Origin of the sequence: Mesorhizobium sp. ES1-4, assembly GCF_020164745.1 — a bacterium.
Classification (GTDB): Bacteria; Pseudomonadota; Alphaproteobacteria; order Rhizobiales; family Rhizobiaceae; genus Mesorhizobium.
Genome location: NZ_JAIUGV010000006.1, coordinates 1 through 229837 on the forward strand (window position 1 = coordinate 1; position 229837 = coordinate 229837).

Below are 229837 nucleotides of genomic sequence, written 5' to 3' on the forward strand. Positions count from 1 at the left end.
TTGCTTCACAGCCATTGCGATTCCCTCCGAGTGTTCCTCTCAGAGAATCACAACCAGCCAATTACGCAACAGGCCCCCTGTGGGAGAAGGTGTCGCCGAAGGCGACGGATGAGGGGTGTTCCAGGGAACGCAACGCCTCACTCGGCTGGAACACTCCTCATCCGTCTCGGCGCTACGCGCCGATCCACCTTCTCCCACAACAAGGGGAGAAGGGAAGAGCACCTCACGGCATCAACTGATACTCATAAAGCTTCTGGTAAAGCCCGCCCTGCCTGAGCAGCGTCTTGTGCGCCCCGCTTTCCACCACTTTGCCGGCTTCCAGCACCACGATCGTGTCGGCTTGGTGCACGGTCGACAGGCGGTGCGCGATGACGATCGTCGTGCGCCCTTCCGTGAGCTGTTGCAGCGCGTCGCGGAACAACGCTTCGGATTCGGCGTCGAGCGCGCTGGTCGCTTCGTCCAGCAGCAGGATTTCGGCATTGCGCAGCATGGCGCGCGCGATCGAAATGCGCTGGCGCTGGCCGCCCGACAAAAGGCCGCCATTCTCGCCGACATCCGTGTCGTAGCCATTCGCCTGCGCAACGATGAAGTCATGCGCATTGGCGGCTTTGGCCGCGGCAATCACCTCTTCCTCGGTCGCGTCCTCGCGACCAAGCCGGATGTTGTGCATGATTGTGCCGGCAAACAGGAACGTGTCCTGGCTGACATAGGCGATCTTTTCCCGGAGCGAGGCGAGCGTGGCGTGGGAAATGTCCTGGCCGTCAAGCAGCACCCGGCCGCTCTTCGGGTCGTACATGCGCATGATCAGATTCAGGATCGTCGACTTGCCGCTGCCCGAGGGTCCGACCAGCGCCGTCATCTTGCCGGGCGCCAGGGTCAAGTCGAACCGCTCCAGCACTGGCGGGCCATTCTGGTAGGCGAAGCTGACGGCGTCGAACCGGATCTCGCCCGGCCCAGCCAGAAGCGGCCTTGCGTCCGGCTTCTCCGCCAATGTCAACGGCTCGTCGGCCAGCTGGAACATCATGCGCACGCCGACAATGCCGCTTTCCAGCGAAATACGGACGCGCGCGAGGCGCTTTGCCGGTTCATAGGCGAGCAGCAGCGCGGCGATGAAGGCCATGATGTTGCCAGGCATCTGGCCGCCCTGCAGAACCAGTAGGCCGCTGACCATGACAGCGCCGGCGATCGCCAGGCCGGCCAGCGTTTCCATCACCGGATTGGTCACCGCTTCCAGCGCGGCGATGTTGTTGGCCCGGTCCTCGACATCGGACACGGCCCTGTACATACGCTTGCGCATCAAGCCTTCGAGGTTGAAGGATTTGACGACGCGCACGCCGATAGCGGTTTCCTGCATCACCTGGACGATCTGGCCGACCGAGCGGAACTCCATCGCCGCGAACTTGCGCACGCGCTTCAGGATGCGGTTGACGCCGTAAATGGCCACCGGACCGACGACGAAGCAGATCAGCGACAGCGCCGGCTGCTGCCAGACCATGACCCCGATCAAGGCAGCCAGGGTCACCAGGTCGCGCACATAGGAGGTGACGATGAGGTCGAGCACGTTGCGCGCCGCCTGGGCATTGTTGGTCATGCGGGTGATCAGGTCGGACGAAGAGGTCGAGTGGTAGAATTCGATACCTTGCGCCAGGATGCGGTCATAGATCTTGCGCTGCCGTTCGGCGATGACGGCGTTGCCGACCCGGCTCATGAAGTAGGCCTGGATGAAGTTGGCGATGCCCTTGACGATGAAGATCGCGGCGACCGCCACGGCAATCATGTTGACGCGGTCGACCCGTTTGTCGATCACGAATTCATTGGTGATTTCGCGCAGGATCCAGGCGCTGGCGGCCGTCATGCCGGCCACCACCAGCATCGACAGGATGGCGGCGGCGTAGCCGGCCCTGTGCTGGCGGAACGATTCCCTGAGCAGCCTTGCGACGAGGCGCTGGTTTTCCGTCGAGCGGAAGAAGCGAAACAACGGCTGATCCTTGATGCCGGGATGACGAAGGCGGCTTATAGAGGGAGTTGCCGCCGGAGGGAACCTTTTGCCGCGTGGAAAGAAACCGCTGCGGCAGGCTGTCTTTTGAGACACCATGCAACAGTGATTCTTCAAGCGGGATGACGACAGATGGATTTCGACCTAATCGTTCGTGGCGGCACGCTACCGGATGGCGGCGTCGCCGACATCGGCATCAGCGGCGAGACGATCGCGGCGATTGAACCCATCTTGCAGGGCTCCGCGCGGTCCGAGGTCGATGCCCGTGGCAATCTGGTGTCGCCACCCTTCGTCGATCCGCATTTCCACATGGACGCCACGCTGTCCTACGGCATTCCGCGCATCAATACGTCGGGGACGCTGCTCGAGGGCATTTCGCTATGGGGCGAACTGAAGCCGCTTTTGACGCATGAAGCGGTGCGCGACCGCGCGCTCGCCTATTGCGACTGGGCGGTCTCGATGGGACTGCTCGCCATCCGCACTCATGTCGATGTCTGCGACGACCGGCTGCTGGCGGTCGAGGCCCTGCTCGACGTCAAGAAGACCGTCGCCCCCTATATCGACCTGCAATTGGTGGCATTCCCGCAGGACGGCTTCTATCGCTCGCCGACGGCGCGTCAGAACACCATTCGCGCGCTCGACATGGGCGTGGACATCGTCGGCGGCATCCCGCATTTCGAGCGCACCATGGCCGACGGCACGCGCTCGGTGACGGAACTGTGCGAGATCGCGGCGAAACGCGGCCTGATGGTCGATTTGCATTGCGACGAGACCGATGACCCGCTGTCGCGCCACATCGAGCAACTCGCCCATGAAACGCAGCGTCTCGGCCTGCAGGGCAGGGTGGCTGGTTCGCACCTGACCTCCATGCACTCCATGGACAATTACTATGTCTCGAAGCTTCTGCCGCTGATTGCGGAATCCGGCGTCTCGGCGATTCCCAACCCATTGATCAACATCATGCTGCAGGGCCGCCACGACACGTTCCCGAAGCGGCGTGGCATGACGCGGGTCAAGGAGATGCAGGCGCTCGGCATCCGTGTCGGCTGGGGGCAGGATTGCGTGCTCGATCCCTGGTACTCGCTGGGCACCGCCGACATGCTCGACGTCGCCTTCATGGGCCTGCATGTCGCCCAGATGTCGAGCCCCGCCGACATGGCGCGCTGCTTCGACATGGTCACCAACGTCAATGCCGCGATCATGGGGTTGGATCATCTCGGCCTCGGCGTTGGCAAGCGCGCCAGCCTGGTGATCCTCGATGCCGGCAATCCGATCGAGGCCCTGCGCCTGCGCGCCGAGCGCATCTGCGTCATCGCCAGGGGCAAGGTGGTGGCGGAAAGGACGAGGCAGGATACCAGGCTGTCCATTCCCGGCAGGCCGGGTCAGGTGAACCGCAGGCACAAATCGGCCTAGATACAGCCGATTCCCGCCGCTGGTCTTACCGTTTCGCCGATTCCCGCTCGTCAAAGCTGGTGCTTGCGGATAGGAGCCGGGCATGGTTGAGCCCGTCCCCAATTCGATGATCAGGAACGTCTTGCTGGCCGGCATCCTGCTGATGCTAGCTGGCGACTTCCTGTTTGCGCTCAACGACGCGATGGGCAAGTGGCTGGTCGCCAGCTTCTCCGTCGGCCAGGTCGTGCTGATCCGCTCGATCGGTGCCTTCATCGTGCTCGGCCCGATGATCGCCAATCAGGGCGCTGGCCGGCTGTTCCGGATGGAGCGGCCCGGGCTGCAGGTTCTGCGCGTGGTGGCGACGACGCTTGATACCGCTTTGTTCTACGCCGCCGTCGTCTATCTGCCGCTTGCCGATGTGATGAGCTTTTACATGGCCGGGCCGATCTATGTGGCGGCGCTGTCGCATTTCCTGCTTGGCGAGAAGGTCGGCTGGCGCCGCTGGGTGGCGATCCTGCTCGGTTTCTGCGGCGTGGTGATCATGCTGAAGCCGTCCTCCGCCGCGTTTTCGCTGTCGTCGGGTTTCGCGCTTGTCGGCAGCCTTGCCTTCGCCTTCGCCATCATCCTCAACAGGCGCCTGCGCGGCACCAGCGACACCAACCTGGTGACATGGCAGACGATCGGCACGCTGGTGGTCGGCGGCGCCCTCGCCATCGGCGCCTGGAAGACGCCGACGGCGCTCGATCTCGGCGCCATGCTGCTGCTCGGCATCGTCTCCTGCGGCGCGCATCTGATGATCACGCGGGCCCTCAAACTGGCGCCGGCCTCGACGCTGGCGCCGCTGCACTACACGCTGCTCCTTTGGGCTGTGGTGTTCGGGCTCGTGTTCTTCGGCGACGTCCCCGGCCCGCGCATCCTGATCGGCTCCGGCATCATCGTTGTCGCCGGCCTGTTCATCTTCCATCGCCAGAAGGTGGTCGACACGACGGTGCCGCCGGAGAACGTGCCGAAGGGCGTGAACTGAGGTCCGGATTCCTAGCCCCGGCGTATCGCGGCCAGATGCCGTGAAAATTCCGGCGTCTCCATCAACGCCTTGCAGCGCGCGAAGCGGCCGTCGGCATAGGCGCGGAAATCGTCGGCCGGATTGTTGTTGGCAAGCTGGATCAGCCCCCACAGCGTCCAAAGCAGGTCGCACATCGCCTTATAGATGACGACGCGGGCGTGCTCGGCCGGTTTCGCCTCGCCGCCGAAATAGGCGCGCATCATCTCCTCATCCTGGGCGGCGTCGAATTTTCCCTCCACGCTGAGATCGCCGAGATCCCAGAGCGGGTCGTTCATCCCGGAATATTCCCAGTCGACGATCCACATCCGTTCGCCCGTATCGAGAAAATTTTCGCACAGCGGATCGCAATGGCAGGCAACGAGGGGCACGCGGTGGACAGCCAAGGCCGAGCGCACGCTGCCGGCCTCGCGCACCACGTCGTGATAGCCGGCGGGCAGAGCGACATCCCTGGTCGACAGCACCTTGAGGTAATCGTCGATCATCGCGAACAGTTCGAAGCGGAAGGGGAACACCGCGCCGGACGCGTGCAGCTTGCGGAAGGCTTCGCCGGCGCGGGCCGGGCTGCCCGGCCGGTCCCTGAATTTCTCCGGCGACATCGTCTCGGCTCCTGCGATGAAGCGCGTCACCATCAGGCCGGTGGCGGCGTCGGCATGCAGCACTTCAGGGCTGACGCCGGCTTTTGCCGCCTCGCGCGCCGCGATCGCCTCGTTGGCACGGTTGATGTATTCCTCGGTGCCTTTTCCCGGAATGCGCAGGCAAAAATCGCCGGCCTTGAAGACGAGGTTGGTCAGGCCGCCAAGCCGGTCCAGCGGCCCGGTATAGCCGGCCAGCACCGGAATGGCGGCAAGTTTTGCCCGCGCCTCGTCTGTCGCCATGCCCGCGCCCCATGCCGTTATTTCTTTGCCACAACGGTTCCACAATTTTTGCCGTTTGGCTATCATCGCGACAAGACAGGGAGTTGGTGGGCACGTGGCGGACAGCAAACATCATGGCGCGCTCGGCGCGGTCTACGCGGCCAAGCGCCCAGAAGAGGTGGCGGCACTTTATGATCGCTGGTCGCAGACCTACGACGCCGACATGTCAGCCGCGGGCTACCGCCACCCGACGATCTGCCTGGCCTTGCTGGCCCGCCATCTGCCGCGTGGTTCAGCGCCGCTGCTCGACGCCGGGGCGGGCACCGGGCTGATCGGCGAATGGCTGGATATTGCCGGCTATCCCCAGGTCGAGGCGCTCGACATTTCACAGGGCATGCTGGACCAGGCCGCGCGCAAGGGCGTCTATGCGGCGCTGCACTGCCTGGCGCTCGGCGGTAACCTGCCTTTTGCCGACGACACCTATGCCGGCATCATCTCGGCCGGCGTCTTCACCTCGGGCCATGTCGGCGCCGACGGGCTGGACGAACTGATCCGCATCTGCCGGCCGGGCGGGGTGATCGTGCTGACGGTCAAGAACACGCTGTGGGACCAGGGCTTTGCCGCGCGCATTGCCGAACTTGAAGCGCAAGGTTCGGTCGCGCGGGTCGAGGAAACGCGTCCCTACGTCTCGATGCCGGGCGAAGCCGACACCATACCCAGCCGTGGCCTCGCCTTGCGGGTGAAATAGAGCAACTTCCGGAAAGGCGTGAGACGGTTCTCCGTCCGAAATTGCATCAAGACAATGGGTCTAAGCCTTCACTCGCTCCATTGCAGGATCGTATAGCGGCTCGAGGTGGATTTTGGCCGGCGTCCGCTGCATCGCGACCACCAGTTCATAGCTGGCCGAGGCGAGAAAATCATCGCTCACCCCGTCGGCGTCGCGCACATAACCGTAGCCGATGTTCTTGCCCACCGTGTAGCCATAGCCGCCGCTGGTCAAATAACCGACTGGCTCGCCATTGCGCAGTATGGTCTCGCGCCCGACGAGCACGATCTCCGGGTCATCGACCGTGAAGCCGGCAAAGCGCTTCTTCAGTGCGGTGCCGCCGGTCTTCTCGAGCGCACGCCGTCCGACGAAATCGGTGTTCTTGCGCAGCTTGACCGCCCAGCCGAGCCCGGCCTCCAGCGGTGTGTCGTTGGGCGTGATGTCGGAGCCCCAGGCACGATAGGCCTTTTCCAGCCGTAGCGATTCCAGCGCGCGGTAGCCGACCGGGCGGATGTCGTGCTTCTCGCCCGCCGCCATCAGCGCGTCGAAGACTTCACCGGTGGCGGCGATCGGCACATGCAACTCCCAGCCAAGTTCGCCGACATAGGTGACGCGCAGCGCCCGCACCGTGTGCCCGGCTATTGTGATCTCCCGCACATGGCCGAACGGGAAGCCGGCATTCGATACATCCGCATCGGTCACCGCCGAAAGCACGTCGCGGGCGCGCGGTCCCATCAGCGACAGCGTGCCGAAATCCTCGGTGACATCAGCGAGCCGGGCATCGAGGCCCTCGCCAACATGGTCGCTGATCCACGAGGCATCATGCGTGCGGAAACCGGTGCCGGTGACAATATAGAACTTTTCCTCGGCCAGCCGCGAGACCGTCAGGTCTGCCTCGATGCCGCCGCGCGTGTTGAGGAGTTGTGTGTAGGTCAGCCGGCCGACCGACTTGCTGACGTCGTTGGCGCAGATCCAGTCGAGCGCCTTCGCCGCGTCGGGTCCGCTCAGCTCGTACTTGGCGAAGGACGATTGATCGAAGATGCCGACATGCTCGCGCACGTGCCGGTGTTCGTCGCCGACGGCGGCGAACCAGTTCTGCCGGCCCATCGAGTAGATGTCCTTTGGCTCGACACCCTCCGGCGCGAACCAGTTCGGCCGTTCCCAGCCGAGCTTCGAGCCGAACACCGCGCGCTGCTGTTTCAACCGCTCATAAAGCGGCGACACGATGCGGGGCCGGCCGCTGGCATATTCCTCGTGCGGGAAGCCGATCGTGTAGTGCTTGCCATAGGCTTCCAGCGTGCGCTCGCACACCCATTGCCGGTCGCGGTGCAGGTTGGAAAAGCGCCTGATGTCGACCACCCACAGGTCGAGCGGCGCCTCGCCGTCGACAACCCATTGCGCCAGCACCCAGCCGGCGCCGCCGCCCGACGCGATGCCGAAAGCGTTGAACCCAGCGCCAACGAACATGTTGGCGCATTCGGGCGCCACACCGAGGATGAAGTTGCCGTCCGGCGTGAAGCTTTCCGACCCGTTGATCATCTGCTTGACGCCGACGGCCTCCAGCGCCGGCACGCGCGCGATCGCCTGCGTCATGTGTTGCTCGAAATGATCGTAGTCGTCGTCGAACAGCCGGAACTCCCAATCACTGGGAACGTCGCCCCCGGGGAGACCGGTTGCCCAGGCCTGCGGGTTCGGCTCATAGCCGCCCATCACCAGCCCGCCGACCTCCTCCTTGAAATAGGTGCGCCGGTCGGGGTCGCGCAGCGTCGGCGCGTCGGTCGCCAGGCCCGCGATCTTCTCGGTGATGATGTACTGGTGCTTCACCGGCTGCAGCGGCACATTGATGCCGGCCATGGCGCCGATCTGCCGTGCCCACTGCCCGGCGCAGTTCACCACCTTGTCGCAGGCGATGTCGCCTTGTTTGGTCTTCACGGCGGTGATGCGGTCACCCTTCATCGCGAAGCCGGTGACGCGCACGTCCTCGTAGAGCTTGGCGCCGTGCATGCGCGCGCCCTTGGCCAGCGACTGTGTGATATCGGAAGGGCTCGCCTGGCCGTCGGTCGGCAGCCAGGAGGCGCCGACAAGATCCCCGGTTTCCATCAGCGGCCACATCGCCTTGACCTCGGCCGGCGACAGCAGGTGCATGTCCATGCCGAAACTCCTCGCCGTCGTCGCCAGCCTTTTGTACTCGGTCCAGCGATCGGCATTGGTGGCGAGCCTGAGGCAGCCGGTCATTTTCCAGCCGGTGGCGAGTCCGGTCTCGGCCTCCAGCCCCTTGTAGAGGTCGACCGAGTATTTGAGCACCCGCGTGATCGAGGCCGACGAGCGCAACTGCCCAACCAGCCCGGCGGCATGCCAGGTCGAACCCGAGGTCAGCTTGCCCTGTTCGAGCAGCACCACGTCCGCCTTATGGTCGCGCGCCAGATGATAGGCCGTCGAGCAGCCGATGATGCCGCCGCCGATGACGACGATCGCGGCCTGGCTAGGCAAGGTCATGATTTCAGGATCCCGTATTTTGTCCGGTAGTTTTCCAGCGCCGCGTCGAGCCGCGCCAGGTTTTCCTCGGTGTAAGCGACGTAGTCGATGCCCGGCGCGTCGAGATAGAGCTCCGACACCATGCTCCACATCGCCTCGCGCAGCAGCGAGGCGCATTGCATGGCGGCGTGCGATCGACGGATCGCCTCGTCCGGCTCCTTCATGAAATAGGCGGTCAGGAAGGCGAAGGATTCCGCGTCGCTCATCCCCGCGTTCGAGGCGACGCCGGCAAGGTCGAACATCGCCGTGTTGAAACCGGCATATTCGAAATCGATCAGCCACAGCCTGCTACCGTCGTCCAGGATGTTGGCCGGCAACAGATCATTGTGGCCAAAGACGATCGGCAGCAATTTCTGGGCGCGCTCCAGTTCGTCGGCTAATGCCAGGAAGCGTGGCAGGTCACCGCGCTTGCGGCTCTTGCCCTCGTCAAGCGTGCGCGCATAGTCACGGATGACGTGGAACACCCAGAACATGAAGCCGGCGCCGGAGATATGGTTGGGCATTTCCCGGTGGAAGCCGCGCATCAGCGCCGCGACGCGGCCGAGATTCGCGCGCACGTCCTCGGCCAGATAGGTCTTGGCGCCAAGAAACGCCGTCACCAGGATTCCTGGTTCGGCATAATGGACCGCCGGCGCGAAGCCAGCGGCGTGAGCCGCCCTCGCGGTCATCACCTCGCGTTCGCGGAAGACGTGGTGGAAGGGATAGTCCTGGCCGAAGCGCACGACATGTTTGCCGGCCGTGTCGGTGACCACGTAATTGGCGTTGCTCAAGCCGCCTGGCAGCGGCGCGATCTCGATGGCGCCCGTCCAGCAGGGCAGGGCGCGGATGCGGTCTTCGGCAATCACGAAACCATCCCTGGTTTGCTGGCCCGGTTTGCCGGGCTTCGACGAGGCGCCATGGACCGCGCGGCGGCGGGGAGAAACGTAAACGATCTCGTCGGTGCGGGATGCCAGGATCGGTATCCCGCACCGCACCGACGAGCCCCTTGGCCAGGTTTTCGAGCCCGGCATCCGCCCCCGCGGATCTGAAAATTTCTTGCGCCAGACACGTTACAGGCTGCCTGGTCGGTGAGTCGCGGCTCTGCCAATTGCCCTCCCGCTGCAGATCCGAACCCCATTGATGTTGAATTTCACGCCGGGGTTGCTCTCCTGTCAATAAAAAGATGTGACTTTTTTTGGGTATTTTGCCCGAAAGCATGGGCAATTCCTTTAAAAGCGTTAGGAATGCCCTAGAATCGGTCAATTCCGGGACGCCCATATATGATCCACTCGAAACGGCATGGCGAGATCCTGCGGCTGCTGCAGGAAGAGGGAACCGTCACCATCGCCAGCCTGGCCGACAGGTTGGGCGTTTCACTCGAAACCGTGCGCCGTGACGTCAAGCCGCTTACCGGCGACGGTTCGGTTCTGAAGATGCATGGCGCCATCGGTCTGCCGTCGATGATCGGCGAAGCGCCGTTCGAACGGCGCATGCGCGAGAATGCCGAGGCCAAGCGCAGCATTGCCCGCGCGGTCGCGGCCACTATCCGTGACGGCGAATCGATCATGCTCGATACCGGCACCACGACTTCATTCCTCGCGCGCGAACTGCTCGGCCACCGGCGCCTTACGGTCGTCACCAACTCATCCGATATTGCCCGCACGCTGGCGACCATCAACGGCAACAAGGTCTATATGGCCGGCGGCGAACTGCGCAGCGATTCAGGTGCCGCCTTCGGGACGCCGGCCATCGAGTTCGTCAGCCGCTTCTCGGTCAGCCACGCCATCATCTCCACCGGCGCCGTCGATGCGGTGACTGGCGTCATGGACTACGATCTCGAAGAGGCTGAATTCGCCCGCATGGTGCTGTCCAGAGGCCAGCGCTCGCTCGTCATCACCGACCACACGAAGTTCGGCCGCCAGGGCCTGGTTCAGGTCTGCGGTTTCGATGGTTTTTCCGAACTCGCCACCGACCGGGCGCCGCCGCATGACATTGCCGCCGCACTCGCACAGGCTGGCGCCCGGCTCAGCATTGCCGGCGGCTCAGCCGGAATTCAGCCGAACACCAAGGATTGATGGGCGCACACGCCCGCGAAGGTGCCGCCCGACACGGCGAAGGCGATGTTGTGCATCGCGCGTGCAGCGTCGCCGGCGGCATAGACGCCGGGAACCGTCGTCCGCTGCTTGTCATCGACCGATATCACCGGGCCGAGCAGGCCGTCCTTGAAGCCGCAGCCGAGCTGTTCGGCCAGCGGGCTCGCCATCGTGTTGCGTGGCGCGGTGAACACCGCCTTGACGCCAGCCCTGCGGCCGCCGTCCAGGTGGACAACCAGGCCGCCGGAGCCGTCTTCGCGCAGTTCGCTGACCGTCGCGGGCTCGAATCTTACATTCTTGCCCTCCAGCGCAAGCACCTCTTCGGCGTCGGGCTCGATCAAGCCGTTGCCGAACAGCGTGACGTCGCCCCAGTCGGAAATCAGCTGTGCCTGATGCACGGACATCGGGCTGGTCGCGAGCACGCCAAGCGGCCCGCCGGAGACCTCGTAGCCGTGGCAATAGGGGCAATGCAGGACGGTCCTGCCCCATTGTCCGGCAAGTCCGGGGACGTCCGGCAGGATATCGCGCACACCGGTGGCCAGCACCAGCCGTGCGGCGCCGAATGTCTCGCCGCCATCGGTGGTGATTTCGAAATCGCTGCTGCTGTTGGCGACGGCCTTGTCGGCACGGGTGGTGACAAGCCGGGCTGTCGGATAGGCAAGCAATTGCCGCCTCGCATCGTCGAGGATCGCTCCGGGCGTGCGACCGTCCTGGCCGAGGAAGCCGTGCGAATGCGCGGCGAAGCGGTTGCGCGGCTGGCCGGCGTCGATCACCAGCACGTTGCGCCGCGCCCGCGCCGCCTGAATGGCGGCGGACAGGCCGGCGAAGCTGCCGCCGACGACGGCAAGATCATACTGCATGGCTGGAAACTCCAATGAGGTCGTAACGGCGGCGGAAATCGGCGGTCAGGTCGGCCAGGGTGATGCGGCTGAGCTTCTCGGCCAGCAGTTTTTCGGCCGCGACGCGAAAATCGTCGAGCACGGCGATCACCGCCTGCTCGACGAGGCAGCCCGGGCTTTCCGGCTCGGTGCTGAACGGCAGCAGCGTTTCGCCGAGCGCGGCGCTGATCTCGGCCAGTGAAATGCCTTCGGGCGCGCGCCCGAGCAGCCAGCCGCCGCCATGCCCGCGCGACGAGGTGACGATGCCGGCATCGCGCAGCCCGGCGATGGTGCGGCGCACCACCACCGGATTGGTGTGGATGAAGGTGGCGAGCTGCTCGGAGGTCAGCGCCTGCTCTGGCTTTTCGGCCATGTGGACGAGGATGTGCAGGATGGAAGACAGGCGGCTGTTGCGTTTCATGTAACCTAATTAGTTACAATATCACGCAATGTCAAACGCGCCGGCGTCGTTTGGCAGTTTGCGGCATTGCTAGGCCGGCAGCGCGCGAAAACTCATCCTGAAGCAGGCGCCGCTGGGCTTGCCGTCGAGGATTTCGATTCGCCCGCCATGCAACTGCATGATCTCCTGCACCAGGTTTAGCCCAAGGCCGGCGCCATGATCCTGCGGCCGCAGCCGGTAGAAGGGCTCGAAAACGCGCTCCCGCTCGTTCAGCGGCACGCCGTCGCCTTCATCCCGCACCTCTATGGTGGCGGGTGTCGTGACGCTGACGGTGATCTTGCCGGCGCGGCCGCCATGCTCGATGGCGTTCTGGACGATGTTGGTCACCGCACGTTCGATCGCGGTGCGGTCGCCGGTGGCGAAAACCGTGTCGCTCACCGGCTCGAACGACATCTCGTATCCGGCCGCGAACGCCATCGGCGCGAGGTCGACGATGACGCCGCGCGCGATCGCCACGAGATCGACCTTTTCGAAAGGCGATGTTTGCCGGTCGAGCCGTTGCAGATCGAGCAACTGGTCGGTCAGCGTCGAAAGCCGCGCCGCGTCCTGCAGCAGCCTTGCCCGTTCCGGTGTCGCAGGCAGCGAGGCAAGCCGCGTGTTGAGGATGGCGACCGGTGTCCTGAGCTCATGGGCCGCGTCGGTGAGGAAGCGCTTGTGGCGCTCATAGCCCTTGTCGAGGCGCGCGAGGGCTGCGTTCACCGCTTTCACCAGCGGTGTCACCTCTGTCGGCACGTCCTTCAGTGGCAATTGCACGCCACGCTGGTCGATGTCGATGCGCTCGGCCTCGGCGGCCGCATGGCCAAGGCCCGAAAGGGCGCCACGCACCACCCAGGGCGTCGCGAATAGCGTGGCCAGCGCCATCAGCCCGGCGAGCGGCAATATGCCTTGCAGGAAGAATTGCGGCGCCTGGCCGAGCAGGCGCAGCAGCGAAAGCCCACCCTTGGTGCCGGTGAAGATCTGGACGTTGCCGGCCGCCGTATCGGTCCAGCGGATCTTTCCTTCCGGCGGCGCGCTCTGTCCGATTGCGTGGTCGATACGGGCGTCGCTGATGTTGTCCAGCAGTCCGATGAAAGGCTGGAAGACGGCCGGCACGGTGCCCTCCTGAAGCCGTTGGCCTTGTTTGTCGCGGATGATGAACCAGAGGTCGGGAACGTCAGAGCGCAGCATGGTCATGTCGGCGGTCGCGCGCAGCGTAAGCTTGCCGCCCGCGTCACGCGCCACCGCATCCGCCAGCACGTCCATCGTGCCGTCCTCGTAGTCATGCGGGATGAGCCCGGTGGCGAGCAAGGCGCCGAAAATGCCGACGATGAGCAGCGTCAGCATCGCGCATTGCAGCAAAGCGATGCGCAGCACCAGGCTCCATTTCAGCGAACGCGGGCGTCCGATGCTCATGGCCTCGCGCTCATGTCGTCTCGCGCAGCAGATAGCCGACGCCGCGAATGCCGTTGATCGTCACCCCGGCAGCGGCATCGGCGAGCTTGCGGCGCAGGCGCGAGACGTGGGTGTCGAGCGCGTTGGACTGGATTTCGTCGTCGAGGCCGAACACCGCCTCCATCAGCGCCTCGCGCTGCACCATGCGGCCGGTGCGGCGCATCAGCGCCTCCAGCACAAGAAGTTCGCGGCGCGGCAGGCTGAGCGGTTCGGCGCGGACAGACGCCTCGCCGTGTCCGACGTCGAGCACCAGATCGCCGGCGCGGATGAACTGCGACTGCAGCGGTGCCGGGCGCCTGAGCAACGCGCGCAGCCGTGCCAGCAGTTCCTCGAAGGCGAATGGCTTTGCGAGATAGTCGTCCGCGCCCATGTCCAGCCCATCGACTTTGTCCGAGGTGTCGCCTCTCGCCGTCAGCATCAGCACCGGCGTGGTGTTCTTGGCCGAGCGTAACCTGGGCACCAGCGACAGCCCGTCGCCATCCGGCAACTGGCGGTCGAGCAGGATGGCGTCGTAGCTGTCGGCGGCAACGAAGCCCTCCGCTTCGATCAGCGAGCCGGCGTGATCGACCACCATGTCATGGCGCTTCAGCGCGGCGCGCAAGGCAGAGACCATTTCGGGTTCGTCCTCGACCAGCAAGATCCGCATCGTCAGTTCTCCAGCAACAGCTTCGGGCGCTACCGCCCCAACATTGCGCGAGCATGGCAAAACCGGACGTCCCGGGGTCGACAGGCACTTTGTTTGCCGCCGCGAGATTGCGCAATGTCTATGCAACCCAGTCGCGGCAAACAGCGCCGGTCGGCACGAATCGCCCGAGCCGGCGTGAAGGCGTCAGGCCCGAATATGCAACAGGTCGGGCCTGACGCCGAAATGAAATCGAGCGGCCACACCACTGTCTGGCGCGCCGCTGTCCGGGATCGAGGTTTGTCATGTCTGCAAGTGATGCTCTGTCTTTTCTCATGGCGTGGACCGTCGCGCCGTTCAAGATCGGCTCTGTCACCCCATCCAGCTCCAGCCTGGCAACATTGATGACGCGCGACATCGGCCCCGAGACGGGCCCCGTGCTGGAGCTCGGCCCCGGAACAGGCCCATTTACACGGGCGCTGCTTGCACGCGGGGTGAGGGAGGAAGATTTGACGCTGATCGAATCCGATCCGGATTTCGCGGCACTCCTCAAGCGGCGCTTTCCCGCCGCCCGGATTTTCGAAATGGATGCCGTCGGCCTGCGCCACATGGCGCTGTTCCACGGGCCCGCGCTTGGCGCTGCCGTCAGCGGCTTGCCATTCCGCCTGATTTCGCCGCGCAAGACGCTCGCCATTCTCGAAGGTGTTTTCGCGAACCTTCGTCCTGATGGGGCGCTCTACCAGTTCACGCTGGGATGGCGCTGTCCGTTCGACCAGTCGCTGCTCGACCGTCTCGATCTCGAGGTTGCGCGGGTTGGCCATACCTTTCGCAACTTCCCCCCGGCGACGGTCTATCGCATCGCCAGGATCAAGACGGCCGGGACCTACGACTGGCGCTTCGCATGACGGGCCCGTTGTCAGCCGTCCTCGGCTTTGGCCTGCTTGGCGTTTTCTGCCTCGCTTTCACCGAAAAGATCCTGCCGGTTCCGCCCTCGCATGTGCTGCTGCTGTTCCTCGGCATGACGGCGGCGGCTGATGGTGCGTCGCTGGCGATCCTGCTGGCGGTGACGACGTCCGCCTCCTTCGCCGGCTGCCTTGTCTGGTATGCCGTTGGCCGCCGCATCGGATTTGACCGTGCCGACCGGCTGATCGAACGAGCCGGCAGGTATGTCTTCCTGCGCCCCGAAACCTATCGCCAGCTTGGCCAGGCCTATCGCCGCAAACATGTCCGGGTATCCTTGCTGGCACAATTCATCCCGACGGTGCGCAACTACCTGCCGATCGCTGCCGGCGCGCTTTGTCTGCCTGCCTTGCCTTTCGCGGCCGCGACGCTGCTTGGCGCCGCCATCTGGAATGCGGGCTTTCTCCTGACCGGTTATCTCATGCGCGGCAGCGGCCGGGATTCCTTCACCGTGGGCCTGCGCATCATCGTGATCGTCGTGGCGTTGGAGACGACCTTCATGCTTGCGCTGCGCTATGGCCCGGCATGGCGCCGCCGCATCAGGCTGATGTTCGGCTGAGCGCCGGCTCTCCGGTCGTGGGATAAGCCTCGCCATCGGCTTTTCTTCGCGGCCGCGGCGGTGTTTAGTCCGGCCATGGCCTTCACCATCCGCCAGTTGCAGTTCTTCATCGCCGTCGCCGAGCAAGGCACGGTGTCGCGCGCGGCGCAAAACCTCTCCATTTCGCAATCGTCGGTCACCGAGGCGATCAAGGAACTCGAAAGCGATCTCGGCGTCGAGCTCTTCGAGCGCCATCCGCGCGGCCTCAACATCACCCACAAGGGCCATCAGTTCCTGCGCCATGCGACAAAGATTCTCGCCGACGTGTCCGACGCCCGCCGCTCTTTTTCCGGCGAGCAGGCCGTGGCCGGCGGGCGGCTGCAACTCGGCGTCACCTCCCTGGTCGCCGGCTACGTGCTGTCGGATCTGCTCTCCCGCTACCGCCGCGCCTATCCCGGTGTCGAGGTTTCGGCCATCGAGGACAATGGCGACTATCTCGAACACTTGCTGATCGGTGGCAAGCTGGACATTGCCGTCATGGTCACCTCCAATTTGCGTGACCGCACGGCGCTGCAATCGGAAATCCTAGAAGTCTCGGCCTATCGGCTGTGGCTGCCGCTCGGCCATTCCCTGGCCGGCGCCGACATTATCGGTGTCAGTGATATCGCCTCCGAACCGCTGATCATGCTTACCGTCGATGAGATCGAGGAGAACACCGGCAAGCTGCTGACCGCGATCGGTGCCAAGCCGCATGTCGCCTTCCGGACCCGTTCCGTGGAAGCCGTGCGCAGCCTGGTCGCCACCGGCGCCGGCGTGGCGCTGCTGCCCGACCTTGTCTACCGGCCATGGTCGCTGGAAGGCGACCGCATCGAATCGCGCGACATTTCGGGCTCCTTGCCGGTGGTGCAGGTCGGCATGGTCTGGCGGCGTGGCTCCGGCCTGCCGCAGGCGGCGCGCGACTTCATCGGCCTCGCCCAGTCGCAGCGGACGGTTCGCCAGCGTCTCTGACCCGTGAATCTATCGGAAAAACCGATATCGCCCTTCTGATAAATGAATTTGCGAAACCGGAATTTTCGAAGCACTTTCCGCTGAGGACTAAAGTCGCCGTCAGAGCGGCATCGAGTCCAATGGACGAGCTGAAAATTTTAAGTCCGCGTGTGACCTCCAGCGAGGACCGGAACCGGTTTTCGGGGCATGCGCCAAATGGGAGATCGATGATGAATTCATTCCTGAAGTCATGCACTGCGCTGACGGTCGCGCTGGCCTTTTCCGGGCAGGCCATCGCCCAGGTCAAGGAACTCGGCAAGGGCGAAGGCCAGGTTAATATCGTAGCCTGGCCGGGCTATATCGAGCGCGGCGAGACCGACAAGGGCTATGACTGGGTCACCGCCTTCGAGAAGGAGAGCGGCTGCAAGGTCAACGTCAAGACCGCCAACACATCGGATGAAATGGTCTCGCTGATGAACGAGGGCGGCTTCGACCTCGTCACCGCGTCGGGCGATGCTTCGCTGCGCCTCGTCGCCGGCAAGCGCGTGCAACCGATCAACACCGATCTCATCCCAAGCTGGAAGATGGTCGACGACCGGCTGAAGGACGCGCCCTGGTTCACCGTCGACAAGGTGCATTATGGCGTCCCCTATCAGTGGGGTCCGAACATCCTGATGTACAATACCCAGGTGTTCAAGGAAGCACCGAAGAGCTGGAACGTCGTCTTCGAGGAAATGAAGCTGCCGGATGGCAAGTCCAACAAGGGTCGGGTCCAGGCCTATGACGGGCCGATCCATATCGCTGACGCCGCCAACTACCTGATGTTCCACAAGCCGGAACTCGGTATCAAGGACCCCTACGAACTGAACGAGGACCAGTACAAGGCCGCGCTCGGCCTGCTGCGTGTCCAGCGCACGCTGGTCGGCCGCTACTGGCACGACGCCGCCATCCAGGTCGACGATTTCCAGAACGAAGGCGTCGTCGCGTCCGGCTCCTGGCCGTACCAGGTCAACACGCTGGTCGCCGCCAAGAAACCGGTCGCCTCGACCGTGCCGGAGGAAGGCGTCACCGGCTGGGCCGACACCACCATGATGGAAGCCGATGCCGCGCACCCGAACTGCGCCTATATGTGGCTCGAGCATTCGCTGGCGCCGAAGGTGCAGGGCGACGTCTCGGCCTGGTTCGGCTCCCTGCCGGTCGTGCCCGCTGCCTGCAAGGGCAACGAACTGCTCGGCGAGGAAGGTTGCAAGACCAACGGCTACGACAATTTCGACAAGATCAAGTTCTGGAAGACGCCGGTCTCGAAATGCGTCACCCAGAACGATCAATGCGTGCCCTACTACCGCTGGGTGTCGGATTATATCGGCGTCATCGGCGGACGGTGATCTCGGCTCGCATTTGTTGATAGCCGGCGCTGCCCCTCACCCTTGCCCTCTTCCCGTGAAGAACGGGGAGAGGCGGCGCCAGCTTTGAAGCTAGACCCTTTTCCCCGTCACTATACGGGGAGAAGGCGCCGGCAGGCGGATGAGGGGCAGCATTGCCACTCGAATTGAAAAGCCTGACAGCTCAGGACACTCCATGACACCAGCCGTTTCCTTCCAGAAAGTCTCGCGCCATTTCGGCAGCATTCGCGCTGTCGACGCTGTCGACCTCGACATCGTGCCGGGCGAATTCTTCGCCATGCTCGGGCCGTCCGGCTCCGGCAAGACGACGTGTCTGCGGCTGATCGCCGGCTTCGAGCAGCCGACGGCGGGTTCGATCGCGATCTTCGGCGAGCGTGCCGAAGGCGTGCCGCCCTACCGCCGCAACGTCAACACCGTGTTCCAGGACTACGCGCTGTTCCCGCACCTGAACGTCCTCGACAACGTCGCCTACGGGTTGATGGTCAAGCGCGTCGGCAAGGCCGAGCGGCACAAGGCGGCGGAAGAAGCGCTGTCGCTGGTGCGGCTGCCCGGTTATGGCGCCCGCCGGCCGGGCCAGCTTTCCGGCGGCCAGCGCCAGCGTGTCGCGCTCGCCCGCGCGCTGGTCAACCAGCCCAAGGTGCTGTTGCTCGACGAGCCGCTCGGTGCGCTCGACCTCAAGCTGCGCGAAAACATGCAGGAGGAGCTGAAGTCGCTGCAGAAGGCGCTCGGCATCACCTTCGTCTTCGTCACCCACGATCAGGGCGAGGCGCTGTCGATGGCTGACCGCGTCGCGGTCTTCAACGATGGCAGGATCATGCAGATCGGCACGCCGGAGGACATCTATCAGCGGCCGAGCACGCGCTTCGTCGCCGATTTCGTTGGGTCCTCCAATGTATTGCCGCCGGATTTCGTCCAGCGCCATGCCGGCCAGCGCCGCTGGGCCAGCCTGCGTCCCGAAGCCATTCGCGTCGGCCGCGCGGCAAACGGCGAAGGCGTCGCCGCGCGCCTCGTCTCGAGCAACTATCTCGGCGCCACCACCCGGCTGGCGCTCGATGCCGACGGATTGAAGCTGCACGCCGTGGTGCCGGCGGGAGCCGCCCTGCCGGCGGAAGGCGAGGCGGTGCTGCTGACGTTCAACCGCGAGCACCTGCATCTGATGGACGAGGCGGTATGAGCTTCGACGCCACCATGCCGCGCGCCACCGCGCCCGCCATCCTGCCCGGCAGCGGCGGCATGCGCGGCGCGCTCTCCGACCTCTTCTGGCGTCGGCCAAAAGTCCTGCTCCTGCTCACGCTGCTGCCGCCGGTGCTGTGGCTCGGCATCGTCTACATCGGCTCGCTGTTCGCGCTGCTGGCACAGAGCTTTTTCTCCATCGACGAGTTCTCCGGCCTCATCAACCGCCAGTTCACGCTGAGGACCTATGGCGACCTGTTGCAGGCCGCCAATCTCGATATCATCCTGCGCACGGTGACGATGGCGGCACTGGTCACTTTGGCCTCGGCCGTCGTCGCCTTCCCGATCGCCTACTATGCGGCGCGTTATGCGCGCGGCCGCTGGAAGGCGCTGTTCTATCTCGGCGTCATGCTGCCGCTGTGGTCGAGCTACCTAGTCAAGATCTATGCCTGGAAGCTGATCCTCGCCAAGGAAGGCATCCTTACATGGCTGCTCGCCAAGCTGCACCTTTTGTGGCTGCTCGATGCGTGGCTGTCGCTGCCGGTCGTCGGCGGCAATTCGCTGTCGGTTTCGTTCACCGGCACGTTCATCGTCTTCGTCTATGTCTGGCTGCCGTTCATGATCCTGCCCGTTCAGGCGGCACTCGAGCGCGTGCCCGGCAATCTGGTCGAGGCGTCGTCGGATCTCGGCGCCTCGCCCGGCCAGACCTTCCGCAACGTGCTGTTCCCGCTTGCGCTGCCCGGCATCGTCGCCGGCTCGATCTTCACCTTCTCGCTGACATTGGGCGACTACATCATCCCGCAGATCATCGGCACCTCGCGCCTGTTCATCGGCCAAGCCGTCTATTCGCAGCAAGGCACCGCCGGCAACGTCCCGCTGGCCGCCGCGTTCACGGTGGTGCCCATCGTCATCATGGGCTTCTACCTCTGGGGCGCCAAGCGCATGGGGGCCTTCGATGCGCTCTGACCGCGGTCAACGTGCTCCGCTCGGCCTGAAGATCGCAGCCGCCTGCGGCCTGCTCTTCCTGCATCTGCCGATCCTGCTGATCTTCGTCTATGCCTTCACCACCGAGGAGAAGAGCTTTGTCTGGCCACCACCGGGGCTGACGACGCAATGGTTCGCCGTCACCTGGAACCGGCCCGATGTCTGGGAAGCGCTGTCGCTGTCCGTCCGCGTCGCCGCCATCTCGACCACGATCGCGCTGGTGCTGGGCACGCTGTGCGCCGCCGCGGTGTCACGGACGAAATTCTTCGGCCGCGAGACAATTTCGCTGCTGGTCATCCTGCCGATCGCGCTGCCCGGCATCATCACCGGCATCGCGCTGCGCTCGGCCTTTTCGCTGGCCGACATTCCGTTCTCGTTCTGGACGATCGTGCTCGGTCACGCCACCTTCTGCGTGGTCGTCGTCTACAACAACGCGGTCGCCCGCTTCCGCCGCACCTCGGGCTCGATGATCGAGGCCTCGATGGATCTCGGCGCCGACGGTTTCCAGACCTTTAGGCATATCATGCTGCCCAACATCGCCACGGCATTGCTCGCCGGCGGCATGCTGGCCTTCGCTCTGTCGTTCGATGAGGTCATCGTCACCACCTTCACCGCCGGCCAGCAGCAGACCGTGCCGATCTGGATGCTGGAGGAACTGATCCGTCCGCGCCAGCGCCCGGTCACCAATGTCGTGGCCATGGTCGTGGTCCTGGTGACGCTGCTGCCGATCCTGTTTGCCTATTACCTGACCCGCGACGGTGACCAGATCGCCGGTTCGGGCAAATAATCAAAAAGGGAGAGTTTTCATGGACACCCAGATGCTGATCGGCTCGATTTTCGAGAAGGGCACCGAGACCGAGGAGCCGATCCTCAATCCGAAGACCGGGGCGACCATTCTCAACCTGCCCGAGGCCAGCCAGGCACAGATCGAGGCGGCGATCATTGCCGCCGAAAAAGCGTTCGTCTTGTGGTCGCGCACCACGCCGGCGCAACGCTCCGGCTACCTCCTCAAGATCGCCGACCGTATCGAGGCCGAGGCCAGGGAGTTCGCCACGCTCGAGGCACTGAATTGCGGCAAGCCGATCAATGCCGTGCTCAATGACGAAATCCCGGCGATCGTCGACTGCTACCGCTTCTTCGCCGGTGCGGTCCGGTCAATGCCGGGTGTGGTCGCGGGCGAATACCTGCCTGGCCACACCTCGATGGTGCGGCGCGACCCGATCGGCATCGTCGCCTCGATCGCGCCCTGGAACTATCCGCTGATGATGATGGCCTGGAAGCTGGCGCCGGCGATTGCCGGCGGCAACACCGTCGTCTTCAAGCCCTCGGAGCAGACGCCGCTAACGGCGCTGAAGCTGGCCAGGATCCTGGCCGATATCCTGCCCGCAGGCGTGGTCAATGTCGTGCTTGGCCGAGGCGAAAGTGTCGGCAACACGCTGATCAACCATCCCAAGGTCAACATGATCTCGATCACCGGTGACGTCGCCACCGGCAAGAAGGTGCTTCAGGCCGCCGCCAAGTCGGTCAAGCGCACGCATCTCGAACTCGGTGGCAAGGCGCCGGTCATCGTCTTCGACGACGCCGATCTCGGCGCCGTGGTCAACGGCTTGCGCGCCTTCGGCTACTACAATGCCGGCCAGGACTGCACCGCCGCCTGCCGCATCTATGCCGGCAAGAAGATCTACGACAAGCTTGTCGCCGACCTTTCCTCCGCCGTATCGACCATCAAGTACAACCAGCCCGACGACACCGAGAACGAGATCGGCCCGCTGATCTCGCGGCGCCAGCGCGACCGCGTCTCGAGCTTCGTCGAGCGCGCTTCGGAACTGAAGCACATCGAGATCACCACCGGTGGCAAGCCGGGCGAGGGCACCGGCTTCTACTACCAGCCGACTGTCGTCGCCGGTGCGCTGCAGGAGGACGAGATCGTGCGCCGCGAAGTGTTCGGCCCGGTCGTCTCCATCACCCGCTTCACGGAAGTCGACGAGGCGGTGAACTGGGCCAACGACAGCGACTACGGCCTGGCATCATCAGTATGGACCAGGGATATTTCACGAGCCATGGCCACCGCCGCCCGCCTGCAATATGGCTGCACCTGGATCAACACCCACTTCATGCTGACCAACGAAATGCCGCATGGCGGGCTCAAGCAGTCCGGTTACGGCAAGGACATGTCGCTCTACGCGCTGGAGGACTATACCGCGGTGCGCCATGTCATGGTGGCGCACACGTAACATTTTCGAAAAAGCGCAGGCATTCAACCAGGGAGGAACGAACCATGCATCGCCGCCAGTTTCTGACATCCGCAGCCGTCGCCGCCACACTATTGGCCGCATCGCCAACCTTCGCCGCCGATACCGCGCAAGCGGTGGTCGAAGCCTATGTCGCCGCCTGGAATGCGCATGACTCGGCCAAAGCTGCCGGATTTTTCGCCGACGAGGTCACCTATTACGACGCTTCCGTAGGCAAGCCGGTCACGGGCAAGGAAGCCGCCAAGACTGGCGTCATCGACAACTTCCTCAAGGCCGTCCCAGACGCGGTGTGGACGATGAAGGGCAAGCCCGTCATCGACGGTGACCGCGTTGCGTTCGAATGGGAATTTTCCGGCACCAACACCGGGCCCTGGGGCGATGGCACGGCCGCGACCGGCAAGAAGTTCTCCTTCACCGGCGCCTCGATGTTTTCCGTGAAGGACGGCAAGATCGCGACCCAGAGCGACTATTACGACGCGCTCGGCTTCTACAAGCAGCTTGGCCTGATGTAGTCACGGCTTCCATTCTCCCCGTGAACGCCGCTCACGGGGAGAATGTGTGACCGACGAGCACCAGCGGCCCGGCAGCTATGCAGCCGTCCTACCCTGCTCCGCCGATGTCGCGGGCTTGATGTTCAAGTTGACCCGGAAGATGTTGGATGGGTCATAGGTCCGCTTCACCTGGCTCAGCCGCTCGTAATTCGTGCCATAGCTTGCCCGCAAGCGCGCTTCCCCTTCGTCGTCCATCATGAAATTGACGTAGCCGCCTTCGCCATTGTGGGGATGGATGCTGGCCCAGTAGTTCTTGGCCCATTTGGTGAGGTCGGCGGCCTTGCCCGGATCGGGATCGATAGCGGCTATGACCATCGACCAGCTTGCATCGCGTGCGTTCCAGGCGGTCTCGTCGTTGCCGACGCGGCGCACGGCGCCGTCGATCGGGTAAAGATGCATGAGAGACAATTCGCTGGGCGCCTGGGCGGCCTGCGCGATATGGGTCGCGATGGCTTCGTCGGAAAGAGACTTGACGAAATCGCCCTTCCAATACCATTGCAGGCCTTTGGGAAGCAGCGGGTCGAACAGCGCCTGCAACGCCGGGTACGGCATCACCCCCATCCAGTTGAAGATCGGTGGCGGCAGGATGTCCAGCAGCGGCGCCATCGCCTTGCGCCCGTCTTCCTCCGTGCCGTTGTAGCAGGAGATGATGGCGCAGGCGCGCTTGCCCCAATACTCGCGCGGGAAGGGATCGGTCGAGGGGACGGACTTCAGGCCGACAAAGGCGCCGAGATCTTCGGGCGCTGCCGGCAGGTAGTCGCGATAGGCACGCATGACGGCCGGAGCGTCCTTGGCCTCCCAAAACACCGGGCCGCCGAAGATCATGCTCACGGGATGGGCCTGGAACAGGAAGCTGGTTACAACGCCGAAATTGCCGCCGCCGCCCCGGAGCGCCCAGAACAGGTCGGGATTCTCTTTTTTGCTGGCCCTTACCGTGCTGCCGTCGGCCAGCACCAGGTCGGCCTCGACGAGATTGTCGATGGTGAGACCGTATCTGCGCGTCAGATAGCCGGTCCCTCCGCCGAGGGTCAGGCCGGCAACGCCCGTGGTCGAGACGATGCCGAACGGGACGGCGAGCCCGAAGGGGTGGGTGGCGTGGTCCACGTCACCCGACGTGCAGCCGGGCGCGACCCTCACGGTGCGCGTGGTCGGGTCGACATGGACCCCCTTCATCGTCGACAGGTCGATGACGAGGCCGTTGTCGCAAATTCCCAATCCGGCACCGTTGTGCCCTCCGCCGCGCACGGCGATCAGGAGGTCGTTGTCGCGCGCGTATCTCACGGCGGTGATAACGTCGGCGACATCGGCGCAGCGTGCAATCAGCAGCGGGCGCTTTTCGATCATGCCGTTGTAGATCTTGCGTGCTTCGTCATATCCGGCATCGTCGCGCAGGATCAGCTCCCCGCGGAGGGCTTCACGCAGTTTTGCATGGGTTTCGTTGGTCATCGGTTTTCTCCCTTTGATTGCGCCAGCGCTATGCGGCGTCGGCGCGACGCATCTTCTTGCTTGGTGTGCCGCCCTTCGGGGCGTATGCGTTGGGTGCAGAGACGAGTACGTTGCACCGATCCGGTCCCCGCTGCTTCGCCCGAAAGGGCCAATGGGGAATGGCCCGGGAGAGCCATGGCGGGCAGCCGGAACCGTCGCTGAGACTGGCCGTACAGGAGAGCAGGAGCCACGCCTCGTGGCTTTTTCGCCATCGCATGGTGCGTGAAGGTGGCCGTAACCTCACAGCCACCCTTCCATCCTACCCACCGCCCCCCTCCCAGGGCTTGGGCTATCCGGCATCAACTATTCGACGATCCGGAAAATCTGCCACAGGCTGGTGCCCGACACGACATAGGGCTCTAACTCCTTGCCCCATTTGGCGTGCGCGTCGATCTTGCCGATCTTGGCGAAGAACGCCTCCAACTGGGCGAGACTCTCGACCTGGTGGTGAGACTCGACCGTCGCTTCGCGCGCACCGATCGAGCCGGTCATGATCTGGAAATCGAGGTCGGCGAGACCGACCTGTGAGCCGATCTCGCGTTCCCATTTCCGCATCAGTTCTAGCACGGTCTGCTTGTGTCCGAACTTGGCGTCGATCTGCCATCTGGCGCTGAACATCTTGTCCTCCCTGCTGCGGCATGGCCGCGTTTGACTACTCGTCCCAGGCCTGCACGACGGTCTGCCGTGCAATCTGCCCGTTCTTCAGCTCCAGCATTGCCGCGGCGAACACTTTCGTGCCGTCCGGATAGGCACAGGCCTGGGTGAAGGCGAGGCTGTCGCCGTCGGCGATGGTGGCGTCGACCTTGTGGGTCATCGCGCGGCTGCAGATATCGTCCCAGAACGTGGTGATCGCCGCGCGTCCGCGGATTTCGCGCGGCTTGCTCGGCGGATTGTTGCGGTCGATCACGCGCACCAGCGCGTCGTCCGCATAGAAGCTCGACAGCATCTTGCCGTCACGGCCTTCGATCGCCTTCTTGATCGCCGCGCCATCCACCTTCTGGGTCTTGGTCAGCATTTTATCCTCCATATGCCCGTCTTCATGATCGGGCGGTTGATGTTGGAAGCGTCTGCCCGGCGCGGATCGACGGGCAGTGTCTCTCACTGCGACTTGGCCTTGACGGCCGCGAACACGTCGTCGGTCTGTTTCTTGAAGGTCGCGAGGTCGACCTGGCTGCCGTTGAGGATCGTCGACCAATGGCGCACGATTGCCGCCATCGCGATCGTCTCCTTGATCTCCTCGTCGCTGGCGCCGTTGAGCCTGGCCGCCTCGGTATGGAAATAGATGCAATACTGGCACGGGATCTGCGACGCGACCGCGAGGCCCATCAGTTCCTTGGTCTTGCCGTCGAGCGCGGTCTTGGGGTTGAGCTGGACACCCTTGATCTCGGCCCACGCGCCGGCGATGGCGACGTCAGGAAGTGTCTTGAACATGTCCGGCACCGAGCCGAGCGTCGCCTGGATGTCCTTGTAGGCGGCGGTCGCGGATGCATCCTCTGCTCTTACGGGAGAGGTCATGGTCAGCACGCCAATGCCTGCCACGATCATAAGGGATCTGACATTCAATTTCGACTTGAGCATCTCATCCTCCTTCGCAGCGCCTTTTGGCGATATCCGCCTGGCCTGCATGGGGAATTGATAGCGCTTAGATCGGTGTGCCCGCTTCCCCCGAAAGCGCCATGGCTCTCATGGCCCGTCCGGGCCAGTCTGCCTGGCGGAAAATGCCGCCGCCGCCGCCCGCGATGGCAGGTCGAGTTTGAGCAGTATGTTGGCGACGTGGCGCTTGACCGTGTGCCCGCTCAGCCTGAGTTCGGCGGCGATCGCGGCATTGCTCTTGCCGTCGGCAATCAGGCTCACCACCTCGCTCTCGCGCGCCGTCAGGCAAGCCGGTTCGGCCGCCTTGGCCTTGGGACGACAAGCCGGTTCCAGGTGCTGTTCGGACATCGCCAGGACCAGCGCCATGGGCTCCTCCAGTTCGTCGATGCTGACACGGCCAGCGTCGGCGAAATGAAGCCCCGAGCCGACTGCCAGATCGGCGACCAGCCTCGACGCCAGTATCTCGCCGCGCCCGGCGCGAGCGGCGAGTTGGATCGTCACGCGGCCCGTCAATCCTGCAGGAGGGCCGCGCAATTCGATCTCGCCGACATGCGCCCCTTGCGCGCTTGCCACTCCGATCTGCTGGGCCGCGTCGCGCAATGCCGCGGCGCAACGCAAGGCGCGCCCCGGGCCGTCGAAGCGCGAGATCATCATTTCGCCGTGCACATCCGTGCAGCGCCCGCCATGGCGCCCCACAAGTGTCCGCCATGTTTCGTGGAAATGCTCGCTGCGTTCGCTCCACATCCGATCGCCGAGGCGGGCCGTATCGTAGATGCGTGTCACCAGAAGCGCCGCCAGGACGCGCTCCGCTTCGCCGACCGCGCGCTCGCCGGTCAGGAACTCCTCGATCAGGTCGGCCACCCGATCGACATCGCCGGTCCAGATCGGATGGTCCCGGCCCGGGGTTTCGACCAGCCGCGCGTTGGGAATCTTCCTGGCCAGAAAGCGGCTGGCATCGGGATCGACCCGCACATCGTTGCGGCGATGGATCAACAGCGTCGGCGCGCTGATCGCCGCCAGCACACCACGGACGTCGATATCGGCGTTCATCCGCGCCAGCGCCGCCGCCGCGGTCGGGCTCGCCGACAGACGTTCGAAGCGGGCCCACCAGGTTGAGAAGTGGGTGTCATCGACCCGGCCTGGCGCGAAATTGGCCAAGGTAGCGCCAGTGCCCCAGGCCGTCTCGGCCGTCGCGATGAAGGCTTCCAGGCGATCCGGCGGCATCACCCATTTGTGGAAATGCGCATAGCCGCCATAGAGCGCCAGCGCCCGTGTCCGCTCCGGATAGGTGGCGGCGAACAGCATCGCCATAGGCGCGCCTTCGGAAGCGCCAAGCAGGGCGGCGCGGCCGCTGCCGGCCGCGTCCATCACCGCGCGCACGTCGTCCATACGGGTATCGAGGCTGGGCAGATGATGGACATCGACGCGGTCGGAGAGACCCGTACCGCGCTTGTCGAACAGGATTAGTCGAGAGAAGGCCGAAAGCCGCCGCAAGAGCCTTGTGTAGCCTTCGTCCTCCCAATGCAGATCGAGATTGGAGATGAAGCCCGGCACGAAGACGAGGTCGAACGATCCCTGGCCGACCACCTGATAGGCGATCCGCACGTCGCCGCTAAGGGCGTATCGGGTCTCGATCGGCCTCACGAGGTTGTCCGCCTGGCCTGACGATTTCTGATCGCCAACCATAGCAGAGCCGCGCCGGGTGCGGCAGCTTAAACTTTAGCAAAGAAAAATATAAGCCAGCGCGGCGGCTGGAGCTATCCCTGCGACGCGGCGACGTCGCCAGGCGAGGCCTCGAGCCCGAGCTTGAGATCGGCCTCCGCCGGCGTGATCGGGCGCTTGATCCTGGCCGAAGCGGCCACCACCAGTTCGTCGAAACCCTCATGACCGCTGTCCAGCATCTCGAAGAACTGGCGCCGCATCCTCGGCTCCCAGAATTTGTTGATATGCTCGGCAACGCCGGCAACGCCCTCCTCACGAGGCCTGGAGTGGAAAAAGGCGGCGATCTGGTTGGCCATGCGCACCAGCTTTTCCTTGGTGCTCATGATGTGGTCTTCGTCATGCGACATGCTGGGCAACTCCGGAGATCACCCGGTCAGGGTGGGTAAAAACATCGAAATCGTCGCCGCGCACCAGCGCCACCAGCGTCATGCCGGCTTCCTCCGCGGTGCGGATGGCAAGGGCGGTCGGCGCCGAGACGGCGATGATGAAGGCTGAACCGATTGCCGCCGTCTTCTGCACCATCTCGACCGAGACGCGTGACGTGACGACCACAGCGCCCGACGCGCCATCGATATCGGCCTTGGCCAGCGCGCCCGCCAGCTTGTCCAGCGCATTGTGGCGGCCGACATCCTCGCGCGCCATGACAACGCCCTTGCCCGGCACGTAGAAGCCTGCGGCGTGCACGGCGCCAGTCTCTGTATGCAGCGGCTGCACCTTCGACAGGAGCTTGACCGAACGGGTGATGTCGTCGGCATTGAGCGTAAGCTTCGACGCACCGACCGGATCGACCGAGCGCATCGCTTCCTCGATGGATTCGATGCCGCACAGCCCGCAGCCGACCGGTCCGGCAAGCCGCCGCCGCCGCGCCTCGAAGCGCGTATTGGCCTGGTCCTTCAATCGGATCTGGATGTCGATTCCGGCGCCATGATCCTCGACCTCGATGGCTTCGATCTCATCACGCGCAGCGATGATGCCTTCAGTGAGCGAGAAGCCGAGCGCGAAATCCTCGAAGTCGGCGGGGCTCGCCATCATCACCGCATGCGTGGTGCCGGCAAAGGAGAACGCCACCGGCGTCTCCTCAGGCACCATGCGGTTGGCCGCAGCCGTGCCGCTGGCGCGGTGCGCGAGACGAGAGATCTGAGAGATAGGAGGGCGGGTCACAGGGCCCCAACCTCTGGCCTGCCTGCCATTTCGCTTAGGAAGCGTCGAAGCTTTCCTGCGTCAACTGGCGTTTGCTCTTCCAGGCCGTCCCCCACTCCGTCGCTGCTCCGCAGCGACACCTCTTCCCCCTCCGGAGGGAGAGGAAGGGCGCCTCCCGGCAAAGGCTCGCGCCTTTTCTCTCCCCCGTCGATCGGGGGAGAGGTGGCGAGCGAAGCTCGACGGAGTGGGGGTCGACCAACCGTCGAGATTGAAGCTCTTGTTGTCGAATGCCTCGACACAGCTACTCCGCCGCCTGCAGCGGAGCGATGCGGCGGCTCTGCTTGGCTTGTTCATCATAGTCGCGCTGCCATTCCGACGGGCCGTTGGAAGCGCCGACCTGCACCGCGGTCACCTTGTATTCCGGACAGTTGGTCGCCCAGTCGGAGAAGTCGGTGGTGATGACGTTCGCCTGCGTGTCGGGATGGTGGAAGGTGGTGTAGACCACGCCCGGCGACACCCGGTCGGTGATCAGCGCGCGTAGCGTCGTTTCGCCAGAACGGCTGGTCAGCCGCACCCAGTCGCCATCGCGCAGGCCGCGGTTTTCTGCGTCGTGCGGATGGATTTCCAGCCGGTCCTCGGAGTGCCACATGACATTTTCGGTGCGCCGCGTCTGCGCGCCGACATTGTATTGCGACAGGATGCGGCCTGTGGTCAGCAGCAGCGGGAAGCGCGGCCCGGTCCTTTCGTCCGTCGCCACATATTCGGTACGGATGAACTTGCCCTTGCCACGCACGAAGCCGTCGACATGCATGATCGGCGTGCCGAGCGGCGCCTTGTCGTTGCAGGGCCATTGAACGGAGCCGACGCGGTCGAGCAGGTCGAACGAGACGTTGGCGAAGCTTGGCGTCGTCTTGGCGATCTCGTCCATGATTTGCGACGGATGCGTATAGTTCCAGTCGAGGCCGATCGCGCGGGCGAGTTCCTGCGTCGCCTCCCAATCGGCGTAGCGCGCCTTCGGTTCCAGCACCTTGCGCACCATGTTGATGCGGCGCTCGGCATTGGTGAAGGTGCCGTCCTTCTCGAGGAAGGTCGAACCGGGCAGGAAGACATGCGCGTAGTTCGCCGTCTCGTTGAGGAAGAGGTCGTGCACGACCACGCATTCCATGGCGGCAAGGCCGGCGGCGACATGCTTGGTGTCGGGATCGGACTGCAGAATGTCCTCGCCCTGGATGTAGATGCCCTTGAAGGAACCGTCGACGGCGGCATCCAGCATGTTGGGAATGCGCAGGCCGGGTTCGTCGTCCAGCTTCACGCCCCACAGGCTCTCATAGATGTCGCGCACGGCATCGCCCGAAATGTGGCGATAGCCCGGCAGTTCATGCGGGAACGAGCCCATGTCGCACGAGCCCTGCACGTTGTTCTGGCCGCGCAGCGGGTTCACGCCGACGCCCGGCCGGCCGATATTGCCGGTGGCCATGGCCAGGTTGGCGATCGCCATCACCGTGGTCGAGCCCTGGCTGTGCTCGGTGACGCCGAGGCCGTAGTAGATCGCGCCATTGCCGCCCTTGGCGTAGAGACGGGCAGCGCCGCGGATCAATTCGGGATCGACGCCGGACAGCTTGCCGACGGTTTCGGGGCTGTTTTCCGGCAGGGCGACGAAGGATGCCCAGTCCTGGAATTCTGCCCAGTCGCAACGCTCGCGGATGAAGGCCTCGTCGAAAAGTCCCTCGGTGACGATGACATGCGCCAGCGACGTTAGCACGGCGACATTGGTGCCTGGCTTCAGCGGCAGGTGGTAGTCGGCTTCGACATGCGCCGACTTGACCATCTCGGTGCGGCGCGGATCGAGCACGATCAGCTTGGCGCCCTGGCGCAGCCGCTTCTTCAGCCGAGATGCGAACACCGGATGCGCCGAAGCCGGATTGGCGCCGATGATGACGGCGACGTCGGTGAATTCGACGGAATCGAAATCCTGCGTGCCGGCCGAGGTGCCGTAGGTCTGGCCGAGCCCATAGCCGGTCGGCGAATGGCAGACGCGCGCGCAAGTGTCGACATTGTTGTTGCGGAAACCCTGCCGGACCAGCTTCTGGACGAGATAGGTTTCCTCATTCGTGCAGCGCGAGGAGGTGATGCCGCCGATCGCGGCACGGCCGTACTGGTACTGGATGCGGCGGAATTCGTTGGCGGTATGGGCGATCGCCTCTTCCCAGCTCACTTCGCGCCAGGGATCGCTGACCTTTTCGCGGATCATCGGCGACAGGATGCGGTCCTTGTGGGTGGCGTAGCCATAGGCGAAGCGGCCCTTCACACAGGAATGGCCGTGGTTTGCCATGCCCTCCTTGTAGGGCATCATGCGCACGACCTCGTCGCCCTTCACTTCGGCCTTGAAGGAGCAGCCGACGCCGCAATAGGCGCAGGTGGTGACGGCGGAGCGCTCCGGCAGGCCCTTTTCGAGCACGGTCTTCTCGCGTAGCGCATCGGTCGGACAGGCCTGCACGCAAGCACCGCAGGACACGCATTCGGAGGTGATGAAATCCTCGTGCATGCCGGCCACCATGCGCGATTCGAAGCCGCGCCCCTCGATGGTCAGCGCGAAGGTGCCCTGCACCTCTTCGCAGGCGCGCACGCAGCGCGAGCAGACGATGCACTGCGCCGGATCGTAGGTGAAATAGGGGTTGGACTCGTCGCGGGCGATGTAGTCGACCGCCAGCGAGCCATGGCCGGGCGCGACGCCGCCTTCTTCCTTGACGTGGTTGCGGCCCTCGACGCCGTAGCGGTTTTCGCTCAGGCCGACCGATTTCGCGACCGCGTCGAACTCGCTGGCTCCGGTTCCGGCCTTCTCGTTCCAGCCGGTCGGATGGTCGGAGACGTAGAGCTCCATGACGCCGCGACGGATGGCATCGAGTCGTTCGGACTGCGTGCGCACCACCATGCCTTCGCCGACCGGCGTCGTGCAGGACGCCGGCGTGCCGCCGCGTCCTTCGATCTCGACGAGGCAGACGCGGCAGGAGCCGAACGAGTCCAGCATGTCGGTGGCGCAGAGTTTCGGGATTTCGACCCCGCCTTCCATCGCCGCGCGCATGATCGACGTGCCTTCCGGCACGCTGATGCTGCGGCCATCGACGGTCAGCGTGACCTGCTTCTCAGCCTTCGATTGCGGCGTTCCGTAATCGAGTTCTTCGATGAGCGTCGGGAAGTCGGCCTTGATGTTCATCTGCCAGCTCCTATTCAGCAGCCACGCGCGTCGGCGCGGGCTTGAAATCTTCGGGGAAATGCGTGATCGAACTCATCACCGGGTAGGGCGTGAAGCCGCCCAGCGCGCACAGCGAACCGAACTTCATCGTGTTGCAGAGGTCGGTGACCAGCGCGAGGTTCTTCTCCGGTTCGATGCCGGCGGCGAGCCTGTCTATGGTTTCGACGCCCCGCGTCGAGCCGATGCGGCAAGGCGTGCACTTGCCGCAGCTTTCGATGGCGCAGAATTCCATGGCGAAACGTGCCTGCTTCAGCATGTCGGCAGTATCGTCGAAAACTGTGACGCCGGCGTGGCCGATCAGTCCGTCGCGCTTGGCGAATTCTTCGTAGTCGAATGGCGTGTCGAACAGCGCGCGCGGGAAGTAGGCGCCGAGCGGCCCGCCAACCTGCACCGCCTTGACCGGACGTCCAGTGGACGTCCCGCCGCCGATATCGTCGACGATCTCGCCCAGTGTCAGGCCGAAAGCGGTTTCGAACAGGCCGCCTTGCTTGACGTTGCCGGCGATCTGGATCGGGATCGTGCCGCGCGAGCGGCCCATGCCGAAATCCTTGTAGAAGGCGGCGCCCTTGTCCATGATGATAGGCACCGAGGCCAGCGAGATCACGTTGTTGATCACCGTCGGCTTGCCGAACAACCCTTGTATCGCGGGCAGCGGCGGCTTGGCGCGCACCACGCCGCGCTTGCCTTCCAGGCTGTTGAGCAGCGAGGTTTCCTCGCCGCAGACATAAGCGCCGGCGCCGACGCGTATTTCCATGTCGAAGGCGTTGGGCGAGCCCAGCACATTGACGCCGAGCACGCCGGCCTTGCGGGCGATTTCGACGGCCCTGTTCATCGTTGCCACCGCGTGCGGATATTCCGAGCGGACGTAGACGAAACCCTTGGTCGCGCCGGTGGCGATGCCGGCGATGGCCATGCCTTCGATAAGCACGAAGGGGTCGCCCTCCATGATCATGCGGTCGGCGAAGGTGGCGCTGTCGCCCTCATCGGCGTTGCAGACGATGTATTTGCGCTCCGATGTCGTATCGAGCACCGTCTTCCACTTGATGCCGGTCGGGAAGCCCGCGCCGCCACGGCCACGCAAGCCGGACTCGGTGACTTGTTTGACGATGTCGGCCGGCGCCATGGCTACCGCGTTCTGCAGGCCCTTCAATCCGCCGAGCGATTTGTAGGCGTCGAGCGACAGCGGGTCGTTGATCCCACAGCGCGCGAAGGTGAGGCGCGTCTGCTTGGCCAGGAAGGGGATCTTGTCCGGTGCGCCGAGCCAGCGCTTGTGGTGCCCGCCGGTGAGAAAACCGCTGTCGAACAGGCTCTTGACGTCCGACGGCTTCACCGGCCCGTAGGCGACACGGCCATTGGCTGTCGCCACTTCGACCATCGGTTCCAGGAAATAGGCGCCGCGCGAGCCGTTGCGCACGATCTTGGCTTCGATGCCCCGCTCGGCGAGTTCGTTTGCGATCGCCTTGGCGACCTTTTCCGCGCCCAGCGCCAGCGCGCCGGAATCGCCGGGAATGTAAATGCGTGGGGTCATGAGCGCACCTCGGCGACGATCTCGTTGATCTTGTCGTCATCGAGCCGTCCGATCACCTCGCCGTCCAGCATCGCCGACGGCGAACAGGCGCACAGCCCGAGGCAATAGACCGGCTCGAGCGTAACCGAACCATCACCCGTGGTCTCATGGAAATCGATGCCGAGCAACTGCTTGACCCTGGCGGCGACCGCGTCCGAACCCATCGACTGGCAAGCTTCCGCCTGGCAGAGCTTCAGCACGTGCCGCCCGGCTGGGCGGGCACGGAAATCGTGATAGAAGGTGACCACGCCGTGCACTTCGGCCCTGGAGAGGTTCAGCCCGTCGGCGATGACGGGAAGTGCCGCCTGCGGCACATGGCCGAACTCTTCCTGGATGCCGTGAAGAATAGGCAGCAGCGGACCTTCAAGGTCCTTCAGATCTTGAACAATCGCCGCTGTGCGCGATGCGATCTCGGTACTTGCAGGCTGCATCGTCATGCAGCACCCTCCCTGGTCGTGGTGTCCAATGTATGTCGCCCAAAAGTGCAAAGCGGTTTTGGAGCAACGACATGCACAGGCGCAATATCGCTAAGTGCTTAAGAAATCAGAGGAAACCTCCGAAATCAATAAAGCCGTTTCGTTGCTCGATAGAAAATTTCTATCAAGCGCTGTCGCTCAGCACTTCTAGCCTAGCGCTGGGTACGGAAATCGTCTGCCAGCGCCATCGCCTCGTCAAGCAGCGCCTGCACCAGTGGCGTGTGCGGCTCACGCGGCGCGGCGACCAGCCCGACCGTGTGGCTGGCATCGGGCTCGACGATCGGGATGGCCCGGATCGGCTCGGAAAAGCCGAATGTTTCCGCGAGGTTGAGCGGCATGATCGATGACCATTTACCGGTCCGGATGTGCGAGAACAGGACGATCATCGAATTGGATTCCAGCGTCGGTCGCATCTGCACGCCCGCTTCGGCCAGATGTTGGTCGATGATGCGGCGGTTCTGCATATCCGGCGTCAAGAGGCAGAGCGGCAGGCTGCTGAGCTCCGCCCATGTCACTTTGTCGCGGTCGAAATAAGGGTTCCCGACCGCCGTGATCAGCTGATAGCGCTCGTCGTAGAGCGGCACGCTGGTCACCCGCCCAAGCGGCTCGTTGTCGAGATAGGTGATGCCGGCGTCGATGTCGAAATTGCCGAGCAGCGACAGCACCTCTATCGATGTGCGCGACAGCACCGAAAAGGTGACGCCGGGGTGCTTGGCCCGAAACGGTGTCGTCAGCCGTGCCACCATGGCAAGGGCCGTGGGGATGGCGGCGATGCGGATGCGTCCGGAAAGGCCGTAGCGCGCCGCCCGCATCTCCTCGCGCAGGGTTCTTGAGTCGCCGACGATGCGGCGCGCCCAGACCAACACCTGCTTGCCCTCCGGTGTCAGGCCCTGGAAGCGCGAGCCGCGCAGCACCAGCATCACGCCAAGCTGGCCTTCCAACTGCTTGATGCCGGCCGACAAGGTCGGCTGGGTGACGCCGCACACTTCAGCCGCCCGGCCGAAATGCTCCTCCTTGGCCAACGCGATGAAGAATTCCAGCTTGTCGATCATCGACGCAAGCTATCGGGCGCAGAACGGCTGCGCCAGATGGTGCCGGCGTCACAACGACACGATCCCGCCGTCAGGCAGGGGATGGCCGTTGCTGCGTGGTCATCGCTATTTGTCCACGAGGTTCAGGATGTTGCCGTCAGGATCCTTGAACCAGGCAACCTTCATGCCGTGGCCGACATGGATGTCGCCTTCGAGCGACAGGCCCGGCATCTCGTAGTGTTCGAAGGCGACACCCTTCGATTTCAGCGACTTGACGATCGGCTCGATCTGGTCGCCGACAGTCCAGGTGACCGCCGTCGCCTTGTTGGTGCCGGCGAATTGTGAATGATAGACGTTGATGAGGGTGCCGCCGCTCTTGTACACGACCAGTTCGCCTTCCATGTCGTCGACCTGTTTGAGGCCGAGCGTTCCCTCATAAAAGGCCTTCGCTTTTGCCAGATCCTTCACAGCGAGATTGGCCGTCGCGTTGCTGTTTTCGAGCATGACCGTCTCCTTTCCTGGTTGTCGTTCTCATGCCGATCATCGAAATAGCGCTGCATGGCCTGTTGACGACGGTCACATGCCGATTTGTCCGGCCGCCCGGCGGGGAAGGCGGCGGATGGATGCGGCGATGTGCCTCTATCTTTTTCAGGGCAGGCCGATGCAGCTTGGTTCCGTCCGGAAACTGCATTATCTGAACCGGCAAACGCCAAGGGAAAGATCATGGCCGTAACCAAGGAAATCGTCGTCGAGCGCCTGAAGACGGTGAACGGGCCGGATTTCACCGGCAACATCGTCGACCTCGGCATGGTTTCCGAGATTTTCATTGCCGACGCAAAAGTCTTCTTCTCGATCACGGTTCCGGCCGCCCGTGCGCAGGAAATGGAGCCGTTGCGCGCCGCTGCCGAGCGGGTCGTCAAGGCGATCCCAGGAGTCGCTGGCGCCGTGGTGGCGCTGACGGCGGAAAAGAAGGGCGGCGGCATGGAAGCGCCGGTCCCGCAACGCCAGGCGCCAAGGCCGGCGCCATCCGCGGCGCCTCAACGTCCCGTTCCGCATGCGCCTGCTTCGCAGAGCCACGGCAAGCGTGGTGTGCCCGGCATCGAGGCGATCATCGCGGTTGCCTCCGGCAAGGGCGGCGTCGGCAAGTCGACCACTGCCGTCAATCTGGCGCTCGGTCTTGCCGCCAACGGCCTGCGGGTAGGCGTGCTCGATGCCGACATCTATGGCCCGTCCATGCCGAGGCTGCTCAACATCCATGGCCGGCCGCAGACGGTCGACGGCAAGATCCTGAAACCGATGGAGAATTATGGCCTCAAGGTGATGTCGATGGGTTTCCTCGTCGATGAGGAGACGCCGATGATCTGGCGCGGGCCGATGGTGATGTCGGCGCTCACCCAGATGCTGCGCGAGGTTGAATGGGGCCGGCTCGATGTGCTCGTCGTCGACATGCCCCCCGGCACCGGTGACGCCCAGCTGACCATGGCACAACAGGTGCCGCTGGCCGGCGCCGTCATCGTCTCGACGCCGCAGGACCTGGCGCTGATCGATGCCCGCAAAGGTCTCAATATGTTCAAGAAAGTCGACGTTCCGCTGCTCGGCATCGTCGAGAACATGAGCTACTTCCTCGCCCCGGACACCGGCAGGCGCTACGATATTTTCGGCCATGGCGGTGCGCGCCGCGAGGCCGAGAGGCTGGGTGTCGCCTTCCTCGGCGAGGTGCCGCTGGAAATGGGCATTCGCGAGAGCTCGGACGCCGGCACGCCGGTCGTCGTCTCGAAGCCCGGCGGCGCCGAAGCGAAAATCTATCGCGATATAGCGGCCAAGGTCTGGGACAGGGTCAATGAGGAACGCGGCGCGGCCGAAGCTGCCGTGCCGAACATCGTGTTTGAGTGACGCCCCGAGGGCAGGGATCAGCCGCCGACTTTCTCACTGAATGCCGAGAAGAACTGTCCAGCCAGTTTCTTCGAGGTCGACTCGATCAGGCGGCTGCCGAGCTGCGCGATCTTGCCGCCGACTTCTGCCTTGGCCGCGTATCTGAGGACCGTCGCGTCCGGCCCGTCGGCGGTGAGCGTGACGTCGGCGCCGCCCTTGGCGAAGCCGGCGATGCCGCCCTTGCCTTCGCCCTGGATGGTGTAGGCGTGCGGCGGCTTGAGGTTCTTCAGCGTCACTTCGCCGTTGAAGGTCGCTTTGATCGGCCCGATCTTGAGCACCACCCTTGCCGCCATCTCGGTCGCCGATTTCATTTCCAGGCTCTGGCAGCCCGGAATGGCGTCCTTCAGGATGGCTGGATCATTAAGCGCTTCCCACACTTTCTGCACGGGTGCGGCGATACGTTCCTCGCCTTCGATCACCAAAGCCATCAAAACCTCCCCGATCGCCAATGTCGGATTGGTCGTAGCGCGCGGCTCGACGGCTGTCTATCGCACCAAAGTCCGGATTCAGATCACGCGTGCCCCTTGCCTGCATCCGCGCGTTGTCATATCGATTTGTCATACAAATACGGAGACCATGATGGCCGGCGCCCCCACGAAAAAGAAAAAATTTCGCTCGCAGGAGTGGTTCGACAATCCCGACAATCCGGGGATGACGGCACTCTATCTGGAGCGCTACCTGAATTACGGGCTGACACGCGCCGAGCTGATGTCGGGCAAGCCGCTGATCGGCATCGCCCAGACGGGCTCCGACCTTTCGCCCTGCAACCGGCACCATATCGAGCTCGCCAAGCGCGTGCGCGAAGGCATCGTCTCGATGGGCGGTATTCCTTTCGAATTCCCCTGCCACCCGATCCAGGAGACCGGCAAGCGGCCGACGGCGGCCCTTGACCGCAACCTCGCCTATCTCAGCCTTGTCGAGGTGCTTTATGGCTATCCGCTCGACGGCGTCGTGCTGACCATCGGCTGCGACAAGACCACGCCCGCCCTGCTGATGGCGGCGGCCACCGTCAACATCCCGGCCATCGCGCTGTCGGTCGGCCCGATGCTCAATGGCTGGCACAAGGGCAAGCGCACCGGCTCGGGCACCATCGTCTGGGAATCGCGCCAGCGCCTGTCGGCCGGCGAGATCGACTATGACGAGTTCATGGACATCGTCGCGTCCTCGGCGCCGTCGACCGGCTATTGCAACACGATGGGCACCGCCACCACGATGAATTCGCTCGCCGAGGCGCTCGGCATGCAGCTGCCCGGTTCGGCCGCCATCCCGGCGCCGTACCGCGAGCGCGGCCAGATCGCCTACGAGACGGGCAAGCGCATCGTCGACATGGTGCACGAGGACCTGAAGCCCTCCGACATCATGACGCGCGCGGCCTTCGAAAACGCCATCGTCGTCAATTCCGCGATCGGCGGCTCGACCAACGCGCCGATCCATCTCAACGCCATCGCGCGCCATCTCGGCGTGCCGCTCGACAATGACGACTGGCAGAAGATCGGCCTCAAGGTGCCGCTTATCGTCAACCTGCAGCCGTCGGGCGAATATCTCGGCGAGGACTATCATCACGCCGGTGGCGTGCCGGCGGTGGTGGCCGAACTGATGAAGGCTGGAATGCTGCCGCATCCCGGCGCCTTGACCGTCAATGGCAAGTCGATCGGCGACAACTGCGAAGGGGTCGCGAACGAGAACACCGACGTCATCCGCACCGTGGCCGAGCCGCTGAAGGCCAATGCCGGCTTCATCAACTTCAAGGGCAATCTGTTCGATTCGGCGATCATGAAGATGAGCGGCATCTCGCCCGAATTCCGCGAGCGCTACCTGTCCAACCCGAACGATCCGGAAGCCTTCGAGGGCAACGCCATGGTCTTCGACGGCCCGGAGGATTACCACGCCCGCATCGACGATCCGGCGCAAGGCATCGACGAGCACACCATCCTGTTCATGCGCGGCGCCGGTCCGGTCGGCTACCCCGGCGGCGCCGAGGTCGTCAACATGCAGCCACCGGCCTATCTCATCAAGAAGGGCATCCATTCGCTGGCCTGCATCGGCGACGGCCGCCAGTCGGGCACGTCGGGCTCGCCGTCGATCCTCAACGCCTCGCCGGAGGCCGCGGTCGGCGGTGGGCTGGCGCTGCTGAAGACAGGCGACCGCGTCCGCATCGATCTCCGGAAAGGCACCGCGAACATCCTTGTCAGCGACGACGAAATCGCGCGGCGGCGCGCCGAACTGCAGAACGATGGCGGCTATCACTATCCCAAGCACCAGACGCCGTGGCAGGAGATCCAGCGCGGCATGGTCGACCAGTTCTCGGCCGGCATGGTGCTGAAGCCGGCGGTGAAATACCAGGACGTCGCGCATACGATGGGCATCCCCCGCGACAATCACTGATTGTTTGCGTCCGCGACAGCGGCGGCTTGATCGGGATCGAGCCGCCGCTTGCCTTCCTTGACAAGCGCGCCCAACAAATCCACCATCGGGGCAAGGGGTGCATCGCGACGACCCCGTGAGGCGTCAGCCCAACGTTCGCGTCCAGGCTTCTCTATCAGGAGGTGGACGCCATGCCGTCAACAACCGCTATCACCGTTTCGCAACTGTCCCGTCTCGTCGGTCTGCCGGGCGCGCCCGCAATCGTCGACGTACGCGTCGATGAAGATTTCGATGCCGATCCGCGCCTGCTGCCGGCCTCGGGCCGGCGCGATTTCAGAACCGTTTCGACATGGGCGCCCGATTTCACGGGCAAGTCGGTGGTGGTCGTCTGCCAGAAAGGCCGGAAACTCTCGCAAGGCGTGACTGCCTGGCTGCGGCACGAGGGGATTGCCGCCGAAACCCTCGAAGGCGGCTTCGAAGCGTGGCGCGACGCCAAGGCGCTTCTGGTGCATTCAGGCAAGATACCGTCCCGTGACGAGAAGGGCCGAACCATTTGGGTGACGCGGACCCGCCCGAAGATCGACCGCATTGCCTGCCCCTGGCTGATCCGGCGTTTCGTCGATCCTCATGCGGTCTTCCTGTTTGTCGATGCGGCCGAAGTGCCTGATGTCGCCGACCGCTTTCAGGCCGTGCCGTTCGATATCGACAATGTGTTCTGGAGCCATCGCGGCGAACGCTGCACCTTCGACACGATGATCGAGGCGTTCGGGCTGGAATCCGATGCGCTCGATCGCCTTGCCTTGATCGTGCGCGCCGCCGACACCGCGAGGCTCGACCTGGTGCCCCAGGCTGCCGGCTTTTTGGCCGCCTCGCTTGGCCTGTCGCGTATGTTTCGCAATGATCTAGAACAGCTTGAAGCAGGCATGCTGCTGTATGATGCCTTCTTCCGCTGGTGTCGCGACGCCACTGAGGAAACCCATAACTGGCCCGGTGCGGGCGCGGATAAACCATCATGACCGCTTCGTTGCCGGACGACCGAGGGGCGAACGTCGAGGCGCCGGCTGCCCCGACCTTCGCCGAGGCCACGAAGGTGTGGGCAAGAATCGGGCTGCTCAGCTTCGGCGGGCCGGCCGGGCAGATCGCCATGATGCACAAGGAACTGGTCGAGGAACGGCGCTGGGTCGGAGAACAGCGGTTCCTCCATGCGCTGAACTACTGCATGCTGCTGCCCGGCCCGGAAGCCCAGCAACTCGCGATCTATATTGGTTGGCTGTTGCACAGGACGGCCGGTGGCCTTGTCGCCGGCATCCTGTTCGTCGTGCCGGGCGCGCTCGTCATGCTGACCTTGAGCAGCCTCTATGCACTTTATGGTGATGTGCCACTCGTCGCGGCGTTGTTTTTCGGGGTGAAGGCGGCGGTGCTCGCCATCGTCATCGAGGCGGTGATCCGGATCGGACGCCGTGCCCTGAAGAACCGGGTCATGGTGTCGATAGCGATCGCCGCGTTCGTTGCCATCTATGCATTGAATTTGCCATTCCCCCTCATCATCCTGCTCGCGGGCCTGACAGGTTGGCTGGGGGACCGCGTTGCCGCGGGCCTGTTTTCCGGCTCTGCCCACGGCAAGGGTGACACCGCCGACATCAAGGGAGCTGTCGACCTGATGTTCGAGCGCGGCGAACTGACCCACGTCAACCCGACGACATGGCACGCGCCGCGTACGGTTGCCATCTGGCTGCCGATCTGGCTCGGTCCTGTTCTTGCGCTCTGGTGGTTCACCGGCTCAACGAGTGTCTGGACCGAGATAGGCCGGTTCTTCAGCCTCATGGCGGTCGTCACTTTCGGTGGCGCCTATGCGGTCCTTGCCTATGTCGCGCAGGCGGCCGTGCAGTCCTTCGGTTGGCTTGCCCCGGGCGAAATGGTCGATGGCCTTGGGCTGGCCGAGACCACGCCGGGTCCGCTCATCCTGGTGCTGCAGTTCGTCGGCTTCATCGCGGCGTTCCGCCACTCCGGCTCGCTGGATCCGCTGCTTGGCGGATCGCTCGGAGCACTGCTGACCTTGTGGGTGACGTTCACGCCCTGCTTCTTCTGGATATTCCTCGGCGCGCCCTACATCGAGGCGCTGCGCGGCAACAAGGCGTTGTCGGCCGCGCTGGGCGCGATCACCGCCGCCGTCGTCGGCGTCATCATGAATCTCGCTTTGTGGTTTGCCTTGCACGTCGTCTTCCGGGAGGTGCACGCGGTAGGGCCCGGCATGAATGTGCCGGTTATCTCTTCCATCGACTGGCGCGCGGCACTGCTTTCCTGTGCCGCGATGATAGCCATCCTGAAATTGAAGATCGGCATGCTGCCGACGCTCGCCGGATCGGCTCTTGCCGGTGTCTTGCTGCTGGCGGCGAGTGGCTGAAGCATCGCCCTTCGCATGCCGCTGCCTTTGTATTCAGCCGGTGAACCACCTAAGTGGTTGCAAACGGATTGGACCTTCATGGCGCAACGACGCTCTTCCCTCGGCTTCCTCGGAATGTTCGGCCGCTCGGGTGATCTGAGGCAGCTCGATACCGCCTTGCGCGGCGCCGACCTTCACCCCGCCCTCGTGCCGGAAGGTGTGAAACTTACTCTCGTCAATCTGATGAAGGACCGCTGGCCCGACGAGCCGCCGCCAGAGGCCTATCCGGACGTGGCGCGGCTGTTGAGTTATTGCGTCGCCGGCCCGGAAATCTTCGAACGCTCGCATGGTCCGCAGCAGCGGCTCGACGTGGAGCGCCGTATCGACGCCGCAGTCGAGACCGGTGACAGTTTCGACGCCCGGATCGTGCTGATGACGCTGCACGCCAAGCTGATCAATGCCGAGGTCGTCGAGCGCTATAGGTTGAGCGCCGACTGAACTGGTTTTTGACGGGAACCCGGCTTATCCGCCCATATTGGTGCGTGGCAGCTTGATCATGTCGCCGAAGCGGGCGCGCAGTTTGTCGTCGAGCAATTTCGGCACATGGCGCGGGAAACGCTCGGCAAGGACGCGCTTCTTCTCGATGATCGCCCGCTGCAGGATGTCGGGTCGGCCCTTCTCGTTCCATTCCTTCGGCGAAAACCGGTCGCCGACGGCGGGATAGAAATATTCCGTCTGCATCAGCCGCAGCGTCTGCTCGTTGCCGAGATAGTGACCCGGGCCTCTCAGGCAGACATCGGCGATGGTGTCGATCGACAGCGCCTCGTCGGTCACCTCGATGCCGCGCACGCAGCGCAGGCAATGGCCGAGCATGTCGTTGTCGATGATCAGGCTTTCGAGGCAGAAGCCGAGCAGCGAAGCATGCATGCCAGCCGATTCATAGACCAGGTTGAGCCCGGCAAGGCCGGCCATCACATCGGTGATGCCCTTCTCATAGCCGGACTGGATGTCGGGCAGCTTCGAATCCGTCATGCCCGCGGCCGAACCGCCCGGCAGGTCGTAATATTGCGCCATCTGGGCGCAGGCCGCGGTCAGCACGGCCTGCTCCGCGGAGCCGCCCGACATGGCGCCGGTGCGCAGGTCCGACACGAACGGCCAGGTGCCGAAGATCGCCGGATGCCCCGGCTTGATGGCGTTGACATAGACCAGGCCCGCCAGCACTTCGGCCACCGCCTGCACCACGGCGCCGGCAATCGCCGCCGGAGCGGTCGCCCCGGCCTGGCCGGCGGAGAGCAAAAGAATCGGGATGCCGCCCTCGACACAGGCTTCGAGCACGCCGCAGGCGTCCTCCGCGAATTTCATCGGCGGCACGACGAAGCAATTCGAGTTCGACACGAATGGCCGGGCGCGGAAATTCTCCTCGCCGCCGGCAATGGCATAGAGCATTTCGAGTGCCGGCTGCACGTTCTCGCGCACCGTGAACGAGGTGCCGACATGCTTGGATGTGCCCATCACGCAGGCATAGAGCGTGTTGAAGTCCATCTCGAGCGGATCGGGAATGTCGCGCGGCACCATCGGCCGCTGGAAGAAATGAATGTTGTCGAGCCCTTCGACGATGCGGGCGGCGTCATAGATGTCCTGCAGCAGCGACTCGCGGTATTCGCGCTTCTCGACATCGACCAGATGGACGGCGGCTCCCGCGGTGCCGTAATGCACGCGCTTGCCCTGGATCACCATGTCGTGTTTGGGATCCTGGCCGTGCAAGGTGAAATTGCGTGCCGCCTTCTTGATCGTATCGAGCACCAGCGCGCGGGGGAAACGGATGCGGCCATCGTCGCCATAGGTGGCGCCGGCCGTGGTCAGCGCCTCGATACAGGAGGGGATGGCATTGGCGAAGCCGACTGTCTCCAGCAGCGTCAGCACCGCCTCGTGGATGCGCTCCCGATCACTGCCCTTGAGCGGTCCGTAGCTGCCGCCCTCGAGCCCGGCGCGCACCGGCCTGATGTCGTCGGCCAGCGGCGCTGCCCGCATGGCGCGGCGCGCTTCGCGTCCGCCGGAGCGACGCGAGCGTTGATCCGCCGCCGCTTCCTGCTTTTCAAGAACCACAGACATGGAGGCACTCCACCTTTGCTGAGAAACAGCGCGGCGGTTGGTCCACCATCGGCTGCTTCTTCCCCTTTGTGCCACGACTATGCCGCCGGCATTGGCACAGCCTATGAGCCAGCCGGTCCGGTTGCATATGCCAGGGCTAAAGGAGCCGAAGCCGCCATTGCGCGGCTCCGGTCAGTGGAATCAGGCGGCGGCGGGCCTGCGGCCGGCGGCGGTGGCCAGTTCGCGGATGCCGGGCTCGATGTGCTGCAGCGCGATCGAGGAAATGCCCAACCGCATGAAACGCGAAGGCTTTTCGGTGCGGTCGAAGAAGCGGTCGCCCGGCTCGATGATGACGCTGCGCGAGGCCGCGGCCTCGGCCAAACCGCGCGAATCGGTGCCCCGTGGCCCTTCCAGCCATAGCGACGTACCGCCGGCCGAGTCCGTCGAACGCCATTCCGGCAGGAAAGCGGAAATCGCATGGACCAGACGCTTGCGCCGTTCGTCGAAGGCGCTCGACAGCCGCCGGACCAGCGCTTCGTGATGGCCGAGCGACAGGAACAGTGCCACGGCGCGCTGATTGTTGGCCGGCGGATGGCGCAGCATGAAACGGCGCAGCGCCCTGAGTTCGGCGATTAGTCCAGCCGAGGCGACGATATAGCCAAGCCGCAGGCCGGGGGCCAGCGTCTTCGACATCGAGCCGACATAGACGACGCGGCCCGAGCGGTCGAGGCTCTTCAGCGCCTGCTGCGGCGCCTCGTCGAGAAGCTGGCTGTCATAGCCGTCCTCGATGATGATCTGGTTGTGCCGGTTGGCGCGCGCCAGAAGGTCCTGCCGCCGCTCCGCCGACAACGGCACCATGGTCGGGCAATGATGGCTGGGGGTGACGAACACGAAGCCGGAATCGTTGGGAATTGAGGACGTTACGATGCCGGACTGGTCGACCGGCACCGGTTGGATGTCGGCACCCGCGAGGCGGAAGATGGAGCGCGCGTCGGGGTAGCCTGGATCCTCCATCGCCACCTTCGAGCCCTTGGTCATCAGCAGCGAAGCCAGCATGTAGAGCGCGTTCTGGGCGCCCAACGTGACGATGATTTCGTCGGGATTGGCGAAGATGCCGCGCCTGGGCAGCAGCCGCGCCTGGATCTGCTCGATCAGCAGCGGATCGTCGCGGTCGACCATGTCGGACGCCCAGTTGCGGATTTCCAGCACGGCCAGCGCCATGCGGTTGCACTCGCGCCACTCGGCGGTCGGGAACAGTGCCGGGTCGAACTGGCCGTAGACGAAGGGATAGGACGACTTGATCCAGTTCTCGTGCTTGGCCGGTGGCGGCATGTCGCTGGCAGCGATCTGCCGGCGTGCCTTCCAGTCGATTTCGTTGGCCTGGTCGGGCGCCTTCTGGTGCGGCTTGGCGGGTGTCGCCAGCACGTCCGGATTGACGAAATGGCCGCGCCGCTCGCGCGCCACCAGAAAACCCTGGTCGACGAGTTGCTGGAAGGCCAGCACCACGGTGCCACGCGCCACTCCGAGTTTTTCGGCCAGGATCCGGCAGGAAGGGAGCGGCATCGAAGCGGCGATCTGGCGGTCGAGAATCGCGGCCACGATGGCTTGGCGGATTTGCGCCTGCAAAGTCTGTCCGGATTCAGCCGAAATCCGGAACAGGCCGGACCATATCGCCGTGTCGTTTCTCTGTGGCATGGAAGATGTTCCTCGATGGCCAGCCTTTTCTGCTTGGCTGGACCAGCCGAACGTACCCGTGGCATAAGGGGTTGCGCCAATCAATTTTTCTGATCTTTGGGATTTATGCCAGTGATCCTTCAAGCTCGAAATATGGCGCGGCCCTCGCTGCCCGATCGCCCTGCTCGATACATTGTGTCATTGCATCGTGATGCGCTGCGTCATCGCCACGTATTGACCGGATGGAATTCGGCTCAATAGTTTCGGCGCGACGACACGTGCCGGAAACATCCGGTCTGATATGGTGCGTCCAAAACGCCAGGAGTCCCCGCCAGTGGATCAGTCAGCCTTCCAGAAACAACTTGCCGCCCTGCGCGACCATCGCGCCGCGGCGCCCGCCAGCATGCGCCAGGTCTTCGCCGACGATCCGCAGCGGTTCAAGACATTCTCCGCCACCGATGGTGACCTGCTGCTCGACTGGTCGAAATGCGCCGTCGACGCGGCGACCATGGATCTCCTGGCAAAGCTGGCCGTCGCCGCCGATCTCGAAGGCCGCCGCGCCGCCATGTTCGCCGGCGAGAAGATCAACGTCACCGAAGACCGCGCCGTTCTGCACACCGCGCTGCGCAACCTCAGCGGCAAGGGCGTCACGGTCGACGGCCAGGACGTCAAGGCGGATGTCATTTCCGTGCTTGATGCGATGGGCGCCTTCGCCGACGCCGTCCGTTCCGGCAAGGCGACCGGCGCCACCGGCAAGAAGATCACCGACATCGTCAACATCGGCATCGGCGGCTCCGACCTCGGCCCGGCCATGGCGACGCTGGCGCTCGCCCCCTATCATGACGGACCGCGCGCGCATTACGTCTCCAACATCGATGGCGCTCATATCCACGACACGCTGAAGGGGCTGTCCGCCGAAACCACGCTGTTCATCATCGCCTCCAAGACCTTCACCACGGTCGAGACGATGACCAATGCCGAGACGGCCCGCAAATGGGTGCAGGAGGCGCTCGGCAAGGAAGCCGTCGGCAAGCATTTCGCCGCCGTCTCGACCGCGCTTGATCTCGTGGCCAGGTTCGGCATCGAGCAGGATCGCGTCTTCGGCTTCTGGGACTGGGTCGGTGGCCGCTATTCGCTGTGGGGCGCCATCGGCCTGCCGGTCATGATCGCCGTCGGCCCGCGGAATTTCCGCGCTTTTCTCGACGGCGCGCACGAGATGGACGAACATTTCCGCACCGCGCCGTTGCCTGAGAATTTGCCGGCGCTTCTGGGGCTTGTCGGCTGGTGGCACCGCGTGATCTGCGGCTATCCGGCCCGCGCGGTCATCCCCTACGACCAGCGCCTGTCCAGGCTGCCGGCCTATCTGCAACAACTGGACATGGAATCGAACGGCAAGAGCGTCACCCTTGACGGCACGCCGGTGACGACGCCGACCGGGCCGCTGGTCTGGGGCGAGCCAGGCACCAACGGGCAGCACGCCTTCTTCCAACTCCTGCACCAGGGCACCGATCTGATTCCGGTCGAGTTCCTTGCCGCCGCGGTCGGCCACGAGCCTGATCTCAAGCATCAGCATGACCTGCTGCTCGCCAACTGCCTGGCGCAATCGGAAGCCTTGATGAAGGGCCGCACGCTGGAGGAGGCGCGCGCGCAGATGCTGGCCAAGGGCATGAAGCCTGCCGACGTCGATCGCATCGCGCCGCACCGCGTCTTCTCCGGCAACCGGCCCTCGATGACCATCCTCTACCGCAAGCTCGACCCGCGCACCCTCGGTCGGCTGATCGCGCTCTACGAACATCGTGTCTTCGTCGAGGGAACGCTGTTCAACATCAATTCCTTCGACCAGTGGGGCGTCGAACTCGGCAAGGAATTGGCGACCGGCCTGCTGCCTGTCGTGGAAGGCAGGGAAAGCGCCGCAAATCGGGACGCTTCGACAAGAGGCCTTGTGGAATGCATCCACCAATTGCGTGGTTCGGAGTAAAGGGTTTGGCAGATATCAAGGGGATATTGTTCGATAAGGATGGGACACTTGTCGACTTCAACGCGACCTGGCTTGGCGTCGCCGACTTCATGGCCATGGATGCATCCGATGGCGACCGCTGGAAGGCCGACAGGCTGCTCTCGGCCGCGGGCTTCGATTTCGCCAACCGGCGCTTCAAGCCCGACTCCATCTTTGCCTCCGGCACCAATCTCGACGTTGTCGAACTGTGGTTTCCGCGGCTCTCGAACGAAGACCAGATGCTGGCCGTCGCCCGCTTCAACCAGATCACCTCGGTGCAGGGCTCGGCGATGGCGGTGGCGCTGCCCGGCGTCGTCGACACGCTGGCGCTGCTGCACAAGCGATCCTACCGGCTCGGCGTCGCCACCAACGATTCGACCAGCGGCGCCGAGAAGACCCTGGTCACGCTTGGCGTCGCGCAACTGTTCGACGCCGCCTACGGTTATGACGCAGTGGCGAACCCCAAGCCCGCCCCCGACACCATCCAGGCCTTTTGCGATCTTACCGGGCTGAAGCCGGCGGAAATCGCCATGGTCGGCGATAACAGGCACGATCTCGAAATGGCGCGCTCCGGCGGCTGCGGCCTCGCGGTCGGCGTGCTTTCCGGCACCGGCACGCGCGAGTCGCTGGCCGAGATCGCCGACGTCATCCTGGATTCGGTTGCCGATCTGCCGGATTTCCTGTCGGCGCGGGTCAAGGAGACCGTTTGATCAGGAAGGGGGCAAAAGGCACTTTGCCATCGATGGCCGAGATAGCCGGGATCTGACGGACAAGTTCCACCATCAGAAGCGAGTGAGCAGACATTCAGCTCGATAGAAGCGACTGTCTGTGAGCCAGTTTGATTTAGGTTTACGCTACCGCAATAGCCTCTATTTCGAGAAGCCACGATTCATCATAGATGCCAGCAATAACCACGGTTAGAGCAGCTTCTTGATCGCCCAATACCTCCCGTCGCACTTCCGAATTGATCTGCCGATAACGTCGATCGCTCAAAAAAGTCGTATGCTTTACGATGTTTTCCAGGCCCATATCTGCCGCCAAGAGCTGTGCCTCGACGTTGCGCCACGCAAGCAAAGCTTGGTCGCGAAAACTTTCTGGCCTGCGCATAATCCCCGGACGCTACGGGCGCTTCAGGCGAATTGATGCTGCGTTTTCTCATGGAACGTCCTTTCAATCGCATCGCCGCGATAGTCATCTTCTGGCTCGGAAAACAAGCCTTGAGCCTAGAACGCGCCTCCGCCTGCGCCGAGTTCCTGCCCCGTGATCCACCGCGCTTCATTGCTCGCCAAAAAGAGGGCGACGTCCGCCACATCCTCAGGTTCGCCAATTCGCTTGAACGGTGATGCCTCGGCTGCCACGCGGCTATCGCGCTCCGGCAAGAGGTCCGTTTTCGTATAGCCTGGAAGTATCGCGTTGACGGTGATGGTGCGCGGTCCGAGCTCCTGCGCCACGGTGCGGACGAGTTGTTCGATGGTTCCCTTGCTCGCCAGGTAGAGAGCGTTGCCCGGTAGCATTCTCACGCCGCCGGTCGACGTGACGATGATGCGACCGCCGTTCCGCAGGCGCTTTGCTGCCTCCTGGACGATGAAGAAGACGCCCTTGGCGTTGATGTTGAACACGTGGTCGTAATCGTCTTCGGTGAATTCGACGAATGGCTTGATAACTGCCGTGGCCGCGTTCGCGACGACGATGTCAATCCCTCCAAAGGCGGTCTCGGCTTCGTCAAACAGGCGCTGGATTTCCTCGACACGAGACATATCAGCCTTCACCGCGAGCGCCTTGCCTTCGCCTTCCGCGATTGTCCGAACCGTGTCGTTCGCGGCCGCATCGTTCGAAACGTAGTTGACGACGACTGCAGCGCCCTCCCGCCCCAAGCGTTCTGAGATGGCTCGGCCGATGCCGCGAGAGCCGCCCGCGACGATCGCGACCTTGTCGCGCAGATCAAATGCGAAGTGATGGGGAGCTGACATTTCACGTCTCCTGGGTTGCGCACGGGCAGTCATGGCATGAGGTCTAGGAAACGTCCGTCAAGCGCTTGTTCAGGCCGGTACGAAGATTGACGCCGAACTGCAGATAGGCCTTCAGAGCGCAAAGCGTGTAGGTCCATCCCGCATTCTGGCCGAGCGCGAGCTTCACACCGTCTTCGTTCAGTTCAAAACTCGAATCGGTGACCGTAACGACCGTCGCGTTACCCCCGTCCGCTTCGAATTCGATCGTCGTGCGCAGCAACTGGCCGAGTGCCGTCGATTCGTAGACAATCTCGCTGTTGTTCTTCACGGTTAGGACATAGATAGCCACCTTCGCGTCGACATCGGCGAATTCCCATGTCACATGAGCGCCCTCCTCGATCGGGCCGCTCGCGCCGCTGATGAAATAATTGGCCATCCTGGCCGGATCGACCACGGCATCGAAAACGTCGCGGACGGGTTTGAGTATCCGCTCTCGGACTTTCACATCAAAGGTCATCATTCGTCTCCTTTGCATTTCACGGCGGCCACCTCGGACGCCATTTTCCCCTTTTCCGGCTGCGATATTGCCGTCATTTTCGCCTTTCCCTCCATGGAGGGCGCTTCTCACGGGTTCCGCAATCGCCGCATCCGCACGCCTTCGATCGCATAACGCGCGAACAGGAAGTCGTGGATCGACACGACCTTTCCACCGCTGAACGACAGCGCGACAAAGTAGGCTGGTTGGTCGAGCGATACTTCGCGATCGTAGACCAGCATTGCGGGGCGCCCTTCGACCAACCCGGCTTCAAATGCCCATTGTTCGCACGCCGCGTAGCGGCCGTAATATTCGCCGATTTCAGTTTTCCATCCCTGGTCAGCTTCGAAACGAGATCAAGCCGCACGTCCTCGGCAAGCGTGGCGCGCACCGCGTCGAAGCCGCCGTTTCTGAAGCCGTCGACATAGGCGGCGAGGCGCTTCTTCATCTCGTCGGGCAGGGTCGGCAGCTCGATATCCTCCGGTTCTTCGACGAACGCACGAAGGGCGGCGCGCGCTCGCTGCAGTGCCGATTTTGCCACCGGGGCGCTCACGCCGTTGACCTCGGCGATTTCCTCCAACGAATGACCGAGCGCGTCCTTCATGACGACGACGCTGCGCTGGAGCGGCGGAAGCCGCATGAAGGTTTGGATCGATGCAGCTGCGACCTGCGGATCAGGCGACGGGAACGTCGCGGTCATCTCCACATCCTCCAAGTTCTCGAACGTCGGCGCGCGACGTCGATGGCGCAAGAAATCGTGCGCCGTGTTGTGCGCGATACGGAACAGCCAGCCCTCAGGGATGGCCAAGATTTCGCCGCCCCAGGCGGTCACCGCCTTCAGGTAGGCACCCTGCACGATATCCTCGGCGTCAATGGTCGAACCGACCATCCTCGCGCAGTATCGATGCAGCCTCGGCCGCATCGTCGACAGCAGCTTTTCGAGTTCGTGCTGGCCGGTCATTAGGCCGCCTCAATCGAGCGGAATGGGCTGTACGTCGGCGCGAATGCCGTAGGCCACACCGGTTCCGTAAGCGGGGTCACCGAGCAGTTCGGCGACCTGCCGTCCGACCTGTTCCGGCGTAAGATGGGAGCCATAGCGCCCAAGAATATGCTCGTCGATCGTGATCCCCTCGGCCTCGGCATATGCCGCCGCGACGGTGCAGCCAAGTTCGGTGCCGGCCATGAGTTGCGACGGCACAAGGACCTGAAAACGGATACCGAGGTCGCGTTCGCGGGAAACCGCGTTGGCCTGATGCGCCATGAACCAGACCATGCGCTTGGCACCGACATAGCCGCCGGACATTCGCAGGTGCTCCGGCCGTATCGCCGGCAGACTCATCACCATGGCTGCACCGCTCGATGTGACCAGCACGCGCGAGCCCGGCCGCAACGGCTTGTCCAACGCGGCCTGGATACCGACGAAGGTCGCCTTTACGTCGGTGTTCCAGATCGCCGAAAAGTCCTCCCAATTCTGATGGTCCAACCTCTTGGCCGCGAGGCGCGCGCCTGCATTGAGGACCAGGATGTCGGGATCGAGATCCTCAATCGCGCGGGCCATCAGGGCAGCGTCGGTCGCATCGCCCGCGATGCTTCGCGCACCGGCATCCCGTGCCGCGGCGAGCTTGTCATCATGTCTTGCGATCGCGGTCACTTCCGCGCCCTTTCCGACGAGCGATCGAACCATCTCGAGGCCGATCCCGGTGCTGCCGCCCGTCACGATTGTCCGCTTGTTCTCCAGCCTGCTCATTGTCGCCCCCTCAGGCTGCGCGCGCGTGCACAACGACACCCACTGTCGATTCGAAGGTGGCGAGCGCCTTGATCCTTGGAAAGTAGGCGAGCATGCGCTCATCCGACTGCATGCCCTTGACCGCGTCGGCATCGCGCCACTGCGACACAATGATGACCCGCGATCCGTCGGCGCTCGCAACAAGACTGCTCGAAACCCAGCCGTCCAGAGTTGCAATCACGCGATCCATGTTTTCGCGAAGCAGGGCGAGCAGGACGTTCTGATCAGCCGGTGCACAGGTCAGCACGTTCACCAGCGTTGTGGCGTCTTGTCGCAAGGCTAGGTTTTCCATCTTCAACTCTCCTTCGAACGGGAATCGGCGTTACTATCAAGCTAGACGTCGGGCCGAGGCCGAACGGATCGCGCCATGAAAAATATCTACTTCCTTTCGGGAGATACCGCGGCGGCTGTCCTCAAAGGTGGGTGACCGGCGGGCCTGCCGCATCGTCGCCGTTGACCTCGATGCTTGCGGCCGGAAGCAAGAAGCTACGATCCGAGCATCATTTCAGCGGCAGAAATAGTTCCGCGATCACTTCATGCATCGGCACGTCCGGCAGGAGGGAAAGTCGTCGTTGGCTATACATCGGGAAGTCACGCGCCTCCTCGCCGCTGGCCGGAAGCCAGTCACGATAAAGATAGAGCGCGGCGGGCTCGAGATTGTTGGAAGCGCCGTTGGCGACGCGCAGCACGGCGCATCGTCCACCGGGGATCACCCCCGCCCTCATCTGGGCGTCATTCGCTTCGATCGGCTGATCGGTCCCAATACAGAGGTCCACGCTGTACTCAGCCGGGATAGCGGGTTGCCTTTCGGAACGGAAGATCATGAAGGTGGGGCTTGTCTCGGGCGACAGGCCAGCGGCCTTGCGCCAGGCCCTGAACCGCTGACTGGTGCCTCCAAACGCTACCCGATCGCCCCGGTGCTCCATGATCGCCACCGGCGTGGGGGGCATGTTGCGGATCGTTACGTCGTCGTGGTCATAGATAATCTGCATGAGTTTGTTCCTTGCATTGTCGAAAGGCCCGAAGGCCGCAAGCCACGACGCCCAATCGGGCGACTTCCGGAACGACGAAGGCGATTGCTCGAACCGTTGCCGAAATGCGCGGGCGAAAGAATCCGGTGCATCGTAGCCGGCATCCAGCGCTATATCCGTGACGCTCTGGGCCTCCTTCGAGGCCAGCCGGTGCGAAGCACGCTTCATGCGGGCAAGCTGGACGTAGCGATGCACGGACAATCCAAAGGTCGCCGTAAACTGCCGGTGGAAATGAAATTTGGAAAAGGCCGCGACGCGGCTAACCGTTTCCAGTTGCAGGTCACCGTCAAGATGCCCGTCTATATAGTCCAACACCCGCTGCATTCGGGCATGGTAGTTTTGAAGCGCTGCGTCCATCGTTCCTTGCTCCGTGGCAGTCTTATCTAGTCCCCGTGGCCACAATGCGCTCGACCGATCTTGCGGTTTGCGATCGGTCAAGCGGAAACGCTTCACGTCCGCTTAGAGACGAGCGCCAGCAACAGGCGCAAAGCGGTCGTTCATGTTGGACGTAAGCGAGCATCGCGTCGAACCCCGGCCGTTCCAGCGATTTGGCTTTGGTCGTCGCCCTACCGCTGGACTATTTCGCCTCGAACGAAAACACCCCGCTCGGCTTGCTTGCAGCACCCTTCGTATCGCCGAAATCCGGCACCTGATATTCGGCGAGTAGCCGCAATCGGGACAGCGGCAGGTCACTGCGGCGGGGGTCGCCGATCAGCACCTCGATGCCGGCTACCAGGCAGCGATCGAGGAACGGAATAACCCGCAGGGCAACCTCGCTGGAGTAGAACACGTCGCCTGCGAGCACCAGATCCACGGCGGGCGCCGGCCCCGTGGTGATGTCGTTCCCGATTATCGTGATCGCGACGCCATTGGCCGCTGCGTTCAGCGCGATCGCGGCAACGCCGTTGCGGTCGATCTCGGCGGCTATCACCTCACGCGCGCCGGCCTTCGCGGCGGCAATGCCGACAATGCCGGAGCCGGCGCCGAGGTCGAGCACGCGCCGGCCCGCCACGATCTGCGGATGGTCGAGGATATGGCGCGCCAGCACGGCGCCGCCGGCCCACGCATAAGCCCAGTAAGGCGGTTGCGCTTCCGGCATGCCCTCGTCGGCATCTTCGTCGTCTTGTGGGTCGACGAGGCGCCTCAACCCGCTGCCTGGGTGGGCGCTGTAAAGCCGGATTTCGGGCACCGAGGGCACCGGCACAAGGCGCATGTTCGCCTTGATGAACTCCGCCGGATCGAGCCGTTGGCGCCTGTCCGGAAAACCGTTGCCGAGCACCTCGTCGTCGATCGTATCGTCACCCACTATTCGCGCAAAGCCCGGCGCAGGATCTTGCCCACTGGCGTCTTCGGCAATTCGGTCCTGAACTCGATATATTTGGGCCGCTTGTAGCCGGTCAGGTTCTCCCGGCAAAAAGCGGTGATGGCTTCGGCGGTCAGGGCCGGATCCTTCTTGACGATGAACAGCTTCGGCACTTCGCCGGAATGCTCGTCCGGCACGCCGATCGCGGCCACTTCGAGCACGCCTGGATGCAGCGCCACGACCTCCTCGAGTTCGGTCGGATAGACGTTGAAGCCGGAGACGAGGATCATGTCCTTCTTGCGGTCGACGATCTTTGTGTAGCCGCGCTCGTCCATGAAGCCCATGTCGCCCGATTTGAAGAAACCATCCTTGGTCATCACCCCTGCGGTCTCGTCCGGCCGGTTCCAGTAACCGGCCATAACCTGCGGCCCCTTGATGCAGATCTCGCCGACCTCGCCCAGCGGCACGTTGTTGCCATCGTCGTCGCGGATGGCGATTTCGGTCGAGGGCAGCGGCAGGCCGATGGTGCCGGTGAAGTCGCCCGAACTGAACTTGTTGGCCGTCGCCACCGGCGAGGTCTCCGAAAGGCCATAGCCTTCGCTGATGGGGCAACCGGTCAGGGCTTTCCAGCGCTCGGCAACGCCCTTCTGTACCGCCATGCCGCCACCCAGGGTCAGCAGCAGCGGCTTGAAGTCGAGCTTGCGGAAGTCCTCATTGTTGAGCAGCGCATTGAACAGCGTGTTGAGGCCCGGAAAGATATGGATCGGATATTTGCCCATTTCCTTGACGAAGCCGGGGATGTCGCGCGGATTGGGGATCAGTATGTTCTGTCCTCCCATTTGCATGCCCATCAGCGCGTTCACCGTCAGCGCGAAGATGTGGTAGAGCGGCAATGCGCAGACCAGGTTGAGATGCGCAGGCTTTGGCTTGACGGTGTAGGCGTCCTGCAGCCACAGCGAGTTCTGCGCGACGTTGGCCAGTACATTGCTGTGCAGGAGGGTCGCGCCTTTCGAGATACCGGTGGTGCCGCCGGTATATTGCAGGAAGGCGACGTCACTGGCGGCCACCGCGGCCGGCTTGAAAGCCATGCCGCGGCCAGCCTTCAGGGCCGCATTGAACTTGACATGGCTGGGCAATGACCAGGCCGGCACCATTTTCTTGACGCGGCGCACCACCAGATTGACGATCGAGCCCTTCAGGCCGCCGAGCATGTCGCCCATGGCCGCGACGACGACGTGCTTGACCGAGGTCCTGGCGACCACCGCCTGCAAGGTGTTGGCGAAGTTTTCGAGGATGACGATGGCCTGCGCCCCGGAATCCTTGAGCTGATGCTCCAGTTCGCGCGGCGTGTAGAGCGGATTGACGTTCACCACCGTGAAGCCGGCGCGGGCCACCGCCATCATCGCCACGGGATACTGCAGCACGTTCGGCATCATCAGGGCGACGCGCGCGCCCTTCTGCAATCCGGTGGACTGCAGGTAGGCACCGAAGGCCTCCGAAAGCTGTTCGAGTTGCGCGTAGGTAATGGACTTGCCCATGCAGGTGAAAGCCGGCTGACCGGCGAACTGCTTGCAGGCGCCAACGAGGAAGTCGCCGATGGAATTGTAGGGAAGGGCGTCGATCTCGGCCGGCATGTTCTTGGGATAGCTGTTGAGCCATGGCTTTTTCGGCAGCCCGGCGGCAAGTTCGGTGAGCGCCTTCGGCAGCCGCTGGCTGGTTGCGGCCGCCGGCTTCGAGACCGGTGCCGTCTTTGCCGCTGGCGAACTCTTCGTCGCCGCGGCCTTGCCCGGTTTAGCCTTGCCCGGTTCTGCCTTGGTTGCCGAGGCTTTTGCCGCCGTGGCCTTTGTCGCCGGCTTCTTGGCGGTCCCGGCGGGGGCCGCTGCTTTTGCCTTTGGGGTATTCCTGGCGGGTTTGGCCGCCTTCGCGGTCGTGGCTTTGCCCGCGGCCTTGCCTTGCCCATCCGCACCGGCGGATAGTTTCGAGACCGCCTTGGCCGGCGCCTTCACCGGCGCCTTAGATGCTTTTGCCACCCGTTCCTCCTCGACAACCCTGCTCGCCTGTATCTCGTTGGCCCGTGCCGCGCCGCCTCCGGATTGAGGGAGACGTCCTCCGCTGCCGCGAGTTGTCCATCTATGTATTGCCTCTATCGGCGGTGGTGCAAGCCTTGCCCCTGCGGCAAGACGCCGAAAGATTTGCCGCCGAAAATCCTTGCCGGCGGCAGCACCTGGAACGGGCATCTTCCGCGTTCGCGGCCGAGTGGCGAAGGGACCGGACCCCCGTGCCGCCGACGCGCGGATCAACAAAAAAATTGCAGTCGTTAATAATAACGTGAATAGAAAAAACTGCTAATTTTTTCTGCCATTTAACGAAATGGCGGATTTTTTTCCTGCTTCCCGCGGGGTAAGCAAACGGGGTGTTCCAAAGCTGGAAAAACGGTGCTTATATGCGCGCTTCGCGAGCCTGATAGAGGGGCTTGGAAGAACATCAGGGAGTGCTCAATGAAGAAGAAATTGACTTTTGCAGCCGCGTTGCTGGCTGCAAGCGTCCTGGGCGGCGTGGCCAACGCGAAAACTCTGGTCTATTGCGCGGAGGCGTCGCCAGAAGGTTTCGATCCGGCGCCGTACACCGCCGGACAGACGTTCGATGCGTCCTCGCGTACCGTTTTCAACCGCCTCGTCGAATTCGATCACGGCAAGACCTCGATCTCGCCCGGGCTGGCTGAGAGCTGGACGATTTCCGACGACGGCAAGGAATACACCTTCAAGCTGCGCAAGGGCGTCAAGTTCGCGCCCACCGACTATTTTACCCCGACGCGCGACATGAACGCCGACGACGTCGTGTTCTCCTTCGAGCGCCAGGTCGACAAGAACGGTCCCTGGTTCCAGTACATACCGGGCATCGCCTATCAGTATTACAACGACCAGTTTGGCGACAACATCACCAAGGTCGAGAAGGTCGACGACCTGACCGTGAAGTTCACCCTCAAGGAACCGGCGATCACCTTCATCCCGACGCTGGGCATGGATTTTGCCTCGGTCGTCTCGAAGGAATATGCCGACAAGCTGCAGGCCGACAAGACGCCTGAGCTGTTCAACCAGAAGCCCGTCGGCACCGGCCCGTTCATCTTCGTCGACTACCAGACCGATGCCGCAATCCGCTACAAGGCCAACCCGGACTATTGGGGCGGCAAGCAGAAGATCGACGATCTGGTCTTCGCCATCACCACCGATCCGGCGGTCCGCGCGCAGAAGCTCAAGGCCGGCGAATGCAACATCATGTCCTACCCGGCGCCGGCCGACATCGCCGGCCTGCAGGCTGATCCGAACCTGACGGTTGCGGAGCAGGAAGGCCTGAACGTCGGCGCGCTGATGTACAACACCCAGCAGAAGCCGTTCGACGACGTGCGCGTCCGCAAGGCGCTCAACATGGCCATCAACAAGAAGGCCATCATCGACGCCGTGTTCCAGGGCGCCGGCCAGGTGGCGATCAACCCGATCCCGCCGACCATGTGGTCCTACAACAAGAACATCAAGGACGATCCGTACGATCCGGACGCGGCCAAGAAGCTGCTCGCGGAAGCCGGCGTCAAGGACCTCAAAATGAACGTCTGGGCGATGCCGGTCTCGCGGCCGTACATGCCGAACGCGCGCCGCACCGCCGAACTGATCCAGGCCGACTTCGCCAAGGTCGGCGTCACCGTCAACATCGTCAGCTATGACTGGGGTGAATATCTCAAGCGCGCTTCGGCGGTCGATCACGACGGCGCCGTCATCGTCGGCTGGACCGGCGACAATGGCGATCCGGACAATTTCCTCGGCGTGCTCCTGAGCTGCGCTTCCGTCGGTTCCAACAACCGTGCGGAATGGTGCAACAAGGACTTCGATGCGCTCATCAACAAGGCCAAGACGGTTTCCGACCAGGCCGAGCGCACCAAGCTCTACGAACAGGCACAAGTCATCTTCAAGGAGCAGGCACCGTGGGCGACGCTCGCCCACTCCAAGGTGTTCATGCCGATGCAGAAGACCGTCTCCGGCTTTGCGATGGATCCGCTCGGCATCCACCGCTTTGACGGCGTCGATATCGCCGAATAAGGTTCGCGAAACGGGGCGGCGCCAAAAGGTGCCGCCCCACCTCGCCCGCCATGCTGCGTTATATCCTCGGCAAGCTCGCCCTCATCATCCCGACCTTCATCGGGATAACCATCCTCGCCTTCGGCTTCGTGCGCATCCTGCCCGGTGATCCGGTGCTGGTGCTTGCGGGCGAACGTGGCCTGTCGCCCGAACGTCACACGGCGCTGATGCACCAGTTCGGGTTCGACCAGCCGATCTGGCAACAGTATCTGACCTATCTGACCAACATCCTCGGCGGCGATTTCGGCACCTCGTTTTCGACCAAGACGCCGGTGCTCAGGGATTTCCTGGTACGGTTCCCGGCGACGGTCGAACTCGCCATCTTCGCCATGATCTTCGCCGTCGTCTTCGGCGTCGCTTTCGGCATTTTCGCCGCGATCCGCCGTGGTTCCTGGTTCGACCAGCTGACCATGGGCACCGCGCTTGCCGGCTATTCCATGCCGATCTTCTGGTGGGGCCTGCTGCTGATCATCGTGTTTTCCGGCATGCTGCACTGGACGCCGGTCTCGGGCCGCATCGACCTTCTCTATTTTTTCAAGCCGGTCACCGGCTTCATGACCATCGACTCCCTTATCTCGGGCCAGAAGGGCGCCTTCCGCTCGGCGGTGTCGCACCTCATCCTGCCCACCATCGTGCTCGGCACCATTCCCCTTGCGGTCATCGCCCGGCAGACGCGTTCGGCCATGCTCGAGGTGCTTGGTGAGGACTATGTGCGCACCGCGCGCGCCAAGGGCTTGACCCCTTTCCGCGTCGTCGGCCTGCATGCGTTCCGCAACGCGCTGATCCCTGTCGTCACCACCATCGGCCTGCAGGTCGGCACGCTCCTGACCGGCGCCATTCTGACCGAGAGCATCTTCTCCTGGCCCGGCATCGGCAAATGGATGATCGACGCCATTTCCAAGCGCGACTATTTCACCGTGCAGGGCGGGTTGCTTTTGATCGCGCTGATCGTCATGTCGGTGAACCTTATCGTCGACGTGCTCTACGCCGTCATCAACCCGCGTATCCGGGCGAATTGACATGACCAATGAAGGCCCAGCCACAATCGAAGCCGCGACCGTCGCCAAGCCGCAGGACGCGCGCCTTCAGATGTTCGCCGAGTTCTGGCACTATTTCTCGATCAACAAGGGCGCGGTGATCGGCCTCTTCGTCTTCGCCCTGCTGATCCTGGTCGCCATCTTCGCGCCGCTGCTCGCACCGCATTCTCCGGATGATCAGTTCCGTGACTTCTTCCTGACGCCGCCGGCCTGGCAGGAGGGCGGCAACGCGCAGTTCCTGCTCGGCACCGACGCCGTCGGCCGCGATATGCTTTCACGCCTGATCTACGGCTCGCGCTTCTCGCTCGCCATCGGCTTCGTTGTCGTCACCACCGCGCTGATCTCCGGCGTCATCCTCGGCCTGCTCGCCGGCTACTGCCGTGGCTGGGTCGACACGCTGATCATGCGCATCATGGATATCATCCTGGCCTTCCCGTCGCTGCTGCTGGCTCTGGTGCTGGTCGCGGTGCTTGGCCCCGGCCTCGTCAATGCCATGATCGCCATCGCCTTCGTGCTGCAGCCGCACTTCGCCAGGCTCACCCGCGCCGCCGTGATGGCGGAGAAGACCCGCGAATATGTCGTCTCGGCCAAGGTCGCCGGCGCCAGCCATCTCAGGCTGATGCTGGTGACCATCCTGCCCAACTGCGTCGCCCCGCTGATCGTGCAGGCGACGCTGTCCTTCTCCAACGCCATCCTCGAGGCCGCCGCCCTTGGCTTCCTCGGCATGGGCGCGCAGCCGCCGACGCCTGAATGGGGCACGATGCTCGCCGAAGCGCGCGAGTTCATCCTGCGCGCCTGGTGGGTGGTGACCTTCCCGGGCCTTGCCATCCTGATCACCGTCTTCGCCATCAACCTGATCGGCGACGGCCTGCGCGACGCCCTCGACCCCAAGCTGAAGAGGTCGTGAGCATGTCCCTGCTCGAGATCAAGAACCTCACCGTTTCCTTCGACACCGCCGCCGGCCCGTTCATGGCCGTGCAAGGCATCGACCTTTCGATCGAGCCGCGCGAGGTGCTGGCGATCGTCGGCGAATCCGGCTCCGGCAAGTCGGTGTCGATGCTTGCGGTGATGGGGCTGTTGCCCAACACAGCGACCGTCAAGGCCGACCGCATGGCCTTCGATGGCATCGACCTTCTGAAGCTCAGCCCGTCCGAGCGGCGCAAGATCGTCGGCAAGGACATCTCAATGATCTTCCAGGAACCGATCGCCAGCCTCAATCCGTGCTTCACCGCCGGTTTCCAGATCGAGGAGGTGCTGCGCTTCCACATGGGCATGGACCGCGCCCAGCGCCGGGCACGCGCGATTGAGCTGATGAAGCTGGTCGGCATCGCCGATCCGGAATTGCGGCTGGGTTCCTTCCCGCACCAGATGTCGGGCGGCCAATGCCAGCGCATCATGATCGCCATTGCCATTGCCTGCAATCCGAAGCTTTTGATCGCCGACGAACCGACGACGGCCCTCGATGTCACCATCCAGAAGCAGATCCTCGACCTGCTGGTTTCGCTCCAGGCCAAATACGGCATGGGCCTGATCATGATCACCCACAATATGGGCGTGGTGGCCGAGACCGCCGACCGCGTCATCGTCCAGTACAAGGGCCGCAAGATGGAAGAGGCGGACGTGCTGTCGCTGTTTCAGTCGCCGAAGAGCAATTACACGCGCGCTCTGCTGTCGGCGCTGCCGGAGAATGCCGTCGGCGACCGGCTGCCGACCGTGTCCGACATGCTGTTCGAGCCGGCGCCGTCGGGAGCCAGCGCATGACCAGGGTCGTCGAAGGCAAGAACATCGTGCGCGACTACCATGTCGGCGGCGGCCTGTTCACCGGACCGCGCACCGTGCATGCGGTCAAGGACGTCTCCTTCAACGTGGACAAGGGCAAGACGCTGGCCATCGTCGGCGAAAGCGGCAGCGGCAAGTCGACGCTCGCCCGCATCATCACCTTGATCGATCCGGCGACAGCGGGCGAGCTCTTCATCGACGGCAAGAAGGTCGACATCGCCAAGAGCGGCCTGTCGAAGGAGATGCGCCGCAAGGTGCAGATCGTCTTCCAGAATCCTTACGGGTCGCTCAATCCGCGCCAGAAGATCGGCGACGTGCTGGGCGAGCCGCTGCTCATCAACACCGACAAACCGGCGGCCGAGCGGCGCGACCTCGCCATGAAGATGCTGAAGAAGGTCGGTCTCGGTCATGAGCACTACAATCGCTATCCGCACATGTTCTCGGGCGGCCAGCGCCAGCGCATCGCCATCGCCCGCGCGCTGATGGTCAACCCGAGCCTGCTGGTGCTGGACGAGCCTGTCTCGGCGCTCGATCTCTCGGTGCAGGCGCAGGTGCTCAATCTGCTCGCCGACCTGCAGGACGAGTTCCAGCTGACCTACGTCTTCATCAGCCACGACCTGTCCGTCGTGCGCTACATCGCCGACGACGTCATGGTTATGTATCTGGGCGAGGCGGTCGAATATGGTTCGCGCGACGAAGTTTTCGCCGACCCCAAGCACAGCTACACCAGGACCCTGTTCGCCGCGACGCCGCGCGCCGACGTGGCAAGCATCAAGGCGAGGTTGGCGAAGAAGAAGGCGGCCTGAGTCGGCGTGTCGATATTCAGGTGAGGCCGGCCTGCGAATGGCAGCTTCCTGCGCTTCCGGTGCTCACGTACTTAAGTACGCTCCGCTCCGGTTCTCGGAATCCGCCACTCTCGACTCGGCCTGACCTGAATCTCTAAACGCCTTGGCCTCCCGCTGTGACCATTCGGTCACGACAGCTTGGCGATGATAGTCTGTAGCGCCTCGCCGAATTTGTGGATTTCCTCGACCGTGTTGTAGTGCACCAGCGAGGCGCGGATGGCGCCGCTGTCCATCGACAGGTTGAGGCGCTTCATCAGCCGTGGCGCGTACATGTGGCCGTCGCGGATGCCGATCTGCATGTCGGCCATTTCCTCGACGATTTTCTGCGGTGACAGCGTGCCGATGTTGAAGCAGAAGGTCGGCACGCGCTCGTTGATACGGGCTTCGTCGGCGACACCATAGATGGTCGCGCCACACCCTTTCAGTACGCCCATCATCTCGCGCGCCAGAACCAGCTCGTAGTCGCGGATGGCACCCATGCCGGCGACGATGTTTTCGCGCCGCGAGCGGTTGTTGGAGGGGGCAAGATTGCGGCCGATCAGTTCCAGATACTGAACGGCGGCATCCATGCCCGATACGTTCTCGTAGATGAAGGTGCCGGCCTCGACCTTATAGGGCGGCTCGTTGGGGATGAAGTCCTCGCGGAAAGTGGGCAGCCGCTTCAGCGCCTCGAAGCGGCCCCACAGGAAGCCCATATGCGGCGAAAAATTCTTGTAGCCGGAGCAAACGAGATAGTCGCAGTCCCAGGCCTGCACGTCGATCAGCCCATGCGGCCCGTAATGCACGCAGTCGAGGAACACTTCGGCGCCGGCGGCATGCGCGATTTTACCCACCGAGGCGACATCGACGATGGAGCCGATCGAATGCGCCGTCACCGTGCAGGCGACAAGCCGGGTGCGGTCGGAAACCAGCGGCTTGAGGTCGTCGACATGCAGGTTGCCATCCTCGCGCATGCGCCACCACTTGAATTTGGCGCCAGCCGATTCCAGCGCCAGCCAGGTGGCTATGTTGGCGTCGTGGTCCATGTCGGTGATGACGATCTCGTCGCGCTCTCCAAGCATCTGGCCGATGCCGAGGCTGACAAGACGGATGAACGAGGTGGCGTTCATGCCGAAGCAGATTTCCGCCGGGCTGTAGGCATTGATCAGCAGGGCGACGCTCTCGCGAGCATCGGCGACCGATTGGTCGACGGCGACGCTGCGGCCGTAGCGGCCGCCGCGCTGCACATTGTGCGAGACCAGGTGGTTGGTCACCGCGTCGAGCACGCTCTGCGGGATCTGCGCCCCGGCGGCGTTGTCCATGAAGATGAAATCGCCGGCCCGCCGCAGGGCGGGGAACATGGCGCGGATGGTGTGGACGGGGAAGCCGCCGGTGGCCTGGGGATTGCTCAAGGATGTCTCCTGCGAAGTGCTGCGGGGTGGTGGGTGTCTAGCGGGCCTTCTCGTCCTTGAAGCGGACTTCAAGCAGGCTGACGAGACGAACCATCGGCCAAAGAAAGATGAGATAGACCAGTGCCGCGCCGATCAGCGGCGAGGGGTTGGCATAAAGCGACTGCGCGTTGGTCGCTTCCTTCAAGAGTTCCGGCAAAGCCACGGTCGAAGCCAGCGAAGTGTCCTTGAACATCGAGACGCAGTTGCTGGTCATCGGCGGTATGACGACGCGCACCGCCTGCGGCAGCACCACCTTGCGCAAGGTCAAAAGGAACGGCAGGCCAAGCGCCTGCGAGGCCTCGAACTGGCCACGCGGAATGCTCTCTATGCCGGAGCGGAACACTTCGGCCGAATAGGCCGACATGATGATGGCGAACGCGGTCACCGCCGACGCCCAGGACGACAGGCGTATGCCGAGGAAAGGCAGCGCGTAATAGATCAGGATCAGCACCACCAGCACCGGCAGGGCGCGGAAGATGTCGGTGTAGCCGACCGCCAGCCACCGCAGCGGCTTCGGCGCATAGAGCCGCAGCAGGCTGATCACCAGCCCGACGGGAATGCCTATGCCGATGCTGAGCAGCCCGAGCAGCAGCGTGTTCAGGAAGCCGCGCAGCAGCGCCGGCAGGCTCGACGCGATGACGTCGGCATTGAAGAAAGTGTCGATCAGCGACATCGGAGCATTCCCGAACGGTGTTGCGTCATCCGACGCCAGGGCCGACCCGGAAAATCAAGATCGGCTTTGCCGAACGGATGCTCGTCCCGGGAAGGTTATGGGTGAAAAAGGGGACGTGCCGACCCTTTTGAAACCGGCACGCCTTCCGGCTGTCGGCCGCCGCTCAGGCTTTCGGCAGCGGCATTTCCTTGACCGTGGAGGAATCGGCCGGCGCGTCGCTGCCGAACCACTTCTTGTGGATGGCGGCCAGGGTGCCGTCCTTCTTCATCGCCGTCAGCGCGTCGTTGAGCTTGCCGAGCAGCGGATGATCCTTGGTCATCATCAGGCCGTATTGCTCGCCGGTCTTGATGCGCTGCTTGACCGTCAGGTCCTTCATCTTGGTGAAGGAATACTCCATGCCGGGAATGTCGCTGACGGCGGCGTCGATGCGGCCGGCGCTGAGGTCGAGCAGCAGGTTCTGCTGCGTGTCATAGCCCTTCACGTCGCTGAAGCCGTCGGCTTCCTGATGCGCCTTGACCCATGTCTCGCCGGTCGAGCCCGAGAGCACCCCGACGACCTTGCCCTTGAGGTCGGCCTCAGTGTTGACCGCACTGTCGGTCTTGGTGGCGATGCCCATGTCGGAATCATAATAGGGCTGAGTGAAGGACTGCGACTTCAGCCGCTCCGGTGTGATGGTGATCGAGGAGATGGCGACGTCGATGCGCTTCGAGGTGGTCGCGGCGAACAGCGCCTGGAAGCCGAGATCGGCGATATCGGTGGTCATGCCGGCGCGCTTGGCCGCTTCGTTGACGATGTCGACCTCAAAACCCTCGAAGGTGCCGCTCGCGTTCTTGTATTCGAAGGGCGGGTTGGTCGGGTAGGCGCCGACATTGAGCACATCGGCGGCATAGGCGGTGGCTGGTCCGGCAGCGATGCCGATGGCGGCGGCGAGCAGGATGAGATTGCGACGAGTAAGCTTCATTGGTGGTCCCTCTGGGGTGTTCCCTCTGGTTGTCGATCGGGCGGGCTGCCCCGCACGGGTTCTTGCCGTCCCGCCTCCCAGCGGGTCGTCAATTCATGGTGGCGATGATGCGCTCGAGCGCGGCGGCGATTTCGGCGCGGTCGCATACGCATTGACGCGCGAAAGGTTGGCATGGTCTCGGTATGCAGGTTGCGGATCGGGGCGCGCACCATCGAAAGCACGGCGCGTGCTGGACGATGACTGGGGCAGCACAAACGACAAGGACTGAAACCCTTCCCACCCGGAACAGCACGACGAACCGCCTCGGAAAACCCTACAGCCCGACAGCTGCCATCGATCTCGAATGCTTATCCAAAGCGCCGCGCTTTTCAAGCAAAAGTTTTAAGCTTAAAAAGTTTCTGGCTTGCTCGAAAGGGCGTTAGCGCGGGCCTTCCCTCGCCGGTTCGTTTCGGGCGGCGGCATAGTTGGCCGCGGCGCCCGCGCCGAGAAACATCGTATCGCTGGCCAGGACGAAGAAGCTGGCGCCGACGGCTGCCCATTGGCCGACGGTCCGCGGGCTGGCGCAAAATATGCCTGGGACCTTGCCGTGCGCGGTCGTCACGCCGACGATCCTGCCGATCGCATCCGTGAGCTTGTCGGCGCCCTTCGGCCCGATCGCATCGATCGACACGGAGAGATCGCCTGGGCCGACGAAGATCACGTCGACGCCGTCGACATCAGCGATCGCGTCGATGTTGGCTAGCCCTTCGGAGGTCTCGACCTGCACCGCCACGACGATGCTGTCATTGGCGCCGGCCAGATATTCGGGAATGCGGTAGCCATAACCGGCCGCGCGGCCTGGTCCGACGCCGCGCTCGCCCAGCGGCGGATAGCGGGACGCCTTCACGGCCATCGCCGCCTGTGCCGGTGTCGAGACGCGTGGGATCAGAACGCCCTGCGCGCCGCTGTCGAGTGCGGCCTGGATGGCTTCCGGCGCATGGCCTGGTACCCGCACCATGGCCGGCACGCGATGGACATCGGCGGCGCGCACCATGGTTTCGATGGTGTCGCGCGAGATCTGGGCATGCTCCCAGTCGATGCAGATAAAGTCGAGGCCGGACAGCGCCAGCACCTCGACCGCGACGGGGTGAGGAATTGCTGCGAAGCACCCGACGAGGTTGGCCTTGCCGATGCACTTCTGGCGGAACTCGCTCATGCCCCATCCCTTCTCTCAACCCGCCAAATTCATATCGGCAAACCAGCGCGGGGCGAAGCTATTTCATGCTTGAAATATTCTCGCGGAGCCGTAGCGTGCGATCTTCGCCGGGAGGTCGCGACATGAACAAAGCACATCCGTTGCACGGCTCCAACAAACTCAAGCTTGGCGTTTTCTCGACCAACGCCGATGGTGGTCTTGCCATCTCGGATGTCCCGGAACGCTGGACGGCGAGTTGGCACGACAATCTGACGGCAGCCCAGATCGCCGACCGCGCCGGGCTGGAGTTTATGTTGCCGATCGCTCGCTGGCGCGGCTTTGGCGGCCGCAACAACGTGAGAGAGCGATCGTTCGAGACCTTCACCTGGGCGGCAGCACTCGCCGTAGCCACCGACAGGATCGGCCTGTTCATGACCGTGCATGTACCGCTGGTGCATCCGCTCTATGCCGCCAAGGCGCTGGCGACGGTCGACCATATCAGCCAGGGCCGTGCCGGCCTGAACATCGTCTGCGGCTGGAACCCGAAGGAATTCGGCATGTTCGGCACGCCGCTGGTCGAGAAGGGTTACGACCAGGCGGCGGAATGGATCGAAATTCTCGAGAAGCTTTACGCGTCGGCGGAGCCGCTCGATTATGAAGGCACCTATTATCACCTCAAGGAGGCGGTCAGCCGGCCTGCCAGCCTGCAGGTTCCGCGCCCGGTGACCATGAACGCCGCTTTCGGCAGTCCGGGCCGCGATTTCGCTGCGGCCCATTGCGACTACCTGTTCACGACCTTTTCCGAGATGGGCGATGCCGGCAGGCATGTCGACGACATCAGCGAGCGGGCCGACAAGGCTGGCCGGGAGGTCGGCGTCTACACCGTGGCGCATGTCGTCTGCCGCCCGACCATGGAAGAGGCGCAGGCCTATTATAACAGATATGCCGTCGATCTGGCGGATCACGAGGCGGTCGATGCGCACATGGCCGGCAAGAAGGAATTCTCGCAATCGCACGATCCGCACGCCTATGACTGCTACCGGCAGCGTTTCGCCGGCGGCGCCGGCACCTATCCGCTGATTGGAACGCCGCAGATGATCGCCGCCGAGATGGCCGCTATCGCCGCGCACGGCTATCAGGGCATCGCGTTGTCCTTCGTCAACTACACGCAGGAACTGCCCTATTTCTGCGACCACGTGCTGCCTCTGCTGAGGCAGGCGGGACTTCGCGAGTAAATATTCCGGGCAGACGAATTCCTTATTCCGGAATGACGGCGGTCGCCTGGATCTCCACCTTGGCGCGGTCCTCCACCAGCGCCACCACCTGCATGGCGGCCATCGCCGGAAAATGCCGGCCGATCACCTCGCGATAGGCCTCGCCAATCCCCTTGAGGTTACCGAGATATTCGGCTTTGTCGGTGAAATACCAGGTCATCGAGGTGATGTGCCGTGGCTCCGCGCCGGCTTCGGCCAGGACCGCGACGATGTTCTGGAGTGTCTGCCGCACCTGGCCGGCGAAATCGTCGGTCTCGAACCGGCATTGCCCGTTCCAGCCGACCTGCCCGCCGACGAAGACGAGCCGCCCGCGCGCCGCCACGCCATTGGCGTAGCCGACCGGTTTTGCCCAGCCTTCCGGCTGCAGGATCTCGTGCATGTCGTCTCTCCGCCTATCCAATATCGGGTCCGCAATATCCGTGTCGAAAACAATTCAGTCCGTGGTCACGACCTGCTCAGGCCGCGCCCATCACTTGCCGCGCGATCACCACTTTCTGCACGTCCGATGCGCCCTCGTAGATGCGCAGCGCACGGATTTCGCGGTACAGGCTCTCGACGATGTGGCCTTTGCGAACACCGTCTCCGCCATGCAGTTGCACCGCCTTGTCGATCACCTCCTGAGCCTTGTCGGTGGCGAACAGCTTGGCCATCGCCGCCTCGCGCGTCACCCGCGCGGCGCCCATGTCCTTGGTCCAGGCGGCGCGATAGATCAACAGCGCCGCCGCATCGACGTCGAGCGCCATGTCGGCGACATGGCCCTGCACCATCTGCAACTCGGCCATCGGTGCGCCGAACAGCTTGCGCTCGGCCACGCGTTTGATGCTTTCATCGAGCGCCCGGCGGGCAAAGCCGAGTGCCGCCGCGCCGACGGTCGAGCGGAACACGTCCAGAACCGACATGGCGATCCGGAAGCCGTCGCCCGGCTTGCCGATCAGCGCAGAAACCGGCAGGCGGACCTTGTCGAAGGACAGGCGTGCGAGCGGATGCGGTGCGATCACTTCGAGACGTTCGGCAATGCAAAGGCCTTTGGCGTCGCCCGGCACCAGGAAGGCGGAAAGCCCCTTGGCGCCCGGCGCCTCGCCGGTGCGAGCAAAGACGACATAGAGATCGGAAATGCCGCCATTGGAGATCCACGTCTTCTCGCCGGTGAGAAGATAGTCGTCGCCGTCGCGTATTGCCGTCATCTCGGTGTTGGCGACATCCGAGCCCGAGCGCGGCTCCGACAGGGCGAAGGCGGAAATCGCCTTGCCGGCCCGTGTCTTTGCCAGCCATCGCTGCTGTTCCGGGGTGCCGAACAGGCTGAGCGCGCCAGTGCCGAGCCCCTGCATGGCGAAGGCGAAATCGGCCAGCCCGTCATGGCGCGCCAGCGTCTCGCGCGTGATGCACAAGGCGCGGACGTCGAGCGGTCCGGGATTGTCGGTGTCGAGCGCCGTCGGCTTCAGCCAGCCATCCCTGCCGAGCCTGGCCACCAGTTCGCGGCAGGCGGCATCGACGTCATGGTGATCGACCGGCAGGTTCTTGGCGCACCATGCATCGAGCTGCTCAGCCAGTTCGCGATGGCGGTCCTCGAAGAACGGCCAGTTGAGAAAACTCTTGTCACCCATCAATTGCCCTCGAACACCGGCTTCTGCTTGTCGACGAAGGCGTTGTAAGCGCGCTCGAAATCGCGCGTCTGCATGCAGATCGCTTGCGCCTGGGCTTCCGCCTCGATTGCCTGGTCCAGCCCCATCGACCATTCCTGGTTGAGCTGCGTCTTGGTGATGCCGTGCGCGAAGGTCGGGCCGGAGACGATGCGGGTCGCCATCTCCAGCGCGTCGGCCTCGAGCGCTTCCGCCGCTATCAGCCTATTGTAGAAGCCCCAGCGCTCGCCTTCATCAGCCGTCATGGTGCGGCCGGTGTAGAGCAGCTCGGCGGCGCGGCCCTGGCCGATGATGCGCGGCAGGATCGCGCAGGCGCCCATGTCGCAGCCGGCGAGGCCGACGCGTGTGAACAGGAACGCGGTCTTGGCTTCCGGCGTGGCGACGCGGATGTCGGCGCTCATGGCGATGATGGCGCCGGCGCCGACCGCCACACCGTCGACCGCCGCGATGATCGGCTTGCCGCAATTCAGCATCGCCTTGACGAAGTCGCCGGTCATGCGGGTGAAGGCGAGCAGTTCCTTCATGTCCATCCTGACCAACGGGCCGATAATGTCGTGGACATCGCCGCCGGAGCAGAAATTGCCGCCATTGGGCAGGAACACCACGGCGTCGACATCGTCGGCGTAGACGAGATCGCGGAACGTGTCGCGAAGTTCGGCATAGCTGTCGAAGGTCAGTGGGTTCTTGCGCTCGGGATGGTCGAGCCGGATCTTCGCGATCCTGCCCTCGACCTGCCACAGGAAATGCTGTGGCTTGAGACCTGCCATTTTGGTCATTCGCGTCCCTCCCAGTTGCTGCGGAACGAGGTCAGCATGCCGGTCAGCCGGCGTGCATCGTCCTCGCTGACCTTGCCCAGCAATTCGCCGATCCAGCCTTCATGGGCGGCGGCGATTGTAGCGAAGGATTTCGAGCCTTCGTCGGTCAGCCGCACCATCGAGGTACGGCGGTCGCCATTGCGGCGCGCGCGGGCGACGAGCCCTTCCGATACCAGCCGGTCGACAATGCCGGTGACATTGCCGTTGGACACCAGCAGGAAGCGCGAGAGGTCGCTCATCAGCATACCCTCCGGCGCCCGGTAGAGGGCGGCCATGACGTCGAAGCGCGGCAGCGTCGTGTCGAATTCTTTCTTCAGGCGCTCCCGCAATTCGGCCTCGATCGTGCGTGATGCGCGCAGCAGCCTGATCCAAAGACGCAGCCGGTCCTTGCCGGGTCCCGATGGCACGGGCAGGGGGCCGGCTACCATGTTTCACCTCCCGAAATCGAAATCGCCTGTCCGGTGATCGATTGCGCCGCATCGCCACACAACCACAACACGGCTTCGGCAATTTCCCGCGGCTGGATGAAACGGCCTTGCGGATTGGTCGAGGCGAGGCTTGCTCGCGCCTGCTCCGCCGAGCGCCCGGTCTTTTCGATGATGCGCTGGATGGACTCCTCCAGCATGTCGGTCTCGACGAAGCCCGGACACACGGCGTTGACGGTGACGCCGGACTTCGCCGTCTCTGCTGCGAGCGCCCGCATCAGGCCGACGACGCCGTGCTTGGCAGCGACGTAGGGCGCGACATAGGCGTAGCCTTTGAGCCCTGCCGTCGAGGCGATGAACACGATCCGCCCCGCCTTGCGCGCGGCCATGCCGGCCAGCGCCGGCTTCACCGTCAGGAAAGCGCCGGTCAGGTTGATGTCGAGCGTGCGCTGCCAGTCGGCGAGCGGGGTCTTGTGCGCCGGCGTGCTGCCGGCCATGCCGGCATTGGCGACGACGATGTCGAAAGGCCCGCGTGCGGCTTCGGCCGTCTGGTAAAGCGATGCCATCGCCGCCTCATCCGTGACGTCGGCGGCGATCCCGAAGATGCGATCGCTTTCGCCTGCCACTTTGGCAAGTTCCGCTTCACGCCGGCCACAGATCGTCACGTCGATGCCGGCGCCAGCCAGCGCCAGCGCCACGGCCCGGCCGACGCCGGATCCGCCACCGGTCACCAGCGCGTGCTTGCCGGGGAGTGTCGCAGACGTCGTCATACCTTCAGCCCCGCGGCGGCATCGCGCTCGGCCAGCCGGTAGAGCTGGTCGCGGCCGGGCAGATAGGGATCCGGCCATTTCACGCCACGGTCGCCGAGCGTCACCGCCGCGTGCAGCGTCCAGTAAGGGTCGGCGAGATGCGGCCGGGCCAGCGCCACCAGGTCGGCGCGGCCGGCCATCAGGATCGAGTTGACATGGTCCGGTTCGTAGATGTTGCCGACCGCCATCGTCGCCATGCCGACCTCGTTGCGGATGCGGTCGGAAAACGGCGTCTGAAACATGCGCCCATAGACCGGCTTGGCCAACGCCGAGGTCTGGCCGGCCGAGACGTCGCAGATGTCGACGCCGGCTTCGTGCAACAGCCGCGCGATCTCGACTGCGTCGGCGGGTGTCACGCCTTCGATGCCGACCCAGTCATTGGCCGAAATGCGCATCGATATCGGCTTTTCGGCCGGCCATGTGGCGCGCACCGCATGGAAGATTTCGAGGGGATAGCGCATGCGATTGTGAAGCGAACCGCCATATTCGTCCGTGCGTCGGTTTGTGACCGGAGTGATGAAGGACGACAGGAGATATCCATGCGCGGCGTGGATTTCGAGCATATCGAAGCCGCAGCGCTGCGCCATTTCGGTAGAGGCCACGAACTGGTCGCGCACCCTATCCATGTCGGCTCGGTCCATCGCCTTCGGCACCTGATTGTCAGGCGACCAAGCCACCGCCGAAGCCGCCATCACAGGCCAGTTGCCGGAGGCCAGCGGCACATCTGTGCCTTCCCAGCCGACACGGGTCGAGCCCTTGGCGCCGGAATGTCCGATCTGGGCGCAGATCTTCGCCTCTGTCTCGGTGTGGACGAAATCAACCAGGCGCTTCCATGCCACCTCGTGCTCGGGCGCGTAGAAGCCGGGGCAGCCGGGCGTGATGCGCCCTTCGGCGCTGACGCAGGTCATCTCGATATAGACGAGGCCGGCGCCGCCCTTGGCCCGCTCGGCATAGTGGGTGAAGTGCCAGTCGGTCGGGCAGCCATCGACGGCCTTGTACTGCGCCATCGGCGAGACGACGACGCGGTTGTTGAGCCTGAGGTCGCGCAGCTTGAAGGGAGCGAACATCGGCGCGCGGCGCAGCCTGTTGCCTCCGGCGCCGGCCTGGCGCTGGAACCATTCTTCCGCGCCGCCCAGCCATTCGGCATCGCGCAGCCGCAAATTCTCGTGGCTGATGCGCTGCGAGCGGGTCAAAAGCGAATAGTTGAACTGCACCGGATCGAGCCCGAGATAGCGCTCGACCTCTTCGAACCATTCGAGCGAATTGCGCGCCGCCGATTGCAGCTTCAGCACCTCGGTGCGGCGGGCATCCTCATATTTGCGGAAAGCGGCATCGAGGTCCGGTTCGGTTTCGACATACTCGGCCAGCGCCACGGCACTTTCCAGCGCCAACTTGGTGCCGGAACCGATCGAGAAATGCGCCGATGCCGCCGCGTCGCCCATCAGCGCGAGGTTCTTGTACGACCAGCGCTCGCACAGCACGCGTGGGAAATTGATCCAGGCCGAACCCCGGATATGGTTGGCGTTGGTCATCAGCGCATGGCCGCCGAGATGTTTTTCGAAGATGCGCTCGCACACGGCAATCGATTCTTGCTGTGTCATCGCGCCGAAGCCGAAGGCAGCCCAGGTCTGTTCGCTGCATTCCACGATGAAGGTCGCCGTGTCGCTGTCGAACTGGTAGGCATGCGCCCACACCCAGCCATGCTCGGTCTTCTCGAAGATGAAGGTGAAGGCGTCGTCGAATTTCTGGTTGGTGCCGAGCCAGACGAACTTGCATTTGCGCGTGTCGATGTCGGGCTTGAAGATATCGACGAAGGTGTTGCGCGCCCTGGAGTTCAGTCCATCGGCGGCAACCACCAGATTATGCGTTTCCATGTAGGGACGGGGATCGGCGATATCGGTCTCGAACATCAGTTTGACGCCGAGCTCGCGGGCGCGGCGCTGCAGCAGGATCAACAGCCGCTTGCGGCCGATGCCGCAGAAACCATGGCCTGACGAGACCGTGCGCACGCCGTCATGGATGACGGCGATGTCGTCCCAATAGGCGAAATGCTTCTTGATCCAGACGGCGCTGACAGGGTCGTTCTTTGCAAGGTTGTCGAGCGTTTCGGCCGACAGGACAACGCCCCAGCCGAACGTATCGTCCGCGCGGTTGCGCTCGAACACCGTCACATCGTGCTCGGCATCCCGGAGCTTCATCGAAATGGCAAAGTAGAGGCCGGCTGGTCCGCCGCCGAGAACCGCAACCTTCATTCGTGCGATCTCCTCTTCGCTTGCTATGGCTTCAGTATCGCGCCGGCGGCAATATATTTCAAGCTTAAAGTTTTATGTCGAAATGATTGTCCAAGGGCTTCGATGGCAGGCTTGACGTCTTGCAAGCGTAGCCGACGACGCCGCATCGATCGAGCCGAACAAGAGCGGGTCCGCTCTTCGGTGTGCGGGACGAAAAGTCTTATGCGGGCGGCTGCAGCCAGTCCGCGTCGATCTCGGGAAGCGGAATCGCGGCAAGCAGGTCTCGTGTGTAAGCCTCCCTGGGATTGTCGAATAGCGCGTCCGTGGCGCTGGCTTCGACGATGCTGCCTTCGCGCATGACGATCACCTGGCGGCAAAGCCGCCGTATGACCGACAGATCATGGCTGATGAAGGCGACGGTCAGACCCATCTCGACGGCAAGCTTCTCCAGCAGGGTGAGGATCTGCGCCTGCGTCGACACGTCGAGACCGGAGACGATCTCGTCGGCCAGGACGAATTTTGGCGACAGCGCCAGCGCGCGCGCAATGCCCACACGCTGACGCTGGCCGCCCGACAATTCGTGGCGGTAGCGGCTGGCGAAACTCTGCGGCAGGCCGACCCGCTGCAGCGCCTCGGCGACCCGGCTCTTCAGATTGTCGCCAAGCCCGTTCTGCTTGAGCGGTGCGGCGATGATGCTGGCAATGGTGCGGCGTGGATTGAGCGACGACATCGGGTCCTGGAAGATCATCTGCAGGTCGCGGCGCAGCGGCCTGAGCTCCGTCTCGGACAGATGGGTGATATCGCGGCCATCGAACGCGACGCTGCCGGCGCTCGGCTCCAGCAGCCGCACCAAGGCGCGGCCGAGGGTAGACTTGCCTGATCCGGACTCGCCGACGATGCCCGTGACCGATCCCCTGGGCAGGTCGAAATCCAGGCCCTTCAGGATCTCGGCCATCGGCGCGCGGCCGACCAGCGGCTTGCGTGTCATGTCGGGCAGGGCGACCTTCAGCCCGCGCACGGAAAGAAGCGGCTCAGCCATGCGGACGCCTCCATGCCTGGTCCGCCGCCGCGATCTCGGCGGCAAGTCCTGCCATCACCGTCTCGTCCACCGGTTTCAGCGAGGCGAACGGGTCGGTATAGCGTGGCGTCGCCGCCATCAGCGCCCGCGTATAGGGGTGTTGCGGTGCGGCGAAGAGCGCTGCCGTCTCGGCCTCCTCGACAACCTTGCCGGCATAAAGTACCGACACGTTCTGGCTGATCTTGGCGACGACACCGAGATCGTGGGTGACGAACAGGATCGCCGTGCCATGCTCGCGCTGCAACTGCGCGATCAGGCGCAGGATCTGTTTCTGCACGGTGACGTCGAGCGCCGTGGTCGGCTCGTCGGCAACGATCAGCCGGGGCTCGGCGGCGAAGGCGGCGGCAATCAGCACGCGCTGGCGCATGCCGCCGGACAGTTCATGCGGGTAGCTCTTCAGCACGCGCTCGGGGTTGCGGATCTGCACCTCGTCCAGCAATTGCCGGGTGCGGGTGTCGGCCCTCTCGCCGCTCCAGCCGAGAATGCGCACCAGCCGGTCGGTCATCTGCGGGCCGATGCGGCGCGACGGGTTGAGCGCGGTCAGTGGGTCCTGTGGGATCAGCGCCGTGCGTGCGCCGATCAGCGTGCGCCGTGCCTTGGGCTGGAGCCTGCCGAGGTCTTCGCCCTCGAGCCGCATGGCACCTTCGACGACGCGAACGCTCGACGGTAGGACACCGAGCACCGCCTTGCCGATCATGGTCTTGCCGGCGCCGCTTTCGCCAACCAGAGCGCGCACTTCGCCCGGCTGTACGCAGAGCGAGACCGAGCGCAGCACGCGCTGGCCGTTCGGCAGCACGGCGCTCAGACCGGCGATGTCTAGACAGGCGTTCATCGCAGCACCGGATCGAAACGCGTTTTCAGCGCCTCGCCGAACTGGCTGAACGACAGCACGGTGAGGATCAGCGTGACCAGCGGGAACACCAGCACCCACCACGCCTGATGGATCGACAGCCGACCCTCGGCGATGATGCCGCCCCAGGTTGGATCATCGGTCGAGATCGACAGGTTGACGAAGGACAGGATCGCCTCGACGATCACGGCGATGCCCATTTCCAGCGACAGCAGTGCCACGATCGACGGCACCACGTTGGGCAGCACTTCGCGCAGCATGATGCCGACCCGGCCATAACCGGCGATGCGGGCATTCTCGACATAGTCCATGCGCGACTGGCCCATGGCCTCGGCGCGGATCACCCGGCAGAAGCGCGTCCAGTCGATGATCGCAATGGCAAGGATGACGGAACCAAGGCCGGTGCCCAGCACCGCGACGAGCAGGATGGCGAACAGCACCGGCGGAAACGCCATCCAGATGTCGACGACGCGCGAGACGATGCGGTCGGCCCAGCCGCCGAAATAGCCCGCGATCAGCCCAAGCGTCGAGCCGACGAGGCACGCGGCGATCGCGGCGGCGAAGGCGACGATGAAGGCGATGCGGCCACCAAAAATCAGCCGGGAGAGCAGGTCGCGGCCGAGGCTGTCGGTCCCCAGCCAATAGCCGGGCTCGGCGCCATCGAGCCAGAAGGGCGGCAGCCGCTCCAGCATCAAATCCTGCGCCAGCGGATCTTGCGGCGCGACCAGCGGCGCGAAGATCGCCGCCAGCAGTGCCAGCAGCAGCCAGCCGCCGGCGAGCCACAGCCTGGGGCTCCGTCTGCGCCTGGACGTGTGTGACTTATCCATGGCGCAGCCTCGGATTGAGAAGCGCGTACATCATGTCGACGGCGAGGTTGATCAGCACGAACAGCAGCGCGAACACCAGCACGATGCCCTGGATCAGCGGCAGGTCGCGGTTGATGACGGCGTCGATCGCCATGTTGCCGAGTCCTTCATAGGAGAACAGCCGCTCGACGATGACCGTGCCGCCGATGAGGAAAGTGAATTGCACGCCGACCAGGGTCAGCGTCGGCAGGGCAGCGTTCTTCAGTGCCTCTCGCAGGATGACCTGCGTTTCCGAAAAGCCCTTGACCCGGGCCAGTACGACATAGTCGAGATCGAGCACTTCCTTCAGCGACTGTTTCAGCAACTGCGAGATGATCGCTGCCAGCGGCAGCGCCAGCGCGACCGCCGGCATCAGCATGTGTTTGAGGAGATCCCAGGTCAGGTCGAAGCGCAGCCGAAGCAGGCTCTCGAAGAAATAGAACTGGGTGACGAAGGGCAGGTCGAGCTGCGGAGACACGCGGCCGGAAATGTCGAAAATCGGCACCAGCACGCCGAACAAGAGGATCAGCACCAAGCCCCAAAGGAAATCGGGAATGGAGAGCGCCGCGCCGCTGGCGATGTCGATGCCGGCCTCGACCGCCGTGCCACGCTCGCGCGCGCCGAGGATCGCCGTCGTGCCGCCGATCGCCACCGCCATGACAAGCGCGACGATGGCGAGTTCCAGCGTCGCCGGCAGCCGATTGAAGACCAGCCCGAGCACGTCCTGCCGGAGCGAGATCGAGGTGCCGAAATCGCCCCTGACGACGCCGGACAGCCAGATGAAGAACTGCTCGACGATCGACTTGTCGAGCCCGTAGAGCGCGCGCAAGCGGGCGATATCGGCATCGGTGGCGCCGGGCGGCAGCATCATGGCAATCGGGTCGCCGGGGGCGACGCGGATGACCACGAAGACGACGACGGCCACGCCGAACAGCGTGATCAGCATCGTCAGCAGACGAACGAAGAACCTTTGCAGCAACATGCGGGCCTAATCAGTCTGAGGAACTCCCCCTCATCCGGCCGCTTCGCGGCCACCTTCTCCCCGGAGGGGAGAAGAGGTCAAAGACGGCTGAGCCAGTCTCTTCTCCCCACCGGGGAGAAGGTGGCCGCGAAGCGGCCGGATGAGGGGGCCTGCCGGGTGAAGACCGGCAGGTGCAAGGCTGGCGATCAGGCCGGGGTCATCAGCGCCGGCAGCAGCGCGCCGGAAATATGCTGCACGACCTTGACGCCCTTGGCATGCACGATCGGCTGCGCGTACTGCATCAGCGGCAGCACATAGGCCTGCTCGGCGATATACTTGTCGACCGCTTTCCAGCCGGCGATCCGCTTGGCCTCCTCCTTTTCGCCCCATAGCGGGTTGATCATGTCGATCAGGTCCTGGCTGTCCCAGACCGAGTGTGGGCTCGGGCCATACATCGCGAAGCCGGTCGAGGTGGTCGGGTCGCCGATGGCGTTGCCCCAATTGTAGAAGGCGGCCGGTGCCAGCTTGTCGGCGGCGCGCAGTTCGTAGTGCTTGGCGATTTCGTAGACTTCGATCGTCGCCTCGATGCCAACCTTGCGCCACATCCCGACGATCGCCTGGATCATCTCATAGTCCTTGGGTTTGAAGCCCTTGGTGGTCTGGATCGTGAACTTGACCGGCTTTTCCGGCGAATAACCGGAAGCGGCAAGCAACTCCTTGGCCTTGTCCGGATTGTGCTCGACCTTGATCGACGCATCGTAGGCTGCATATTCCGGCGTTTCCAGCGTGGAGAGCGGCTGGCCGTAGCCGCGCAGCAGCCGCTTGACCAGAAGCTCCTTGTCGACAGCCATCACGGCCGCCTGGCGGACATTCTTGTCTAGCATCGCCTCGATATCGTTGAAGAAGATCATGCCGATGTCGGAAACGTTCTTGATCGAGCCGGCGAGCCCATCCTTTGCGATCAGCCGGTCGTATTCCTCATAGGGGATTTCGAGCGTCACCTGCGAAGAGCCGGACTCGATTTCGGCCACGCGGCTCGCCGCGTCGGTGACGAACTTGATCGTTACATTTTCGAAGGCCGGCTTGGCGCCCCAATAGTTCGGATTGGCCTTGAGCCGCAGGAAGGCGTTGCGTTCGAACTTGTCGACCATGTAGGGCCCGGTGCCGATCGGCGCCTTCTCGAAGCCTTCGGCGCCGACCTTCTCGTAATAGGCCCTCGGCATGATGTAGCCGGTCAGGAACGACATCCACTTGAAATAGACCGGGTCGAACTGCACCACGTCGCCAGTGATCTTGTTGCCGTCGATTTTGAAGTTGTTGACGTTCTTCCAGACGAACTGGATCGGGTTGCCGGTCTTCTCGTCACCAGCGCGTTGCAGCGACCAGACCACGTCCTCGGGCGTGAACGGCGAACCGTCATGCCATTTCACGCCCTCGCGCACCGTCATCATCACCTTGGTGCGGTCGTCGTTCCAGCCCCATTCGGTCAGCAGGCCCGGCGCGAAGGACAGGTCAGGCTTCTGCGGGATGAACTGGTCGAACACCGACTGGTAAAGGCCCTGGATGGTCGGATTGACAGCCGAAGGCCCGGTGGTCGGGTCCCAGGACGGCAGGTTGACGTTGTAGGCGATGGTCAGTTCGTCGGCGGCGGCCTTGGCGATGTTCGGCAAGCCGACCGCGGCCACGCCAAGTGCCGCGGCACTGTATCCGAGCAAGTCACGTCTGTTGATTGTCATGGTCGTTCCCCTTGTTGATTGTTGTCTTTACGCGGCAACGTCAGTCGATCTTTACCGGCTTCGCGGGCAGCAGCGCCTTGCCTCTCGTCGCCTCCATGAAACCGTCGGGCTACCTCCCGCCAAGCTGTTGCGCGAGCATGAAGCCCGACGCAGCACCGGTGCCGGCACCCGGCCATGTCGCGGCGCCGGTCAGGTGCAGATTGGCGACCGGTGTGTTCCAGCCGGCATAACCTCGCGCCGGCCTAAACAGGAAATTCTGCGCCAGATGATGGCTGCCGCAGATCTGGTCGCCGCCAACGAGGTTAGGGTTTTCGCGCTCGAGGTCGATCGGCGAGAACACCGAGCGGCCAAGGATCTTCGCACGCAGGCCGGGCGCATAGGTTTCGATGATGTCGAGCACCCGGTCGGCGTAGGCCTCCTTCACCTCATCCCAATGGGCCGGCGCGATCTTGGCGGCGACGTCGCCGAGGATCTCTGCCGGCAGCGTGCGCACCTGCACCCACAGCACATGCTTGCCCGCAGGCGCGCGTGACGGGTCGATCGCCGTCGGCTGGCCGACGACTAGTACCGGTTCGTCCGGCAGCATGCCGGCCATAGCCTGCTGATAGGTGCGCGACATCTGGTCGAGCGATGGCGCCAGATGCACATAAGCGAACTGCCGAAGCTCCGCCCCGGCGCGCCAGTCCGGCAGGTCGTCGAGCGCCAGGTGGATCATCATCGTGCCGGGCGCGTGGCGGAATTTTCGCATCGCCGTGTCGAACCTGGCGTCGCCCGAACCATTGGGCAGCAGCTTGCCGGTCAGCGCCTTGGGCGCAACGCCGGCAATGACCGCCCTGGTCGCCGTATGGGTCTCACCGGAAGCCAGCCGCACGCCGGTCGCCTTGCCGCCGGAAACCGTGATTTCGGCCACCTCGGCCCCGGTGACGATCTTGCCGCCGGCTGACGTCACCATGCCCGACAAGGCGCGGACGATGGTGTCGGCGCCGCCCTTGCCAAGCACCATGCCGAAACTCTGGTTGGCCATCGATTCCAGATAAGGGAACACGGCGCCGCCGGCGATGTCGGGGGCGAAGTCGAGATGCATGCCCCAGGTGGCGAGCGTTGCGCGCACATGCGGCGACTCGAAGTTTTCCTCGAGCCAGGCGCGCGGCAACGACAGCAGCAAGCGCCCCGTGTCGAGCGCGCCGGACATGCCTTTCCTGCGCCACAGGTTCCATGCCGTACCGGCAAGCGCGCGGGCGTTCATCGGAGAGCCCAGCAGGCGAAACAGATGCTCGGCTTCAGCCGGAAACGCGGCGACCAGCCTGCGCCATGTCGCGGCATCGGCGGCGGAGAACGCTGTCATTCGGGCGGCGGTCTTTTCCAGGTCGTTGCTGACACCGAACCAGCGTCCGTCAGGGAAGGCGCTGGCGAAACAATCGGCGACGGGCGCGAACTCCAGCCCCTGCGCTTTCAATTCATTTGCATATTTCCGATGGAAGGCCGAGCCGGCAAACAGGCTCAGATTCATCGCGCCGAAGTCGTGACGGAAGCCGGGAAGCGTGAATTCGCGGGTCTGGACGGCGCCGCCGATGGTAGCGCTGCGCTCGAAAATCCCGATTTTCCAGCCTTTGAGCGCCAGATGCGCTGCGCATGCCAAAGTGTTGTGGCCCGCCCCGACAAAGATGGCGTCGAACTCGCTCACGCCCCGTTCCCATTTCCTTTATGCTTAAAGATAATTGCAGATGCATATGTTTTCGTCTAGTAGGATATTAAGGGCCGAGACGAGCCTTGATCATTACCGAAAAGAGGGAACAGAGACCATGGACACGCAAAAACTCCTCGGCGAAGTCGCCGGCCAGCTGCTTTCGGGCACCATCAAGGTGGTCGACCTGTCGGCGCCGCTCGGACCCGACACGCCGCTGATCAAGCTGCCGCCGGAACTCGCGGTCGACACGCCGAAGGTCGAGATCCATAACATCTCCCGTTATGACAAGAACGGTCCTTGGTGGGCATGGAACTGGCTGAAGCTCGGCGAGCACTCGGGCACGCATTTCGATGCGCCGCAGCACTGGATCAGCGGTAAAGACTATCCGGACGGCGCCACCGACACCATTCCGGCGCAGAATTTCGTTGGCCCGGTCAATGTCATCGACTGCTCGAAGGAAGCGGCCGCCGATCACGACTTCCTCCTCACCGTCGACCACATCAAGGCCTGGGAAGCCGAGCATGGCGCCATCAATGCGGGTGAATGGGTGGTGATGCGCACCGACTGGTACAAGCGCAACGGCTCGGAAGCCGAATTCCTCAACGCCAACGAGACCGGTCCGCACACGCCGGGCCCGACGGCCGAAGCCATCCAGTATCTGATCAGCAAGGACATCAAGGGTTGGGGCTCGGAGACCATCGGCACCGATGCCGGCAAGGCCGGGGGCATGGAGCCGCCATTCCCGGCGCACACGCTGATGCACAAGGCCAACCGCTACGGCCTCGCCAGCCTCTGCAACCTTGACCAGCTGCCGCCGAGGGGCGCGATCCTGATCGCCGCGCCGCTCAAGATCGAGCACGGCACCGGCAGCCCGATCCGCGCACTGGCGCTGGTATCGGGCAACTAGGGCGAGGTGGGTCTTCGGGAGAAGATCATGCACGCGGGTAATGTGATGGTGAAGTCGAGGCAGCCGTCCTGGAGCGTCAGCGCTCTACGGCGCCCGCCTCTGACCAAATCCCACCCCCCAGAGCGCGGTCGATGAAAGCGCCCGATCACATCATCGTCGGCAGCGGCATCAACGCGCTGGTCTGCGCGGCGATGCTCGGCGCCAAGGGTGCCAAGGTGCTTGTACTTGAACGCAACGACCGCATTGGCGGCTGCGTGCGCACCGAGGAGATCACCGCGCCCGGCTTCATCCATGACGTGATGGCGACGACCTTCGTGCTGTTCATCACCTCGCCGGCCTTCGCGGCACTTGGTGCCGACCTTGCGCGGCACGGCTTGGAGTTCTGCCATACCCGCACGCCGACCGGCGTGCTGCGGCCGGACGGCAGCCATGCGGTGCTCAGCACCGACCGCGCCGCCAATGTCGCGGCAATCAATGCGATCGCCGCGGGCGATGGCGATCGCCATGCGGAGGATGTCGCTGGCGTCGAGCGCAATGCAGGCCTGTTGTTCGGCCTGCTCGGCGGCAGCCTGTGGTCTTATCCGACCGCGAAGCTGCTGGCGGGCGACGCCTGGCGGCGCGGTCCGCGCGGCCTTGCCGCCTTTCTGGGTGAGGCCCTGGTGCCGGCGCGCAGCTGGCTGGAGAGCACCTACCAGTCCGAAACCATCCGTGCGCTCTGGGCGCCGTGGGTGCTGCATGCAGGGCTTGGCCCGGAGGATGCCTTTTCCGGCCAGATCGCCAAGGTCATCGCTTTCGCGCTGGAGGCGGCAGGCGCGCCGATCGTCAAGGGCGGGACGAAGAACCTGCTGTCCGCATTCGAGGCGCTCATCACCGAGCACGGCGGCGTCATTGCCACCGACTCCGACGTTGCCTCCATCATCCTGGCCGGCGGCCGCGCCACCGGCGTGCGGCTGGCCTCGGGCGAGATGGTCCATGCCAGGAAGAGCGTCATCTGCTCGGTTACGCCGACGCAGCTCTACGGACGCCTTCTCGGCACGGATGCTCCCAAAGCCGATGTCGAGGCGACGCGGAAATACCGCCACGGCAAGGGCAACTTTCAGATCCATTATGCCCTCGACAGACCGCCGGTATGGCGCGGCGAAGGGCTGGACAAGGTGGCTTTGCTGCATCTGACGCCGGGGCTCGATGGCGTCTCGAAAGCCTGCAACGAAGCGGCGCGCGGCATGCTGCCCGAGGTGCCGACCATCTGTGTCGGCCAGCCGCATGCGCTCGATCCTTCGCGCTGCCCCGAGGGCAAGGCGATCCTGTGGCTGCAACTGCCCGAGGCGCCCCGCCACATCAAGGGCGATGCCGCCGGCAAATTGCAGGCACCGGCCGACGGGCAGTGGACGACCGAGTTGCGCGAGGGCTACGCCGACCGTGCCGAAACGATCCTCGCCAGCCACATTGATGGCTTCAAGGACAGCATCATCGCGCGCCGCGCCTATTCGCCGGCCGATCTCGAAGCGATGAACATCAATCTGGTCGGTGGCGATCCGTACGGCGGTTCCTCCACTATCGATCAGTCCTTCCTGTGGCGGCCGTTCAAGACCAGCCGCAACCACCAGACCGGCATCAAGGGCCTCTACCATATCGGTGCCTCGACCCATCCCGGTGCCGGCCTTGGCGGCGGCTCCGGTTTCCTGCTGGCGGGGAGGCTGTAATGGAACAGAAGCTCTCCGAAAAGCGCGAGCGCATTTCGACGCTGGGCCAGATCGGCCTGCAGCAATTCGCGCCCTATCTGATGAACCGCATCATGGGCCGCTACAACGCCACTCTTCGCGATGATTTTCGCAAGCAGGGCCTGACCATTTCGCAGGTGCGCACGCTCGCCGTGCTGTCGGTCACCGACGGCGTCACCGTTAACGACCTATCGATCTATACGGTGATCGAGCAGTCAACTTTGAGCCGCACGCTCGACACTCTGGAGGGCCAGGGATTCGTACGGCGCGAGCAAGGGGTCACCGACAGCCGCATCCGCCATGTGTTCCTGACCGATGAAGGCCGGGCCGAATTTACCCGCGCCTGGCCGGCCATGCATGACGCGTTCGAGGCGATGTTCGACGATGTCGACGATGCCGAATATTCCGCGCTCATCGCGACGCTTCTGAAAATGCTCAAAAATATTCGCAAGCACGACATCTGATGCATGTCGCCCAAAAGTGGACCCGGTTTTGGGGAAACGACATGCATAAACAGGGACTCTAGATTACGCGCCGCCGCTGTCGGCGGCAACGGAAGGAGGCAGACATGGCCGAACGGTCTTTTGCCAAGGAAGTCGAAAAGCTCAGGCTCGGGGCGGGCGAGGAATTCGCCGGCGAGGGCATCCTCGCCATCACCAAGGCGCTGCTGCAATGCGGCGTCGGCTATGTCGGCGGCTACCAAGGCGCGCCGATCAGCCATCTGATGGACGTGCTGGCCGACGCGCAGGACATTCTGGGCGAGCTCGGCGTGCATTTCGAGGCCAGTGCTTCGGAAGCGACCGCCACCGCCATGCTCGCTGCCTCGGTGCATTATCCGATCCGCGGCGCTGCGACCTTCAAGTCGACCGTAGGCACCAATGTCGCCTCCGACGCACTGGCCAATCTCGCGTCCGGCGGCGTCACCGGCGGCGCGCTGATCATCGTCGGCGAGGACTATGGCGAAGGCTCTTCCATCATGCAGGAACGCAGCCACGCCTTCGCCATGAAGAGCCAGGTCTGGCTGCTCGACCCGCGCCCCAACCTGCCGTCGATCGTCAAGGCGGTGGAGGACGGTTTCGAGCTTTCGGAGATTTCCAACACGCCGGTCATGCTGCAGGTGCGCATCCGCTGCTGCCATGTCCATGGCCATTTCATCGCGAAGGACAACAAGCGCCCGCCGATGACGGTCGCCGATGCGCTCGAAGCGCCGCGCCGCGACACCGGCCGCATTGTTCTGCCGCCCGCTTCGTTCCTGCACGAGAAGGAAAAAGTGGCGAAGCGCTGGCCGGCGGCGGTCGATTTCATCCGCAAGAACAGGATCAACGAATTCTTCGGCTCTGACCACGGCTCGGTCGGCATCGTCATGCAGGGCGGCATGTACAATTCGGTCGTCCGCGCCCTGCAGCGTCTCGGCCTCGCCGACACCTATGGCGACACCGACGTGCCGCTCTACGTGCTCAACGCCGTCTATCCGCTGATCGACGATGAGTTTCTGTCCTTTTGCGAAGGCAAGCAGGCCGTGCTGGTCGTCGAGGAAGGGCAGCCCAACTATATCGAACAGGCCTTTGCCGCGATGCTGCACAAGGCCGGGCGCGGCACAAGGCTGGTCGGCAAGGAATATCTGCCGATGGCCGGCGAGTATACCGGCCAGGTCATGCTCGACGGCATCGGCGCCTTCCTGCGCGCCGAGGCGCCGCATCTGTTGCCGGGCGAGGTGCGTGCGCCCAACAAGGTTGGCGATGGCGTCGACACATCAGACCTGATCAATGTCGTGCCGGGCCGTCCGCCGGGCTTCTGCATCGGCTGCCCGGAACGGCCGATCTTTGCCGCGACCAAACTGGTCGAGCAGGAGTTGGGCAAGCACCACATCGCCTCCGACATCGGCTGCCATCTGTTTTCGATCATGCCGCCCTTCGAGCTCGGCGCCACCACAATGGGCTACGGGCTGGGGCCGGCCTCGGCCTCGGCCTTCAATTCGCCCGACGCCAAACGCCGCTCGATCTCCTTCGTCGGCGATGGCGGCTTCTGGCACAACGGCCTGACCTCCTCGATCGGCAACGCCGTGTTCAACAAGAATGATGGCGTCATCGTCATCGTCGACAATTTCTACTCGGCCGCGACTGGCGGGCAGGACATCCTGTCATCGCGCGCGGGCAACAAGACCAAGTCGACCAAACATCCGATCACCGAAGCGGTGAAAGGCATGGGGGTCAAATGGCTGCGCCATGTCGACCGTACCTACGATGTCGGCAAGATGCAGGATACGTTGCGCGAGGCGCTGACGACGGACGAGAAAGGTCCGAAGATCATCGTCGCCTCCTCCGAATGCATGCTCAACCGCCAGCGCCGCGAAAAGCCGCTGGTCGACAAGGCGATCAAGGGCGGCGAGCGCGTGGTAAAGCCGAAGTTCGGCGTCGACGAGGACATCTGCACCGGCGACCACGCCTGCATGCGGCTGTCCGGCTGTCCGTCGCTGTCGGTGAAATCGCTCGACGATCCGCTGCGCGACGATCCGGTGGCGCATATCGACCAGAACTGCGTCGGCTGCGGCAATTGCGGCGAGGTCGCCGACGCCGCGGTGCTGTGCCCATCCTTCTACCGCGCCGATGTCGTCCACAACCCCAGCCGCTGGGGCCGGTTTGTGGAATCCGCGCGCCGTTCCATGATCAACCTGTTGCAGCACCGCCGCGAAAGCCGGCGATTGACCTTCGCCGATGCTTGACGAGACCTCGCCCCTGCGCCCGAAGGCGGGCGCAACCGAAGACGAAGGCGCCATCAAGTTGGCCGTGCTGGCGGTCGGCGGCCAGGGCGGCGGCGTGCTGGCCGACTGGATCACCGACGTCGCCGAACGCAACGGCTACGTCGCGCAATCGACCTCGGTCGCAGGCGTCGCCCAGCGCACCGGCGCCACGATCTACTATATCGAAATGGCCCGCGACACCGGCCGGCTGCCGGTCTTTGCGCTGTCGCCCTCGCAGGGCGATGTCGACATCCTGATCGCCGCCGAATTGATGGAAGCCGGCCGCGCCATCATCCGTGGTTTTGTCACACCCGAGCGCACCACGCTGATCGCCTCGTCGCACCGCATCGCCGCCGTATCGGAAAAGATCGAGCCTGGCGACGGCCGGGCCTCGTCTTCCAAGGTGCATGCGACGGCGCAGGCCGCGTCGAAGCGCTTCATCGCCTTCGACATGGAGAAGATCGCCGCCGACAACGGTTCGATGATCTCGGCGAGCCTGCTCGGCGCGCTGGCGGGTTCGGACGCGCTGCCGTTCACGCGCGAAAGCTATGAACAGGCGATCGGCGCCGGCGGCCGTGGCGTCAAGCCCAGCCTTGCCGCCTTCGCCGCCGCCTATGATCGCGCACGCGGCACGGCGGGGCCGGTGCCAAAGCCAGTTGAACCGGCTATCGTGGAATCCGCTCTCGGAGCGGGGCGGGTCAGCGGCCCGCAAAACCTGCTGCAGGGGTGGCAGGCGCTCGCCGCCCGCATCGACCGGATGCCCATGGCGGTGCGCGACATGGCGCTTCGTGGTCTGCGAAAGGTCGTCGACTATCAGGACATCGCCTATGGTGGCGAGTATCTCGACCGGCTGGACAAGGCCGTCGCGCTGGATGACGCCGACCATGCCCATGCGCTGTCAATCGCCGCCGCCAAGCATCTGGCCAACGCCCTGTGCTATGATGACATGATCCGCGTCGCCGACCTGAAAACGCGCTCGACGCGCGACAGGCGTGTGCGCAAGGAGGTTGGCGTCAAGGATGGCTCGATCCTGCAGGTGACCGAATATTTCCATCCCCGCATCGAGGAGTTCTGCGGCACGCTGCCGGCAGGACTCGGCAGCTACATCGAGAGCCGGCCGAAGCTCGCCGCCTTCCTCGACCGCCGCATCAACCATGGCCGGCGCATCCGCACCGACAGCTTTGCCGGTTTTGCCGCCCTCTGGTTCATCGGCGGCCTGCGCCGCTGGCGCCGCAGCCTGCTGCGCCACAAGGTCGAGACGGCGCATCTGGAAAATTGGTATGCGCTGGCGCTTGGCTACGTGCCTTCAGACTATGCCGTTGCCGTGGAAATCCTCAATTGCCGTCGGCTGATCAAGGGCTACAGCGACACGCATGTGCGCGCCCAGTCGAAATTCGACCGTGTGCTGTCGGCGCTGCCCGTGGTCGAGGGCCGCACCGACGCCGCCGACTGGATACGCCGTCTGCGCGAGGCGGCTTTGAAGGACGAGAAGGGCGGCATGCTCGACGGCGCGCTGAAGACCGTGGCGACGCTGGGATCTCCAAACACCTGAGATTCCAGCGGGCGGCCTCCGCCAATTGGAGCGATGCCGCGAGGCTATGAAGCGGCGCGACCCGCAAAAAGAGATGCGGCGAACCTGAACCGACGCCCCCCTCTAATGCCGACCAGCCATCGGCCGGTCGCAAGGCTTCCTTGGTACTGAAGCCGGCGATGGAAAGCGCCGGCCGCACGAGTCCACCTTCACGCATCGTTTCCCATACTGGCCTCGCTTATGAACGTCGTTCATTTTGTGGTAAGTTGTGACATGAACGTTGTTCATAGGGAGAACGAAAATGTTGAGACAGATCCATATAGACGCGGCGCGGGGCTGTTGGCTGGAGCGAGCCGAGAATTCGCGATCCCCGGGAATCAAGCGCGATAAAGAAGCTTAACCAGCTCACCTTATAACCACGATCGAAACAGCATGAACCGCGGGACCGTCGGTTAATCGCCGCGTGATTCCGCCAAATGGGAAATCGCCATGAACACGCACCTCATGCTCTCGCGGCGCTTCGCACCGCTTTTCTGGACGCAGTTCCTCTCCGCCTTCAACGACAATTTCCTCAAGAACACGCTGGTGTTCCTGATCCTTTTCACGCTGGCCGCCGGTCAGGCAGCCTCGCTGGTCACGCTGGCCGGCGCCGTGTTCATGGCTCCCTTCCTGCTCCTCTCGGCGCTGGGCGGCGAGATCGCCGACCGCTTCGACAAGGCGCTCATCGCCCGCCGGCTGAAATTTGCCGAGATCGGCGTCGCTGCCGTCGCGGTCGTCGGCATCGCGCTGTCCTCCATTCCCGTGCTGATGACCGCGCTGTTGATGTTCGGCGTCATCTCGGCACTGTTCGGGCCGATCAAATACGGCATCCTGCCCGATCATCTCGAGCGCAAGGAATTGCCCCGCGCCAACGCCTGGATAGAGTCGGCGACCTTCGCCGCCATCCTTGGCGGCACCATCGTGGGCGGGGTTGTCTCCGCCGACGGCATTGGTGTCGCCGTCTTCGGCCCGATGATGATGATCCTGGCGGTCGGCTGCTGGTTCGTCAGCCGCTATATCCCTTCGACCGGTTCCGCCGCGCCGAACCTTGTCATCGACTGGAATATCTTTCGCTCGACATGGCGGCAGGTCAGTGAACTGCGCACCGACACGCGCATCTGGCGCGCCGGATTGATGACCTCGTGGTTCTGGCTGATCGGCGCCATCGTGCTTTCGATCCTGCCCACGCTGATCAAGGATCAGCTCGGCGGCAACGAGATCGCGGTCACAGCCTATCTCGCGGTGTTTGCCGTTTCCATCGCCATCGGCTCGGCGATCGCCGCTTGGATGTCGCAGGGCCGCATGGTGCTCCTTCCGGCGCCGGTCGGCACGGCGCTTCTGGCCTTGTTCGGCTTGCACCTTGCCTGGACGATCTGGAGCATGCAGCCCTCGCCCAAGGCCGAAACCCTTGGCCTGTTCTTCGCCGGGCCGAACACCATCCGCGTTGCGCTCGACTTGGCCGGCATGGCCATTTCGAGCGCCTTCCTCGTCGTGCCGACCTTCGCCGCCGTGCAGGCCTGGTCGCCAGAGGCGCGCCGCGCCCGCGTCGTCGCCGCTGTCAGCATCGTCAACGCCGGCTTCATGACGCTCGGCGGCGTCTTGGTCGCCGCCATCCAGGCCGCGGGCGTCTCTATTGCCAGCGTGCTGTTCGGGCTTGCCGCCTTCAATGCCGTGGCCGCCTGGCTGATGCTGAAGTTCCTGCCGACCAACGCCTTCCGCGATTTCGTCTCCATCCTCTTCCGCGCCTTCCATCGTCTGGAAGTCGAGGGCCTGGACAACCTCAAGGCCGCTGGCCCGGCGCCCATCCTGGCGCTCAACCATGTCAGCTTCCTCGACGGGCCGCTGGCGTTGACGCTGACCGACGAAGAGCCGGTCTTCGCCATCGACTACACCATCGCCCAGGCCTGGTGGATGAAGCCGTTCCTCAAATTGACCCGCGCCCTGCCGCTCAATCCGGCCAAGCCGATGTCGACGCGCACGCTGATCAAGATCGTGCAGAACGGCGACCCGCTGGTCATCTTCCCCGAAGGCCGCATCACCGTCACAGGTGGGCTGATGAAGGTCTATGACGGCGCCGCCATGGTGGCCGACAAGACCGGCTCGATGGTGGTGCCGATCCGCATCGAAGGGCTGGAGAAAAGCCCTTTCTCGCGGCTGACGTCGCAGCATGTGCGCCGTCGCCTTTTCCCCAAGGTCAAGGTGACCATACTGCCGCCGGTGAAGCTCGAGGTCGCCGATGAGCTGAAGGGCCGCAAGCGTCGGGCCGCCGCCGGCGCCGCGCTCTACCAGGTGATGTCGGATCTCGTCTTCCGCACCCAGCATATCGACAAGACCGTGCTCGAAACGATCATCGAGACGGCGAGCGAGCGCGGCATGAAGCAGCTCGCCGTGCAGGACCCGGTCGCTGGTTCGCTGAGCTACGGCAAGCTGCTCACTGGCGTCGCGGTGCTCGGCGAGAAGTTCGAGACGCTCTATGCCGGACAGGACACGCTCGGCATCATGCTGCCCAACGCCAATGGCGCCTGTGCCGCGCTACTCGGCGTCATGTCCGCCGGCAAGGTCCCCGCGATGATCAATTTCACCGCCGGTGCCGCCAATATCCTGTCCGCTTGCAAGGCTGCGCAGGTGACCACCATTCTGACCTCCCGGGCCTTTGTCGAGCAGGCCAAGCTCGGCGCCATGGTCGAGGAGGTCGGCCGGTCGGTGAACATCGTCTGGCTCGATGATCTGCGTGCAACCATCGGCCTCAAGGACAAGCTGCTTGGCCTGTTGCGCAAAAGCACGCCCAGGGTCGCACGCAGGGCCACCGACCCGGCGGTGATCCTGTTCACCTCGGGCTCCGAAGGCTCGCCGAAGGGCGTGGTGCTCACCCACCGCAACATCCTGGCCAATGCCGCGCAGGCCGCCTCGCGCATCGATTTCCATTCGGGCGACAAGGTGTTCAACGTGCTGCCGATCTTCCATTCCTTCGGCCTGACGGCGGGCACGGTGCTGCCGCTGGTGTCCGGCGTTCCGGTCTATTTCTACCCGTCGCCGCTGCACTACCGCATCGTGCCGGAACTGGTCTATGCCTCGAACGCGACGATCATCTTCGGCACCGACACCTTCCTCGGCGGCTATGCGCGCACCGCGCACCCCTATGATTTCCGCTCGGTGCGCTACTGCTTTTCCGGTGCCGAACCGGTCAAGGCCTCGACCCGCGAAACCTATATGGAGAAGTTTGGCCTGCGCATTCTCGAAGGCTACGGCGTCACCGAGACAGCGCCGGTGATCTCCATCAACACGCCCATGTACAACAAATCAGGCACGGTCGGAAAAATCATGCCCGGCATGGAATACCGCCTGGAACCGGTGCTCGGCGTCGAAGGTGGCGGGCGGCTGTTCGTGCGTGGCCCCAACGTCATGGCGGGCTACCTCAGGGCCGAAAAGCCGGGCGTCCTCGAGCCGCTGCAAGACGGCTGGCACGACACCGGCGACATCGTCAGCATCGACGGTGCCGGCTTCGTCAGCATCCGCGGCCGCGCCAAGCGCTTCGCCAAGATCGGCGGCGAGATGATTTCGCTGGCGGCCGTGGAAGCGCTGGCGGGCGAGCTGTGGAAAGGTTCGCTCTCGGCGGTCGCGACCGTGCCGGATCCGCGCAAGGGCGAAAGACTGGTGCTCATCACCGAAGCCGAAAAGGCATCGCGCGCCGAGTTTCTGGCCTTCGCCAAGGCGAACGGCGCGATGGACCTGATGGTGCCGGCCGAAGTGCGTGTCGTGGCGCATGTGCCGGTGCTTGGCTCGGGCAAGATCGACTTCGTCGGCGTGACCAGGCTGGTGCGCGGCGACGACTTCGCGCCCGCCAAGGTCGAGGCCGCCTGATCACCCGTGAGAGCGAGACGGCGCCACGGCAGCAATCGCGGCGTCGCCGGAGCGTATAGCAATTCCAGGAAAAGTGCGTAGCGGTTTTCCGTCCGGAATTGCGTGAAAACAAAGAGTAGAGCGGTTCAGGGATTCTACCAAACACTGAACCGCGCTAGGCGACTAGGTTCATCATCGGCTTCACCGCACCTGAATCCGGAAACACCTTGTCGCCGAGCACCGCTGCCGAAAGTCCGAACTGGTCGGCGAGCAGGCCCTTCAGCACCGCCCTGACATCGCTGGTCGGCGCAAGGTCGCGTTGCTGGTAAAGTTGCGCCGGCTTCAGCCCGGGCCAGTCGGCGATGACGCGCCCGCCCTTGATCGCGCCGCCGGCGAGCAGCACCACCGTGCCGGTGCCGTGATCGGTGCCGACCGTGCCGTTGATCCGCGCCGTGCGGCCGAATTCGGTGATGGCCACGATCGCCGTATCCTTCCAGCGCTCGCCGAGGCCTTTTTCGAATTCCTCGAAGGCGCCGTCGAGGCCACCAAGCAAAGTTGCGAGCCGGCCGGTCGCGCCGCCTTCGTTGACATGCGTGTCCCAGCCGTCGAAGGCGAGGGCCGCGACGCGCGGCCCGTCATCGGCCGCGATCAGCCTGGCGGCGCCTTGCGCGGCCTGCCGCATGCCGGCGGCGCTGTCGAGGCCGCCTTTGGGCTTCATCGGGTTGGCGCCCATCTGGTCGTCGAGCGCCATGCGGTCGGCGTCGAGGCCCGTTCGCAGCGCCACTGCCAGGACCGGATCGCGGTGCTGGTAGAGATCGAGAACGCGCGTCGCGAGGTCGCCTGCCGGCGCCGGCAGCGATTGCGGCGCCCAGCCGAGCACCGGGGCTGCGCCGCGGATCACCAGCGGCGTCGACGGTCCGACGGCCAGGCCGCCAAGCCTCGCCACGCGTTCGCCCGCCGGCAGGCTTTCCAGCGCGCGGTTGAGCCAGCCGGTGGCGACATGGCCGGGGCCGGAAAAGCCGCTTTCCAACACATCCTGTCCATCGAAATGCGAGCGCTCGCGATAGCCGGTCGCCGCCGCATGCACGACCGCTGCCTGGCTTGCCTTGAACAGCCGCGCGAACACCGGCATCGCCGGATTGGCCGCGAAGAAACCGTCGAGCGGCAGCGCCGCATGCGGGCCGGAAAGTGACAAGGCGATGTCGCCATGCAGGCCGGCATAGTCGGGATCGCCGACCGGACCGACCGCCGACAGGCCGTCCAGCGCACCGCGCAGCACGATGACGATCAGGCGCGGGTCGCGATCGTCGGCGGCGCGCGCGAAGCGTGGCAGATAGGCCCAGGCAAACAGCGCGCCGCCGGTCATCAACACGGCGCGGCGGGAGGGGCGGGGAGGTTCGCACAGCAGGCTCATGACTTCGTCTCCATGGCAGTTGTCGGCGCCGGACCTATCGCTTGAGCTATCGTCGCTGGAATTCGGGCGCCATCAGCAGCAGCGCCAGGCCTTGCTGCTTGGACTCGGCGCGGGCGACCGCCTGGCGCGTCTCCGGAGAGGCGGAGGGACCGATGACCGCATCGAGCATGTCGCTGGGATTGCCGATGTCTTTCACCTGCCTTGCGGCCTGCCAGGCGATGTCGAGGCGTATCTTCATGCCCTCCGCCGATGCCCAGCTGTCCGCCTGGTCGGGAAAGCCGTTCGGTCCGGGCGGCCGCCAGAGCGGCTCGCCCAGCGCGTTGAGCCAGTTGAGCGACTGGCCGGGCTCGTTGGTCGGGCCGGGGCCGGCTGCCCTGCGGATGGCGGCGATATAGTCGAACGGCGAGCGCATCTTGGCCAATGGCGTCGACCACGCCTCCGGGATGTCGATGAGTGCTGCTGCCAATGCCCTGAGATCGCCGTCGTTCTTGGTGAACGCCCTGGCCAGATGCGCCACCGCCGCCGGCGGCGGCTCGTCCGCTATGAAGTGTCGGGCGAGCTTGGTGGCGATGTGCCGCGCCGTCGCCGGATGGCGGGCGATATCGTTGAGCGCGGCCTCGGCCTGGCCCATGCCGCCGGCCGGATAGGTCTTGCCGAGCAGCACCTCATCGCCTGGCTCATGCGCATTGGCATTGAAGACGAAACTGCCGGGTTCGCCCAACCGTCCTTCCCGTCCGGCCATCGTCCAGCCGGTCAGGATGCGGGCGAAGCTGGTGACGTCGGCCTGGCTGTAGCCGCTGCCGACACCCAGCGTGTGCAGTTCCAGGATCTCGCGGGCGAGGTTCTCGTTGAGCCCGCGCTGGCGGTTCCTGCCGGCGCGGGAGTCCGGGCCGATCGACTGCTGGTTGTCGAGGTAGAACAGCATGGCCGGATGCCGCTCCACCGCCATGAGCATGTCGGCGAAGCGGCCGAGCACGAAAGGCCGGATGGCCTCCCGTTCGAAGGCCCCGGCGCTGGCGCGCACGATGTTGTTCTTGGCCACGGAGACGCAGAAATGGTTCGACCAGAAATAGACCAGACGCTCGACGAAGCCGGCTTCTGCCCGCAAGGCCTTGTCGAAGCGGGCCTGGGCTTCAGCCCGGTACAGGATGGCCTCGACCGGAGGGGCGGCAGGCATTGGCTTGGCCGGTGCCGCGGACGGCGGACTGGCTGGAGCGCCCACTTTGAGGGGAGCGCTCGCCATGACCGGTGCGTTTGTCGCGGCGGGCACATTCGCCGCCTGCTCGGCGGCCGCTGTCATCAGGCTCCTGTCGAGCCTGCGCTGGAAGCGTGCCGCCATGCTGGCCTGGATGGCCGCCGTGCTCCCAAGGACACCGGCATAGGCCGGATCGTCAAGCGAGATCATGGCGACGTCCGGCCGCCGCAGTTCGGCCTTGAGATAGCCACGCGGATCGGCGCCCAACCTGTCGCGGTCGCCGGGGCGGGCTCCAAGCCCGAACCGGTTGAAGGCGACGAGGGTTGGATCGGGCGGGGAATTGGAGGCCGGTACAGCCAAGTCAGCTCTCCATCTCATGGGCTTCCCGCGCGACGCGCATGAAGCCGTTCGAGCTGTGTCATGCCTTTTCGAACGGGGTCGTGGGGCCGACGACGTGGTCGACCCCGCAGGCCCCTACCAGCGATGCCAGCGGTGCCAGTGGCGGTGCGGATGCCGGACGTGGAAGGCAGGGCCGACAATGTAGGGGCGCACGACCACGCGGTTTGGCACGCAGCGCCCCCAGCGGTTCGGATGCCAGCCGATCCCACAGCCCCAGCGGACATGTTCCACCAGCGCTGGAGCCGCCGGTTGGACGACGGACACGATCGGCATTGCATTGGACGTCGCGGCCGCCGCGACCGTTCCACTTACGGCCAGGGTAGCGGCTGCTGCATACTTTGTCAGACGGTTCATGGTCGAACTCCAGGTGCTCTTCGAGTTTGAGATAACCGGTCCGCATCACGAGATTGGATCGGCTCGTCCCTTCCTCTCGTTAAACGGCGTCGTCGGCATTGTCCGTCGGTCGTCACGGCAATTTTTTTGGTGCCAGGGCCGCGCGGCGCCCCACATGGCGCATCAGTGCCGCAGCCAATACGCTCCGGTTCTGCGGGGATGTGTTTGCCGCGAAGTCGACAATGGCCTGTTCAAGCCGCGTGCGCACGGTCACGTCAGCGTTGCGAGCCCGCTCCAGCGCTGCGGACAAAGCGACGGTGTCCACAACGGGTTGGCGCAACAGGTCTGCCGCCTCCTGCCTTGCCTGCTGGCCGTCAATTATGGTCTGGCGGGCCTCCATACGTACTTGTCGCAGCGCCTTGCGGAAGGACTTGCGATCTTTTTCGGGAAGCTGTCCTCCGGCGGATTCCAACGAGTATCCGGCGCCTGCCCGGGCATTTCTCAACCAGACGGCGCCGCTGACGAATGCCCCGGCTAGGAAGACGTTCAGCACGACCGAGGCGATGACCAGACCACGAACCCAGCGCGTGCTCATAGGCTCTCCTCACCATTTTCGGCATCGGGCCCGGCATCGCCAAACGCCGTCGCGTTGGCATCCAGCACATAGTGATCCGATCCGGCCTCCGGCGTGACAATGCTCACCAACGCCAGCCCGGCGACGGCGCCCGCCAGGCCAATGCCGGCGAGTCCCAGCCCCAGCCACCAGAACCGCTGACGCCGGCGGTGGACGAGGTGCCGGTCGGCGGCGCGCAGGATGCTGCTGTGCAGCGCCTTGCTGGGGGGCTGGACGCGGTAGCTGTCCAGCAGGGCGTCAAGCGTGCCGGTGTGCCGCGCCATGGCCTGGCCTGCTTCGCCTGAAGCAAAGGCCGTGGCGGCTTCGCGTTCCGCTTCCGGCCAGCGGCGCAAATCGCCGCCATAGGCCTGCGCCAACGCCGCGAAACGCCTGGCGTCCATTGCCGGGCCGCCTTCGATGTCCTCAGTCATTTGTTTTCCCCTTGCCCCTTGGTGGCGCGCCCACGCGGGTTGGAAACGACGCAGGCCAGGTCCCACCGGGCGCGCGCAACGCGCGATGAATGTCCGGCATTCGGTGGCGCGCCTTCCTCAATCATGGCCGCCATCCCTGGCCAACATCGTCTGCAGCGCCCGCCGGCCGCGCGACAGCAGGCTCTCCAGGGCATCGACACTGATTTCGAGGGTCGCGGCCGCCTCGATGTTGGACATCTCTTGATAGTAGACCAAGATGATCGCCTCGCGCTGGCGCGGTGCGATTGCCTGCAAGGCCCGCTCGACCCGATGCGCCTCTTCGCCGGGGTGGGAATCGGGAAGCGGGGCGGGATCGACGATGTCGGGCATCTCGGCGGTCACCCATCCGCGGCGCCGGCGCAGCCGGTCGTAGCAAAGGTTGAGCGTCACCCGGTGGATCCAGGTGTCGAAGCGTGCATTGCCGCGCCGCCACTTCGAGGCATGACGCCAGATGCGCACGAAGGTTTCCTGCGCAACATCCTCGGCCTCCGCCGCATCGCCCAGCATGCGCACGGCAAGCGAAAGGATGCGCGGCAGCTTGCGCGCGACGAGCGCCCGCACCGCCGCGGGTTCGCCCGCACCGACCCGACGAACCAGTTCTTCGTCCGGATCGACGCTCATGGGCTGGCGCACTCCCGATGTCCATCATGCGTCATGGCCCCTTGGTCACTGCTCCGGCTTGGGAGCGGATTTGTGGCCCGGCATTTCGTCGGCCGTCAGAACGCCGTCGCCATTCGTGTCCAGCCTGGCAAACCGCTTGGCGAAGAGCGCATCGAGTTCGGCCCGGTCGATGAAGCCGTCATGATTGGAATCGACACGCGCGAAGGATTTGGCAGGGTCGCCCTTGACGTTGCGCTTGGCCTGGAAGGCCTCCCACTCCAGCAGGCTGATCTTGCCATCGCCGTCCGTGTCGGCGGCCATGATCGCCTTCTCCCGCCGTTTCTGGAACTTGGCCAGTGTGATGTCGGATTTGGCGGCTGAAGATGTGGCGGCGGGCGACGTGGCGGGCGGTGGCGTGGCGGCCGGGGGCTGTGTCGCCGTCTGGGCCAGAGCCGCGGTGGTCAGCAGGCTCAACGCAGCGGCAAGGATCGAACGGCGTATCATTCTTCACGTCTCCGGTTGCTGCATGGCCATGGCCCTATGCCACGGTCACGCTTCAACCGTTAAACGTCGCGATTGGCAAAATCCGTCGCTCACCGGCGCCGATCACGCCGCATGCCAGGCAATGCCGGGTCGGCCGTCCCCGCCGAAGCGGGGCTCACGTCGATTGGTCGGCGGCCACCAACTGATCCGATTTGAAGCCGGCATGCTGCGGCGTCCACACGTCGCCCTCTTTGTTGAACCAGTGGCACAGATACATACCGGAGGCGGCGCCGTCGCTGACCGTCATCTTCGGGCCTCCCGACTTCAGCTTGACGACGTCTCCGGTCTTGAAAATGTTGGGCATTTGGACCTCCCATGCTGACCCGGTTATTTCATACCAAAACCGTGGTCCCGACAATGGCATGCGGGTCTTCTGGGTTCCTGCCTTGTGCGACGCTGCGGAGGCGCCCTCGGGACGAACGGGGCGACCTCCGCGGATCAGTCCACCTCGATCACACGCCGGGTCGGCTTCCTGACCGGCTCGCGTCGGTGCGCGGGCGGAGACGTGTCCGCCAGTGCCTCCTGCTGCAACCTCTGCTCCCTCAGGCGGGTTGTCTTGACGTCCCTAGCGTGACGCTCGGCATCCAGCACAAGCCTCGCCTCGCGGTCCGCTCTTGCAAGCTTTTCCTTGTCGACACGCCTTGGCAATTTGAATCTCCTGTCTCTAGAACCGTCGGCAGGAAATGTGCGACCCCAAATGTCCGTTCCAAAAAAATAGAAACGTGATCTCCATCATTTGTTGTTGAAGTTTGAAAAATGCCGGACGCTCGCTTGTCAGCGAGTTCCCCGCCCGGAGGACTTTGCACTCGGCCGACAGGTGAAAGGCAGCGCCACTGCTTCGACCATTGGTTTGAAAAACTGGTGCCGCTTAGGTGACTCGAACACCTGACCCCATCATTACGAATGATGTGCTCTACCAACTGAGCTAAAGCGGCCCGGGAGGCAAGGCCTCCAAGATGGGCAGGGTGATAGACTCAACCGGCCGCGAATTCAAGATGCGACTTGGCAAATCATGTGAAGAGCCACGCCGCGCGCGAAACCGGGATCTGGCGTCCCTGCATGCTGGAATCGCCGGCATATTTCGATTTTGTTTGCCGGAACATCGCGAAGATGGACTTTCGACGGCCCGTCGAGGCAGAATGCGGCCGCCCGCCCGTTGATTGATTGGTCGCCTGCGGCTAACCATCATGAAAGGTTGGGGCAATTTGCAGAGGGACCTCGCTTGGACGCCATCGAAAAAGCGATCCGGAACGCCTTGGAAAAGGGCAACGCCGAGGACCGCGCGTTCCGCGAGAAGGTCTACCGCTCGGCCTTCGCCGCGCTCGACAGGGCGCTCCAGGCCAATCCCGGCGTGACCGTGGAAGTCGCCATCAAGCGCCGCAAGGCGATTCAGGCGAAAATCACCGAAATCGAATCCGAGTTCCTGCCTGCGGTGCCTGACGTTGCCCCGCAGCTTGAGGCGCCGTCGGTCGAGGCCGGCGCGAGCACGCCATCGCCCGTGGTCACCGTCGACGGCCCCGTGCAGCCCGCCTCCGATGCACCCCACTCGCGCGTGCTTCCCGTGGTTCCCGACATCATGCCGGATGAAACCCTGCCCGGCGCGCCGGCCATCGATATGTCCGTTCCAACCTCCTCCGGTGCCGCGACGGAAGTGGCGCCCGATCGCGATGAGCGGCGCATTCGAGGCCGGCGCCTGCCGCTGACCGCGATCTTCCTCACGGTAACGCTGCTCGCCGCGATTGGCATCGGCCTGTTTTTCGCCATGCAGACCGGTGTGTTCAAGTCGGCGGCGCAGCTTGATACAGCGCCGCCAGAGGCGCCGCCAACCGTCGAAGGCGACGATTTCACCCCGGCCGATGGCGCCAACGCGCCGGCAAAGCCCGGCGCGGCGGACCAGTCGCGTAACTGGATCAATGTGTTCTCGCCGACCGACCCGACCCATGTCGCCGCCCCGTCGGACGCCAAGGCCGAGGTGATGAAGGACGACGCCGGGTCGTATTTGCGTATCCAATCCGGCGCCTCCGGCTCGGCGATCGCCTTCGACGTCGGGCAGGGCGTGCTGGAAAAGCTCGCCGGCAAGCACGCCATGTTCGACATCATCGCCCGCGCCGAAGACGGCAAGGACACGCAGATATCCGTCGACTGCAATTTCGGCGAGCTCGGCGACTGCGGCCGAAAGCGTTACGCGGTCGGCCAGCAGAAAAACGAATATCTGTTCGACGTGAAGTTTCCCGACAAACGTCCGGGCTCGGCCGGAACGATCGCCATCAATTCCGATTTCGACAAGCAGGGCAAGGCGGTCAACATCTACGAGATCCGCGTCTCGGTCGAGCCGTAGTTCGGGCATTTGAGCTAGCGGTCGAGCAGCGCCTGCAGCGTCTCGATGCGGTCGGCCTCGTTGGCCGGCTTGTCCCAGCGCAGCCGTGAAACGCGGGGGAAGCGCATGGCCACGCCCGATTTGTGCCGGGTCGAGCGGTTCAGCCCCTCGAAGGCGACTTCCAGCACCAGGCCATTGTCGCGGTCGGCGCGCACGGAGCGCACCGGTCCGAAGCGTTCGACCGTGTTGTCGCGGACATATTTGTCGATCTGCTTCAGCTCCTCGTCGGTGAAGCCGAAATAGGCCTTGCCGACCGGCACCAGTTCCTCCTCGCCCTCGGCCCCGGACCAGACCCCGAACGTGTAGTCGGAATAGAAGCTCGAGCGCTTGCCATGGCCCCGCTGGGCGTACATCAGCACCGCGTCCACCGTGTGCGGATCGCGCTTCCATTTGAACCACGGACCCTTCGGCCGGCCCGCGACATAGGGCGAATCCCAGCGCTTCAGCATCACGCCTTCGATGATCGGATGTGGTGGCGCACGGCGCAGGTCCTCGAGCGCCTGCCAGTCCGCGAACTCGACGAAGGGGGAGAGATCGAAGCGGCTGGGGTCGAGCGTCCCGACGAAGGCTTCGAGACGGCCGCGCCGCTCGCGGAAGGACAGTTGGCGCAGGTCCTCGTCGCCGATCTGCAGCACGTCGTAGCAGCGCATGAACGCCGGGTATTGCTGCTGCATCTTCGCTGTCACGGTCTTGCGGTTCAGCCGTTGCTGCAGGTCAGAGAAAGTCCCGGTCGCCTCTCGCGGATCGCCGACGAGCAATTCGCCGTCGAGTGCCGCGGAAAAATGCATGGCGTCGGCGAGATCTGGAAAGGCACCCGAGACATCGTCGCCGGTGCGCGAATAGAGCCGGCGGATGCCGCCTTCGGCCACCGCCTGGACGCGGATCCCGTCCCATTTCCATTCCGCCGCATAGTCCACGGGCTCGAGCTTTTCGAGGTCGCCGTCACCGATCGGGTTAGACAACATCACCGGGCGAAACAGCGCCATCGCCGTGTTGCGCGGTTTTTCGGCCTTGCCTTCCAGCCAGGCGAACAGCGCCGTATAGGGCGCCGACAGCCCGTGCCAAAGCTCCTCGATCTCGGCGACGTCGACCTTGCCGAAATCGGCCAGCGCCTGTTTGGCCAGCCGCGCCGACACGCCGATGCGCAGGCCGCCGGTGACCAGCTTGATGATGGCAAAGCGCGCCGAGATGCCGGCGCTGTCGAGCAGCCCCGCCAGCACCTTCGGTCCGTCCGAGCGGCTTGCCGCCTGCAGCTTCGCCACCACCTCGCCAAGCGTCGGCTCGCGGTTCGCGATCCTGCCAGGCGTTTGCGGCCAGACCAACGACACCGTTTCGGCGAGGTCGCCGACATAGTCGTAGGAATAGCCGAACAGCACCGGGTCCATGCGTTCGGTGACCAGCATGCGCAGCATGGCCGGCTTGACCGCGGCAATCCTGAGGTCGCCGGTGATGGCCGCCAGCGCCAGGCCGCGATCGGGATCCTCGACGCTGCGGAAATAGTCGGTCAAGAGAGTGAGCTTGCCGTTGCGCGACGGCGTCAGCACCAGGCGGTCGAGAAGTTCTGCGAAGCGGTTCATGACCTCAATCGCCCTCGTCCTCATACCCCACCAGATGCAGCGGCCGGGCGGCTATCCCCTCCAGTTCGCACCAGCGCACCAGCGCTTCCTCGCGGCCGTGCGTGACCCAGATTTCCTCGGCGCCGGTCTCCTTGATCGTGGCGGTGAGTTCGTCCCAGTCGGCATGGTCGGAGATGATCAAGGGCAGTTCGACGCCGCCTTGCTTGGCGCGCTGGCGGATGCGCATCCAGCCCGACGCGAAGCACGAGATCGGATCGGGGAAGCGCCTTGCCCAGCGGTCGGCGAAGGCCGACGGCGGACCGACCACGATGGCGCCGGCGAAGTCCTGCTTGTCGCCGTCCTCGACGGTCGCCGGCTCGAGCTCGCCGAGATCGATGCCTTGGCTCTGGTAATACGCGCTGAGCCGGGCCAACGCGCCATGGATGTAGAGCGGCTTGTCGTAGCCGGCGTCGCGCAAGAGCCGCATCACGCGCTGCGCTTTGCCCAGCGCGTAGGCGCCGACCAGATGCGAGCGTTCGGGGAACTGCGCCGCCGATTTCAAAAGCCGGGCGATTTCTTCCGTGTCGGGCGGATGGCGAAACACCGGCAGGCCGAAAGTTGCCTCGGTGATGAAGACGTCGCAGCGTATCGGTTCGAACGGCGCACAGGTCGCATCCTTCCGTCGCTTGTAGTCGCCGGAGGCAACGATGCGCTTGCCTTGCTGTTCGACCGATATCTGCGCCGAACCCAGCACGTGTCCGGCCGGATGGAAGCTGACGCTGACGCCATCGAGGGCAATCGCCTCGCCGAGCCGCGCGGCTTGGCGGGCGCCGGCAAAATCCTCGCCATAGCGAAGTGCCATGATGTCGAGCGTCTGCTGTGTCGCAAGCACCGACCCATGGCCGGAACGCGCATGGTCGGAATGACCGTGCGTGATCAGCGCCCGGTTCACCGGCCGTACCGGGTCGATGAAGAAATCGCCCGGCGGACAGTAGAGGCCTTCGGGCCGGGGATGAAGCAGGTCGCTGGCGCGCATGGCCCCAAGATAGGATATAATTCCGCCGCGGGAAGCCTGTTGTCCAAGACTGCTGACTCTCTTGGCAAAGCCCGCTCAATTCGTTTCAGCTTCGGCATTCTTTGCTCTACAGAGGTGGCCGGCCGGCTACCCTGCCGGTGGAACCATCACCATGAAACCGCTTCATACCTCGTCCGGCGACCCGAATGCCGATCGCCGTGCGGACTATGCCGAGACGCTCCTTGCCTCGGGCGACGGTGCAGCGGCGGCCGAGCTGCTGCTCGGCGCGCTGGAACTGGCGCCGCAATGGGCAATGGGCTGGTTTCGGCTCGGCGAGATGCAGGAGGCATCAGGCAGGCTCGACCTCGCGGCACAGGCCTGGACGATGTCGATGAAACTCGATCCTGCCGATCGCCAGGGCGCGGCCCTCAAACTGCAGCTGATCGGCAGAGGTCCGGTCTCCCTGGCGCCGCCCAGTGCTTTTGTCGAAACGTTGTTCGACCACTATGCCGAGACATTCGAGGAAATGCTGGTCGGCAAGCTCGACTACCGGCTGCCCGAAGTGCTCGACGCTGCCATCCGCAAGGCAAGGCTGGGCCGCTTCCGCCTCGCGCTCGACCTGGGTTGCGGTACCGGACTGATGGGTGAAAGGCTGAGGCCGATCGTCGACCGGCTGGAGGGGGTCGATATCTCGGCAAGGATGCTGAGGAAGGCGCGCGCGAAAGGTATCTATGATGCGCTGACAAAAGCGGATTTGCAGGATTTTTCCTATTCGGGCGACAAGGCCGATCTGGTGACGTCAGCCGACGTGCTGATCTATATCGGCGCGCTCGAACGCCTGGTCGGGACGGTCGCCGGCCTGCTCGTCGAGGGCGGCCTGTTTGCCTTTTCCGTCGAGAGGCTGGCGGACGGCGGCGACTTCGCGCTGCAGCCATCGCGGCGCTACGCCCATTCGGATGGCTACGTCGGACGGACCCTCGAGGCCAACGGCTTCTCGATCATCGCGCTGGAACCGACGACCATCCGCCAGGATCGCCGCGAGCCGGTCAAGGGCCTCGCCGTCGTCGCACGGAAAACTCATGCCGTATGAGGGCAGCTCTTCATATTGCTGCGAAAAAGTCCGATTTGCGTGCGCGACTGATATTTGCGAACTGGTCGCATCAGGCCGGGATATCAGGAGAAGCACTTCGATGCGCTGGAACATGATGATCTTGGCGTCTTGCCTGGCGACCACCGGCTGCGTGGGCAATTCAGCGTCAGAGCGGCAGGATGCCAACGTTGAATCATCGCTGCAATATGACAGCGTGCCATGCGATCAGTTGCTGGCGCAGCGCAACGGCTTGGCGCAGCAATACCACCTGCCGACGACCGCAAAGCCGACTTTCTCCAATCCCGCCATGGGCTTCGGCCCGTTCATGCCCGACATGCGTACCAAGGCCCAGCGCGACAGCGACAAGGCGACAGGCGAGATCGATGCGATGAACCGGTCCATGGACCGCCGCGATTGCGGCAAGCCGGACAAGCAGAAGAAGTTCGCTCTGCCAGGTTAAATCCGATCCGCCAAGCGCAACTGTCTTGGCCGAGCGCGATCAAGACGTGTTTCCAGGAGCGAAACCCGGCCAGACGAGCGTAACGTCCGGCTAATAACCCGCCTTGCGGTCCACCAGATTGTCGAGCTTCTCGCCGCGTTCGAAAGCGTCCATCTGGCGCAGCATGATCGGCGCCAGGTGGACGGGGTCGGAGGTCGCAGCCGCATGCGGCGTCACGAACACTTTGGGATGCTTCCACAGCGGGCTCGTCTTCGGCAGCGGTTCCACCTCGAACACGTCCAGGCTTGCCTCCTTCAACGTGCCGTCGTCCAGCGCCCGCACGATGTCGGTGTCCTTCTGCAAGCGTCCGCGTCCGGCGTTGATCAGCACCGAGCCGCCGAGGCCGTTGCGCTTGCGCAACTCCTTCAGCACGCCGTAGTTGATGATGCCTTGCGTATCCGGCGTCAGCGGCAAAAGCACGACCAGGATATCGGTCGCGTTGAGGAAGGGGATCAATCCGGCCTCGCCGCAATATGTCGCCACCCGCTCCATCGGCCGGTCGGTGCGCGACCAGCCGTTGACGGAGAAGCCAAGCGACAGGAGTACCGAGGCCGCTGCGCGGCCGAGATTGCCCAGTCCCATGATGCCGACGGAAATGTCCCCGGCCGGCCGTTGCTGCGCCTCGCGCCAGATCTTCTTCGGCTGCTGCGACCGGTAGAACAGGCCCTGGCGATGATGGTCGAGCACCCTCCAGACGACATATTCGGTCATGTACTGTGTGAGGTTGTCGGCGACGACCCTGACGATTGGTACATCGGGCAGGCCGGGGTCGGCGAAGACGTGGTCGACGCCGGCGCCGATCGAGAAGATGGCGCGCAGATTGGGCAGCGACGACAACAGGTTGGGCTTCTGCTTCCACACCACCGCATAGGTGATCGACGGATCCTTGGCGCCGTCCGGCTCCAGCACCACCTCGCGCTCGGCCGACAACAGCTCGCGCCAGCGCTGCGGATGAAAGCCGGTGAGGGCAAGCAGGATGCGGCCTTTTTCCATCGCGATTCGTTCACTCCTTCCGCATGCGGATTATTCGCTGACCACGCCCGTCGGCGCGGTCTCGATCTTGAACGCGGCCGACATCAGCGCCCGGGTATAATCGGTGCGCGGATTTCCAAAAATCTGTTCGGAAGGGCCGGCTTCGACGATCTGGCCGTTACGCATGACGATGACATCGTTGGCCAGCGCCCGGACGACCTTCAGGTCATGGCTGATGAAGAGGTAGGCAAGGTCGTGCTTGGCCTGCAGATTGCGCAGGAGATCGACGACCTGCGCCTGCACGCTCATGTCGAGCGCCGATGTCGGCTCGTCCAGCATGACGAAGCGCGGGTTGAGCACCATGGCGCGCGCGATGGCGACACGCTGGCGCTGGCCACCGGAAAATTCGTGCGGATAGCGGTTGCGGGTCGTGGGGTCGAGGCCGACCTCCTTCAGCACGGCGGCCACCTTGTCGTCGCGCTCGTCGGGCGACAATTTCGGCTCGTGAACCTTCAGCCCTTCCTCGATGATCTCGGCGATCGACATGCGCGGGCTGAGCGAGCCGAACGGATCCTGGAAGACGATCTGCAGTTCGCGCCTGAGCGGCCGCATGGCGTTGAAGGTGAGCTGGTTGATGTCGCGGCCGTTGAACTGGATGGTTCCGGTCGACGAGATCATGCGTGCCAGTGCCAGGCCGAGCGTCGTCTTGCCCGAACCGGATTCGCCGACCACGCCCAGCGTCTGGCCGGCGCGCACGGTGACATCGATGCCGTCGACCGCTTTCACATGATCGACGACGCGCCGGAAGAAGCCCTGCTTGATCGGGAACCAGACCTTGATGTCCTTGCCGGTCATGACAGGCTTGGCGCCGGCATTGGCGGCCGGCGGCTTGCCTTTCGGCTCGGCGGCAAGCAGATGGCGTGTATAGGGGTGCTGCGGACTGGCGAAGATGTCCCCGGTCGCCCCGGTCTCGACGATCTTGCCCTTGGTCATCACGCAGACCCGGTCGGCGATCTTGCGCACGATGCCGAGGTCGTGGGTGATGAACAGCATCGACATGCCCTTGCGGCTCTTGAGGCCGGCGAGCAGTTCAAGGATCTGCGCCTGCACGGTGACGTCGAGCGCCGTGGTCGGCTCGTCGGCGATCAACAGTTCCGGCTCGTTGGCGAGCGCCATGGCGATCATGACGCGTTGGCGCTGGCCGCCCGAAAGCTGGTGCGGATAGGCATCGAGCCGCTTTTGCGGATCGCGGATACCGACTTCGTTGAGCAGCGCGAGCGTGCGCGCCTTGGCCGGGCGGTCGCCCATGCCCTGATGCAGCTTCAGGATTTCGACGATCTGGTGCTCGATCGTGTGCAGCGGATTGAGCGAAGTCATCGGCTCCTGGAAGATCATGGTGATCTTGTTGCCGCGCACCTGCCGCAACTGCTTTTCGCTCATGGCCAAGAGGTCGGCGCCCTGGAACAGGATCTTGCCCGACGGATGGCTGGCCGAGGGATAGGGCAGCAGCTTCAGCACCGACAGCGCCGAGACCGATTTGCCGGAGCCGGATTCGCCGACCAGCGCCACCGTCTCGCCCTTGGCGATGTCGAACGAGATATGGTCGACGGCGACGGACTGGCCGCCGCCCTGGCTGAAGGCGACACTGAGGTTCTGGACGCTGAGCAAGGGGACTTCGCTCATTTGAACGTCTTGCGCGGATCGAAGGCGTCGCGTGTCGCCTCGCCGACAAAGACCAGCAACGACAGCATCAGCGAGATGACGACAAAGCCCGATATGCCGAGCCACGGCGCGTTGAGGTTTCGCTGCGCCTGCTTGAGCAGTTCGCCGAGCGAGGCCGAACCCGGCGGCAGGCCGAAGCCGAGATAGTCGAGCGAGGTCAGGGTCGATATCGAGCCCGAGAGCAGGAATGGCAGGAAGGTCAACGTCGCCACCATGGCGTTGGGCAGCAGATGCCGGAACATGATGGTGCGGTTGGGCACGCCGAGCGCGCGCGCCGCGTTGACATATTCGAAGTTGCGGGCGCGCAGGAACTCCGCCCGCACCACGCCGACCAGCGCCACCCAGGAAAACAACAGCATCAGGCCGAGCAGGATGAAGAAGCCCGGCGGCAGGATGGCGGCGACGATCAGCAGCAGGTAGAGCACGGGAATGGCCGACCAGATTTCGATGAAGCGCTGGAACAGGAGATCGGTCCAGCCGCCGAAATAGCCCTGCACGGCCCCGGCGCCGACGCCGATCAAGGCCGAGCCGGCGGTCAGGATCAGGCCGAACAGCACCGAAATGCGGAAGCCGTAGATGACGCGCGCCAGCACGTCGCGCGCCTGGTCGTCCGTGCCGAGCCAGTTCCAGTTGCCGACGATGCAGGCCGGATCGTCCGCTCCTTGCGGATACTGGTTGCAGCGCGTCTTGGCATCATATTCCCAGGACGGCTTGGCGGGGGCGGCTTCGGGAATGGCGTTGTTGACGGTCTGGTAGGAATAGCGGATCGGCGGCCAGATCATCCAGCCATGGGCGTTGATCTCGTCCTGGATCACCGGGTCGCGATAGTCGGTGACGGCATAGAAGCCGCCGAATTTTTCTTCCGGGTAGGCGACGAGCACCGGAAACAGGATCTCGCCCTTGTAGGAGGCGATGACCGGCTTGTCGTTGGCGATGAATTCGGCAAACAGCGATAGAACGAACAGGACGAGGAAAATCCACAAAGACCAGAAGCCGCGCTTGTTGGCCTTGAAATTCTGCAGGCGGCGCTTGTTGAGCGGCGACAGAAACGGCCGTGGGATACGCACCGGTACCACACCGGCGGTAACGCTTGCCTCCGACATCAGACGTCTCTCCGCTCGAAATCGATGCGCGGATCGACCCATGTGTACATCAGGTCGGACAAGAGCCCGATGAACAGGCCGAGAAGCGAAAAGATGTAAAGATTGGCGAACACCACGGGATAGTCGCGCTCGACGACGGACCGGAAGCCGAGCAGGCCGAGCCCGTCGAGTGAAAAGATGTTTTCTATCAGCAGCGACCCGGTGAAGAAGGCCGAAATGAAGGCGCCCGGGAAGCCGGCGATGACGATCAGCATGGCGTTGCGGAAGACGTGACCGTAAAGCACTTGCCGCTCCGACAGGCCCTTGGCGCGCGCCGTCACCACGTACTGCTTGCGGATCTCTTCGAGGAAGGAGTTCTTGGTCAAGAGCGTCGTCGTGGCGAAGGCCGACAGCACCAGTGCGGTCAGCGGCAGGGTCATGTGCCAGGCATAGTCGGCGATCTTGGCCGGCCACGACAACTGGTCCCAATTGTCGGAAACGATGCCACGCAGCGGAAACCAGTCCCAGAACGAGCCGCCGGCAAACAGCACCATCAAAAGGATGCCGAACAGGAACCCCGGAATGGCATAGCCGACGATGACGACGCCGCTGGTCCAGACGTCGAAGGGGGTCCCGTCCTTGACCGCCTTGCGGATGCCGAGCGGGATCGAGATCAGGTACGACAGGAGCGTGATCCAGAGCCCGATCGAAATCGAAACGGGCATCTTTTCCAGGATCAGGTCGAGCACAGAAATGTCGCGGAAATAGCTGTTGCCGAAATCGAACCTGGCGTAATTCCAAAGCATCATGCCGAAGCGTTCGAGCGGCGGCTTGTCGAAGCCGAACTGCTTTTCCAGCTTCTTGATGAATTCCGGGTCGAGCCCTTGGGCACCGCGATATTTCGAGCCGACATCGCTGGCCGCATCGAAATTGGAGCCGCCCGCATCACCGCCGCCACCGCCGAGGCGGTCGCTGCCGCCCTGGTTGGTCAGCTTGGCGATGACCTGCTCGACCGGGCCGCCCGGCGCGAACTGGATCACGGCGAAGGAGATCGCCATGATGCCCAACAGGGTCGGGATCATCAAAAGGATGCGGCGCAGTATATAGGCGCCCATCAGGCTTTCTGCCCCGGTAGGACGAACATCTCAGCCTTTGCCAATCTTTGCCGCCTTGCCCTTGTCGACCCACCACAGCGCCTCGACCGGAAAGCCGAAATTGGGCTTTTGCTCGGGAAAGCCGAACATGTCCCAATAGGCGCTTCGATGATTCGCCAGAAACCAACTTGGAATCCAATCGAGCCGTGCGCGCAAGACCCGGTCGAGCGCCCGCATCGCGACCGTAAGGTTTTCACGATCTTTTGCCGCGCCCACCGCGTCGATCAAGCTGTCGATGGCAGGATCCGAGACGCCCGGCAAGTTGCGCGAGCCGGGGATGTTGGCGGTGCTGGAATGGAAGAAAACTTCGAGGTCGTCGCGCGTCGGCGTCGCCGAAAACGAGAAGGCGGCTGACAGCAGATCGAAATCGAACGTTGCCTGCCTGGATTGGTACTGCGCCGAATCCACCAGCCGGATCGTGGCGTCGATGCCGATCGCCTTCATGTTCGCGACCCAGGGCGAGTAGATCTGGACGAAGGTATCGTCGTCGACCATGAACTCAGCCGAAAGCCTGCCGCCCTTGTCGTTCACGACGAGGTCGCCCGACCGCTTCCAACCGGCGGCGGACAGAAGCTTTGCCGCCTGCCCAAGCAGCTTGCGGTCGCGGCCGGAGCCGTCGGATGCGGGCAGCGTCACTGCTGTGCCGAAGACTTCAGGCGGAAGATGGTCGCGCAGCGGCTCCAACAGAGCCAGTTCCTGCGGCGAAGGTAGCCCTTCGGCGCGAAAATCCGATTTCTCGAAGCAGGACTGCGAGCGCTCGTAGGAGCCGTAGAAGAAGTTGCGCCGCGTCCATTCGAAATCGAAACAGAGCGCGATCGCCTGGCGCACACGCGGGTCGCGAAACTGTTCGCGCCGCTGGTTGACCGCAGTGGCCTGCATCGTCGGCCGCGTTTCGGCCGGGAATTCGTTCTTGATCACCTTACCGGAGGTGAAAGCCGGAAAATTGTAGCTGGTCGCCCATATGCGTGAGACGGATTCTTCGCGATATAGGATCTCGCCTTTCTTGAACGCTTCGAAGGCGGCCATGCGGTTCTGATAGAACTCGATACGGATAATTTCGAAATTGTTCTGGCCGCGATTGACCGGAAGGTCGCGGCCCCAATAGTCCGCCACGCGGTCGTACTCGATCGATGCCCCGGCCGAGAAGCGGCCGACCTTGTAGGCGCCGGAGCCGAGCGGCGGGTTCAGTTGCGAAGAATCGAACGGATTGGCCGTGTAGAATGCTTTCGACAGGATCGGAAATTCCACGATGTTGAGCACGGTGCGCGCCGACTGCTTGCCGGAAAACGTCAGCCGCAGCGTGTGGTCGTCCACGGCAACGGCGTCGACGAGATGGGTCAGCGACAGCGACAGGTCGGGATGGCCCTTCTCCTTGTAGAGCTTGAAGGTGAAGGCCGCGTCCTGCGCCGTCAGCGGCGTTCCGTCATGGAAACGCGCCTCGGGGCGAAGCGAGAAGGTGAAGCCATTGCGGTCGTCCGACAGCGTCACACCGTCGGCGATCTGGCCATAGACCGCGTCGGGCTCGTCAAGCGCCCTCACCATCAGCGCGTCGAAACACATCTCCATGCGCGGCGGGGCGTCGCCCTTGTTGGCGAAGGAGTTCAGCGTGTTGAAGGTTTGGGTGTCCTGGTTGTAGGCCCAATTCGGCGGCGAGAAATTGAAGATGCCGCCCTTGGGCGCGTCGACATTGACGTAGTCGAAATGCGTGAAATCAGGTTTGTATTTGAGGTCGCCGAAGGCCGAGAGGCCGTGCAGTTCGACGCCGGCAGCGATATCGGCGAAGGCGCGACCCGGCAACAACGCGGCGGCAAAGGCAGCCATGCCGAGCGTCAGGAAATCGCGGCGCGGGAGAGCCGCCATCAATTGCCGCCCTTGTATTTGGCCGCCAGCGCCTTTTCCTTGTCGAGGTCGATCCACCAGGAGTCGATGTCGGCGCCGACATAGGCGGGCTGCTTGTCGGGGAACTTGAACTTGTTCCAATAGGCCAGCCAGACCGCGGAACGGTAATATTGCGGCACCACGTAGAAGTTCCACAAAAGGACACGGTCGAGCGCGTGCGTGGCGGCGACGAGATCGTCGCGATCGGTGGCAAAGATGACGCGATCGACCAAAGCGTCGACGACCGGATCCTTGATGCCCATAAGGTTGCGCGAACCGGGTGAATCGGCCGCCTTCGAACTCCAGAAATCGCGCTGCTCGTTGCCGGGCGAATCCGACTGGCCGAACAGGCCCGTGACGACATCGAAATCGAAGTTGTTGACGCGGTTGATGTATTGCGTCTGGTCGATGATGCGCAGCGAGGCGTCGACACCGATCTTGCGCAGATTGGCGATGTAGGGACTGGCGATCACCTGATCGGTATCGTTCCAGCCGAGGATTTCGAACTTGAACGGCGCGCCTGTCTTGGCGTTGACCATCTTACCGCCCTTGATGACCCATCCGGCCTTGGCGAAGAGGTCGACAGCCTGCTTCAGGTATTTTCGCTCCGCCTGCGGCGAATCGTAGACGGGCAGCTTGAATTCCTGGGTGAAGAGTTCGGGCGGCAGCTTGTCGCGGTATTTTTCAAGAATCTCCAGCTCCTTGCCCTGCGGCAATCCTCTGGACGCCAGCTCGGTTCCCTGGAAATAGCTCGATGTGCGGGTATTGAAGCCGAAGAACAGGGTGCGATTCATGCTTTCGAAATCGAACGGCATGGTCAGCGCCTCACGCACCAGCCGGTCCTGAAACTGCGGCCGCCGCTGGTTGAGAACGAAGCCCTGCATCGGCTGCGGCGACTGGGTCTGGAAGTCCCTCTTGATGACATCACCGGCTTGGACAGCTGGAAAATTGTAGGCCGTCGCCCATTTGCGCGAGCTGTATTCGCGGTGGATGTCTTCCAGCCCACCCTTGGTGAAGGCCAGCCAGGCGGCGTTGTCGTCGAGGATGTAGGTATAGCGACGCGTATCGAAATTCTCGCGGCCGACCTTCACCGGCAGTTTGGCGGCCCAATAGTCCGGCACGCGCTGCCAGACGATTTCGGAGCCCGGCTTGAAGCTGGCGATCCTGTAAGCCGCCGAGCCGAGTGGAATCTCCAGCGTCGACTTGGTGATGTCGCGCTTCTTGCCGTTGGCATCGGTCCCCTCCCACCAGTGCTTCGGCAGCACGGCAAGGTCGCCCATGATCTTGGGCAGTTCGCGGTTGCCCTTCTGGTTGAAATGGAACTCGACCTCGTGGTCGGAGACCGCCACGGCGTCGGTGACGTTCTCGAAATAGCGGTTGTATTGCGGGCTGTTCGCCTTCAACACCTGGAAAGACCAGATAACGTCGTCGACGGTGATCGGCTGGCCGTCATGCCATTTGGCGCGCGGATCGAGCCGGTAGGTCGCCGAGGAGTAGTCGGCGGGATATTTGTAGGCATCCGCGATCAACGGATGACTGGTGCTGCCTTCGTCGGTCGCCTGCTCCATCAGCGTGTCGTAGAGCAAGCCGCCGCCGAAACCGACCAGGCCCGCCGCCGGCGTTCCCTGGACGATGTAGGGGTTGAAACTGTCGAAGGTGCCGAGCACCACCGAATTGAGCGTGCCGCCTTTCGGCGCGTTCGGATTGACGTAGTCGTAGTGCTGGAAATTGTCGCCGTATTTGGATTCGCCGATCAGCGATGAGGTTGTGCGCCACTCGTCGGCCAGGGTCGTCTGCAACCCCGCCGCCAGCAGGGTCGCCGCCAACATCGACCTCAGAAGCATTCGGCCAACCGTCATGCACCATCCTCTTCGCGATACGTGCCAGATCATCCAGAAGCGGTGATCCTAGATGATTTGGCGCTCGTGAAAACCGCGAAGGCCCGGCTTTGTCGCCGCACCACGCGTTTTCTCGACAAAAAAGCCGGGCTGAACCCGGCTTTTTCAAGATCGTCGCGATATAATCTGATTATTTGGCGGGTGCCGGAGCAGCGGGAGCTGGTGCTGCCGGAGCGGCACCGTCAGCCGGCTTTGCCGGCGCGGCCCCATCGGCCGGCTTGGCGGGCGCGGAGGCGTCCGCCGCGGCACCCGGTGCCGGCAGCGGCTTGGGATTGTCCGACAGCGTGCGCAGATAGGCGATGACGTTGGCGCGGTCTTCTTCCTTCGGCAGGCCGGCAAAGCCCATCGCCGTGCCCTTTACGAATTTCTTCGGCGAGGTGATGAAGTGGTTGATGTTGTCGTAGGTCCACTTCTCGGTGCCGCCCTTGGAGAATTCCTTCATGCCGGCCGAATAGGCGAAGCCTTCATGCTCGGCGACCGGGCGGTCGACGATGTCCCAGAGATCGGGGCCGACCTTGTTGGGTCCGCCCTTTTCGCCGGAATGGCAGGCCTGGCACTTCTTGAAGATGGCCGCGCCCTTTTCGGCGCTGGCGCTGGCCAGGAGGTCGGCGATCGGCTTTTCAGCCGCTGCCGGAGCGGCGGCGCCACCTTCGGTGGGCTCCGCGGCCTCGATGGCGAAGCCAGGCTTTTCCGGGGCCGGCGAGGCAAACAGCGCGTCCGACACCAGCCCGACCGAGAAAACGACGAAAACGGTTCCGAGCAATCCGGCGAGCAGCTTGTTGACTTCGTTGGAATCCATACGCCCCTTGCTCCCTTTTCCGGCGGACTGATCCGTCCACTCCGTCCGTCGGTATCGACACCAGCCTCCAGAGCCGGTCAAATCGGGCGGAAACTAGGTCTTTTGCTCCGGCGTTGCAACACCTATAAGGGCGCTGCCAGTGAGACCTTTTGCCACTTTTCCCCTCCTCTTTTCGAACGCCCTGCCAGACCGATGTCCACCTTGATCCTGATACCGGCCCGCATGGCCTCGACGCGCCTGCCGGGCAAGCCGCTGGCCGATATATCCGGCGCCCCGATGATCGTCCACGTCGCGCGCCGCGCGGCCGAAGCCGGCCTCGGCCGGGTGGTGGTGGCGACCGACACGCAGCGCGTGGCCGAAGCGGTGCGCGCGCACGGTTTCGAGGCCGTCATGACGCGCATCGATCATGAATCGGGCTCCGACCGCATCCACGAGGCGCTGGTCGCGCTTGACCCCCAGGGCGGGGTCGAAACGATCGTCAACGTGCAGGGCGACCTGCCGACCATCGATCCCGCCATCATCGCCGCCTCGCTCAGGCCATTCGAGGACGCCGCGGTGGATATAGCCACGCTCGGCGTCGAGATCGTCCGCGAGGAGGAAAAGACCAATCCGAACGTCGTCAAGATCGTCGGGTCGCCGCTCTCCGGCACGCGGTTGCGGGCACTTTACTTCACCCGCGCCACGGCACCTTGGGGCGAGGGACCGCTTTATCACCATGTCGGCCTCTACGCCTATCGCCGCGCCGCGCTCGAGCGTTTCGTCGCGCTGAAGCCGTCGCCGCTGGAGCGCCGCGAGCGGCTGGAGCAACTGCGGGCGCTGGAAGCCGGCATGCGCATCGACGCCGAGATCGTCCAGTCGCTGCCGCTTGGCGTCGACACGCCGCATGACCTGGAACGTGCCAGGGAAATCCTTTCAAACTGAGACATCAGCATGCCTGAAAAGACCAACAGAATATCCTTCCAGGGCGAGCCGGGCGCCAATTCCGACACCGCCTGCCGCAACGTCTATCCCTCGATGGAGCCGTTGCCGTGCCCGACCTTCGAGGATGCGTTCAACGCGGTCGAGACCGGCAAGGCCGATCTCGCCATGATCCCGATCGAAAACACCATCGCCGGACGCGTCGCCGACATCCATCATCTCTTGCCGGAATCGAGGATGCACATTGTCGGCGAATATTTCCTGCCGATCCATTTTCAGCTGATGGTGCTGCCTGGCGTCAGGCGCGAAGAGATCAAGACCGTGCACACCCACATCCACGCGCTCGGCCAATGCCGCAAATACATCCGCAAGAACGGCTGGAAGGGAGTGGTCGCGGGGGATACGGCGGGCGCCGCCAAAATGGTCTCCGAGGTCAGGGACCGCACCATGGCCGCGCTGTCGCCGGCGTTGGCCGCGACGCTCTATGGGCTCGACATCATCGAGGAGAACGTCGAGGACACCGACAGCAACGTCACCCGCTTCGTCGTCCTGACCAAGACCAGGCAATGGGCGGAGCGCCCGGCGCCGGACGTCAAGATGATGACGACCTTCATCTTCCGCGTGCGCAACGTGCCGGCCGCGCTTTACAAGGCCATGGGCGGCTTCGCCACCAACGGCATCAACATGACCAAGCTCGAGAGCTACCAACTGGGCGCCTTCACCGCGACGCTCTTCTACGCCGACATCGAGGGCCACCCCGACGATCCGCTGGTCAAGCTGGCGCTGGACGAGCTTCGCTTCTTCTCGCGCGAAGTCCGGATCCTGGGCGTCTATCCGGCCAGCGAGTCGCGGGAGCAGTGGAAGGTGGCGGATTGAGCTACCAGCCCAACGGCACGTAGTCGATTTCCATGAAGGTTTCGACCTCCGGCACCCAACGGTCGCGCACGAAGGCGACATGGTCGGGATGGTCGTTGTACCTGGTGTAGGCTGCCTGGTCGGCGAACTCCATCGAGAAGCCGAACTGATAGTCGTTCTTGGGGCTGACCTGCCGCAATTGCTCGAAATGGGTAACCCCCCGGATCGCCGAGAGGACTTTGCGGGCGTCGACGAGAAATCGCTTTTCCTCCAGCGAGTGCGGCGGGTGCTTCAGCGTGAAGACGACGGTGTGACGGATCATTTGTCTCTCCTGCAATGACTTCGATATTCACTGTTCGCTGTCGACCCAGGCGCGGATGAGGTGGTGCGCGATGGCCGCCTTCGGCGGCGTGACCAGCTTGTCAGGGTGCGTATGCTCCAGCATCAGCAGCACCTCGTCGCGCAAGAACCAGCGGCAGTCCTCCAATTCGTTGAGATCGGCCTGGATGTCTTCGTTGAGCGGCTCGCCGAAGCATCCGATCATCAGCGAATAGGGGAACGGCCAGGGCTGGCTGGCATGGTAGACGACGCGGCCGAGCCGGATGCCCGCCTCCTCCAGCGTTTCGCGGCGCACCGCCGCCTCGATCGTCTCGCCCGGCTCGATGAAGCCGGCAAGCGCCGAATACATGCCCGGCGCGAAGTGCCGGCCTCGCCCGAGAAGGCATTTCTCCCGCGTCGCCGTCAGCATGATCGCCACCGGGTCGGTCCGCGGAAAATGCTCGGCGCCGCAATTGGGGCAGTGGCGTTTGTAGCCACCCGCCCGCATCTGCGATTCGGCGCCACATTTGCTGCAGAAGCGGTGGCTCGCGTGCCAGGCGAGCAGGGCCGCCCCTTGCGCCATCGCGCCGGCGGCGGCCTCGTCGATCAGTCCCTGCATGTAGACCGAGCGGTAATCGATCGCCTTGACGGTTTCGGGCAACTGTTCGGCATCGATGCCCGCCGGCACCGCCAACACCGGCCCCTGTTCGGAAAACCCGAGCAAGACACCCTGGCTGAAGGAAGGACTGAAGGGCTCGCTCTCGGCGACGCGGTACCAGGGGTCGAAACCGCCATCGGCGATCTTTAGCTGGAGCCGGCCGCCATTCATCAGCAGCAGCCTTGTTGTCGGATCGGCCAGCGCCTTGTCGACAGAATCGTCGGCGCGGTTCTCGGATTGCCGGTCGATCGTATTGCCGGCAAAGCCGACGAACTGGCTCGGCTCGCGCAGGGGCGCGTCAAACAGGCGGAAGCTCATATGGACTCTGGCACTTTGGGATGGACATGCTTGGAATGGATACAGGGAAGGCTTATAGCGCCGCCCTTATCGTTTCGGCAAACCGGCGCAGGTCGGAGCGGTGATAGGGCTCGCGCAGGCCATGCCCCCATACCGGGCCGGGCCAGCCGGGATCGCCCTCGGACCTGGCGACGATATGGATATGCAGTTGGCGCACGATGTTGCCGAGCGCGCCGGTGTTGATCTTGGTGCAGCCGCTCACCTTCTTCAGCGCCAGCGCCACCATATTGGTTTCAAAGGTCAGCATCGCCTGGTCGAGCGGCGTCATGTCGTGGATCTCTTCCGCGCCCGGCCGCTGCGGCACCAGCAGCAGCCATGGCCAGCGGCGGTCGTTCATCATCCGCAATTCGCACAGCCCAAGCCACATCAATTGCTCGCTGTCAGCCTCCAGCCGGGCATCCAGCGTGAATCCGGCCTTCAGGCCCGGCAGCATCGGCGTTTCCTAGCTTTTCTTGGTTTACTCAAACTCATGAACGCTAAAGCGGCTGCATCGGGCCTGCAAGCGAATCTCGTGTTTCGCGGTGCCGATTTGCCTGCGCACTTGCATTTCGTCGCGTAATTGCCGATATGGACTGCGGGAGGTTGGTGGTGGACGATCCACTCGCCAACCGGGTCAGGTCCGGAAGGAAGCAGCCCTAACGAGCCCGGAACGGGTCATTGTTCCAGCCTCCCACCTCATCGGCCCTCCTCGCGACATTGACGACGCATTGCAGCGCGGGCGAGACTATGCGCGGGAATCGGCGCCTTCGGGCGCGGCATTTTGGAGCTTAACGGGCGAATGAGCGAAGCCGGAAATTCGGGGGGCGATAGCCTGGCGACAGGCAAGGCCGCTGCCTACCGCGTGCTGGCGCGCAAGTACCGTCCGTCGAATTTCTCCGAGCTGGTCGGCCAGGAGCCGATGGTGCGCACCCTCACCAACGCCTTCGCCACCGGCCGCATCGCCCAGGCCTGGATGCTGACCGGGGTGCGCGGCGTCGGCAAGACCACGACGGCGCGCATCCTGGCGCGGGCCTTGAATTATAAAACCGCCACCGTTGACCAGCCCTCGGTCGATCTCGCCGTGCTCGGCGAGCATTGCCAGGCGATCATGGAAGGCCGCCATGTCGACGTCATCGAGATGGACGCCGCCTCGCACACCGGCATCGACGACATCAGGGACATCATCGAACGCGTGCGCTACGCACCGGTCTCGGCGCGCTACAAGGTCTATATCATCGACGAAGTGCATATGCTGTCCACGCAGGCCTTCAACGGCCTGCTGAAGACGCTGGAAGAACCGCCGCCGCACGTCAAATTCATCTTCGCCACCACCGAGATCCGCAAGGTTCCGATCACCGTCCTGTCGCGCTGCCAGCGTTTCGATTTGAGGCGGATCGATGCCGGGGCGCTGGTCTCCCATCTTTCCTCGATCGCCGCCAAGGAAGGCATTTCGGTCGACGACGACGCGCTGGCCATGATCGCGCGCGCAGCGGAAGGTTCCGCCCGCGATTCGCTCTCCATTCTCGACCAGGCGATCGCCCATGGCGCCGGTTCGGTCGGCGCCGAGGCCGTGCGCGCCATGCTCGGCCTGGCCGACCGCGCCCGCATCGTCGACCTGTTCGAATATGTGATGAAGGGTGACGTGGCGGCAGCACTTGGTGAATTCCGCGCGCAATACGATACCGGCGCCGACCCGGCCGCCGTTCTCACCGATCTTGCCGAGTTCAACCATCTCGTCACGCGGCTGCGCTTCGTGCCGACCGCCATGGACGATGCCTCGCTGTCGCAGGACGAGCGTCAGCGCGGCGCCGAGTTCGCCAGAGCGCTGTCGGTGCGCGTGCTGTCGCGGACCTGGCAGATGCTGCTCAAGGGCATTCCCGAGGTGCAGTCTTCCAGCCGGCCGGTCAGTGCCGCCGAAATGGTGCTGATCCGGCTGGCGCACGCCGCCGACCTGCCGACATTGGACGAGGCGCTGAGATCGCTGGAGAGCGGCGCCTCGGCGACTGGCGCCGCGCCGCGCCCGAACGGCGCGCCCGTGAACCCCGGCAATGGCGGCAATGGCACCAGCGCGGTGGCGCAGACACGCATGCCTGGCGGGCCGGGCGGCGCGCAGACCATGCGGCTGGTGGAGGCCACGCCTGCTCCGGCCGCCTTCGTGGCGCCCCCGCAACCGGCGCCGGAGACGCAAGCCGTACCGCTGAAATCGCTGGCCGACATCGTTGCCCTTGCCGACGCACAGCGCGACATCGCCTTCAAGGTGCTGGTCAAGCGCTGCATCCGTCTCGTGCGCATCGAGCCTGGCCGCATCGACGTCAGCCTGACCGATGATGCGCCCAAGATGCTGCTCAACGAGCTGACGACCAAACTGCGCGCCTGGACCGGCCGCAACTGGCTGGTGTCGCTGTCGAAGGAAGAGGGCGGCCAGACGCTGGCCGAAATGGAATCGACGAAGCGTGAAAACGCCTTCCTCGATGCCAGGAGCGACCCGACCGTGGCCGCCATTCTGGCCCGCTTCCCCGGCGCCAAGATCATCGATGTGCGCATTCCCGACACGCCGGACGCCGAAACGAGCGAGGCCGAAATGCCGGTAGAGCCGCCGGCCGATGACGACGAACCCTGATATCCAGCACTAACCCGCAAAGGATCGGACCATGAAAGATCTTCTCGGCCTGATGGGCAAAGCGAAGGAAATGCAGGCCAAATTCCAGGCCATGCAGGACGAAATCGCCACGGTCGAAGCCGGCGGTCAGGCCGGCGGCGGCCTGGTCAGCGTCACGCTGAGCGGAAAGTTCGACATGAAGTCGCTGAAGATCGATCCGTCCTTGTTCAAGGAAGACGAGGTCGAAATCCTCGAGGATTTGATCCTTGCCGCGCACAATGACGCCAAGGCCAAGGTCGAACAGATCATGCAGGAAAAGACCAAGGCGCTGACCGCTGGCCTGCCCATCCCGCCGGGAATGAAACTGCCTTTCTGATGCATGCCGCCTTAGAGCAATTCCAGGAAAAGTGCGTAGCGGTTTTCCGTCCGGAATTGCAAAAACAAAGGGTTAGAGCGGTTCAGCGATTCCACCAAACACTGAATCGCTCTAAGCTGCGCGGCGGTTCCGGGGCAACGATATGCACAGAAGCTGAGACCGCTCGCCCATGATCGTCGAGCCGTCCGAAAGACTGATCGAGCAGCGTATCCGCAACAGGATCTACGAGATTCTGGAAATCCTCGCCGATTGCGATGCAGGTGTCGATCTCGTCGGCATCAAGGGCTACTTCAATCTCTTCGAGGATTTCGTGCATCGGCCTTCGATCGAGGCCGGCACCTCGGCGCTTTCGAAGGACGAACGCGCCATCGTGCTGGAAATCGCCGAATTCCTGGAGGCGGCCTCCGAGACCAATCCTGATTTTACCAAGGCCGAGTTCATCGACAGCGACTGGCCTGGCAAGATCGCGCCGGCGGCCCGGAAGGCGCGGGCGCTGTTTCTCACGCGAGGCCTGTTTTCAGAGAAGGTCGAAGAAGTCGAACCCGGCCAGCCGGCCGCAATCGCCGCCGGGTGATAGGCTGTTCCAGCAAAGCTTGGCGCCGGTTTTTCCGGGAAAAGCGCATGGCGTTACCCAGGGGAATTGCGGCGAAACGAAGAGAGAGCGGTCACCATCCGTGTGAAACGACGGCTCGATCTGTCTGGAAAGCCTCGATTTTGTGTCAATTCGGCAACAGTGCGCGGCTAATAACGTTTTGGCCATCATTTTGCCCGAAAGTGTCTCATTCTTGCCGCGGCCTGGGGCGGGCATTGAAGTGAGAGGGTTACCTGTTGATCGCCACGCGATGGAAGACGCCGCTGTTGCTCGGCGTCGTCACGTCTCCCCTTTTCCTGGCCGCCTGCAGCCAGACCACCTCGCACGGCATGTCGGTCGCCAGCCTGACCGACGCCATCACGCCGAGTTTCCTGAGTTCGCGCGCCTACAGCCACACGCCGAAGGACAGGGAATGCCTGGAAAGGGCGATGTTCTTCGAATCCAACCGGTCGAGCCGCGACGGCATGATCGCCGTCGGCACGGTGGTGATGAACCGGCTGCGCTCGGGCAACCATGGCAGCACCATCTGCCAGGTGGTGGGTGAGCCGGGGCAATTCGCGCCTGGCGTCATGACCAGGCCGATGAATTCGCGCGCAATGCCCGATGTCGAGGAGGCGGCCGACGCCGTGCTCAAGGGCGAGCGGAAGGCCAAGCTCAAGAACACGATGTATTTCCACACTGCCGGTCTGCGCTTCCCCTACAAGAACATGCACTACACCATGGTTGCCGGCGGCAATGCCTTCTACGAAAAGCGCGGCCGCGACTGGCAGCCGCTGCCGGATGAGCCGATGGTTGCCTCCGCCGAGCCGCCCGCCGCACTGCCTGGGGTGGCCGCGACCCGTGTAGCATCCGTCGAGACGGCGCGCCCGGCCAAGGCATCCGTTCGCAACGCTCCGCCGCAACAGGTCTACATGACCGCCGCCGCCGAACCGGCGGCCAGGCCGGCACCCGCCCGCATTGCCCCCGCGCAGCAGACCTATCTGACCGCATCCGTGGCGCCGACGGCAAAGTCCGCAAGGGTTTCGGCGAAGCCGATCGAAATTGCCATGCAGGAGCCGATGGAAGAGCCGGACGCCGCCCGCTTTGGCGGAGTCTTGAACGCGACGGTCATCAGTTCGGTCCAGGGTGAGCCGCAAGAGGCGGCGATGGGCTTCCAGTCGACGCCCGAGAATACCGACGCCATCGGCGCGATGATCGTCAGCCAGGGCCGACCGCTCGAAGCCAACTGAATTCCTTCGCATGGCAGCATGGCGAGCCTGCGTCGATCGGGGGTGTTTGAAAGCGCCCTGAAAAATCCTGGGTCGGATCACCATTTTCCGGAAACGATGAACCGATCAGACTGTTGTTTGACGCAATTCCGGACGGAAAACCGCTTCGCACTTTTCCTGGAATTGCACTAGATCAGAGCGATGTCCAAGCGAATCGCCGGTCCCGAGATCGAACGCCTGATCCAACTCCTGGCCAAGGTGCCGGGGCTTGGGCCCCGTTCGGCCAGGCGCGCTGCCCTGCACCTGATCAAAAAGAAGGAACAGTTGCTGTCGCCGCTCGCTAGCGCCATGGGCGAGGCCGCCGACAAGGTGCGCATCTGCTCCACCTGCGGCAATGTCGACACGTCGGACCCGTGCATGATCTGCACGGATCCACGCCGCGATGCCGCCACCCTGATCATCGTCGAGGACGTGTCGGATCTCTGGGCGCTGGAGCGGGCGGCAGCGATGAATGTGCGCTACCACGTGCTCGGCGGCACGCTGTCGCCGCTGGATGGCATCGGCCCCGACCAGCTCAACATCCGCTCGCTTATCGACCGGATCGCCGGCGGCGAGGTCAAGGAGGTCATCCTCGCCGTCAACGCGACGGTCGAGGGCCAGACCACCGCGCACTACCTCACCGATCAGATCTCCGGCTTCGAAGTCAAGATAACGCGGCTGGCGCACGGCGTGCCGGTCGGCGGTGAACTCGACTATCTCGACGAAGGCACGCTGGCCGCCGCGCTGCGCTCGCGGACGGCGTTTTGAGGGGACGGGGTTTGTGACGGATTCTTCTTCTGACGCGATTGCACTGCGTGTGAAGGAACGCAAGCATCGAACATTGACTCTCCTTCCCCTCTTTGCAGCTTTCGTTCTTTTCCTCCTCACCCTTCCCACCCGCGCAGCCCCCATCGATGACCAGTTCCAGGCATGGCTGCAGAACGACCTCTGGCCCGAGGCCAAGGCCAAAGGCATTTCAAGGAAAACCTTCGACGCCGCCTTCATCGGCGTGAAACCGAACCTGAAACTCCCTGACCTCGTCATGCCCGGTGAGAAGCCGGCGACGCCCCAGAAGCAGCATCAGGCCGAGTTCGGTCCGCCCGGCGCCTATTTCGCCGAGAAGATCATCGGCGCCGTCACCTCCGGCGGTCGGGCTCGAAAGAGCGCCAACGCCCGAGTGCTGGGGCTGATCGAGAAACGCTACGGCGTGCCGGGCGAGATCGTGCTGGCCATATGGGGCCGCGAAACCGGTTTCGGTGCGGCGAAGATGCCCTACGACGCCTTCGAGGTGCTGGGCACCAAGGCGTTCATGTCGACGAAAAAGGATTTCTTCCGCACCGAACTGCTGGCGGCGCTGGAGATCGTCGAGCGCGGGCTGGCCCCGGTCGGCGCGATGAAGTCGTCCTGGGCCGGTGCGCTCGGCCAGCCGCAGTTCATGCCGACCTCTTTCCTCAAGCATGCCGTCGATTTCGACGGCGACGGCCGCGCCGACATCTGGAATTCGACCCCTGACGTGCTGGCCTCGATCGCCAATTACCTCGCTCACCATGGCTGGGTGCGGGGCCGCGGCTGGGGCTTCGAGGTGACCGTGCCTGAGAGCGTCTCCTGTTCGCTGGAAGGCCCGGATCAGGGCAAAAAGATTTCGCAATGGGCCGCGATGGGCATCAAGCGAGTCGGCGGCAAATCGTTCCCGACAAGCGAGCTGAAGGCGGAAGGCTTCCTGCTGATGCCGGCCGGACGCAGCGGCCCAGCCTTCATCGCGACCCCCAATTTGTACGTGCTGAAGGAATACAACACCAGCGACCTCTACGCGCTGTTCATCGGTCATGGCGCCGACCGCATCGCCAACGGCGATCAGAATTTTTCCGGTAGCTGGGGCCAGGTCGGCGATCTCCACCGCTCCGACATCGCCGCCCTGCAGCGGGCCTTGGAAACCAAGGGCTACGATGTTGGCAGCGCCGACGGCCTGCCTGGTTTCAAGACCCGCCGCTCGATCGGCAAGTGGCAGGAAAAGAACGGCCTCCCGGCGACCTGCTTTCCCGATGCCGGTCTCGTCGCCGCGCTGAAATAGCTTCAAAATCGACCCGGCTCTAAGAAAATGCCTGGCGCTCTGCGGCGTCGATTGGCCGGCACAGGCGTGGATGCGCCGCAGTGCATTCTGATCCGCTCATGCTGTCTCACAAATCCTCGTTGCCGGTCCCGGGGGCGCCGGATATGGTGTTGACCAACTGGACAAAAACCACGACGGTAGCGTTCAAGGGCTTCGTCAGACCCCGAAAAGAACACCGCAATCCTGAGCCGGGAACTCAGGTCCACAAACAACAAAACAGGGAACAATCATCATGATGATGGAAAAGCTTGCTCTACGATCCCGCATCCTGCTTGCGGGCGCCGCCATGTCGGCGCTGCTTCTGGCCGGAGCGCCGGCTGGCGCAGTGACGCCCGCCGACACGCTTGTCGAAGGTTTTGCCATCGACGACATCATCTCGATGGATCCGGGCGAGGCGTTCGAACTGTCGACCGCCGAAGTCACCGGCAACACCTATGACCTTCTTGTCCGCCTCGACCTCAGCGACACTTCCAAGGTCAAGCCCGATCTCGCCGAAAGCTGGACCGTCTCCGACGATGGCCTGACCTATACGTTCAAGCTCAAGCCGGGCCTGAAATTCGCCTCCGGCAACCCGATCACCGCCGCCGACGTCGCCTATTCGTTCGAGCGCGCCGTCAAGCTGGACAAGAGCCCGGCCTTCATCATCGACCAGTTCGGCATCAGCGGCGACAACGTCACCGAGAAGGCCAAGGCGGTCGACGACACCACCTTCCAGTTCATCGTCGACAAGGCTTACGCGCCAAGTTTCGTCCTGAACTGCCTGTCGGCTACCGTCGCATCGGTCGTCGATAGCAAGCTGGTCAAGGAGCACGTCGTCAAGGCAGCGCCCACCGCCGATTACAAATGGGATAACGACTTCGGCAACGCCTGGCTGAAAACAGGCTATGCCGGCTCGGGCGCCTACAAGCTGCGCGAGTGGCGTGCCAACGAAGCCGTCGTCATGGAGCGCAACGATAATTATCATGGCGAGAAGGCCAAGCTCGCTCGCGTCATCTACCGCAACATGAAGGAAAGCTCGGCGCAACGCCTGGCACTTGAAGCCGGGGATATCGACGTAGCCCGCAACCTCGAGCCGAACGACCTCGACGCCATCGCCAAGAACGCCGATCTCACCACCACCAGCGCACCGAAGGGCACGGTCTACTACATCAGCCTCAACCAGAAGAACCCGAACCTCGCCAAACCCGAAGTCCGTCAGGCCTTCAAATACCTTGTCGACTATGATGCTTTGAGCACGACTATCCTCAAGGGCATCGGCGAAATCCATCAGTCGTTCTTGCCCAAGGGCGACCTCGGAGCCATGGACGACAATCCCTTCAAGCTCGACGTTGCCAAGGCCAAGGAACTGCTGGCCAAGGCCGGCCTGCCGGATGGCTTCAGCGTCACCATGGACGTACGCACCGGCCAGCCGACCACGGGCATGGCGGAATCGATCCAGCAGACGCTCGGACAGGCAGGCATCAAGCTGGAGATCATTCCAGGCGACGGCAAGCAGACGCTGACCAAGTACCGCGCCCGCAACCACGACATCTATATCGGCAATTGGGGACAGGATTATTTCGATCCGAACTCCAACGCCCAGACCTTCGCCTCGAATCCGGATAATTCCGATGCCGGCAAGTCGCACACACTCGCCTGGCGCAATAGCTGGGACATTCCGGAGTTGACCAAGGAGACGGAAGCGGCACTCCTGGAGAAGGATACGGCCAAGCGCGCTGATATGTACAAGGATCTGCAGCAGAAGGTCCTCGACACCAGCCCCTTCGTCATCATCCATCAGCAGTTGGAAGTGGCCGGGCTACGCAAGAACCTCAAGGACTTCAAGCTCGGCCCGAGCTTCGATACCAACTTCGTCGGCCCGGTCTCGAAAGAGTAACGCCGACGGACGCGCCGCGTGAGCGCGATTGAAAACGAGAGCGGGCGCGGCAGCGCCCGCGCGGTCGCTATTGCGTCGGCGATCGGCCGCTTCCTGGTCATCGCGGTGACGACCTATCTTGGCCTGCTTGCGGTCACCTTCTTCATTGGCCGTGTCATCCCGATCGATCCGGTGCTGGCGGTGCTCGGCGACCGGGCGCCACTTAATGTCGTCGAGCGCACGCGCCGCGAGATGGGTCTAGACCTGCCTTTGATCGAGCAGTTCTACATCTATGTGAAAAACGCCCTGAACGGTGATTTCGGCACCTCGGTGCTGACCACCAATCCGGTCATGACCGACATCCGCCGCGCGCTTCCGGCAACGACGGAACTGGCCACGCTGGGGACACTGATCGGCGCGTTGTTTGGCGTGCCGCTTGGCGTACTGGCCGCGGTGAAGCGCGGCAGCCTCATCGACCAGATCGTGCGCGTCATCGGCCTGATCGGTTATTCCGTGCCGATCTTCTGGCTTGGCATGCTGGCCCTGGTGCTGTTCTACGCCAAGCTGCAATGGGTCGCGTTCCCCGCCCGGCTCGACGTCGTCTACGAATACACCTTCACGCCGATCACCGGTTTCTACCTGCTCGACTCGGCGATGCAGGGACAGTGGGACGTCTTTTACGACGCCTTCCGGCACATCGTCCTGCCGGCCTCGCTGCTCGGCTATTTCTCGCTCGCCTATATCAGCCGCATGACGCGCTCGTTCATGCTCAATGAACTCGCCCAGGAATATGTCGTCGCCGCGCGCGCCAAGGGCCTGTCGGAAACCCGCATCATCTGGGGCCACGCGCTGCGCAATGCCGCCGTGCCGATGGTGACGGTAATCGCGCTGTCCTATGCCGGGCTGCTCGAAGGCTCGGTGCTGACGGAGACCGTTTTCTCCTGGCCGGGCATCGGCCTCTACATCACCAACTCGCTGCAGAACGCCGACATGAACGCGGTGCTCGGCGGTACCATCGTCATCGGCTCGGTGTTCATAGGCATCAACCTTCTGTCCGACTTGCTTTACCGCCTGCTCGATCCAAGGACGAAATCCGCATGAGCGCCGAGGCGATCCAGAGCCGCCGCGAATGGTTGCTGTCGGAACGGCCGGCGTCGCGCATGCAGGCCAGGCTCGGCCGCGCCTATGTCGCGTGGCGGCGCTTTTCCGCCAATCGGCTGGCCCTTGTCGGTCTGCTCATCATCATCGCGCTCTTGCTCATTGCCGCGCTTGCCGGTGTGCTGGCGCCCTATTCGCCGACCTTCGGCGACCTGAAGAACGCGCGGCTGCTGGCGCCGAGTGCTGAGCATTGGTTCGGCACCGACGACCTTGGCCGCGACATCCTTTCGCGCATCCTCTACGGCTCGCGCTGGACGCTCTATGTGGTCATTCTGGTTGCCATCATCGCGGCTCCCATCGGCCTGCTGGTCGGCACCGTCGCCGGCTATGCCGGCGGCTGGACCGATGCCATCCTGATGCGCATCACCGACATCTTCCTCGCTTTCCCCAAGCTGATCCTGGCGCTGGCCTTCGTCGCGGCCCTCGGCCCTGGCATCGAGAATGCGGTGCTGGCCATCGCCATCACCTCCTGGCCTCCTTATGCTCGAATTGCCCGAGCGGAAACGCTGACCGTGCGCAATTCCGATTACATCAAGGCGGTGCAACTGATGGGCGCCTCGCCCTTCCGCATCGTGCTGCGCCACATCATGCCGCTGTGCATCTCGTCGCTGATCATCCGCGTCACGCTCGACATGGCCGGCATCATCCTCACCGCCGCCGGCCTCGGTTTCCTCGGCCTCGGCGCGCAGCCGCCGCTGCCCGAATGGGGCACCATGATCGCGTCGGGCCGCCGCTTCGTGCTCGACCAATGGTGGGTGGCCGGTGCGCCGGGCTTCGCTATCCTCATCGTCAGCCTCGGCTTCAACTTGCTTGGCGACGGCCTGCGCGACGCGCTCGATCCGCGAAGCGGTGACCAATGAGCGCCCTTCTCGACGTCGAGGATCTGCGCGTCACCTTCCCGACCCGCACCGGGCTGATCGAGGCGGTGCGTGGCGTTTCCTTTTCGCTCGGCCGCGAACGCCTCGGCATCGTCGGTGAGTCCGGCTCGGGCAAGTCGCAGACGGGCCGTGCCATCATGGGCCTGACACCACCGCAGGCGAGGATATCGGCCAACAAATTGACCTTCGACGGCATCGACCTGCTCGGCGTCTCGTCACGCCAACGCCGGGCATTGCGCGGCAACCGCATCGCCATGATCCTGCAGGATCCGAAATACTCGCTCGACCCGGTGATGAGCATCGGCCGCCAGATCGTCGAGACGCTGCGCACGCACGAGACAGTCACCAAGGCCGAGGCGCGGGAGCGGGCGCTGGCCATGCTGGAGGCCGTACAGATCCGTGACCCCAAACGCGTCTTCGATCTGCATCCGCACGAGGTCTCCGGCGGCATGGGCCAGCGCGCCATGATCGCCATGATGCTGATCGCCGGACCGGAAATGCTGATCGCCGACGAGCCGACGTCGGCGCTCGACGTCACCGTGCAGCTCGACGTGCTCGACATCCTGGATAAACTGGTCAGTGAGCGCGGCATGGGGCTGATCTTCATCTCGCACGATCTGCGCCTGGTCTCGTCCTTCTGCGACCGCGTCGTGGTCATGTATGCGGGCAAGGTCGTCGAGCAGTTGAAGGCCTCCGAGCTACGCCATGCCCAGCATCCCTACACGCGCGGCCTGCTCAATTGCATGCCGAGGATCGGCTTCGAGCGCCACCCGCTGCCGGTACTCGAGCGCAAGCCGGAGTGGTCGGCATGACCGCCGCGATCGTCGTCGAGGGGCTGGAAGTGGTCTTCGACCGCTTTCGCGCGCTGAAGGGCGTCAGCCTCGAGGTCAGGGAGGGAGAGTCCTACGGGCTGGTCGGCGAAAGCGGCTCCGGCAAATCGACGCTGCTGAGAGCGATCACCGGCTTGGCGCCGGTCTCCTCGGGCACCATCACCGTCAACGGCAAGAGGCTCGGCAAAAGCCGCGACAGGGCGTTTTACCGCGAGGTGCAGATGGTCTTCCAGGATCCGTACGGCTCGCTGCACCCACGCCAGACCGTCGACCGCCTGCTGCAGGAACCTCTAGCCATCCACGGCTTCGCCGACGGAGAAAGGCGCATCGAACGCGCGCTGGACGAGGTTGGCCTCGGCAAGGGTTTTCGCTTCCGCTACGCGCACCAGCTCTCGGGCGGCCAGCGCCAGCGCGTGGCGATCGCGCGTGCGCTGATCCTCGAACCCTCGATCCTGCTGCTCGACGAGCCGACTTCGGCGCTCGACGCCTCGGTGCAGGCCGAAGTGCTGAACTTGCTCGAAGAGGTGCGGCGGCGGCGCAAGCTCACCTTTCTGATGGTCAGCCACGACCTCGCCATCATCACCCATATGTGCGAGCGGCTGATGGTGATGCAGAACGGCGAGGCGGTGGAGACGCTGACCGCCAGCCAGCTGATCGGCCACCGCGTCGATGCGGACTATACGCGCAATCTGCTCAGGGCGAGCGAGGGGTTTGTGCGGGCCTGACGTTTATCGCCGACCGAGGGGTGGGCGGGAACTCGGCAGTCGAATTTCCGTCTCAAACCGCTCCACCTTCGGGCACCGTTTCCCCTTGTACGCCGTTGCCTTCGGGCTCCCGCTTCGGCTCCTTGATACGGAACCACGTCACATACAGCGCCGGCAGGAACAGCAGCGTGATCGCGGTGCCGGCGATGATGCCGCCCATCATGGCATAGGCCATCGGCCCCCAGAACACTTCGCGGGCGATCGGGATCAGCGCCAGGCTGGCGGCGGCGGCCGTCAGAGCGATCGGCCGCATGCGGTGCTCGGTCGCCTCGATCACGGCGGCCCAGCGATCCTTGCCCTCCCGGACGAGATCCTCGATCTGCACGATCAGGATGACGGAGTTGCGGATCAGGATACCGATCAGCGCCAGCACGCCAAGGATGGCGACGAAGCCTAACGGCGCGCCGCTCGGCACCAGCGCCGCCACCACGCCGATCAGGCCGAGAGGCGCCACCGCCACCACCAGGAACAGGCGCTGGAAGCTCTGCAACTGCACCATCAGGATTGTCGCCATCACGAACAGCATCAACGGCACCACGGCGGCGATCGGTCCCTGGCTTTTGGCGCTCTCCTCGACGGAGCCGGCGGTCTCGACCGAATAGCCAGGCGGCAGCTTGGCGATGAAGGCGTCGACCGACGGCTTGAGTTCGTTGACCACGGTCGCCGGCAGTGCGTCGCCAACCAGCCCGGCGCGCACGGTGATGGTCGGGATGCGGTCGCGCCGCCAAACCGTCGGCTGCTCGAGGTCGTAGCGGAAGTTGGCCACCGCCGCGAGCGGGATCGCCTCGCCGGTGCTGGTCGGCAGCTGCATGTTCTGCAACGTTTCGATCGAGCCACGCTCGGCGTCGCGTGAGCGGGCCACGACATTGATCAAATAGGTGGCGTCGCGCACCTGGGTGATGGTGGAGCCGCCAACCGTGCTGTTCAGCGCGCTGGCGATGTCGGAGGAGGTAATGCCGAGCTGGCGCGCCTTGTCCTGCAGCACGTCGACCCTCAGCACGCGTTGCGGTTCGTTCCAGTCGAAGGTCGGAGCGGCGAGCTTGGGGTTGACGGAAATAATGCCGGCGAATTGTTGCGCCAGTTGGCGCACCGTCTGGATGTCGGGGCCGCCGACGCGGTATTGCACCGGACGCCCGACCGGCGGACCGAGTTCGAGCAGCTTGACGAAGGCGTCGGTGCCGACGAACTCCTCGCGCAGCAGCTTCTCCAGCGCCGGCTTCACCCGGTTGCGCGCCTCGATGCTCTTGGTGACGATCACTGTCTGGCCGAAATAGGGGTTGGCCGGCTGCACGTCATAGGCCAGCACGAAGCGCACCGCGCCCTGGCCGATATAGGACGAGAAATGGTCGATGTCGGGATTGCCGACCAGCGCCCGCTGTTCGAAGCGCTCCATCTGGTCGCGTGTATCGACGATCGACGCGTTCTGCGGCAAGTTCCAGTCGACGACCAGTTCCGGCCGGTCGGATGGCGGGAAGAACTGCTGCTGGACAAGGCCGAAACCGGCGATCGAGGCCGCAAACAACAGCACCGTCACGATGATCGTCAGCCAGCGATGGCGCACCGAGCCGACAAGGACCCTTCGAAACAGCGACGTGAGGCGGCCGGGCTGGTCGTGGTGCTTGGCCTTCATCGTCGCCGGCAGGATGGTGACGCCGAGCAGCGGCGCGAACAGCACCGCCACGATCCATGACACCAGCAGCGATACGGCGATGACGACGAACAGGGTGAAGGTGTATTCGCCTGCCGCGCTCGAGTTGAGGCCGATCGGGATGAAGCCTGCGACCGTTACCAGCGTGCCGGTCAGCATCGGGAAGGCAGTCGAGGTGTAGACATAGGTCGCGGCCTTGCGCAGGCTATCGCCGACCTCCAGTCGCGCCACCATCATCTCCACCGCGATCATGGCGTCGTCGACCAGCAGGCCGAGCGCGATGATCAGCGCACCCAGCGAAATGCGCTGCAGCGATATGCCGAGATATTCCATCACCGTGAAGGTGATGGCCAGCACCAGCGGGATCGACAGCGCCACCACGAAGCCGGCGCGCATGCCGAGGCTGATGAACGACACCGCGAGCACGATGGCCACCGCCTCGAACAAGGCGCGCGTGAAGCCCGACACCGCTTCCTCGACGATGACCGGCTGGTCGGCGACCAGATGCACGCCGACGCCGACCGGCAGGTCGGCCAGCACCTTGTTCATTTCCTCATGCAGGGCCTCGCCGAACTGCAGCAGGTTGGCGTTGGGCTTCATGCCGATGGCGAGTCCGATCGCGTCCTGGCCGTTGAAACGGAACAGCGCCGTCGGCGGATCGACATAGCCGCGCGTGATCGTTGCCACGTCGCTCAGCCGGAAGAAGCGATCGTTGACGCGCAGATTGATGGCGCGAAGGCTTTCTTCCGAAGTGAACTGGCCGCCGACGCGCACGCTGATGCGTTCCGGGCCGGACTGGATGACCCCGGACGGCGTGATGGCGTTCTGCGCCTGCAGGCTGGCCACGATCGCCTGCTGGTTAAGACCAAGCGCCGCGATCTGGCGGGTCGAGAATTCGAGATAGATGGCTTCGTCCTGGGCGCCCACCAGGTCGACCTTGCCGGCATTCGGCACGGTCAGGATTCTTGTTCTGATATCCTCGACATAGTCGCGCAACTGGCGCGGGGTCAGCCCGTCCGCCGTGAAGGCGTAGATGTTGCCGTAGACGTCGCCGAAGCGGTCGTTGAAAAAAGGTCCCTGCACGCCTTGCGGAAACTGCGAGCGGATGTCGTTGACCATATTGCGCACCTGAAGCCAGGTCGGCACGACGTCGCGCGCCTTGGTGGTCGGCTTCAGGTTGACGAAGATGACGGTCTGGCCGGCTGTTGTGAGCGACTTGGTGTAGTCGAGGCTGTCGAGTTCCTCGAGCTTCTTCTCGATGCGGTCGGTCACCTGGCGCACGGTCTCGTTGACCGAGGCGCCTGGCCAGTTGGCCTGGACGATCATCGTCTTGATGGTGAAGGACGGATCTTCCTCGCGGCCGAGATTGAGATAGGAAAATACGCCGGCCAACACGAAGACCAGCATGAAGTACCAGACGAGCGAGCGGTGGTTGAGTGCCCAGTCGGAGAGGTTGAAGCCTTTCATGAGGCCCCTCCCTCGGGCACTTTCACCTTTTGGCCTTCGCTCAGGCTGTGAACGCCCGCGGTGACGACGCGCATGCCGGCCTCGAGCCCTTCGGCAACGGTGAAGGTGCCGCCATTCTTCGACGCGAGCTTGATATCGCGCGCGCTCACGCTCGACGTCCGCGGATCGACGATCCACACCTTGTCGGAACCATCCTTTTCGAGCAGCGCCGAAATGGGCAGCTCGATTGTTGGTACGACCTTGGTGATCCGGGTCGCCGTTACGGTCGACCCCAGCCTGAAGGCCTGCGGCGGATCGGTCAGCGTCAGCTTGACGCGCCGGGTGCGGGTCGAGCCCTCGGCCTGTGGCGCGATTTCGCGCAGCTTGGCCTCCGTCTGGATCGTCGGCAGTGATTGCAGGATGACCTGGAACGGTGTGCCGGCGGTTAGATCGCCGGTCAACTGATCGGGAATATCGACCACCGCCTCGCGCAGGTCCGAGCGCGCCACGGTGACGACAGTCTGGCCGGGCGAAACCGTCTGGCCAACCTCCGCGCCGACCGCGGTGACGACACCGTCAAAATCCGAGAACAGCCTGGCATAACCAAGCTGCTCCTGCGACTTCGCCAGCGAGGCCTTGGCCCGTTCGACACTGGCTTCGGCCGCCTTCCGTGCCTGCTGCGCGGCATCGAAGACGGACTGTGGCGTGTTGGCGGAGGCAAGCAACTGGCGCTGGCGCTCCTCGCTGGCGGCGGCGTTCGCGAATTGCGCCTCGGCGTTGGAGAGTTCCGCCTTGGCTGCTTGCACCGCCAGCTCGAGCGCGGTCGGGTCGAGCGCGGCGATCGTCGTGCCCTTGGTGACGATGTCGCCGACCTTGACGTCGCGCGAGACAACCCGACCAAGCAGGCGGAAGGCAAGATCGGCACTGACCTGCGGCTCGATCGAGCCGGCAAAGCCGAAAGTCTGGGTGGTGCGCGGCTCGACCACCACGGACAGCACCGGCCGGATGATCTCTGGAGGCTTTTCGTCCGACTTCGAGCAGCCGGCGAGCGTGCCAAGCGCGGCAAGGCCAAGCAGGATGGCTGGCAGCCGCTTCATTGCGCCGCTCCCGCTGTCTCGACCGTCTGGCCTGGGCTGAGCAATTGCCCGCCCGCTGTGACGACGCTTTGGCCCACGTCCAGCCCCTTGGCGATGACGACGGTTCCCGAATCGTAAGCCAGCACCTCGACAGGTGTCGCCGTCACCGCCTTGGTCGCGGTATCGACGACCCAGACTGCCGGCTTGCCGGCGCTGGAGGTCAGCGCCTGCCAGGGCAGCAGGATCGCCTTCGCCGGTTTGGCGCCGACCGAGCCGATGACGGCCGCCCCCAGCGGCATGCCGGGCGGCGTGTCGGGAATGGCGACCTTGACCCTTATCGAGCCTGAAGCCGGGTCGACCGCCGGCGAGATTTCGCGCACTTTGCCTGTTGCCCTGACCTGCGGATCGGACAACAGCGTGATCGTCACCGCCGGAGAGGCGGGTGTCCTGGCGACCAGCGTCTCCTGCACATTGAACACCGCGTCGCGGTCGCCATCCTCGGCGATCGTGAAGGCCGTCTGCGCCGCCTGCACCACCTGGCCAGCCTCGACCTGACGGGCGGTGATCACGCCCGGCGCGCCCGCCTTGAGCTCGGTGAAGGACAGGTTCTGCTAGGCATTGGCCAACGCGCTCTGCCCGGCGTCGACGCTGCCTTGCGCCACCTTCAAGGCCTGGTCGGCCGTGTCATAATCGCGCCTGGTGGTGAAGCCCTGGGCAAGCAGCGTCTTCTGCCGCTCGAAAGTGGCTGCGGCTTGGGTCAATTGCGCCCGTGCGGCATCGAGATCGGCCTGCGCCGAACGCAGGTCGGCCTGCTGCTCCTGCGGATCGATGCGGGCAAGCACCGTCCCTTTATCGACATGCTGGCCGACACCGACAAGCCGCTCCGCGACGCGTCCGCCGACCCGGAACGACAGATTGTTCAGCGTGCGCGCCGCGATCACTCCGGTCAGCGAGGTCCTCGGTGCATAATCGGCCATGGCCACCGTTTCGGTGCGCACCATCACGGGCAGCTTTTTTTCCGCCGCCTCCTGCTTCTGGCAGCCCGCGAGCAGCGCCAGGGCCGTGCAGGCGAGAATCGAAGCGGTGGGACAAGACAATCGGCGGGAGGTTTTGAGCGATGACGGCGAGACGGACGAAGTCGCGTTCCTGCTCATGGGCTCCCCTCTGCCGCGGGCCGCTCGTTGATCGCGACACCTCGCGGATAGCTGGAGGATAATCGATCGCCATAAAAAGGAAACCGGTCTCGTACACGTATCGCACGACTGGTTAAGGGGCAGGCATCCGCTGGATGCAGGCCCAATCGCCAGCCAATGGTGCCGACTTGAGGAAAACGTGAAATAAGGTCAGAAGACGTCTGATCAACGAGAACGGGCACCGGCCCGATGAGGGATACCATGAAGAATTCAGCCATTTCCGAACGCAAGAACCAGTCGATTTCACGCGGCGTCGGGATGACCACGCAGATCTACGCCGACCGGGCCGAGAACTCGGAAATCTGGGACGTAGAGGGCCGCCGCTATATCGACTTCTCCTCGGGCATCGCCGTCGTCAACACCGGCCACCGCCACCCCAGGGTGATCGAGGCGGTCAAGGCGCAACTCGACCGCTTTACCCACACCTGCCACCAGGTTGTTCCTTATGAGAGCTATGTGCGGCTGGCCGAGCGGCTGAACGCCATGCTGCCCGGCAAGTTCGAGAAGAAGACCATCTTTGTCACCACCGGCGCCGAGGCGGTCGAGAACGCCATCAAGATCGCCCGCAACGCCACGGGCCGCCAGGCCGTCATCGCCTTTGGCGGCGGCTTCCACGGCCGCACCTTCATGGGCATGGCGCTGACCGGCAAGGTCGTACCCTACAAGGTTGGCTTCGGCGCCATGCCGGGCGACGTCTACCACGTGCCGTTCCCCGTGCAACTGCATGGTGTCTCGGTCGCCGATTCGCTGGCCGCCCTCGACAAGCTGTTCAAGGCCGATGTCGATCCGGCCCGCGTCGCCGCGATCATAATCGAGCCGGTTCAGGGTGAGGGCGGCTTCTACGACGCGCCGCGTGAACTCCTGACCGCGCTGCGCAAGCTCTGCGACCAGCATGGAATGCTTCTGATCGCCGATGAAGTGCAGACCGGCTTTGCCCGCACCGGCAAGATGTTCGCGATGGATCACCATGATGTGGCGGCCGACATCACCACCATGGCCAAGAGCCTGGCCGGCGGCTTTCCGCTGGCGGCCGTCACCGGCCGGGCCGAGATCATGGATGCGCCTGGCCCTGGCGGGCTCGGCGGCACCTATGGCGGCAGCCCGATCGGCGTCGCCGCCGCACATGCGGTTCTCGACGTGATCGAGGACGAAAAGCTGTGCGACCGCGCCAACACGCTGGGTGCGCGGCTGAAGCAGCGTCTGCAGTCGATCCGCGACGACGTGCCCGAGATCGTCGACATCAGGGGGCTTGGCTTCATGAATGCGGTGGAGTTCAACGACGTCAAGAAGGGCCTGCCATCGGCCGAAATCGCCAATGCGGTCAGGCTGAAGGCGCTCGACAAGGGGCTGATCCTGCTGACCTGCGGCGTCTACGGCAACGTCATCCGCTTCCTGGCGCCGATCACCATCCAGGACGAAGTCATGAACGAGGCGCTCGACATCCTCGAAAGCTCGATCCGCGAAGCCTGCGCCGCCTGAGGGGCGGCGCCCATTCCCCTCCTGACGGTTCTACGCCGAGGCCGGTAAACGGCCGTCAGGAGTTCGGGGTCTGCAACCAGGCCGGAATATTCATTCTGGCATGCAGCACGCGCCACACATCGATATGGTCGGTCTGCTCAACATAGAAAATCAGGTATGGATAGCGCTTGAGTTGTACGCTACGCAGGCCGGGCAATCCGATTTCGTAGCCATATCTCAAAGAGCCGGATGCTGGATGGCTGGCTATCAGTTCGTAGGCGCTTTGAAGATCCTCGACATAACCCAGCGCCACACGCGAACCAACTTCGCGTGCAAAATAATCAACGGCCTCCTCGATATCCCGCAGAGCAAGGCTTCGAGGAACAATCGCTTTTGCGGCCACCTAACTTATTGGCCCTGCGCTCGTTTTCGCAGCGCGGCAAAATAGTCGGCGTCGACGGGAGCGCCCGGCGCGGATGATGCGCCCTCGAGAAGCAAACCGCGCAGAAGTTGGCGATCCTGATCATGACGGATCAATTCACGCACATATTCGCTGCTCGTCCCATAGCCCCGATCCGCCACTTGCTGATCGACAAAATGTTTCAAGCTATCCGGCAGTGAGATATTCATGGTGCTCATTCGCGCACGATATAGCGTATGGCAAATATTGGCAATTCTACGCACTGGCCTTTGCAGGCTCCTGGTTCTGAAACGCGGCAAGTGCTGCCTTCAGCCTTTCGGGGCCTAGCGCCACCGTTTCCCGCGTCGGCGAGAAGCCGGCGCCGAGCATCTTGCGGCCAAGCATGTGGTCACCCGGCCGGTTGACGGATTCGATGCCGAGCAGCCGGTCGCCGGCATAGTGGTAGATCGAGAATTTGTTGTCGGGCAGGTCACCCAGCACGACATGGCTGTCGCCGCCGGCGGTCAGGCCGACCATCTGCAGTTTCATGTCGCCAATGTCTGACCAGAACCATGGCACCGCCGAGTAGGCATCGATGTGACCGGTGATGGTCCGCGCGGCGAGCCGCGCCTGGTCGGTGGCGTTCTGCACCGATTCCAGCCGCACGTCGCCGCCGGTGAACCAGTGCCGGTACGAGGCGGCGTCGCCGATGGCCAGAATCTCCGGCACCGAGCTCCGCATCTGGTGATCGACGCGGATGCCGTTGGCTATGGTGAGGCCGGCTGCCTGCGCCAGTTCGACATTCGGCACGGCGCCGATGCCGACAATGACCATACGTGCCGGCAGCCTTTCGCCTGACGAGCTGATCGCAGCCACGACATGGCCGTTTTCGCCTTCGAGCCCTGAAATCGAGGTTCCGGTGAGGATGCGCACACCCGTCGCTTCCAGCCTTTGCTGGACATGGCTCGCCACCACCGGTGCCACGGCACGACCGAGCAGCCGGTCGACCGCCTCCACCACCGTCACGGTGCGGCCGCCCGCCCGCAGCGTCGCGGCGATCTCCAAGCCGATGAAGCCGCCGCCGAGGATGACAACATCTTCGCTCTGCGCGCTCAGCTCCCGGATCAGCCGCGCGTCGGAAAGCGAACGCAGCGACACCACGCCGGACAGGTCCGCCCCAAGCAGCGGCAGGGCGCGCGGGCGCGAGCCGGTCGCCAGGATCAGATGGTCGAAGGCAAGCGCGCCGCCGCCGGCAATTTCGAGACTGTGGCGGCGGGCATCGATGCGCTCGATCCGGATGCCCGGCCGGTAGTCGATGGCGCTGCCGGTGTAGAAGGCCTCGCCTCGAAGCGGTTGCGGCTTGGCCTCGGCATCCTTGATGAAGGTCTTCGACAGCGGCGGCTTGTGGTAGGGCAGTTCGTTCTCGTCACCGACCAGGATCACCGGCCCTTCATAGCCATCCTCGCGCAGACTGGCGGCCGCTTGCACGCCCGCATGACCCGCACCGACAATGACCACGCCGTTCTTCATCGCATTCCGATCCCGATTCGATCCTAGGACGTCCCGCCAAGTGGCAATTGTCTGGCGCCGCCGCAAGAGAGGGTTTGCGGGTCGCACCCGGGATGGCGACTGTCAATCGTACAGCTCGGCCGCAAAGCCGGTGCAGCAGGTGTGTAAAGTTGACTTCTGTAGTTTAGAATAATTCTAAACTATTGTTTAGATTGAGTTTTTCAGCAATTTTCATTGACTTCCGTCGAGCTCGAAGCTTTAAGGGAGCTCGCGCATTGGCGCATCCCTTTGATGTCTGGGCCTTGAACCCGTTCGATTGGAGGCATTTTGGTGTCTTTCTTCCCTGAGCCGCGCGACAGCGCGGCATATCTTGCGGCCGGCGGCATGCACACGGCCTGGTGCCGGCTGCCGCGCGCGCCGTTTGCGGAATTCCCGAGAAACTGGAGAGCGATGATGACGGCACGATATGGCGGCAGGCTTGCGGCGATCGGCGCCACGGCGCTGCTGACGGCAGCGATATTCGTGCTGCCTGCCCAGGCGGAACCCGATGCTCAGGCGGTCATCAAGACTTATGCCGACATCGGGCTTGCCAAGTATGAGGATTCGCTGGCCACGGCGCAGGCGCTCGACAAGGCGGTCGATGCCCTGCTTGCCAACCCGTCGGCGGAAACGCTCAATGCCGCCCGCGACGCCTGGAAGGCATCGCGCGTGCCCTACCAGCAGACCGAGGTCTACCGCTTCGGCAACAAGATCGTCGACGACTGGGAAGGCGAGGTGAATTCCTGGCCGCTCGACGAAGGACTGATCGACTACGTCGCCAAGAGCTACGGTACCGAGTCGGACGCGAATTCGCTCTATACGGCCAATGTGATCGCCAACCAGGAGATCGAGATCAACGGCAAGAAGGTCGATGCGTCGAAGCTTTCGCCGGAATTCCTGTCCGGCACGCTGCAGCAGGCCGGCGGTATCGAGGCCAACGTCGCCACTGGCTATCACGCCATCGAATTCCTGCTCTGGGGCCAGGATCTGCACGGCACCGGCGCGGGCGCTGGTGAGCGCCCCTACACCGACTACGACCTCAAGAACTGTACCGGCGGCAATTGCGACCGCCGCGCGGAGTACCTGAAGTCGGCGACTGGCCTTCTGGTCTCCGACCTGCGGAAGATGGTCAACGACTGGAAGGAAGACGGCGCTGCCCGCAAGAACCTCGTCGATGGCGAGCCGAACACCGCCATCTCGGTCATCTTCACCGGTATGGGCTCGCTGTCCTACGGCGAACTGGCCGGCGAGCGCATGAAGCTTGGCCTGCTGTTGCACGATCCCGAAGAGGAGCAGGACTGCTTCTCCGACAACACTTTCAACTCGCATCTCTATGACGCCGTCGGCATTCGCGCCGCCTACCACGCCAGCTATACCAGGCTCGATGGCACAGTTGTCTCGGGTCCGTCGGTGGCCGATATGGTCAAGGCCGCCGATCCGGCGATCGACAAGGAACTGTCGGACAAGCTCGATGTCACCGTCGCCAAGATGGAAGCGATCAAGGCGCGGGGGGAAACCGGCGAGGCCTATGACCAGCAGATCGCCGAAGGCAACACCGCGGGCAATGCCACCATTCAGGCCGCGATCGACGCGCTGATCGACCAGACCAAGGCGATCGAACGCGCGGTCGGTGCCTTGAAGCTGAACGCCGTTGCCTTCGAAGGCTCCGACAGCCTCGACGCACCCGACAAGGTGTTCAAGTAAGCCTGCCACCCCAGCCAAACGGCGCCGCACCGGCGCCGTCAGCCAGAGCGACGAAATGCTGATCTGCCATTGCAACATCATCACCGAGAAGGAGATCGAGCAGACGATCATCGGCCTGCTGGATCAGGACCCCTGGCAGCTCATCGTGCCGGCAAAGGTCTATCACGCCATGCACAAACGTGGCCGCTGTTGCGGCTGTTTTCCAAATGTGGTCGAAACGATCATTCGGGTCACCGAGAACTACCACGCCCGTTCGCAGGTGAGCGGCGTCGACATCGTTTCACATCTGGATCGCGTCAGAGGCCTGCGCGTCCAATACGGGAGCAGAACCCATGAAAGGCGAACCACAGGTCATCGAGCGGCTTAACGAGGCTCTTTTTCTGGAGCTCGGCGCCGTCAATCAGTATTGGGTGCATTTCCGTCTGCTCGAGGATTGGGGATACGCCAAGCTGGCCAAGAAGGAGCGGGCGGAATCGATCGAGGAGATGCACCACGCCGACAGGCTCGTGGCTCGCATCATCTTCCTTGAAGGCCATCCCAACCTGCAGTCGGTGGCGCCGCTGCGCATAGGCCAGAACGTCAAGGAAGTGCTCGAATCCGACCTCGCCGGCGAATATGACGCGCGCACCGCCTACAAGCGCTCGCGCGAAATCTGCGAGGAAGCGGGCGACTACGTATCGATGAAGCTGTTCGAGGAACTGCTGACCGACGAGGAAGGCCACATCGACTTCCTCGAGACGCAGCTCGACCTGCTGGCCTCGATCGGCGAGGAAAAATACGGCCAGCTCAACGCCGCATCGGCGGACGAGGCGGATTAAGGATATGTGGGAATGCGGCGCCTCCTAGACGTCCTGCGCCGCTTGCGGTGGGCCAAACGCCCTCCGCCCCTCCGGAAAACGCCTGCCATATCGGCTGGTCGGCGCGGCATCGTACTCATGCTGGCGCTGACGTCTTCCGCCGTGGCCGGAGGCCCTCGATCCGAGGGCCTCGCCGCCAGACGCACCGACCTCGATGCCGAGGACCAGGCGCGCGTCACCGCCATCACCAGCCCGACCACGGATTTCTCCAAACCCGAGCCTTTCGAACTGATGCAAGGTGGCGCCGGCAGCTCGCGGCGCGACGTCAGCCGGGATTCCTTCTCGCAATCCTCGGCCAACATCACCTTCGAGGAAGAAGGCACCTTCAAGCTCGGCAACGCACTTTTCCGCAAGAACTGGGTATCGTCGCCCTCCTCGACGCAGGCGTCGGATGGGCTTGGGCCCCTGTTCAACGAACGCGCCTGCCAGAACTGCCATCTGAAGGACGGCCGCGGTCGTCCGCCGCAAGGCGATGCCGGCAGCACCTCGATGTTCCTGCGGCTGGCGCGCGACGCCAGCAGCGCGGAAGACAAGGCGGCGCTCGCCGACCACAGGCTGCTTAATTTCCCGGACCCGGTCTACGGCACGCAGTTGCAGGAACTGGCCGTTGCTGGCCTCAAGGGTGAAGGTAGGATGCGCGTCGAGTACCAAGAACGTAAGGTGGAACTGACGGATGGCGCCGTGGTTTCCCTGCGCAAACCCAGTTATTCCGTCACGGATCTCGCCTACGGGCCGCTCGATCCGCGCACCACGCTTTCGCCGCGCCTGACACCACCCATGATCGGCCTCGGCCTGATCGAGCAGATCGCGCCGGCGGACATTCTGGCCCATGCCGACCCGGACGACAGGGACGGCGATGCTATCTCCGGCAGGCCGAACATCGTGCGTGACAGCCTGAGCGGCGAGCTGGCGCTTGGCCGTTTCGGCTGGAAGGCGCAGACAGCGTCGATCCGCCAGCAGGCGGCGGATGCCTTTGCCGGCGACATCGGCATCTCGACACCGGAGGAGCCGAAACACTGGGGCGATTGCACCACGGCGCAGGTAAAATGCCTCGCCATGCCCAACGGCGTGCAGGAGCGCCTCGGTCCTGTCGAGGCGCCGGCGCCGGTGATGGATCTCGTCACCTTTTATTCGCGGAACCTGGCCGTGCCGGCACGCCGCGATCTTGACGCGCCTGATGTGCTCGCCGGCAAGAAGATCTTCTACGAAATCGGCTGCGTTGCCTGTCACACGCCGAAATTCGTCACCCTTCGCGATGCGCCTGACAAGGCACAGGCCTTCCAACTGATCTGGCCCTACTCCGACTTCCTGCTGCACGACATGGGACCGGATCTTGCCGACGGCCAGGCGGTTGGTGATGCAACCGGCACCGAATGGCGCACCCCGCCGCTGTGGGGCATTGGTCTCACCGAGGCCGTCAACGGCAATTCCTTCTTTCTGCACGACGGTCGTGCCCGTAGCCTGACAGAAGCGATCCTGTGGCACGGCGGCGAGGGCCAGAAGACGCGCGACCGCTTTGCCGCCGCCAGCGCGGCGGATCGCGATGCGCTGATCAAATTCCTGGAGTCACTCTGATGTCGAAGCGTTTCGCGCTGGTTCTCGTTCTTCCTCTGGCTTTGCTGGGCGCCTTGCCCGCATCGGCCGCGGTGAAAGCCTCGGATGTCGTCCAGCGCGCCATCGACGGCTTTGTCCGCCCCGCATATGATAGCCTGCACCAGCATGCGGAGGCCCTCGCGAAAACGATGCGCAAGCTCTGCGCCGCGCCCTCGCAGGCGGACCTCGAAGCCGCACGGGCTGCGTTTTCGGCTACTGTCTATGCCTGGTCGTCGGCTGAGATCATCGGTTTCGGGCCAATCAAGGAGAACAACAGGCTGGAGCGCATGCTGTTCTGGCCGGACCGCAAGAGCATCGGCCTGAGACAGGTGCAGGCGGCGCTGTCGGACAAGGATCCCGCCGCCACCGATCCTGTGCAGCTTGCCGGCAAGAGCGTTGCCATGCAGGGGCTGGGCGCGCTGGAATTCGTGCTTTATGGCGACGGCGCCGATGCCTTGACGGGCCAGGAGGAACCCTATCGCTGCGCTTATGGCGCGGCCGTTGCCGGCAACATCGAAATCATCGCTGCCGACGTCAGCGCAGCCTGGAACAAGCCGGACGGCTTCGCGGCGCTCTGGGCCAATCCGGGACCGCAAAATGCGCTCTATCGTGATGGCAACGAGGCGATGACAGAACTGGTCGGCGTCTTCATCAACGAGCTGGAAATGGTCCGCGATGTGCGCCTCAAGGGCTTCCTGGGCGCCAGGCCCGACGCCGACAAGCCGAGACAGGCGATCTATTGGCGTTCGCAAAACACGACCAATTCCCTGGCCGGAAACCTTGCGGGTGTCGATGCACTGTTCCAGGCGTCGAAGCTCGACGACGCGTTGCCGCCGGATGCGCGCTGGATGGCGGAGTCGATCCACATTCAGCTGGTCAACGGCGTGGTTGCCGCGAAGTCCATCCAGGGTCCGATCGACAAGGCGCTCGCCGATCCGGCGCTGCGCGAAAAAATCGAGCATTTCGCCCTGATCACCTCCAGCCTGTCGACCCTGATCGGCACCAGGCTGACCGCGGAATTCGGCCTGACAGCCGGCTTCTCGTCGTTGGATGGAGACTGAGCATGATCCCGAAAGGTTGCGGACTTTTCACAGAAGATCATGCTCGAAAGGAGAACTGATCCTTGAAGACGCCGCTTATCGACCGCCGCGATTTCCTCAGGGCTGCCGGCATCGGCTTTGCCGCCGCCATGACGCCCTCGGCCTGGGCTAACACGCTCGCGGCCGATGCTGTCTTCGCCACCGCCTTCGTCAAGCGCGACGGCGGTTTTGGCGCCGCCGTCCTGTCCGAGGCCAGCAAGGTGCTGCATGCGATCGACCTGCCCGATCGCGGCCATGACGTCACCTTCGATCCCATATCGAAGCGTTCGGTGGTCTTCGCCCGCCAGCCCGGCACCTTCGCGGTCATTTTCGATCACACCGGGCGCGACGCTCCGCGGACCATCGCCAGCGTCACCGGACGGCATTTCTTCGGCCACGGCGTGTTCTCGCCCGACGGCGCGTTGCTCTACGCCACCGAGAACGATTTCGACAACGCCGCCGGCGTGGTCGGCGTCTATGACGCGCGGGCGAAATTCAGCCGCATCGGCGAATTCCCCACCTACGGCATGGGTCCGCACGAACTTCTGCTGCTGGGTGACGGCAGGACGATTGCTGTCGCCAATGGCGGCATCGAGACCCATCCCGACTATGGCCGCGCCGAGCTCAACATCGCGACCATGAAACCCTCCTATGTGCTGGTCGACCGCGTCTCCGGCGACCTGATCGAAAAGCATGAGCTGCCGGCGGCACTGCACCAACTGTCGATCCGCCATATGGATGCCGACCAGACCGGCGCCGTCTGGTTTGGTTGCCAGTACCGGGGGCCCGGCACCGATCGTCCGCTGCTGGTCGGCCGTGCCGCGCGGGGCAAGGATCTGGCTTTGCTCGACATGCCGCGCGATGTGCTCTCCGGTTTCCGCAACTACATCGGCTCGGTCGCGGCCAATCCTGCTGCCGGTACCGTTGCGGTCTCCTCGCCGGAAGGCAATTCATTGGTCGTGATCGATGCGGGCAGCGGTGGCGTCGTCTCCTCCCGCGCGCTGGTCGAGGTCTGCGGCGTGGCGCCCGACGGGGCCGGTTTCCTGGCCACAACAGGCGCTGGCGAGATCGTCGAGGGCGCCGGCGCCACGCGGTCGGAGCCGGACTATGTCTGGGACAACCACATGCTGCGCATAGAGCGGGCGGCATAGGCTCATCTGCAAGGCCAAACTGAAGCCGCTTAACAAATTATGCACTATACTCTTGCGGTTGCGCGCTGTGGCGGGCACAGGGAATTGTTTCTCGAACCGGTTGTTTCATGAAAGTTCTCGCCATCGACTGTGCCGCCAGCCTTTGCGCCGCCTGCGTCTACGATGCGGCGGCCGGGCGCGAGCTCGGCCGTTCGGTGCTTGATCTCGGCAAAGGCCATGCCGAACACCTGATGGCCGTGATCGCCGAAGCGCTGAAGGCCGGCGCGACCGACTACGCCGGTCTTGGCGCCGTCGCCGTCTCCGTCGGTCCCGGTTCCTTCACCGGCCTGCGCGTCGGCGTGTCGACCGCCCGCGGTCTGGCCCTGGCGCTCAAGGTGCCGGCAATCGGGGTGACGACCCTTGAGGCGCTCGCCGCCGAGGCGGCCACAGCATTTCCAGGCCGCGCCGTGCTGGCGGCCCTTGATGCCGGACGCGAGGAAATCCATGTTGCACTTTACGATGAAATGTCAGTTTTGACTTACGGTCCGGCCGTGACCACGCTTGCGAACGCGATGACGATGGCGTCGGAACATTGCGTGGTGCTCGCCGGCACGGCAGCGACGCTGATCTCTGAAGCCGCCGGCCGCGGCTTCGACATCGGGCCGCGGACGGCCACCGCCGACATCCTCATTTATGCCCGGCTGGCTGCCGCGAAAGGACAGGGCGAAAGGCCGAAACCGCTTTATCTGCGCGGTGCCGATGCCAAGCCGCAGGCCGGGTTTATACTTTCGAGGCAAAGACCATGATCCCGAACCGAAGGACCGCATTGGCGAAAAGTGGAAGCCGGTTTTGGCGGACAATCGTTCGCGTTTGTCCAGAGATCATGGTCAGGCGAGAAAACGAGAATTGATGCGCATACCTTTTCTCCAGCCGCGCCGCCGGGATTACGCGCTCGAGCCGCTCAGGATCACCGACAGCCCCGCGGTCTCGGTGCTGCACCGCGAGGATTTTGTCCGCCCATGGACCGATGGCGAGTTCGCCGCCTTGCTCGAGCAGGACACGGTCTTCGGTTATGCCGCTCGCGAAACCGGGCAGGGCGCCAAGCCGCCTGTTGGCTTCGTGCTCGCCCGGCTGGCCGCTGGCGAGGGTGAAATCCTGACCGTCGCGGTGGCACGGTCGCATCGCCGCCAGGGATTGGGCTGGCAGTTGATGGACGCGGTGCTGCGCGAACTGCATTCGCAGCGCGCCGAAGCCTTGTTTCTCGAGGTCGATGAAACCAATGCCGCCGCGATCGCCCTCTATCGCCGGCTCGGTTTTCGGGAAGTCGGCAAGCGCCCGGATTACTACAAGTCGCCCGATCGCGGGCCGACCGGCGCGCTTGTCATGCGCCGCGATCTTCGCTAGCGAGATGCCGGGCTAGGGTCAGGACATATGATCGGAAAAATCAGGATTTTCCTGGCGCTGGGCCTTGTCGTCGCTGGGTCGCTGGTTCTCGCGCCGCTGCAGATACTGGCGATGAAAACCGGCTGGTGGCCGGAAACCGTCATCCTCAAGATCTGGCACAGGCTGATCATCCGGGCGCTCGGCATGCGTATCCATGTCAGGGGTACGCTCTGCGACAGACGCCCCCTGCTGGTTGCCGCGAACCACATCTCATGGACCGATATCATGGTGCTGGGCTCTTTTGCCGATGTGAAATTCATTGCCCGAGCCGACATGGAAGGCTGGCCGCTGATCGGGATGCTGTCGAAGCTGCAGCGCACCGTCTTCATCGAGCGCGAGCGCAAGCGCTCCTCCGGCGACCAGGCCAGCGAGATCGCCAACCGCATGGCCAAGGGCGATGCCATGGTGCTGTTCGCCGAGGGGTCGACCGGCGACGGCAACGTCATCCTGCCATTCAAGAGCACGCTGTTCGGCGCCGCCTCCATGGCGATCTCGGAAGGTGCCGCGCAGGAAGTGTTCATCCAGCCGGTTGCGATCGCCTATACGCGCCTGCACGGCGTGCCGCTGGGCCGCCGCCACCGCCCGATCGCGGCATGGATCGGCGACGAGGACCTGATGCCGCATCTCAAGGTGCTGATGGCCGAGGGCGCGCTCGACGTCGAGGTGCATTTCGGCGAGCCGATCGCCTTTGCCAAGGGCTCCAACCGCAAGGAGACCGCCAGGCAGATGGAAGGCCGGGTACGGGAGATGATGCAGGCGGCGCTCGCCGATCCGCTCCCGAGTCGTTAGCCGCCGGCATGCGCCGGCTGACGCACGCCGAGAATCGTCTGTTTTTTGTCATGGAAAGGCGTTAGAAGCCGCCGGATGGACTTGACCACGATTGAAAGCGACGAGATCGGCACTGTGGCCGGACAGCCGGCGGCGCGCGCCACGGCAGCGAGGAAGGTCTTCATCAAGACCTATGGCTGCCAGATGAACGTCTATGATTCACAGCGCATGACCGACGCGCTGACGGCCGACGGCTATACCGCGACCGATGCCATCGGCGAGGCCGATCTGGTGCTGCTCAACACCTGCCACATCAGGGAAAAAGCCGCCGAAAAGGTCTATTCCGAGCTCGGCCGCATCCGCGACATGAAGGCGGAACGCGCCAGCGCGGGCCGCGAGATGCTGATCGGCGTCGCCGGCTGTGTGGCGCAGGCCGAAGGTGCGGAGATCATCAGGCGGTCGCCGGCCGTCGATCTGGTCATCGGGCCGCAGACCTATCATCGCTTGCCAAACGTGCTGGCGCGGGTTCGCGGCGGCGAGAAGATCGTCGAGACCGACTACGCAATCGAGGACAAGTTCGAGCATCTGCCGCAGCCGAAGCGCGCCGAGGTCATCAAGCGTGGTGTTACCGCCTTTCTCACCGTCCAGGAGGGCTGCGACAAGTTCTGCACCTTCTGCGTCGTGCCCTACACCAGAGGCTCGGAAGTGTCGCGGCCGGTGGCTCAGATCGTCGCCGAGGCCGAGCGCCTGGCCGAGGCCGGGGTGCGCGAGGTGACGCTGCTCGGCCAGAACGTCAATGCCTGGCATGGCGAGGGCGAGAAAGGCCAGGAATGGGGTCTCGGTCGCCTCCTGTTCAGGTTGTCCGAAATCCCCGGGCTGGCGCGGCTTCGCTACACAACCAGCCATCCCCGCGACATGGGCGACGAGCTGATCGCGGCGCACCGCGACCTGCCGTCGCTGATGCCCTATCTGCATCTACCGGTGCAATCCGGTTCGGATCGCATTCTGAAGACGATGAACCGCAGGCATACGGCGAAGGACTATCTGGCGCTGCTCGACCGCATCCGGGCCGTCCGGCCCGATATCGCGCTGTCGGGCGACTTCATCGTCGGTTTCCCCGGCGAGACGGGAGCGGATTTCGAGGCGACCATGGAATTGGTGCGCCAGGTGACCTACGCCTCGGCCTTCTCGTTCAAATATTCGCCGCGTCCCGGAACGCCCGGCGCCGACATGGCCGATCAGGTGCCTGAAACGGTCAAGGACGAGCGTCTGCAGCGGCTACAGGCGCTGCTCCTGAAGCAGCAGCAGGATTTCGGCTTGAGTTTGGTCGGCAGCACCATAGATACGCTGATCGAGAAGCCCGGTCGCCAGGCCGGCCAGAAGGTCGGCCGTTCGCCCTGGCTGCAGCCGGTTATTGTTGATGAAAAGGCCGGCGAAATCGGTGACATTATCAAGGTGCGAATCACGAAGACGGGCTACAACAGCCTGTTCGCCGAATTGGCCTGATGGTCTCGGCAGATGAGGAGAGACGGTTGAGCGCAGCGGAGCTGAAGAATCTGCCCCCGGTACCGGCATCCGGGGCTTCTGACATGGCGCACATCGTTCTGACCTTCGACAACAACAAGCTTGCCAGCGCCCTTTACGGCCAGTTCGACGAAAACCTGGCCCGCCTCGAGCAGAAGCTCGGTGTGGACATCCGCTCGCGCGGCAACCAGCTGACCATCAAGGGGTCCGCTTCGGCCGCCGAGCAGGCGCGGCGGGCCTTGGACAATCTCTACGGCATCCTGCAGAAAGGCGTCGATATCGGCCAGTCCGATGTCGATGGCGCCGTACGCATGGCGATTGCCGCCGACGACCAGCTGACGCTGCCGACGCTGGAGCGCAAGGGCAAGGTTTCCGCCGCCCAGATATCGACCCGCAAGAAGACCATCTATGCCCGTTCGCTGAACCAGGATGCCTATATGCGGGCGCTGGAACGGTCTGAACTGGTGTTCGGCATAGGTCCGGCCGGCACCGGCAAGACCTATCTGGCGGTGGCGCATGCGGCGATGCTGCTCGAACGCGGCATGGTCGAGCGCATCATTTTGTCGCGACCGGCTGTCGAGGCCGGCGAACGGCTGGGCTTCCTTCCGGGCGACATGAAGGAGAAGGTCGATCCGTATCTGCGCCCGCTCTATGACGCGCTCTATGACATGATGCCGGCCGACAAGGTCGAGCGCGCGATTGCCGCCGAGGTGATCGAAATCGCGCCGCTTGCCTTCATGCGCGGCCGCACGCTGGCGCACGCCGCCGTCATTCTCGACGAGGCGCAGAACACCACGCCGATGCAGATGAAGATGTTTCTCACCCGTCTCGGTGAGAACTCGCGCATGATCGTCACCGGCGATCCCACCCAGATCGATCTTCCTCCGAGCACCAAATCAGGCCTTGTCGAAGCCTTGCGTGTCCTCGACGGCGTGGCAGGCGCGGTCACCGTGCGCTTCAACGATGTCGACGTCGTTCGCCATCCGCTGGTGGCGGAAATAGTAAGGGCCTATGACCGGGACACCAAGCTGGCGCGTGGCCTCGGTGCCGAGAATTGATGTGACGACGCGGCCTTATGCGTGAGGACCACATATCCGGCGGCGGGAGCCTACCGGTTCCCGTCGAGATCGATATATCGGTTGAAGCGGGCGACTGGCCCGATGAGGCACGCCTGACGCGATTGGTCGATCGCGCGGTCGATGCCGCCCTTGCCGAGACCGGCGCGACGGGTCGTTCCGAGCTCAGCATTGTTTTTTCCGACGACGCCCATATCCGTACCCTGAATGCGGACTGGCGCGGCAAGGACAAGCCCACCAACGTCTTGTCTTTCCCGGCTTTTCCGCATGTGAAAGGTGGACGGATGCCGCCGATGCTGGGCGACATCGTGCTAGCCGCCGAAACCGTGGCGCGCGAGGCGGCACTGGAAGACAAGCCGCTGGAGAACCATATTTCGCATCTCGTCATCCATGGCCTGCTGCATCTTATGGGCCATGATCACGAGACTGACGCCGAGGCCGAGGAAATGGAAGCCATCGAGCGCGCGGCGCTGGCAAGGCTTGCCATTCCCGATCCCTACGCGTAACTAAAAAAGATCAATTGACCGGACGACGATGAACGACAAACCAGAGACTGCCGCCCGCCCCGATGCCGGCAGTGCGACCAAGGCTTCCGATACGTCGGAAGAGGGATCAAGTCCGAGTACCGTTACCCCTGGTGTTGCCAACACCGGCAGCGCCGCCATCGAGCCGTCGCCTGCCGGTCCCTCGCTGTTCAACCGCGTGCTGGGCCTGTTCCGGCAACGCAACGGCACCAGCCTGCGCGAGGAGATCGCCGGCGCGCTCGCCGAGACGACGAGCGATGTCGAATCCTTCTCGCCTGGCGAGCGGGCCATGCTCAACAACATCCTGCGGCTGCGCGAAGTGCGCGTCGAGGACGTCATGGTGCCGCGCGCCGACATCGAGGCGGTGGAGATCGCTACCACGCTCGGCGACCTTCTGGGCATGTTCGAACAATCCGGCCATTCCCGCATGCCGGTCTATTCCGAAACGCTCGACGACCCGCGCGGCATGGTCCATATCCGCGACGTGCTGGCCCATATCACCAAGATTGCGCGCGTCAGGAAGGGCCGTGCAACCCGCAAAACGCCTGTCGCCACGGTTCTCGATCTTGCCCAGGTCGACCTCGCGCGCACCATCGGAGAACTCAATCTGATACGGCAGGTTCTGTTCGTGCCGCCGTCGATGCTTGCTTCCGACCTGATGGGCCGCATGCAGACGACGCGCACGCAAATGGCCCTGGTCATCGATGAATATGGCGGCACGGACGGCCTCGTCTCGCTCGAGGACATTGTCGAGATGGTGGTCGGCGACATCGAGGACGAGCACGACGACGACGAGCCGATGATTACCCAGACTGGCGACGGCGTGTTCATCGTCGACGGCAAGGCGGAGATCGACGAGGTCGCCAAGATGATCGGCGAGGATTTCGCCGCGGGTGAACATGGCGAATATGTCGACACCATTGGCGGCATGATCTTCAACACGCTCGGCCGTGTGCCGGCGCGCGGCGAGGTGGTGCAGGCCATTCCCGGCTTCGAATTCCATGTGCTGGACGCCGACCCGCGCCGCGTCAAGCGCGTGCGCATCGTGCAGAGCCAGAAGGGCGAGCGCCGCCGGCGCGCCACGGCGCGTACCGAACAGGCCTGAAGCCGGCGCGCCATGACAATCGGCGCTCCATGACAATCGAGGACCCGTTCAAGCATCCGGTCCTCGGCTCTGGTGTGTTCTATCGGAACCCGCTTGCGGCGCTGGACTGGCTCGAAGCGGCCTTTGGCTTCGAGCGCAGCATGGTTGTCAGCGATATCGGTGGGAAACTGGTCCACGCCGAGATGCGGTTCGGCGATGGCTACATCATCGTCGATTCCGAATGGGCGGATCATGTCGCCAGCCCCGCTTCGGTCCGCGGCAAGAACACCCAGTCGGTCTATGTCAGGCTGAAGGACGGCCTGGATTCCCATTGTGAGCAGGCGCGCGCGGCCGGCGCCGCCATAATCCAGGAGCCTGAGGACCAGTTCTACGGCGAACGCCAGTATAGGGCTCGCGACCCAGAAGGCCATGTCTGGATGTTCACGCAACCAATACGCTCCGTTGCCCGCGAAGAGGCGGAGCGGTTGGGTGGCTTACGCATCGAAGGCTGGCACCGGTAAAGCGGCCGGGCAATCGCGCCGGTGTTTGGAGTGCGGGCCGCGGCCTGATAAATCTTGCGTCCTGATTCGCGACTCGGAAATACGCATGGAGCGCCTTGCCGGCCGGATAATTCTGCTTTGGGGTTGGCGGCGTGCGCTCGTGGCGTTTCTTGCCGGGGCGCTGGCGGTGCTGGGCCAGGCGCCCTACGATTTCTTCGCCGCCTGTTTCATTTCGTTTCCGCTGCTGGTCTGGCTGCTCGACGGCGCGACCGGCGAAGCCTCCGGCAGCCTGTTGCGGCGCCTGCGGCCGGCTTTCGCCGTCGGCTGGTGGTTCGGCTTCGGCTATTTCCTCGCCGGCCTGTGGTGGGTCGGCTCGGCGCTGCTGGTCGAGGCCGACGACTTTGCCTGGGCTCTTCCTTTGGCTGTAATCGGCATTCCCTTCGCGCTCGCATTTTTCTATGGCTTCGCAACGATGGCCGCCCGGCTCCTGTGGAGCAGCGATATCGGCCGTATCGCGGCCCTTGCCTTCGGCTTTGCGCTGGCGGAATGGCTGCGCGGCTTCCTGTTCACCGGTTTTCCCTGGAATGCCATCGGCTACGCGGCGATGCCGGTACCCCTTTTGATGCAGAGCGTCTCGGTGACCGGAATGATCGGCATGAACGCGCTCGCGGTCTTCCTTTTCGCACTGCCGGCGCTGCTGGCGGCGCGCCGGCATCTTCGGCTGGGCGCCGCGCTGTTTGTCGTGCTCGCCGCCGCGCATGTCGGCTTCGGCTATGTCAGGCTCAGCGCCCCCGAAAAGCCGGCGGCGCACAGTCTCGACGTTCGCATCGTCCAGCCGGCCGTCGACCTGTCGGAAAAGTGGGATGCCTCGGTGCGTGACCGCATCTTCGCCACCTTGCTGGGCCTGTCCGCCAAGGCGCCGGACCCAGGTCACGAAAAGCCGCAACTGATTCTCTGGCCGGAAACCTCGGTGCCGTTCCTTTTCACCGAGCGCCCCGACGCCTTGACGGCGCTGGGCGACATGCTGGGCGACGGCCAGATGCTGATCGCCGGCGTCGTGCGTGAGGAGGGCGGTTCGGCGGCAACTGCCGACAGCCGCTACTACAACTCCGTGGTGGCGATCAACGACAGGGGCGAAATCGTCGATGCGGTGGACAAGGTCCATCTGGTGCCGTTCGGCGAGTACCTGCCTTTTGCCGGCTTGCTCCGCCATTTCGGGATAGAACAGCTCGTCGCCGGGCCAATGACGTTCACGGCCGGCAACGAGCGTCATCCCATCACGCTGCCGGGCGGCGTTCGTGCCCTGCCATTTATCTGTTATGAGGTGATTTTTCCCGATCTGGTGGACGTTGACGCTGCGTCAGCGCAGCTTATTGTGAACGTTACCAATGATGCGTGGTTCGGCGATACGCCGGGACCGTATCAGCATTTCAGGCAGGCTCAGATTCGCGCGGTGGAGAACGGGTTGCCCTTGTTGCGTGCTGCCAACAATGGCATCTCGGCCGTTGTCGACCCCCGTGGCCGCGTCGTCGATGCGCTGGGGATCGACGCGCGCGGGGCCATCGATGTGAAGGTGCCCGTTTCCGAACCGACGGTCATTTCGCCCAGTCAGCGGCGCATTAACGGAGTGCTGATCATGTTGCTGTTTGCGCTGATAGGGGTGTTGTTGAACGTAAGGCAAAGGCTACGGGTGAATTGACAGTTGGCACATTAGAAACTCATACTGTACCGCCTGAAAATTTCTCGAAGCCGGTGGATCGTTCTGTTGGGGCAGTCGCCCCGGCTTCGTTTGGGCAGGAAAAAATCACAAAGCCGAAAAAATTCGGCGAGGAAAAAATGACAGAAGAAAACAAGAAGAAACCGAATCCCATCGATATTCATGTTGGAAGCCGGGTCCGGCTTCGCCGCAATATGCTCGGAATGAGCCAGGAAAAGCTGGGCGAGAATCTCGGCATCACGTTTCAACAAATTCAGAAATACGAAAAGGGCACCAATCGCGTCGGTGCCAGCCGTCTGCAGGCGATAGCCTCCATACTCGGCGTGCCCGTCGCCTTCTTTTTCGAGGATGCGCCCGGCCACGAGCCAACCGCCAACCGTGGCTTTGCCGAGGATAGCTCGATGGCTTTCGCCGTCGAATTCTGCGGCAGTCCGGAAGGGCTTCAGCTCAACCGGGCCTTCGTCAAGATCGCCGATGTCAAGGTGCGCCGCAGGATCATAGACTTGGTGAAATCGCTCGCCGAGGACGATCTCGACTGATCCGCAATGCGCTTGCACCGGCGGCGTGCGCCGCCGGTGGCACAAGATACTGCCTTCGCCATTCGGGCCAGACCCGCGGCAACGCTTGACGAGCAGCGCTTTGCCCCGCTAACACGTGGCGCGCCAAATCGGCAGCCTGCCGATCGTTTTCAAGAGGGGACACCCGTGACGCGGCAGAATTACTTCTTTACCTCGGAATCCGTTGCCGAGGGCCATCCCGACAAAGTCTGCGACCGGATCTCCGACGAGATTGTCGATCTGGTCTATCGTGAAGCCAAGAAGACCGGCATGGACCCTTGGAAAGTCCGTGTCGCCTGTGAGACGCTGGCGACCACCAACCGCGTCGTCATTGCCGGCGAGGTGCGCGTGCCCGAGACGCTCCTGAAGAAGGACAAGGCCGGCAACATCCTCAAGGATGCCGCGGGCCATCCGGTCGTCAATCCGGCGAAATTCAAATCCGTTGCCCGCAAGGCGATCCGCGAGATCGGCTACGAGCAGGCCGGCTTTCACTGGAAGACGGCCAAGATCGAGGTCCTGCTGCACGGCCAGTCGCCTGATATCGGCCAGGGCGTCGACAACGCCGCCGACCGTCAGGGCGAGGAAGGTGCCGGCGACCAGGGCATCATGTTCGGCTATGCCTGCCGCGAGACACCGGACCTGATGCCGGCGCCGATCTACTACAGCCACAAGATCCTCGAACTCCTGGCCGCCGCCCGTCACGAAAACAACGGCGAGGCCGGCAAGCTCGGGCCGGATGCCAAGAGCCAGGTCACCGTCCGTTACATCGACGGCAAGGCGGCCGAGGCGACGCAGATCGTGCTGTCGACCCAGCATCTCGATTCAAGCTGGGATTCCAAGAAGGTCCGCAAGGTCGTGGAACCCTATATCCGCGAGGCATTGGGCGACCTCAAGATCGCTGACGATTGCATGTGGTACATCAACCCGACCGGCAAGTTCGTCATCGGCGGTCCGGACGGCGATGCTGGCCTGACCGGCCGCAAGATCATCGTCGACACCTATGGCGGCGCGGCCCCCCATGGCGGCGGCGCCTTCTCCGGCAAGGACACGACCAAGGTCGACCGGTCGGCTGCCTATGCGGCGCGCTATCTGGCCAAGAACGTCGTGGCGGCGAAGCTTGCCGACCGCTGCACCATCCAGCTTTCCTACGCCATCGGCGTCGCCCAGCCGCTGTCGGTCTATGTCGACCTGCACGGCACCGGCAAGGTCGATGAGGCCAGGCTCGAGGATGCGTTGCGCACTGTGATGGACCTGTCGCCGTCCGGCATCCGCCGTCATCTCGATCTCAACAAGCCGATTTACGCCAAGACCTCTTCCTACGGCCATTTTGGCCGCAAGGCCGGCCGTGACGGGTCCTTCTCCTGGGAAAAAACCGATCTGGCCAAAGCGCTCAAGGATGCTGTCGCGGCCTGAGGGCGGCGGCAGGACTTGCGCCAGTCGATGCGTGACGGGGACAGGCCAAGCCGCACGACCGAAGCCTTCTTCGGCCGTCGGCGTGGCAAACCCGTTCGGCCGCAGCAGGCGGCGGCGCTGGAAAGCGGGCTCGGCAAATACCGGCTGGATCCGACGGCCGAGGCGCCGCCGGATCTGCGCGTCCTGTTTGAAGCCGACGTTTCGGCCGTTCGGCTCGAAATCGGCTTTGGCGGCGGCGAACATCTCCTGCATCGCGCCATCGAGGCGCCCGCGACCGGCTTCATTGGCGTCGAGCCCTTCGTCAACGGCATGGCCAAGATGATGATGGCCGTCCGGGCAACGCCGCTGCCCAATCTCAGGGTCTACGACGACGACGCCACCCAGTTGCTTGACTGGCTGCCGCCGGCCTCGCTCGACGGCCTCGATCTGCTCTACCCCGATCCCTGGCCGAAGAAAAAGCACTGGAAGCGGCGTTTCGTCAGTCCGATCAATCTCGACCGCTTCGCCCGCGTCATGAAGCCGGGCTCAAGATTTCGCTTCGCGTCCGACATCGACACTTATGTGAACTGGACCTTGCTGCATTGCCGGGCGCATGGCGCCTTCGCGTGGCAGGCCGCGGAAGCGGCGGACTGGCATCGCCCCTATGAGGGCTGGCCGGGTACGCGCTACGAGGCGAAGGCCATTCGCGAAGGTCGCCCGCCGGCCTATCTTACCTTCATCAGGACGTAGGCGCGCCCAACCGGCAACGGCTCCGGCAACTTGCTGGCGAGCATCGACTGCTCGTCGGAATCCGAAAGGCCGATCCTGTTGAACAGGGCCGGGTCCATGCCGGGATTGCGCAGGGCCCGCGACGCGGCGACGCCGAACCTGCCGCTCTGACATGCCCAGCGATTCACCGGCTCATGTGCTGCCCGATCCGGACAACTCATGCGCTTACGACAGGCCGGGACTGCGGACTTGAAACACGAGCTCGGATCGTTTATATCAGCCTCAAATTCTTGGTCGGTATGACGAAGAGTGGGTCCACCCGGTCCCGCTCTTTTTTATTACCTGCCAGTAGGTTCGAAACGAACGACAGGCAATTGATGACTGCAACGGCAAGCGAAGGTGACGACCGCATCATCCGCGAAAGCGGCATCGATGCGCGCATTGCGCTGATCGTGCAGCCGGTGCTGCGCGGCATCGGCTTTCGCCTCGTGCGCGTGCATCTGTCCGGCCAGAACGGGCTGACGCTGCAGATCATGGCCGAGCGCGACGACGGCACCATGACCGTCGAGGATTGCGAGGAGGTCAGCCGCGCGGTGTCGCCGGCGCTCGACGTCGACGATCCGATCGAGAAGGCGTATCATCTCGAAGTCTCGTCTCCCGGCATCGATCGACCTTTGGTGCGCAAATCGGATTTCGTGACCTGGACCGGTCATCTGGTGAAGATGGAAACATCGGTTGTCGTCGCGGACCGCAAGCGCTTCAAGGGCAAGATCGCCGAGGCCGGCGACAATGACGTCCTGATCGAGCGCGACAAGGCGGCCTATGGCGAAGAGCCGACGGTGCGCGTGCCTTACGATGCGATCGCCGAAGCGCGCCTGATCCTGACCGACGACCTCATTCGCGATGCCTTGTCCAAGGACAACAGGGCACGCAAGGAAGCCAAGAAACGCCGCGGTGAACCGGACGATGATGTGTCCGACGGTACGGAACCGGACGCCACGGAAGAACACGAACAGGAAATTTGATTGAGCTGCCGGGCATAATGTCCGGCGAACAGGCTCGGGAGAAAGAACATGGTTGTAAGCGCCAACAGACTTGAACTGCTGCAGATTGCCGATGCGGTCGCGCGTGAAAAGTCGATCGACAAGTCGATCGTCATCGCCGCCATGGCCGATGCGATCCAGAAGGCGGCGCGTTCGCGTTATGGCCAGGAGACCAACATTCGCGCCGACATCAACCCGAACACCGGCGAGATGAAGCTGCAGCGGCTGATGGAGGTGGTCGAGAAGGTCGACGATTACGCCACCCAGATCGCCATTTCCTCGGCCCGTGAGCGCAATCCCGACGCCCAGCTCGGCGATTTCATCGCCGAACAGCTGCCGCCGATGGATTTCGGCCGCATCGCCGCCCAGTCGGCCAAGCAGGTGATCGTGCAGAAGGTGCGCGAGGCCGAGCGTGACCGCCAGTATGACGAGTACAAGGACCGCATCGGCGAGATCGTCAACGGCACCGTCAAGCGCGTCGAATATGGCAACGTCATCGTCGATCTCGGCCGTGGCGAGGCGATCATCCGCCGCGACGAGCTGATCCCGCGCGAAAACTACAAATACGGCGATCGCGTCCGCGCCTATGTCTACGACGTGCGCCGCGAGCAGCGCGGCCCGCAGATCTTCCTGTCGCGCACCCATCCGCAGTTCATGGCCAAGCTCTTCACCATGGAAGTGCCGGAGATCTATGACGGCATCATCGAGATCAAGTCGGTCGCCCGCGACCCTGGCTCGCGCGCCAAGATCGCGGTCATCTCGCGTGATAGCTCGATCGATCCGGTCGGCGCCTGCGTCGGCATGCGCGGCAGCCGCGTCCAAGCCGTCGTCGGCGAATTGCAGGGCGAGAAGATCGACATCATTCCGTGGTCGCCCTCGGCCGCCTCCTTCATCGTCAACGCGCTGCAGCCGGCGGAAGTCGCCAAGGTCGTGCTCGACGAGGATGCGGAGCGCATCGAGGTGGTGGTTCCCGACGATCAGCTGTCGCTGGCCATCGGCCGCCGCGGCCAGAACGTGCGCCTTGCCTCGCAGCTCACCGGCTGGGACATCGACATCCTGACCGAGGCCGAGGAATCCGAGCGCCGCCAGAAGGAATTCGTCGAGCGCTCGGCGCTGTTCATGGAAGCGCTCGATGTCGACGAGATGGTTGGCCAGGTGCTGGCTTCCGAAGGCTTCACCAGCGTCGAGGAAGTCGCCTATGTCGATGCCGGCGAGATCGCCTCGATCGACGGCTTCGATGACGATACCGCCTCCGAAATCCAGACCCGCGCCCGCGAATATCTGGAGAAGATCGAAGCCGAGCATGACGAAAAGCGCAAGGCGCTGGGCGTTTCGGACGAGCTGCGCGAAATCCCAGGCATCACCACCGCCATGATGGTGACGCTCGGCGAGGACGGCGTGAAGACGATCGAGGATTTCGCCGGCTATGCCGCCGACGACCTGACCGGCTGGAAGGAACGCAAGGACGGCGAGACCAAGGTCTATCCAGGCGTGCTGGCCAATCACGGCGTTTCGCGCGCCGATGCCGAGCAGATGGTTCTGGCCGCTCGCCTCAAGGCCGGCTGGATCACCGAGGACGAGCTCGCGGCCGAAGAAGAAACGGCTGACGAAGCCGTTGGTGCGTGAGGTGAAACCGCATCGCACAGAACCCGCCCTTGGACGAGATGAACGATCGCACCTGCATCGTCACCCGAAAACAGGCCGAACCGGATGAACTGATCCGGTTCGTCGTCGGTCCGGATTCGGCCGTCGTTCCCGATCTCAAGAGAAATCTGCCCGGCCGTGGTTGCTGGGTGAGTGCCGACCGCCTACATATCGACAAGGCGGCGGCTAAGAACCTTTTTGCCCGCGCCTTCAAGGCACAGGTGGTCGTGCCGCCCGATCTTGGCGGCATGGTTGACGGCCTGCTTTCCAGATCCGCTCTGGGCATGCTGGGGCTTGCCCGCAAGGCTGGCGCGATTTCCCTGGGTGCTACCAAGGTGGAGAGCGCGGTGCGCGGCGGGCTGGCGCTTTTCGTGCTGCACGCCACCGAAGCATCCGACGATGGCGTGCGCAAGATCAGTCAGGCGCGGCGGGCGACCGTCCACATCGGCGGCCCTTCCATCCTTGCCTACAAACTTTTCTCCGAGGCCGAGTTGAGCTTGGCATTGGGGGGCACAAATGTGATACATGCTGCCGTCCTCGCGGGAGACGCGGGTAAGGCGGTCCAGAAGCGCATGGTTGCGCTCGACCGATATCGGGGCGGAACCCCGGACGATCTTGCAATGCTTGCGGCCGTTGCTGACGAAGATGATGCCGCAGAGGATATGGAATGAGCGATACGAAATCGGGCGACGACAAGACGTTGAGTGTTACACCGAAGAAGACCTTGACGCTGAAGCGCCCCGGCATGGAACAGGGCACTGTGCGCCAGAACTTCTCGCACGGCCGTACCAAGTCGGTCGTGGTCGAGACCAAGAAGCGCAAGTTCTCGATGCCCGGCGACAAGCCGGAGCCGGTTGCGGCTCCGCCCGCGCCCGTCTTCACGCCGAAACCGGCGGTCGTGGCGGCGCCTGTCGTCCAGGAAGCGCCCAAGGCGCCGCCCCCGCCGCCGCCTCCGGTCGAGCGCAGCGGCATGGTGCTGAACGAATTGTCGCGCAGCGAAATGGAAGCGCGCCGCAGGGCGCTCGAGGGTTCGAAGGTCCGCGAAGTCGAGGACCGTCAGCGCGCCGCCGAAGAGGCCAAGCGCCGCGCCGAGGACGAGGAGCGCCGCAAGCGCGAGCGCGAGGACTCCGCGCGCCGCCAGGCCGAGGAAGAGGCACGGTTGCAGACCGAGGCCGAATCGCGCCGTCGCGCCGAGGAAGAGGCACGCCGCCGCGCGCCGCAAGCCGCGGAACTGGCAACCGCCGACGAGGAAGAAGAGGTCAAGCCGAAGCGGACGACCGCCGGTGCGCCGGTACGCCGTCTGGTCACGCCCGAAGTGGCGCGCCCGGCTAAGCCCACCAAGAGCGAGGAAGACCGCCGCCGTGGCAAGCTGACACTGAATTCCGCGCTGTCCGACGAGGACGCGCGAGCCCGTTCGCTGTCGTCGATGCGTCGCCGCCAGGAAAAATTCAAGCGCGCGATGCACAACGAGCCGCGCGAGAAGGTCATGCGCGAAGTGATCCTGCCCGAGACCATCACCATCCAGGAACTGGCGCAGCGCATGTCCGAGCGTGCTGTCGACCTGGTCAAGTATTTCATGAAGCAGGGCCAAATCCTGAAGCCAGGCGACGTCATCGATGCCGACACGGCCGAACTGGTGGCCACCGAATTCGGCCACACGGTCCGCCGCGTCGCCGAGTCGGACATCGAGGAAGGCCTGTTCAACATCGCTGACCGTCCGGAAGACCTCGTGTCGCGTCCGCCGGTCGTCACCATCATGGGCCACGTCGACCACGGCAAGACCTCGCTGCTCGATGCGATCCGCAACGCCAATGTCGTTTCCGGCGAGGCCGGCGGCATCACCCAGCATATCGGCGCCTACCAGGTCGAGAAGAACGGTCAGAAGATCACCTTCATCGACACGCCCGGCCACGCCGCCTTCACGGCCATGCGCGCCCGTGGCGCCCAGGCGACCGACATCGCCATCCTGGTGGTGGCGGCCGACGACAGCGTCATGCCGCAGACGATCGAATCGATCAGCCACGCCAAGGCTGCCGGCGTCCCGATCATCGTGGCGATCAACAAGATCGACAAGCATGACGCCGATCCGCAGAAGGTGCGTTCGGAACTCTTGCGCCATGAGGTGTTCGTCGAATCGATGGGCGGTGAAGTGCTGGACGTCGAAGTGTCGGCGACCAAGGGCACCAACCTCGACAAGCTGCTTGAGGCGATCCTGCTGCAGGCCGAAATCCTCGACCTCAAGGCCAACCCCGACCGCACCGCCGAGGGCGTCGTCATCGAAGCGCAGCTCGACAAGGGCCGTGGTCCCGTCGCCACCGTGCTGGTGCAGACCGGTACCCTGATGCCGGGCGACATCCTTGTCGCCGGCAACGAATGGGGCCGTGTGCGCGCGCTGGTCAACGATCGCGGCGAGCAGATCAAGGAAGCGCCGCCGGCAATGCCGGTCGAGGTGCTCGGCCTTCAGGGAACCCCGCAGGCCGGCGACCGCTTCGCCGTGGTCAACAACGAGGCCCGCGCCCGCGAGATCACCGAATACCGCCAGCGTCTGGCGCGTGAGAAGGCGGTGGCCAGGCACGCCGGCCAGCGCGGCTCGCTCGAACAGATGATGTCGCAGTTGCAGACGAGTGGGCTGAAGGAATTCCCGCTGGTCATCAAGGGCGACGTGCAGGGCTCGATCGAGGCGATCAATGCGGCTCTCGACAAGCTCGGCACCGACGAGGTGCGTGCGCGCATCGTCCATTCCGGCGCCGGCGCCATCACCGAAAGCGACGTCTCGCTGGCGGAAACGTCCGGAGCGGCGATCATCGGCTTCAACGTGCGCGCCAATGTCCAGGCGCGTGCGGCGGCCGCAGCCGCGGGCATCGAGATCCGTTACTACTCGATCATCTACAACCTCGTGGATGATGTGAAAGCGGCTCTGTCGGGCCTGTTGTCGCCGGAGCGTCGCGAGACCTTCATCGGCAATGCCGAGATCCTCGAGATCTTCGACATCACCAAGGTCGGCAAGATCGCCGGCTGCCGTGTCACCGAAGGCAAGGTCGAGCGTGGCGCGGGCGTGCGCCTGATCCGCGACAACGTCGTCATCCACGAAGGCACACTGAAGACCCTGAAGCGCTTCAAGGACGAGGTTTCGGAAGTCCCCGGCGGTCAGGAGTGCGGCATGGCCTTCCAGAACTACGAGGACATGCGCGTCGGCGACGTCATCGAGTGCTTCCGCGTCGAGATGGTGACCCGCACACTCTAAGTTCGAGTGGCTTGTCGATATCGGGCGGTGGTCGAAAGACCGCCGCCTCGGTGCTATTGGAGAATAACCGTTTGAGACATGCGGCACGGTCCCATCCCGCGCCTCACGCTTTCAGGATTGAGAAAAATGCCCCGTTCCACAACATCAGGCCCATCCCAGCGCATGCTGCGCGTCGGCGAGCAGGTACGCCATGCGCTCTCCGAAACCTTGCAGCGCGGCGAGATCATCGACCCGTTGGTTGAAAATGCGGTCGTTTCGGTCTCCGAAGTGCGCATGTCGCCCGATCTCAAGATCGCCACCGCCTTTGTCTCGCCGCTCGGCGCCAAGGATGCCGATGCGGTGATCGAGGCGCTGAACAAGCATGCCAAATTCGTGCGCGGCCGCGTCTCGGGCGCGCTCCGGCAGATGAAATACATGCCGGAGTTCCGCTTTCGGCTGGATACCTCCTTCGATAATTTCGCGAGGATCAACGATCTCTTGAAGTCGCCCGAAGTGGCGCGCGACCTAGATGGCGACGGCAATAAGGAAGAAGAATAATGGCGCGTCGCGGCAAGAAGAAGGGTCGGCCGGTCTCCGGCTGGGTGGTGCTGGACAAGCCGGTGGGCATGGGCTCGACGGAGGCCGTTTCCAAGATCAAATGGCTGTTCCAGGCCGAAAAGGCCGGTCATGCCGGCACGCTCGATCCGCTGGCTTCCGGCATGCTGCCGATCGCGCTTGGCGAGGCCACCAAGACCGTGCCCTATGTGCAGGACGGCGCCAAGGTCTATCGTTTCACCGTTGCCTGGGGCGATGAGCGTTCCACCGACGATCTTGAAGGGCCGGTGACGAAGAGCTCCGAGCTGCGTCCGGCCGAAGCCGAGGTGCGGGCCCTGCTGCCGAAATACACCGGCGTCATCATGCAGACGCCGCCGCAATTCTCGGCCATCAAGATTGCGGGCGAGCGGGCCTACGACCTCGCCCGCGAAGGCGAGACGGTCGACATACCGCCACGTGAGATCGAGATCGGCCGGCTCGACATTGTCGAGCACAAGCCGGACCAGACGGTGTTCGAAGTCGAATGCGGCAAGGGCACCTATGTGCGTTCCCTGGCCCGCGACATGGGGCGCGACCTCGGCTGCTTCGGCCATATCAGCGAACTGCGCCGGGTCGAGGTCGAGCCGTTCACGCCGGAAGACTTCGTCACCATCGCCGAACTCGAGGCCGCCCGCTTTGGCGCGCAAGACGAGGACAAATCGGACCCAGAGGCAGACGCTGCCGACGCGGCGGAAGCCCCGATCGACTTCGGCGCCATCGACGCGCTTCTGGTCGACACCTCGGCTGCTCTCGACTGCCTGCCGCAGATCGCCATCAGCGATGACGCGGCGACAAAGATCCGCCTCGGCAATCCGGTCATCATTCGTGGCCGTGACGCACCGGTGGAAGCCGAAGAAGCCTGTGCGACATCACGTGGCAAGCTGGTTGCCATCGGTGCCATCGAACAAGGCATGTTCAAGCCCAAGCGGGTCTTTGCCGGGTGACCGGTCTCGTCTGACTTCAGTTGGGCTTACGCTCGAGGGGCACATGGTAAAGGCCGAGGCGGTGAAAAAGCGGGCGCCGGTGAAGACGAGGCGGCCACCGGTCGGCGCCTCGCCAGGCACGCTGATCGCCGATCCGGCGGCGCGGCGCTCCGAATTGCGGCTGACCCTGGTCTCGCCGCAGAGGTCCAAGACGATCGACAATGCCAGCATCGACGATGTCGTGGCCAATTGCCGGAAATGGCCCATCATCTGGCTCGACTGCACCGGCCTCGCCAACATCCAGTTGATCGAGGAGATCGGCCGCATCTTCAGCCTGCATCCACTGGCCCTGGAGGATGTCGTCAACACCGGCCAGCGGCCGAAAGTCGACTTCTTCGAGGATCACGCCTTCGTCGTGGTGCGCATGATCGACGACGTCACGTCGCATCGCTACGAACAGATCGCTCTCTTTCTCGGCGAGAACTTCGTCATCACTTTCCAGGAGCGCGAGGGCGATCCGTTCGATCCCGTGCGCAAGCGCATCGAGAGTTCGGCGCCCAACCGGTTGCGCACACGCGGCGCCGACTATCTCGCTTATGCGTTGATCGACGCCATCGTCGACAGCTATTTTCCGCCGATAGAGGCTACCGGCGACATGGTCGATAGCATCGAGGACCAGATGCTGCATTCCACGCACAAGCACCAGATGCGGCAGCTGCATGAATTGCGGCGCGATGCCAATGTCCTGAAAGGCGTGCTGTGGCCGATGCGCGATGCGCTGGCAACGCTGATCCGCAATGACGTCGCCTATATGACAGCCGGGACCAAGGTCTTCCTCAACGACACGCTCGACCATTCGCTCAGGCTGATCGAACTCGTCGAGACCCAGCGCGACATGCTGACCGGCCTGATCGAGATGCACCTGTCGCTGAGCCAGGCCCGCACCAACGATGTCATCTCCTATCTCACCATCGTCTCGGTCATTTTCATGCCGCTCACCTTCCTGGTCGGCATCTGGGGCATGAATTTCGACCCGTCGAGTTCGCCATGGAACATGCCGGAGCTGAAGGCGTATTACGGCTATCCCTTGTCGCTGCTGTTCATGGCGGCCATCGCTGTCGGGCTGATTGCATTCTTCAAGTGGAAGAAATGGCTTTGACGGGATCAAACCCGCCATTTGAGCGTCAAAAGCCGGCTTGTGAATTGGGCTGGTGTTTTTCAGGGAATTGCACTATATGCGCCGCAGCATAGCGCCTTGACGCTTTGCATGCACGGCCCCTGCTGGACGACATCCCGGCTGTGGGCGACCCGTTTCCTCAAACAGATAAGGAAAAACACGATGTCGATTACTGCCGAGCGCAAACAGGAATTGATGGGTGAATTCGCAACCGCCAAGGGCGATACCGGGTCTCCGGAAGTCCAGGTGGCCATCCTTTCCGAGCGCATCAAGAACCTGACCGACCACTTCAAGGACCACAAGAAGGACAACCATTCCCGCCGTGGTCTGCTCGCTCTCGTGTCCCAGCGCCGCAGCCTGCTTGATTATCTCAAGCGCAAGGACGACGCGCGCTATCAGACACTGATCGAGAAGCTCGGTCTGCGCCGTTGACGAATTGACCGGCGGACTTTCCCAGGAAGGTCCGCCGGTCACGCATTCTGCCAGCCGTATCGGCTGGCCAGATCCGGTTTCGAGCGTGCAGTGGGCCACTCGAAACCGCCCATGGACGGTCATGGGGCAGGATTGCAGGACGCTCGTGCGCGCTCATCGCGCCTGACCACCCGAGCCTCCCGTTGTCTTGCCCGTGGCTGCCCGAGAAAGGAAGCCAGGGAAAGGGCATCCGCGCACCGTGAAACGGCGCGCCCCTTTCCGCTTATTAAGGACAAGACATGTTCAATCAACACAAAGTGGAAATCGAATGGGGCGGTCGCCCGCTCATCCTCGAAACCGGCAAGATCGCCCGCCAGGCTGACGGCGCGGTGCTCGCCACCTACGGCGAGACCAAGGTTCTGGCCACCGTCGTTTCGATGAAGGAGCCCAAGCCCGGCCTCGACTTCTTTCCGCTGACCGTCAACTACCAGGAAAAGACGTATGCCGCCGGCAAGATCCCGGGCGGCTATTTCAAGCGTGAAGGCCGTCCGAGCGAAAAGGAAACGCTGGTTTCCCGCCTCATCGACCGCCCGATCCGCCCGCTCTTCGCCGACGGCTACAAGAACGACACGCAGATCGTCGTCACCGTCGTCCAGCATGACCTCGAAAATGACCCGGACATCCTGTCGATCGTCGCCACCTCGGCGGCCCTGACCCTGTCGGGCGTTCCCTTCATGGGCCCGATCGGCGGCGCGCGCGTCGGCTACATCAACGGCGAATACGTGCTCAACCCGCATGTCGACGAGATGCAGGAGTCCAAGCTCGATCTCGTCGTCGCCGGCACCACCGACGCCGTGCTGATGGTCGAGTCGGAAGCCAAGGAACTCGGTGAAGAGCTGATGCTCGGCGCCGTCATGTTTGGCCACAAGGGTTTCCAGCCGGTCATCGACGCCATCATCAAGCTGGCCGAAGTTGCCGCCAAGGAGCCGCGCGACTTCACCGCGCCGGATTATTCCGCGCTTGAGGCCGAGATGCTGAAGATCGTCGGCGACGAGCTCAGCGATGCCTACAAGAACGTCGACAAGCAGAAGCGTTACGCCGCGGTCGACGCCGTCAAGGCCAAGGTCAAGGCAGCGTTTGCCCCGGCCGAAGGCGAAGACCCCAAATACACCTCCGAACAGATCGGCTCGGTGTTCAAGGAACTCCAGGCCAAGGTCGTGCGCTGGAACATTCTCGACACTGGCGCGCGCATCGACGGCCGCGACCTGAAGACGGTCCGTAAGATCGTCTCCGAGGTCGGCGTCCTGCCGCGCACCCACGGCTCGGCGCTGTTCACCCGCGGCGAGACCCAGGCGCTGGTCGTTGCCACGCTCGGCACTGGCGAGGACGAGCAGTATGTCGATTCCTTGACCGGCATGTACAAGGAGAAGTTCCTCCTTCACTACAACTTCCCTCCCTACTCCGTCGGCGAGACCGGCCGTATGGGCTCGCCGGGCCGCCGCGAAATCGGCCATGGCAAGCTCGCCTGGCGCGCCATCCGTCCGATGCTGCCGAGCGCTGACCAGTTCCCCTACACGCTGCGTGTCGTCTCGGAGATCACCGAGTCCAACGGTTCGTCGTCGATGGCTACCGTCTGCGGTACCTCGCTGGCGCTGATGGATGCCGGCGTGCCGCTGGCCAAGCCGGTTGCCGGCATCGCCATGGGCCTGATCAAGGAAGGAGAGCGCTTCGCCGTGCTCTCCGACATCCTTGGTGACGAGGATCACCTCGGCGACATGGACTTCAAGGTCGCCGGCACCGAAGGCGGCATCACCTCGCTGCAGATGGACATCAAGATCGACGGCATCACCGAGGAGATCATGAAGATCGCCCTCGGCCAGGCCAAGGACGGCCGCCTGCATATCCTGGGCGAGATGGCGCATGCGCTGACCGGCGCCCGCCCCGAGCTCGGCGAGTTCGCGCCGCGCATCGAGGTCATGCACATCCCGACCGACAAGATTCGCGACGTCATCGGATCGGGCGGCAAGGTGATCCGCGAGATCGTCGAGAAGACTGGCGCCAAGATCAACATCGAGGACGACGGTACGGTCAAGATCGCTTCCTCGAACGCCAAGGAGATCGAGGCGGCGAAGAAGTGGATTCACACCATCGTCGCCGAGCCGGAAGTGGGCGAAATCTACGAAGGCACGGTCGTCAAGACCGCCGACTTCGGCGCCTTCGTCAACTTCTTCGGCCCGCGTGACGGTCTCGTCCACATCTCGCAGCTCGCCAATGACCGGGTCGCCAAGACCTCGGACGTGGTCAAGGAAGGCGACAAGGTCTGGGTCAAGCTGATGGGCTTCGACGAGCGCGGCAAGGTTCGTCTGTCGATGAAGGTCGTCGACCAGGCCACCGGCAAGGAAGTCGCCCGCGACAAGAAGACCGAAGGCGAAGAAAACGCCGCCTGAGCGATCTGGCGGAAAAACGAGGCGGGCGCGGCTTAGGTCGCGCCCGTTTTCGTTTATGGAGCACGGCTATGTCTGCTGAAGCGCTGAAGACGCTTTTTCACCCGTTCGAGGCCGCGGCTGTTTCCGTGCCGGGGAAGGGCGAGCGCATACTCTTCCTCGGCGCCGAACCAAGCCTGCACTTGCCAACGGGTTTCGAAGCCGCGCTGCATCTCGTGCAGGGCTTCCGGCCGCATTTCCGCGCGTTGCAGGCCGCGGGCTTCACGGTGACGCCGCAACCAGCCGGTGACGGTTTTGATGCCGCGCTGGTGCTCGCCGGCCGCCATCGCGGCCAGAACGAACTGCGCGTCGCCGAGGCTATCGAGTGCGTGGCCGAGGGCGGATTGATCATCGTTGCCGGTGGCAAGGAGGATGGCATCGCCAGCCTGCGCAAGCGCGTCGGCGATCTCGTGCCGCTCGACGGCCACCTGCCGAAATATCACGGCATCGCCTTCTGGCTGCACCGCCCGGTTGATATGCAAGCCGCCGCCGCGCTTCGCGCCGCCAATCCCGCCTTGCTGGTTGGGGACCGATTCCACACCGCACCCGGCATGTTCTCCTTCGATCGCGTCGATGCCGGTTCGAAACTGCTGGTCGACAACCTGCCCGGCGATCTGCGTGGCAGTGCGGCCGACTTCTGCGCCGGCTGGGGCTATGTGGCCGCCGAGATGGCTGCCCGCTCGCCGGGCCTGTCCGCTCTCGATCTCTACGAGGCCGATTTCGATGCGCTGGAGGCGGCTCGCGGTAACCTCGGCAATACCGTGGCGCGGGGCTTCTTCTGGACGGATCTGCTCGCCGAGCCTGTCCAGCATCGTTACGACGTTATCGCCATGAACCCGCCCTTCCATCGCAGCCGTGCGGCGGAGCCGGAGATCGGTGCCGGCATGATCCGCGCGGCAGCCAAGGCCCTGAAGCCCGGTGGACGCCTGTTCATGGTCGCCAACCGCCAGCTTCCTTACGAACCGGTGCTGTCAGCCGCCTTTGCCAGCCATGCGGAGCTTGCCCGCGACGGCATGTTCAAGGTGCATGTTGCACGGCGGTAATACGGTGCGGCGGGTTATCAATGCAGGTTGGCGACACGCTTCACGTCGTTGGCGGCATGGCCGTCGCCGAGGCCGATCTTGAGCGGCGCCGGTCGCCCGAACAGGTAGCCTTGCACCACCTCGCAGCCGGCGGCCCGCAGCAGCGTCGCCTGGCTTTCAGTCTCGACGCCTTCCGCAATGATGCTGACGCCGAGCGCCCGCGACAGCCCGACAATGGTCGAGACGACCGCGCCGGAGCTGGCATCGGTATCGATGCGGCTGACGAAGGAACGGTCGATCTTCAGCTTGCCGAACGAGAAGTCGATCAGATAGCTGAGGTTGGAATAGCCGGTGCCGAAATCATCCACGGCTACCGAAATGCCCAGGGCGGCAAGCTCTTTCAGGATGGCGGCCGCGCGATCGCGGTCCTGCATCATCGCTGTCTCGGTGACTTCCAGTTCCAGCCGTGACGGCTTAATGCCGGTGGCCCGCATCGTGTCGCGCACGACACCGACGAAGTCCTTGGTCATGAACTGGACCGGCGAGATGTTGACAGCGACGAAACAGTCGTCCGGCAGATGGCGGGCATCGCTGCAGGCCTTGCGCAGCACCCATTCGCCGATCGGGTTGATCATGCCCGTCTCCTCGGCGATCTGGATGAACTCCATCGGGGGGATCATGCCGCGTTCGGGATGTTTCCAGCGGATCAACGCCTCGTAGCCGACGATGCGGCCACTCGGGAGGTCGAGCTGCGGCTGATAGTGCAGGTCGAAGTCACCGCGCTCAAAGGCGTTGTGCAGTTCGGATTCGACCCATTGGCGATGGTCGGCCACCCGCCCCATCTCACCGTTGAAGACTGACCAGTTGCCAACCCCGCTGGCACGTGCGTTCTGCAGCGCCAGGTTGGAGCGCCGCAGGATGAGGACCGGATCGATACCGTCCTTCGGCATCGCCACGATGCCGACCGACACGCTCACCGATTGCTGGTGGCTGCTGAGTTCATAGGGCTCCATCAATTCGTCGATGAGCCTCTCGACCATGCTTTCCAGGGTTCCCTGAATCTGATGGTCCGGCAGCAGCACCGCGAACTCGCCGGCTCCGATGCGGCCGATCAGGGCGCGCGCGGGCACGCAGCCGTGCAGCCGCTTGGTGAAGGCGCGGATCAGTTCGTCGCCCTGTGTGTAGCCGATCGCGTCGTTGATCTGCTTGAACCGGTCGATGTCGATGTCGATCAGGAACACCGGCTCCCCGGTCCGGCTTGTCGCGCATGCCGCCTCGGCGATTTTGCCGACCATGGCCGGGCGTGCCAGCAGTCCGGTCAGCTTGTCGAAATGGGTTTCGTTGAAGACGAAATCCGCCGATTCATCGACGCCGGCGAAGAAGGACATTGCCGCCACCGATGCCGCCAGCGCGCAAAGCGCGGCCATGATCGACACCATCATATCCGCCGGTATGCCGGCAAACCCGACGCCGAGACCGTGCTTCAGACCCCAGATGCCGAGGACGAAACTGCCGATACCCGAACTTGCTATCGTGAGCAGTCGGAACACAGGTGTTCGCTTCGGATTGCTGACGGCACGCATGAAAAATCCCCAGATCGAAGGCTCTATAACGGGAATCCTCTTAAAATGAGTTTCCGCCAATGCATCGAATTTTACTGGAGAGGATTATTTTCTTTACTGGCAAAGGACCCCGCTTGGCGGGATCGCTCCTCAGTCTCGCCCGCCATCCGTCTGCTTGAGCTCATCGAGCGTCGGCATCGAGACGATATGGTAGCCGGAATCGACATAGTGGATTTCGCCCGTGACACCGGAAGCAAGGTCGGACAGGAGATAAAGCGCGGAGCCGCCGACCTCGTCGATCGTCACCGTACGGCGCAGCGGCGAGTTGCGCTGCTGGTAGGAGAACATGTGGCGGGCGTCCGAAATGCCGGCGCCGGCCAATGTACGGACCGGACCTGCCGAGATGCCGTTGACGCGGATGCCGCGCGGACCGTAGTCGTTGGCGAGGTAGCGCACGCTGGCCTCGAGCCCAGCCTTGGCAACGCCCATGACATTGTAGTTCGGCATGACGCGAACCGAGCCGGCATAGGTCAGCGTGATCATCGAACCGCCGCTGGCCATCAGCGGCGCGGCATGGCGGGCTACCTCGGTGAAGGAATAGCAGGAGATCACCATGGTGCGGATGAAATTGTCCCGGCTGGTGTCGGCATAGAGGCCCTTCAGCTCGTTCTTGTCGGAAAAACCTATGGCATGGACGATGAAGTCCAGTCCGCCCCACGCCTTGCCGAGCGTCTCGAACGTGGCGGCGACCGAAGCGCTGTCCTCGACGTCGCAGGGAACGACAAGCGAAGCGCCGAGCTTGTCGGCGAGCGGCTTCACGCGGCGGCCGAAAGCCTCGCCCTGGTAGGTGAAGGCGAGTTCCGCCCCATGTTCGGATAATTTCCGGGCGATGCCCCAGGCGATCGAATGATCGTTGGCCACACCCATGACAAGCCCGCGCTTGCCCTTCATCAATCCGTCCATGGCCTGCAATCCTTATATGAAAAACTTGGCCTTATGCGGAATAGCGCTGGAAAACGAGCGTTGCGTTGGTGCCGCCGAAACCAAACGAATTCGACAGAACCGTGTCGATCCCGGCATTGTCGATGCGCTTGCGTACGATCGGCATGCCCTCGAATTCCGGATCGAGCGTCTCGATATGGGCGCTTTCGCCGATGAAGCCCCCTTGCATCATCAGGATCGAATAGATGGATTCCTGCACGCCCGCCGCGCCCAGCGAGTGGCCGGTCAGCGACTTCGTCGACGTGATGAACGGCATCTTCTCGCCGAACACTTCACGGATCGCGCCCATTTCCCTGGAATCGCCAACTGGCGTCGAGGTGCCGTGGGTGTTGATGTAGTCGACCGGCGTGGAGACCGTCGCCAGCGCCTGGCGCATGCAGCGGACCGCGCCTTCGCCCGAGGGCGCCACCATGTCGTAGCCGTCCGAGGTCGCGCCATAGCCGACGATCTCGGCGTAGATCTTGGCGCCGCGCGCCTTCGCATGTTCCAACTCCTCCAGCACCAGCACGCCGGCGCCGCCGGCAATGACGAAGCCGTCGCGATTGGCATCATACGCGCGCGATGCGGTCGAGGCCCTGTCGTTGAACTTGGATGACATGGCGCCCATGGCGTCGAACAGGTCCGACATTGTCCAGTCGAGATCCTCGTGGCCGCCGGCAAAAACAATGTCCTGCTTGCCCCACTGGATCAGCTCGTAACCATTGCCGATGCAGTGCGCCGAGGTCGAGCAGGCCGACGAGATCGAATAATTGACGCCATGGATCTTGAACCAGGTGGCCAAAGTTGCCGAGGCCGTCGACGACATAGCCTTCGGCACCGCGAAGGGACCGATGCGCTTGGGGCTGCCGTTCTTGAGCGTGGTTTCGGCCGCCTCGACGATGGTGCGGGTCGAAGGGCCGCCCGAGCCCATGACGATGCCGGTGCGCTCGTTGGTGATGTCGTTCTCGCCGAGGCCGGCATCCGCGATCGCCTGGTCCATGGCGACATGATTCCAGGCCGCGCCCTGGCTCAGGAAGCGCATCGCGCGGCGATCGATCATGGCGGAAGGGTCGAGCGTCGGCGCGCCCCAGACCTGGCAGCGGAAGCCATGCTCGGCAAAGGAATCGGAAAAGCTGATGCCGGATCTGGCGTCATGCAGCGAAGTCTGCACCTCGTTGGCATTGTTGCCGATCGACGACACGATGCCGAGGCCTGTGACTACGACGCGTCTCATTCGCAACTCCTTCCAGGGATGCTGGCCAATGGGCGGGCCAGGGCTGCGGTCAAGCGACCGCCGACTGCTTCGACAGGCCGACTTTCAGGTCCGTCGCCGCATATATGGGCTCGCCATCCGCCTTCATCCAGCCGTCAGCGATGCCGAGCACCAGCCGGCCGCGCATCACACGCTTGAAATCCACGCCATACTCGACCTTCTTGACCGATGGCGTGACCATGCCCTTGAACTTGACCTCTCCGGTCGACAGCGCCATTCCCTTGCCGGGTTCGCCAAGCCAGCCGAGATAGAAGCCGGTCAGTTGCCACAGGGCGTCCAGGCCGAGACACCCCGGCATGATCGGATTGCCGATGAAATGGCAGGCAAAGAACCACAGGTCGGGCTTGATATCGAATTCCGCGCGGATGAAGCCCTTGTCGAAGGCGCCGCCGGTCTCGCTGACGTCGGTGATACGATCGAACATCAGCATCGGCGGGTAGGGCAGCTGCGCATTGCCCTCTCCGAACAGCTCGCCGCGGGCGCAGGCCAGCAATTCTTCGTAGTCGTAGCTGGATTTCGAACCCGCCATCAATTTCGTCCCCATATCGTCCGGGCGGTAGCGCGCCCTTGTCGTTGGTGTCCTAACACAATCTGTTTCAGGCCGGAAACCGGCGCTTGCGCTTAACCCGCCAGTCTGCCCGGGTCAATGCGCGCTATTGATCGCATTCGGGCGACAGAATATATGTCAACAGGGGTCCGGTTTCGGCAGACATTCATTTTTTTGCCATTCTGGGCGTGTCTTGAAGCGGGACTGTGAGCTTGGAAGACCAGATGGACCGGGGCTGCCGGAAGGAAAACGTCGCTGTGGACAAGCGGGTACGTGAAGCCGGCCTGAGGCCGACGCGACAGCGCATTGCGCTGGCGGACCTGCTTTTCGCCAAGGGCGACCGCCATTTGTCGGCTGAGGAACTGCACGAGGAGGCGCAGGCCGCCGGCGTGCCGGTGTCGCTGGCCACCGTCTACAACGCGCTTCACCAGTTTACCCAGGCGGGGCTGTTGCGCATTCTCGCCGTCGAAGGTTCCAAGACCTACTTCGACACCAACACTTCCGACCACCACCATTTCTATATCGAAGGCGAAAACAGGATATTCGACATCGCCAACGGTCCGGTAACCGTGACTAATCTGCCGGAGCCGCCCGAAGGCATGGAGATCGCCAATGTCGATATCGTGGTGAGGTTGCGTCCCAAGCGTCCGGAATGACCGAGGCCCGAATAATCCGCCAGGCCAAGATAATCCGTCTGGCCGGAATAATCCGTCTGGGATGAAATCCCTCGATTGGATAGTGCGGCTCGAATGGGCCGCCGTGGCGGTTGCCGCAATCGTCGTCTATGGCGCGACGGCCGTTTCCTGGTGGCTCTTCGCACTGCTCATCCTGGCGCCCGACCTGTCGATGGTCTTCTATCTGGCGGGACCGCGCATCGGCGCCATTGCCTACAACGCCTTGCACACGCTGATCGTACGCCGGGCATCTTGCCGGCAGTGCGGTCGGCAGCGCCATCGCTCTGATCTGGATCGCCCATATCGCGATCGATCGGGCACTGGGCTACGGCTTGAAGCTGTCAACTGGCTTTCAGGACACTCATCTTGGCCCTATCGGCCGCAAGCGCGAGACGTTCAGTCCTTGACCCGCTCGCCAGGATAAGCCCCCCAGACGAGCGACTGGGCAAGCCAGCCTGTATGGCCGTCGAGCGTCATTTCGCACCACTGGCCGTCGCAGGACTTGATCGTGCCCATCACGCCGGGTTCGACGATCGCCACCACCCTGGCATCGTTGTCGGGACCCTTCAGAAGATTGACCTGGCCGCCCTTGCCGCGCTGCCATGGCGCAATGATCGCGGTGCGGCGACCCGAGAGCAGCGATTGGTTGATCCAGCCTTCCGAGCCGTCGGCGTCGCGCACGCGCCGCCATGTATCGAACTCCTGGATGATCTCCATGGGCAGGCCGGCCTTCATATACATCCAGTCGACCGAATAGTTGGCGCCGGGCCCGACGCGCGAGTTGACGCGGCCGGATTTCAGGCTGACGAATCGCGGCAGTGGCAGGCCGCTCGGCCCGAGCGTGATGGCACTCTGGGCAGGGGCGGCCGCGCTCTGCGCGCCTGCAAGCGGAGAATAGAGGAGAGCGCCGAGAAATGCTGCGCTGAGGGCCAGGCGAAGCGACGCGAAACCAGACACTTTCGTTCCTTTCGGCGCCGGCTCGACGGCTGCGGCACCCCTTTTTCTTTGTCTTCGGCGGCACCGCTTGTTACATGGGTAAATCGGCTGCCGCGACCAGCTTTCAGTTTCGCCGGTCTTGGTTAAAGAGGTCTCAACGAGGGAAACAATGGTAGGCAAAAAGAAGCCTCTCGTGGTCATCACGCGAAAGCTGCCCGACCCGGTCGAGACCCGCATGCGCGAACTGTTCGACGCGAGGCTGAATGTCGAGGACAGGCCGATGACGCAGCCGGAACTCGTCGCCGCGGTCAAGGAAGCCGACGTACTGGTGCCGACCGTGACCGACCAGATCGATGCCGCACTGATTGCCCAGGCCGGCGACAATCTCAAGCTGATCGCCAATTTCGGCAACGGCGTCGACAAGATCGACGTGGCGGCGGCGGCCAAGAGGGGCATCACCGTCACCAACACGCCCAACGTGCTCACCGAAGATACCGCCGACATGACCATGGCACTGATGCTGGCCGTGCCGCGCCGGCTGGCGGAAGGCGCCAGCGTGCTTACTGGCGACAAGAAATGGGCCGGCTGGTCCCCGACCTGGATGCTTGGCCGGCGCATATGGGGCAAGCGGCTCGGCATTGTCGGCATGGGCCGCATCGGCACCGCCGTTGCCAGGCGGGCCAAGGCGTTCGGCCTGTCCATCCACTACCACAACCGGCATCGCGTGCTGCAGGCGGTCGAGGACGGGTTGGAGGCGACGTACTGGGAGAGTCTCGACCAGATGCTGGCCCGCATGGACATCATCTCGGTCAATTGCCCGTCGACGCCCGCGACCTTCCATCTTTTGTCGGCACGGCGGCTGGCGTTGCTGCAGCCCTCCGCCTATATCGTCAACACCGCCCGCGGCGACATCATCGACGAAGAAGCGCTGGTCAAGCTGATCCAGGACGGCAAGATCGCCGGCGCAGGCCTCGATGTTTACGAGCACGAGCCAGCCCTGAACGGCAAGCTCTTGAAGCTCGCTGCCAGGAACAAGGTCGTGCTTCTGCCGCATATGGGCTCGGCCACGCTGGAGGGCCGTATCGACATGGGCGAGAAGGTCATCATCAATATCCGCGCCTTTGTCGACGGCCATCGCCCGCCGGACCGCGTGCTGCCGCTCAGAACCTGAGACCCGCCGGGGGGCGGCCCCGTTTAACGTAAGTTGAGACTTACAAAATCGTTTTGCGCATGGTGACGGACGTCGGCCTGTCATGGCCGTCATGCGCCGTCCTGTCGGTCTCGTGAAAGCCGAGCCGGGCAAAGGCGGCATGATTTGCGGTGAGTTCGACCCTCGTCTGCAGTTCGATGGCGGCCTTGCCGCGGCTGCGGGCCAGATCTTCGGCCGCTTGCATCAGCCGCCGGCCAAGGCCTTGCCCCTGGCGCTCCAGGGGCAACGGCGAGCTTGCCGACATAAAAGCCGTTAGTCCTTTCGAGAGCAAAAACGCAGCCAACGATCCTGTCGCCGTCGAGTGCCAGAAAGCCTGTCTCCCGCAGGGCCTTCGCGCGCAGCGCATCGACCGTGAGCAGGTGAGCCGATGACGGCGGATCGATGATGCCGTCCATGAAGGCAAAGGCATGCGTTATGAGGGCAAGCACATCATCCCAGCGCTCGAAATCGGCCGGGATCCGCGTGATCGAAACATGGGATTGTTCCAAGATCAGCGTCTCTTGTAGCGGATCGTCTCGAAGCGCGCGGCCAGCGCATCATAGAGCAGCAGTCGGCCGATCAGCGGCTCGCCTATACCGGTGACCAGCTTGATCGCCTCCATCGCCTGCAGCGTGCCGACGACCCCGGTCAGTGCGCCGAGCACCCCGGCCTCGGCACAGGACGGCACCAGGCCCGGCGGCGGGGCTTCGGGAAACAGGTCCCGATAGCTCGGGTTCGGCTTGCCGTCGCTGCCGTCTTCAAAAGGCTTCAACACCGTCACCGAGCCATCGAAACGTCCGACGGCTGCATGCACCAAGGGCTTCGCTTGGCTGGCGCATGCGTCGGCCACCACATAACGGGTTTCGAAATTGTCGGATCCATCGACGACGACGTCGTAGCGGGCGACGAGGGCAGGGGCGTTTTCCGCGGTGAGCCGGAATGTGTGTGTTTCGACCGATGTGCTGGGATTGATGCGGGCAATAGCCGCCTTGGCGCTCTGCGTCTTCAGCATGCCGACGCTATCGGTATCGTGGATGACCTGACGTTGCAGGTTGGAGAGCGACACGGTGTCGTCGTCGACAATGCCGAGCGTACCGACGCCGGCCGCGGCGAGATATTCAAGCACCGGCGCACCGAGCCCGCCGGCGCCGATCACCAGGACTCGCGCCTGCTTGAGCCTTTGCTGGCCCGCGCCGCCAACCTCGGGCAGCACGATGTGACGGGCATAGCGTTCGATCTCGTCGGCGGTCAGGGCGGCAGTGGTCATATCAGGACCATATAGCGGTCGAAAAACCTTGTCAGGCGTCTTCGGTTGGCCCAACCGTGCCATGGTCGACCGTCAGGAACTGCGCGCGGCCATGCAGGCTGGAAAACAGCGCCGCGTCGGTTCCCGTCATGAAAGCCTGGCAGTTCAGTTCCTCCAGGATCGAGAACAGCGCCGCGCGCCGGCCGCCATCGAGATGCGCCGCGATCTCGTCGAGCAGCAGAATCGGCGTCAGGCCGGACATTTCGCCTGTCAGCCGGGCATGCGACAGCACGATGCCGACCAGCAGGGCCTTCTGCTCGCCAGTCGAGCAGAGTTCGGCCGGCATGGCCTTGGGCCGGTGCCGGACAACGAGGTCTGAACGGTGTGTCCCTTCGAGGGTGCGTCCGGCGGCACGGTCACGGTCACGGCCGTCGGCAAGAGCGCGCCGGAACCGCTCCTCGACATCGACCGCCGGTGTCCCGGCGATTTCGGCCTCGAGGTCGCCCGAGAGGCCGATATCGGCCTGCGGAAACGGCCCCGTGTCGGGCAACCTGCCGATCATGGCGGCGAGCAGCCGCACCATCTCGGTCCGCGCCGCGGCGATCGCCACGCCGGTTTCCGCCATCTGTGTCTCTATGGCCTCGAACCAGCCGACATCGCGTGAGCCTTCCGTCAGCAGGCGATTACGGCCCCGCATCGCCTTCTCGTAGTCGAGCGCACGCTGGCCATGTCCGGGATCGATCGCCAGCACCAGCCGGTCGAGAAAGCGCCGGCGATCCGCGGCCGGCCCGGTGAACAACGAATCCATCGCTGGCGTCAGCCACACGACCCGCAGCCACTCCAGCATGTCCTCGGCCCGAGCGGCGGCTCCGTTTATGCGCACCCGCCTGCCGCTCTCCGCTGTGTCGCCTCCGGAAATGCCGGTGCCGATCTCGACATCGCCGTCTGGTCCGTCGAGGCGGGCATGCAGCGCGAACCCGCCATCGCCACCCTCACGTGCGACATCCCCGTAAGGCGCGCGGCGCAACCCGCGCCCCGGCGTCAAAAAGGAGATCGCTTCGAGGAGGTTGGTCTTGCCGGCACCATTGTCGCCGGAAAAGATCACCGCGCCGGGAGCAACATCTATCGCCAGCGTCGCATAGTTGCGAAAATTGGTAAGTGTAAGCTTACTTATGTGGGTTTGTGCCGGCAACCGCTATTCGCCTCTGGAAGTCACCGCCCGCCGCTGGTCGTATCGCCAGGCGACGCCGCGCCGGCTATACCCGCATCGGCATCAGCACGTAAAGCGCGGTCTCGTCGGCCATGTCATGGATTAGCGTCGGCGAACCGGCATCGGCCAGCATGAACTTGGCTTCCGTGCCAGTCAGCTGCGCGGCGACGTCGAGCAGGTATTTGGCGTTGAAGCCGATCTCGATCGGTTCGGCGGAATAGTCTGCCGCAAGTTCTTCCGTGGCGCTGCCCGAATCCGGATTGTTGACCGCAAGCGTCACCTGGCCTTCGCTGATCGAGAGTTTCACCGCGCGGCCTCGCTCGGAAGAGATGGTCGAGACGCGGTCGACGGCGGCCGCGAAGCTCTGGCGGTCGAGGATCAGCTTCTTGTCGTTGCCGGTCGGAATGACCCGCTGATAGTCCGGGAAGGTGCCGTCGATCAGCTTCGAGGTCAGGACGACGCTGCCGATGGTGAAGCGGATCTTGGTGTCGGACAGTTCGGTTGTCACGGCGACATCCGGATCGTCGACCAGCTTCTGCAGTTCGCTCACCGTCTTGCGCGGAATGATGATGCCCGGCATGCCTTCCGAACCCGCCGGTGCGTCGATCTCGGCGCGCGCCAGGCGATGGCCGTCGGTTGCCACCGAGCGCAGCTTCAGCTTGCCGCCGACTTCATGCGTGTGCAGGTAGATGCCGTTGAGATAGTAGCGCGTCTCCTCGGTGGAGATGGCGAACTGCGTCTTCTCGATCAGGCCTTTCAGCGCCACCGAGTCGAGACGGAAGATATGCGAGAAGGATCCGGCCGAGAGCTCGGGAAAGTCGGATTGCGGCAGGCACTGCAGGCGGAAGCTCGAGCGGCCCGACGTCACCGTCATGGCATTGCCGTCCTCGTCCGTCTTAAGCATCACCTCGGCGCCGTCGGAAAGCTTGCGAACGATGTCATAGAGCAGGTGTGCGGGGACTGTCGTCGCACCGCCGCGCTCGACCTTGGCCGGCGTCGCTTCCGTCACCTCCAGGTCGAGGTCGGTGGCCTTCATTTCGAGGCTGGCGCCTTCGGCGCTGAGCAACACGTTGGACAGGATCGGTATGGTGTTGCGCCGCTCGACCACGCGGTGCACGTGGTTGAGCGATTTCAGGAGATTTGACCGTTCCAGGATAACACGCATGACGAAACAGGCTCGCTTCAATGAATGAACGGGTCTCCGGCCGCCGGTGCCCCGCGAAAGGTCTGAACAGGCTTCAGAATCTACGCAAACTGACAGGAAAAAACCAGTGAGCGCAAGCCCGCGCCACCGGTTCGGGCCGGTTACGCGGGCTTTCTGGGGATAAAGCTGGCCAAGCCGGCAAGCGGGCGGTTTCCGGCCGGTCAGGCCTGGTCGTTGATCAGCCTTCTCAGCAATTCCAGTTCCTGCGCCAGCGTGTTGTCGGCGCCGGAAAGGTCCTCGATCTTGCGCACGGCGTGCAGCACCGTCGTATGGTCGCGGCCGCCGAAACGCCTCCCGATTTCCGGCAGCGAGCGCGGCGTCATAACCTTCGACAGGTACATGGCGACCTGCCGCGGCTTCACGATGGTGCGCGTGCGCCGGTTGGACAGCAATTCTGTCTTGGAGACGTTGTAGTGGCGCGCCACGATGCGCTGGATATCCTCGATGCGGACCCGCTTCGGCTCGCCGGTACGATAGATGTGGCCGAGGATCTCATCGATGCGGTCGATGGTGATCTGCGGCTCGAACGACTGGCGAAACAACAGCTGGTTGAAGGCGCCTTCCAGTTCACGACCGCTGCCGGTCACGGTGCGGGCAACGTGGTTCAGGATTTCTTCGGAAATGTCGAGCGATGCATCGTCGATCCTGGCGGTGGCTAGGCGCAGTTTGAGCATGCCGAGCCGCATGGCGAAATCGGGAGCCGACATTTCGAGCGCGACGCCGCCATTGAGCCGTGAACGGACCCGCGGCTCGAGCGATTCCAGCTCCGACGGTGGCCGGTCGGCGGCGACGACGACCTGCTTGGCGCTGTCGAGCAACATGTTGATCAAATGGCAGAATTCATGCTGGATCGACTTGCCCTGCAGGAACTGCATGTCGTCGATGATCAGGAGATCGATGTCGCGCAGCTGCTCCTTGAGCGTCAATGCGTTGTTGTCGCGGATCGCCGTGGCGAAGCGCCACATGAAATATTCGGCGGTGAGATAGACGACGCGCGATTTCGGGTTCTGCTTCAGCGATTCCGCCGCGATGGCCTGCAACAGGTGCGTCTTGCCGAGCCCGACGGTGGCATGCAGGAAAAGCGGATTGAAGCGCACAGCGCTCGACTGCGATTCCGCCACGGCCTTGGCGGCGGCGAAGGCCACGCGGTTCGAGGGTCCTTCGATGAAGGAGCCGAACGTGTAACGCGGATCAAGCGGCGATCCCAGCACATTGTGGCGGAACTCGCTCTCGGCCGGCACACCCGGGCGCGGCACGGAAGACCGCTCCACCCGGCCTGGGCTGACGGTTCCGGCGGCCAGCGCCGTCTGCGTCTGCCGCGTCGTCTTGCGCGCGGGCGCCAATTCGGGTTCGGGCTGGTTGCGCCCCTGACGGGTCGCTGTGCGCACGACGATCTCGATCTTGAGAAGCTCGGGATCTTCGTGCTTCCACAGCTCGGAAATGAGATCGTGATAGTGGCCGTTGATCCAGGAGCGCAGGAATGCAGTGGGCACGGAGATGCGGACAATGCCCTTGGAGGCTTCCGCGACCTTCATGCGGCCAAACCAGCTGGAATAGACTTCCGTTCCCAGGCGCGCCTTCAACTGGGCCTTGACCCGGTCGAACTTCTGTTCCGCGTCGCTGGAGACCGCCATCTCGTTTGCTCCAATCAAAGTTCCAGGAAATGGGAGGTCGCCCGTAAGCTCCCTTTCGATGCCGCTCTGCATGATCGAGTTCCTTGCCTTTCTGTACCTGTTTTTCGCTGGAGATGCGCCTCCTGCATCCTTTTCAGCGACCGTGTCTTCGCTCGATGCCCGTTGCCGCCGCCGGCAATGAACGTCGCCCACCAACCAGGGGAACCGGTTCCGGCCCATGGAAGCCGGTCCGCGTTGGGTATGTCAGGGCAATACAACACCGTCCGGCGAAAGAGCCGCCGGCGCGCCGTCCTACCTGCCATGTCTTGTTTACGCCCGTCCCCTACCGTATCGAAAAAGAGCAAACCATACCCGTCCACGGACTTGATCCGCGTCACAAATCCCGCCAATTTAAGCTGACTGCGTCAGGCTGGGTTAAGGCCAGAGGCCCGTCCCTTTCGATAGATCGACATTACCGAAATCGTTGTGGATAGGGCAAGGCCACGTCTAACGGATTTTTAAGGAATCTGGTTACCTCGGGCGGGTTGGAGCGCCATGCCGCCGCGGCAGCTTTTGACAAAGCCATTGTGATTCAAACCCTTTTCCGACGAATATGAAAAAGCCGGGCCGGCGCGAAATTTTCTGAAATAATTCTCTTGACAGCCAGTTGTCCTCTCGTCCCTTCGGCACGTTGTGGACAAGCTGTGGATCACCATCGTTAATTATCTGAAAAATAACGGCTATTTCTGTCGAGGGAAGTTTTTCTAGGCGCCGCTTTTCAAGCGTGCCGATCCTCAGCGGGCATGTATGTGCCGGCAAAGCATTTCGAACTCTGGGCTCTGCCTTTGCAGTTGTTCGCGGCTATTCTTTTTAAGTACTTGCCGGCAAACGAAAAAACCCGGCGCGATCGGCCGGGTTCGAACAAGATCGTCCTGAAAAGACGATGTCAGGCGGACAGCACCTTGAGGCGCTGGGCAAGGCGCGACACCTTGCGGGATGCCGTGTTCTTGTGCATCACGCCCTTCGTCGCGGCGCGCATCAATTCCGGCTCGGCGGCCTTGAAGGCGGCCTGTGCGGCGTCCTTGTCGCCCGAGGCGAGTGCCTCCTCGACCTGGCGGACATAGGTTCGCACGCGCGAGCGGCGGTTCTTGTTGATCGCTGCGCGGCGGGCGATCTTGCGCGTTGCCTTTTTGGCCGAGGATGTGTTGGCCATGATGCCTCTCTTCTGATCTGGTCGGCGCACGCGGCGTGCCGCAGGGCGCAAAAAACAAACGGGCAGCCACGGGGCCGCCTCGGTTGGTGCGGCTTATAGTTCAGCTTTTCCGGCGCGTCAACGCCGCCGGGCGTTCTTTTTGGCCGACGCCACGGGTTTCGATCGTGGCCCGCAATGCCCTACCGGTTGGTGAAATTGGGCTTCCGCTTTTCTGTGAACGCGGCCATCCCTTCCTTTTGGTCCTCGAGCGCGAAAAGCGAGTGGAACAGGCGGCGTTCGAAGCGCAATCCCTCCGCAAGCGTCGTCTCATAGGCGCGGTTGACGGCTTCCTTGGCCATCATCACCGACGGCAGCGAGAAATCGGCAATTTTGGCCGCCGCCTTGACGGCTTCCTCGACCAGCTCGCCGGCTGGAACGACCCGCGACACAAGGCCTGAACGTTCAGCCTCCGCGGCATCCATCATCCGTCCGGTCAGGCACATGTCCATCGCTTTCGATTTGCCAACGAACCGGGTCAGCCGTTGCGACCCGCCCATGCCGGGGATGACGCCGAGCGTGATCTCGGGCTGGCCGAATTTCGCCGTGTCGGCGGCGATGATGAAATCGCACATCATCGCCAGTTCGCACCCGCCTCCCAGGGCATAGCCGGCCACCGCCGCGACAATCGGCTTTCGTGCCCGCGTGAAGTCTTCCCAGCCGGCGAAGAAGTCCTGGCTGTAGGCATCCGCGTAGGAGATTGCCTGCATTTCCTTGATGTCGGCACCGGCGGCAAAGGCCTTGTCGGAACCGGTGACAACCATGGCACCGATGCCGGGATCGGCGCAGAAGACGTTGACGGCTGCGACGAGTTCAGCAAGAATCTGGGAATTCAACGCATTGAGCGCCTTTGGCCGGTTCAGCGTGATAAGCCCGACCTTGCCGCGCCTCTCGGTGATGATCGTCTCATAGGCCATTGGCTGCTCATCCTTGCTCGACACCGGTCTGGAGCGGTTCAGTGTTTGGTAGAATCGTTGAACCGCTCTAACTCTTTGTTTTCACGCAATTCCGGACGGAAAACCGCTGCGCACTTTTCGTGGAATTGCTATAGCTCACGTCTGACACGTCCGGCAATAGAAGGTCGAGCGTCCGCTCTGCACGATACGTTCGACATGGCCGCCGCAACCGGGTTTCGGGCAAGGCTCGCCCTCGCGGCCGTAGACGGCGAAGGAATGCTGGAAATAACCCAGCGATCCGTCTGTGTGCACGTAGTCGCGCAGTGAAGACCCGCCGGCCGCGATGGCATCGGATATGACCGAACGGGTCGCTTCGGCGAGGCGTTCGCTTTGTTCCCTGGCCTTCTTGCCTGGCCTGGCTATGGTGCCCGCCTCCCGCAGCGGTGACAGGCCGGCGCGCCAGAGCGCCTCCGAGACATATATATTGCCCAAGCCGGCAATCAGCCTCTGGTCGAGAAGCGCTGCCTTGAGCGGTGATCTGCGGCCTTTCAGCAGCGAGGCAAGCAGAACGCCATCCAGCGCATTGCCGGTGGGCTCGACGCCCAGTCCGGCGAGCATCGGATGCGTCTCCGGCGGCTCGTCCGCAAACAGCATGAAACCAAAGCGGCGCGGGTCATTGAAGATCACACGTGATCGTGCACCGGCGGCGGAAAGGACATGGAACACGACATGGTCGTGCGCCGCGCTCTTCGAGCGTTCATGATGGAACACGCCCGGTGTTTCGCCATCGCCGCCGGTCTCGATGCGAAAGGAGCCCGACATGCCGAGATGGCAGATCAGCACCGGACCGCCCCGCAGGTGCATGGTCAGATACTTGGCCCGCCGCCCAAGCGCGGTGATCGTCCTGCCGGTCAGCCGCTCCGAAAACCGTTCGGGGAAGGGAAACCGCAAGTCGGGCCGTCTCATCTCGACCCGGGCCAGATAGGCACCTTCCAGGACCGGCTGCAGACCGCGCCGGACCGTTTCGACTTCCGGTAGTTCAGGCATGGCCACCAATCGAGGCGTGGAAGGATGTGCCGTTGCGCCCGCGCGTCAGCGCGAGATGTTCGGCAACCGTCTCGCCGATATCGGCGAATGTCGCCCTCAGCCCTATGTCGCCGCCTTTGAGGCCGGGTCCAGTGCCGATGACCGGAACGCGTTCACGCGTGTGATCGGTGCCGCGCCAGGTCGGGTCGTTGCCGTGATCGGCGGTCAGGATGAGAAGGTCGCCCTGCTTCAGCTTCGCAAATGCCTCCGGAAGCCTCCGGTCGAAGGCCTCGAGCGCGGCGGCATAACCGGCGACGTCGCGGCGATGGCCGAATTCGGTATCGAAATCGACGAAATTGGCGAAGACGAGGTCGCCGTCGGTGGCCTCGTCCATCGCCGCCAGCGCCTGGTCGAACATGGCCATGTTGCCCGCCGCCTTGCGTACGTGCGAAATCCCGCGATGGGCGAAGATGTCGCCGATCTTGCCGACGGCGATGACGCGACTGCCACGCGCCGTCAGCCGATCGAGCAATGTCGGCTCGGGTGGCGGCACAGCGTAGTCGCGGCGATTGTAGGTCCGCTCGAAGGTGGCTGGTGTCTCGCCGACGAACGGACGCGCGATGACCCGTCCGATCTTCAGCGGGTCGACCAGCCGGCGCACCACCTGGCACAATTCATAAAGCCGCTCCAGGCCGAAATGGGTCTCAAGCGCGGCGATCTGCAGGACTGAATCCACCGATGTGTAGCAAATCGGCTTGCCGGTGCGGATGTGCTCTTCGCCGAACCGCTGGATGATCTCGGTACCTGGCGCATGGCAATTGCCGAGGATACCCGGCACCTTTCCCTGGCGGATGATCGCCTCGGTCAGGTCGGCCGGGAAGGCGGGAACCGTATCCGGGAAATAGCCCCAGTCGAAGCGCACCGGCAGGCCTGCGATCTCCCAGTGGCCGGAAGGCGTGTCCTTGCCGCTGGAAATCTCTTGCGCCGCCCCATGGAAGGCACTGGCGAGCAGGTCCGTTCCGAAATGCGTAAAACCCAGTCCTGTCGCCGTCTCGGCGGCCTTGCCAAGTCCCAGCGATGCCATATGGGGAACGAACAGTGGTCCCTGGCGAAGGCCTTCGCGATCCGCGCGCCCTTCCGCGCAAGCCTCGGCGATGTGCGCCAGCGTGTTGGCGCCGGCGTCGCCATAGCGTTCAGCGTCGGCCGCGCCGCCGATGCCGAAGGAGTCCAGGACAAAGAGGAAAGCGCGCGCCATCGGATCGTTTGTTGCCAGTGTCGAGCCCCAGACATAGGGTTCCACGGCGGCCTTGGCAATTCGGAAACCAAACGGCAACGGCCTGGCGCGATGGTCAAGTCCATGTCGCCCAAAAGTGCGTAGCGGTTTTGGGAAAACGACATGGAACAAGGTAGGGATCCATATCGCCCAAAAGGGCGCGGATACAGGCGTGAAGGTTGAGTGTCGCGACGAGTTGGGCATCTCATGGACGGAACAGAGGGCAAGGTGGTCCTGTCATGAAGGCTGCACTCAAGGCATGGACTGCTCTCATGGCCGTGAACGCAGCGTTCTGGTGTGGGCCGGCGCGGGCTGACTGGCGCGACGATATCGGCACATTCCGCATCGGCATCGTCGCCGAACCCGGCGCCGGCAGTACCGTTCCGGGGCTGGCGGTGTTGACGCAAGCCTTTACCGATGCGCTCGGCATGAAGGTCGAATTCGTCGTCGCCCGCGATTATGCGGCACTGATCGAGGCACAGGCCAATGCGCGGATCGAATACGCCATCTACTCGACGACCGCCTACGCCACGGCGCTGCAACGCTGCGGATGCATCGAGCCGCTCGTGGCTCCGGTCGATTCAGACGGCGCGGCCGGCATCCGCTCGGTCCTGCTGACCAGGGATGGCAAGCTGCCCGGCTTGGCCGATATGGAGACCCACCGGATCGCCATGCCGCCGCAGGACAACGTTGGCGGTTCGCTTCTGCCCTTGGCGGGGTTAGCCGCCGAACACGTCGTGATTGCCGAGGATGCACCGTTTCTTGTCCATGCCCCCTCGGCGTCGGCGGCCGAAACCATGCTTGTCGACGGCGAGGCCGACGCCATGTTCGGCTGGGTGAGGGCAGCGGCCGACCGTCAGCCGCGGCTGCCCGGCGGCACGCAGGCAAGGCTCGAGGCATCCGGCCTTTCGGCGTCGGCACTTCAGGTCGTGTGGACGTCGGGTCTGTTGAGATACGGTCCCCATGCGGTGCGCAGCGATCTCGATCCGGAAGCCAAACGTCGGCTGACCGTGTTCCTTACCAACCTCAAATCGACGACGCCGGATGTCTACGACCTTCTGGAATCGAAGCATACCGGCGGTTTCATGCCCGTGGTTTCAAGGGACTATGCGACGGCGGAGGCCATCGTGCGCCTGGTGTCGATCGATGGCGGGCGGCGATAGGGTCTTCAGCAGTCGCCGCAAGGAATCGTGACGCTTCTGCGGGGACGCAGATAATAGGTTTCGCTCATCGTCATGCCTTTGGCGAGCGTCTCGACAAACCCAAGCTTCTGTTGGCTATCGGTCGTCCAGCCGATGATCGGCTTGTAGCCCAGTGTGCTGTCGACGCGGACGAGGAAGGTCCCGGGGACCTTGAGCGCTGTTGGAACCGTTGTGTCGGAGTCCGCCGCCGCACCGACGCCGTACACGCCGCCGGCTACCTTGCGCGACCACACCACCTGCACCTTTGGCGTGGCATCGGTGGTGACCTTTATGGCGGTGATGGTGATGTCCGGCACCGAGCGGTTGTAAGGTAGAAGGGTTACGGTGCCGATCTTCATGATGGCATCGAGGTCCGCCTTGACGATGGTCGGCTGTTGCGTGACGAGATCGGCGACCATGCTGCCGACGCGGCTGACCTTCTTGCTCGTCTCTATGGCCTGCGAAGCCTCCATGGTCATGAAATACATGATCAGCAGGACAGGCGCGATAAGCGCGAATTCGACCGCCGCGACGCCGCGGCGATTGGACCAGAACCGGACCGATTTGCCCCAGAGCCCTGCAGTTTCCAGATGTGCCCCCGCACGCATCATGCTCGTTGCCTTTTTTCTTGTTGGTGCTTCCGCGATGGTCTCAATTGTCGAACGGTTCGTTCTGCCAGGTCACCGAAGCGAAATGCAGGGTTTTGTTGCCCCCCATGGACTGCGCCATCAAATCGGTCATGATGGGCCATTTGTAAAAGACCCGCAGCATGTTCTTTGACTCCGCCGCACCCGCTGTAACGGTAAACGGCACATCGGCTCCGCTCTTGGTCAGCTGGATGTTACCGCTCTGGATCCTGAAGCCGGCCAGAGCCGCGTCGGCGAATGTCGTGTATTGGCGAAGATCGACGCTCAACTGATTGGGACAATCCTGGGAAACGATAATCTCCAGCTTGTCGCAGATCATGTTCTTCAAACTGTTTCCGGCGATGTCGGCAGCTCTCAGCTGGCCGGTGCGCAGCCGGCGCGCGACATCGTCGGTGATGTTGGCCATCACCTCCTGGCTGGCAAACGAGATGCAGCTCTCAAGGATGGCGAACACCAGGAGTGCGAACGGCATGGCAAGCAGCGCGAACTCCAGCGCCGTGCTGCCGCGCCGGTCGCGCACGAAGCGCCTGACAGACCTGCCGCGCTCCTTCTTGCCTTGACCTGTTGAGCCGAATTCCTTGCTCATGCGATGTTCCTGCCACCCCTGGACGACGCCGACAGGTATTAGCGCAAACCAATTGAGGTCCGGTTTGAATGATCGCTAAAGTCGGCGCGGATGTGTTAACCAGGCGGTAACCAGGGCGATGGCGCGGCCCGCGCAGCCTATTTGCTGACGCTCATCTCGGCTTCGGACGATTTCTCCGCTTCACTCTTGTAGGAGCTTTCGCAATAGGGCGTGCACGACATGGTCTGGACCTCCGCGCGCCGGTAAATGCGGACCGACGAGGCTGCCTGGCGAACCACGGTAACCTGTGCGTCGACGATCGGGCTGCCGTCTTGGTCGAGAACGACGAGATTGGTGACACCGAAACCCTTGCCGGTGAGCACGACCGTCGAGGCATCCTGGACCGAAGCGTCGGCGATTGCCGGGTTGCCCACGACGATTGTGTCGGCGGGGCGCGACAGCTTCACGATCTTGGCCTGATTCATGGTGACCTCGATGTCGGCGCCAGCCCTGGCGGGCGTAACCAAGCTGGCGGCGGCAAGAAGTGCGGCAATCAGGATTGAGGATCTCGGCACGGCCATCAAGGCGCTCCACGCAAGCGGACTGTTCAACGGACCATGAACGAGATTGGTGAATCAACGGTTAAGTCGGCTTGCCGCCGCCGTGCCCGGCCGTCGGCATGGCTGCGCGCACGGGCGAATCCGCGCAGGAGTTGCGAACGCCCCAAGCCCTTGCCTTTCACCGCGTTGACCCGCGAAACCGGATATTAGCCAGCGCTTAGGATGGAGTTAACCACGCACTTGGTTCAAGCCGGGAAAGGAATCGGTAAGGCTGTTTATTAAGCCGATCGAAAGAGCTTCTCCCTAGATTGCCAGCATCCGATCAACCATCACAGAAGTTGACGGAAGTGCTGTAACACGTGGAGTAGGAGCTCTCAAATGTCTAACCTTTTTGCACGTTTCGTGAAGGACGAATCCGGCGCGACCGCTATCGAATATGGTCTGATCGCCGCTCTCATCGCGCTCGCCATCATCACCGGCGCCGGCGCGCTCGGCAATGCAATCAACGCCAAGTTCACTTCGATCGGAAGCTCGCTGAACAGCGCTGGCGGCAGCTGATCTGCTTATTGCTGATCGCTCGGATTGCATTCTGGACAGGGGCCGCCCCAGGGCGGCTCCTGTATTATTTTACCTTTATCGGGGGCGCAGCGGAAACAGTCGTCTTTTCACCCCGGACCTCATCAATCGTTAATCGAAACAGCCTAGATTGAGTTCTGTGGAATCCGCACGATAGGCACAATCGCCGATGCTTGAAGCCCTGATTTTCGTCGTCTTTCCGTTCTGCATGCTGTTTGCCGCGATCTCCGACATGCTGTCGATGACGATCGCCAACCGAGTGCCGGTGCTGCTTGTGGTCGTCTTCGCGCTGGTGGCGCCGCTGACGGGCATGGATTGGGCTGCCTACGGATGGCACTTCGCGGCCGGCGCCATCGTCCTGGCCGTGACGTTCGGTCTGTTCGCGTTGGGTGGCATGGGCGGCGGCGATGCCAAGCTGCTGGCCGGCACGGCCGTGTGGATGGGACTTAACGTGAATCTCGTCGAGTATCTTGTCTCCTCCACAATCATCGGCGGCCTTCTGACGATCGCGATCCTGCTTTACCGGAAATCGCCGCTGGCGGTTTTCACCGGTCGCAATCCATTCCTGCGTCATTTTGCGGAAGAGTCGGCCGGTGTTCCCTACGGGATCGCACTCGGCCTGGGTGGCCTCCTGACCTATCCCGATTCCCCGTTGATGGTATGGGCGCTAGCAAGGCTGGCGAGCTGAATTCATCACATTTTTTCGTCGCCTGACATGGGCTTGCACGCCGGCTTTGCGGCTGCGGCCCAGCATTTCCGCGCATCGCGCGTGATCCGTCTAATTTATGTAAACCTTAAATTAATCACGATCGTAAGCATTACATTAACCTTGTTTTGACGATTGCCGCTGCAAAGTCCGGCCTGGCTACATGGTTTGCCAAGGGCGAGGGTTCGGACAGATGCCAGCATCCCGATTGATAATTCTGAGCGTGGCGGTGGCCGCGGCGGGCGGTGCTGGCTATGTGGCGAAGAACATGGTCGCCGCCCCGCCGCCCCAGATCGTCGTCGATTCCGGCCAGAAGGCTCCAGAGGTTCCCCTGCAGGACGTGCTCGTGCTTTCTGGCGATGTCGCGATGGGCGCCCAACTCGAAAACAACATTGCCTGGCAATCCTGGCCAGCTAGCGGCATCAACGCGAATTTCATCACCAAGGCCACCGCTCCCGACGCTTTGGAGAAACTGAAGGGGTCGGTTGCCCGCGTGGCGATGTACGCCGGTGAGCCCGTGCGGCGCTCCAAGCTGATCGGCGAGGGGCAAAGCTTCATGTCGTCCATCCTGCCCTCCGGCATGCGGGCGGTCGCAACGGCGATATCGGCGGACACTTCGGCCGGCGGCTTCATCCTTCCAAACGATTTCGTCGACGTCATCATGACCCGCAGGGCCGATGCCAGCACCGGCGGCGCCGGCTTCAACACCGAGACCATCCTCAAGAATATCCGCGTCCTGGCAATCGACCAGACCATCCAGGAAGACGAGGAAGGCAAGAAGACCAGGGTCGGCCAGACCGCCACGCTGGAGCTGACACCCAAACAGGCGGAGATCATCACCGTTGCCCAGCAGATGGCGGATCGCCTGACCCTGGCGCTGCGGGCGATCACGGACACCCAGGAAAAGAATGTGGGCGAGGCCGACTATCTCGTTTCCGGCAATGGCCGCCGGGGAACGGTGAGGCTGATCAAGTCGGGCGAAGTCTCCGAAGTAGGGGCAAGGAAATGAGGCTAAGCGCTAAACTGCCGGCAATCGTAGCCACGGCAATAGGCCTGCTGCTCGTCGGAGCGAATGTGCGGGACGTCGAGGCGAAGAACACGCAGGTCTCGGCTACGACAGCCACCCAGCGCGTCAAGCTTGGCCTCAACAAGTCCGTGGTCATAGACCTGCCGAGTGACGCCTACGACATTCTTGTCGCCAATCCCTCCGTTGCCGACGCGGTGACCCGCACCGCAAGGCGTATCTACCTCTTCGGCAAGGCGGTCGGCGAAACCAACATCTTCGTGTTTGGGCCGAACGGCGAACAGATCGCCAGCCTGGACCTGGCCGTCGAGCGCGACGTCGCTGGCCTGGAGGATTATATCAAGCGGTTCCTTCCGACCTCGGCCGTCAAGGTGGAACTACTGAACGACAATGTCATCCTGACCGGCACCGTCGACACGCCGCTTGACGCAAAACGGGCCGTCGACCTGGCGACGATCTTCGTCTCGGGCGGCGAAGCGACGACGGGACAATATTCGCAGACCGCGGCGGGTGGGTCGTCCCAGAGCGGCGTCGACATCAACAACCCGGACCAGGAGCGCCGTGTCTCCAAGATCGTCAATCTCTTGCAGATCATCGGCGACGATCAGGTCACGCTGAAGGTGACGGTGGCCGAAGTCAGCCGCTCCGTGATGAAGCAACTGGGCGTCAACATGATCGGCAGCGGCGATAGCAACGGCATCAGCTGGGGCGCACTTAGTTCGCCCAACTATGGATTGGGTAAGCCGCTTTCGCAGACCTCGGGCCTGGGGTTCGCTACGTCGAGTCTGCAGGCCTATATCAACGCGATGGAACAAAGCGGCGTAATGAAAACGCTTGCCGAACCGACTCTGACTGCCGTTTCAGGCGAGAAGGCTACGTTCAAGGTTGGCGGCGAGTACAATATTGTCTCCGGACGCTCGAGCAACGTATCGACGGACAATCAGACGGGTCAAACGACATATACTTTTGACAAAATCGAATATGGCATCGGCCTTGAGTTCCAGCCTGTGGTGCTGTCGGCGGGTCGGATCAGTCTGAAGGTCAGAACTTCTGTGTCTGAGCCGACAACGGAAGGTGCCGGCACGCTGGAAGGAGGAGGCAAGTCGGCACTGAACTTGCAGGGCATGTCCATGCTGTCGCTCCGCAAGCGACTTGCCGACACGACCGTTGAATTGCCGTCAGGTGGTTCGATGATGATCGCGGGTCTCGTCCGCGATGATGTTCGCCAAGCCGTTGCGGGCTTGCCTGGCCTCACCAAGATCCCCGTGCTCGGCGCGCTTTTCCGCAGCAGGGACTTCGTGCGCAACGAAAGCGAGCTCGTCATCATCATCACGCCCTACCTGGCGCGGCCAGTGGCACGCAATGATCTCGCCAAGCCGGACGACAATTTCAACCCTCCGAGCGATGGCGCCGGGATGTTCCTTGGGCGTGTCAATCGCGTCTACGGCACCATGCAGACGGACAAGCCCAACGGTCGCTATCACGGCGTCGTCGGCTTTATCTACAAGTGAACGGGAAAGCGGACATGTCTCAGTCAGCATTGAAGGCAAGGATCTCTGCGATGCGCTCCGGCCGTTCTTGGATAAGCCTGCGCGCCCTTCCCATCGTGGTGGTGGCGGTGTCGGGCCTGCTGGCCGGTTGTGCCCAGCGCGACAGTGTTACTGTGGGCGCCATCCCCGACGACTATCGCACCAATCACCCGATCGTTATCGCGGAGAAGAACCAGAAGATCGATCTTCCCGTCGGCGCCGGTGATCGTGGCATGACCGGCTCGCAACGCGACACGCTTCTGGGCTTCCTCGACGGCTACGACAAGAGTGCCGCTCCGACACTGACGATCCAGATTCCAAGCGGGTCGGCCAACGAAGTTGCCGCGACGGCGGCCGGCCGCGATTTCGCCCGGCTCGCGCTGGCCGACGGCGTCAAGCGCAACCGGATTGTCATGGTCTCCTACCAGGCCGGATCGAGCGAGGCGTCAGCCCCGGTTCGCGTCTCCTATATCGCGGTAAAGGCACAGACCGACAAATGCGGACGCTGGCCCGATGACCTGGCGGATACGTCGGAAAACAAGCACTACGCCGATTTCGGCTGCTCCTATCAGAACAATCTTGCCGCCCAGATGGCCAATCCCGCCGATCTGCTCGGACCGCGCAAGCAGACCACTATCGACGCGGAAAATCGTAGCGCGGTTATAGACGTGTACCGAAACAGGGTCATTTCGACCGAATTCCTCGGTAACTCGGAAGTGACTTACTAAGCCGCCCTCGGGAACAAGCGACGCCAGGAACAGGCCACGGAAAGAGCATGACCATGAGCAACCTTGCCTATGACGCCACCGTGGAGGGCGGCGACACCTCGCCGCAGGACGTCGCCGCGATGCAGGCGTTGCGACCTGTTCCGCGCATTTCGATCCAGGCATTCTGCGAGACGGAAGGCGTTGCCAATCCGGTCCAGCGCGCCGGCGAGGATCGCCGCATGACCAAGGCGCACCTCAAGGTCCACATGGGCGGCATTCCCACCGCCATCGAATTCTACCAGTCGGCGCCGACACCGAACCTGATCATGCTGGAATCGCGCAGCGAACCCAAGCAACTTCTGGAGCAACTCGCGCAGCTCTCGGAATATTGCGATCCATCCTCGAAAGTGGTGGTGATCGGTCACTATAATGACGTTGGTCTCTATCGCGAACTCATCCGCTCCGGCATCTCCGAATATGTGATTGCGCCGGTGTCGATGGCAGACGTCGTCAGCGTCGTTTCGTCGATCTTCGTCGATCCGGAAGCTGAACCGCTCGGACGCTCGATCGCCTTCGTCGGCGCCAAGGGCGGCGTCGGCTCTTCCACCATCGCTCACAATGTTGCCTGGGCAATGTCTTCGCTGTTCAAATCCGAGGTCGTTGTGGCAGACCTTGATCTCGCCTTCGGCACCGCCAACATCAATTTCGATCAGGATCCGGCCCAGGGCATCGCCGAGGCTGTGTTCTCGCCCGAGCGTATCGACGAAGTCTATCTCGACCGGCTGCTGACCCAATGTGCCGAGCATCTGTCGCTGCTCGCGGCGCCCTCGACGCTGGAGCGCGTCTACGACTTCGATCCCGATGCCTTCGCCCAACTTGTCGATACCGCGCAGCGCAGCGTCCCGCTCCTCGTGCTCGACGTTCCCCACGTCTGGACGGGATGGGCCAAGAACACGCTGGTCAAGGCCGACGAGATCGTCATCACGGCGACGCCGGAACTGGCCAATCTGCGCAACACCAAGAACCTTGTCGACATGTTAAAGCGCCTTCGCCCGAACGACCCGCCGCCGAAATTGATCATCAACCAGGCCGGCGTGCCCAAGCGGCCGGAAATCTCGCCGTCCGATTTCGCCGAACCGCTCGGCCTGACGCCGATGTCGGTCATCGGCTTTGATCCTGTGCTGTTCGGCAATGCCGCAAACAACGGGCGCATGCTGGGCGAGATGGATGCCAAGAACTCGGTTGTGGCCACGATCAACGAGATTGCTCATGTGCTGACCGGCCGCAGCGAAATCAAAGCGAAAAAGAAAGCTGGCCTGGGCAGTCTGCTCGGCAAGCTCTCGCGCAACAAGAAGTGACGCAATGGGGTCGGTAGTCGGTCATGTTCGGTAAAAGAGGCAACGACGACGGCAACCGGTTCAAGCCGGAATTTCGCCAGCCGGCACCGGCGCCGGCAACGGTGCCTGTCGCGCCGGCCGCCGCGGTTTCGGCGGACACCGCGGTTCTTGCGCGCCCCGCGGCCGCGCCCCAGCCGGGCGCGCCTGTCGCGCCACCGGCCAGGCGCGCGGTAGAGGCGCCGCCGATCGCGCCGGAGCCGAGGAGAGGCCGCGAAAAGAGCGAAACCTACTACGATACCAAGAGCCAGGTTTTCTCGGCCCTCATCGATACGATCGACCTGTCGCAGCTTGCCAAGCTCGATCCCGAAAGCGCACGCGAGGAAATCCGCGACATCGTCAACGATATCATCGCGATCAAGAACTTCGCGATGTCGATCGCCGAGCAGGAAGAACTGCTCGAGGACATCTGCAACGATGTGCTTGGCTACGGGCCGCTCGAGCCGTTGCTCGCGCGCGACGACATCGCCGACATCATGGTCAACGGGTCCAAGAACGTCTACATCGAAGTCAACGGCAAGGTCGAACAGACCAGCATCCGCTTCCGCGACAACCAGCAGCTGCTCAACATCTGCCAGCGCATTGTCAGCCAGGTCGGCCGCCGCGTCGATGAATCCAGCCCGATCTGCGACGCCCGTCTTCCCGACGGATCACGCGTCAACGTCATCGCGCCGCCGCTGGCCATTGACGGCACCGCGCTCACCATCCGCAAATTCAAGAAAGACAAGCTGACGCTCGATCAGCTGGTCAAGTTCGGCGCCATCTCGCCGCAAGGGGCCGAAGTTCTCAAGATCATCGGCCGTGTCCGCTGCAACATCGTCATCTCCGGCGGCACCGGCTCGGGCAAGACGACATTGCTCAACTGCCTGACCAACTACATCGACCGTGACGAGCGCGTCATCACTTGCGAGGATTCGGCCGAACTGCAACTGCAGCAGCCGCATGTCGTGCGTCTGGAAACGCGTCCGCCCAACCTCGAGGGCGAGGGCGAGGTGACGATGCGTGACCTGGTCAAGAACTGCCTGCGCATGCGGCCAGAACGCATCATCGTCGGCGAAGTGCGCGGACCCGAGGTCTTCGACCTCCTGCAGGCGATGAATACAGGCCATGACGGTTCGATGGGGACGATCCACTCCAACAGCCCGCGCGAATGCCTGAACCGTATCGAATCCATGATCGCCATGGGCGGCTATTCGCTGCCGCAGAAAACCGTGCGTGAAATCGTCGTCGGTTCCATCGACGTGATCATCCAGGCGGCACGCCTGCGCGACGGGTCGCGCCGCATTACCCATATCACCGAAGTGATCGGGATGGAGGGCGACGTCATCATCACCCAGGATATCGTCCTCTATAACATCAAGGGCGAGGACGCCAACGGCAGGCTCCTGGGTGAACACGTCTCGACCGGCATCGGCCGCCCCCATTTCTGGGAGCGGGCTCGATATTATGGCGAGGAACAACGTCTCGCTGCAGCGCTCGAGGCTATGGAGAAACGTGCTGACTGACGCACACGCAGGCGTGAAGGTTCTGGCCGATGTTTGGAATTGACGGCACCGTATTGGCGTTTGTCGTGCTCGCCGGCTTCAGCGCCGGCGCGGTCGCCTATGCATTCCTGTTCACCCAGATCAGCAATGAGAAGCAGGCCGGAAAGCGGCTGGAAACGATCAAGGCCGCCGAGACCGACCGTTCTGTCGTCAAGGCAACGCGCGATCGGGCAGCGGACGCGGCCAAGCGCCGCAAATCGGTGCAGGATTCGCTGAAGGACCTCGACGAGAAGCAGAAAACCAAGGACACCGCCGTCAAGAAGCCGCCGCTGAAAGTCCAGCTTCGCCAGGCTGGGATGAAGGTGCCGATCGAGCGCTTCTATATCTATTCAGCCATATGCGGCCTCGCGCTGACAATCATTGCATTCGTTGCCGGTGCGCCGATGATCGTCCTGCCCGGTGTGCTGCTCGCCGGAGCACTTGGCCTGCCGCGTTGGTTCGTTTCTTTTCGTCGTACCCGCCGCGTCAAGGCATTCCTCAACGAATTTCCAAACGCGCTCGACATCATCGTGCGGGCGGTCAAGTCCGGCCTGCCGCTGAACGACGCCGTACGCCTGATCGCCAATGAATCTCCTGAACCCGTGAAGACCGAGTTTCGCCGGATAGTCGATTCGCAGCAGATGGGACTGTCGATTCCCGACGCGACCTTGCGCATGCCCGAAACCATGCCATGCACCGAGGCGAGCTTCTTCGGCATCGTCATCCAGATCCAGTCGCAGGCCGGCGGCAATCTTTCCGAGGCGCTGGGCAACCTTTCGCGCGTGTTGCGCGACCGCAAGAAGATGAAGGCCAAGGTCGCGGCGCTGTCGATGGAAGCGAAAGCATCCGCCGCCATCATCGGCGCCTTGCCTTTCATCGTCGCCTTTCTCGTCTATCTCTCCAGTCCCAACTACCTGATGCCGCTGTTCACGACCAGCGTCGGCCATCTGATACTCGGTTTCGCCGCCGTCTGGATGTCGATCGGCATCTTCGTGATGCGCAAGATGATGAACTTTGAAGTCTAGGGCCGTGGCATGACCGAACAAGTCATAAAATCACTGACGGATCCCAGCTTCCTGATTGCGCTGCTGGTCGCCATCGCCGTGTTCGCAACCGTCTTCACGCTGCTGCCGGCCTTTGGCGGAAACCAGCTCAAGGCGCGCATGAAATCGGTCGCGCTGGAGCGTGATGAGCTTCGCGCCAAGCAGCGCGCGCGGCTTGCGACCGAGGCCGATCGCCGCCGCAAGGGTCTGCGCGAGCAACAGTCGGTCGGCATGCGCAACATTGTCGACCGGCTCGATCTGCGGCGTGCGTTGGCCGACGAGGCCACTTTGCAAAAGCTCAAGGTTGCCGGCTTTCGCGGGCAGAATCCGCTGACGCGTTTTCTGTTCTTCCGCCTGGTGCTTCCTTTCGTCGGCTTTGCACTTGGCCTTGCCTATATTTTCGTGCTCGGAGGATTGCCCGACAAGCCGCTGGTGGTCCGGTTGTTCGTCTGCATCCTGGTTGCCTACGGCGGCTTCTACGCGCCGATCCTCTATGTCAACAACCGCGCGACCAAGCGCAAGCAGTCGATCCAGATGGCATGGCCGGATGCGCTCGACCTGATGCTGATCTGCGTGGAGTCCGGCATGTCCGTGGAAGCCGCGCTGCGCAAGGTTGCCGACGAGATCGGCGCGCAGTCGGTGGCCCTGGCGGAGGAATTCATCCTGACCAACGCCGAGCTCTCCTATCTGCAGGAACGCAAGCAGGCTTACGAGAACCTGGCCAGTCGCACAGGGCTGGAGTCGGTCAAATCGGTGTCGCAGGCGCTCGTCCAGGCCGAACGCTACGGCACGCCGGTGGCGCACGCGCTGCGCGTGCTTGCCAGCGAAAGTCGCGACATGCGCATGAACGCCGCCGAGAAAAAGGCGGCTGCCCTGCCGCCCAAACTCACCGTGCCGATGATCTTGTTCTTCCTGCCGGTGCTGTTCGCCATCATCCTTGGGCCAGCTGGCATCCAGGTCAGCCAGCGCGGCATATTCGGCGATCATTCCGGTGGGGCGGCGTCGGCCAGCCGGTAAGCCGACGCAGGATCCGTCAGCGAAAACCAAAAAGCCGCGCTGCAATCGAGCGCGGCTTTTTCAAGATTTGCCGGAAGCTCTTGGAGATCAGTTGGTGGCGGTCTTCGCCGGTTTCGCCTTGTCCTGATCCTTGAGCTGGCTCCAGGCGTTCTGCTGGGCCAGCATCTGCCTGAGATAGGCGACGTTGGCCTGTGCCTGTTCGGGCGAAAGTTCCTGCGAGGCGATCTTCTCGGCTTCGTCGAAACGGCCCTGCAGGCCGACAACGAGCGCCAGGTTCTGGCGCACCCGGCTGTCGGCGTTCGGTTGCTGGGCGGCCGACCGCATATAGGTCTCCGCGGTGCGCAGATCCCCTTCCAGCACATAGGACATGCCGAGATTGGAAAGGATCGAAGGCTCGTTGGGCTTGAGTTCGAGGGCCTTGCGGTAAAGCTGGCGCGCTTCATCCTTCTGGTTGAGCTGGTCAAGTATGGCCCCTTCCGCCGAAACCAGCCTCCAGTCGGGATATTCCGGCGTCTGCGCGCGGCGCACCGCGTCGAGCGCCGCCTCGAATTGGCCGTTGGCGGCCAGCGCCTTGCCATAGGCGGCGAGTACGTCGCGATCCTTGGGATAGGCGATTGCCAGCTTGCGCATCACGGCGAGCGACTGGCCGGCATCCCCGTCCATCTGCAGCGCCGCGGCGAAGTTGGTCGCTATCCGCTTGTCGGTTGGGCTCCGCGCATAGGACTGGCCAAGAGCGGCGGTGGCATTGTGCAGTTCACCCGCCGACATCGTCTCCAACGGTTTGCCGCTGGTGCGTCCGATCGAGCCTGTGCTGAGCTTGTCGGTTCCGCATCCCGCGACGCCTGCCGCGAGCACTAACGCAAAAGCCGTGCTGATGAGCCGCTTTCCCCTGACATTCATCGTGCGGTTGATCGGCATCGGCACCGGCCTCCATTCATGCGCGGCCGTTGCGTGGCCATCTTCCCTCCGGCAGAAATATTCTGTTAACCCTAACGGAGGGTTAAGAAACGCCGACTCGCCCAAGCTCGGCAGGAGAAGCATCGGATGTCCGTGGAACTGGTCGAGAATAAGCTGGAGAATCCGCTGCCGATCCATCTGGTCGCCAGGGACGGTCTCGAGGCGGCCGGTCTGTCGCCATCTGTTGTCGCATGGGCCAAGGCAAATGGCTTTTCCGGCGAAGCCGGCAGGACGCTGGTCGTGCCCGACGACAACGGAGCACTCGGCGGCGCCATGTTCGGTCTTGGTGAGCGCGAGGGCGCGCTCGCCGTCGGCGCGCTGGCGAAGACCTTGCCGGAGGGCGATTGGCATTTCGCGTCCAGGCCGGACGAGCCGGAACTGACGGCTCTTGCAGTCGTGCTCGGCGGTTATGTCTTTACACGCTATGGCAAGAAGCCGGGCAAGGCGCTGCGCTTCGGCTCGCCGCCCGGCGTCGACGTAGAACGTGTTCGTCGTATAGCCGACGGTGTCTTCCTGGCTCGTGACCTGGTCAACACGCCCACCAGCGACATGGGGCCGGACGACCTCGAGAAGGCGGTACGGACTTTGGCGGCAGGATACAAGGCCGACGTCTCGGTCATCAAGGGCGACGATCTGCTCGAACAGAATTTCCCGATGATCCATGCCGTCGGCCGCGCCTCGTCCGGTGCGCCACGCCTGATCGACATGACCTGGGGTCTTGAGAGCGCGCCTAAGTTGACCCTGATTGGCAAGGGTGTCTGCTTCGACACCGGCGGCCTCGACATCAAGCCTTCTTCGGGCATGCTCCTGATGAAGAAGGACATGGGTGGCGCCGCCAACGTGCTTGGGCTGGCCTTGATGATCATGGCGGCTGGTCTCAAGGTGCGGTTGCGGGTGCTGATCCCCGCGGTCGAGAATTCGATTGCCGGCAATGCCTTCAGGCCAGGCGACGTGCTGGCGAGCCGCAAGGGCATCTCGGTCGAGATCGGCAACACGGACGCGGAAGGGAGGTTGGTACTGGGCGATGCGCTGGCGCTTGCCGACGAGGAGCAACCGCAGATGCTGATCGACATGGCGACGTTGACCGGAGCCGCCCGTGTCGCGCTCGGTCCGGATCTGCCGCCCTTCTACACCGATGACGAGGCGCTTGCCTCTGAACTGGCGGCGGCTTCGCTGGCGGTCGAGGATCCGTTGTGGCGCATGCCGCTATGGCGGCCTTATGACGCGAAACTGTCGTCGAGGATCGCCGACATCAACAATGTCACCACGGATGGCTTCGCCGGTTCGATCACGGCCGCACTGTTCCTCAAGCGCTTCGTCGAGAAGACACCGGCCTGGGCGCATTTCGACATCTTCGCCTGGAACCCCGCCGACCGTCCGCACGGCCCTGCCGGCGGCGAGGCACAAGGCATCCGGGCGCTGGAGCGGATCATCTCGACGCGCTACGGCTGATGGTCGCGCGCGGAGCCGGCAAACTGAGCAACTGAAACGGAACCGAAACAATTTGGCGTCATTCTGTCGCGATGTCGATTGCGATGCGCCCGAGCCAGGCTTTGCGACTGTGGCAGCAAGTGATGCTGTCGCAGGTGCGCGAGGACGCGCCCGACCTGACCATGCGCCAGACGGCGATCCTGTTCACAATCTATCTCGATCCGCCGCCGCACACCGTGCGTGGGCTCGCCGCCCGCCTCAACGTCACCAAGCCGGTCATCACGCGCGCGCTCGACACGATGGGCGCGCTGAAACTGGTGTCGCGCCATCGCGACGAACTGGACAAGCGCAATGTTCTGATCAAGCGCACCGTCGAAGGCGCGCTCTTTGTCGAGCGCTTCGGCGATGGTATCATCGCCAAGGCCCACGACCTGCCGATCTGACTGCAGTGCCCATTCAACAGAGTTGCCGATTTTGACCATCCACGACGCTCGTCTTCATGCCTTCCGCTCCGATCTCGCCGATGCCAGGTTGAAAGGAGAGGTCGTTGCCGACCGCTTCGTAGCGGGCCGGCAGGCGCGGATTTCGGTCCCGGTTGCCGATATCCGCAAGGCGCCGAAGCCGGATGCGGGCGTCAACACGCAAGCTCTGTTCGGCGACGATGTCCTGGTTTTCGAGGACAGGGAAGGCTGGGCCTGGATCCAGGCCGAGCGAGACGGCTATGTTGGCTATGTCGCCGACATCATGCTGGGCGGGCGGGACCATGCGTCCACCCACATCGTCTGCGTGCCGCGCACGTTCCTTTACCCCGGCCCCGATCTGCGCTTTCCGATCGCCGGGCAACTATCGATGGGATCGACTGTGACTGTGACTGGTGCCGCCGAAACACGCGGCACGCACTATGCACTGCTGCCCTCCGGTGAAGCCGTGATCGCTGGCCATCTGCGGCCGATCGGCGAAGTCGCCGGCGACTATGTGTCGGTGGCCGAGATGTTTCTCGGCACGCCCTATCTGTGGGGCGGTGTTTCCGGCTTCGGCATCGATTGCTCCGGCCTTGTGCAACTGGCCATGCGCATGGCCGGCAGGGATGTGCTGCGCGATTCCGACATGCAGGCCGGTTCGATAGGCGAGCCGCTTGAGCCGGGCCCTGATCTTTCGGGGTTGCATCGTGGCGACCTGGTGTTCTGGAAAGGTCATGTCGCCATCATGACCGACGCCGAAACCATGATCCACGCCAATGGCCACACCATGCTTGTGTCGCGCGAAGGGCTGAAGGAAGCCATCGCCCGCATCGGCTACCTCTATGGCAGCCCCACGGGGTTCCGGCGGCCGTAAGGTCTTTTCGATCTCCTTTTGTTCCGATTCTGCTTGGCGATCGCCCGCCGCCGCGCTACCTCTGGCGCGTGACAGTTGAGCCGCGCCTTGCCGACCAGAATGCCGCAGTCGTCCTGCCCGAGCCATTCGTAAAATGGTTCGGACAGAAGGGCTGGTCGCCGCGCGCGCATCAGATCGAATTGCTGGCGAAGGCTCAAGCCGGGCAATCGGTGCTGTTGATCGCGCCGACCGGCGCCGGCAAGACGCTGGCCGGATTCCTGCCGTCGCTGACCGAACTGGCCGTCAGGCCGAGGAGGAAGCCGGGCCAGGCGCGGCGCGGCATTCACACGCTGTACATCTCGCCGCTGAAGGCGCTGGCAGTCGATATCGAGCGCAATCTCGGCAAGCCGGTGGAGGAGATCGGCCTGCCGGTCACCATCGAGACGCGCACCGGTGACACGCCTGCCCACAAGCGCCAGCGCCAGAAGCTTGCGCCGCCCGACATCCTGCTCACCACGCCCGAGCAGCTGGCACTGCTGATCGCGGCGGGAGATGCGAGGCGCTTCTTCGAGGATCTGCGCTATGTCGTGCTCGACGAATTGCATTCACTGGTGACGTCGAAGCGCGGCCATCTGCTGGCGCTTGGGCTGGCGCGGCTGCGCGGCTTCGTCCCTGGCCTGCAGACGATCGGCCTGTCGGCCACGGTGGCCGAGCCGGACGAATTGCGGCGCTGGCTGGTCAGCCAGAACCCATCGGGTGGCATGGCCGAATTGATCACCGTGACGGGTGGTACGAAGCCCGAAATCTCGATCCTCGATTCCGAGGAGCGCGTGCCGTGGGCGGGGCACTCGGCGCGCTACGCCACGCCGGAAATCTACCGTGAGATCAAGCGCCACAAGACGACCCTGCTGTTCGTCAACACCCGCAGCCAGGCGGAACTGCTGTTCCAGGAGTTGTGGCGGGTCAACGAGGACACCTTGCCGATCGCCCTGCATCACGGCTCGCTCGACGTCGCCCAGCGCCGGCGCGTCGAGAAGGCGATGAGCGAGAATGCGCTGCGCGCCATCGTCGCCACCTCGACGCTCGATCTCGGCATCGACTGGGGTGACGTCGATCTGGTCGTGCATGTCGGTGCTCCGAAGGGCGCCAGCCGGCTGGCGCAGCGCATCGGCCGTGCCAACCACCGCATGGATGAGCCGTCGAAGGCTATCCTGATCCCGGCCAACCGCTTCGAGGTGCTGGAGTGCCGGGCTGCACTCGACGCCAACTATCTCGGCGCGCAGGATACGCCGCCGCTGGTCGATGGCGGGCTCGACGTGCTGGCGCAGCACGTTCTGGGCTGCGCCTGCGGCGCGCCGTTCCGCGCCGATGACCTGTATGACGAGGTGCGAACGGCGGCACCCTATGCCGGCCTCGATCGGCCGACATTCGACCGTGTCGTCGATTTCGTCGCCACCGGGGGCTACGCGCTGAAAAATTACGAGCGCTATGCCCGTATCCGCCTGAACAAGGACGGGCTGTGGCGGGTATCCAATCCGCGCGTCGCCCAGCAATACAGGCTGAATGTCGGCACCATCATCGAGGTGCCGGCGCTCAACGTGCGTTACGTCAAGGCCGGCAGCAAAGGCTCGGCGTCGCACGGCGGCCGCGTGCTCGGCAAGATCGAGGAGGCGTTCCTCGAAACGCTGACGCATGGCGATACCTTCATGTTCGCCGGCAAGGTGCTGCGCTTCGAAGGCATCCGCGAGAATGAATGCTTCGTCTCGAACGCGCCCGGAAGCGACGCCAAGGTGCCCTATTATGGCGGCGGCAAGTTCCCGCTCTCGACCTACCTGGCCGAACAGGTCCGCATCATGTTGGACGACCCGCAGCGTTGGAAGCAACTGCCTGAACAGGTGGCCGACTGGCTGCGATTCCAGGCAGAGAAATCGGTGCTGCCCAAGCGCGACGATCTGCTGATCGAGACCTTTCCGCGCGGCAATCGCCGCTATCTGGTCGCCTATCCCTTCGAAGGCAGGCTCGCACACCAGACGCTTGGCATGCTGCTCACCCGTCGTCTCGACCGGGCAGGCGCCAGGCCGCTCGGCTTCGTCGCCACCGACTATGCGCTTGCCATATGGTCGCTGGGCGACATGGGCGCGATGTTCAAAGCCGGAAAACCATCACTCGGCGCGCTTTTCGACCAGGACATGCTGGGCGACGATCTCGAAGCCTGGCTGGCCGATAGCTGGCTTCTCAAGCGCACGTTCCGCAATTGCGCGCTGATCTCGGGCCTGATCGAAAAACGCCACCCGGGCCAGGAGAAAAGCGGCCGCCAGGTCACCGTGTCAACCGACCTGATCTATGACGTGCTGCGCAGCCACGAGCCCGACCACATCCTGCTACAGGCGACGCGCGCCGACGCGGCTGCCGGCCTGCTCGATGTCAGCAGACTTGCCGACATGCTCTCGCGCATCCAGGGTCGAATCATGCATAAGAATCTCGAGCAGATCTCGCCGCTGGCGGTGCCGATCATGCTTGAGATCGGCAGGATGCCGGTGAACGGCGAGGCGGATGAAGAACTGCTGATGGATGCAGCGACGCTGGTCGAAGAGGCCATGGGACCCGGGATGGTTGACGAATGAACTTCTCGCTGGCGCGCGCTTCGCTGATCGCCGAGGCCGATCTTGTCAGCATCGCCGGCGAGCGCGCGGTCTGCGATTCGCGCGGCGTGCTCTATTTCCCAGAATTCAGGCTGCTGGTGGTATCCGACCTGCATCTGGAAAAGGGGTCGTCGCTGGCAAGGCGCGGCACGCTGATCCCGCCCTACGATACCGGTGCGACCCTGCTACGGCTGCAGGCCGTCATCTCGGACTACCAGCCATCGGTCGTCATCAGCCTGGGCGATTCCTTCCATGACGGCGGCGGCGCCGAGCGCATGCATCAAAGTTTCCGCGAACGCCTGGAAGCGCTGATGGCCGGGCGGCAATGGTTCTGGGTCGCCGGCAACCATGATCCGGAAGCGCCGGCCGACCTACCCGGCGAGACGGTGCGGGAGCTGGCGATAGGCTCGCTGCTGTTCCGGCACGAGCCGTCGAAGGTGCGGGTCGAGGGCGAAATATCGGGTCACCTCCATCCCTGCGCGCGCATCGTGCAACAAGGGCGCTCGGTTCGCAGGCGCTGCTTTGCCGGCGACGGCGGCCGCATGATCATGCCGGCCTTCGGCGCCTATACCGGCTCGCTCAACGTTCTCGACCGCGCCTATGCCGGCCTGTTTCGGCTGGAGACCCTGATGGCCTATATGCTGGGCGCCCAGCGCATCTTCGCCATCTCCCATTCGATGCTGCGGCCAGGCTGATATCTACCGCCCATAATAGAGCATGACCGTGTGCTTCGCCTCGGCGAAGAAGAGCCAGCGCTCGACCAGCATGCCGGCGAACTGGGCAATCGCCGCAAGCGCCGACAACAGCGCCGCGAAGGGCCACGGCAAGGCGAAGGCGGTAAGCAGAAACAGGATCGGCAAGCCGAAGGCCAGCGCCTGCGCGATCAGGCGCAGCTTCGAGCCGTGTTTGCGCGCGATGCGGAAGCCCATTTCTTTGAGCAGGTAGTTTTCCTCGGTATGCGGCCATTCCAGGGATCGCACCGCGCCGCCGGCAAGGCCTGTCGCGGTATTGGCGGTGGTCTGGATTTCCAGCTGGTCGTTGTGGCGCCAGGTCGACAGCTTCCAGCCCCAGCCAAACAAGGTGAGCAGTACCGAAGCTGCGGGAAGGATGGTTGAGCCGGGGGCAAAACCCTGCAGCAGCGCATTCACAAGCACGCAGCCGCTCATCGCCGAGAAGATGAGATAACCGGGCAAGGTATAGGGGCTGTGCCACTGCGCGACCGGTTTCAGCGAGGCATAGATCATGCCGGTCATGCAGACCGTGACGATGGCGCCGAAGGTGGCGAGAATACCCGCGGCTGCCACCCAGCCATCGAGGCGGCCAAGGAAGATCCAGCCCACGCCGAAAAGGCCCGCGGGAATGAAGGTGGCGACCGAGGCGACACCTTCGCGCGACAGCCACGAACTCCGCCATTGCGAGAACGCCCGCCAGGCCCGCTCGGGCCGGCCGAGATGGCCGGTGGACGACAAAAGGCCGGCCGCGATCAGGCCAAGCGCCAGCCCCATGCCGACGAAGCCCGGCCAGAAATCGGGTGCGATGAGGCCGAGCGGGCCGAGCACGCCGAGCAGCGCCAGCAAGCCGTAGCCGGCGCCGGTGGCTGTGGTGAAGAAGACGACCGAAAAAGCTGGATGCATGGATGGTCAGCTCGAAAGCATGCGGTCGACCCAGCCAAGGAAACCACCCTCGGCCCGTACCGGCTCCAGCGCGGGAGCGGCCACCGATGCGGCACGTTGGGTGTGAGCGCGCGGCGGCAGGTATTTGTTTGTCGGGCGATAGCCGAGTTCGGGCATCAGGTCGACGCCGCCCCGCTCCGCCACCAGTTGCGAAACAGGGGATTGGGAATCGCCGAGATCGCCGAAATGCCGGGCGCTGGTCGGGCAGGCGGCGACGCAGGCCGGCACGCGGTCCCCTTCGTCCAGATTGTCATTGTAGATGCGGTCGACGCAGAGCGTGCATTTCTTCATCACGCCGACATCGGTGTCGAACTCACGCGCGCCATAAGGGCAGGCCCAGCTGCACAGTTTGCAGCCGATGCACTTGTCCTCGTCGACCAGCACGATGCCGTCGGAGGCGCGCTTGTAGGAGGCGCCCGTCGGGCAGACGGTGACGCAGGCCGGCGTCTCGCAATGCAGGCAGGAGCGCGGAAAGTTCACCGTGCGCCCGCCCATCTCGGTGATGTGCTCGTAGCTGTGCACACGGTTGAACCAGACACCGTCGACATGGCCGCCATAGGGGTCGATGTCGGTCAGCGGCGCCATGTGGCCGCCGGTGTTCCATTCCTTGCAGGCGGTGACGCAGGCCTGGCAGCCGACGCAGGTGTCGAGGTCGATGACGAGGCCAAGCTTCTTGCCGCCTGGGCCTGGAAGACAGGTCATTCCGTAGCCTCTCTTGCCTGTCGAAACCCGGCGCCGAAAGTGAGCTTGTCGGGTGAGGGTTCGAAATGCGGTGGCTGTTGAAATCGCTCGAATTGCGGCTCGGTGAAGCCGGTCTCTTCCACCGCGCATTTGGCGATGCGCACGCGCAGATCGAACCACGCCGCCTGTCCGGTGACCGGATCGGAATTCGAATAACGTTTGCCGCTGGCGTCGGCGGAAGTCTGGTCGCCGATGATGTGGTTGAGCAGGAAGCCGCGATTGCTCTCGGCGGCATCGTCCTTCAGCCCCCAGCTGCCGCGCCTTTTGCCGATCGCGTTCCAGGTCCAGACCGTGCTTTCGTTTACCCCGTCGACCAGCTTGATCTGCCCTTTCACCTTGCCGTTGATGCTCTCGATCCACACCCAGTCGTCATCGGCAAGGCCAAGGCCGGCGCCGGTCCGGTGGTGTACGAAAAGCCGGTTCTGGCTGGTGATCTGCCGCAACCACGCGTTTTGCGAACCCCAGGAATGGTACATGTGCATGGGCCGCTGCGTCAGCGCGTGCAGCGGATATTTTTCCAGGTCGACGGACGCTTCCTCGAGCGGCATGTACCAGAACGGCAGCGGGTCCATGTAGGTCTCGATGCGCTGGCGCTCGGACTCCGGGGGCTGCACACGCCCATGGCCGCGCGCCGCCAGCCGAAAGCGCTGCAACGGCTCTGAATAGAGTTGGAAGACGATCGGCTCGGCCTTGGGAATGAAACCCATCTGCAGCGCGAAATCGAGATAGGAGCGGTTGGCCATCTTGTAGTAGCGCTGGTCGTCGGCAAAGTCGTGGTGCCAGAAGCCCCCATTGTCGACATAGCGCTGCAACTGGTCCGGATTGACCTCGCCCTTGCCGATCGACGTCCCGTCCTTGCCGCGCCAGCCGGCCAGCGGGCCGATGCCGGGCGTGCGTTCATGATTGACGATGTAGTCGGCGTAGTCGCTGTACTTCGCCGAACCGTCTCCGTCGACGAAGCCCGGCAAGCCAAGCCGCGCGCCGAGTTCGATCAGCGCCGACTGGAACGGCCTGACGTCGCGGTCGGGCTCGACGACCGGATGGCGGATGGCGTCGCCCGGCCCGTCGGCATGGCTGATCGGCCGGTCGAGCAGGCTGATGCAGTCATGACGCTCGAGATAGGTGGTGTCGGGCAGGACGAGGTCGGCGAACGGCACGGTTTCGGAATAATAGGCATCGGAATAGATGATGAAGGGAATCCTGTAATTGCCTGCTTCATCATGGTCGGTAAGCATGGCCATGGTCTCGACGGTGTTCATCGAGGAATTCCATGCCATGTTCGACATGTACATCATCAGCGTGTCGATCTTGTATGGGTCGCCGGCCCAGGCGTTGCGGATGACAGTGTGCATCAGGCCATGCGCTGCCAGCGGCGAATCCCAGGAATAGGCCTTGTCGATGCGCAGCGGCGTGCCCGCTCCGTCGACCAGCAGATCGTCGGGTCCGCAGACGAAACCGAGCGGCATGCCGTCGAGCGGCGTCATCGGCTTGGTGTCCCTACCCGCCGGCTTCGGACCGGGCGGGGCCGATTTGGGGTAGGGCGGCTTGAAGCGGAAGCCGCCGGGAACATCCACTGTGCCGAGCAGCACCTGCAGCAGATGGATGGCGCGGCAAGTGTGGAAACCGTTTGAATGGGCCGAGATGCCGCGCATGGCGTGCATCGAAACCGGCCGTCCCTTGATCGTCTCGTGCCGGCGCCCGGCCCAGTCGGTCCATGCCACGGGCAGTTCGATCGTCTGTTCGAAGGCGATATGGGCAAGTTCGGCGGCGATCCGGCGGATCGTTCCGGCAGGGATGCCGCAACGCTCCGCGACAGCGTCGGGCGCGCAACTCTCGTCGAGATAACGGTCCGCGATGAGCCGGAAAACCGGCACGCAGCGGCGACCATCGACATCGTAGCTGCCGGTCAGTGCCGGTTTGGCATCGGCATCGGTGGCGCTCACCGGACGCTCCGCCACTCTGTCCCACGCCAGCGGATCGCCGTCTCCGCCGCGCAGAAAAAGTCCATCATCGGCCGCACCTGGCTCCTGGATAACCAGGACATGCGCGTTGGTGTAGCGGAGCAAATAGTCGAGATCGATGCGGCCCGCCTTCAACAATTCGTGGATCAGCGCGAAGACGAACAGGCCGTCGGTGCCCGGCCGGATGCCGATCCAGTCGTCGGCGATCGCGTTGTAGCCGGTCCGGCACGGATTGATCGACACCACCTTGGCGCCGCGCGCCTTGAGCTTGCCCAGCCCGATCTTGATCGGGTTGGAGTCATGGTCCTCGGCGACGCCGAACAGCATGAAGTATTTCGTGTTGTCCCAATCGGGTTCGCCGAACTCCCAGAACGAGCCGCCGATCGTGTAAAGGCCCCCCGCCGCCATGTTCACCGAACAGAAGCCGCCATGGGCGGCGAAGTTGGGCGTGCCAAACTGGCTTGCCCACCAGCCTGTCAAGGATTGCGACTGATCGCGCCCGGTGAAGAAGGCGAGTTTCTTTGGGTCGGTCCGGCGGATATCCGACAGCCGTTCGGTTGCGATCGAGAAGGCTTCCTCCCACTCGATCTCGCGGAATTCACCCGAGCCCCGTGGCCCGCTCCGTAGCAGCGGCTTCTTCAGCCTGGCAGGGCTGTAGTGCTGCATGATCCCTGAACTGCCCTTGCCGCAGATCACGCCGCGATTGACCGGATGGTCCTTGTTGCCGTTGATGTAGCGGATCTTGCCGTCCTTGACGTGCACGTCGATGCCGCATCGGCAGGCGCACATGTAGCAGGTGGTCTTGGCGATGCGGTCGAAAACGCTTGGCGAGGTATCGACGCCGTCACTTTCATCAGGTGCCCGCGTATCGGCAAGTGGGCGTTGCGAGGGGGCTGAATTGGCGCCGCGCGGCGGTCCTTGCGTCATGATCCCGTGGTGTCCTCGCGGCCGGCGGATTTGGCCCGGGTCTTCGGCCCAGGGCCTCGCATGTAATGCTCTTCCGGGTGATATCGATCGCCGGCCAATCGCCGTCGGATGCCGCGGGTCCAATGCGCAAGCAAGGACTTGAACCGCCCGATCATTTTGTCCTTCGCGATCCGCTGGCCAATTTTTTCTAACTTCGACCAAAAAAGTAGAATAAAGCTATCGATGCGTCTAATCAGTTGTTCTTGTAAATTCGATCGATATTGGTTCTTAATGCCCTCATGACCCTGGATCAGTTACGCATTTTCGTCGCCGTCGCCGAGCGCGGCCACATGACCAAGGCGGCGTCGTTCCTGGGCATTTCCCAGTCGGCCGCGTCGGCGGCCATTCGCGCGCTGGAAGAACAGCACGGTGTCCATCTGTTCAACCGGGTCGGCCGCAACATCGAACTGGCCCAGACCGGCCACCGGTTCCTGCCCGAGGCCAAGGCCGTGCTGGAGCGGGTCGCCGCCGCCCGCAACGTGCTGGAACATGTTTCGCAAACAGTCGCCGGCAGCCTCTCCATCGCTGCCAGCCTGACCATCGCCAGCTACTGGCTGCCGCGCCGGCTGGCCTCCTTCCATGAGGCCTATCCCGCCGTCAGGCTTAGCGTCACCATCGGCAACACAAGGCAGGTCGAGGCCAGCGTGCTCGATGGCACCGCCGATCTTGGACTGGTCGAGGGGCGCACCGAGTCCGACATATTGCGCCGCGCCAAGGTCGATACCGACCGGCTGATGCTGGTCGTTGCCAGCTCCCATCCGGAGATCGCCGAAACCGCGCCGGGCCGCCCCGACATCACCGGCCTGCGCTGGATCATCCGCGAAGGAGGTTCCGGCACACGCGAGGTGCTGGAGGATCTGGCGCGCCGCGAGGGGATTTCGCTTGCCGACCTCAGGATATTCCTGGTGCTGCCCAGCAATGAAGCGGTTCGTCAGGCCGTCGAGGCGGGCGCCGGCGCCACCATCATTTCAGAACTCGTCGTCGGGCGCGCTGTCGCCGAGGGAAGCCTGAGAGCCGTGCCGATCGAATTGCCGAAGCGCGACTTCGCCATGATCACGCACCGAGATCGCCAGGCAAGCCTGGCCCAGATGGCCCTGAAGGCGCATCTGGCTGCTCAGACGAACGGGTCAGGGTAGGTCACCCGAACTTCCGTTGGGCGTCGAGCGCGAGGCCAAGCCCGACCGAGCCGAACATGTCACCCTCGATGACGGAAGCCCGCGGCACCAGCGACAGGATTTCCCGTCTGGCCAGCGGGATCGCGGTCGAGCCGCCGGTCAGGAACACCGCAGTGATGTCGGATGCCTTGACCTGCGCGTCACGGATGGTCTGCGCCACCGTTTCGGTAACACGTGCGATGTCCCGGGCGATGGTGGCCTCCAGCCCGGCGCGCGTGATCCCGGCGGCGAACACGGCGCCCGGCAGCTTCACTGCAACCTCGGCCGATGAATGGTCGGTCAGCTCTATCTTGGCTTTTTCGACCAGCGCCGCCAGAGCGTGCCCGTAGCGGTGCTCGACGACGTGGATGAAGCGGTCGACCAGGTCGGCGCGCGCCGCCTCGTAGCGGATCTGGCGCAGATGCGTCATCGCCTTGGCCGTGTAGACCAGGTTGATGCGCTGCCATGTGGCGAGATCGATGAAGTAGCTGGCCGGCAGATTGCGCTTGCCGTCCTTGGTCGCGGAGAGGTAACCGAGCTCAGGGATGACGTGGGCGATGCTCAGCAGCCGGTCGAAATCGGTGCCGCCGATATGGATGCCGCGGCTGGCCAGGATGTCGTCCTTGCGGTCGGTCGATCGCGAGCGTTCCGGCGATACGCGTACGATCGAGAAGTCGGATGTGCCGCCGCCCATGTCGATGATCAGCGCCAGTTCCTCGCGCGTGACCTTCTGCTCGTAGTCGAGCGCCGCCGCGATCGGCTCGAACTGGAAAGCGATGTGCTTGAATCCCTGGGCGCGGGCAGCCTTCTCGAGTTCGCCTTGCGCTTGCGCGTCGGCTTGCGGATCGTCGTCGACGAATTGCACCGGCCGGCCGAGCACCACGCTTTCCACCACGCCGCCGGCGTCCTCTTCCAGCCGCGTCCTCAGATGGCCGATGAACAGGCCGATAATATCGATGAAGCCGATCTGGCGCGCCTTGATACGTGTCTTCTCGTGGGCGAGCGAACTGCCGAGCACGCTCTTCAACGAGCGCATCAGGCGGCCTTCGATGCTGTCGGTATAATCGCCGATCGCGCGCCGGCCGAAATAGGTATGGCCGTCCTCGAAGTTGAAGAATACGGCACTTGGCAAAGTGGGCTGCTCGCCCTCCAGCGGCACCAGCCGCGCCTTGCCGTTCCGGATCACGCCCACCGTGGAGTTGGACGTGCCGAAGTCGATGCCGCCGAATGCCTGATGCATTGCAGCCTCCTGTCATTGTTTCGTGGCGGCACAACAGCGGCGACGCATCGCGCTGTCATCCGGATGGCCGGACCGCTCTTGGCGAAATGGTATGTGCGTGTTTGCCCCTGGGCTGGGAGGCGGCGGTTTATCGCATGGCGGCGAAAAGGGGAACCCCTCTTTTCCCGAGCATCAATCTTTGCGGAATACCAGCCGCCCGAGCCAGCCCGTTATCATGGCTAGCGATACGGCGAAGACGCCATAGAGGAAGGAATAGTCGTGGGCGGCGCGGAAGATCGACTGCTCGAAGCCGGACTTGCGGATTTCGAGTTGGGCCGAACTCTCCTTGATGAACAGGCCGCTCTTGAACAGGAAGGCGCGTGCCTTGTGGGTGCCGACAGGAACATTCGGCGCCAGCCTGACAGTGGCACGAAACAGGTTCTGCGACAGGAACTGCACGCCACCGACATTCTCGCTGTAGAGGCCGGTCGCCGTCTTGCGCTCGCGCAACGCCGCGGTGAATTCCTCGATCGTCGCGGGGCTGTCGCCGGCATCGGCCGGCTGCATGTAGAGGTTGGAGGAGCCGAGCGACAGCTGCCTGTAGCTGTTGGGGTCGGTGATGTCCTGCAGCGGCCGCGTCGTCGCCACCGAATAGGACACCGGCACGTTCTCGAAGGTCTCGGAGTCCAGATTGACCCAGACGCCCAGCACCCGGTCCTTGCGCCGCACCACCACCGGCTTTGGTGGCCCTTCGAGCACGACGATGACGTCGTAGCGCCCTTGGCGTGCAACCAGCGGGTCGGGATTTTCAAGCGAGCCGAAGATGGTCAGATCGGCGCCGGAAAAGCCGGCGGTGATCGAGACGTTGTCGGTGGAAAGGCCGATCTGGATGCTTTCTACCGATGGCGTCTGCGCGCCGGTCGGCACAACGGCTGCAAGCAGGGAGAGGAAGATGGCGATTGTGAGCGTCCCCAACCCCTTCATCAGTTGAGACCCGCGCCGGACAGCGAATAGAGGTTGGGCGGCGTCACGAAGAGATCGATGGCAAGCCGGATCGCCACGGCCAGCACAAGCAGCGCCAGGAGCGCCCTCAATTGCTCGCCGCGAAGCTTCTGGCCGGCCTTGGCGCCATATTGCGCGCCCGCCACGCCGCCTGCCATCAGAAGGAAGGCCAACATCACATCGACCGTCTGGTTGGTGGTGGCATGGACCAGCGTGGTGAAAGCCGAGGTGAAGATGATCTGGAACAGCGAGGTGCCGATAACGACGTTTGTCGGCACTTTCAGCAGATAGATCAGCGCAGGGACCATGATGAAGCCGCCGCCGACGCCGGTGACTGACGACAAAAAGCCGATGCTCGCGCCAAGGCCAAGCACTGGAATGATACTGACGAACAGCTTCGAGGCCCTGAACCGCATCTTCAGCGGCAGGCGATGAATCCAATTGTGCTGGCCGGACTTCTTCAGCACCGGTGCGGCGCCGCTTCGCGTGGCGCGCAGCACGCTGACGCTCTCGATCAGCATGATCGTTCCGACGGTGCCGAGCAGGGCGACGTAAGAGAGCGAGATGAACAGGTCGAGTTGGCCAAGGCGGCGCAGGAACGCGAAGACGAAGATACCGCCCGTGGACCCGACGATGCCGCCAGTCAGGAGCACGCCGCCGAGCTTGAAGTCGAGCGAACCCCGCTTCATGTGCGACAGTGCGCCGGAGAAGGAGGAGGCGATGACCTGGTTCGCACCGGTGGCGACCGCGATGGCCGGCGGGATGTTGTAGAAGATCAGCAGCGGCGTGATGAGAAAGCCGCCGCCCACCCCGAACATGCCCGACAGGAAACCCACCGCGGCGCCCATGGCCAGCAGCACGAAGACGTTGACGGAAATTTCCGCGATCGGGAGATAGATGCCCACCCGTCAGTCTCGATCAGTTTGCCTGTCGGCGAATAAAGCCGTTGCGGCCAGTATCGCATCGAAAAGCCAATTTTCTCTTGCGCCGACGCGGCAGCGAGGTCAAACCCCGCCACCGCGCCGAAACAAAAAACAACTCAATCAGTTAACAGGCAAATGTATGGCAAGGGCGTCGTGGAAACGACGCTTCTGCCGTTATTTGCGCGCCAGCAATGCCTTGACCAGTTTCTCGTCGACCGCACCCGTCGCCGGCAGCTTGTTGTCGGTCTGGAAAGCGATGATCGCGTTCTTGGTCTTCTCTCCCATCACGCCGTCGGCGCCGCCGGCGTCGTAGCCGTTCTTGTTGAGGATGAGCTGGATGTTCTTGACCGCCTTCTTCATGTCGATGCCAGCGGTCGTCTGCGGCGTGCCTTCCTGCCAGGATTCGGGAATGTCCACCGAATTGGCTGCCGCGTTGAGCGGCTTGGCCTTCCACAATTCGGTCGCGGCACGCGCCCGCTCGAGCTGCTCGGGCCGAAGCGCATTGGCGATCTCGTCGCGCTTGGCCGCGGCATCCTTGTCGCCGGTCTTGGCGACGAGCGCGAACCATTTGTAGGATTCCTCCAGGTTCTGCTTCATGCCAACGCCCTTGGCAGCGAGGATGCCGAGATTGAACTGGCTGTCCTTGACGCCGAGGTCGGCGGCTTCCTGGAACCAGTGCGCGGCCGATTCATTGTCGGTCACGCCATCGGCGGCCATGGCGAACAGCACCGCGAGATTGTGCATGGCGCTCGCGTTGCCCTGCGCGGCGGCGAGCTTGTACCAGGTCTTCGACTTCTTGATGTCGCGCGCGACGCCGATGCCCTTTTCGTAGAAATTGCCGATGCGGTATTCGGCCGGCGCGAAACCGAGTTCCGCCGACTTCTCGTACCATTTGGCGGCTGCCGCCATGTCTTCCTTGACACCGCGCGACTCGGCGTAGCGCGAGCCGACCTCGAACAGGGCCTTGGCGTCGCCACCGGCGGCGGCATCGCGCAGGGCGGCGGGCCCGGCCTCAGTCGGGATGTCGAACTTGGCCGCGGCTGTCGCCACCGCCTTGTCCATGGGCGCAACGGCGCCAGTCGTGTCCTTGGTCGTCTCCGCGGCTGGCGCGGCGGGGGCCGGATCCGTCATGGCAGGAGCAGCGGTCATGGGAGCAACCGGCGCCGGCGCGGCCGAAGCCATCGCGCCGGGAGCGGTCGCGCTCGGACCTGAAGCCATGGCCGACGCTACCGGTGCCGCAGCGGGTCCCGTATCCGGCATCGCGTCCGTATCCGATGGCATGGCCATGACGGCCTGCGCCGCCATGTCGTCCTTGACTGCCGGCTCGTCCTTGACTGTCGGCGCGGATTGTTCAGCCTGCCTGACGGCCGGCGCGCTGTCGGTCCGCGCCGGCTGGACTTCGGTCTTCGGCTGGCTGGCGGTGTCGAGAGATGCCGTCCGCACCGGCTGCGAGGCGACGATCGGTGTCGCGTCGTTGCTTGCCACCTGGGCGGGATCCGAGAGGAACGCCTTGCCGAGCTGCAGGCCGGCAAGCGCCAGCATGATCGCTGCCGCCGCCATCAGGATCGGCTTGCGCCGCGCCTTGAGCAGGTCGCCTATCCTGAGCGCCTTGACCGGACCTTTCATCGTCGACTGGCGCTTCAGCGCATCGGCCTCGGCCGCGGCCGCCTGCGCCGCGCGCCGGGCGGCCGCGATGAAATCCGATTTCGCCGCGTCGCTGTCGCCGAGCGCTGCCGGTTGTCCCCGCTCATCGCGCACGCGTTTCATGATGGCATTGAGGTCGGGCGCGCCGGAGCCGGGCTCCAGCGGGCGGTTGGCGATTTTCGGGTCGAGCGGCTCGTCGAGATCGACACTCGGGATATCGGCGCTCGGCGCCGAACCGGCCAGCGGCGGAACATCCGCCGCCTTCTTGCCCTTGAAGGCACGCGCCAGCCCGCCGAACATCGATTTGCGGCCTGCCGGCTGGTCCCTTCCGGCGATGGTGTCGGAACCGAGCGCGGCCATCGCCGCGGCGGCGGCGGCTTCTGCGGGCGAGCGCGTGCCCGTCCGGGCAGAAAAGCCGGTTTCGACTTGCAGTGCCGGCCCGCCTGATGAAGCCGACTCGGGGCGCAATATGGCCGCGGCTCGCGTGTCCAGATCGGCCATGTCGCCGGTCAGCGGCAGCGGCTCGTCCATTGTCATCGACGGTGCGTTCACGGCCATCTTGGGCCGCCGCGAGCCCCGCCAGCCGCTCGGCTCGATCGGTGCTGTTTCCAGGAGCTCGCTTACCGCCTCGGACGGTTCGCTGGTTTCCAGCGAACCCAGCCTGTCGACGATCTTGAGCAGTGTGTCGTGGATGGCCTCGAATGTCCGCGAATTGCGCTCGTCGGAACGCCGCGTCAATGTCTCCAGCGTCTTCAGGTCCTGTGCGAGGCCGGAAACCGCGGCTGTATTGGTGCTCGTCCCGGCCAGCGACCGCACCGCGTTCTCGGCCGCCTCGCGGGCGGCGCCGAGGATGGAATCTCGTGTTCCGGCCAGCGCTTTTTCGATTTCGTCGAGGCGCGGGCTGATGTCCTCGAAGTCCGGCAGCGGCGTGCTGGGCTTGGAAAGATGCGCCGACAGGCCGGCGACCTGCGCTTCCAGGCTGCGGATCAGCGCCGGGTCGATGCCGGCGACTTGGGCCGCCGAAGCGTCAAGCCGGCTTGAAATATCCTCGAGCCGGCTTTCCAGTCCGCGGATCGCCGCCTCGCCGGCGGGATCGGGAGCGCGCGTTTCCATCCGCTTGGCCAGTGCGGTGAAGCGGGCATCGATGGCGTCCATGATACCGGCGCTATCGACCTGCGGGATGCGCTGGTCCAGCCGGTCGGCAACCTCGTCCAGCCGGCGCTCGAGATCGCGAAACAGCATGTTGCCCTGTTCGATGGCGTCGCCCTGGCGTCGCTCCATCATGCCGGCCAGCACGTCGAAGCGCTGTTCCAGCCCGTGGAAGATGTAGTCGGCGTCGGGCATGGCGGGCGCCTGATCGATCTTGTCGGCGATCAGCGCGATCTGCTTGGCGAGGCGTTCCATCGCCTGCTCGGGCAGGTTGGCGCGGCCGGCGAGATCATCCACCCGGCTCGACAGCGTGTTCAGCCGGTCGATCACGACATTGCCGGGGCGGTCCTGCGTCACTTCCTCGATCTGCCCAGCGAGCGAATCGATCCGCTTCTCGATGCGCTCGATGGCTTCCTGGTCGACCGAATTGGCCTGTGCGGCGACTGTCGAGGCCACGATGGCGCGGGAAATCTCGTCCAGCCGCTCGTCGATCATGGCCAGCGTATCGCCGCCCCGATTGTCCTGCTGGTTGGCGAAATGGTCGACCGCCCCGGCCAATGTGCGGACTTTTTCCTCCAGCGAGCGCAGCGACAGCGATTCCGGCAGGTTGTTGACGGCATTGCTGATCTGTTCCAGCCGGTCGGTCAGGGCAGCAAGGGCGGGATCGTCGGAGCGCTTGCGCTGGTCGGCGTCGACGCGGTCTTCGAAAGCCGTCCAGCGGCGGTCGAAATCATCCCAGCGGCGGTCGACCTTCTGCACGCTCTCCTCACGCGCCAGCGTGTCGAGTGCGGCTTTGACCTGCTCGAGTTCCAGTCGCAGCAGATTGACGCTCCTGTCATCACTCTTTTCCGACAGCGATTTGATAGCGCCGGAGAGGCGCTCGAATTCCACGCCGAGTTCGGCGCTGCCCTTGCCCGCGGTGCCGGCTTTGGCGTTCGACTGGAAGGCGCGGTCGATGTCCATGCGCAACGCGTCGAATTCGCGCTGCAGCCCGGATGTCACCTGGTGGCGCAGTTCTTCGCGCATGCCGCGCAGCTCGCCGGCGATCTTGCCGACCATGGCGACGCTGTCTTCCTGGCCGCGGACACGGTCGATGTCGCGGGCGATGGCCTGGTAATTCTGGTCGAAGGCGGGGGAGGGCGCCGGGTTGTGTGCACGCGGTGCGGGCTGCGGATCCTCATACCAGCGCTGCTGTGCGGTCGGCTGTGCGGAGGGATAACGCGGTTCGGCGGCGGGGTAGCGCGGTTCGGTGGCATATTGGCCAGCGCGTGCCGTCGCGTCCTCACGCGTCTGCCCCAGGCGCTGTTCAAGCGTTTCCAGCGAGCGGTTCAACTGCTCGATCGTGGTCTGCGGCCTGCGCTGCCTGCCGGCGTTCAGTGTATCGAGGTAGGACCGCTTGCTGTTCATCGGTGCGTCCGTCTTTCAGATTGGCCGGTTGGCGACCAGCTCCCCAAGTCCCTGCCGGAACGAGGCGACCGCGCTTCCATGCCACGGCGGAAGACAAGCTTCCCGGGTTTCACCCGCGCTCCGAAAAACCGTGAAAAACTCGATACAGGATAACCACGGGTAGCCGACATGCGCACATTTCGCCCAACGTGGTAAACAAGGCGTTAACCAAGCTTAAGAAGTTGCATCATATTTCAGGAATGCCTTGCGGATGCGGCATTAAGGTGCGCCCGCAGAACGCCCTTGCGTCATGAGGCGGCTATCGGTATAGAATTGACGTAAACGTAAATGGCGCATCAACTGTGCCGTTTGCGATTTGTTTGTCGAAACCACGGCCGGAAGCACGCCCCCGCTTCCAGTCAGGCGACGCATGGTCAAGGACCGCGACGCCACCAGACGGGGAAAGCCAGTGACCATGAAGCTTATCTCGGCCGGCGAAACCGCGGCCAATACCAACAATGTATCTGTCGAAGCCGGCGAGGATCTCTCCCGCATCGGCGAAATGGCCAAAAAATACGGCGTGACGCTGCGCACGCTGCGTTTCTATGAGGACAAGGGCCTGCTCAACCCGCGGCGCGACGGCTCGACCCGTCTCTACACACGCCGCGACAAAGCCAGGCTGAAGCTGATCCTGCTCGGCCGCAAGGTTGGGTTCTCGCTGCGCGACGTCAAGCAGATGATGGACCTCTACGACCCGACCGGTTCCAACACCAAGCAATTGCGGTTGGCGCTGGACAAGTCGGAGAAGCAGCTCGCTCGCCTGCAGAAGCAGCGGGCACTGGTCGACGACGCCATCAATGAGCTCAGCGGCTCGATGTCGGCGGTCCGTCAGATGCTGGTCGAGCGTTCGGCACCGTCGGCAAGTGCTGCAGGTTAATCACCCGACGCTGTAACTTTGAAGGCGGTTGTGACGAACTGGAGCCGTGTGGCCTTTGCCGCGCGGCTTTTTTCGTATTCGGTTGGGCGGTGTTTTCGACGGTCGCGTTGCGGGATGCGAAAAATGTAACATCAAAAAGAATTGACGTTTACGCAAACGTCAATTCTTGATATGCCGACCTGAATTCTGGCTGAAAGGTGTCTCTGACATCAGTTCGAGACTCCGGCTAAATCTTTTTGGGTGGAGGAAACATGCCGATCTACAGGGCTCCGGTCCAGGACACGCTGTTCGTGCTCAACGAAGTGTTGGGCTATCAGCGCTATTCCAACCTTCCCGGATTCGCCGATGCGACGCCTGACGTCCTGGAGGCAATTCTCGCCGAAGGGGCCAAGCTCGCCGAGAACGTCATGCATCCGCTCAATCGTGTCGGCGACATGGAAGGCTGCGTGCGCCACGACGACGGCTCGGTGACCACGCCCAGGGGCTTCAAGCAAGCGTTCGATCAGTATCGCGAAGGCGGCTGGATGGGGCTCGCCGCACCCGTCGAGTTCGGTGGCCAGGGCTTGCCCTATGCCGTGCACACGGCGGTGGCCGAATACATGGTTTCGGCCAACATGTCGCTGATGATGTATCCCGGCCTGACCCAGGGTGCGATCGCGGCCATCCTCACCCACGGCACCGACGAGCAGAAGGCGACCTGGCTGCCCAGGATGGTCGAGGGCACCTGGACCGGCACCATGAACCTGACCGAGCCGCATTGCGGCACCGATCTCGGCCTGCTGCGCACCAAGGCGGTGCCGAACGGCAATGGCACCTACAAAATATCTGGGCAGAAGATCTTCATCTCCGCCGGCGAGCACGACATGTCTGAGAACATCGTCCATCTGGTGCTGGCCCGTATCGAGGGCGCACCGGAAGGCGTCAAGGGCATTTCGCTGTTCATCGTGCCGAAGTTCAAGCTCGATGCGTCGGGCAATCCCGGGACAAGGAACACCGTCTCCTGCGGTTCTATCGAGGAGAAGATGGGCATCCACGGCAATTCGACCTGCGTCATGAATTATGACGAGGCCGAAGGCACGCTGCTGGGTGAGGCCAATGGCGGCCTGAAGGCGATGTTCACGATGATGAACGAGGCCCGTCTCGGCGTCGGCCTGCAGGGACTTTCGCTGTCGGAGATCGCCTACCAGAACGCCGTCGCCTATGCCAAGGACCGCTTGCAGGGCCGCTCGCTGTCGGGGCCGAAAGCACCCGACAAGAAGGCGGATCCGATCATCGTCCATCCCGACATTCGCCGCTCGCTGATGACCATGAAGGCTTTCAACGAAGCCGGCCGAGCGCTTGCGCTGTGGACTGCGATCAAGTCCGACATCGCCCACCGCTCCGCCGACGAAAAGGACCGCCAGGCGGCCGACGATTACACCGGGCTGATGACGCCGGTCGTAAAGGGCGTGCTGACCGACAAGGGCTTCGACCACGCCGTGATGGCGCAGCAGGTGTTCGGCGGCCACGGCTATATCGAAGAGCACGGCATGAGCCAGTTCGTGCGCGATGCCCGCATCGCCATGATCTATGAAGGCGCCAACGGCATCCAGGCGCTCGACCTCGTCGGCCGCAAGCTCGGCTTGAACGGCGGCCGCGCCATCCAGGCCTTCTTCAAGGAGGTCGGCGAATTCTGCGAGGAAAATCGTGCCGACGAACAGATGGCGCTGTTCACCAAGGCGTTGAAGAAAGGCCTCAACGATCTGCAGGCGGCGACGATGTGGCTGCTGCAGAACGGCATGGCCAAGCCCGACAATGCAGGTGCGGCCTCGACCGACTACATGCATCTCTTCGGCCTGGTGGCCCTGGGCTTCATGTGGGCGCGGATGGCCAAGGTGGCACAGGGCAAGACGGGCGCGAACGGTTCCCAATTCTTGCATGAAGATAAAGGGCCGTTCTACGACAACAAGGTCGTGACGGCGCGCTTTTTCATGGAGCGGATCATGCCGGAGACCTCGGCGCACCTCGCCCGTATTTCGAGCGGCGCCGATACTCTGATGGCCCTGACGGCGGAAGCGTTCTAAACTCGGCCTCACTGGCCTTCTGTCTGTCGATACGCGGAGGAAATCGTGGCGACAAATCCCGCCGAAGTGCTCTCCTTGCCGAAGCCGGCCTGGGCGGCCGACGAAGTCGGCATGCTCTACGACATGGCAATCCGCTTCATGTCGGAGGAGATCGCACCGCGCTACGACGAGTTCGAAAAGAACGAAATGGTCGATCGCGATAGTTGGCTCAAGGCGGGTTCCGCCGGGCTGCTCTGCGCGTCCATGCCGGAGGAATATGGCGGCGCGGGCGGCACCTTCGCGCATGAGAGCGCCATCATCGAGGCGATCGGCCATGTCGGCGTCGATGGTTTCGGCATCGGCCTGCACAATTCGATCGTCGCCCCCTACATCCTCCATTACGGGTCGGAGGAGCAGAAGAAGAAATGGTTGCCCAAGCTAGCCACCGGCGAACTGATCGGCGCCATTGCCATGACAGAGCCTGGCGCCGGTTCCGACCTGCAGGGTGTCAAGACCCGTGCCGAGAAGGATGGCAATCAGTACAAGATCAACGGCTCCAAGACCTTCATCACCAACGGCCAGCTCGCCAACTTCATCATCGTCGTCACCAAGACCGATCCGGAGAAGGGCGCCAAGGGCACCTCGTTGATGATCGTCGAGACCGATGAGGTCGAAGGCTTCCAGCGTGGCCGCAACCTCGACAAGATCGGGCTGAAGGCCAACGACACGTCGGAGCTGTTCTTCAACGACGTGCGCGTGCCGACCTCCAACCTGCTCGGCCATGAAGAGGGGCAGGGCTTCGTCCAACTCATGCAGCAATTGCCGCAGGAGCGGCTGCAGATCGGCACCGGGGCGATCGCCATGATCGAGCGGGCGCTGGCTCTGACCATCGACTACGTCAAGGAGCGCAAGGCTTTCGGCAAGGCGATCATCGACTTCCAGAACACCCAGTTCAAACTGGCCGAATTGAAGACGGAGGCCACCATCGGCCGCGTCTTCTACAATGACTGTGTCACCCGCCACATCGATGGCGGCCTCGATCCGGTCACGGCATCGATGGCCAAGTACTGGCTCTCCGACCTACAGGGAAAGGTCGTCGACGAATGCCTTCAATTGCACGGCGGCTATGGCTACATGAATGAGTATCCGATCGCCCGCATGTTCCGCGACGCTCGCGTCCAGCGCATCTACGGCGGCACCAACGAGATCATGAAATTGCTGATCGGACGCTCGCTCTGAGCAGTTCCCTTCAGCGAACCCAAGGAGCATGAAAATGGCCGAAGCTTATGTCTACGACGCCGTGCGCACGCCGCGCGGCAAGGGCAAGAAGGACGGATCATTGCACGAGGTGCCGGCGGTGCGGCTCGCCGCCAGGACGCTGGAAGCCCTGCGCGACCGCAATGGGCTGGACACTGGCACCGTCGACGACATCATCTTCGGCTGCGTCGATCCGGTCGGCGAGGCAGGCTCGGTCATTCCGCGTGCCGCCGCCTTCGAGGCCGGCTACGACACGAAGGCGCCCGGCATGCAGATCTCGCGCTTTTGCGCGTCGGGTCTCGACGCCATCAATTTTGGCGCTGCCAAGATCGCGCAGGGCGCCGATGAGATCGTCATCGCCGGTGGCGTCGAATCGATGTCGCGTGTCGGCATGGGCGCCTCCGGCGGCGCCTGGTTCATGGACCCTTCGGTCGGTCTGCCCGGCTGGTTCGTGCCGCAAGGCATCTCGGCCGACCTGATCGCCACCAAATACGGTTTCTCGCGCGACGACGTCGACGCATACGCGGTCGAGAGCCAGAAGCGGGCCGCCAAATCCTGGGCCGACGGCCGCTTCAAGAACTCGGTCATCCCGATCAAGGACCAGAACGGTCTCACCATTCTCGATCATGACGAGCATATGCGGCCGTCGACCGACATGCAGTCGCTCGCCTCGCTCAACCCGTCCTTTGTCATGCCTGGTGAAATGGGCGGCTTCGATGCGGTCGCGGTGCAGAAGCATCCCGAAATCGAGGAGGTCAACCACGTCCACCACGCCGGCAACTCGTCGGGCATCGTCGATGGCGCGGCGGCCGTGCTGCTTGGCTCGAAGAAGGCCGGGAAATCCATGGGCATCAAACCCCGCGCGCGCATTCGCACCTTCGCCAACATCGGCTCCGAGCCGGTGCTGATGCTGACCGGCCCGGTCGACGTCACCGAGAAACTGTTGAAGCGCGCCAAGATGAAGCTGTCCGACATCGACCTGTTCGAGCTCAACGAGGCCTTCGCCTCGGTGGTGCTGCGCTACATGCAGGCCTTCGAAATCGATCACGACAAGATCAACGTCAATGGCGGCGCCATCGCCATGGGCCATCCGCTCGGCGCCACCGGCGCGATGATCTTCGGCACGGTGCTGGACGAACTCGAGCGCCGTGATCTCAACACCGCGCTGGTGACACTCTGCATCGGCGCCGGCATGGGTACCGCAACCATCATCGAACGCGTCTGACGGGGAGAGAACGATGAGCTACACCAATTTCACCCTCGACATCGACGCCGACGGCATCGCTCTGGTCACCTGGAACAGCCCGGACCGCTCGACGAACGTCTTCACCGAAGAGGTGATGCGCGAGTTGAACGCCATCGTGGACAAGGTGGCCGGCGATGCCGCCATCAAGGGCGCGGTGATCACCTCCGGCAAGGACACCTTCTCCGGTGGCGCCGACATCACCCTGCTGCAGAAGATGCTGACCACCTTCGCCACGGACAAGGTCAGGGACTCCGAAAAGGCGACCAAGACGCTGTTCGACAATGCCGGCGTCATGACCGGCCTGTTCCGCAAGCTGGAAACCTGCGGCAAGCCATGGGTGTCGGCCATCAACGGCACCTGCATGGGAGGCGCCTTCGAGATGTCTCTCGCCTGCCATGCCCGTGTCGCCGCCGACTCTGACAAGGTCAGGATGGCGCTTCCTGAAGTGAAGATCGGCATCTTCCCAGGTGCCGGCGGCACCCAGCGCGTGCCGCGGCTGACGGACCAGCAGCAGGCGCTGCAGATGCTGACCTCCGGCCAGACCCTGTCGCCGCAGAAGGCGAAATCGATGGGCCTGATCCATGAGATCGCCGAGCCGGCGAAATTGGTCGAGACCGCCAAGGCGATGATCAGGAACGGGCTGAAGCCCGTGGCTCCGTGGGACGAGAAGGGTTTCAAGCTGCCCGGCGGGCCGATCTATTCGGTGGCTGGTGCCAATCTGTGGCCGCCGGCCATAGCCATCCTGCGCCGCGAGACCTATGGCAATTACCCGGCGGCCGCCGCGATCCTGAAATGCGTCTATGAGGGCCTCCTGGTGCCCTTCGACACCGCCCTCAGGATCGAGCAGCGCTATTTTACCGAGATCATGCAGTCGAAGGAAGCGGCCGCGATGATCCGCTCGCTGTTCGTGTCGCTGCAGGAATTGAACAAGGGTGCGCGTCGTCCGGCCGGCGTGCCGGACACCAAGTTCAAGAAGATCGGCATCCTCGGCGCCGGCTTCATGGGCGCCGGCATTGCCTATGTCACCGCCAAGGCCGGCATTCCGGTGGTGCTGCTCGATCGGGATATGGAGTCGGCGCAGAAGGGCAAGGCGCACTCCGACAGCCTGGTCTCGGATCAGGTCAAGAAGGGCCGTGCCAAGCCCGAGGACAAGGACAAGCTCCTGTCGCTGATCACGCCGACATCTGATTATGCCGACCTCGCCGGCTGCGATCTCGTCGTCGAGGCGGTGTTCGAGGATTCCGCTGTCAAGAAGAATGCCACCGAACAGGCGGAAGCCGTGCTGAAGTCGTCGGCGATCTTCGCCTCCAACACCTCGACCATCCCGATCACGGGCCTGGCCAAGAATTCGGCGCGGCCGAAGAATTTCATCGGCATCCACTTCTTCTCGCCGGTCGACAAGATGATGCTGGTCGAGATCATCCTCGGCAAGAAGACCGGCGAGAAGGCGCTGGCCACCGCGATCGACTTCGTGCGCGCCATCAAGAAGACGCCGATCGTCGTCAACGATACGCGTGGCTTCTACGTCAACCGCTGCGTGCTGCGTTACATGTCGGAAGCCTACAAGATGCTGATCGAAGGCGTGCCCGCGCCGATGATCGAGAATGCGGCGAAGGCCGCCGGCATGCCGGTTGGTCCCCTGGCCCTGACCGATGAGACGGCCATCGACCTCGCGCAGAAGATCATGAAGCAAACCATCAAGGATCTCGGCGACAAGGCCGTCGACCCCAAACAGATGGCGCTCATCAACACCATGGTCGACGACCATGGCCGCTTCGGCCGCAAGAACGGCAAGGGCTTCTACGACTACCCCGCCAAGCCGGCCAAGAAGAAGCTCTGGCCCGGCCTCAAGGACCTCTATCCGCAGATGGCGCCCGAGAAGGTCGACTACGAGGAACTGCAGCAGCGGCTGCTGGTCACCATCGCGCTGGAGGCGGCGCGTGTGATGGAAGAGGGCATCGTCACCGATCCGCGCGAAGCCGATGTAGGCTCGATCCTCGCCTTCGGCTTCGCGCCCTATACCGGTGGCGCCCTGTCCTACATTGACGGGATCGGCGCCAAACGGTTCGTCAAGATCGCCAAGGGGCTGCAGAAGAAATACGGCGCCGAGTTCAAGGCGCCCAAGCTGCTCATCGATATGGCCGAGAAGGGCGAGACGTTCTACGAACGCTTCGATCCCTACGCCAAGGGCGACGTTAAGCAGGCTGCCTGACGCAAGGTCATGTATGTCTGGGCGCGCATGGCGCGCATGCTGGCCACGGCACGTCGCCGTGGCCCCTACGTGATGGGCGGTGAGAGCCGGCTGGTCTTCCGCTGCCTGCCGACCGACATTGATTTCAATGTCCATCTCAACAATGCGCGCTACATGATGCTGGCCGACCTTGGCCGTATCGATCTGTTTGTCCGCGCCGGGCTCATCACGCTGGCGAGGAAGAACGGCTGGGCGCCGATGATGGGCGGGCTGCAGGCCGTCTACGCCCGCGAGATCCGGCTGTGGCGTCGCTTCGAAGTGGTGTCCTCGATCGAGACCTGGGAAGGCACCCAGGTCATCGGCAAGCACCGCTTCGTCCTCGACAATGGCGAAACCGCCGCTTTGATCCTGACGACGGCCGGCGTCTATGACCGCAAGGCGCGCCGCTTCCTCGATATCGATGAGGTTGTCGCAGCGCTTGGCCGCGCGGTGAGCCCGCGCCCGCCGACAGAGGCTGAACGGATTTTCATGACGTCGCATCAGGGTTTGCGCCGCTTGGCCAAGGGAACGGGCTGATCCCGCAACTGTGATCTCCTCGGCCTTCACGGTGCGTCGCGTGGCCCGCGCCCGGTAGACAAACGGACCTGTGGAGATTAGAAGGAACAGGCATTTTTTCCTCTCTCCAAGGAGCGCGCAAAATGCTCTCGCACGACCGCGTGTGGGCCGCCATAGACGCTCTGGCCGAGCGCTATTCCCTCTCAGCCTCGGGCTTGGCGAAGCGGGCCGGCCTGGATTCGACCGCATTCAACAAGTCCAAGCGCCTGTCGTCGGACGGCAGGCCGCGCTGGCCCTCGACCGAATCGCTGGCCAAGATCATCGAGGCGACGGGTGCCTCGCTAGACGAGTTTACCGGGCTGATCGAGGGGCGCGCTGTTTTCATCCACGAAACACCGCAGGCCCACAGGCGCGCCGTGCCGTTGCTCGGCTTTGCCCAGGCCGGCGCCGGCGGCTTCTTCGACGATGCCGGCTTTCCGGCGGGGCAGGGCTGGGATCTCGTCGAATTGCCGGCGCAATCGACCGAAAGTTCCTATGCGCTGCAGGTGCAGGGAGATTCCATGCTGCCGCTCTACCGCAACGGCGATGTGCTCATCGTCGAGCCGGGCAAGGCCACCCGCAAGGGCGACCGCGTCGTCGTCAAGACCACGTCAGGCGAGGTGATGGCCAAGGTGCTGGAGCGCCAGACCGTCAAGTCCATCGCGCTGGTCTCGCTCAATCCGGAGCATCCGGACCGCGACATTCCCATGCGCGAGGTCGAATGGGTGGCGCGGATCGTCTGGGCAAGTCAATAGGGTGCAACGGGTGCGACTTCCTCATCTTGTCCTGGCGGTTCTGATGGTCCCGGTGATGGCGGCCCTGGTCGTCGCCGGCGGACGCACGCTGAAGGGAAGCGAGAGCAGTGTTACGGTGGACCAGATCGATCCTGGCGCCGACATGGCCTCTCAAGCAGGCATCGATGCCGGGCCTGAAGAGCCAGCTACTTCGGCCATTCCGGGGCCTGCTGCTCCGCCGCCGCCGCCGCCGGTGCATTCGCGGGCCATCGATCCGGATGTCGTCGCGCCACCGGAACTGCCCACCGGGGAGCTTGAACGGATCGAGCCGCGCGAACCGCTGAGCAAGCTGGCGCTCGCCATGCCACCCAAGCCGAAGATGCCTGACGACTGGAACGGCACAAAGCTGTTCCAGCCGGTCGCGCCGGCTGCCGGCCTGATTGACGCGAAAGGCTATTCTGTCGCCGTTTCCGGCATCGATGTCGTCAGGCAGGACGAGACCTGTACCACCGACGGCAAATCCTGGCCGTGCGGCGTTCGTGCGCGCACGGCATTCCGTGCCTTCCTGCGCGGTCGCGCGGTGGTTTGCCTTGTGCCGCCAGAGGGCGGTCGCGACCTGATTGCGGCGAAGTGCCGGATCGGCAAGCAGGATGTCGGCCAATGGCTGGTCGAAAACGGCTGGGCGCGCGCCGCCAGGGGCGGGCCCTATGTCGAGGCCGGCGACAAGGCCCAAAGCGCGAAGAAGGGCATTTTCGGATCGGCGCCGAACCTTGCCGGCATCTCGGCGGCGCCGGCCGCGCTAGGCCCCGCGCCTCAGGCGCCGGGTTCGATCCTCGAAGAGGACGGCGGTGTCCTCAAACCAGCTGACCAGCCAACGCCTTCTGAATGAGCGCACGGGTCTCGGCGATGCCATAGAGGGCAGCGAAGGATCCGAAGCGCGGGCCGCGTTCCTGGCCGATCAGCACCTGGTAGATCATCTGGAAAAACGCGCCTGAAACGCCGGGACCGCCTTCCGGGCTCTGCTTGGAATGATCCTGATAGCGTTCGATCTTGCGCGCCACGTTGAGCGATGCGTTCTGGATCGCCTCGCCGCTGGCGCCGGCCGGCAAGTCGCCGAGTGCCTTTTCGAGAGCCACCAGCGCTCCGCGCTCGACCTCGTCGGCGGGCCGAAAGGTTTTCGTCGGCTTCACGAAATCGTCGAAATAGCGGATCGCGTATCCCGTCAGCCGGTCGAGCTCGGGATGGGTGGCCGGCGTCACGCCCTGCGCGTGGCGCGAGATGAAGCCCCACAGCACATCCTTGTTTTGCGCATTGGAGGCGCTGACCAGGTTGAGCAGCAGCGAGAACGGCACCGGCATGTCGATGGCGGGCGGGTTGCCGTCATGCATATGCCAGACCGGATTGCCCAGCCGTTCCTTCCAGTCCTGCCTGCCATAGGCGGCGAGGAAGGTGTAATATTCGTCCACCGCCCGCGGGATGACGTCGAAATAGAGTTTCTTGGCCTGCCGCGGCCGCTGATACATGTAGAGCCCGAGGCTCTCGGTCGGCGCATAGGTCAGCCATTCGTCGATGGTCAGGCCATTGCCCTTCGACTTGGAAATCTTCTGGCCGTTCTCATCCAGGAACAGCTCGTAGACGAAATGCTCCGGCGCCCGGCCGCCCAGGATGTTGCAGATGCGGTCATAGACCACCGCGTTGGTCTGGTGGTCCTTGCCGAACATCTCGAAGTCGACGCCGAGGGCTGCCCAGCGCATGCCGAAATCCGGCTTCCACTGCAGCTTCACATTGCCGCCGGTAACCGGCAGCGTGGTTTCGGCGCCTTCATCGTCGAAGGTGATGGTGCCGGCCTCGGCGTCGACATGCTTCATGGGGACGTAGAGCACGCGCCCGCTCTTCGGTGAAATCGGCAGGAAGGGACTGTAGGTCGCCTGCCGCTCGGGTCCGAGCGTCGGCAGCATGACCGCCATGATCTGGTCGTAGCGTTCGGCGGCGCGCAACAGCATCGCATCGAAGCGGCCGGCCTTGTAATACTGCGTCGCGCTGGCGAATTCGTAGTCGAAGCCGAACGTGTCGAGGAAGCGGCAGAGCATCGCATTGTTGTGATCGGCAAAGCTCGCATAGTCGCCGCCGAAGGGGTTGGGCACCGATGACAGCGGCTTGTGCAGATACGGCTCGAGCGCCGCGCGATCCGGCACGCTGTCGGGTATCTTGCGCATGCCGTCCATGTCGTCGGAAAAGCACAGCAGCTTGGTCGCGACCTTGTCCTGCGTCAGCACGCGGAACGCATGGCGCACCATCGATGTGCGCGCCACTTCGCCGAACGTGCCGATATGCGGCAGGCCCGACGGTCCATAGCCAGTCTCGAACAGGATCGTCTCGGGAAAATCAGCACCTTTATAGCGCTCGATGATCTTTTTGGCTTCCTCGAACGGCCATGCCTTGCTCTCGGCCGCCACCGCCAGCAGTTCGGGATTGAGATCGATGATGTTTGATCCCGCCATGGTCCTGTTTTCCAAATTATTCGCCGCTCTGGCTGTAAGTGCCGATTTTTCAACCGGTCTCTAGGCGCGCATCGCCGGAGCGTCAACGCGTGGGGCGCTTTTTCCTTGCGGCGTCCGGCCCCTCTTCCTACCTTCGAAGCCCGCTCAAGGAGTAAAGAATGCCGTCGCCGACCCCGCACGAAGCCCTGATCTACCTGATGGTCATCACCTCGGCTTCCGACCGGGACATGACCGACATCGAACTGGCCAGGATCGGCGACGTCGTCCGTTCATGGCCGGTGTTCGAGGACTTCAAGCAGGACCGGCTGGTTGCCGTGGCCCAGGCCTGCCAGAAGATGCTGCACGAGAAGGATGGGCTGGAAGGCGTCCTGACCCAGGTTGCGGAGGCATTGCCGGAGCGGCTGCACGACACTGCCTACGCCGCCGCCTTCGAGGTCGCCGCCATCGATCTGGAGATGCGGCTGGAAGAGGTGCGCGTGCTGCAGCTGATCCGCCGTCGGCTCGATCTCGACACGTTGACCGTGGCCGCCATCGGCCGTGCGGCCAAGGCGCGGCTTCGCACGCTCACCTGACATGGGCCCGGCCTGAATATCGGCAGCCCTTTGGAGACTGAAGGGGGCGGATCAGAAAAAACTGACCGGGACCGGATCAGAAGAAACTGACCGGGAAATAGCGCAGGTAGAATTCGGCGAAGGTGCCTTTCATCGAAATCTCCTGCAGCGCGTAGTCGATCGCGGCCGCAAGCTGCGGATTGTCCGCCCTTGTGGCGATGGCCATGCCGGTGCCCAGATATTCGGGTGCCAGATAGGGACCGCCGGCAAAACGGCAGCACCCGGCGGCATCGGAGCCGCCCAGCCAGAAAGCGAAGCGCATGCCATCGCCGAAGGCCGCGTCGATCTTGCCGGCCTTGAGATCGCCGTAGAGGGCTTCCGGTCCGTCGAAGGGGACGACCTGGACCGTGCTGAAATAATCGCGCAGCATGCGTTCATGCGCCGAGCCTGCTATCACGCCGACGCGCTTGCCGTGCAATTTTTCGAAGATCGGTTCCACCAGCGCCTTGTTCTTGGGCATGATGAAACGCGCTGGGAACTGCAGATAGGCGCGCGAGAAGGCGTATGTCTGGCGCGACTGCGCCGTTGCGGCAATGCCGGCGATGATCGCTTCGCCTTCGCCTTTCTCGAGCGCGCCTTGAAGTTCCGCCCATGGCAACGCCTGGATCTGGCACTTGTCGACAATGCCGAGTTCCGCGCAGATGGCGCGCGCCAGGTCGATATGGAAGCCGGACAGCTTTCCCGCGCCGTCGAGGAAATTAAAGGGCGGGAAATCCGTGGTCGTCAGGAACCGCAGCCGCGGCAGCGCCGAAAGGT

The 229837-nt window shown here is 63.7% G+C and carries 204 protein-coding genes, 1 tRNA gene, 1 other RNA gene and 3 pseudogenes (1 of these 209 cut by a window edge); 106 read left to right on the plus strand and 103 right to left on the minus strand.

The annotated features are described in order from the left end of the window. Positions 1-223: 223 nt before the first annotated feature. Positions 224-1978, minus strand: a complete 1755-nt coding sequence (locus LB556_RS12725; RefSeq protein ID WP_224567546.1) for an ABC transporter ATP-binding protein — start codon at positions 1976-1978, stop codon at positions 224-226. A gap of 150 nt (positions 1979-2128) precedes the next feature. Between LB556_RS12725 and LB556_RS12730 the strand changes: the two genes are divergently transcribed. Then, on the plus strand, positions 2129-3409 hold the full coding sequence (locus tag LB556_RS12730) for an amidohydrolase family protein (RefSeq protein ID WP_224567549.1): 1281 nt from the start codon (positions 2129-2131) through the stop codon (positions 3407-3409). An 82-nt stretch (positions 3410-3491) separates the two neighbouring features. Then, on the plus strand, positions 3492-4412 hold the full coding sequence (locus tag LB556_RS12735) for a DMT family transporter (protein WP_224567550.1): 921 nt from the start codon (positions 3492-3494) through the stop codon (positions 4410-4412). A gap of 11 nt (positions 4413-4423) precedes the next feature. Here the strand turns inward: LB556_RS12735 and LB556_RS12740 are convergent, their stop codons facing one another. Beyond that, a complete protein-coding gene (locus tag LB556_RS12740) occupies positions 4424-5326 on the minus strand; it encodes a phosphotransferase family protein (protein WP_224567551.1) in 903 nt (300 codons plus the stop codon). 94 nt (positions 5327-5420) lie between these two features. Between LB556_RS12740 and LB556_RS12745 the strand changes: the two genes are divergently transcribed. Further along, complete coding sequence (locus LB556_RS12745; RefSeq protein ID WP_318011280.1) at positions 5421-6053, plus strand: class I SAM-dependent methyltransferase; 633 nt, start codon at positions 5421-5423, stop codon at positions 6051-6053. A gap of 60 nt (positions 6054-6113) precedes the next feature. Here LB556_RS12745 and LB556_RS12750 read toward each other — a convergent pair whose 3' ends face one another. Both LB556_RS12750 and LB556_RS12755 read right to left on the minus strand, forming a co-directional pair. Next, entirely contained in the window at positions 6114-8567 is a 2454-nt protein-coding gene (locus tag LB556_RS12750) for an FAD-dependent oxidoreductase (RefSeq protein WP_224567553.1), read from the minus strand. Further along, positions 8564-9451, minus strand: coding sequence for a phosphotransferase (locus LB556_RS12755; RefSeq protein WP_224568089.1), 888 nt, complete (start codon positions 9449-9451; stop codon positions 8564-8566). Before LB556_RS12755 ends, LB556_RS12750 begins: the two co-directional genes overlap by 4 nt. Positions 9452-9865: 414 nt before the next feature. Here LB556_RS12755 and LB556_RS12760 point away from each other — a divergent pair, with 414 nt between their 5' ends. Beyond that, on the plus strand, positions 9866-10660 hold the full coding sequence (locus tag LB556_RS12760) for a DeoR/GlpR family DNA-binding transcription regulator (RefSeq protein ID WP_224567554.1): 795 nt from the start codon (positions 9866-9868) through the stop codon (positions 10658-10660). On the opposite strand, the gene LB556_RS12765 is transcribed toward LB556_RS12760, so the two are convergent. The 4 genes from LB556_RS12765 to LB556_RS12780 form a co-directional block, all read right to left on the minus strand. Further along, positions 10639-11538 (minus strand): NAD(P)/FAD-dependent oxidoreductase, encoded by a 900-nt coding sequence (locus LB556_RS12765; protein WP_224567555.1) that lies wholly within the window; start codon positions 11536-11538, stop codon positions 10639-10641. The genes LB556_RS12760 and LB556_RS12765 overlap by 22 nt on opposite strands. Continuing rightward, entirely contained in the window at positions 11528-11977 is a 450-nt protein-coding gene (locus tag LB556_RS12770; RefSeq protein WP_224567556.1) for an RrF2 family transcriptional regulator, read from the minus strand. The genes LB556_RS12765 and LB556_RS12770 overlap by 11 nt, the downstream gene beginning before the upstream one ends. A 69-nt stretch (positions 11978-12046) precedes the next feature. Further along, positions 12047-13408 (minus strand): sensor histidine kinase, encoded by a 1362-nt coding sequence (locus LB556_RS12775; RefSeq protein WP_224567557.1) that lies wholly within the window; start codon positions 13406-13408, stop codon positions 12047-12049. 10 nt (positions 13409-13418) lie between these two features. Continuing rightward, a complete protein-coding gene (locus LB556_RS12780; RefSeq protein ID WP_224567558.1) occupies positions 13419-14093 on the minus strand; it encodes a response regulator transcription factor in 675 nt (224 codons plus the stop codon). Between the two features lie 281 nt (positions 14094-14374). On the opposite strand from LB556_RS12780, the gene LB556_RS12785 reads away from it, so the two are divergent. The 9 genes from LB556_RS12785 (at position 14375) to LB556_RS12825 (ending at position 22878) form a co-directional block, all read left to right on the plus strand. After that, on the plus strand, positions 14375-14974 hold the full coding sequence (locus tag LB556_RS12785) for a class I SAM-dependent methyltransferase (protein WP_224567560.1): 600 nt from the start codon (positions 14375-14377) through the stop codon (positions 14972-14974). Beyond that, positions 14971-15588: a DedA family protein gene (locus tag LB556_RS12790; RefSeq protein WP_224567562.1), complete on the plus strand. Its 618-nt coding sequence runs from the start codon at positions 14971-14973 to the stop codon at positions 15586-15588. Before LB556_RS12785 ends, LB556_RS12790 begins: the two co-directional genes overlap by 4 nt. A gap of 75 nt (positions 15589-15663) precedes the next feature. Then, positions 15664-16575, plus strand: coding sequence for a LysR substrate-binding domain-containing protein (locus LB556_RS12795; RefSeq protein WP_224567564.1), 912 nt, complete (start codon positions 15664-15666; stop codon positions 16573-16575). 209 nt (positions 16576-16784) lie between these two features. Next, positions 16785-17939 carry an ABC transporter substrate-binding protein gene (locus LB556_RS12800; protein WP_224568091.1) on the plus strand — a complete coding sequence of 385 codons (1155 nt, stop codon included), beginning with the start codon at positions 16785-16787 and terminating at the stop codon, positions 17937-17939. Between the two features lie 193 nt (positions 17940-18132). Continuing rightward, entirely contained in the window at positions 18133-19131 is a 999-nt protein-coding gene (locus LB556_RS12805; RefSeq protein WP_224567566.1) for an ABC transporter ATP-binding protein, read from the plus strand. A gap of 14 nt (positions 19132-19145) precedes the next feature. After that, on the plus strand, positions 19146-20096 hold the full coding sequence (locus tag LB556_RS12810; protein WP_224568093.1) for an ABC transporter permease: 951 nt from the start codon (positions 19146-19148) through the stop codon (positions 20094-20096). Then, complete coding sequence (locus LB556_RS12815) at positions 20086-20901, plus strand: ABC transporter permease (protein WP_224567568.1); 816 nt, start codon at positions 20086-20088, stop codon at positions 20899-20901. Before LB556_RS12810 ends, LB556_RS12815 begins: the two co-directional genes overlap by 11 nt. Positions 20902-20920: 19 nt before the next feature. Continuing rightward, positions 20921-22348, plus strand: a complete 1428-nt coding sequence (locus tag LB556_RS12820) for a gamma-aminobutyraldehyde dehydrogenase (RefSeq protein ID WP_224567569.1) — start codon at positions 20921-20923, stop codon at positions 22346-22348. A gap of 44 nt (positions 22349-22392) precedes the next feature. Continuing rightward, positions 22393-22878, plus strand: a complete 486-nt coding sequence (locus LB556_RS12825) for an ester cyclase (RefSeq protein WP_224567572.1) — start codon at positions 22393-22395, stop codon at positions 22876-22878. A gap of 75 nt (positions 22879-22953) precedes the next feature. On the opposite strand, the gene LB556_RS12830 is transcribed toward LB556_RS12825, so the two are convergent. The 12 genes from LB556_RS12830 to LB556_RS12885 form a co-directional block, all read right to left on the minus strand. Then, positions 22954-24363, minus strand: coding sequence for an FAD-binding oxidoreductase (locus LB556_RS12830; protein WP_224567573.1), 1410 nt, complete (start codon positions 24361-24363; stop codon positions 22954-22956). Positions 24364-24705: 342 nt separating this feature from the next. Beyond that, positions 24706-25020: a hypothetical protein gene (locus LB556_RS12835; RefSeq protein ID WP_224567574.1), complete on the minus strand. Its 315-nt coding sequence runs from the start codon at positions 25018-25020 to the stop codon at positions 24706-24708. A 34-nt stretch (positions 25021-25054) separates the two neighbouring features. Next, a complete protein-coding gene (locus tag LB556_RS12840; protein WP_224567575.1) occupies positions 25055-25417 on the minus strand; it encodes a nuclear transport factor 2 family protein in 363 nt (120 codons plus the stop codon). An 83-nt stretch (positions 25418-25500) separates the two neighbouring features. After that, positions 25501-25980, minus strand: a complete 480-nt coding sequence (locus LB556_RS12845) for a carboxymuconolactone decarboxylase family protein (protein WP_224567576.1) — start codon at positions 25978-25980, stop codon at positions 25501-25503. Positions 25981-26085: 105 nt separating this feature from the next. Continuing rightward, positions 26086-27639: an alpha/beta fold hydrolase gene (locus LB556_RS12850; protein WP_224567577.1), complete on the minus strand. Its 1554-nt coding sequence runs from the start codon at positions 27637-27639 to the stop codon at positions 26086-26088. Between the two features lie 113 nt (positions 27640-27752). Further along, positions 27753-28064: a formate dehydrogenase subunit delta gene (locus LB556_RS12855; protein WP_224567578.1), complete on the minus strand. Its 312-nt coding sequence runs from the start codon at positions 28062-28064 to the stop codon at positions 27753-27755. Continuing rightward, entirely contained in the window at positions 28054-28878 is an 825-nt protein-coding gene (gene fdhD, locus LB556_RS12860; RefSeq protein ID WP_224567579.1) for a formate dehydrogenase accessory sulfurtransferase FdhD, read from the minus strand. The genes LB556_RS12855 and fdhD overlap by 11 nt, the downstream gene beginning before the upstream one ends. A gap of 280 nt (positions 28879-29158) precedes the next feature. Continuing rightward, positions 29159-32071 (minus strand): formate dehydrogenase subunit alpha, encoded by a 2913-nt coding sequence (gene fdhF / locus LB556_RS12865; protein ID WP_224567580.1) that lies wholly within the window; start codon positions 32069-32071, stop codon positions 29159-29161. 10 nt (positions 32072-32081) lie between these two features. Beyond that, positions 32082-33638 (minus strand): formate dehydrogenase beta subunit, encoded by a 1557-nt coding sequence (locus LB556_RS12870; protein WP_224567581.1) that lies wholly within the window; start codon positions 33636-33638, stop codon positions 32082-32084. After that, positions 33635-34114: a formate dehydrogenase subunit gamma gene (locus LB556_RS12875; protein WP_224567584.1), complete on the minus strand. Its 480-nt coding sequence runs from the start codon at positions 34112-34114 to the stop codon at positions 33635-33637. Before LB556_RS12875 ends, LB556_RS12870 begins: the two co-directional genes overlap by 4 nt. A gap of 191 nt (positions 34115-34305) precedes the next feature. After that, a complete protein-coding gene (locus LB556_RS12880; RefSeq protein WP_224567586.1) occupies positions 34306-35205 on the minus strand; it encodes a LysR family transcriptional regulator in 900 nt (299 codons plus the stop codon). A 105-nt stretch (positions 35206-35310) separates the two neighbouring features. Continuing rightward, positions 35311-35688, minus strand: coding sequence for a VOC family protein (locus LB556_RS12885; protein WP_140612735.1), 378 nt, complete (start codon positions 35686-35688; stop codon positions 35311-35313). A 216-nt stretch (positions 35689-35904) separates the two neighbouring features. On the opposite strand from LB556_RS12885, the gene LB556_RS12890 reads away from it, so the two are divergent. Then, complete coding sequence (locus LB556_RS12890) at positions 35905-37077, plus strand: Mrp/NBP35 family ATP-binding protein (RefSeq protein ID WP_224568095.1); 1173 nt, start codon at positions 35905-35907, stop codon at positions 37075-37077. 17 nt (positions 37078-37094) lie between these two features. Here the strand turns inward: LB556_RS12890 and LB556_RS12895 are convergent, their stop codons facing one another. After that, positions 37095-37544 (minus strand): SRPBCC family protein, encoded by a 450-nt coding sequence (locus tag LB556_RS12895; protein ID WP_224567588.1) that lies wholly within the window; start codon positions 37542-37544, stop codon positions 37095-37097. 151 nt (positions 37545-37695) lie between these two features. On the opposite strand from LB556_RS12895, the gene LB556_RS12900 reads away from it, so the two are divergent. From LB556_RS12900 to LB556_RS12915, 4 genes are all read left to right on the plus strand, one after another. Continuing rightward, on the plus strand, positions 37696-39501 hold the full coding sequence (locus tag LB556_RS12900) for an IlvD/Edd family dehydratase (protein WP_224568097.1): 1806 nt from the start codon (positions 37696-37698) through the stop codon (positions 39499-39501). Positions 39502-39671: 170 nt separating this feature from the next. Continuing rightward, positions 39672-40496: a chromate resistance protein ChrB domain-containing protein gene (locus LB556_RS12905; protein ID WP_224567590.1), complete on the plus strand. Its 825-nt coding sequence runs from the start codon at positions 39672-39674 to the stop codon at positions 40494-40496. Then, positions 40493-41884 carry a chromate efflux transporter gene (gene chrA / locus LB556_RS12910; protein WP_224567592.1) on the plus strand — a complete coding sequence of 464 codons (1392 nt, stop codon included), beginning with the start codon at positions 40493-40495 and terminating at the stop codon, positions 41882-41884. Before LB556_RS12905 ends, chrA begins: the two co-directional genes overlap by 4 nt. Before the next feature lie 78 nt (positions 41885-41962). Continuing rightward, on the plus strand, positions 41963-42361 hold the full coding sequence (locus LB556_RS12915; protein ID WP_224567593.1) for a hypothetical protein: 399 nt from the start codon (positions 41963-41965) through the stop codon (positions 42359-42361). A gap of 24 nt (positions 42362-42385) precedes the next feature. Here LB556_RS12915 and LB556_RS12920 read toward each other — a convergent pair whose 3' ends face one another. Both LB556_RS12920 and LB556_RS12925 read right to left on the minus strand, forming a co-directional pair. Further along, complete coding sequence (locus tag LB556_RS12920) at positions 42386-43975, minus strand: trimethylamine methyltransferase family protein (RefSeq protein ID WP_224567594.1); 1590 nt, start codon at positions 43973-43975, stop codon at positions 42386-42388. A 180-nt stretch (positions 43976-44155) separates the two neighbouring features. Continuing rightward, positions 44156-45649 carry a PLP-dependent aminotransferase family protein gene (locus LB556_RS12925; RefSeq protein ID WP_140691141.1) on the minus strand — a complete coding sequence of 498 codons (1494 nt, stop codon included), beginning with the start codon at positions 45647-45649 and terminating at the stop codon, positions 44156-44158. 313 nt (positions 45650-45962) lie between these two features. Here LB556_RS12925 and pgi point away from each other — a divergent pair, with 313 nt between their 5' ends. Both pgi and LB556_RS12935 read left to right on the plus strand, forming a co-directional pair. Then, positions 45963-47606 carry a glucose-6-phosphate isomerase gene (gene pgi, locus LB556_RS12930; protein ID WP_411908584.1) on the plus strand — a complete coding sequence of 548 codons (1644 nt, stop codon included), beginning with the start codon at positions 45963-45965 and terminating at the stop codon, positions 47604-47606. A gap of 5 nt (positions 47607-47611) precedes the next feature. Then, on the plus strand, positions 47612-48334 hold the full coding sequence (locus tag LB556_RS12935) for an HAD family hydrolase (RefSeq protein WP_224567596.1): 723 nt from the start codon (positions 47612-47614) through the stop codon (positions 48332-48334). 139 nt (positions 48335-48473) lie between these two features. Here the strand turns inward: LB556_RS12935 and LB556_RS12940 are convergent, their stop codons facing one another. The 9 genes from LB556_RS12940 to LB556_RS12980 all read right to left on the minus strand — a co-directional run bounded on the left by LB556_RS12940 (position 48474) and on the right by LB556_RS12980 (position 56258). Then, positions 48474-48731: a RidA family protein gene (locus tag LB556_RS12940; RefSeq protein WP_318011281.1), complete on the minus strand. Its 258-nt coding sequence runs from the start codon at positions 48729-48731 to the stop codon at positions 48474-48476. Positions 48732-48847: 116 nt separating this feature from the next. Next, positions 48848-49594, minus strand: coding sequence for a glucose 1-dehydrogenase (locus LB556_RS12945; protein ID WP_224567597.1), 747 nt, complete (start codon positions 49592-49594; stop codon positions 48848-48850). 43 nt (positions 49595-49637) lie between these two features. Further along, the gene (locus tag LB556_RS12950) at positions 49638-50093 is read right to left on the minus strand and encodes an SRPBCC domain-containing protein (RefSeq protein WP_224567598.1); all 456 of its coding nucleotides are present in this window, start codon (positions 50091-50093) and stop codon (positions 49638-49640) included. A gap of 70 nt (positions 50094-50163) precedes the next feature. After that, the gene (locus LB556_RS12955) at positions 50164-51069 is read right to left on the minus strand and encodes a sigma-70 family RNA polymerase sigma factor (protein WP_224567599.1); all 906 of its coding nucleotides are present in this window, start codon (positions 51067-51069) and stop codon (positions 50164-50166) included. Positions 51070-51078: 9 nt separating this feature from the next. Further along, the gene (locus LB556_RS12960; protein ID WP_224567600.1) at positions 51079-51855 is read right to left on the minus strand and encodes an SDR family NAD(P)-dependent oxidoreductase; all 777 of its coding nucleotides are present in this window, start codon (positions 51853-51855) and stop codon (positions 51079-51081) included. 10 nt (positions 51856-51865) lie between these two features. Then, positions 51866-52186: an antibiotic biosynthesis monooxygenase gene (locus LB556_RS12965; RefSeq protein ID WP_224567601.1), complete on the minus strand. Its 321-nt coding sequence runs from the start codon at positions 52184-52186 to the stop codon at positions 51866-51868. Between the two features lie 208 nt (positions 52187-52394). Continuing rightward, complete coding sequence (locus LB556_RS12970) at positions 52395-53282, minus strand: GyrI-like domain-containing protein (protein WP_224567602.1); 888 nt, start codon at positions 53280-53282, stop codon at positions 52395-52397. A gap of 220 nt (positions 53283-53502) precedes the next feature. Beyond that, the gene (locus LB556_RS12975) at positions 53503-54138 is read right to left on the minus strand and encodes a class I SAM-dependent methyltransferase (protein WP_224568099.1); all 636 of its coding nucleotides are present in this window, start codon (positions 54136-54138) and stop codon (positions 53503-53505) included. Positions 54139-54230: 92 nt separating this feature from the next. Further along, positions 54231-56258 carry a long-chain fatty acid--CoA ligase gene (locus tag LB556_RS12980; protein WP_318011282.1) on the minus strand — a complete coding sequence of 676 codons (2028 nt, stop codon included), beginning with the start codon at positions 56256-56258 and terminating at the stop codon, positions 54231-54233. A 468-nt stretch (positions 56259-56726) separates the two neighbouring features. Between LB556_RS12980 and LB556_RS12985 the strand changes: the two genes are divergently transcribed. From LB556_RS12985 to LB556_RS13005, 5 genes are all read left to right on the plus strand, one after another. Then, positions 56727-58319: an ABC transporter substrate-binding protein gene (locus LB556_RS12985; protein ID WP_224567603.1), complete on the plus strand. Its 1593-nt coding sequence runs from the start codon at positions 56727-56729 to the stop codon at positions 58317-58319. 50 nt (positions 58320-58369) lie between these two features. Beyond that, complete coding sequence (locus LB556_RS12990; protein WP_224567605.1) at positions 58370-59377, plus strand: ABC transporter permease subunit; 1008 nt, start codon at positions 58370-58372, stop codon at positions 59375-59377. Positions 59378-59447: 70 nt separating this feature from the next. Then, positions 59448-60302, plus strand: coding sequence for an ABC transporter permease subunit (locus LB556_RS12995; RefSeq protein WP_224568103.1), 855 nt, complete (start codon positions 59448-59450; stop codon positions 60300-60302). Positions 60303-60304: 2 nt separating this feature from the next. Next, on the plus strand, positions 60305-61156 hold the full coding sequence (locus tag LB556_RS13000; RefSeq protein WP_224567606.1) for an ABC transporter ATP-binding protein: 852 nt from the start codon (positions 60305-60307) through the stop codon (positions 61154-61156). Next, positions 61153-61980: a dipeptide ABC transporter ATP-binding protein gene (locus tag LB556_RS13005; protein ID WP_224567607.1), complete on the plus strand. Its 828-nt coding sequence runs from the start codon at positions 61153-61155 to the stop codon at positions 61978-61980. The genes LB556_RS13000 and LB556_RS13005 overlap by 4 nt, the downstream gene beginning before the upstream one ends. A 167-nt stretch (positions 61981-62147) precedes the next feature. Here the strand turns inward: LB556_RS13005 and LB556_RS13010 are convergent, their stop codons facing one another. The 4 genes from LB556_RS13010 to LB556_RS13025 form a co-directional block, all read right to left on the minus strand. After that, a complete protein-coding gene (locus LB556_RS13010; protein ID WP_224567608.1) occupies positions 62148-63410 on the minus strand; it encodes a cysteine desulfurase-like protein in 1263 nt (420 codons plus the stop codon). 37 nt (positions 63411-63447) lie between these two features. Continuing rightward, positions 63448-64122 (minus strand): amino acid ABC transporter permease, encoded by a 675-nt coding sequence (locus LB556_RS13015; RefSeq protein WP_224567609.1) that lies wholly within the window; start codon positions 64120-64122, stop codon positions 63448-63450. Between the two features lie 163 nt (positions 64123-64285). Beyond that, a complete protein-coding gene (locus tag LB556_RS13020) occupies positions 64286-65083 on the minus strand; it encodes an ABC transporter substrate-binding protein (RefSeq protein WP_224567610.1) in 798 nt (265 codons plus the stop codon). Positions 65084-65501: 418 nt separating this feature from the next. Beyond that, positions 65502-66278, minus strand: a complete 777-nt coding sequence (locus tag LB556_RS13025; protein WP_224567611.1) for an HpcH/HpaI aldolase family protein — start codon at positions 66276-66278, stop codon at positions 65502-65504. Between the two features lie 122 nt (positions 66279-66400). Between LB556_RS13025 and LB556_RS13030 the strand changes: the two genes are divergently transcribed. Then, positions 66401-67492 (plus strand): LLM class flavin-dependent oxidoreductase, encoded by a 1092-nt coding sequence (locus tag LB556_RS13030; RefSeq protein WP_224567612.1) that lies wholly within the window; start codon positions 66401-66403, stop codon positions 67490-67492. 22 nt (positions 67493-67514) lie between these two features. Here LB556_RS13030 and LB556_RS13035 read toward each other — a convergent pair whose 3' ends face one another. The 12 genes from LB556_RS13035 to LB556_RS13090 form a co-directional block, all read right to left on the minus strand. Further along, entirely contained in the window at positions 67515-67910 is a 396-nt protein-coding gene (locus LB556_RS13035; RefSeq protein WP_224567613.1) for a RidA family protein, read from the minus strand. Between the two features lie 76 nt (positions 67911-67986). Then, on the minus strand, positions 67987-69135 hold the full coding sequence (locus tag LB556_RS13040; RefSeq protein ID WP_224567614.1) for an acyl-CoA dehydrogenase family protein: 1149 nt from the start codon (positions 69133-69135) through the stop codon (positions 67987-67989). Continuing rightward, positions 69135-69947 carry an enoyl-CoA hydratase family protein gene (locus LB556_RS13045; protein WP_224567616.1) on the minus strand — a complete coding sequence of 271 codons (813 nt, stop codon included), beginning with the start codon at positions 69945-69947 and terminating at the stop codon, positions 69135-69137. The genes LB556_RS13040 and LB556_RS13045 overlap by 1 nt, the downstream gene beginning before the upstream one ends. Further along, positions 69944-70414 (minus strand): MarR family winged helix-turn-helix transcriptional regulator, encoded by a 471-nt coding sequence (locus tag LB556_RS13050; RefSeq protein WP_224567618.1) that lies wholly within the window; start codon positions 70412-70414, stop codon positions 69944-69946. The genes LB556_RS13045 and LB556_RS13050 overlap by 4 nt, the downstream gene beginning before the upstream one ends. Then, on the minus strand, positions 70408-71181 hold the full coding sequence (locus tag LB556_RS13055) for an SDR family NAD(P)-dependent oxidoreductase (protein ID WP_224567620.1): 774 nt from the start codon (positions 71179-71181) through the stop codon (positions 70408-70410). Before LB556_RS13055 ends, LB556_RS13050 begins: the two co-directional genes overlap by 7 nt. After that, entirely contained in the window at positions 71178-73472 is a 2295-nt protein-coding gene (locus LB556_RS13060) for a bifunctional salicylyl-CoA 5-hydroxylase/oxidoreductase (RefSeq protein ID WP_224567622.1), read from the minus strand. Before LB556_RS13060 ends, LB556_RS13055 begins: the two co-directional genes overlap by 4 nt. Before the next feature lie 199 nt (positions 73473-73671). Then, positions 73672-74490 (minus strand): ATP-binding cassette domain-containing protein, encoded by an 819-nt coding sequence (locus LB556_RS13065; RefSeq protein WP_224567624.1) that lies wholly within the window; start codon positions 74488-74490, stop codon positions 73672-73674. Beyond that, on the minus strand, positions 74483-75361 hold the full coding sequence (locus tag LB556_RS13070) for an ABC transporter ATP-binding protein (RefSeq protein ID WP_224567626.1): 879 nt from the start codon (positions 75359-75361) through the stop codon (positions 74483-74485). The genes LB556_RS13065 and LB556_RS13070 overlap by 8 nt, the downstream gene beginning before the upstream one ends. Continuing rightward, the gene (locus LB556_RS13075) at positions 75358-76206 is read right to left on the minus strand and encodes an ABC transporter permease (RefSeq protein ID WP_224567628.1); all 849 of its coding nucleotides are present in this window, start codon (positions 76204-76206) and stop codon (positions 75358-75360) included. The genes LB556_RS13070 and LB556_RS13075 overlap by 4 nt, the downstream gene beginning before the upstream one ends. Next, the gene (locus LB556_RS13080) at positions 76199-77206 is read right to left on the minus strand and encodes an ABC transporter permease (protein ID WP_224567637.1); all 1008 of its coding nucleotides are present in this window, start codon (positions 77204-77206) and stop codon (positions 76199-76201) included. Before LB556_RS13080 ends, LB556_RS13075 begins: the two co-directional genes overlap by 8 nt. Before the next feature lie 185 nt (positions 77207-77391). Continuing rightward, positions 77392-78921 carry an ABC transporter substrate-binding protein gene (locus LB556_RS13085; protein WP_224567639.1) on the minus strand — a complete coding sequence of 510 codons (1530 nt, stop codon included), beginning with the start codon at positions 78919-78921 and terminating at the stop codon, positions 77392-77394. 109 nt (positions 78922-79030) lie between these two features. Continuing rightward, complete coding sequence (locus tag LB556_RS13090; protein ID WP_224567640.1) at positions 79031-80605, minus strand: phytoene desaturase family protein; 1575 nt, start codon at positions 80603-80605, stop codon at positions 79031-79033. A 118-nt stretch (positions 80606-80723) separates the two neighbouring features. Here LB556_RS13090 and LB556_RS13095 point away from each other — a divergent pair, with 118 nt between their 5' ends. From LB556_RS13095 to LB556_RS13120, 6 genes are all read left to right on the plus strand, one after another. Then, positions 80724-81515 carry a cyclase family protein gene (locus LB556_RS13095; RefSeq protein ID WP_224567642.1) on the plus strand — a complete coding sequence of 264 codons (792 nt, stop codon included), beginning with the start codon at positions 80724-80726 and terminating at the stop codon, positions 81513-81515. Positions 81516-81646: 131 nt separating this feature from the next. After that, positions 81647-83218 (plus strand): phytoene desaturase family protein, encoded by a 1572-nt coding sequence (locus LB556_RS13100; protein ID WP_224567644.1) that lies wholly within the window; start codon positions 81647-81649, stop codon positions 83216-83218. Beyond that, complete coding sequence (locus LB556_RS13105) at positions 83218-83700, plus strand: MarR family winged helix-turn-helix transcriptional regulator (protein WP_224567646.1); 483 nt, start codon at positions 83218-83220, stop codon at positions 83698-83700. Before LB556_RS13100 ends, LB556_RS13105 begins: the two co-directional genes overlap by 1 nt. Before the next feature lie 104 nt (positions 83701-83804). Beyond that, positions 83805-85958 (plus strand): indolepyruvate ferredoxin oxidoreductase subunit alpha, encoded by a 2154-nt coding sequence (locus tag LB556_RS13110; RefSeq protein ID WP_224567647.1) that lies wholly within the window; start codon positions 83805-83807, stop codon positions 85956-85958. After that, entirely contained in the window at positions 85951-87528 is a 1578-nt protein-coding gene (locus tag LB556_RS13115; RefSeq protein ID WP_224567649.1) for an indolepyruvate oxidoreductase subunit beta family protein, read from the plus strand. Before LB556_RS13110 ends, LB556_RS13115 begins: the two co-directional genes overlap by 8 nt. A 468-nt stretch (positions 87529-87996) precedes the next feature. Next, positions 87997-91407, plus strand: coding sequence for an acyl-[ACP]--phospholipid O-acyltransferase (locus LB556_RS13120; RefSeq protein ID WP_224567651.1), 3411 nt, complete (start codon positions 87997-87999; stop codon positions 91405-91407). A 154-nt stretch (positions 91408-91561) separates the two neighbouring features. Here the strand turns inward: LB556_RS13120 and LB556_RS13125 are convergent, their stop codons facing one another. From LB556_RS13125 to LB556_RS13165, 9 genes are all read right to left on the minus strand, one after another. Further along, positions 91562-92800: a DUF1501 domain-containing protein gene (locus LB556_RS13125; RefSeq protein WP_224567653.1), complete on the minus strand. Its 1239-nt coding sequence runs from the start codon at positions 92798-92800 to the stop codon at positions 91562-91564. A gap of 46 nt (positions 92801-92846) precedes the next feature. Next, a complete protein-coding gene (locus tag LB556_RS13130; protein ID WP_224567655.1) occupies positions 92847-94373 on the minus strand; it encodes a DUF1800 family protein in 1527 nt (508 codons plus the stop codon). Positions 94374-94469: 96 nt separating this feature from the next. Further along, positions 94470-94748 carry a GCG_CRPN prefix-to-repeats domain-containing protein gene (locus tag LB556_RS13135; protein WP_224567657.1) on the minus strand — a complete coding sequence of 93 codons (279 nt, stop codon included), beginning with the start codon at positions 94746-94748 and terminating at the stop codon, positions 94470-94472. A gap of 112 nt (positions 94749-94860) precedes the next feature. Beyond that, a complete protein-coding gene (locus tag LB556_RS13140; RefSeq protein WP_224567659.1) occupies positions 94861-95322 on the minus strand; it encodes a periplasmic heavy metal sensor in 462 nt (153 codons plus the stop codon). After that, entirely contained in the window at positions 95319-95771 is a 453-nt protein-coding gene (locus tag LB556_RS13145; protein ID WP_224567661.1) for a hypothetical protein, read from the minus strand. Before LB556_RS13145 ends, LB556_RS13140 begins: the two co-directional genes overlap by 4 nt. 117 nt (positions 95772-95888) lie before the next feature. Beyond that, positions 95889-96431 carry an RNA polymerase sigma factor gene (locus tag LB556_RS13150; RefSeq protein WP_224567663.1) on the minus strand — a complete coding sequence of 181 codons (543 nt, stop codon included), beginning with the start codon at positions 96429-96431 and terminating at the stop codon, positions 95889-95891. 45 nt (positions 96432-96476) lie between these two features. Next, the gene (locus LB556_RS13155) at positions 96477-96914 is read right to left on the minus strand and encodes an EF-hand domain-containing protein (protein WP_224567665.1); all 438 of its coding nucleotides are present in this window, start codon (positions 96912-96914) and stop codon (positions 96477-96479) included. Positions 96915-97068: 154 nt separating this feature from the next. Continuing rightward, on the minus strand, positions 97069-97257 hold the full coding sequence (locus LB556_RS13160) for a YodC family protein (protein ID WP_224567668.1): 189 nt from the start codon (positions 97255-97257) through the stop codon (positions 97069-97071). Positions 97258-97812: 555 nt separating this feature from the next. Next, positions 97813-97888 (minus strand) — tRNA-Thr (locus LB556_RS13165). A gap of 287 nt (positions 97889-98175) precedes the next feature. Here LB556_RS13165 and LB556_RS13170 point away from each other — a divergent pair. Beyond that, entirely contained in the window at positions 98176-99291 is a 1116-nt protein-coding gene (locus LB556_RS13170; RefSeq protein ID WP_224567670.1) for a hypothetical protein, read from the plus strand. Positions 99292-99305: 14 nt separating this feature from the next. Here LB556_RS13170 and LB556_RS13175 read toward each other — a convergent pair whose 3' ends face one another. Then, positions 99306-100907, minus strand: a complete 1602-nt coding sequence (locus LB556_RS13175) for a cisplatin damage response ATP-dependent DNA ligase (RefSeq protein ID WP_224567672.1) — start codon at positions 100905-100907, stop codon at positions 99306-99308. 4 nt (positions 100908-100911) lie between these two features. After that, on the minus strand, positions 100912-101922 hold the full coding sequence (locus LB556_RS13180; protein ID WP_224567674.1) for a ligase-associated DNA damage response exonuclease: 1011 nt from the start codon (positions 101920-101922) through the stop codon (positions 100912-100914). A 151-nt stretch (positions 101923-102073) separates the two neighbouring features. Between LB556_RS13180 and LB556_RS13185 the strand changes: the two genes are divergently transcribed. Together LB556_RS13185 and LB556_RS13190 are read left to right on the plus strand one after the other, a co-directional pair. Further along, positions 102074-102991, plus strand: coding sequence for a class I SAM-dependent DNA methyltransferase (locus LB556_RS13185; protein ID WP_224567677.1), 918 nt, complete (start codon positions 102074-102076; stop codon positions 102989-102991). Then, positions 102981-103451, plus strand: a complete 471-nt coding sequence (locus LB556_RS13190) for a hypothetical protein (RefSeq protein ID WP_224567679.1) — start codon at positions 102981-102983, stop codon at positions 103449-103451. Before LB556_RS13185 ends, LB556_RS13190 begins: the two co-directional genes overlap by 11 nt. 90 nt (positions 103452-103541) lie before the next feature. Here the strand turns inward: LB556_RS13190 and LB556_RS13195 are convergent, their stop codons facing one another. From LB556_RS13195 to LB556_RS13225, 7 genes are all read right to left on the minus strand, one after another. After that, the gene (locus LB556_RS13195) at positions 103542-104483 is read right to left on the minus strand and encodes a 2-hydroxyacid dehydrogenase (RefSeq protein ID WP_224567681.1); all 942 of its coding nucleotides are present in this window, start codon (positions 104481-104483) and stop codon (positions 103542-103544) included. Between the two features lie 30 nt (positions 104484-104513). Beyond that, positions 104514-106145, minus strand: coding sequence for an ABC transporter ATP-binding protein (locus LB556_RS13200; protein ID WP_224567683.1), 1632 nt, complete (start codon positions 106143-106145; stop codon positions 104514-104516). Then, positions 106142-107287 (minus strand): ABC transporter permease, encoded by a 1146-nt coding sequence (locus LB556_RS13205; RefSeq protein ID WP_224567685.1) that lies wholly within the window; start codon positions 107285-107287, stop codon positions 106142-106144. Before LB556_RS13205 ends, LB556_RS13200 begins: the two co-directional genes overlap by 4 nt. Beyond that, positions 107287-108381 (minus strand): microcin C ABC transporter permease YejB, encoded by a 1095-nt coding sequence (locus tag LB556_RS13210; RefSeq protein WP_224567687.1) that lies wholly within the window; start codon positions 108379-108381, stop codon positions 107287-107289. Before LB556_RS13210 ends, LB556_RS13205 begins: the two co-directional genes overlap by 1 nt. 30 nt (positions 108382-108411) lie before the next feature. Further along, positions 108412-110280, minus strand: a complete 1869-nt coding sequence (locus LB556_RS13215; protein WP_224567689.1) for an extracellular solute-binding protein — start codon at positions 110278-110280, stop codon at positions 108412-108414. After that, a complete protein-coding gene (locus LB556_RS13220) occupies positions 110280-112157 on the minus strand; it encodes an extracellular solute-binding protein (RefSeq protein ID WP_224567691.1) in 1878 nt (625 codons plus the stop codon). The genes LB556_RS13215 and LB556_RS13220 overlap by 1 nt, the downstream gene beginning before the upstream one ends. Before the next feature lie 169 nt (positions 112158-112326). Continuing rightward, a complete protein-coding gene (locus LB556_RS13225) occupies positions 112327-112995 on the minus strand; it encodes a c-type cytochrome (RefSeq protein ID WP_224567692.1) in 669 nt (222 codons plus the stop codon). A gap of 192 nt (positions 112996-113187) precedes the next feature. On the opposite strand from LB556_RS13225, the gene LB556_RS13230 reads away from it, so the two are divergent. Continuing rightward, positions 113188-113916, plus strand: coding sequence for a 3-deoxy-manno-octulosonate cytidylyltransferase (locus LB556_RS13230; RefSeq protein WP_224567694.1), 729 nt, complete (start codon positions 113188-113190; stop codon positions 113914-113916). 9 nt (positions 113917-113925) lie between these two features. After that, positions 113926-114789 (plus strand): prephenate dehydratase, encoded by an 864-nt coding sequence (locus LB556_RS13235; RefSeq protein WP_224567696.1) that lies wholly within the window; start codon positions 113926-113928, stop codon positions 114787-114789. Between the two features lies 1 nt (position 114790). Here LB556_RS13235 and LB556_RS13240 read toward each other — a convergent pair whose 3' ends face one another. Genes LB556_RS13240 through LB556_RS13250 form a run of 3 tightly spaced genes read right to left on the minus strand, consistent with a single transcriptional unit; the run spans position 114791 to position 116534 of the window. After that, positions 114791-115090 (minus strand): Dabb family protein, encoded by a 300-nt coding sequence (locus LB556_RS13240; protein ID WP_224567698.1) that lies wholly within the window; start codon positions 115088-115090, stop codon positions 114791-114793. Positions 115091-115117: 27 nt separating this feature from the next. Beyond that, positions 115118-116062 carry an NAD(+) diphosphatase gene (gene nudC, locus LB556_RS13245; RefSeq protein WP_224567700.1) on the minus strand — a complete coding sequence of 315 codons (945 nt, stop codon included), beginning with the start codon at positions 116060-116062 and terminating at the stop codon, positions 115118-115120. A gap of 52 nt (positions 116063-116114) precedes the next feature. Continuing rightward, entirely contained in the window at positions 116115-116534 is a 420-nt protein-coding gene (locus LB556_RS13250) for an HIT family protein (RefSeq protein WP_224567702.1), read from the minus strand. Positions 116535-116678: 144 nt separating this feature from the next. On the opposite strand from LB556_RS13250, the gene ffs reads away from it, so the two are divergent. From ffs to LB556_RS13310, 12 genes are all read left to right on the plus strand, one after another. Next, positions 116679-116775, plus strand: an RNA gene (gene ffs, locus LB556_RS13255) — signal recognition particle sRNA small type. Between the two features lie 104 nt (positions 116776-116879). Then, positions 116880-118700, plus strand: coding sequence for a DNA polymerase III subunit gamma/tau (locus LB556_RS13260; RefSeq protein ID WP_224567704.1), 1821 nt, complete (start codon positions 116880-116882; stop codon positions 118698-118700). A 31-nt stretch (positions 118701-118731) separates the two neighbouring features. Continuing rightward, positions 118732-119055, plus strand: a complete 324-nt coding sequence (locus tag LB556_RS13265) for a YbaB/EbfC family nucleoid-associated protein (RefSeq protein ID WP_224567706.1) — start codon at positions 118732-118734, stop codon at positions 119053-119055. A 169-nt stretch (positions 119056-119224) separates the two neighbouring features. Further along, the gene (locus LB556_RS13270) at positions 119225-119629 is read left to right on the plus strand and encodes a hypothetical protein (protein ID WP_224567707.1); all 405 of its coding nucleotides are present in this window, start codon (positions 119225-119227) and stop codon (positions 119627-119629) included. A 254-nt stretch (positions 119630-119883) separates the two neighbouring features. Beyond that, positions 119884-120876, plus strand: a complete 993-nt coding sequence (locus LB556_RS13275; RefSeq protein ID WP_224567709.1) for a cell wall hydrolase — start codon at positions 119884-119886, stop codon at positions 120874-120876. Between the two features lie 180 nt (positions 120877-121056). After that, positions 121057-121662, plus strand: coding sequence for a recombination mediator RecR (gene recR, locus LB556_RS13280; RefSeq protein ID WP_224567711.1), 606 nt, complete (start codon positions 121057-121059; stop codon positions 121660-121662). A gap of 73 nt (positions 121663-121735) precedes the next feature. Then, positions 121736-122965, plus strand: coding sequence for a lytic murein transglycosylase (locus LB556_RS13285; protein WP_224567713.1), 1230 nt, complete (start codon positions 121736-121738; stop codon positions 122963-122965). A gap of 271 nt (positions 122966-123236) precedes the next feature. Then, on the plus strand, positions 123237-124880 hold the full coding sequence (locus LB556_RS13290; protein ID WP_224567715.1) for an ABC transporter substrate-binding protein: 1644 nt from the start codon (positions 123237-123239) through the stop codon (positions 124878-124880). Between the two features lie 18 nt (positions 124881-124898). Further along, positions 124899-125960, plus strand: coding sequence for an ABC transporter permease (locus LB556_RS13295; RefSeq protein ID WP_224567717.1), 1062 nt, complete (start codon positions 124899-124901; stop codon positions 125958-125960). Beyond that, on the plus strand, positions 125957-126877 hold the full coding sequence (nikC, locus tag LB556_RS13300) for a nickel transporter permease (protein WP_224567719.1): 921 nt from the start codon (positions 125957-125959) through the stop codon (positions 126875-126877). Before LB556_RS13295 ends, nikC begins: the two co-directional genes overlap by 4 nt. Next, positions 126874-127707, plus strand: a complete 834-nt coding sequence (locus LB556_RS13305) for an ABC transporter ATP-binding protein (RefSeq protein WP_224567720.1) — start codon at positions 126874-126876, stop codon at positions 127705-127707. The genes nikC and LB556_RS13305 overlap by 4 nt, the downstream gene beginning before the upstream one ends. Further along, the gene (locus LB556_RS13310; RefSeq protein WP_224567721.1) at positions 127704-128450 is read left to right on the plus strand and encodes an ABC transporter ATP-binding protein; all 747 of its coding nucleotides are present in this window, start codon (positions 127704-127706) and stop codon (positions 128448-128450) included. Before LB556_RS13305 ends, LB556_RS13310 begins: the two co-directional genes overlap by 4 nt. Before the next feature lie 52 nt (positions 128451-128502). Here LB556_RS13310 and LB556_RS13315 read toward each other — a convergent pair whose 3' ends face one another. The 3 genes and pseudogenes from LB556_RS13315 to LB556_RS32000 all read right to left on the minus strand — a co-directional run bounded on the left by LB556_RS13315 (position 128503) and on the right by LB556_RS32000 (position 133813). Further along, positions 128503-131604, minus strand: a complete 3102-nt coding sequence (locus LB556_RS13315; RefSeq protein ID WP_224567722.1) for an efflux RND transporter permease subunit — start codon at positions 131602-131604, stop codon at positions 128503-128505. Further along, on the minus strand, positions 131601-132680 hold the full coding sequence (locus tag LB556_RS13320; RefSeq protein ID WP_224567723.1) for an efflux RND transporter periplasmic adaptor subunit: 1080 nt from the start codon (positions 132678-132680) through the stop codon (positions 131601-131603). The genes LB556_RS13315 and LB556_RS13320 overlap by 4 nt, the downstream gene beginning before the upstream one ends. Next, positions 132677-133813: pseudogene (locus LB556_RS32000) on the minus strand (efflux RND transporter periplasmic adaptor subunit). The gene LB556_RS13320 and the pseudogene LB556_RS32000 overlap by 4 nt, the downstream one beginning before the upstream one ends. A 240-nt stretch (positions 133814-134053) precedes the next feature. On the opposite strand from LB556_RS32000, the gene LB556_RS13335 reads away from it, so the two are divergent. Beyond that, on the plus strand, positions 134054-135331 hold the full coding sequence (locus LB556_RS13335; protein ID WP_224567725.1) for a 4-aminobutyrate--2-oxoglutarate transaminase: 1278 nt from the start codon (positions 134054-134056) through the stop codon (positions 135329-135331). Between the two features lie 55 nt (positions 135332-135386). Here the strand turns inward: LB556_RS13335 and LB556_RS13340 are convergent, their stop codons facing one another. The 3 genes from LB556_RS13340 to LB556_RS13350 are packed head-to-tail and all read right to left on the minus strand — an operon-like array spanning position 135387 to position 137240. Next, entirely contained in the window at positions 135387-135713 is a 327-nt protein-coding gene (locus LB556_RS13340) for a type II toxin-antitoxin system RelE/ParE family toxin (RefSeq protein WP_224567726.1), read from the minus strand. Between the two features lie 5 nt (positions 135714-135718). Continuing rightward, a complete protein-coding gene (locus LB556_RS13345) occupies positions 135719-135949 on the minus strand; it encodes a type II toxin-antitoxin system ParD family antitoxin (RefSeq protein WP_318011283.1) in 231 nt (76 codons plus the stop codon). 37 nt (positions 135950-135986) lie between these two features. Further along, positions 135987-137240 (minus strand): NAD(P)/FAD-dependent oxidoreductase, encoded by a 1254-nt coding sequence (locus tag LB556_RS13350; RefSeq protein ID WP_224567728.1) that lies wholly within the window; start codon positions 137238-137240, stop codon positions 135987-135989. A gap of 432 nt (positions 137241-137672) precedes the next feature. Here LB556_RS13350 and LB556_RS13355 point away from each other — a divergent pair, with 432 nt between their 5' ends. The 18 genes from LB556_RS13355 to trmB all read left to right on the plus strand — a co-directional run bounded on the left by LB556_RS13355 (position 137673) and on the right by trmB (position 154956). Then, complete coding sequence (locus LB556_RS13355; protein WP_224568106.1) at positions 137673-138962, plus strand: imelysin family protein; 1290 nt, start codon at positions 137673-137675, stop codon at positions 138960-138962. Positions 138963-139017: 55 nt separating this feature from the next. Further along, positions 139018-139329, plus strand: a complete 312-nt coding sequence (locus LB556_RS13360; protein ID WP_224567729.1) for a (2Fe-2S)-binding protein — start codon at positions 139018-139020, stop codon at positions 139327-139329. Further along, positions 139295-139780, plus strand: coding sequence for a bacterioferritin (bfr, locus tag LB556_RS13365; RefSeq protein ID WP_224567731.1), 486 nt, complete (start codon positions 139295-139297; stop codon positions 139778-139780). The genes LB556_RS13360 and bfr overlap by 35 nt, the downstream gene beginning before the upstream one ends. Before the next feature lie 12 nt (positions 139781-139792). Then, positions 139793-141394: a di-heme oxidoredictase family protein gene (locus tag LB556_RS13370; protein WP_224567733.1), complete on the plus strand. Its 1602-nt coding sequence runs from the start codon at positions 139793-139795 to the stop codon at positions 141392-141394. Then, positions 141394-142473, plus strand: a complete 1080-nt coding sequence (locus LB556_RS13375; RefSeq protein WP_224567735.1) for an imelysin family protein — start codon at positions 141394-141396, stop codon at positions 142471-142473. Before LB556_RS13370 ends, LB556_RS13375 begins: the two co-directional genes overlap by 1 nt. A gap of 62 nt (positions 142474-142535) precedes the next feature. Further along, positions 142536-143642, plus strand: a complete 1107-nt coding sequence (locus LB556_RS13380; protein WP_224567736.1) for a DUF1513 domain-containing protein — start codon at positions 142536-142538, stop codon at positions 143640-143642. Between the two features lie 107 nt (positions 143643-143749). Then, entirely contained in the window at positions 143750-144427 is a 678-nt protein-coding gene (tsaB, locus tag LB556_RS13385) for a tRNA (adenosine(37)-N6)-threonylcarbamoyltransferase complex dimerization subunit type 1 TsaB (RefSeq protein ID WP_224567737.1), read from the plus strand. A gap of 103 nt (positions 144428-144530) precedes the next feature. Further along, a complete protein-coding gene (gene rimI / locus LB556_RS13390) occupies positions 144531-145025 on the plus strand; it encodes a ribosomal protein S18-alanine N-acetyltransferase (protein ID WP_224567738.1) in 495 nt (164 codons plus the stop codon). Between the two features lie 27 nt (positions 145026-145052). Further along, on the plus strand, positions 145053-145853 hold the full coding sequence (locus tag LB556_RS13395) for a lysophospholipid acyltransferase family protein (RefSeq protein WP_224567739.1): 801 nt from the start codon (positions 145053-145055) through the stop codon (positions 145851-145853). 75 nt (positions 145854-145928) lie between these two features. Beyond that, positions 145929-147338, plus strand: coding sequence for a tRNA (N6-isopentenyl adenosine(37)-C2)-methylthiotransferase MiaB (miaB, locus tag LB556_RS13400; protein ID WP_224567740.1), 1410 nt, complete (start codon positions 145929-145931; stop codon positions 147336-147338). Between the two features lie 83 nt (positions 147339-147421). Further along, entirely contained in the window at positions 147422-148414 is a 993-nt protein-coding gene (locus tag LB556_RS13405; protein WP_224568108.1) for a PhoH family protein, read from the plus strand. Between the two features lie 17 nt (positions 148415-148431). Continuing rightward, on the plus strand, positions 148432-148938 hold the full coding sequence (gene ybeY / locus LB556_RS13410) for an rRNA maturation RNase YbeY (RefSeq protein ID WP_224567741.1): 507 nt from the start codon (positions 148432-148434) through the stop codon (positions 148936-148938). Between the two features lie 28 nt (positions 148939-148966). After that, on the plus strand, positions 148967-150061 hold the full coding sequence (locus tag LB556_RS13415) for a hemolysin family protein (RefSeq protein WP_224567742.1): 1095 nt from the start codon (positions 148967-148969) through the stop codon (positions 150059-150061). Positions 150062-150090: 29 nt separating this feature from the next. After that, on the plus strand, positions 150091-150561 hold the full coding sequence (locus LB556_RS13420; RefSeq protein ID WP_224567743.1) for a VOC family protein: 471 nt from the start codon (positions 150091-150093) through the stop codon (positions 150559-150561). 85 nt (positions 150562-150646) lie between these two features. Then, positions 150647-152239, plus strand: a complete 1593-nt coding sequence (gene lnt, locus LB556_RS13425) for an apolipoprotein N-acyltransferase (RefSeq protein WP_224567745.1) — start codon at positions 150647-150649, stop codon at positions 152237-152239. Positions 152240-152376: 137 nt separating this feature from the next. After that, entirely contained in the window at positions 152377-152796 is a 420-nt protein-coding gene (locus tag LB556_RS13430) for a helix-turn-helix domain-containing protein (protein ID WP_224568109.1), read from the plus strand. A gap of 165 nt (positions 152797-152961) precedes the next feature. Continuing rightward, entirely contained in the window at positions 152962-154227 is a 1266-nt protein-coding gene (metK, locus tag LB556_RS13435) for a methionine adenosyltransferase (protein ID WP_149904466.1), read from the plus strand. A gap of 27 nt (positions 154228-154254) precedes the next feature. Continuing rightward, entirely contained in the window at positions 154255-154956 is a 702-nt protein-coding gene (gene trmB / locus LB556_RS13440) for a tRNA (guanine(46)-N(7))-methyltransferase TrmB (protein ID WP_224567747.1), read from the plus strand. On the opposite strand, the gene LB556_RS13445 is transcribed toward trmB, so the two are convergent. Further along, positions 154932-155123 (minus strand): hypothetical protein, encoded by a 192-nt coding sequence (locus LB556_RS13445; protein ID WP_224567749.1) that lies wholly within the window; start codon positions 155121-155123, stop codon positions 154932-154934. The genes trmB and LB556_RS13445 overlap by 25 nt on opposite strands. Before the next feature lie 189 nt (positions 155124-155312). Here LB556_RS13445 and rimP point away from each other — a divergent pair, with 189 nt between their 5' ends. The 10 genes from rimP (at position 155313) to LB556_RS13495 (ending at position 167476) form a co-directional block, all read left to right on the plus strand. Beyond that, positions 155313-155960 carry a ribosome maturation factor RimP gene (gene rimP / locus LB556_RS13450; protein WP_224567751.1) on the plus strand — a complete coding sequence of 216 codons (648 nt, stop codon included), beginning with the start codon at positions 155313-155315 and terminating at the stop codon, positions 155958-155960. Positions 155961-156008: 48 nt separating this feature from the next. Next, positions 156009-157604, plus strand: a complete 1596-nt coding sequence (gene nusA / locus LB556_RS13455; protein WP_224567753.1) for a transcription termination factor NusA — start codon at positions 156009-156011, stop codon at positions 157602-157604. Between the two features lie 38 nt (positions 157605-157642). Further along, positions 157643-158293 carry an RNA-binding protein gene (locus LB556_RS13460; protein WP_224568111.1) on the plus strand — a complete coding sequence of 217 codons (651 nt, stop codon included), beginning with the start codon at positions 157643-157645 and terminating at the stop codon, positions 158291-158293. Further along, positions 158290-160866, plus strand: a complete 2577-nt coding sequence (gene infB / locus LB556_RS13465; RefSeq protein WP_224567756.1) for a translation initiation factor IF-2 — start codon at positions 158290-158292, stop codon at positions 160864-160866. Before LB556_RS13460 ends, infB begins: the two co-directional genes overlap by 4 nt. A 126-nt stretch (positions 160867-160992) precedes the next feature. Next, the gene (gene rbfA / locus LB556_RS13470) at positions 160993-161403 is read left to right on the plus strand and encodes a 30S ribosome-binding factor RbfA (protein WP_224567758.1); all 411 of its coding nucleotides are present in this window, start codon (positions 160993-160995) and stop codon (positions 161401-161403) included. Beyond that, a complete protein-coding gene (gene truB, locus LB556_RS13475) occupies positions 161403-162383 on the plus strand; it encodes a tRNA pseudouridine(55) synthase TruB (RefSeq protein ID WP_224567760.1) in 981 nt (326 codons plus the stop codon). The genes rbfA and truB overlap by 1 nt, the downstream gene beginning before the upstream one ends. A 43-nt stretch (positions 162384-162426) precedes the next feature. Then, positions 162427-163521, plus strand: a complete 1095-nt coding sequence (corA, locus tag LB556_RS13480) for a magnesium/cobalt transporter CorA (protein WP_224567762.1) — start codon at positions 162427-162429, stop codon at positions 163519-163521. A gap of 108 nt (positions 163522-163629) precedes the next feature. Then, a complete protein-coding gene (rpsO, locus tag LB556_RS13485; protein ID WP_281040214.1) occupies positions 163630-163971 on the plus strand; it encodes a 30S ribosomal protein S15 in 342 nt (113 codons plus the stop codon). Between the two features lie 278 nt (positions 163972-164249). Further along, positions 164250-166397, plus strand: coding sequence for a polyribonucleotide nucleotidyltransferase (gene pnp, locus LB556_RS13490; RefSeq protein WP_224567764.1), 2148 nt, complete (start codon positions 164250-164252; stop codon positions 166395-166397). A gap of 68 nt (positions 166398-166465) precedes the next feature. Continuing rightward, positions 166466-167476, plus strand: coding sequence for a class I SAM-dependent methyltransferase (locus tag LB556_RS13495; RefSeq protein ID WP_224567766.1), 1011 nt, complete (start codon positions 166466-166468; stop codon positions 167474-167476). A 17-nt stretch (positions 167477-167493) separates the two neighbouring features. Here the strand turns inward: LB556_RS13495 and LB556_RS13500 are convergent, their stop codons facing one another. From LB556_RS13500 to fabA, 4 genes are all read right to left on the minus strand, one after another. After that, the gene (locus tag LB556_RS13500) at positions 167494-169038 is read right to left on the minus strand and encodes a putative bifunctional diguanylate cyclase/phosphodiesterase (protein ID WP_224567768.1); all 1545 of its coding nucleotides are present in this window, start codon (positions 169036-169038) and stop codon (positions 167494-167496) included. A 129-nt stretch (positions 169039-169167) separates the two neighbouring features. Further along, entirely contained in the window at positions 169168-169980 is an 813-nt protein-coding gene (gene fabI / locus LB556_RS13505; RefSeq protein WP_224567769.1) for an enoyl-ACP reductase FabI, read from the minus strand. Between the two features lie 31 nt (positions 169981-170011). Continuing rightward, on the minus strand, positions 170012-171232 hold the full coding sequence (gene fabB / locus LB556_RS13510; RefSeq protein ID WP_224567770.1) for a beta-ketoacyl-ACP synthase I: 1221 nt from the start codon (positions 171230-171232) through the stop codon (positions 170012-170014). A gap of 49 nt (positions 171233-171281) precedes the next feature. Beyond that, positions 171282-171800 carry a 3-hydroxyacyl-[acyl-carrier-protein] dehydratase FabA gene (gene fabA, locus LB556_RS13515; protein ID WP_224567771.1) on the minus strand — a complete coding sequence of 173 codons (519 nt, stop codon included), beginning with the start codon at positions 171798-171800 and terminating at the stop codon, positions 171282-171284. A gap of 242 nt (positions 171801-172042) precedes the next feature. Here fabA and irrA point away from each other — a divergent pair, with 242 nt between their 5' ends. Further along, positions 172043-172474 carry an iron response transcriptional regulator IrrA gene (irrA, locus tag LB556_RS13520; protein ID WP_015313995.1) on the plus strand — a complete coding sequence of 144 codons (432 nt, stop codon included), beginning with the start codon at positions 172043-172045 and terminating at the stop codon, positions 172472-172474. Positions 172475-172535: 61 nt separating this feature from the next. After that, positions 172536-172899: pseudogene (locus LB556_RS13525) on the plus strand (DUF4260 domain-containing protein). Here LB556_RS13525 and LB556_RS13530 read toward each other — a convergent pair. Then, complete coding sequence (locus tag LB556_RS13530; protein WP_224567772.1) at positions 172889-173449, minus strand: SH3 domain-containing protein; 561 nt, start codon at positions 173447-173449, stop codon at positions 172889-172891. The pseudogene LB556_RS13525 and the gene LB556_RS13530 sit on opposite strands and share 11 nt — an antisense overlap. Before the next feature lie 148 nt (positions 173450-173597). Here LB556_RS13530 and LB556_RS13535 point away from each other — a divergent pair, with 148 nt between their 5' ends. After that, entirely contained in the window at positions 173598-174599 is a 1002-nt protein-coding gene (locus LB556_RS13535; RefSeq protein WP_224567773.1) for a 2-hydroxyacid dehydrogenase, read from the plus strand. Positions 174600-174639: 40 nt separating this feature from the next. On the opposite strand, the pseudogene LB556_RS13540 reads toward LB556_RS13535, so the two are convergent. The 9 genes and pseudogenes from LB556_RS13540 to LB556_RS13580 form a co-directional block, all read right to left on the minus strand. After that, positions 174640-175126: pseudogene (locus LB556_RS13540) on the minus strand (GNAT family N-acetyltransferase). A 2-nt stretch (positions 175127-175128) separates the two neighbouring features. Next, entirely contained in the window at positions 175129-175884 is a 756-nt protein-coding gene (locus LB556_RS13545; RefSeq protein ID WP_224567774.1) for a molybdopterin-synthase adenylyltransferase MoeB, read from the minus strand. 31 nt (positions 175885-175915) lie between these two features. Next, on the minus strand, positions 175916-177055 hold the full coding sequence (recF, locus tag LB556_RS13550; protein ID WP_224567775.1) for a DNA replication/repair protein RecF: 1140 nt from the start codon (positions 177053-177055) through the stop codon (positions 175916-175918). Positions 177056-177119: 64 nt separating this feature from the next. Continuing rightward, positions 177120-178238: a DNA polymerase III subunit beta gene (dnaN, locus tag LB556_RS13555; protein WP_224567776.1), complete on the minus strand. Its 1119-nt coding sequence runs from the start codon at positions 178236-178238 to the stop codon at positions 177120-177122. 200 nt (positions 178239-178438) lie between these two features. Next, positions 178439-179911 (minus strand): chromosomal replication initiator protein DnaA, encoded by a 1473-nt coding sequence (gene dnaA / locus LB556_RS13560; protein WP_224567777.1) that lies wholly within the window; start codon positions 179909-179911, stop codon positions 178439-178441. Between the two features lie 925 nt (positions 179912-180836). Further along, positions 180837-181103, minus strand: coding sequence for a 30S ribosomal protein S20 (rpsT, locus tag LB556_RS13565; RefSeq protein WP_224567778.1), 267 nt, complete (start codon positions 181101-181103; stop codon positions 180837-180839). A 179-nt stretch (positions 181104-181282) separates the two neighbouring features. Next, a complete protein-coding gene (locus LB556_RS13570; protein WP_224567780.1) occupies positions 181283-182056 on the minus strand; it encodes an enoyl-CoA hydratase in 774 nt (257 codons plus the stop codon). Positions 182057-182191: 135 nt separating this feature from the next. Then, positions 182192-183082, minus strand: coding sequence for a bifunctional DNA-formamidopyrimidine glycosylase/DNA-(apurinic or apyrimidinic site) lyase (gene mutM, locus LB556_RS13575; RefSeq protein ID WP_224567782.1), 891 nt, complete (start codon positions 183080-183082; stop codon positions 182192-182194). After that, a complete protein-coding gene (locus LB556_RS13580) occupies positions 183075-184316 on the minus strand; it encodes a phosphopentomutase (RefSeq protein ID WP_224568112.1) in 1242 nt (413 codons plus the stop codon). The genes mutM and LB556_RS13580 overlap by 8 nt, the downstream gene beginning before the upstream one ends. A 257-nt stretch (positions 184317-184573) precedes the next feature. Here LB556_RS13580 and LB556_RS13585 point away from each other — a divergent pair, with 257 nt between their 5' ends. Continuing rightward, entirely contained in the window at positions 184574-185497 is a 924-nt protein-coding gene (locus LB556_RS13585; protein ID WP_224567784.1) for a phosphate/phosphite/phosphonate ABC transporter substrate-binding protein, read from the plus strand. 5 nt (positions 185498-185502) lie between these two features. Here LB556_RS13585 and LB556_RS13590 read toward each other — a convergent pair whose 3' ends face one another. The 3 genes from LB556_RS13590 to LB556_RS13600 form a co-directional block, all read right to left on the minus strand. Then, positions 185503-186126 (minus strand): TadE/TadG family type IV pilus assembly protein, encoded by a 624-nt coding sequence (locus LB556_RS13590; RefSeq protein WP_224567786.1) that lies wholly within the window; start codon positions 186124-186126, stop codon positions 185503-185505. Between the two features lie 40 nt (positions 186127-186166). Continuing rightward, the gene (locus tag LB556_RS13595) at positions 186167-186748 is read right to left on the minus strand and encodes a TadE/TadG family type IV pilus assembly protein (RefSeq protein WP_224567788.1); all 582 of its coding nucleotides are present in this window, start codon (positions 186746-186748) and stop codon (positions 186167-186169) included. A 137-nt stretch (positions 186749-186885) separates the two neighbouring features. Then, positions 186886-187308, minus strand: coding sequence for a pilus assembly protein N-terminal domain-containing protein (locus tag LB556_RS13600; protein ID WP_224567790.1), 423 nt, complete (start codon positions 187306-187308; stop codon positions 186886-186888). Between the two features lie 357 nt (positions 187309-187665). On the opposite strand from LB556_RS13600, the gene LB556_RS13605 reads away from it, so the two are divergent. From LB556_RS13605 to LB556_RS13645, 9 genes are all read left to right on the plus strand, one after another. After that, positions 187666-187845, plus strand: a complete 180-nt coding sequence (locus LB556_RS13605) for a Flp family type IVb pilin (RefSeq protein WP_224567793.1) — start codon at positions 187666-187668, stop codon at positions 187843-187845. Positions 187846-188032: 187 nt separating this feature from the next. Then, on the plus strand, positions 188033-188551 hold the full coding sequence (locus LB556_RS13610; RefSeq protein ID WP_224567795.1) for a prepilin peptidase: 519 nt from the start codon (positions 188033-188035) through the stop codon (positions 188549-188551). A gap of 211 nt (positions 188552-188762) precedes the next feature. Next, a complete protein-coding gene (cpaB, locus tag LB556_RS13615; RefSeq protein WP_224567797.1) occupies positions 188763-189578 on the plus strand; it encodes a Flp pilus assembly protein CpaB in 816 nt (271 codons plus the stop codon). Next, positions 189575-191104: a type II and III secretion system protein family protein gene (locus LB556_RS13620; protein WP_224567799.1), complete on the plus strand. Its 1530-nt coding sequence runs from the start codon at positions 189575-189577 to the stop codon at positions 191102-191104. Before cpaB ends, LB556_RS13620 begins: the two co-directional genes overlap by 4 nt. A gap of 14 nt (positions 191105-191118) precedes the next feature. Continuing rightward, a complete protein-coding gene (locus LB556_RS13625) occupies positions 191119-191850 on the plus strand; it encodes a CpaD family pilus assembly protein (RefSeq protein WP_224567801.1) in 732 nt (243 codons plus the stop codon). 53 nt (positions 191851-191903) lie between these two features. Continuing rightward, positions 191904-193187 (plus strand): CpaE family protein, encoded by a 1284-nt coding sequence (locus LB556_RS13630; RefSeq protein ID WP_411908590.1) that lies wholly within the window; start codon positions 191904-191906, stop codon positions 193185-193187. 23 nt (positions 193188-193210) lie between these two features. Then, positions 193211-194728, plus strand: a complete 1518-nt coding sequence (locus tag LB556_RS13635) for a CpaF family protein (RefSeq protein WP_224567804.1) — start codon at positions 193211-193213, stop codon at positions 194726-194728. 29 nt (positions 194729-194757) lie between these two features. Then, positions 194758-195771: a type II secretion system F family protein gene (locus LB556_RS13640; protein WP_224567806.1), complete on the plus strand. Its 1014-nt coding sequence runs from the start codon at positions 194758-194760 to the stop codon at positions 195769-195771. A 9-nt stretch (positions 195772-195780) separates the two neighbouring features. After that, positions 195781-196806: a type II secretion system F family protein gene (locus tag LB556_RS13645; protein WP_224567808.1), complete on the plus strand. Its 1026-nt coding sequence runs from the start codon at positions 195781-195783 to the stop codon at positions 196804-196806. Between the two features lie 87 nt (positions 196807-196893). On the opposite strand, the gene LB556_RS13650 is transcribed toward LB556_RS13645, so the two are convergent. Then, on the minus strand, positions 196894-197724 hold the full coding sequence (locus tag LB556_RS13650) for a tetratricopeptide repeat protein (protein WP_224567810.1): 831 nt from the start codon (positions 197722-197724) through the stop codon (positions 196894-196896). Between the two features lie 126 nt (positions 197725-197850). Between LB556_RS13650 and LB556_RS13655 the strand changes: the two genes are divergently transcribed. The 5 genes from LB556_RS13655 (at position 197851) to pdeM (ending at position 203845) form a co-directional block, all read left to right on the plus strand. Further along, entirely contained in the window at positions 197851-199215 is a 1365-nt protein-coding gene (locus LB556_RS13655) for a leucyl aminopeptidase family protein (protein WP_224567812.1), read from the plus strand. Between the two features lie 71 nt (positions 199216-199286). Next, positions 199287-199637, plus strand: a complete 351-nt coding sequence (locus tag LB556_RS13660) for a MarR family winged helix-turn-helix transcriptional regulator (protein WP_140507608.1) — start codon at positions 199287-199289, stop codon at positions 199635-199637. A 31-nt stretch (positions 199638-199668) separates the two neighbouring features. Beyond that, the gene (locus LB556_RS13665; RefSeq protein ID WP_224567814.1) at positions 199669-200529 is read left to right on the plus strand and encodes an NlpC/P60 family protein; all 861 of its coding nucleotides are present in this window, start codon (positions 199669-199671) and stop codon (positions 200527-200529) included. A 68-nt stretch (positions 200530-200597) separates the two neighbouring features. Beyond that, positions 200598-203132 (plus strand): ligase-associated DNA damage response DEXH box helicase, encoded by a 2535-nt coding sequence (locus tag LB556_RS13670; RefSeq protein WP_224567816.1) that lies wholly within the window; start codon positions 200598-200600, stop codon positions 203130-203132. Further along, complete coding sequence (gene pdeM, locus LB556_RS13675) at positions 203129-203845, plus strand: ligase-associated DNA damage response endonuclease PdeM (protein WP_224567818.1); 717 nt, start codon at positions 203129-203131, stop codon at positions 203843-203845. Before LB556_RS13670 ends, pdeM begins: the two co-directional genes overlap by 4 nt. A gap of 3 nt (positions 203846-203848) precedes the next feature. Here pdeM and LB556_RS13680 read toward each other — a convergent pair whose 3' ends face one another. From LB556_RS13680 to LB556_RS13690, 3 genes are read right to left on the minus strand one after another with little or no spacing between them, the layout of a single operon-like run. After that, complete coding sequence (locus LB556_RS13680) at positions 203849-204784, minus strand: dimethyl sulfoxide reductase anchor subunit family protein (RefSeq protein WP_224567820.1); 936 nt, start codon at positions 204782-204784, stop codon at positions 203849-203851. 6 nt (positions 204785-204790) lie between these two features. Then, positions 204791-205525 carry a 4Fe-4S dicluster domain-containing protein gene (locus LB556_RS13685; RefSeq protein WP_224567822.1) on the minus strand — a complete coding sequence of 245 codons (735 nt, stop codon included), beginning with the start codon at positions 205523-205525 and terminating at the stop codon, positions 204791-204793. Beyond that, entirely contained in the window at positions 205522-208452 is a 2931-nt protein-coding gene (locus tag LB556_RS13690; protein WP_224567824.1) for a molybdopterin oxidoreductase family protein, read from the minus strand. Before LB556_RS13690 ends, LB556_RS13685 begins: the two co-directional genes overlap by 4 nt. Before the next feature lie 278 nt (positions 208453-208730). Between LB556_RS13690 and LB556_RS13695 the strand changes: the two genes are divergently transcribed. Continuing rightward, a complete protein-coding gene (locus tag LB556_RS13695; protein ID WP_224567826.1) occupies positions 208731-209627 on the plus strand; it encodes a LysR family transcriptional regulator in 897 nt (298 codons plus the stop codon). A gap of 1 nt (position 209628) precedes the next feature. On the opposite strand, the gene LB556_RS13700 is transcribed toward LB556_RS13695, so the two are convergent. From LB556_RS13700 to LB556_RS13715, 4 genes are all read right to left on the minus strand, one after another. After that, the gene (locus LB556_RS13700; protein WP_224567828.1) at positions 209629-210885 is read right to left on the minus strand and encodes an Hsp70 family protein; all 1257 of its coding nucleotides are present in this window, start codon (positions 210883-210885) and stop codon (positions 209629-209631) included. 171 nt (positions 210886-211056) lie between these two features. After that, entirely contained in the window at positions 211057-211839 is a 783-nt protein-coding gene (locus tag LB556_RS13705) for a TIGR02186 family protein (protein ID WP_411908585.1), read from the minus strand. 8 nt (positions 211840-211847) lie between these two features. Continuing rightward, the gene (locus tag LB556_RS13710; protein ID WP_224567832.1) at positions 211848-212771 is read right to left on the minus strand and encodes a sulfite exporter TauE/SafE family protein; all 924 of its coding nucleotides are present in this window, start codon (positions 212769-212771) and stop codon (positions 211848-211850) included. A gap of 192 nt (positions 212772-212963) precedes the next feature. Further along, positions 212964-216989: a peptidoglycan-binding protein gene (locus LB556_RS13715; RefSeq protein ID WP_224567833.1), complete on the minus strand. Its 4026-nt coding sequence runs from the start codon at positions 216987-216989 to the stop codon at positions 212964-212966. A gap of 454 nt (positions 216990-217443) precedes the next feature. Here LB556_RS13715 and LB556_RS13720 point away from each other — a divergent pair, with 454 nt between their 5' ends. The 8 genes from LB556_RS13720 to LB556_RS13755 all read left to right on the plus strand — a co-directional run bounded on the left by LB556_RS13720 (position 217444) and on the right by LB556_RS13755 (position 226858). Then, positions 217444-217905 (plus strand): MerR family transcriptional regulator, encoded by a 462-nt coding sequence (locus LB556_RS13720; protein WP_224568114.1) that lies wholly within the window; start codon positions 217444-217446, stop codon positions 217903-217905. Positions 217906-218156: 251 nt separating this feature from the next. Further along, on the plus strand, positions 218157-219968 hold the full coding sequence (locus LB556_RS13725) for an acyl-CoA dehydrogenase (protein ID WP_224567834.1): 1812 nt from the start codon (positions 218157-218159) through the stop codon (positions 219966-219968). Between the two features lie 45 nt (positions 219969-220013). Continuing rightward, positions 220014-221186 (plus strand): acyl-CoA dehydrogenase family protein, encoded by a 1173-nt coding sequence (locus LB556_RS13730; RefSeq protein WP_224567835.1) that lies wholly within the window; start codon positions 220014-220016, stop codon positions 221184-221186. Between the two features lie 34 nt (positions 221187-221220). Further along, on the plus strand, positions 221221-222429 hold the full coding sequence (locus LB556_RS13735) for an acetyl-CoA C-acetyltransferase (RefSeq protein WP_224567836.1): 1209 nt from the start codon (positions 221221-221223) through the stop codon (positions 222427-222429). 13 nt (positions 222430-222442) lie between these two features. Continuing rightward, positions 222443-224662: a 3-hydroxyacyl-CoA dehydrogenase NAD-binding domain-containing protein gene (locus LB556_RS13740; RefSeq protein ID WP_224567837.1), complete on the plus strand. Its 2220-nt coding sequence runs from the start codon at positions 222443-222445 to the stop codon at positions 224660-224662. 9 nt (positions 224663-224671) lie between these two features. Further along, positions 224672-225217, plus strand: coding sequence for a thioesterase family protein (locus LB556_RS13745; protein ID WP_224567838.1), 546 nt, complete (start codon positions 224672-224674; stop codon positions 225215-225217). A gap of 122 nt (positions 225218-225339) precedes the next feature. Continuing rightward, positions 225340-225990 carry a helix-turn-helix transcriptional regulator gene (locus LB556_RS13750; protein WP_224567839.1) on the plus strand — a complete coding sequence of 217 codons (651 nt, stop codon included), beginning with the start codon at positions 225340-225342 and terminating at the stop codon, positions 225988-225990. A gap of 10 nt (positions 225991-226000) precedes the next feature. Further along, the gene (locus LB556_RS13755; protein WP_411908586.1) at positions 226001-226858 is read left to right on the plus strand and encodes a thermonuclease family protein; all 858 of its coding nucleotides are present in this window, start codon (positions 226001-226003) and stop codon (positions 226856-226858) included. On the opposite strand, the gene LB556_RS13760 is transcribed toward LB556_RS13755, so the two are convergent. Continuing rightward, positions 226824-228470 (minus strand): lysine--tRNA ligase, encoded by a 1647-nt coding sequence (locus LB556_RS13760; protein WP_224567840.1) that lies wholly within the window; start codon positions 228468-228470, stop codon positions 226824-226826. The genes LB556_RS13755 and LB556_RS13760 overlap by 35 nt on opposite strands. Before the next feature lie 158 nt (positions 228471-228628). Here LB556_RS13760 and LB556_RS13765 point away from each other — a divergent pair, with 158 nt between their 5' ends. Beyond that, positions 228629-229042 carry a tellurite resistance TerB family protein gene (locus LB556_RS13765; RefSeq protein ID WP_224567841.1) on the plus strand — a complete coding sequence of 138 codons (414 nt, stop codon included), beginning with the start codon at positions 228629-228631 and terminating at the stop codon, positions 229040-229042. A 76-nt stretch (positions 229043-229118) separates the two neighbouring features. On the opposite strand, the gene LB556_RS13770 is transcribed toward LB556_RS13765, so the two are convergent. Then, positions 229119-229837, minus strand: the 3' portion of a protein-coding gene (locus tag LB556_RS13770) for a transporter substrate-binding domain-containing protein (protein WP_411908591.1). Its footprint extends 94 nt past the window's final position; 719 of the gene's 813 nt are visible here — the last part of the coding sequence; the start codon falls outside the window, past its right edge; the stop codon is at positions 229119-229121.

Excerpts from the sequence above, each read along its gene's own strand:
- LB556_RS12730 (WP_224567549.1), top strand. The coding sequence starts at position 2,129 with ATGGATTTCGACCTAATCGTTCGTGGCGGCACGCTACCGGATGGCGGC.
- LB556_RS12735 (WP_224567550.1), top strand. The coding sequence starts at position 3,492 with ATGGTTGAGCCCGTCCCCAATTCGATGATCAGGAACGTCTTGCTGGCC.
- LB556_RS12740 (WP_224567551.1), bottom strand. The coding sequence starts at position 5,326 with ATGGCGACAGACGAGGCGCGGGCAAAACTTGCCGCCATTCCGGTGCTG.
- LB556_RS12750 (WP_224567553.1), bottom strand. The coding sequence starts at position 8,567 with ATGACCTTGCCTAGCCAGGCCGCGATCGTCGTCATCGGCGGCGGCATC.
- LB556_RS12760 (WP_224567554.1), top strand. The coding sequence starts at position 9,866 with ATGATCCACTCGAAACGGCATGGCGAGATCCTGCGGCTGCTGCAGGAA.
- LB556_RS12765 (WP_224567555.1), bottom strand. The coding sequence starts at position 11,538 with ATGCAGTATGATCTTGCCGTCGTCGGCGGCAGCTTCGCCGGCCTGTCC.
- LB556_RS12770 (WP_224567556.1), bottom strand. The coding sequence starts at position 11,977 with ATGAAACGCAACAGCCGCCTGTCTTCCATCCTGCACATCCTCGTCCAC.
- LB556_RS12775 (WP_224567557.1), bottom strand. The coding sequence starts at position 13,408 with ATGAGCATCGGACGCCCGCGTTCGCTGAAATGGAGCCTGGTGCTGCGC.
- LB556_RS12780 (WP_224567558.1), bottom strand. The coding sequence starts at position 14,093 with ATGCGGATCTTGCTGGTCGAGGACGAACCCGAAATGGTCTCTGCCTTG.
- LB556_RS12785 (WP_224567560.1), top strand. The coding sequence starts at position 14,375 with ATGTCTGCAAGTGATGCTCTGTCTTTTCTCATGGCGTGGACCGTCGCG.
- LB556_RS12790 (WP_224567562.1), top strand. The coding sequence starts at position 14,971 with ATGACGGGCCCGTTGTCAGCCGTCCTCGGCTTTGGCCTGCTTGGCGTT.
- LB556_RS12795 (WP_224567564.1), top strand. The coding sequence starts at position 15,664 with ATGGCCTTCACCATCCGCCAGTTGCAGTTCTTCATCGCCGTCGCCGAG.
- LB556_RS12800 (WP_224568091.1), top strand. The coding sequence starts at position 16,785 with ATGAATTCATTCCTGAAGTCATGCACTGCGCTGACGGTCGCGCTGGCC.
- LB556_RS12805 (WP_224567566.1), top strand. The coding sequence starts at position 18,133 with ATGACACCAGCCGTTTCCTTCCAGAAAGTCTCGCGCCATTTCGGCAGC.
- LB556_RS12810 (WP_224568093.1), top strand. The coding sequence starts at position 19,146 with ATGCCGCGCGCCACCGCGCCCGCCATCCTGCCCGGCAGCGGCGGCATG.
- LB556_RS12815 (WP_224567568.1), top strand. The coding sequence starts at position 20,086 with ATGCGCTCTGACCGCGGTCAACGTGCTCCGCTCGGCCTGAAGATCGCA.
- LB556_RS12820 (WP_224567569.1), top strand. The coding sequence starts at position 20,921 with ATGGACACCCAGATGCTGATCGGCTCGATTTTCGAGAAGGGCACCGAG.
- LB556_RS12825 (WP_224567572.1), top strand. The coding sequence starts at position 22,393 with ATGCATCGCCGCCAGTTTCTGACATCCGCAGCCGTCGCCGCCACACTA.
- LB556_RS12830 (WP_224567573.1), bottom strand. The coding sequence starts at position 24,363 with ATGACCAACGAAACCCATGCAAAACTGCGTGAAGCCCTCCGCGGGGAG.
- LB556_RS12835 (WP_224567574.1), bottom strand. The coding sequence starts at position 25,020 with ATGTTCAGCGCCAGATGGCAGATCGACGCCAAGTTCGGACACAAGCAG.
- LB556_RS12840 (WP_224567575.1), bottom strand. The coding sequence starts at position 25,417 with ATGCTGACCAAGACCCAGAAGGTGGATGGCGCGGCGATCAAGAAGGCG.
- LB556_RS12845 (WP_224567576.1), bottom strand. The coding sequence starts at position 25,980 with ATGCTCAAGTCGAAATTGAATGTCAGATCCCTTATGATCGTGGCAGGC.
- LB556_RS12855 (WP_224567578.1), bottom strand. The coding sequence starts at position 28,064 with ATGTCGCATGACGAAGACCACATCATGAGCACCAAGGAAAAGCTGGTG.
- fdhF (WP_224567580.1), bottom strand. The coding sequence starts at position 32,071 with ATGAACATCAAGGCCGACTTCCCGACGCTCATCGAAGAACTCGATTAC.
- LB556_RS12870 (WP_224567581.1), bottom strand. The coding sequence starts at position 33,638 with ATGACCCCACGCATTTACATTCCCGGCGATTCCGGCGCGCTGGCGCTG.
- LB556_RS12875 (WP_224567584.1), bottom strand. The coding sequence starts at position 34,114 with ATGACGATGCAGCCTGCAAGTACCGAGATCGCATCGCGCACAGCGGCG.
- LB556_RS12880 (WP_224567586.1), bottom strand. The coding sequence starts at position 35,205 with ATGATCGACAAGCTGGAATTCTTCATCGCGTTGGCCAAGGAGGAGCAT.
- LB556_RS12885 (WP_140612735.1), bottom strand. The coding sequence starts at position 35,688 with ATGCTCGAAAACAGCAACGCGACGGCCAATCTCGCTGTGAAGGATCTG.
- LB556_RS12895 (WP_224567588.1), bottom strand. The coding sequence starts at position 37,544 with ATGGCTTTGGTGATCGAAGGCGAGGAACGTATCGCCGCACCCGTGCAG.
- LB556_RS12900 (WP_224568097.1), top strand. The coding sequence starts at position 37,696 with ATGGCCGGCGCCCCCACGAAAAAGAAAAAATTTCGCTCGCAGGAGTGG.
- LB556_RS12905 (WP_224567590.1), top strand. The coding sequence starts at position 39,672 with ATGCCGTCAACAACCGCTATCACCGTTTCGCAACTGTCCCGTCTCGTC.
- chrA (WP_224567592.1), top strand. The coding sequence starts at position 40,493 with ATGACCGCTTCGTTGCCGGACGACCGAGGGGCGAACGTCGAGGCGCCG.
- LB556_RS12915 (WP_224567593.1), top strand. The coding sequence starts at position 41,963 with ATGGCGCAACGACGCTCTTCCCTCGGCTTCCTCGGAATGTTCGGCCGC.
- LB556_RS12920 (WP_224567594.1), bottom strand. The coding sequence starts at position 43,975 with ATGTCTGTGGTTCTTGAAAAGCAGGAAGCGGCGGCGGATCAACGCTCG.
- LB556_RS12925 (WP_140691141.1), bottom strand. The coding sequence starts at position 45,649 with ATGCCACAGAGAAACGACACGGCGATATGGTCCGGCCTGTTCCGGATT.
- LB556_RS12940 (WP_318011281.1), bottom strand. The coding sequence starts at position 48,731 with ATGCGCAGGCCAGAAAGTTTTCGCGACCAAGCTTTGCTTGCGTGGCGC.
- LB556_RS12945 (WP_224567597.1), bottom strand. The coding sequence starts at position 49,594 with ATGTCAGCTCCCCATCACTTCGCATTTGATCTGCGCGACAAGGTCGCG.
- LB556_RS12950 (WP_224567598.1), bottom strand. The coding sequence starts at position 50,093 with ATGATGACCTTTGATGTGAAAGTCCGAGAGCGGATACTCAAACCCGTC.
- LB556_RS12955 (WP_224567599.1), bottom strand. The coding sequence starts at position 51,069 with ATGACCGGCCAGCACGAACTCGAAAAGCTGCTGTCGACGATGCGGCCG.
- LB556_RS12960 (WP_224567600.1), bottom strand. The coding sequence starts at position 51,855 with ATGAGCAGGCTGGAGAACAAGCGGACAATCGTGACGGGCGGCAGCACC.
- LB556_RS12965 (WP_224567601.1), bottom strand. The coding sequence starts at position 52,186 with ATGGAAAACCTAGCCTTGCGACAAGACGCCACAACGCTGGTGAACGTG.
- LB556_RS12970 (WP_224567602.1), bottom strand. The coding sequence starts at position 53,282 with ATGGACGCAGCGCTTCAAAACTACCATGCCCGAATGCAGCGGGTGTTG.
- LB556_RS12975 (WP_224568099.1), bottom strand. The coding sequence starts at position 54,138 with ATGCGCCTTGTGCCGGTGCCCTCGGTGCCCGAAATCCGGCTTTACAGC.
- LB556_RS12985 (WP_224567603.1), top strand. The coding sequence starts at position 56,727 with ATGAAGAAGAAATTGACTTTTGCAGCCGCGTTGCTGGCTGCAAGCGTC.
- LB556_RS12990 (WP_224567605.1), top strand. The coding sequence starts at position 58,370 with ATGCTGCGTTATATCCTCGGCAAGCTCGCCCTCATCATCCCGACCTTC.
- LB556_RS12995 (WP_224568103.1), top strand. The coding sequence starts at position 59,448 with ATGTTCGCCGAGTTCTGGCACTATTTCTCGATCAACAAGGGCGCGGTG.
- LB556_RS13000 (WP_224567606.1), top strand. The coding sequence starts at position 60,305 with ATGTCCCTGCTCGAGATCAAGAACCTCACCGTTTCCTTCGACACCGCC.
- LB556_RS13005 (WP_224567607.1), top strand. The coding sequence starts at position 61,153 with ATGACCAGGGTCGTCGAAGGCAAGAACATCGTGCGCGACTACCATGTC.
- LB556_RS13015 (WP_224567609.1), bottom strand. The coding sequence starts at position 64,122 with ATGTCGCTGATCGACACTTTCTTCAATGCCGACGTCATCGCGTCGAGC.
- LB556_RS13020 (WP_224567610.1), bottom strand. The coding sequence starts at position 65,083 with ATGAAGCTTACTCGTCGCAATCTCATCCTGCTCGCCGCCGCCATCGGC.
- LB556_RS13025 (WP_224567611.1), bottom strand. The coding sequence starts at position 66,278 with ATGAGCGAGTTCCGCCAGAAGTGCATCGGCAAGGCCAACCTCGTCGGG.
- LB556_RS13030 (WP_224567612.1), top strand. The coding sequence starts at position 66,401 with ATGAACAAAGCACATCCGTTGCACGGCTCCAACAAACTCAAGCTTGGC.
- LB556_RS13035 (WP_224567613.1), bottom strand. The coding sequence starts at position 67,910 with ATGCACGAGATCCTGCAGCCGGAAGGCTGGGCAAAACCGGTCGGCTAC.
- LB556_RS13040 (WP_224567614.1), bottom strand. The coding sequence starts at position 69,135 with ATGGGTGACAAGAGTTTTCTCAACTGGCCGTTCTTCGAGGACCGCCAT.
- LB556_RS13045 (WP_224567616.1), bottom strand. The coding sequence starts at position 69,947 with ATGACCAAAATGGCAGGTCTCAAGCCACAGCATTTCCTGTGGCAGGTC.
- LB556_RS13050 (WP_224567618.1), bottom strand. The coding sequence starts at position 70,414 with ATGGTAGCCGGCCCCCTGCCCGTGCCATCGGGACCCGGCAAGGACCGG.
- LB556_RS13055 (WP_224567620.1), bottom strand. The coding sequence starts at position 71,181 with ATGACGACGTCTGCGACACTCCCCGGCAAGCACGCGCTGGTGACCGGT.
- LB556_RS13060 (WP_224567622.1), bottom strand. The coding sequence starts at position 73,472 with ATGAAGGTTGCGGTTCTCGGCGGCGGACCAGCCGGCCTCTACTTTGCC.
- LB556_RS13065 (WP_224567624.1), bottom strand. The coding sequence starts at position 74,490 with ATGGCTGAGCCGCTTCTTTCCGTGCGCGGGCTGAAGGTCGCCCTGCCC.
- LB556_RS13070 (WP_224567626.1), bottom strand. The coding sequence starts at position 75,361 with ATGAACGCCTGTCTAGACATCGCCGGTCTGAGCGCCGTGCTGCCGAAC.
- LB556_RS13075 (WP_224567628.1), bottom strand. The coding sequence starts at position 76,206 with ATGGATAAGTCACACACGTCCAGGCGCAGACGGAGCCCCAGGCTGTGG.
- LB556_RS13080 (WP_224567637.1), bottom strand. The coding sequence starts at position 77,206 with ATGTTGCTGCAAAGGTTCTTCGTTCGTCTGCTGACGATGCTGATCACG.
- LB556_RS13085 (WP_224567639.1), bottom strand. The coding sequence starts at position 78,921 with ATGACAATCAACAGACGTGACTTGCTCGGATACAGTGCCGCGGCACTT.
- LB556_RS13095 (WP_224567642.1), top strand. The coding sequence starts at position 80,724 with ATGGACACGCAAAAACTCCTCGGCGAAGTCGCCGGCCAGCTGCTTTCG.
- LB556_RS13100 (WP_224567644.1), top strand. The coding sequence starts at position 81,647 with ATGAAAGCGCCCGATCACATCATCGTCGGCAGCGGCATCAACGCGCTG.
- LB556_RS13105 (WP_224567646.1), top strand. The coding sequence starts at position 83,218 with ATGGAACAGAAGCTCTCCGAAAAGCGCGAGCGCATTTCGACGCTGGGC.
- LB556_RS13110 (WP_224567647.1), top strand. The coding sequence starts at position 83,805 with ATGGCCGAACGGTCTTTTGCCAAGGAAGTCGAAAAGCTCAGGCTCGGG.
- LB556_RS13115 (WP_224567649.1), top strand. The coding sequence starts at position 85,951 with ATGCTTGACGAGACCTCGCCCCTGCGCCCGAAGGCGGGCGCAACCGAA.
- LB556_RS13120 (WP_224567651.1), top strand. The coding sequence starts at position 87,997 with ATGAACACGCACCTCATGCTCTCGCGGCGCTTCGCACCGCTTTTCTGG.
- LB556_RS13125 (WP_224567653.1), bottom strand. The coding sequence starts at position 92,800 with ATGAGCCTGCTGTGCGAACCTCCCCGCCCCTCCCGCCGCGCCGTGTTG.
- LB556_RS13130 (WP_224567655.1), bottom strand. The coding sequence starts at position 94,373 with ATGAGATGGAGAGCTGACTTGGCTGTACCGGCCTCCAATTCCCCGCCC.
- LB556_RS13135 (WP_224567657.1), bottom strand. The coding sequence starts at position 94,748 with ATGAACCGTCTGACAAAGTATGCAGCAGCCGCTACCCTGGCCGTAAGT.
- LB556_RS13140 (WP_224567659.1), bottom strand. The coding sequence starts at position 95,322 with ATGAGCACGCGCTGGGTTCGTGGTCTGGTCATCGCCTCGGTCGTGCTG.
- LB556_RS13145 (WP_224567661.1), bottom strand. The coding sequence starts at position 95,771 with ATGACTGAGGACATCGAAGGCGGCCCGGCAATGGACGCCAGGCGTTTC.
- LB556_RS13150 (WP_224567663.1), bottom strand. The coding sequence starts at position 96,431 with ATGAGCGTCGATCCGGACGAAGAACTGGTTCGTCGGGTCGGTGCGGGC.
- LB556_RS13155 (WP_224567665.1), bottom strand. The coding sequence starts at position 96,914 with ATGATACGCCGTTCGATCCTTGCCGCTGCGTTGAGCCTGCTGACCACC.
- LB556_RS13160 (WP_224567668.1), bottom strand. The coding sequence starts at position 97,257 with ATGCCCAACATTTTCAAGACCGGAGACGTCGTCAAGCTGAAGTCGGGA.
- LB556_RS13175 (WP_224567672.1), bottom strand. The coding sequence starts at position 100,907 with ATGAACCGCTTCGCAGAACTTCTCGACCGCCTGGTGCTGACGCCGTCG.
- LB556_RS13180 (WP_224567674.1), bottom strand. The coding sequence starts at position 101,922 with ATGCGCGCCAGCGACCTGCTTCATCCCCGGCCCGAAGGCCTCTACTGT.
- LB556_RS13185 (WP_224567677.1), top strand. The coding sequence starts at position 102,074 with ATGAAACCGCTTCATACCTCGTCCGGCGACCCGAATGCCGATCGCCGT.
- LB556_RS13190 (WP_224567679.1), top strand. The coding sequence starts at position 102,981 with ATGCCGTATGAGGGCAGCTCTTCATATTGCTGCGAAAAAGTCCGATTT.
- LB556_RS13195 (WP_224567681.1), bottom strand. The coding sequence starts at position 104,483 with ATGGAAAAAGGCCGCATCCTGCTTGCCCTCACCGGCTTTCATCCGCAG.
- LB556_RS13200 (WP_224567683.1), bottom strand. The coding sequence starts at position 106,145 with ATGAGCGAAGTCCCCTTGCTCAGCGTCCAGAACCTCAGTGTCGCCTTC.
- LB556_RS13205 (WP_224567685.1), bottom strand. The coding sequence starts at position 107,287 with ATGTCGGAGGCAAGCGTTACCGCCGGTGTGGTACCGGTGCGTATCCCA.
- LB556_RS13210 (WP_224567687.1), bottom strand. The coding sequence starts at position 108,381 with ATGGGCGCCTATATACTGCGCCGCATCCTTTTGATGATCCCGACCCTG.
- LB556_RS13215 (WP_224567689.1), bottom strand. The coding sequence starts at position 110,280 with ATGGCGGCTCTCCCGCGCCGCGATTTCCTGACGCTCGGCATGGCTGCC.
- LB556_RS13220 (WP_224567691.1), bottom strand. The coding sequence starts at position 112,157 with ATGACGGTTGGCCGAATGCTTCTGAGGTCGATGTTGGCGGCGACCCTG.
- LB556_RS13225 (WP_224567692.1), bottom strand. The coding sequence starts at position 112,995 with ATGGATTCCAACGAAGTCAACAAGCTGCTCGCCGGATTGCTCGGAACC.
- LB556_RS13230 (WP_224567694.1), top strand. The coding sequence starts at position 113,188 with ATGTCCACCTTGATCCTGATACCGGCCCGCATGGCCTCGACGCGCCTG.
- LB556_RS13235 (WP_224567696.1), top strand. The coding sequence starts at position 113,926 with ATGCCTGAAAAGACCAACAGAATATCCTTCCAGGGCGAGCCGGGCGCC.
- LB556_RS13240 (WP_224567698.1), bottom strand. The coding sequence starts at position 115,090 with ATGATCCGTCACACCGTCGTCTTCACGCTGAAGCACCCGCCGCACTCG.
- nudC (WP_224567700.1), bottom strand. The coding sequence starts at position 116,062 with ATGAGCTTCCGCCTGTTTGACGCGCCCCTGCGCGAGCCGAGCCAGTTC.
- LB556_RS13250 (WP_224567702.1), bottom strand. The coding sequence starts at position 116,534 with ATGCTGCCGGGCCTGAAGGCCGGATTCACGCTGGATGCCCGGCTGGAG.
- LB556_RS13260 (WP_224567704.1), top strand. The coding sequence starts at position 116,880 with ATGAGCGAAGCCGGAAATTCGGGGGGCGATAGCCTGGCGACAGGCAAG.
- LB556_RS13265 (WP_224567706.1), top strand. The coding sequence starts at position 118,732 with ATGAAAGATCTTCTCGGCCTGATGGGCAAAGCGAAGGAAATGCAGGCC.
- LB556_RS13270 (WP_224567707.1), top strand. The coding sequence starts at position 119,225 with ATGATCGTCGAGCCGTCCGAAAGACTGATCGAGCAGCGTATCCGCAAC.
- recR (WP_224567711.1), top strand. The coding sequence starts at position 121,057 with ATGTCCAAGCGAATCGCCGGTCCCGAGATCGAACGCCTGATCCAACTC.
- LB556_RS13290 (WP_224567715.1), top strand. The coding sequence starts at position 123,237 with ATGATGATGGAAAAGCTTGCTCTACGATCCCGCATCCTGCTTGCGGGC.
- nikC (WP_224567719.1), top strand. The coding sequence starts at position 125,957 with ATGAGCGCCGAGGCGATCCAGAGCCGCCGCGAATGGTTGCTGTCGGAA.
- LB556_RS13305 (WP_224567720.1), top strand. The coding sequence starts at position 126,874 with ATGAGCGCCCTTCTCGACGTCGAGGATCTGCGCGTCACCTTCCCGACC.
- LB556_RS13310 (WP_224567721.1), top strand. The coding sequence starts at position 127,704 with ATGACCGCCGCGATCGTCGTCGAGGGGCTGGAAGTGGTCTTCGACCGC.
- LB556_RS13315 (WP_224567722.1), bottom strand. The coding sequence starts at position 131,604 with ATGAAAGGCTTCAACCTCTCCGACTGGGCACTCAACCACCGCTCGCTC.
- LB556_RS13320 (WP_224567723.1), bottom strand. The coding sequence starts at position 132,680 with ATGAAGCGGCTGCCAGCCATCCTGCTTGGCCTTGCCGCGCTTGGCACG.
- LB556_RS13335 (WP_224567725.1), top strand. The coding sequence starts at position 134,054 with ATGAAGAATTCAGCCATTTCCGAACGCAAGAACCAGTCGATTTCACGC.
- LB556_RS13345 (WP_318011283.1), bottom strand. The coding sequence starts at position 135,949 with ATGAGCACCATGAATATCTCACTGCCGGATAGCTTGAAACATTTTGTC.
- LB556_RS13350 (WP_224567728.1), bottom strand. The coding sequence starts at position 137,240 with ATGAAGAACGGCGTGGTCATTGTCGGTGCGGGTCATGCGGGCGTGCAA.
- LB556_RS13355 (WP_224568106.1), top strand. The coding sequence starts at position 137,673 with ATGACGGCACGATATGGCGGCAGGCTTGCGGCGATCGGCGCCACGGCG.
- LB556_RS13360 (WP_224567729.1), top strand. The coding sequence starts at position 139,018 with ATGCTGATCTGCCATTGCAACATCATCACCGAGAAGGAGATCGAGCAG.
- bfr (WP_224567731.1), top strand. The coding sequence starts at position 139,295 with ATGAAAGGCGAACCACAGGTCATCGAGCGGCTTAACGAGGCTCTTTTT.
- LB556_RS13370 (WP_224567733.1), top strand. The coding sequence starts at position 139,793 with ATGCGGCGCCTCCTAGACGTCCTGCGCCGCTTGCGGTGGGCCAAACGC.
- LB556_RS13375 (WP_224567735.1), top strand. The coding sequence starts at position 141,394 with ATGTCGAAGCGTTTCGCGCTGGTTCTCGTTCTTCCTCTGGCTTTGCTG.
- tsaB (WP_224567737.1), top strand. The coding sequence starts at position 143,750 with ATGAAAGTTCTCGCCATCGACTGTGCCGCCAGCCTTTGCGCCGCCTGC.
- rimI (WP_224567738.1), top strand. The coding sequence starts at position 144,531 with ATGCGCATACCTTTTCTCCAGCCGCGCCGCCGGGATTACGCGCTCGAG.
- LB556_RS13395 (WP_224567739.1), top strand. The coding sequence starts at position 145,053 with ATGATCGGAAAAATCAGGATTTTCCTGGCGCTGGGCCTTGTCGTCGCT.
- miaB (WP_224567740.1), top strand. The coding sequence starts at position 145,929 with ATGGACTTGACCACGATTGAAAGCGACGAGATCGGCACTGTGGCCGGA.
- LB556_RS13405 (WP_224568108.1), top strand. The coding sequence starts at position 147,422 with ATGGCGCACATCGTTCTGACCTTCGACAACAACAAGCTTGCCAGCGCC.
- ybeY (WP_224567741.1), top strand. The coding sequence starts at position 148,432 with ATGCGTGAGGACCACATATCCGGCGGCGGGAGCCTACCGGTTCCCGTC.
- LB556_RS13415 (WP_224567742.1), top strand. The coding sequence starts at position 148,967 with ATGAACGACAAACCAGAGACTGCCGCCCGCCCCGATGCCGGCAGTGCG.
- LB556_RS13420 (WP_224567743.1), top strand. The coding sequence starts at position 150,091 with ATGACAATCGAGGACCCGTTCAAGCATCCGGTCCTCGGCTCTGGTGTG.
- lnt (WP_224567745.1), top strand. The coding sequence starts at position 150,647 with ATGGAGCGCCTTGCCGGCCGGATAATTCTGCTTTGGGGTTGGCGGCGT.
- LB556_RS13430 (WP_224568109.1), top strand. The coding sequence starts at position 152,377 with ATGACAGAAGAAAACAAGAAGAAACCGAATCCCATCGATATTCATGTT.
- trmB (WP_224567747.1), top strand. The coding sequence starts at position 154,255 with ATGCGTGACGGGGACAGGCCAAGCCGCACGACCGAAGCCTTCTTCGGC.
- rimP (WP_224567751.1), top strand. The coding sequence starts at position 155,313 with ATGACTGCAACGGCAAGCGAAGGTGACGACCGCATCATCCGCGAAAGC.
- nusA (WP_224567753.1), top strand. The coding sequence starts at position 156,009 with ATGGTTGTAAGCGCCAACAGACTTGAACTGCTGCAGATTGCCGATGCG.
- LB556_RS13460 (WP_224568111.1), top strand. The coding sequence starts at position 157,643 with ATGAACGATCGCACCTGCATCGTCACCCGAAAACAGGCCGAACCGGAT.
- infB (WP_224567756.1), top strand. The coding sequence starts at position 158,290 with ATGAGCGATACGAAATCGGGCGACGACAAGACGTTGAGTGTTACACCG.
- rbfA (WP_224567758.1), top strand. The coding sequence starts at position 160,993 with ATGCCCCGTTCCACAACATCAGGCCCATCCCAGCGCATGCTGCGCGTC.
- truB (WP_224567760.1), top strand. The coding sequence starts at position 161,403 with ATGGCGCGTCGCGGCAAGAAGAAGGGTCGGCCGGTCTCCGGCTGGGTG.
- corA (WP_224567762.1), top strand. The coding sequence starts at position 162,427 with ATGGTAAAGGCCGAGGCGGTGAAAAAGCGGGCGCCGGTGAAGACGAGG.
- rpsO (WP_281040214.1), top strand. The coding sequence starts at position 163,630 with ATGCACGGCCCCTGCTGGACGACATCCCGGCTGTGGGCGACCCGTTTC.
- pnp (WP_224567764.1), top strand. The coding sequence starts at position 164,250 with ATGTTCAATCAACACAAAGTGGAAATCGAATGGGGCGGTCGCCCGCTC.
- LB556_RS13495 (WP_224567766.1), top strand. The coding sequence starts at position 166,466 with ATGTCTGCTGAAGCGCTGAAGACGCTTTTTCACCCGTTCGAGGCCGCG.
- LB556_RS13500 (WP_224567768.1), bottom strand. The coding sequence starts at position 169,038 with ATGCGTGCCGTCAGCAATCCGAAGCGAACACCTGTGTTCCGACTGCTC.
- fabI (WP_224567769.1), bottom strand. The coding sequence starts at position 169,980 with ATGGACGGATTGATGAAGGGCAAGCGCGGGCTTGTCATGGGTGTGGCC.
- fabB (WP_224567770.1), bottom strand. The coding sequence starts at position 171,232 with ATGAGACGCGTCGTAGTCACAGGCCTCGGCATCGTGTCGTCGATCGGC.
- fabA (WP_224567771.1), bottom strand. The coding sequence starts at position 171,800 with ATGGCGGGTTCGAAATCCAGCTACGACTACGAAGAATTGCTGGCCTGC.
- irrA (WP_015313995.1), top strand. The coding sequence starts at position 172,043 with ATGGACCGGGGCTGCCGGAAGGAAAACGTCGCTGTGGACAAGCGGGTA.
- LB556_RS13535 (WP_224567773.1), top strand. The coding sequence starts at position 173,598 with ATGGTAGGCAAAAAGAAGCCTCTCGTGGTCATCACGCGAAAGCTGCCC.
- LB556_RS13545 (WP_224567774.1), bottom strand. The coding sequence starts at position 175,884 with ATGACCACTGCCGCCCTGACCGCCGACGAGATCGAACGCTATGCCCGT.
- dnaN (WP_224567776.1), bottom strand. The coding sequence starts at position 178,238 with ATGCGTGTTATCCTGGAACGGTCAAATCTCCTGAAATCGCTCAACCAC.
- dnaA (WP_224567777.1), bottom strand. The coding sequence starts at position 179,911 with ATGGCGGTCTCCAGCGACGCGGAACAGAAGTTCGACCGGGTCAAGGCC.
- rpsT (WP_224567778.1), bottom strand. The coding sequence starts at position 181,103 with ATGGCCAACACATCCTCGGCCAAAAAGGCAACGCGCAAGATCGCCCGC.
- LB556_RS13570 (WP_224567780.1), bottom strand. The coding sequence starts at position 182,056 with ATGGCCTATGAGACGATCATCACCGAGAGGCGCGGCAAGGTCGGGCTT.
- mutM (WP_224567782.1), bottom strand. The coding sequence starts at position 183,082 with ATGCCTGAACTACCGGAAGTCGAAACGGTCCGGCGCGGTCTGCAGCCG.
- LB556_RS13580 (WP_224568112.1), bottom strand. The coding sequence starts at position 184,316 with ATGGCGCGCGCTTTCCTCTTTGTCCTGGACTCCTTCGGCATCGGCGGC.
- LB556_RS13585 (WP_224567784.1), top strand. The coding sequence starts at position 184,574 with ATGAAGGCTGCACTCAAGGCATGGACTGCTCTCATGGCCGTGAACGCA.
- LB556_RS13590 (WP_224567786.1), bottom strand. The coding sequence starts at position 186,126 with ATGATGCGTGCGGGGGCACATCTGGAAACTGCAGGGCTCTGGGGCAAA.
- LB556_RS13595 (WP_224567788.1), bottom strand. The coding sequence starts at position 186,748 with ATGAGCAAGGAATTCGGCTCAACAGGTCAAGGCAAGAAGGAGCGCGGC.
- LB556_RS13600 (WP_224567790.1), bottom strand. The coding sequence starts at position 187,308 with ATGGCCGTGCCGAGATCCTCAATCCTGATTGCCGCACTTCTTGCCGCC.
- LB556_RS13605 (WP_224567793.1), top strand. The coding sequence starts at position 187,666 with ATGTCTAACCTTTTTGCACGTTTCGTGAAGGACGAATCCGGCGCGACC.
- LB556_RS13610 (WP_224567795.1), top strand. The coding sequence starts at position 188,033 with ATGCTTGAAGCCCTGATTTTCGTCGTCTTTCCGTTCTGCATGCTGTTT.
- cpaB (WP_224567797.1), top strand. The coding sequence starts at position 188,763 with ATGCCAGCATCCCGATTGATAATTCTGAGCGTGGCGGTGGCCGCGGCG.
- LB556_RS13620 (WP_224567799.1), top strand. The coding sequence starts at position 189,575 with ATGAGGCTAAGCGCTAAACTGCCGGCAATCGTAGCCACGGCAATAGGC.
- LB556_RS13625 (WP_224567801.1), top strand. The coding sequence starts at position 191,119 with ATGTCTCAGTCAGCATTGAAGGCAAGGATCTCTGCGATGCGCTCCGGC.
- LB556_RS13630 (WP_411908590.1), top strand. The coding sequence starts at position 191,904 with ATGAGCAACCTTGCCTATGACGCCACCGTGGAGGGCGGCGACACCTCG.
- LB556_RS13635 (WP_224567804.1), top strand. The coding sequence starts at position 193,211 with ATGTTCGGTAAAAGAGGCAACGACGACGGCAACCGGTTCAAGCCGGAA.
- LB556_RS13640 (WP_224567806.1), top strand. The coding sequence starts at position 194,758 with ATGTTTGGAATTGACGGCACCGTATTGGCGTTTGTCGTGCTCGCCGGC.
- LB556_RS13645 (WP_224567808.1), top strand. The coding sequence starts at position 195,781 with ATGACCGAACAAGTCATAAAATCACTGACGGATCCCAGCTTCCTGATT.
- LB556_RS13650 (WP_224567810.1), bottom strand. The coding sequence starts at position 197,724 with ATGCCGATCAACCGCACGATGAATGTCAGGGGAAAGCGGCTCATCAGC.
- LB556_RS13655 (WP_224567812.1), top strand. The coding sequence starts at position 197,851 with ATGTCCGTGGAACTGGTCGAGAATAAGCTGGAGAATCCGCTGCCGATC.
- LB556_RS13660 (WP_140507608.1), top strand. The coding sequence starts at position 199,287 with ATGTCGATTGCGATGCGCCCGAGCCAGGCTTTGCGACTGTGGCAGCAA.
- pdeM (WP_224567818.1), top strand. The coding sequence starts at position 203,129 with ATGAACTTCTCGCTGGCGCGCGCTTCGCTGATCGCCGAGGCCGATCTT.
- LB556_RS13680 (WP_224567820.1), bottom strand. The coding sequence starts at position 204,784 with ATGCATCCAGCTTTTTCGGTCGTCTTCTTCACCACAGCCACCGGCGCC.
- LB556_RS13685 (WP_224567822.1), bottom strand. The coding sequence starts at position 205,525 with ATGACCTGTCTTCCAGGCCCAGGCGGCAAGAAGCTTGGCCTCGTCATC.
- LB556_RS13690 (WP_224567824.1), bottom strand. The coding sequence starts at position 208,452 with ATGACGCAAGGACCGCCGCGCGGCGCCAATTCAGCCCCCTCGCAACGC.
- LB556_RS13695 (WP_224567826.1), top strand. The coding sequence starts at position 208,731 with ATGACCCTGGATCAGTTACGCATTTTCGTCGCCGTCGCCGAGCGCGGC.
- LB556_RS13700 (WP_224567828.1), bottom strand. The coding sequence starts at position 210,885 with ATGCATCAGGCATTCGGCGGCATCGACTTCGGCACGTCCAACTCCACG.
- LB556_RS13715 (WP_224567833.1), bottom strand. The coding sequence starts at position 216,989 with ATGAACAGCAAGCGGTCCTACCTCGATACACTGAACGCCGGCAGGCAG.
- LB556_RS13720 (WP_224568114.1), top strand. The coding sequence starts at position 217,444 with ATGAAGCTTATCTCGGCCGGCGAAACCGCGGCCAATACCAACAATGTA.
- LB556_RS13725 (WP_224567834.1), top strand. The coding sequence starts at position 218,157 with ATGCCGATCTACAGGGCTCCGGTCCAGGACACGCTGTTCGTGCTCAAC.
- LB556_RS13735 (WP_224567836.1), top strand. The coding sequence starts at position 221,221 with ATGGCCGAAGCTTATGTCTACGACGCCGTGCGCACGCCGCGCGGCAAG.
- LB556_RS13740 (WP_224567837.1), top strand. The coding sequence starts at position 222,443 with ATGAGCTACACCAATTTCACCCTCGACATCGACGCCGACGGCATCGCT.
- LB556_RS13745 (WP_224567838.1), top strand. The coding sequence starts at position 224,672 with ATGTATGTCTGGGCGCGCATGGCGCGCATGCTGGCCACGGCACGTCGC.
- LB556_RS13750 (WP_224567839.1), top strand. The coding sequence starts at position 225,340 with ATGCTCTCGCACGACCGCGTGTGGGCCGCCATAGACGCTCTGGCCGAG.
- LB556_RS13760 (WP_224567840.1), bottom strand. The coding sequence starts at position 228,470 with ATGGCGGGATCAAACATCATCGATCTCAATCCCGAACTGCTGGCGGTG.
- LB556_RS13765 (WP_224567841.1), top strand. The coding sequence starts at position 228,629 with ATGCCGTCGCCGACCCCGCACGAAGCCCTGATCTACCTGATGGTCATC.